Source organism: Klebsiella sp. B345, assembly GCF_051131735.1.
Taxonomy (GTDB): domain Bacteria; phylum Pseudomonadota; class Gammaproteobacteria; order Enterobacterales; family Enterobacteriaceae; genus Klebsiella.
In genome coordinates this window covers 857249-1087934 of the sequence record NZ_CP180443.1, presented here as the reverse complement: position 1 = coordinate 1087934, position 230686 = coordinate 857249, and the positions used below count along the sequence as shown (strand labels likewise).

Below are 230686 nucleotides of genomic sequence, written 5' to 3'. Positions count from 1 at the left end.
GCTGGTACCGGCAGATGCGCTGGAAAGTGGCGATTATGACCGTATCACCAGCATTGCTCGCGAAGCGGTAGAAGGCGCGAAGTAATTTTCACGCCCTGATTTATCGTAAAGTACTCACCCGGTAGCACTCGTGCTACCGGGTTTTTTTATCCCTGAACCACGACGGAGGTTGCGGCGGTTTTTGCCCGCGCCACCGCTTCTTCAACGTTGTCAGCGACCGCCAGCGTGACGCCGAGTCGACGGGAGCCGTCGATTTCCGGCTTGCCAAACAGGCGCAGCTGCAGGCCTGCACCCACCGCCGCCTGAATATTACTAAAGGTGACGTCCTGGCTGGTCAGCTGTGGCAGAATGACCGCCGAGGCCGCCGGGCCGTACTGACGAATGGCGCCGATCGGCAGACCGAGAAACGCCCGGACGTGCAGGGCAAACTCGGAGAGATCTTGCGAGATCAGGGTGACCATGCCGGTATCGTGCGGACGCGGGGAGACTTCGCTGAAGATCACCTCATCGCCGCAGACAAACAGCTCGACGCCAAACAGGCCATAACCGCCGAGCGCCAGTACCACCTTGCTGGCAATCTCCTGGGCGCGGGCCAGCGCCAGTTCGCTCATCTGCTGCGGCTGCCAGGATTCGCGATAGTCGCCATCTTCCTGACGATGGCCGACCGGCGCGCAAAAATGAACCCCATCCACGGCGCTGACGGTCAGCAGGGTGATTTCAAAGTCGAAATTCACTACCCCTTCAACGATAACCCGACCGGCACCGGCGCGGCCGCCTTGCTGCGCATACTGCCAGGCATCAGCCAACTGTTCGGCGCGGCGAATAAAGCTCTGGCCTTTACCGGAGGAACTCATGACCGGTTTCACAATGCAGGGAAGGCCAATCTCGTCCACCGCATCGCGAAAGGCGCTTTCGCTATCGGCGAAGCGGTAGGAGGAGGTCGGTAGTTGCAGCTCTTCTGCGGCCAGACGGCGGATCCCTTCACGGTTCATGGTCAGCTTTGCCGCGCGAGCGGTGGGGACGACTTTTTGCCCGGCTTGCTCCAGTTCAACCAGCGTATCGGTGGCAATGGCTTCGATTTCCGGCACGATGAAGTCCGGTTTTTCTTCTGCAATCAGCGCCCGCAGGGCATCGCCGTGCAGCATGTTGACCACATGTGAACGGTGTGCCACCTGCATCGCCGGTGCGTCGGGATAGCGGTCCACGGCGATCGTCTCAATACCCAGCCGTTGACACTCGATGGCCACTTCTTTGCCGAGCTCGCCGGAACCTAACAACATGACCCGCGTTGCTGCCGGGCGCAGGGCTGTGCCTAATAACGTCATGACTCATTTCCACAGTAAAAAAACATGCGCCGTAGTATAAACGAAAACGTTTGCGTCTGTCTTTATGGCTGTCAGTTGAGTCGAGGGTGAAAATTTGATATGCTGTATAAAAATACAGTATAAAGAGGCTGCACAATGGCGGTTGAAATTAAATATGTGGTGATCCGCGAAGGTGAGGAAAAAATGTCGTTTACCAGCAAAAAAGAGGCCGATGCTTACGACAAAATGCTCGATCTTGCCGAAGTCCTTAACGACTGGCTGGTAGCGTGCCCGCTGACGCTTGAAGAAGCACAGCGTGATGAAATGGCGCTGTGGTTGGCAGAACGCAAAGAGACCCTGCATCACATCCTGAGGACAGGAAAAGCGCCGGAAGCAGAATCAGACGAAGAAACAGCAGGGCACGAGCCTCAGGCTGACACCGCAGAAGTCGCGACGGATGAACAGGACGAACCGCAGGTCGCCGCGGCGACAACAGGGAAAACCCGCAAGGTGAAGGCCGCGTGATGGCGGCCTGAATTTGCGCATCTTTATCTGCTCATCACATTTCCTGACATCTCGTCGTTTAGGCTGATGGTTTCGCTTACTATGCAACGAGGGAAATCATGTCTAACTGGCTTAATCAACTCCAGTCTCTGCTGGGTCAGCAGGGACAATCTGCCTCCTCAGGTGAACGACAGGAGGGGAAAAGTTTCCTCCTGCCCGGTGCGCTGGGCGGCCTGGCCGGTTTGCTGGTAGCCAGTAAATCATCGCGCAAGCTGCTGGCTAAGTATGGCACCAGCGCGCTGCTGGTCGGCGGGGGGGCGGTGGCTGGAAGCGTGCTGTGGAATAAGTATCAGCAGAAATTGCGCGAGAGCGCACCAGCGCCAGCGGCAACGTCAGCTGCGCCATCGGTTGTACCTGCACCATCGGTTCCTCCCTCTACCGGGCTTGATGCCCGCAGCGAGCGGCTGATTCTGGCGCTGGTGTTCGCGGCGAAAAGCGATGGCCACATCGATGACCACGAGCGGGCCAACATCGAAGAGCAGCTGCGAGCGGCCAATATTGATGTGCAGGGGCGGGTATTGATCGATCGCGCGCTGGCGCAACCGCTCGACCCGCAGCGCCTGGCTCAAGGGATCAGCAGCGAACAAGAAGCGCTGGAGGTGTACTACATCAGCTGCGCGGTGATCGATATCGATCATTTTATGGAACGCAGCTACCTCAATGCCCTCGGAGAGGCGTTACGCCTGCCGGCGGAAGTGCGGAGTGAGATCGAACAGGACATCCAGGCGCAAAAACAGGCGCTTTCCACCTAAATAAACAGGTTTTGCTTGCATCGTGGGCCACTTTTGCCACCCTTATATACCCGTCATACTTCAAGTTGCCTGAGTGTTGGCTGCACCCGTTCACCCCAGTTACTTACCTGAGTAAACTCCTGGGGATTTACGGCCTTGCCGCCTACAAGCAACTCGAGCTATTTAGGGTATAGACACGCCATCTTTCAAGCTGCTTCTTGAATGATTTTGTGTAGTAGAAAAGGATGCAAAAGAGCAAACGATGCCACCAAAAGCAAAACGAATCCCCCACGCCATGAGCTTACATGGCGACACCCGTATCGATAATTACTTCTGGCTGCGCGACGACGATCGCGAGCGGCCAGAAGTGCTTGACTATCTGCGCCAGGAAAATGAGTACGGGCACAAGGTCATGTCGACACAGCGCAGCCTGCAGGATCGGGTGCTGAAAGAGATTATCGACCGCATCCCGCCGCGGGAGGTTTCCGCCCCCTACAGCAAAAACGGCTACCGCTATCGCCAGGTGTACGAGCCAGGGTGTGAATACGCCATCTATCAGCGTCAGTCGGTGTTGAAACAGGAGTGGGATGAATGGGAAGTGCTGCTGGATGGCAATCAGCGTGCGGCCCAGAGCGAATTCTATACCCTTGGCGGGCTGGGAATTGCCCCGGATAACACGCTCATGGCGGTGGCGGAGGACTATCTCTCACGGCGGCAGTATGGCCTGCGCTTGTGCAATCTGCAAAACGGTGAGTGGTACCCTGAGTTACTGGAAAACGTCACCCCGGAATTTGCCTGGAGCAATGATTCACAGACCCTGTGGTATGTCCGTAAGCACCCAACCACCTTGCTGCCTTATCAGGTCTGGCGGCACACCGTCGGTACGCCACCAGACTCAGACTCGCTGGTCTATGAAGAAAAAGACGACATGTTTTACGTCAGTCTCCATACCACCACCTCCCGGCAGTTCGCAGTGATCTATCTGGCTAGCGCGACAACCAGCGAAGTGCGCTTGTTGAATACCGAAATGCCGGATGCCGAGCCGGTGTGCTTCCTGCCACGCCGCAAAGATCATGAGTACAGCCTCGATCACTACCAGCATGCTTTCTATCTGCGCTCTAACCGCGAAGGTAAAAATTTCGGCCTCTATCGTACGCACGAGCGTGACGAGCTGCTGTGGCAGACCCTGATCCCGCCGCGCCAGGACGTGATGCTGGAAGGATTTACGCTCTTTACCGACTGGCTGGTGGTCGAAGAGCGTCAACGCGGGTTAACCAGCCTGCGCCAGATTAACCGTAAAACCCATGAAGTGGTCGGGATCGCTTTTGACGATCCGGCCTATGTGACCTGGCTTGCCTGGAACCCGGAACCTGAAACCTCCCGCTTACGTTACGGTTACTCGTCGATGACCACGCCGGATACCCTGTTTGAGCTGGATATGGATACCGGCGAGCGGCGGGTGCTCAAACAGCAGGAAGTGAAAGGGTTCGACCCCAGCCATTACCGCAGCGAGCACCTGTGGATTAAGGCGCGGGATGGCGTCGAAGTGCCGGTCTCACTGGTTTACCGCCGGGAGCACTTTCGCAAGGGAGGCAACCCGCTGTTGGTCTATGCGTACGGATCGTACGGCGCCAGTGAAGATGCAGACTTCAGCGCCAGCCGCCTGAGCCTGCTTGACCGTGGTTTTGTGTTTGCCATTGCCCACGTACGTGGCGGCGGCGAGCTTGGACAGCAGTGGTATGAAGACGGCAAGTTCCTGAGCAAGAAAAATACCTTCAATGATTACCTTGATGTCTGCGACGTGCTGGTGGCGCAGGGTTATGGCGATCCGCAATTATGCTACGGCATGGGCGGCAGCGCTGGCGGCATGTTGATGGGCGTGGCTATTAATCAGCGTCCGGAACGCTTTCACGGCATCGTCGCCCAGGTGCCGTTTGTCGATGTCCTGACGACCATGCTCGATGAGTCGATTCCGCTAACCACCGGGGAATTTGAGGAGTGGGGCAATCCGCAGGATGAAACGTATTACCACTATATGAAGAGCTATAGCCCCTACGATGGCGTGACCGCTCAGGCCTATCCTCATATGCTGGTGACCACCGGTCTGCATGATTCCCAGGTGCAATACTGGGAACCGGCAAAATGGGTGGCGAAACTGCGCGAGCTGAAAACGGACGATAATCTGCTGCTGCTCTGCACCGATATGGATTCAGGGCATGGCGGCAAGTCGGGGCGTTTTAAAAGCTATGAAGGTGTAGCGCTGGAGTTTGCCTTTCTGATCGGCCTGGCGCAGGGGACTCTGCCAGGTCAGGCCGACGTCTAACCCTGCTACTCCCCGAGATAGTGCTTGAGCGTCAGGCGCAGCTCGGGGCTCATCCGATCCAGATTATTGAATAGCCAACGTAAATAGCCGGGATCGTTTTCCGCGATTTCGGCCACCGCTTTACCGCGATACTTGCCGAACGTGAAGGTAGTCAGGAGCGCCGGACGGCCGGTGATGGTCACCATCTCGTCAGGCTGCCAACCGGAGACGTTCAAGATATCGAGCAACAGCGCTGCGGTGATATAGCAGTCGTACAGCGCGCGGTGATGATGCAGCCCCGCCGGCGTGGCGACGCTAAGCTTACGCGATTTATACAGCCCCATATTGCTGTATTTAATGCCTGGCCACAGACGCCGCGCCAGCTTCATGGTGCAGATCCACTCCCCGTGCATTTCGGGTAAGACCCGACGGTCGAAACTGGCGTTGTGGGCGACATACCACGGGCTGCCGAGATAATGCGGCAGAACCTCTTCAATCCACGGTTTGTCCGCCACCATCTCTTCGGTGATGTGGTGGATCGCCATGGCCTGTGGGCTGATCGGGCGATCGGGGCGCACCAGGTGGCTCATCGGGTTGGTTATCTGCCCGTCGACAATGTCCACGGAGGCGATCTCGACAACGCCGCCTTGTAACCCGCAGGTTTCGGTATCTATTACGCGTAGCATGGGCAGCTCCTGGCCATGATTACCCGCGCACGGGAATACACCGGCCTTGCCAGGTAGGGTGTCCGCAGGGAATGGCAATTATTTTGCTTTGGGTTCATAAGGCAATCGCGACAGGGAAACGGAGGCCAGGCGATGGGCAATCAGGCGTTCGCGGAACCAGTCGCGCAGGTGCGCTGGCTGCTCTCTTTCCACTAAATCGGCGACAACCGGCATATTGTAGCGTTCTTTAAAGGCGACGCCGGCCGCGGCAAGATCGACATTCACTTTGTCCATCTCATCCTGCGAAAGTTTTGCCAGGTTTTTTTCCAACGGGTTTCTCCTTCATGATGCCGTAAAGCGTTCGGGCGAGTCGTCAGGCTCAGACGCGCCGCTCGACTACGCCATTATACAGGGTTATTCTCTGTGCTACATATCATAACGAAAAGGAATGACGATTATGCGTATCACTGCCGGGCGCGCGCTGCGTGTCTCTGCTCTTCTCGCCGGTTTCTTTGTCAGCGCCGCGGCCTTTGCCCACGCCCATCTGCAACAGCAAACCCCTGCCGCAGATTCGACGGTGGCGGCTTCTCCTGAGACGCTGACCCTCAACTTTTCTGAAGGTATTGAAACGTCATTTAGCGGCGTAACGTTGACCGGGCCGCAGCAGCAATCGGTGGCAACCGGAAAACTGGCCCGCAGCGACAGCAGCCCGACCCAGCTGATTGTTCCTTTGACCCAACCGTTGACGCCAGGGACATACACCGTCGACTGGCATGTGGTGTCCGTTGACGGTCACAAGACCAAAGGGCAGTACCACTTTACCGTGAAATAACCGATGCTGACGGGAATTTATATCGGCCTGCGTTTTGTCCACTTCCTGTCGCTGATGGTGGCCTTTGGCTGCGTGCTGTATGGCGGGTGGTGGGCGCCGGTCTCTCTGCGTCGTTTACTGATGCAGCGTTTTTTGCCGCTGCTGCGCCATCTGCTATTGCTCAGCGCCATCACGGCCCTGCTGATGCTAATGGCGCAGGGCGGGTTGATGGGGAACGGCTGGGGGGATGTCTGGCAGCCTGCTATCTGGCAGGCGGTCGTCGGTACTCGTTTCGGCAGCGTCTGGGTCTGGCAAATTTTGCTGGCCTGGGTCACGCTGGCGGTGGTGTGGCTGCGACCGCGCCGTCTGGCCCGGCTGCTGCTGGTGCTGCTTTGCGGCCAACTGATATTAATGGCGGGCGTTGGGCATGCGGCAATGAGCGAGGGCCTTCGCGGCGTGCTGCAACGCACTAATCATGCCGTGCATCTGTTCTGTGTTGCCAGCTGGTTTGGCGGCTTGCTGCCGTTCATCTATTGCCTGCGGCTGGCGCGAGGGCGCTGGCGTCAGTCGGCAATCAGCACCATGATGCGCTTCTCGCGTTACGGGCATCTGGCAGTGGCGGGGGCGATTGCCAGCGGCGTGGTGAATTCGCTGCTGATTCAGGGGGGACTGATCCGCGACACCCTCTGGGGACAGATGTTGTTGATCAAATGTGCTCTGGTCGCCGGGATGGTGGCAATTGCGCTGGTGAACAGGTATGTTCTGGTGCCACGTATGTCGGTGAGCGCATCGCGAGCGGAACAGCTCATTGTACGCACCACGCAGGCAGAAATTGTGCTTGGCGCACTGGCGTTGTTGGCTGTCAGCCTGTTTGCAACCTGGGAACCTTACTGAATTAACTGGCTAAATCATGAAAAAAACTCTTTTGACGATGTTGTTACTGGCAAGCTCTGGCGTCGCGCTGGCGGCACCGCAAATTATCACCGTCAGCCGCTTTGAGATGGGCAAAGACAACTGGGCATTTACCCGCGAAGAGGTGATGCTGACCTGCCGTCCGGGCAACGCGCTGTTTGCCATTAACCCCAGTACGCTGGTGCAGTATCCGCTTAATGATATTGCTGAGCAGCAGGTGAAGGAAGGTAAAACCAGCGGGCAGCCGATCTCGGTGATCCAGGCGGACGATCTTCAGAATCCGGGACAAAAAAAGAGTCTGGCGCCATTTATTGAACGCGCGCAGAAACTTTGCTGATTCCCGAAGCTATCCTGCTGTATTAGCACATAAAAAAACCGCCGTTATCCTTTGTCAGGATCGGCGGTTTTTTGCTGGCACCGTGATTTCGTCAGGAATTATTCGACCACTTTTGTCGCGGACTGGAAAACCTGTCACGGTAATCTATTCTTATAAGGCAAGGCGATTAGCCTGCATTAATGCCAACTTTTAGCGCACGGCTCTCTCCCAAGAGCCATTTCCCTGGACCGAATACAGGAATCGTGTTCGGTCTCTTTTTATCTGTTTTTTATCAAACCGTTATGTCATCTGACCGCAAATAATCCTTCATTTTCCACGGCGGTCTGCCCTTCTTATACCACAACCCAAAACGCCTTAACATTCCCTTTACAGAAAAACGCGGTATTAAAATCTCAATAAGAGACGGTCACGGTGACGGTATCGCTATAGGTTCCGGCCGGCTTGCTGGTTTGGGCTGGATTAATCTTTAGCGTGTAGTTTACATCCTGAGCGGTGCCGGTACCGCTCACGTTAAGGTCGTTGCTCTGGGTCCATGCGCTGCCCGACAGTTGATAGAACTGATACTGCAATGCATAACTGTTCTGATTTATGGTCGCCATCAGCTGGCGCCAGCCTCCGCTGGTGGGGTTGGTGCTGGTCAGGTTAACGGTAAAGGCCGCGTTCTTAGTACAGCGAACCGAAAATTTGCCGCTCAGGTCGGAAAAACTGGAAGGCAGGGAGGCGGGCACAAAGGCGACATCCGGCGCGCTATCAAGGAAACAGTAGTTCGTCACTTTCAGCGTCACGTTAAGAACTACCTGTTGATGGCCGGTGGCGTAGTTACAGGTGATGATACCGGAGACGCAAATTCTGTAATCCCACAAAATGTTGATATTGTCGGTATAGGTTCCGGCGGGCATATTGAGTCCTGCCGGAATTTTCAGAAAAATGGGCAGCGAACCATCGCTGGCGTTGAATAACCCCAGCAGCCCGATAAGTGAGGTGATAGTCCAGGTTTTGACATAGCCGATTGGATAAACCTCAGAACAGCTGTCATCTGCGCAAAGGCTATAGGGTACAAAATCGGTACCGCTGGCGCTCATCATCTGCGGAACCGTGCCATTTGGATGATCTGATGAGACGATTTTAGCGCTAATGGTATTGGTGCTGAGTAGCGACAGCGCGCTGCCGGAGCAGGCAAAACCTGATGCCGATTTAACCGGCTGTGTTGAAGTGGCGAGGGTAAATGAGCTAACGGAGCCAAAGCTTGCCGCGTTGGTGAGCTGAAATGAACAGCTTATATCTGCGCGAGCGAGTGGGCTGAATAAAAACAGCAGCGTGCATAAAATCAGAATGCGTTTCAACATCGTCTCCGCGTTTTTCATTGGCAACGTATTGGCCCCACCCGCTGTGGGACCGGTGTCTGTTCTGGCAGTTCGAAGTGCACAACGCATTGGCCTTTGTCGGCATTGATAACCAGCTTATTCTCCCTGTTGAGGTGTGAAAGCCAGACGATCCCGTCATATCCCACTACGCTAACCTGACGACTGGTGGTTTCCTCAACCGGAGTACCGAGCGCTAAAGGCTGGCCGGCACTATCGACAAGGATGATCGTGGCCGAGCGAACCCGACGGACCGGGAACTCCACCAGCGCGCCGCTGGACTCCCGTACGGCGATCCGCTGTTCCACCCGCGGAACTTCGGTGTCCGTGGGCAGGGGCAGGGTATCCAGCGTTACTTTGCCCGGATACCACGCCGTAGCCCATGGAATAAGAAGATGACCATTCTTATCGGTGGCACCGACTTTGCGGTTTTCATAATTCACCGTGACGTCAGGGTATCCATCGGTCGACACAACGATAAACGCATCGTTAATTCGGCGGGCGAAAAACAGGCTGTTATCCATCAGCACCACCGAGCCCGCGGCCTCAAACCAGCCGTGACGATCGTCGCGTGAGCCGTAATAACCGCCGCTTAAGGTTGCTAGCTTATTGACCCACGTCAGATCGGCCTGGCTATAATTATCACCGCTGATGGAATGGGCGAGATTCCAGCCGAATCCGCCCTCTACCGGTGCTGAGCGGTTGTAGGCGATGTTTTGTCCCCACTCGCCTGAGCTGGAACGTTGTCCGCTGGTTTGTATACTACCCAGGTCATCCAACGGGATAATCAGCTGCAGCATGCTGGAATAAGTATTGGCCTGCAGATCGTGGTTAACGCTGATATTCACACTGCTGTTTTTCCACAATCCCCGGCTCCATGACAGGTTCATCAGGCGTGTACGGCTATCGTCCTGTGCCTGGATATCGAAGTAGCCCAGGCTGAATGATCCCAGCACTCGACCCCACGGACTTAAACTTAAGGTCGCTTGATCCGACTGGCGGCTGAGGGTTGCGGTCGAACGATAGCTGCTGAGATTATCGAAGTCGGCGCTGCGCTGAATATGCTGATAGTTCACCCCCCAAATACTGCTGTAATAGGAATAGCCAGAGGTTAACTGGTTACCTTTTCCCTCTCCCTGGCTGGCGCTCGCAGAAAGACTTAAGGTTCCTAACGTCCCGACGCTAATATCACTACCGATGCCCGCATTGGTTAGCCCTTCGCGGTCCTCCGTGTGTGTTGATAGCGTTAACCAGTTGCTCACGCCGTAACGGTAGATGGCGCTGACCGCGCCGGCGCCATAGTCCGCATTTTTGATTCCGTAGTTATTGCGTAGCGCGCCGAGAGAAAAGTCAAAATCACTCAGACCCTCACGTAGCAGGGTATTAGAGACGTAAAAGGGGACGCTGGTTGTCACCTGACGGCCCAGTGCGTCGGTGGTCACTACGGTTGCTTCACCCGCACCGCTGATGAAGGGCACGTTGGTTAGGGTATATGGGCCACCGTTGATCTGGGTTGAGCTGGCCTTATAGCCATTGATAAAGAGATCAACGCTTGAAGGGACTTCCGCACTTCCCGACAGATTGAGCAGCGGATAGGTCACCAAATCCGGGCGAACGCTGAAGTTACGGCCAAAACGCAGGCCGCCAAGGCGTACAGAGCTACTCCAGGTCAGGGCATCGCTAACCACATCGCCAGCCTGATAGCTCAGCATTCGCTCGGTATCGCTATATTTCCACTGGGTGTCGTAGCGGATATAGCCCTGCTGTTCAGCGTTCCCTGAAGACCAGTTCTGCCGGATGACGGCGAAGTTGGAAAAGGTACCTGCCGCCCCGAAAAAGCGTGTTTCCGTTGAGGTGCTGGTGGCTTTGCTATTGTCAGACGAGACTGTAAGAGTCATAGTTGAAGAGCAGCCCTGGCGTACTGAGCGGCCGATGGTAATTTTGCTCGCCGGTGTTATCAATCCGCTGTTCCGGTAACCAGCTATCGGGAACTTTGAGCTTGAGCATTTGCCCGGCCTGATCGTACTCGAACTGCACCGAAGGGATCTGTGAAACATCGACCAGCGTTTCACCTTCCGGGAGGGGAATGTAGGCCTGTCTTAACACGGAGGCTGAAACCCAATAGCGATCGTTGCTCACTTTTACCGGAACCGTGCCAGCCAGAGCATTGCCATTTACGGACAGGCCCAGATACAGCACATACTCCAGCTTCGGGCTAAATGAAGCCATCGGTGCCGGTAAGCTGTCGTAGGTTGCCGCGTGGCTGGTCGACGATGCGATTGCCAGCAGTCCCCCCGTTGCCGTCCCTGCCAGGAGCCGCATAATCAATGGATGGCCGGAATTTCCACCGCCTGGCTATTGTCGGTTAATTTGGCGAACAGTCGCTGGCCTCCTGATACTGACGTTTTGCTTGCCACAGGGAAGCAGACATTGCGCTGCGCCAGCACATAGCCGAGCAGTCCCTGGGTTTGGGTGGCTTCCCGCTTACCTGCGTTTTTAGCCCAGTACACATCACTCAGTCTCGCATGCTGGTTGCCTGAATTTTTAATACACAGCATCTGGCGACCCTGTTGGCTTGAAAGCGTCCAGCCCAGGCTGACTCTTACTGGTTCGACGGGGCTTTCCAGCTTCAGCGGAGAGAGACCCTGTCCATAGGTAAATAGCGGCAGCACGTAACGCATACGCATTTTCAACCCGGCGGAGCTTTTCTCCGTCTGAACCGTCGGTTGGTTAGATGGAACTTCATCAATCACGATGCGATACGATTTTTCTTTACCGCTGGCGACGGGCGCGATGCGCATCAGACGCACCAGTTGGCGCTGTCCAGGCTGCACGGTGGTGAACGGGGGGCTGGCAACCACCTCGCTCTGATCGGCGTAGGCGTCAGAAGAGTCTTTTTGATCCCAGGAGAAAATCCGTAACTGCAGATTGACCGGGGCAGTACCGCGATTTTCCAACCAAAGTTCAGAGCCTTTTTCGTTATCGCTGATGGTTTGAAAAATCGGCCACACCAGAACGGCGCTGGCGGCATGGGCGGCAGAAAATAGCGATGAGGAGAGCAACAACAAGGCAACACTACGGCGAATCATATTTAACCTGCTTATTATCTAATATGTCAGTGTGACCGTGACGGTATCGGTATACGAACCCTGCGCCGGGAAGCCATTCGTGGCAAAAAGGCGGCCATAAACCGTATAGGTTTGTGTGGTGTTCGGAAATGAAGCAACGCTGTACGCCAGGGCGTTAGTTCCCCACACGTTGGAGCGGTTAGTATCCTGAAAGAGCTGATAGGCAAGGGTATTACCACTACCGTTTGCCAGGTAACGCTGAGTGGCTGAGCCACCGTTGACGCCATAGTCGAGGGCGATAGAGATAGCCATTCCTGGCGTGCAGGCGACGACAATAGAGCCAGCCCCCGAGGAGCTGGCAACATCGACGTTATTATAAAGAGATGACATCGACCCGAAACTAAGGGTGCCGAAATCCGCCGTTGGGGCACCGCTACTGCCTAATAAACAGCCTGTCGTAATTTGCGCCGAAACCTTAAAGGTCTTCTGAGCTACATCAGCGCAAGCGCCTGCGCTAACGAACATAATAAAAAACAACCACTCCGATCGTACCATGACGTCCATTTCCTCGTGCCGTTACCAGGTCAGGGTGGCAATAACCATATCTTGATATAAACCTGGAGACGGTGCGGTTACAGCGCCCTGATCTACTGGCAGAATACGCGCATAGATCGGAATGTTCTGCGCTGTGCCTGTGCCCACAATGGCAATCTCGCCATCAGGCGTGACTTCAGTGAGGCGGCTGCTGTCCGAGTAGAGTCGGTAGGGAATCTGATCGCCATCGGCGTTCTCCAGCTTCCTTACCGTTCCTGAGCCGCTATGCTCCCCGCCATTAAGGGTTAACGTTGAATTGAGACCATCGCTGCAGGTTACTGAGACCGCATTAGTTCCAGAGCTACCTAACATATCGGCGTCAATAGCGTTGACCAGATCGCTATAGCTGCCGAAATCAATGGTGCCCCAGCTGTTGATGCCAGTCGCGCTGGTACCATTCTTTACCGTACACCCGTCTCCGATAGTCAGCTGTACCCCCACCTGGCCGGTTAATGTACCGGTCGTTAATGGGAGTGCAAATGCAGATTGAGTCACAACAATAGCGCCGAACAAGCCACTTAATACGCTGCCTGTCATCGTTTTGACGTTCATGGCGAACCTCTTTAAATGTGAAAGCCGCAGAGAGATACACAACGAGAATTCTTCTAAACCAATCACTAAGGCTGGTTTTTATTTTTTAACGTATAACGACTAATAGCGGATAAGGGTAATTTTATATAATATATTTAACTGTATTTGATTTATGGTTTTTTATACTGGTTGCGTTGTTTAAATTGGTGCTTTAGTGTGTTTATTTATTCTTGTGCGGGTTTTTATTTCTTTCGTTGCCGTTTTGATACTGCGAGCTTTCTTAAAATTTTTAAAAACCTGTATCTGGTGCAAATTTCAGAACAAAAAATTGGACAAAAATGGGGTTCTAGTTAAGGCCTGAGGTTCTAACCAGATGATTCATAGGTGAAGAAGTATCTGAAATTTAGCCGATTAGTCAGTTTTGGATGAATAAAACGATATTGGTGAGTCATTTTTATTCATTTTTACTTATTCGGGAATGAATGATATGGCGGGAGCAAGAAACAGGCGGTTGAACTGTAATATGAAAACTATTTATTCTGGCGCTACCAAAGTGGGGTACAGCTGGGTCTCCAGATAACTGACAAGGGACCAGATCTCACCGCTGAAAATAAACCACAGGGAAGCCGTCAAAATAATTAAAAGGATAGCCAACAGCACGGCTTCTGCTTTACTCATAACTTCAATGGCTACCTGAACGGAAACGATGAAGGTACGATAGTAACGAAACCACGCTATAAGATGCAAACGCCGTTGCGAAAACGGCGTTTATTTGATTTTAACCGGACCCACGCCGTTAAAGATGGGACGTGAGTTCGACGACCTGCGCCGTCATATCATCGAGTAGCTGAAAGCGGCGGCGATATTCTGCCCGTTTTTTGCTGGCGATCTCGTCCAGCGATTTTCGTTCCAGCCGTAGCGGTAAACGCCAGCTCCAGCCATCTGTCGGTACGCCGTCAATCGAGCGCCAGAATTCATCATAGCTCGCGTGAAAGTGACGACCTTTGCTCAGACGATAGCGCAACGCGCGGAAAACATGGCCATTATCGCTCACGCCATCAATTGCCTGAATATCGCTTCTGGCTGCCAGCGCCCAGATAAACTCCAGCAGCAGGCGTTTCGGGAACAATCCGTAGCAGGCGCGGGTGGCGAGCTTAATCACCTCATGGGATACGCTGCGCCGCGGTCCCTGCAGGCCACCGATGATCAGATGCCACCGATCCTGCTGGCGCACGATGCTGAACGTCACGCTGGCCAGCAGCGTCTGATTGCCATCACGCAGCCATAGCGTGGTTTCGCCTTCACGTTCGGCTTTACCGGCGGAGGAAGCGGAGAGGGTGAAGCGGGCGTCGTCTTTGCCCTGCAGTTCCATCAGCGGCGTCTCTTTGGCGGAGATCATAGCGGCGGCCAGCGGCGTGCCGGAGAGCGAATCCACAAACTGATAGTGGCTGATTATCGCCTGAGCGCGCTGGTGAGCGTTGAAACCCCGGGTCAGATACTGGCGATGGACTTTCCCTGGTAGCGTCACCTGTGCGGCAAGCAGCTGATTAAAATCAGGACGTAGCGAAAGGCTATCTAACATTTTCCGGGTCGGGGTATAAAATAAAAGCGTACGCAGCAAAAACTTAAATCGATATTGCCGCTTGCGCCAAATCGGAGCGGGAATAACTCTGCCCATCACCAGATCGGCAATCAAATTTGTGGATGGCTGTTGGGTGTAGACTGAGTGCAGGCTATTGTCCGTCACGATAAAATACCTCGTCGTTATTTAGCCTCTATTTTAAAGGCTGCCCGCGGCGATATTAATATCCCGGAAGACTAAATTCGTGTTTCGTTTAAATTTGATTGAGGTGGCTGGCGACGGGTTCGCGAACGATAATTAATGATAAGTGTATCGGGAGGATAAAATATGTATCAGCGTATTGATGGTTCATCCTGGCGCTATATCTGGGTGGTGGGCGATCTGCACGGCTGCTTTTCCCTGCTGATGGCCCGGCTGCGTCATGTAAAATTCGACCCTTATCAGGATCTTCTGATCTCGGTGGGGGACCTGATCGATCGCGGGCCGCAAAGCGCGAAATGTCTGGGACTGCTGCGCTGCCGTTGGTTTCTTGCGGTGCGGGGAAATCATGAACAGATGGCGCTGGATGCTCAAGCGCAGGGAGAGCAAATGCTGTGGATGATGAACGGCGGTCAGTGGTATCAGGCGAGTTCGCGTGCCGAGCGCCAGCAGATCGATGGGCTTTTCTCATGTTGTCGGCAACTGCCGTCGATCGTCGAGCTAAATTGTGGATCGACGCGGCATATTGTAGCCCACGCCGACTATCCGGCGCAGCGGTACCGGTGGCTACAACCGGTGGATGAACAGCAGGTATTGTGGAACCGCCAGCGTCTCACCGATCATCTTGCCGGGCGGCATGGTGCGATTGATGGGGCGGATCATTTCTGGTTCGGCCATACGCCGTTGCAGCAGCGCTATGACAGCGATAATCAGCATTACATCGATACCGGGGCGGTATTTGGCGGCGAGCTGACGTTGGTGCAGCTGCAATAAGAGACTTAAAAATCGCTGTATTCACTGGCGGGTAGCCAGAAACTATCGACAAAATCCTCGACGGGGAAGCAGCCACCGTGGCGTATTCGCTGATCGTCCATGGCGACCAGGCACCGGGGTTCGTTATCGTAAACGTCTACGACAATATCCTCGCAACCACCATCCAGGTAACAAATAAACAAAACTAAGGCAAACATCCTGGCCTCATGTCCGGGTTTGTTAATCAGTATAGGGTAGTTCAGAAGCGGCGGGGATAAATAACCCGTCTCAGGCGACGGGTTCTTTTTGAATCAGGCTACGCGCATGACCCAGGCATCGGATTGTTGATCGTAATGCTTACGGTAGAGTACGGAATGTTGACCATCAAGAATCGCGGGTACGCTGGTTTCTGTGTCCCAGCCATCCAGCTGCATGCATAAATCCGGATCGGATTTACAAGGAATACTTAACGTTCGCTCGCCCTGCTGTTCACCGTGCAGTTCGGCATCGTCTATCTCAAACGCGCCGATACGTATGCTGGTTTTACTCATACACTCACCCCATTGATCTGCTGAATTGTGGTACGACCAGTTAAGGCCGACATTTTTCAGCGTAGACAATGGGGCGTAAATCGCCAGTCAAAAAATGCGATTTTTTTGCACGCGATCACACCAGACCGGCAAAAAGTTTCCCGTCGCGCACCAGTTCGCGCGGATAGCTGTTTTTCAGCCGCGAACCCACTTTTTTCGCCAGCCCCAGGGTGGCGCCCTGGAAAGTCACGATGACTTCATCCTGGCGCGGTGGCGTCTCGGGGTAAACATCGCGGCCCCGGTACCACTCTTCGGCTTCCGCCTGGGTCAGTTCGAAAGGGGCGTCCGGCGCGGCCAGAGCGATCACCGCTTCATGCTGCCAGCGATATCCCTTGTTGTGGGTCTCTGCCAGACGCAGGCCAATGCGTGAAAAACGGACCTGGCCGATCAACGACTCCAGCGCTTTCGGGAATAACCAGATTTCTTTATCGCGCTGCCACAGGCTATGGCTGTCGTCCCAGTGCAGGCCGACGACGGAGGCGGCAGCGGTAACGGCGGCACTTTCCCGGCCTTTCAACGGTGAGAATGGAAATTTGCCGACTTTATAGCCGGGAGCCGGCAGCGGTTCAATGGCGGCGGTTTTACGCAGTCTGGCGACAAAGAAGCCTTCGCAGTCGAAAATTTGCGGAAAGACGTGGAGAAAACCCTCGGTGGTTAAGGCCTCTGCGGCCTGCGGGAACAGTCCGCCAAGCGGTAGCACTTCAACCGCCTCGGGGTAACGCGCTAGCAGCCACTGTACGACGGCTTCGTTTTCCTGCTGGTTGAGGGTGCAGGTGGAGTAAACCAGCGTACCGCCTGGGCGTAGCGCGTGAAAGGCGCTGTCGATCAACTCGCGCTGAGTGTCGGCGATCTGCTGGTTGCTTTCTGGCGACCAGTTTTTTAAGGCGTCAGGATCTTTACGCACCACCCCTTCGCCGGAGCAGGGGGCGTCGAGCAGGATAGCATCGAAACACTCCGGCAGCGCGGCACCAAATACCCGGCCGTCAAAGTGGGTCAGCGCCACGTTGCTGATGCCACAGCGGCTGATATTGGCATGCAGAACCTTCACCCGGCTGGCGGAAAATTCATTGGCCAGGATCCCACCTTCGTTGCCCATGCGGGCAGCGATCTGGGTGGTTTTCGACCCCGGCGCGGCGGCGACATCCATCACCCGCTGCGGCATCTCGCCATCGGCAAACAGCGCGGCAACCGGCAGCATGGAGCTGGCTTCCTGAATATAAAACAGGCCGCCCAGGTGCTCGGCGGTGCTGCCCAGCGGCAAGGCGTCTTCGTCGTCCCGTTCGATCCAAAAGCCTTCTTCGCACCACGGGATCGGCGTCAGCAGCCAACCGTAAGGGGCGACCAGTTGCAGAAAATCGGCAACGGTGATTTTCAGCGTGTTGACACGCAGGCTGCGGCGCAGCGGGCGCTGGCAGGCGGCGATAAAATCATCGAAGGAGAGATGCGTGGGCATAGCGTCACGCATTTGGGCGAGGAATTGTTCGGGAAAATAGACTGCGTTATGAGCCACTGCTGCGCACCACAAGAAAAAAGGGTGCGCAGTTTAGCATAAACGCTCCGGCGGGGGACACCGGAGCGTCAGGTTGATTACTGCGGCAGGGCGGTGCCCCATTCGCGCCACTCTTTTGGCTCGCTCTCCAGCAGCAGGAAGTGCTTACCATCCTGAGCCTTCGGCGCCAGCGGCGTGCCAGGCGGTGTCGCAAAGGAGATGCCGCCACGAATGAACTGGTTGAACGTCCCGGTTTTCACCACGCCGCCAATCAGGCCAAAGTCGAAGTTATAGCCGGAAGAGAGCCAGAATACCGAATTGTTGCGCACCAGGTACTGGTAGCGTTTACTGATGCGCATTTTGACCATCACCCGATCCGACATGGAGCCGAGCGTCAGGCTGGTGACGGTCCCGACTTCAAGCCCACGGAACAGCACCGGCGTACCGATATCCAGTGAACCGGCTTCCGGCACTTCAACCACGATGCTCAGCCCGTCGATATAGCGCGAGTCGCTGATGGTCGTTTCCTGAATCTCAAAATCACGACGCGGTGAGCCGCGGCCCGGTTCGACGTTGATATAAGGCTGGAAAATGGTATCCAGATGTTCAACGCCGGCCGCCGAAATTTGCGGCGTGATCACCGAGAAACGCGTCCCGGCGCGGGCGAAGGTGTTGACGTATTCCGGGTAGAGTACCGCTTTCGCCTGCACTTCGTTTTTCGCGGTAATCAGATTCAGGGTTTGAATCTGGCCGATGTTAATCCCGAGGTAGCGAATCGGCATCCCTTCAGAGATTTTGCCGGCGTCAAACGCATGCAATGTAATCTGCCCGCCGACGGCGCGCGCGGCAGTTTCTGATGCATAGAGAATGCGTTTATTGTCCACCCGGGCGCTGGCGCTGTTGCCGCTGAGTTCGTCAAAGCTGATAGCGCCTCGCAGGGCGCGGGACAGCGGAGATGCCTGTACGGTCAGACCGTTGCCGTCGAGCTGCACCTTAGCTCCGCCCTCCGCCCAGAAGACGCTGTTGCTGGTCAGCAGGTGGCGGTATTCCGGCTTGATATGCAGGTCGATATCAAAGGCATTGCGTCGCGGTTTGACGGAGATAATCTCGCCGACGGCAAATTTACGGTACAGCACGACCGAGCCTTCCTGCACATCCGGTAAAGTCTCCGCCGTCAGGCTCAGGGTGGTGGTGGGGACGTCACTGAGGCTATTCTCTTCCGCTTTTTCCATATTGGCATACAGGGGATAGCTGGACTGAATCGCCCCTTTATCACCAGGAATAATACGGATGCCGCCATCGACCCACTCGCTGGCGCTGGCGCCCAGAACTTTGATGCCGTCCAGACCAACTTTGACATCCAGCCGGCTGTTGACGACAAACTTACTGTCGCCGCGGACCAGATCGCGATACTCGGGGGTAATCGCCACCTGGAAGGTGACGCCTTTGGCCGTGAGCTTGCGTTCAAGAACCTGGCCCACTTTGACGCCGTGCAGCACCAGCGGTTGCCCGGCATCAATGCCATAGCTTTCCGCCGCCGTCAGGGTGAGGGTGGCAACATCCGGCTCTTCAAGCAGCGCTTTGTCTGCCGGCAGTACCACGAAATGATTGCGGGTTTCCCCTTCGCCGGGCACCAGTTCAAAGGTATTGCCGGTCAGCAGGGCGCTCAGGCTTGGGTTATCCAGCGAAATCTTAGGTTTTTTCATCTGAATAAGCGTTTTATCCCGCAGCAGGGTCACCACGCTCGGGTCGACCGTCATCTCACCGGTGACTTTACTGCCGGGAGCGAGGTTGAGTTTGGTCAGTTGCCCGACTTCCAGCCCCTGATACATCAGTGGCGTAGAACCGGCTTTCAGGCCTTCGCCGCCTGGCAGGTCAAGGGTCACCAGCACTCCGCGCTGGCTGTGGGCCAAATCTTCGTATAACTCGTACTCGGCATTTTGCGGTGCGGTTTGGGAGCTGGCAGGGGAGTCAAAAGCGATGGCACCATTCACCATTGCTGACAGGCTTTCCAGCTGGACCTTCGCGCCGCTCAGGCCAACGTCTGCCTTAATACCAGAGACATTCCAGAAACGGCTGTCTTTTTTCACCAGATTGGTGAAGCGACGCTCGATCAGCACATCGATGTTGACGCCTTGATTGTTATCATTGAGCGCAAAGTCGTACACCCGGCCCACCGGAATTTTGCGGAAATAGACCAGCGAGCCGCTGGTCAGCGAACCGAGGTCAGGCGCCTGCAGATGAATCATCAGCTCGCCGTTGCTGATACGGTATTTCGGCTGGGTATCGAGGGCGACGAAATGATCCTGGGCTTCACCTTTACCCGGCATCATGCCGATATAATTACCGCCAACCAGGGCATCAAGGCCAGAAACGCCGGCCAGAGAGGCTTTTGGCGTCACCAGCCAGAACTGAGTGTCCTGCCGCAGCGCCCCTTTCATGTCACCTTTAACACTGGCGGACACTTCGATTTTGCTTAGGTCTTTGCTTAACGAAATATTTTCAACGGTGCCAACTTCTACCCCTTGATAGCGGATAGGGGTGCGCCCCGGAACAATGCCGTTGGCCGACTGGAAATCAATCGTAATGGTGGTTCCGCGATCGTTATAGCTGGTCCAGATGAGCCAGCTGGCGATCATCAGCGCAATCACCGGCAGCAGCCAGAAAGGTGAGATGCGACGTTTGGTTTTAATTCTGGCTTCAGTCGGTGAAGCCGGCGTTTCCTGACTCATGTGCGTCCCAAAGTAAGCGGCTGTCCAGCCATTCAACAGCAAGGATAGTTAATATTACTGCGGCGCCGAAATATACCGCAGCGGGCCCCATCGTAAAAGCGAGGAGTTGGTCGCGATTAATCAGTGACATGGTTAATGAGATAACAAACAGATCTAACATTGACCACCGGCCAATCCAGGTAATCAGCCTGAGCAGCAGGATGCGGGTGCGCAGACCCTGCTCGCACTTGAATTGTATGCTGACCAGCAGCGTAAACAACACAATAACTTTGGTAAATGGCACCAGAATACTGGCGATAAACACCACTGCGGCGATCGCCACATTACTGTTTGCCAGCGACATGATGCCGGACAGAATCGTATCATTCTGCCGCGCGCCGTTCACGTAGATGACCGATATCGGCAGCAGGTTTGCGGGTAGCAGAAAGACCACGGAAGCAATCAGCCCGGCCCAGCTGCGCTGCAGACTTTGCGGCCGCCGATGGTGCAACGGCGTATGACAACGCCGACAGCGCCCGCGAGCATCACGAAAACCGGTGTGATGACAGCCGGTACACACCTGCAGCGCCGGGTCGGGACGCAGGGCGGGCCGCTGGGGGTAAAAGCGTTCCCAGAGCTCTTCCACATTCATATGAATGATCGTCAGAATGCTGAGCAAGGTCAGTGAAATGAAGGCCACAAGCCCGACGCCTGGCTGCAGAAACGCATAGTCCTGCACCTTGATGGATGCCACGCCAATGCCGACCAGATAAATATCCAGCATCACCCACTCTTTGAGCTTTTCCAGCATCAGCAATACCGGCCGGAGATTCATGCCCAGCACGTTTCCCAACCACAGGTAGGCGATGGCGATGACCAGGATTGCCGGAGCGCCAATGGCGCAGAACAGCACCATCGCAGCGGTGAGCGGATCGCCCTGGCCGGTCATTTGCCAGATGCCCTGTAAAACGTTAGCGTCGATGCGCACGCCGAGCAGATGCAGGCGCAGCAGCGGCTCAGTCCAGGCGAAAGGCATCAGCAGCAGCATGGTGATAGCCATACAGCCCAGACGAGTGAGAGACCAGTCGCGGCCATCGCGGATCTTCGCATTGCAGCGCGGACACCACGCGCTCTGATGGCGCTTAAGCACCGGCAGGCGGAACAGGATATCGCACTGTGGGCAGCGGTGATAATGCGCCTGCGGCAGTGGACTGCTGACTGCATGCACGATCATTTTTTTCGCTGGTGTCAGCGGTTGTGTTTTTAGTGGCATTTATTACGTACAGGGATGAATGTATCTCACTATCTTAACCCAGGATTGAATTCATCTTGAGCCTGAACGCATTTAATGCTTATTTTATTAGGCTGTACGTATTTGGCAGTAAGACAACTAAGTGATTACATAATGAACAAAACAGAATTTTACGCGGATCTTAACCGTGACTTTCAGGCATTAATGGCAGGTGAAACCAGTTTTCTGGCGATGATCTCTAATACCAGCGCGCTGTTGTTTGAGCGTCTGACTGAGGTCAACTGGGCAGGCTTCTACCTGCTTGAAGACGATACGCTGGTGTTGGGCCCATTCCAGGGCAAGCTGGCGTGCGTGCGGATCCCGGTCGGACGTGGGGTTTGCGGTGCAGCTGTTGCGCAAAACCGCGTACAGCGCGTGGAAGATGTCCATGCCTTCGACGGGCACATTGCCTGTGATGCCGCCAGCAATTCGGAAATCGTTTTTCCTTTGCAGGTGAACAACCAAATTATTGGCGTTCTGGATATCGACAGTACCGCGTATGCCCGCTTCACCGCTGAAGATGAGCAGGGGCTGGCAGAACTCGTCGCGCATCTGGAAAAACTCATTTCTGCGACCGACTACCAAAAAATATTTGCCCGCGTCGCAGGATAATCAACGGATAACGTAGCATTTAGCGATGGCGTCATTATAATGTCGCCTGTTCATGCCTGCGGCTTGTTGGCTACGTCCGTTGTAATCAGGAAATTTCATGGAAAATCAACCTAAGTTGAATAGCAGTAAAGAAGTTATCGCGTTTCTGGCCGAACGTTTCCCTCAGTGCTTCAGCGCTGAAGGCGAAGCTCGTCCCCTGAAAGTCGGTATTTTTCAGGATCTTGTTGAGCGTGTTGGGGGGGAGATGAATCTCAGTAAAACCCAACTTCGTGCCGCTTTACGTCTTTATACTTCGAGCTGGCGTTATCTGTACGGCGTGAAGCCAGGCGCTATCCGCGTTGACCTCGATGGTAACCCGTGTGGTGAACTGGAAGAGCAGCATGTTGCTCATGCCCGTCAGCAGCTCGAAGAAGCAAAAGCTCGCGTCCAGGCGCAGCGCGCAAGCCAGCAGGCTAAAAAGCGCGAAGCCGCCGCTGCTGCAGGTCAGCAGGAGGATGGTGCGCGTCGTGAGCGTAAGCCACGTCCTCAGGTTCGCCGCAAAGAAGGCACTGAACAGCGTAAGCCGCGTCCTGCCGTTGCGAAAGCACCGCGTGAAGAGCCGCGCCTGACTCCAGTCTCAGATCTGACCGCGTTAAGCGTAGGTCAGGCGCTGAAAGTGAAAGCAGGCAACAACGCGATGGACGCCACCGTTCTGGAAATCACCAAAGATGGCGTTCGTGTACAGCTGACTTCTGGTTTGTCAATGATTGTACGCGCAGAACACCTGGTGTTCTGAAACGGAGGCCGGGCCAGGCATGAACAAACTCTTTAAGCTCACCGCGCTTGCGGGCCTGCTAGCAATAGCAGGCCATGCGTTCGCCGTGGACGATATTACCCGAGTCGATCAAATTCCGGTGCTGAAAGAAGAGCCGCAGCACGCGACGGTGAGTGAACGTGTCACTTCCCGCTTTACGCGTTCTCACTACCGGCAGTTTGATCTCGACAACGCCTTCTCGGCAAAAATTTTCGATCGTTATCTGAACCTGCTGGACTACAGCCACAACGTGCTGTTAGCCAGTGATATTGCTCAGTTTTCGGCAAAGAAAAATCAAATCGGCGATGAACTGCGCACCGGAAAGCTGGACGTTTTCTACGACCTGTATAACCTGGGACAGAAGCGTCGTTTTGAGCGCTACCAGTACGCACTGAAGGTGCTGGAACGTCCGATGGACTTCACCGGTAACGATAACTTTAATCTTGACCGTAGCAAATCGCCCTGGCCGAAAGACGAAGCCGAGCTGAATGCGCTGTGGGACGCCAAGGTGAAGTTTGACCAGCTGAGCCTGAAGCTCACTGGCAAAGATGACAAAGAGATCCGCGAGACTTTAACGCGCCGTTATAAATTTGCAATTCGCCGCCTGGCGCAGTCCAATAGCGAAGATGTGTTCTCGCTGGTGATGACCGCATTTGCTCGTGAAATCGATCCGCACACGAACTATCTGTCACCGCGTAATACTGAGCAGTTCAACACCGAAATGAGCCTGTCGTTAGAGGGGATCGGTGCGGTCTTGCAGATGGACGACGACTATACGGTGATCAACTCGCTGGTGGCCGGTGGCCCAGCAGCGAAGAGCAAGTCAATTAGCGTTGGCGATCGTATTGTTGGTGTTGGCCAGTCTGGTAAAGGCATGGTCGATGTCATCGGCTGGCGTCTGGATGATGTGGTTGCCCTGATTAAAGGGCCGAAGGGCAGCAAGGTTCGCCTTGAGGTTCTGCCGGCCGGCAAGGGCGCTAAAACCCGCATCGTGACGTTAACCCGTGAGCGGATTCGCCTTGAAGACCGTGCGGTGAAAATGTCGGTGAAAACCGTCGGTAAAGAAAAAGTCGGCGTGCTGGACATTCCTGGCTTCTACGTTGGCCTGACGGACGATGTTAAAGTTCAGCTGCAAAAGCTGGAGAAGCAGAACGTCAGCAGTGTGGTTATCGACCTGCGCAGCAATGGCGGTGGGGCACTGACCGAAGCGGTTTCGCTTTCTGGTCTGTTCATCCCGTCAGGGCCGGTCGTACAGGTTCGTGATAACAACGGCAAAGTGCGCGAAGACAGCGACACTGATGGCGTGGTTTATTACAAAGGTCCGTTGGTGGTATTGGTTGACCGTTTCAGTGCTTCTGCGTCTGAAATTTTCGCCGCCGCTATGCAGGATTATGGCCGCGGGCTGATTGTGGGCGAGCCGACCTTCGGCAAAGGCACCGTTCAGCAGTATCGCTCTCTGAACCGTATTTACGATCAGATGCTGCGTCCTGACTGGCCTGCGCTGGGTTCGGTACAGTACACCATCCAGAAGTTCTACCGCATCAACGGCGGCAGTACTCAGCGTAAAGGTGTGACGCCGGACATCATGATGCCAACCGGTACCGAAGATCGTGAAACCGGCGAGCAGTATGAAGATAACGCGCTGCCGTGGGATAGCGTTAATGCCGCGACCTATGTGAAATCCGGTGATTTGCAGCCTTTCGACCCTGAGCTGCTGAAGCTGCATGATGCACGCATTGCCAAAGATCCGGAATTCCAGTACATCATGAAGGATATTGCCCGCTATAACGCAATGAAAGATAAGCGTTATATCGTCTCTCTGAATTACGCCCAGCGTGAGAAAGAGAACGAAGAAGACGATGCGACCCGCCTGGCGCGGATCAATGACCGTCTGAAGCGTGAAGGCAAGCCGGCGCTGAAGAAACTGGACGATCTGCCAAAAGATTACCAGGAGCCGGATCCGTATCTCGATGAAACGGTCCACATTGCGATCGATCTTGCGCATCTTGAGAAAGCGCAGCCGGCGGTAGAGCCACCGGTAGCGAAATAAGTACCCAACGGGCACAAATCATGTGCCCGTTTTCTTTTCTGCGTCCCACCGGTTATTCCCTCTTCGAATATACAAAATGTCAACAAGCGATGCTGGTGTCAGAACAGTGCGACAAAATGTAAAGTTGTGTTTTTCTCGTGACTTAGCAGGGGTTGATAGTTGAAAATTAGCCTACTACCCATACGATATGGGTAATCGCATAGTGCGTTTTGTTAAATCGAGGTTAAAAGAAAATTATGATGCGAATCGCGCTTTTCCTGATGACCAACCTGGCAGTTATGGTTGTGTTCGGGCTGGTGCTAAGCCTGACGGGAATTCAGTCGAGCAGCATGACCGGATTACTGATCATGGCGCTGCTTTTTGGTTTTGGTGGCTCGATCGTTTCGCTGATGATGTCGAAATGGATGGCGCTGAAATCAGTGGGTGGGGAAGTGATTGAGCAGCCGCGTAACGAAACCGAACGCTGGCTGATGAATACCGTTGCGCAGCAAGCGCAGCAGGCGGGTATCGGAATGCCGCAGGTGGCTATTTACCATGCGCCGGATATCAACGCCTTCGCGACCGGTGCGCGCCGTGATGCGTCTCTGGTGGCCGTAAGTACCGGACTGCTGCAGAACATGAGCCGTGACGAAGCTGAAGCCGTTATTGCTCACGAAATCAGCCACATTGCCAACGGTGACATGGTCACCATGACCCTGATTCAGGGGGTGGTGAACACCTTCGTTATCTTTATCTCGCGTGTTATCGCGCAGATTGCGGCCGGGTTCCTTGGCGGCAACCGTGATGACAGCGAAAGTAGTAACGGTAACCCACTGATTTACTTTGCAGTGGCTACGGTGCTGGAGCTGGTCTTTGGCATACTGGCGAGCATTATTACCATGTGGTTCTCGCGTCATCGTGAATTCCACGCCGATGCCGGGTCTGCGAAACTGGTCGGTCGTGAGAAAATGATTGCGGCGCTGCAGCGTCTGAAAACCAGCTACGAGCCGCAGGAAGCCAGCAGCATGATGGCGTTCTGCATTAACGGTAAAGCGAAGTCAATGAGCGAACTGTTTATGACTCACCCGCCGTTGGATAAGCGTATCGAAGCGCTGCGTAGCGGTGAATACCTGAAGTAACGCGGTACTTGCAGGCAAAAAACGCGGCCTCCGGGCCGCGTTTTTTTATGCCGCACGAATGCCGTCGATCAGGAAGCCGGACGAGGCTGAGTAACACGAAGTCCGCTGACGGCGGCAGCCATCACTGCCAGCCCGCCGGCCAGCAGCAATGCGCTGTGGGTACCGCTGTTACCTTGCAAATTAAGGAACAATGCAACCAAAGCGGCGCCGGCACTTTGCCCCAGCAGACGTGCGGTCCCTAGCATGCCGCTGGCACCGCCGCTGCGATGGCGAGGAGCGGAAGAGACAATGGTGTGGTTATTCGGCGACTGGAACAGACCAAACCCGGCACCGCACAGCGCCATGCGCCAGATAATATCCAGATCGGAAGGGGATGCGGGCAACAATGCCAGACCAAACAGGCCCCCGGCCATCACCAGCAGGCCGACCGCGCCAAGTAATCCCGCATGGACTTTCTCGATCAGATAACCTGCCAGCGGCGCCATCACCATCGTCGCTAAAGGCCACGGCGTCAGCAATAGCCCGGTTTCCACTTCGCTGCGCCCCAGCATTGACTGTAGGAAGAAGGGCAGGGAGACCAGCGCCAGCATTTGCGCGCAGAAAGAACAAATTGAGGTGCAGATCGACAGTGAAAATAGTGGGATCCGCAGCAGGTCTATCGGTAACAGCGGCACCGGCATTTGCAGCTGGCGGCGAACAAAGAAGAAGCCGATCACCAGGACCGCGGCCACTTCAGCCAGCACCAGTTGGCCGGACTGACCTTGCGCAAAACCACCGAGGGCGGTAATCAGTAGGCCAAAGGTCAGCGCATTCATAATGGCGCTGGGAAGGTCGAAGCGGGTGATTTTGCTCCGCCCGGTGTTGGCGGGCAGAAAGCGCATGGCGAGGAGCAGCGAAACAATCCCCAGCGGAATATTAATCAAAAACAGCCATTGCCAGGAGGCGACTGAAAGGATCGCGGCAGCAATTGTCGGACCTGCCGCCGATGACACCGCCACCACGAATGAGTTAATCCCCATCCCACGCCCGAGGAAACGCTGGGGGAAGATAAGACGGATCAGCGCCGTGTTCACGCTCATCAATGCTGCGCCGCCAAGGCCCTGAGCGACGCGTGCGAGGGTCAGCATCTCCAGGCTACGGGAGAGGGCGCAGGCTAATGAGGTCAGGGTGAAAAGCGCGAGGCCGATCTTGTAAACCCGGCGGTAGCCAAACATGTCGCCCAGAAAGGAAAGCGGCAGCAGGGCAATGACGATGGCTATCTGGTAGGCATTGACTATCCATATCGATGCCGCTGGGGAGGCATTCAGATCCGTAGCAATGGTCGGCAGAGCGACGTTGGCTATCGCGCCATCGAGGACCGCCATAGCCAGACCCAGAATGATGGTCAGGATTGCGCCATGGCGCTGCGGCGTTGGCAGGCCATCAGAAATATTTTTATCCATGTCAAATATGTGTCTTTAAGGGGGTATTATTCTATGGATAATAATTTTAGCATTGATTATTCGGTTGTATGTCGCAGATTTGTAACGAATGGGCAGAAGATCGATTGCGGGGGCGGTGATGCGAATTTATAATAAAAACCGGTTCTAATTTTTATAAAACAGTTACGATGAGGTGATAAATGGCAGTTGCAGATTTGGATAAACAGCCAGATTCTGTCTCTTCGGTATTGAAGGTTTTTGGCATTCTGCAGGCGCTTGGTGAAGAGCGTGAAATTGGCATTACCGAACTGTCCCAGCGTGTCATGATGTCAAAAAGCACCGTTTATCGCTTTTTGCAGACCATGAAATCGTTGGGCTATGTGGCTCAGGAAGGCGAATCTGAGAAATACTCTCTGACCCTGAAGCTATTTGAGTTGGGTGCCCGTGCGCTGCAAAACGTCGACCTGATTCGCAGTGCCGACATTCAGATGCGTGAACTTTCACGTCTGACGAAAGAGACTGTCCACCTGGGTGCGCTGGATGAAGACAGCATTGTCTATATCCACAAAATTGACTCAATGTACAACCTGCGTATGTATTCGCGCGTTGGCCGTCGCAACCCACTGTACAGTACCGCCATTGGTAAAGTGCTGCTGGCGTGGCGCGATCGCGCGGAAGTCGAGCAAATTCTGGAAGGCGTTGAGTACAAACGCAGCACTGACCGTACCATTACCAGCACGGAAGAGCTGATTGGGGTACTGGAGCAGGTGCGTCAACAGGGTTATGGCGAAGACAACGAAGAACAGGAAGAAGGGCTGCGCTGCATCGGCGTACCGGTATTCGACCGCTTTGGCGTGGTGATTGCCGGCCTGAGTATCTCATTCCCGACGCTGCGTTTTTCTGAAGAGCGTCTGCACGAATATGTTGAGATGCTGCACACCGCGGCGCGCAAAATTTCAGAACAGATGGGATACAACGACTACCCATTCTGATGTGAATGGCTGTCGGATTCACCGGCCACAGCAGAAGACCTGCTTCTGCTGTGGCCGGATTGCGTTAGCCTTTGTCGATCACCGTTTCACTTTTGCGTAAAACAGGGCAATCGGTCAGCCCGATAATTCCGCTGTCGGAGTGCACGTATTGTGCGGTGCTGGTGCCGCGAGCGGTCAGGTATTTGCACTGAAGCCCCAGTCCTGCGGCGTTCTCATTACTGCCTATTAAAATCCCATAACCGCTTAATAGAATACCAATCCATACGATGGCCAGTACTACAATGGAACGAATGATTAATCGCATTGTTGCCTCATTGTTTGCATTATCCTTGAGGGTATAGTGACAGCTACATGCTTTGAAACAAGTCTATGATTCCTAAACTTACCTTTCGTATTACAGTTAGTCACGGTTTAAGATGCGCATGTTATCCTGGAAACATCTGATACTGATGCGGAGAGTGGAGTGAAAAAATTACGCTGGGTTTTGCTGATCGTCGTCATAGCCGGTTGCTTATTGCTATGGACTCAGATGCTTAACGTAATGTGCGATCAGGATGTACAATTTTTCAGCGGCATCTGTACCATCAACAAGTTTATCCCCTGGTAAGACATTTTTATTACGACGGATTTTCTTCTGCTCTGCGAGTGGTAGAATAAACGCCTTCTCTTTGAGGTGGTGAAATGAGTGAGTTACTAAATCCTGGGATCTTAAATCTGGCTTCACTGGCGCTTTCTATCGTGCTGGTGCTTGTCGGCTTGTTGTTATGGTTTTTTGTTAATCGCGCAAGTTCGCGCACCAATGAGCAGATTGAACTGCTGCAGGCCTTACTGGATCAGCAAAAGCGGCAAAATGTGCTGCTGCGTCGTCTCTGTGAAGCCAATGAACCTGAGAAGGAAGAGGTTGCCAAAGCATCAGTGGCAGAACAAGACGGGGATGACTTCATCCGTCTGGTCGCTGAACGGTAACACGTTGACAGGTGTGCACCGCCCGGTGTGCACCTGGATTATCCCACCCGGCTATAACTTTTTCTTATCTTTTTTCTTACTCCGATCGCCCAATTCTTGTGCGTTAATGTGGGCTGGCTCGCAATTCTACCTGTCGATGTCACGGCTTTTTAGTAAATCAAATAAACTAATAACAATATGTTTTAATTACCTGATGGACAATTCTGTCATTAATACTTCATGTTTAAATAGTATTATCCATAATATTCATACTGTGACCGGTGTGTCGGTTTTATATCACCATACAGGTGCTATTTAAGACAATATTCAACTATCGATATACGCCAGCGTGTGCATCATTATGCGCATACCTTTGCTCATACGCCCGCAAGTCACAGCGCATTTGCCGGTGTGTCAAACCGACAGAAGTTGTTGAGCAATGGTAAAAAAGTTGCAATCTTTGCGCGCATTATCAGGGTCTGAGCGGGGTACTGACGAGTGCAGTCCTCAGCAGTTAAGGACGCATAAATGTGCAGGTGATCAAATGATTCCCTTATAATCTGTGCGAAGGATCGAGACACCTTTAAAAATGGCTTGCCATTATTTACGTTGTATGTGATAACACGTTTCGGGTTAAACGAGGTACAGTTCTGTTTATGTGTGGCATTTTCAGTAAAGAAGTCCTGAGTAAACACGTTGTCGTTGAATACTGCTTCTCTGCCGAACCTTATATTAGTGCCTCATGCAGTAGTGTGTCAGAGTTTTATCTATGTAAGCGCCGATGGGCGAAGAAAACAGTCTAAGGAATTTTGCAAATGGCAAAGATTAAAGGTCAGGTTAAGTGGTTCAACGAGTCTAAAGGTTTTGGTTTCATTACTCCGGCTGATGGCAGCAAAGATGTGTTCGTACACTTCTCCGCTATCCAGGGTAATGGCTTCAAAACTCTGGCTGAAGGCCAGAACGTTGAGTTTGAAATTCAGGACGGCCAGAAAGGTCCGGCAGCAGTTAACGTTACTGCTATCTGATTCAAGACCACTCATCTTGTAAGAAAAGCCTCGCCTCTGCGGGGCTTTTTAGTTTTTATTGCAAAACATTTCCATTCCCCCTCCTTTGTCGCGCCTTGTTGCAAAACATCACCGTTATTCGCACTGTTTCGCATCCTGATTTGGTGATTTCCTGTTAAATCAGGTGGTTGCAAAATAAAGCTGGAGCTACGGTGCCAAAGAATAAAAATCAGTCAGCTGCTCATTTCACCCCGGTCCGCTTTGGGTTGTTGTGCGTGGCGATTTTGGGTTGTCTCGGATTTCTGTTGGGCCGCGTGGCCTGGCTGCAAATCATTTCACCAGATAACCTGGTTAAACAGGAAGATATGCGCTCGTTACGGGAAGAACCCATTGACGTGCAACGTGGCACCATCAGCGATCGTGAAAACCGTCCACTGGCGGTCAGCGTCCCGGTCAGTGCCATCTGGGCCGACCCGCAGACGATGATGGAAAAAGGTGGCGTCGGCTATGGTCCACGCTGGCAGGCGATGGCGGAGGCGTTGCATCTTAACCTGGGTGAACTGGCCAAACGTATCGAAGCTCATCCCCATATGCGCTTTATCTATCTGGCTCGCCAGGTCAATCCGGAGCAGGCCGAATGGATCGATAAACTACATCTGCCGGGGATCAACCTGCGCGATGAATCCCGACGGTTTTATCCGGCAGGGCACGTGGCGGCCAACCTGCTGGGATTCACCAATATTGATAACCAAGGCATTGAAGGGGTTGAAAAGAGTTTCAATAGTCAACTGATGGGGAAAGCCGGGCGACGACTGGTCCGTAAAGACCGTCATGGCCACGTGATTGAAAATATCACCGAGGTGCCGGCGGTGCCCGCGCACACGATTCAGTTAAGTATTGATGAGCGCCTGCAAACGGTGACGGAAGATGCGCTGGATAATGCCGTGAAGTGGAATAAGGCAGAGTCTGGTGCCGCAGTGCTGATTAAAATCGACACCGGGGAAATTCTGTCGATGGCCAGCTATCCGGATTTCAACCCTAACAATCGTGATGACGCAAAGCTGGATGACTTCCGCAATCGGGCCATCAGTGACACCTTTGAACCCGGCTCGACGGTTAAACCGCTGGTGGTGATGACGGCGCTCCAGCAGGGGATAGTGCAGCCGGACAGCGTGGTCGATACTCATCCGTTTGTGCTGGATGGTCACCGGATCCGCGATGTCGGTTACTACCCGGAACTGACGTTGACCGGTATCCTGCAGAAGTCCAGCGATACCGGGGTCTCACATCTCTCACTGGCGATGCCGGTTCAACATCTTCTCGATACTTATAAAGCGTTTGGGTTTGGCGAACCGACCGGTCTGGGCCTCACCGGCGAAAGTTCGGGTCTGATGCCGCAGCGTCGCTATTGGGGGCAGCTTGACCGGGCGACCTTTGCGTTTGGCTATGGTTTGATGGTTACGCCGCTCCAACTGGCACACGTCTATGCCACCATCGGTGGTTTTGGCATCGAACGTCCATTGTCGATAACCCGAATCGACCCGCCGGTGATCGGTACCCGGGTGATGCCAGAACCGATCGTGCATGAAGTGGAGCACATGATGGAGAGCGTGGCGCTGCCAGGCGGCGGTGGGACCAAGGCGGCGGTTCGTGATTATCGCATTGCGGTAAAAACCGGGACGGCGAAAAAAATTGGCCCGGACGGTAAATACATCGACAAATATATTGCCTATACGGCAGGGGTTGCCCCCGCCAGCCATCCGCAGTTCGCGCTGGTTGTGGTGATTAACGATCCCAGCAACGGGGCCTACTATGGCGGGGCTGTTTCCGCGCCGGTATTCAGTCAGATCATGGGCGATGTGCTGCGTCTGGAAAATGTCATGCCAGATGGTATGCCGCAGGGGTCTGAGAATCTTATCGTGATGCACAATGGTGATGCCGCGCCACCTGCGTTGTAACAGTGGTCTGAAAGGGCGAATAGCGCTACACTTTCGCCCTTTTAGCGACACCGGAGTTGTTATGTCATACAGTTGCCCGCTTTGCCACGCGCCGCTTGTCCGCCGCGACAACAGTTTTACCTGCCCGCAGCGGCACCAGTTCGATCTGGCGAAAGAGGGGTATGTCAATTTACTGCCGGTGCAGTTCAAACGCTCTCGCGATCCGGGCGATAGCGCCGAGATGATGCAGGCCCGCCGGGCATTTCTCGACGCAGGACACTATCAACCCCTGCGCGATGCTATCTGCGAGTTTCTGCGCACCGAGACGCCTGCTCGTCTGCTGGATATTGGCTGTGGGGAAGGGTACTACACTCACGCCTTTGCATCCGTTGCCGGGCACTGCTGGGGTCTGGATGTCTCTAAATCAGCCATTCGTGCGGCGGCGAAACGCTACCCTCAGGTGGCGTTTTGTGTCGCTTCCAGCCAGCGGCTGCCCTTTGAAGATGCCAGCCTTGATGCGGTGGTGCGGATTTATGCTCCCTGTAATGCACAAGAGCTGGCCCGGGCGATCGTTCCAGGCGGATGGGTGATTACCGCTACGCCGGGGCCTCGCCACCTGATGGAGCTGAAAGGGCTGATTTATGATGAAGTGCGTCTGCATGAGGAAAATCATGAAGCAATGCCCGGCTTTGTTTTACGCCAGCAGCAACAGCTGGCCTATCCGATGCAGCTGAGCGGGCAGGAAGCCGAAGCGTTACTGCAGATGACGCCGTTTGCGTGGCGGGCAAAGCCTGACGTCCGTGAAACGCTGCGTGCGCAGGACATTTTTAGCTGCCAGACGGATTTTATGCTCCACTTCTGGCAGCGCGAGGCCTGAGAATTAGCCGGCGAAGTGGCTCCAGAGAATTTCGCTGCCGATACCAATCAAGACGAGACCACCAAGAATTTCCGCCCGTTTGCCGAGCAGCGGGCCGATAAACCGTCCGACCATAATTCCCAGCGTTGACATGATAAGCGTGGCGCAACCGATGGCGAGGGCGGTGGCGATGATGTTCACCTGCAGGAAAGCCAGGCCCACGCCGACGGCCATAGCATCGAGGCTGGTGGCGAAAGCGGTCATCACCAGCAACCAGAATCCGTGACGCAGAGGGGCCTCACAGGCTTCGCTGTCGCCTGCGCGGAAACCTTCAATCACCATCCTGCCGCCAAGAAAAATCAGCAGCGCAAAGGCGATCCAGTGATTCCACTCGAGGACGAACTGGCTGGCGAGCATTCCCATGCCCCAACCGACGAGTGGGGTAAGGGTTTCGATCGCGCCGAAAATCAGTCCGGTGCGTAAGGCTTCAGAAAATTTAGGTTTGTGTAAGGTGGCGCCTTTCCCGATTGATGCGGCGAAAGCGTCCATAGACATGCCAAAGGCAAGAAGAATCATGGCAGATAGGTTCATACATGCGTCCTGACCGGGGAAAATCCATATGACACATCACTACCCCCAGTAAACATACGCGACCCGGTAAGGAGGGATGGCGTATAGCGGTGATGTGTCTATGGTCTCGCCTGATCGAACTTCTTTTCGACCCGTACGTGCCACGTTTTGCAACGAGTATGTTGACACGTACATTTCCTGACAGGCAGGAAATCGGCTACTCCCCAACGACGGGCGCAACCTTAACATATTTTTAGAATATAAAACAATAACAGGATTTATTTATTTTGATAACCAAATGATAACGATTTTCATTTTGGTTTACAAGTAAATAATTCGTTAATTAATATCGGTGAAGTGCGCGAATGGAATATAGCCGGTGCTATATTCCATTCGCTGAAATTGGTTAAAAATTGATGGGGTATAGCATTGGGTATATTTATAACTTATTGAGTTGAAACGAGAAGTTTGTATATCCTCTCCAGGTCGTCAATGTTTTTGACACGAATAAGCAAACGCCGCTGTTCTAATTGCATCACCAGCACGCCATCTTCCGATAAATTCATTTCTTTGATGCGGCTATATTCAATCCAGATATTGGCGAAGAAAAAACCACTGGCTTTGAAGATGATTTTCGGTGTGCGGATCCAGAACAGGTACAAGCCCATCAACGCCAGTGCAGATAATAACCATGTGGTGATTAACGCGCCGTGGTTGGTGATATTGTTGTAAATCAGAATGGCCACCAGGCCGACGAAGATAATCCCATCGACACGACTGCGGCGGAGCAGGGGGATAGTCAGGAGCTGCGGACCGTTGCGCCGCGGCATAATAAACTGGTCATAAATTGCAAACGCCAGCAGAACAAGAATAAACAGAACCAGCACCAGATCCGTGATTGTCATCCATCCTCCGGTAAAAAAAAACCGGGGGCTAAGCCCCCGGCGCACAACAGGATACTTACAGGCCCAGCAGGCCGATAGCATAACCTACGATACCGATGACGAAGAAGCCAACGATGATCCACAGGGCGTTCACTTTCTTACGCAGCAGCCACATACAGGCGAAGGTCAGCAGCAGCGGAACCAGGCCAGGCATCAGCTGGTCAAGAATCGTCTGCACGGTGGTGACGCGGGTCTGACCATCCTGACCGGTGATTGTCGACACCACCAGCGGGATATTCACGTGCGTCCACTTGTTAACCAAGGCCCCCATGACAAACAGGCCGAGAATTGACGCCCCCTCGGTCAGTTTTTGCAGGAAGCCGCCGCCCATATCTTTAACGATGTCGATACCTTTACGGTAGCCGTATGCTACGCCGTAGTAACGGGTCAGCAGACGTACTGCGTTAAACAGGATGAAGAACAGCAGAGGACCCAGCAGGCTGCCGCTCATCGCGATACCTGCACCCAGTGCGGCGAATACCGGACGAACGGTACCCCAGAAAATCGGGTCGCCGACGCCAGCCAGTGGCCCCATCAGACCAACTTTGATACCGTTAATTGCACCATCGTCGATCTCTGCGCCGTTAGCACGCTGCTCTTCCATCGCCAGCGTTACACCAAGAACCGGCGCTGCGACGTACGGATGGGTGTTAAAGAATTCCAGGTGACGTTTAATCGCCTGTTTACGGGCATCGTTGTTCTCCGGGTACAGACGACGAATTGCCGGTACCATAGCGAAGCAGAAGCCCAATGCCTGCATACGTTCAAAGTTCCATGACCCCTGGAACAGGTTAGAACGAATGAACACGCCACGAATATCACTCTGAGTGAGTTTTTTCTCGGTGGTATTTTTAGTCATATCAACCATTTCGCTCACCTGTTAGTCCAGTTCGTTATCGAGATCGTTATTACCAGCAGCCTGCACTGGCGCACCCGCTACGCGGTTGTATTTCGGGCTCAGCTGGATATAGAGGATAGCCATTACCGTACCGATCACACCCAGAGCAACCAGGTTGAAGTTGGTGAACGCGGCAGTAACGAAGCCCAGGTAGAAGAATGGCATCAGGTAGCCCGCACGCATCATGTTGATGACCATTGCGTAACCGACGACGACGATCATACCGCCCGCGATGTTCAGACCACCGGTGACCACTTCAGGAATCGCATTCAGCAGACCCTGTACTTCGCTGGTGCCGACGGAAATTGCCACGATAACCGCAGGGATGGCGATACGCATTGCCTGCAGGAACAGGGACGACACGTGCAGCCAGGAAATCGCCGTCAGGTTGCCATTTTCGGCAGCCTTATCAGCGGCGTGCTGGAATGCCACGGTAATAGTACGAACAATAATGGTCAGTACCTGGCCTGCTGCTGCCAGCGGGATTGCCAGGGCGATACCGGCGCCAATGCTTTGATGGCCGGCGATAACCAGAACGGTGGAAATAATAGATGCCAGTGCCGCATCAGGTGCAACGGCAGCACCGATGTTCATCCAGCCCAGCGCGATCATTTCCAGCGTACCACCGATGATGATACCGGTTTTCATATCGCCGAGAACGGCGCCGATCAGCGTACAAGCGATCAGAGGACGGTGGAACTGAAACTCATCAAGTACCGACTCCATACCCGCAATACACGCGACGATGAACACCAGCACAATCTGAAGAAGGGTAATCTCCATTGTACTTCTCCTGTTGATTAAGTCTTAAGTTGAAAATTGGGGCGTGACCCGCAAGGTTATTTCGCTACCTTGCTAATCAGGTCCATCATTTTCAGTTTCTGGTCGGTGGAAACTTTACGGACTTCCAGTTCGATACCGCGAGCATTCAGCTTTTTAAATGCTTCAATATCTTTTTCATCGACCGAAACGGCGTTATTCACCTGCGTTTTACCCTGACGGAAAGCCATACCACCGATGTTGACGGTGGTGAGTTTCACGCCGCCTTCAACGATACGTTCTACGTCGGTTGGGTTGGTAAACAGCAGCATGACACGATCGCCTGCGTATTTAGGGTTGTTGTAAACGCGGATCATTTTTGCCACATCAACAACGTGGGCAGTGACGCCCGGAGGAGCAACCTGGGTCAGTAACGTCTTACGAACGTTATCGGCCGCGACTTCATCGCTCACGACAATAATGCGGGTGACGTTGGTCTCTTTGGTCCAGCGAGTCGCGACCTGACCGTGGATCAGTCGGTCATCGATACGTGCCAGTCCGATAACCATATAGTCATCGGGGCCCATTGGTTTTAACGGCGCTGCCGCTTTCGGTGCTGCTGCCTGAACCGGTGCCGGAGCGGCTTTTTCCACGGTTTTCGCTTTCAGCGCTTTCACGCCTTCACGTCCCGTTTCTACTGCCAGCGCCACTAGTTCATCGAAAGAGGGATCGTCGTCACGCGCCATCAGCGTTTCGACCAGCATGGGAATGTTGACGCCGGCAATGACTTCGTACTGTTCTTTATCAACGACAATGCGGCTGGCAGCGTTAAACGGACTGCCTCCCCATGTATCGACAAGGAACAACACGCCTTTCGTCGTATCAAGCTTTGCCAGCTGTGCGTTGTACTTCTCGATCAGCGTTTCTGCGTTTTCACCAGGAACGAAATCAATCCAGCCAACGTTTTCCTGCTCGCCCAACAACATTTCTGCTGTTTTTAGCAGTTGTTCTGCAGCCCAACCATGTGTGCCTATTACAATAGCAATCGTCACTTGCTACCTCCTTTATTATCGTGAATGCATCATCTGTGTTGATACATCCTGAATCACTCTTGCGAACAAAATCGATTCAGTAAGGGTGTAAGATCGAAAATATTGACTACCGTGATTTATTTTAGATAGTGAAAAAATAATTAATGTGATGAAGATCCGTAAATTACTCATCTGCAATTAATAATTTCGCAGCGCAAAAAATAGCCTTAGCTATTGCAAAGACTGGTAAAGTTTTTTCCAAACTCTCTGCATTTTTTGCTATGTTTAGCTTCCGTTTAGTTACTCAGGAGTATAGGGCATAGCCCGCTGTATGGACCCTCATCGACGCCTTTTCACTTTTTGGCATTTTTCTGCCACGACAACCTGCTACGCTTTTTTACCCGCAACCATTATCTCTGTCGTGCGTGACATCACGATGACTTCGTCTGTCGTCAACTGGAGCAACTCATGGAACTCTTGATGGATCCCTCTATCTGGGTCGGCTTGCTGACGCTGGTCGTACTGGAGATCGTGCTCGGTATCGACAACCTGGTTTTTATCGCCATTCTGGCGGATAAGCTGCCACCTAAACAGCGTGATAAAGCGCGTTTAATTGGTTTGTCGCTGGCCTTGTTTATGCGCCTTGGGCTGCTGTCGGTTATTTCATGGATGGTGACTCTCACAAAGCCGCTCTTCAGCGTCGCCGATTTTACCTTTTCCGGACGCGACCTGATCATGCTGGTCGGGGGACTGTTCCTGTTGTTTAAGGCCACCACGGAATTGCATGAGCGGCTGGAGAATCGCCAGCACGATGAAGGCCATGGTAAAGGTTATGCCAGCTTCTGGGTGGTAGTACTGCAAATCGTGGTGCTGGATGCGGTCTTCTCGCTGGATGCGGTCATTACAGCCGTGGGTATGGTGAACCATCTGCCGGTGATGATGGCGGCGGTGGTGATAGCTATGGCGGTGATGCTGTTGGCATCGAAGCCGTTGACCCGCTTCGTTAACCAGCATCCGACGGTTGTCGTGCTGTGCCTGAGCTTCCTGTTGATGATTGGCCTGAGTCTGGTGGCTGAAGGCTTTGGCTTCCATATTCCGAAAGGCTACCTGTACGCCGCGATTGGCTTCTCGATTATTATTGAGTTCTTCAACCAGATTGCGCGTCGTAACTTTATTCGCCACCAATCAATGCTGCCGTTGCGTGCCCGTACGGCGGATGCGATTTTGCGTCTGATGGGTGGACGTAAACAACATGCTGTGAGTCATGATGGTGATAGCCCGGCGCCGGTTCCGGTGCCTGAAGGGGGATTTGCCGAAGAAGAACGCTACATGATCAACGGTGTTCTGACTCTGGCTCAGCGTTCGTTGCGTAGCATCATGACCCCACGTGGTGAAATTAGCTGGGTGGACGTGGAACAAAGCGAAGAAGAAATTCGTCTCAAGTTACTCTCCTCGCCACACAGTCTGTTCCCGGTTTGTCGCGGTGAACTGGATGAAATCATTGGTATCGTCCGGGCGAAAGAGATGCTGGTTGCGCTGGAAGCGGGCGAGGACGTCGCGGCGCTGGCCTCAGCGTCACCGGCGATTGTGGTGCCGGAAACGCTGGACCCGATCAACCTGCTGGGTGTTCTGCGTCGGGCTCGTGGGAGCTTTGTTATCGTGACCAATGAATTTGGCGTGGTACAAGGTCTGGTGACGCCTCTGGATGTCCTGGAGGCGATTGCCGGTGAATTCCCGGATGCGGATGAAACCCCGGAAATCATCACCGATGGCGACGGCTGGTTGATCAAAGGTTCAACGGACCTGCATGCGCTGCAGCAGGCGGTCGGACTGGACGACCTGGTCAATGAAGAGGACGATATTGCGACGGTAGCCGGACTGGTTATTGCCGTGAACGGCCATATACCACGCGTTGGCGATGTGGTGGAGAGGGATCCGCTGCAGTTTACTATCGTTGAAGCAAACAACTATCGTGTCGATCTGGTACGGGTGATTAAAACCCGGCACGAGAACCACGAAGACGAGTAATCTGCGCTCCGCTGTCACGCTGACCGGCCAGTCTCCTCAGGGGGCTGGCCGGTTTTTTATCAGCCCTCATCACGCTCTGACAGCCATTGCGGAAACGCCGCTATTGGCATCGGTCTGGCGTAGTGGAACCCCTGTAAGACATCAACCCCGTGTTGTTGCAGATACAGCGACTGGGCTTCGGTTTCAACGCCCTCAGCCACCGTCAGGATATTCAGGCGGTGCGCCAGAGCAATGATCATGTCGGTCACCGTCGTATTCACGCTATCAATGCCGATGGCGCTGGTGAAGGACTTATCAATTTTCAATACATCCGGACGCAGTTTTTCCAGCCATGACAGTGAGCTATTTCCGGTACCGAAATCGTCAATCGCCAGCATTACCCCTTTAAAATGCAGAAGTTCCGCCATATGGTGGTCCCCCTCCTGCAGCACATCACGTTCGGTCAGCTCCACCACTAACTGTTGCACCGGATGAGCGCTGAACCACAGATGATGCAAATCGCGCATGAGTTCCCCGTTGGCAAAATGGCGGGCGGCGACATTAATTGAAATATGGAAATTATTATCCTCTGGGAACAGCGGTAACTGGCGTGCCGTTTCCCTGAGGACATAGCGGGTGAGAGGCACAATTAAGTTTGCCCCTTCCGCGAGAGGAATGAACACATCGGGTGAGATATTTCCCCGACGCGGGTTATTCCAGCGCAGCAAAATTTCGACGCCGATGCATTTTCCCGACCGCAGATCTTTTAGCGGTTGGCACCACAGTGTAAATTCGCGCGCGGTGATCCCAAGGCTGATCTCCCTGGCAAAACTCATTCTCCCCGCCGTAACCAGCCACATCATGCCACCCAGCATCACACTGAGGATCAGCGCCAGCGGCAGCCCTCCGGGAAGCTCGGCAAGGGCGATAGCCGTGGCGCCGGGACCGCTGACGTTGATGGCGAACGGAAACTGGGTTGACTGCTGGTGGTAAATCATCTTCTCACCAGGCGGCACTTGCTGTTCGGTGATGCCGATGCCATGAATAAAGTTCTGTGCGCCGACGCTCAACCCGATACCGGTAATCAGAGGTGATTTTGCGGCGAGAATTAACTCTCCAGGTAGTTCGATGTTGATGACGATCATCACACCATCGTCGCTGTTGAAGCGGGAGGGATACCATTGCACTAATACTGGCGAGCCGAGCAGCAGCGAGTGGTCTGTTGAAAGCATCAGCAATGGCTGGGGAGAAGGGAGCGCTGACTGCAACTGATGAATGGCAACGTTACGATCGCCAAAGATACTGGAGCAGTACAGCGTCTGCGACTTTACCAGGGCGATGGACCGCACGGTTTGCAGTGTCGCCGCCAGTTTGCGCAGCGGCAGGCGGACATCCTGGCACGGTTTTCCCACCATCTGCAGCAGGGCATGATGGTGCTCTGACAACGGAAACAGCATTTTATCCATGGCAGCCACCATCTGATGGGTGGTGGTCTGGATACGTTGCTGATTTAAACTGCGCTGTGAAATAAATCGGATAACCAGTGTTGTCGTTAACGTCAACAACGCCACAATCAAACAAATGACAACGCGTTTACGGCGGTAAGTCGAAATGACTTTCTGAGCATTGTGCATGCGCGACACCCTGTCGGCTCTGAATGCGGACGAGAATAACAACCGCGAGTGAGCAAGTGTAGTGGGTGTAAATAAATAACATAAAAAATGCGCCCGGTGGGCGCATTTGGATAAAAAATAGTTTAGTCACACTGAACTTTGATGGCCAGGCCGCCGCGAGACGTCTCGCGATACTTGGCGTTCATGTCCTTACCGGTTTCGTACATGGTCTCAATGACTTTATCGAGGGAGACGCGCGGTTCGCTGGTGCGACGCATCGCCATACGTGCGGCGTTGATCGCTTTCACCGAAGCAATGGCGTTACGTTCGATACAGGGAACCTGTACCTGTCCGGCCACCGGGTCGCAGGTGAGACCAAGGTTATGCTCCATACCGATTTCCGCCGCGACGCAAACCTGCTCCGGGCTGGCGCCAAGTAGTTCAGCCAGGCCCGCCGCCGCCATTGAACAGGCGACGCCGACTTCACCCTGACAGCCCACCTCTGCACCGGAAATGGAGGCGTTCATTTTGTATAACGTCCCCACGGCGCCAGAGGCCATAAAGTAACGAATATAGATATCCGGGCTGACCGACTCGATAAAGTGGTCATAGTAGGCCAGCACGGCTGGGACGATGCCGCATGCGCCGTTGGTTGGTGCGGTGACTACGCGTCCGCCGGCGGCGTTCTCTTCGTTAACTGCCAGGGCGAACATATTCACCCAGTCAACGACATTCATCGGGTCATTGGACAGTTTATCGCTGGCTACCAGCAGGCGACGCAGTGCTGATGCCCGACGCGGTACGCGCAGAGGGCCAGGCAATACGCCCTCGGTGTTCATGCCGCGATCGATGCAGGCGCGCATGGTCTGCCAGACGTGAGCAAAATAGTCTTCGATCTCTTTCTTGCTGTGCAGCGCCAGTTCGTTCTGCATCACCATGCCGGAGAGCGACATCCCGGTTTCTTTACAGTAAGCCAGCATCTCTTGTGCCGACTTGAAGGGATAAGGCACGCTTAACTCATCCACGCTGTCTTTGCCGAAATGTTCTTCATCGACGATAAAACCGCCGCCGATGGAGTAATAGGTTTTGCAGTAGATCTCTTTCTCACCGGCCCAGGCATGAATGGTCATGCCGTTTTCGTGCAGCGGCAGGTTGTCGCTACGAAAACGCATGCCGTCATCGTGCGGGAAATCAACTTCGTGCTGACCTTGTGCCAGCAGCAAACGTCCGCGGGTTTCGACATCGCGGATAAATCCAGGTATGGCATCAATATCGACCGTATCGGGCTGATTACCCGCCAGTCCCATAATAATGGCGATATCCGTATGGTGGCCTTTGCCGGTTAATGAAAGCGAGCCGTAGACGTCAACCGCCACCCGGGTCACTTCATTAAGCAATCCTTTTTCGACCAGGTCATCGACGAACTGTTTACCGGCCTTCATCGGCCCTACAGTATGGGAAGATGAGGGACCGATCCCCACCTTGAACATGTCGAATATACTAATCACGATAACACTCCTGACAGGGTTACCGCAGTGGCGGTAACGATGTGAAAACTGCGCATAGTGTAAGAGGGAACCGCACCATCAGCTTAACTATTCACATGAATTAAATTAATGGATAACGGCGAAATTACTAATGATGAGAGCGCAATCTCACTTTAAGTATATACGCTATCTCAGAGGGTGGATTGCACAGGGAAACTGGCTGTCGCGGGCCTGGTGGCCATCGCGTCAGCCGTGAGCAGGAAGGCTAGGGTTTAATGCCGATTTGCAGGGCCAGTTCGCGAATAATACCGGCGGTCATGCCCCAGACAAAATAGTGCTGATACCACGACAGCCAGACACGATGCGAATTCCCGCGGCGGTGGATATCCAGCGGGTGATAGCGGCCTAAGCTTAATGCTTCAGCAAGCGGCATTTCGAACACCGCCGACACTTCATCCTGGCTGGCATGATAGTGCAGGTCAGGCGGAATAATGCCGACCACCGGCGTAACCTGAAAACCGGTGACGCTATCGACCGGCGGCAGAACGCCGATAATCTCCACCCGATCGGGAGGAATAGCGACCTCTTCCTGCGCCTCCCGTAGCGCGGCGGCAATCAGGGTGGCATCGGTGTTATCGACGGCTCCGCCGGGGAAGGCAACCTGGCCCGGGTGCTTGCGCAAGCGCGGCGATCGCTGCGTCAACAGCAGGCCGGGCTGCGGTCGACGAACGATGGGCACCAGCACCGCCGCCTGGCGCTGATTCAGCGCGCTGCGCGAGGGTTGCGGGCGCAGTAATTGAAAGCGAGAAAGAAAGTCGTCCAGCGCAAGGGCGTCATCCGCCATGGTCTAGCTCTCCAGTTGTTGCAAGATTCGATTAACTTTATCAAAGGTTTCCTGATACTCAGCGGCCTCTTCACTGTCGGCCACAATACCACCGCCGGCAGAACAGTATAGCGCTCCCTGGTACGCCGTCAGCGTGCGGATGGTAATACTGGTGTCCATATTGCCACACAGGCTGAGATAGCCGATACTGCCGCACCACGCGTTACGTCGCTGGGGTTCCAGTTCGTCAATGATCTGCATCGCCCGCACCTTAGGCGCGCCGGTAATGGAGCCGCCGGGGAACGCCGCACGCAACAGATCGCTGGCGTGAAGATGGGCCGGCAGCCTGGCGGTAATGGTGCTCACCAGATGATGCACCGCCGGGAAGGGTTCCACGACGAACAGTTCCGGAACCCGGACGCTACCGGGCTCGGCAACCCGGCCAATATCATTACGCATCAGGTCGACGATCATCAGGTTCTCAGCCCGGTCTTTTGGCGACCGGGCCAGTTTTTGTGCCTGCAGGGCATCCTGTTGCGGATCGGCCAGGCGCGGCAGCGTGCCTTTGATCGGGCGAGTCTGGATCTCACCTTGATGCAACTGGATGAAACGCTCCGGAGACAGGCTTAGCACGGCGCCGTCCTCGAGACGAATAAAGGCGCTGAACGGCGCGCGATTGGCACGATTTAATTGGCAAAACGCCTGCCACTCATCGCCGCGGTAGCTGGCCTGAAAACGTTGTGCCAGGTTGACCTGGTAACAGTCACCGCTGTGTAGCCAGGCCTGAACCTGGCGGAATTTCTCGCCATACTGCTCGCGGTTCATGTTTGAACGCCAGGCGGAGGTCAGGGCGAACGGCTCGGTGGGCGCGGCAGATTGCGCCTGGAGCCACTGCAGACGGGCATGCGGATCGCCGTAGCTAAGCAGCGAGACTTCCTGGCGCTGATGATCGACAATCAGCGCCCAGTCGTAGATCCCCACGGCCATATCAGGCAGGGCAATATCCGCCACGGCGTGTGTGGGCAGAGATTCAAAGTGCCGGCCGAGGTCATAACCGAACAGTCCCAACGCGCCGCCGAGGAACGGCAAATGGGGATGCGCCACAGGCGTTAATCCACGTTGATCCAGTTGCGTTTGTAACAGCGTCAGCGGATCTTGCGTCGACTGGATCCGGGTCCGGCCGTCATCGACTACGGTTGTCCCGCCGCACGTAAGCAGCGTGGCGCACGGATCGGCCACGATGATGTCAAAACGGTTATGGGGATGGTCGGCAAAACCGGAATGCAGCAGCATGGCCCATGGGGCGGTGCTTAACGGCGTAAAGTAGCGCTCGGCAGCATCCGGGTGCCAGGGCAGAGTAATAATAGCGGGGGACAACATCTTCCTCGATCCTAAGCGTTGCCGTCCTCTGGAATCTCAGATGGGCGGCATGAAATAATGACGCCACACAATGTAGCAGGAGTGAGTTATGTTTGCAGGTTTACCTTCGCTGAGCCACGAGCAGCAGCAAAAAGCGGTAGAGCGTATCCAGGAACTGATGTCCCAGGGGATGAGCAGCGGTGAAGCGATTTCGCTGGTCGCCAATGAACTGCGCGCCAGCCATACCGGTGATCGGATTGTGGCGCGCTTTGAAGATGAAGACGAAGACGAATAATTACAGTGCGGCGATAATTTTAATTTCGACTTTGTATTCCGGCTTCATTAAGGCGGCCTGGACGGTGCAGCGCACCGGGGCATGGCCGGCCACAACCCACGCGTCCCACGCATGGTTCATCGCCGCGAAATCGCTTTTATCCGCAAGGAAGATGGTGGCATCAAGAATACGCGACTTGTTGCTGCCCTGTTTTTCCAGCACGGCGTCAATTTGTGCCAGGGTGTTCGCGGTTTGCTCAAACGCATCCGCTTCGAGGTTTGCCGGCACGCCGGTGTAGTAAATGGTCTGGTTGTGAATTACTACATCAGACCAGCGGGCTTCAGCATCGATACGCGTAATTGTCATTATCATTTCCTTGGTTTCATTCCATCAGACTGCGGGCAAGACTGCCATAATGTGCCGCTTGCGTCACTACCCGGACTGGTGAAAAGGTCTGCTGCCTGACATAATCACTGTCCAAATCACCAGGGGGTATTGTGATCGACGATTTTGCAGCAGACGGCCAGTTGGCCAAAGCGATTCCCGGATTCAAACCACGCGAACCGCAGCGCCAGATGGCGATCGCGGTGGCTGAGGCCATCCAACAGGCGCAGCCGCTGGTGGTGGAAGCGGGGACCGGTACCGGCAAGACGTACGCCTATCTGGCGCCTGCGCTGCGGGCCAATAAGAAGGTGATTATCTCCACCGGTTCGAAAGCGCTGCAGGATCAACTGTACAGTCGTGACCTGCCGACGGTAGCAAAAGCACTGAAGTTCACCGGCAAACTGGCGCTGCTTAAAGGGCGCTCGAACTACCTGTGTCTTGAACGCCTGGAGCAGCAGACCCTGGCCGGCGGCGATCTCCCGGTGCAAACCCTGAGTGATGTTATTTTGCTGCGTTCGTGGTCAAACCAAACCCTTGATGGCGATATCAGCACCTGCGTCAGCGTTGCCGAAGATTCTCAGGCCTGGCCGCTGGTCACCAGCACCAACGATAACTGTCTCGGCAGCGACTGCCCGGTGTATCAGGACTGCTTTGTCGTCAAAGCGCGTAAAAAAGCGATGGATGCCGATGTGGTGGTGGTGAACCATCACCTGTTCCTCGCCGATATGGTGGTGAAAGAGAGTGGCTTCGCCGAGCTTATCCCTGAGGCGGAAGTGATGATCTTCGATGAAGCCCATCAGCTTCCCGACATCGCCAGCCAGTATTTTGGCCAGTCGCTCTCCAGCCGCCAGCTGGTGGATCTGGCAAAAGACATCACCATTGCCTATCGCACCGAGCTGAAAGATACCCAGCAGCTGCAAAAATGCGCCGATCGCCTGGCCCAGAGCGCGCAGGATTTTCGTCTGCAGCTCGGGGATCCCGGCTACCGGGGCAATCTGCGCGATCTGCTGGCGGACAGTCATATCCAGCGCGCGCTGTTGCTGCTCGATGATGCGCTTGAGCTCTGTTATGACGTGGCGAAACTGTCGCTTGGCCGCTCGGCGCTGCTTGATGCGGCTTTTGAACGCGCCACGGTTTATCGTGCCAGGCTGAAACGCCTGAAAGAGATTAACCAGCCGGGCTTTAGCTACTGGTACGAATGCACTTCCCGTCATTTTACCCTGGCGCTCACCCCGCTGACCGTGGCGGAAAAATTCAAAGAGGTCATGGCGCAAAAATCAGGCAGCTGGATTTTTACCTCGGCCACGCTGTCGGTGAATGACGATCTGCACCACTTCACCGCGCGCCTCGGCATTGAAGAGGCGCAATCGCTGCTGTTGCCCAGTCCTTTTGATTACGCCCACCAGACGTTGCTCTGTGTGCCGCGCAATCTCCCGCTGCCCAACCAACCTGGGGCGGCGCGTCATCTGGCGGCGATGCTTAAACCGCTGATTGAAGCGAACGACGGGCGCTGCTTTATGCTGTGCACCTCACACGCGATGATGCGCGACCTGGCCGAACAGTTTCGCGCCACCATGACGTTGCCGGTACTGCTGCAGGGCGAAACCAGCAAAGGCCAGCTGTTGCAGCAGTTCGTCAGTGCCGGCAACGCGTTGCTGGTGGCGACCAGCAGCTTCTGGGAAGGGGTGGATGTGCGCGGCGATGCGTTGTCGCTGGTGATCATTGATAAACTGCCGTTTACCTCGCCGGACGATCCGTTGCTGAAAGCACGGATGGAAGATTGCCGCCTGCGCGGTGGCGATCCCTTCGACGAAGTACAGCTACCCGATGCGGTTATTACCCTTAAACAGGGAGTAGGGCGTTTGATCCGTGATATCGACGACCGTGGCGTACTGGTGATTTGCGATAACCGTCTGGTGATGCGTCCCTACGGCGCGGTGTTCCTGGCCAGCCTCCCGCCAGCGCCGCGAACCCGCGATATCCGCCGGGCCGTGCGTTTTCTCGCCGTACCGCCAGCGAGGTAATCTGGCGCAAAATGTGGTAAGCTGCGCGCCATTTTGTCAATCTGCTATAGCGAGAGCGCGACAACCCATGCGAATTTTGGCTATCGATACCGCCACGGAGGCCTGCTCCGCGGCGCTGTGGAATGATGGCACTCTTTGTGCTCATTTCGAAATTTGTCCCCGTGAACACACTCAACGTATTCTGCCGCTGGTGCAGGATGTCCTGACGGAAAGCAAACTGTCGCTGACTGACCTCGACGCGCTGGCCTTTGGCCGCGGTCCTGGCAGTTTTACCGGTGTGCGTATTGGGATCGGTATCGCGCAAGGACTGGCGCTGGGGGCCGAACTGCCAATGATCGGCGTATCGACGCTGGCGACTATGGCGCAGGGCGCATGGCGTAAAACCGGGGCGACCCGTGTACTGGCGGCTATTGATGCGCGTATGGGCGAAGTCTACTGGGCCGAATACCAGCGTGATGAGCAGGGCGTCTGGCACGGTGAAGAAAGTGAAGCCGTGCTGAAACCTGAAGCCGTCAGCGAACGTCTGCAGCAGCTCGAAGGCGACTGGGCGACCGTAGGGACCGGCTGGCAAGCATGGCCCGATCTGGCTAAGGACTCAGCGCTGACGTTAACCGATGGTGAGATTACGCTGCCGACAACAGAAGACATGCTGCCGCTGGCCTGCGTGCTGCTTGCCAGTGGCAAAACCGTTGCCGTAGAGAAAGCCGAACCGGTTTATTTGCGTAACGAAGTGGCGTGGAAGAAACTTCCTGGCCGAGGATGAATCTCAGTAATCATAAGACTGAGAGAAGGAGTCGCATCATGGCGGGTCAAAACAAAGCAGTACGTTGGTTATTAGCGGGCGCGGTTGTCGTTGCGTTAAGTGGGTGCGTTTCCGTGCCGGATGCCATTAAAGGCACCAGCCCGACGCCACAGCAAGATTTAGTCCGGGTGATGGCTGCGCCGCAGCTGTATGTTGGCCAGGAAGCTCGTTTTGGCGGCAAAGTTGTCAATATTCAGAACCAGCAGGGCAAAACCCGGCTGGAAATTGCGACGGTCCCGCTGGACAGCGGCGCCCGGCCGGAGCTGAATGAGCCTTCGCGCGGGCGTATATACGCCGATGTGAATGGCTTCCTCGACCCGGTAGATTTCCGCGGCCAACTGGTCACCGTCGTCGGCCCGATTACCGGGGTGGTGGACGGCAAAGTCGGCAGCACACCGTATAAATTTATGCTGATGAATGCGACCGGCTACAAGCGCTGGAACGTCGTGCAGCAGGTGGTGATGCCGCCGCAGCCGATTGACCCGTGGATGATCGGTCCGCGCCCCTGGGCTTACGGTTATGGCGGCTGGGGCTGGTACAACCCAGGCCCTGCAGAAGTCAGAAATGTCGTAACTGAATGATTTTGAAGTTTTTGTAAGCCAGATGAAACAGCGGCTTGTCCGCTGTTTCGCTATTTCTGGCCTGATAAGAAAAATAAATAGTGACGCGCTTCGCAACCTGTAAAACGCCTAATTAATAAACTGGTACGCTGAGTTAATATAATGTTAACAGAATGTTTGTTGATCAGGGGCTGTGATGACGACGAATAACTATTTCAGAGGTGATGCAGTGAAAAAGGTTTGGCTAAACCGTTATCCCGCCGATGTTCCGGCGGAGATAAATCCTGACCGCTATCAATCCCTGGTTGAATTATTTGAACACGGCACCGCGCGCTACGCCGACCAACCGGCGTTTATCAATATGGGCGAGGTAATGACCTACCGTAAGCTGGAAGAGCGCAGTCGGGCTTTCGCCGCTTACCTTCAGCAGGGGCTGGGGCTGCAAAAGGGCGACCGCGTCGCGCTGATGATGCCAAACCTGCTGCAATATCCGATTGCGCTGTTCGGTATTCTCCGTGCTGGGATGATCGTGGTGAACGTCAACCCGCTGTATACCCCGCGCGAGCTTGAGCATCAGCTGAATGACAGCGGGGCGGCGGCCATTGTGATCGTCTCCAACTTTGCCCACACCCTGGAGAAAGTGGTTGATAAAACCCAGGTGAAGCATGTGATCCTGACCCGGATGGGCGATCAGCTCTCGACGGCAAAAGGCACGCTGGTCAATTTCGTGGTCAAGTACATCAAACGGCTGGTGCCGAAGTACCACCTGCCTGATGCCATCTCTTTCCGTAGTGCGCTGCATAACGGCTATCGGATGCAGTATATCAAGCCGGAAATTGTCTCTGAGGATCTGGCTTTCCTGCAGTACACTGGCGGCACCACCGGCGTGGCCAAAGGGGCGATGCTGACCCACCGTAACATGTTGGCCAACCTTGAACAGGTTAATGCGACCTACGGCCCGCTACTGCACCGTGGCAAAGAGTTTGTCGTCACCGCGCTCCCGCTGTACCACATCTTTGCGCTGACCATGAACTGCCTGCTGTTTATTGAGCTTGGCGGGCAGAACCTGCTGATTACCAACCCACGTGACATTCCGGGTCTGGTGAAGGAGCTGGCAAAGTACCCGTTCACCGCAATGACCGGGGTGAATACGCTGTTCAATGCTTTGCTGAACAACAAAGAGTTTCAGCAGCTTGATTTCTCCTCGCTGCACCTTTCTGCCGGCGGCGGAATGCCGGTGCAGCAGGTGGTTGCCGAACGCTGGGTCAAACTCACCGGGCAGTATCTGCTGGAAGGCTACGGCCTGACCGAGTGCGCGCCACTGGTCAGCGTGAACCCGCATGATATTGACTATCACAGTGGTAGCATCGGCTTGCCGGTACCGTCGACCGAAGTAAAACTGGTGGATGATGACGACAACGAAGTGCCACTGGGTTCGCCTGGCGAGCTGTGCGTGAAAGGGCCTCAGGTGATGCTGGGCTACTGGCAGCGTCCGGATGCCACCGACGAAATCATCAAAGACGGTTGGTTGCACACCGGCGACATCGCGGTGATGGATGATGAGGGCTTTATGCGCATTGTCGATCGTAAAAAAGACATGATTCTGGTCTCCGGCTTCAACGTTTACCCGAACGAAATTGAAGAGGTGGTGATGCAGCACTCTGGGGTTCAGGAAGTGGCTGCCGTCGGTGTACCGTCAGGAAGCAGCGGCGAAGCGGTGAAGATTTTCGTGGTCAAAAAAGACGCGACGCTGACCGAAGAGGCGCTGGTGACGTTCTGTCGCCGCCATCTGACGGGCTATAAAGTTCCGAAACTGGTTGAATTTCGTGATGAGCTGCCAAAATCCAATGTTGGAAAAATTTTACGGCGAGAACTGCGTGACGAAGCGCGCGCTAAAGTAGACAATAAAGCCTAAGGTATACAAGAGTCGCCAGACGCCGGCCACGCCGGCGTTTTTTATGGGCGCAAGTTAAGAGAGCATGATGTGAACTATCAGATGATCACCACCGACGATGAGCTACGCGCCATCTGTGAAGCGGCAAGCGGAGCACCGGCGATTGCGCTGGATACCGAATTTGTCCGTACCCGCACCTATTACCCGCAACTGGGTCTGCTCCAGCTGTTCGACGGCGAACAGGTTTCACTCATCGACCCGTTGACCATCACCGACTGGGCGCCGATGCGCGAGTTATTGCTGAATCAGCAGGTCACCAAATTCCTGCACGCGGGTAGTGAAGATCTGGAAGTGTTCCTTAACACCTTTAATCTGATGCCACAGCCGTTGATTGATACCCAGATTCTGGCAGCCTTTTGCGGTCGCCCGATGTCCTGGGGGTTTGCCTCGATGGTCGAGGAGTACTCGGGCGTTGCGCTAGACAAGAGCGAATCGCGGACCGACTGGCTCGCCCGCCCGCTGACTTCACGTCAGTGCGATTATGCTGCCGCGGATGTCTGGTACCTTCTGCCCATCGCCAGCAAACTGATGGCGGAAACCGAAGCCGCTGGCTGGCTGGACGCCGCGCTGGACGAATGTCGTCTGATGCAGCAGCGCCGTCAGGAAGTGCAGGACCCGGCTCAGGCGTGGCGCGATATCGGCAACGCCTGGCAGTTGCGTACCCGGCAGCTTGGCTGTCTGCAGCTGCTGGCAGAGTGGCGTTTACGTAAAGCGCGCGATCGCGATATGGCGGTGAATTTTGTCGTTCGCGAAGAGCATCTGTGGAACGTCGCCCGCTATATGCCGGGGAGCCTCGGCGAGCTGGACAGCCTCGGGCTTTCCGGCAGCGAGATTCGTTTCCATGGCAAAACGCTGATTAGCCTGGTGGAGAAAGCCCAGCAGCTGCCTGAATCGGCGCTGCCGGAGCCGCTGCAAAACCTGATTGATATGCCGGGCTACCGCAAAGTCTTTAAAGAGATTAAAGCGCTGGTGCAGGAAGTGAGTACCGAGACGGGGCTGAGTGCGGAGCTGCTGGCATCCAGACGGCAGATTAACCAGTTGCTGAACTGGCACTGGCAGTTGAAGAGTGGGGCGACCTTGCCTGAACTGATTTCCGGCTGGCGTAGCGATTTGATGGCCGATCGTCTGAAAGCGTTGCTGAGCGAATACCCACGCTAAGCTCCAGTCAGGCCACAGCAAATAGCCCGGATGCGTTATCCGGGCTTATTTTTTAACCGGCCCGCTAGCGTAAGGCTACCGGGTGAATCCAGCGTCAGGGCTTCGACTCTTCCGGTTCTGGTAAAGTCACGTTGAGCTCCAGAATCGAAATATCACCATCCCGTTGTTCCAACTGGACGCTGACCATTTCCGGGTCAATCTGCACATACTTACAGATCACTTCCAGAATATCTTTGCGTAACTGCGGCAGATAGTGTGGTTCAGCATCGCCGCGGCGACGTTCGGCGACGATGATTTGCAGGCGCTCTTTCGCAATATTGGCCGTGTTCTTTTTCCGCGAGAGAAAAAAGTCGAGTAATGCCATAATTTATCCTCCGAACAGGCGTTTGAGGAAACCTTTCTTCTCTTCTTCAATGAAGCGGAAAGGACGTTCTTCTCCGAGCAGACGTTCAACCGTATCGGCATAGGCCTTGCCTGCGTCTGATGCATCATCCAGAATCACCGGCTCACCCTGGTTTGAAGCGCGCAGCACGGACTGATCTTCCGGAATCACGCCTACCAGATTGATACGCAGAATTTCCAGAACGTCTTCCATGCTCAGCATGTCGCCTTTATTGACGCGGCCTGGGTTGTAGCGCGTCAGCAGCAGGTGTTCTTTGATCGGCTCTTCGCCATTTTCCGCACGGCGGGATTTAGACGCGAGAATGCCGAGAATACGGTCGGAGTCACGAACGGAGGAGACTTCCGGGTTAGTGGTGATGATGGCTTCGTCGGCAAAATAGAGCGCCATCAGGGCACCGGTTTCGATGCCTGCTGGTGAGTCGCAGACCACGAAATCGAAATTCATTTTTTTCAGTTCTTCGAGAACTTTATCTACGCCTTCCCGGGTCAACGCATCTTTATCACGCGTCTGGGATGCCGGGAGGATGTAGAGATTCTCGGTGCGTTTATCTTTGATTAACGCCTGGTTCAGTGTCGCATCGCCCTGAATCACGTTGACGAAGTCATAAACCACCCGACGCTCGCAGCCCATGATCAGGTCGAGATTACGCAGGCCGATATCGAAGTCGATAACGACGGTCTTCTTTCCCTTCTGAGCCAAACCAGTAGCGATGGCCGCGCTGGAGGTGGTCTTGCCAACGCCCCCTTTACCCGAAGTCACAACAATAATGCGTGCCATAGAAATTCCTTGTTAAAAAGGGACTAACTCAATGGTTGAATAGTCAAAGCGCTGTCACCCAAACGCAGGCGCGCCGCTTTGCCATAAAATTCGGCCGGGATGTTATCGCTCAGCCAGTATTCCCCCGCGATGGACACCAGTTCCGCCGTGAGATTTGAACAAAATATTTGTGCTTCTCTATCGCCACTCGCGCCCGCAAGCGCACGTCCTCGCATCATGCCATATACATGGATATTACCGTCGGCAATAAGTTCCGCGCCGGCACTCACATGGTTTGTAACAATCAGATCACAGTTTGGTGCATAAATGCGCTGACCGGAACGTACCGGCAGATCAATTAAACGCGTTTTTGTGACCGGAGTAACAACTGGCGGTGGCGCAACCGGCTCTGGTGGCGCCTGACGGGGCATTTTCTCTTTCCCTTCCGTCAGTAAGGGAATGCCGGTGCGGTCGATTTCCGTTTTTAGCCGGGGGATTTTGCATCCACTCACGCCCATAATCCGTAAACCGGTGCTCGCGATAGCCTCATGCATGACGCGCCAGTCAAGGTCGTTTTCGACATTGCTGATGTTCACCACCACGGGGGCATGACGTAAAAAAGCGGGAGCCTGGGCGATTTTGTCTTCTAACGCCTGACGAATAATTTCGGGATTTGCATCGTGCAAATGAACGACAGATAAGGTGAAGCTACTGCCCTTAAGTTCGATTGGCGTATTTGACATCCTGGCCTTACTCAATTTGCTGTTTATCACTCGCCGAAGTGCGGTGATATTCCGAAGACTAAAAGGCATGTTATAGTCACTGATATATTGAGGCAAGTGACCACGGGTCTAATTCCGAGTAAAACTATGTTTTGTGTGATCTATCGAAGTGCCAAACGCGAACAAACCTATTTATATGTCGAAAAAAAGGACGATTTCTCTCGCGTTCCTGCTGAACTGCTTTCAAGCTTCGGTACGCCACAACTGACTATGCTGTTACCGCTTGACGGGCGTAAGCAACTCGCCGGCGCTGACCTGGAAAAAGTCAAACAGGCGCTAACCGATCAGGGCTATTATCTGCAACTTCCTCCTCCGACTGAAAATCTACTGAAGAAACACCTGGCGGAACAGGGGAATAAATCTGATTAACCCACTGAGGGGAAATAATGTACCAACATCATAACTGGCAGGGAGCATTACTGGATTATCCGGTAAGCAAAGTGGTTTGTGTGGGCAGTAACTATGCCAACCACATCAAGGAAATGGGCAGTGTCATGCCGGAAGAACCGGTGCTGTTTATTAAACCTGAGACGGCGCTATGCGATATCCGTCAGCCGCTGGTGCTCCCTGAAGGTTTGGGTTCGGTGCACCATGAAGTGGAACTGGCGGTGCTGATTGGCGGCACGCTGCGCCAGGCAACGGACGATCACGTGCTGAAAGCGATTGCCGGCTACGGCGTCGCGCTGGATCTGACGCTGCGCGACCTGCAGGGCAAAATGAAAAAAGCGGGTCAACCGTGGGAAAAGGCCAAGGGCTTTGATAACTCTTGTCCGGTTTCCGGTTTTATCCCGGCGGCGGAGTTTCACGCTGACCCACAAAATACGGCGTTGAGCCTGAAAGTGAATGGCGAGATTCGCCAGCAGGGGACCACGGCCGATATGATCCATAAAATCGTGCCGCTGATCGCCTACATGTCACGTTTCTTTACCCTGAAGGCCGGAGACATCATCCTGACCGGGACGCCAGAAGGTGTCGGCCCGCTCAGTAACGGTGATGAACTGGAAGTGGGTTTCAACGGGCTTACGCTCTCCACCCGCGTGCTGTAACGTCCTCTTGCCGCCTTCACGGGCGGCAAAACTTGCATCAGTGTGCCAGACTGGTTATAAGGTGCACCCTGAATTGCAATGACGGACATCCCCCTATGAGCGAACAACCTTTCTGGCAGCACAAGACACTTGATGAAATGACCGACGCAGAGTGGGAATCTCTGTGCGACGGCTGCGGACAGTGCTGCCTGCATAAGCTGATGGATGAGGATACCGATGAAATATATTTCACCAACGTTGCCTGTCGTCAGTTAAATATCAAAACCTGCCAGTGTCGTAACTATGAGCGACGCTTCGAGTATGAACCCGACTGCATTAAGCTGACGCGCGACAACCTGCCGACTTTCGAATGGCTGCCGCCAAGTTGCGCCTACCGTCTGCTGGCTGAAGGGAAAACGCTGCCGCACTGGCACCCGCTGCTGAGCGGCTCGAAAGCGGCGATGCATGGCGAGCGTATCTCGGTGCGGCATATCGCGGTGAAAGAATCCACCGTGGTTGACTGGCAGGATCATATTTTAAATAAGCCTGACTGGGCGCAGTGATATCCCCCGAATTTTCATAATATAACCCCGCTACTACGCGGGGTTTTTGTTTTGTCATACATATCCAGGTGGTAACATATTTCCAGTTAAAATCACTGGAAATATAAGATGAAGAAAATCTTTCTCCTGGCTTTGAGTGGGCTGCTGCTCAGCGGATGTTCGGCCAAATATCAATCGGCAGAAGTCACCAAAAGTACGGAGCTGTTGATGAAAAATAAGGCCGTCGTTATTGCACAACCGGAAAATGGTGTGTATCAGACCACGGTCTATAACGGCTCCGGGGCGACATCAGCGCAGGCCGTCCTCGCCGCGTTTTCGCTCTACACCGATAATGCGTCCGTGGTACCAGCGTGTTCAACTTTGAGCTGCTTGAAAGAAAAGCACACGCTCCCCGAGGGGTATTACGTGGTTCCTCAGATTCTTCACTGGGAGGATCGGGCAACCGAATGGTCCGGTATTCCGGATAAAATTGAGCTAAAAATAACCGTCTATAACTCAGCAACGGATCGCGTGGTTGCTTCATCTATTCTGAGCGGAAAAAGCAAGTGGATGACGTTTGGAGGCGATCACCCTCAAGATCTGCTACCTCAGCCGATTAATCGTTATGTAGCGAGTCTGTACTAGATATTTTGCCCAGTAGCCTGCAATTACAGCAGGTTACTGGGGGGCCTGGTATTCCCTGCCGAATGAAAACACGGCGGACCAGGGTCAGGCTTTCTTCGCGTGGAACAGCCCGCTTTCACCGTCGGCGTCATCTTCGACCCAAAAGTTAATATTGAACTGTGCATCATCGCTTAGCTCAATACGGTGCCAGTATTGCGGCGGGCTGGTCGCGAACTGACCGGCATTGATGACCACTTTCACCTCTGGCTCCGTTGCCTGTTCATCGGCGAAACCGTAATAGGTTACCGTCCCCTCCATCACGCATAGCTGACCGAAAACACCCGCAGCGGTGTTGTGATGTGTCAGCAGGGCGGCAGGAACATTTTGTTTGGTAAAAAATGGGGTGGAGCGTTTTACTTTCCAGTTAGCGGGAATTCGCAAATGAGACATCATGTGCTCCTTAGTTAATGTATATAAGATGTATTTAATATGCATCTTTAAGGTGGAAGGGTCAACTCGCGGGCAAAAAAAACGCTCCCGAAGGAGCGCTTTATCAGCAATCAGTCTTAGCGACCGAAGAGATCGCGTTTTTTCGGTTTGAAAGGCTGGGCAATCAGGACCAGTACGCCTACGATCAGGTAGGCGGCGAAGATCCCCACCAGCCACTGCGGCATTTCCAGCGTCAGAAACTCCCACTGACGAACGGAGCAGTCGCCGCTGGCCACGAACATCTGCGGTATCCATTTATCAAGCGGCAGCCACGTCGGGAAGCGGGCGGCGAAATCACAGGTCTGGAACGGGGAAGGGTGCAGCTGAATCATCGTGTGCTCCCATGCCAGTTGCAGGCCTCGCAGCGCGCTGTACAGCCAGATAACCAACGCCACATAACGCAGCGGTGTTTTCGGCGCGATAGCACCGACAATCCCGGCGCCCATAATGCCCAATAGCGCACAGCGTTCGTAAATACACATCACGCAAGGTTGCAGCAACATCACGTGCTGGAACCATAACGCGACTAACTCAAGAGCGAACGCGGTTAACGCCATCAGGAGCCAGGCTCCGCGTCCCCTTGAGCACTGGTTTAAATATCGCAACATATGTCTTTTCCCTGGAACATGCTAAATCATGGCAGTGTAAACGAAAACCGAACCGACGCCAGCAGCTAGTCGGAAATTAATACGAAAAGAATCGTAGCCATTTGCCTGTATGCGGCAAATGGCCAGTCGGATCTTAAGGGAGTACCGGTGTGACGAGCCAATGGTGATCGAGCATCCACTGGGTCGCGGGCATTAGAGTGTATTCAACACACAGCAGTCCCACCAGCGTCATCACCACGGTGTAAGGCAGTGCCATCCACACCATACGGCCGTAGGAGAGGCGAATCAGCGGCGCCAGGGCGGAGGTCAGCAGGAACAGAAATGCGGCCTGACCATTCGGCGTCGCCACAGAGGGCAGGTTGGTACCGGTGTTGATCGCCACCGCCAGCAGTTCAAACTGCGGCAGGCTGATCACGCCGTGCTGAAGGGCGGTTTTGGCTTCATTGATGTACACCGTCCCGACGAAAACGTTATCGGAAATGGACGACAGCAGGCCGTTGAACAGGTAGAACAGCGACAGCTGGGCGTGAGGCGACGCCTGAAGCACAAACTGAATCACCGGCGTAAAGAGATGCTGGTCGATAATCACCGCCACCACCGCGAAAAATACGGTCAGCAGGGCAGTGAACGGCAGCGCCTCGGTAAAGGCTTTGCCAATGGCGTGCTCATCGGTGACGCCGGTGAGGCTGGTTGCCAGAATGATCACCGATAACCCTACCAGGCCCACTTCTGCCAGATGCATCGCCAGGGCAATCACCAGCCAGATACCGATAATTCCCTGGGCAATCAGACGCAGGCGGTCCTGGCGGGTGCGTTGCTGGGTACTGCGATCGTCAAAATCTTGTAGCACCTTACGTACCGCCGGCGGCAGCGGCTCGCCATAGCCGAACAGCTTCCATTTTTCCAGCAACAGGCAGGTCAGCAGGCCGCAGATCATCACCGGCAACGTCACCGGGGACATGCGTAAAAAGAACTCACCGAAGTGCCAGCCCGCCGCTTTGGCAATAATCAGGTTTTGTGGTTCGCCGACCATGGTCATCACACCACCCAGGGCGGTGCCGACGCCGGCATGCATCATCAGGCTGCGCAGAAAGCCACGGAACTGTTCCAGCACGTCGCGATAGTGCTGGTCGATATGGCTGTCGTCTAGCATATCGTTATCATCCGGGCGCGCGGAGGCCACGCGATGGTAGATGCCATAGAAACCGACCGCGACACTTATCACCACCGCCACGACGGTTAATGCATCAAGGAAAGCAGAGAGGAAAGCTGCCGCCAGACAAAAAGCGAGCGACAGCAGCATCTTGCTCCGAATCCCTAGCAGCAAACGGGTAAAGATAAACAGCAGCAGCTGCTTCATGAAGTAGATACCCGCCACCATAAACATCAGCAGCAGCAGTACCTCAAGGTTACTGGCGATCTCGTCGCGAATATGTTCGGGGCTGGTCATGCCGATAAACACGGCTTCAATCGCCAGCAGGCCTCCCGGCAGCAGTGGGTAGCACTTCAGCGCCATGGCAAGGGTGAAGATAAACTCAACCACCAGCATCCACCCGGCAATGAAAGGGTCGAAATAAAAGGCCAGTGGGTTAATGAGTAAAACGATCAGCAGCGTTAGCTTATACCAGTCCGGTGACTGACCAAGAAAATTGCGCCATAGTGCGCGGCCGTACGATATTTCCACGACAGACATCCTTCCCGTCAATTTAATGACATGATTTTGCACGTAACTATGTGCAAGATTACCAGTTGAGCAAAATGAGAAGCAACTTTCTTCGCCTCGCGTTCCGGGAATGCATTCTGTGACGGAAGGCGGAAAATGAAACAGCGAACCCTTTTTAATTACCTCGTGGCGCTATCTGCCCTATAACGGCTCTGGTATGATGAGTAGAATTTGCAACGCTGTGTAATGGAAATCTAACTATGGTCATTAAGGCGCAAAGCCCTGCGGGTTTCGCGGAAGAGTACATTATTGAGAGTATCTGGAATAATCGTTTCCCCCCAGGCACCATCCTCCCTGCTGAACGTGAACTTTCTGAACTGATCGGTGTGACCCGCACGACCTTACGCGAAGTGTTGCAGCGTCTGGCCCGTGACGGCTGGTTAACCATCCAGCACGGTAAGCCGACGAAGGTGAATAATTTCTGGGAAACATCCGGGCTGAATATCCTCGAAACTCTGGCGCGTCTTGATCATGACAGCGTTCCACAGCTGATTGATAATCTGCTGTCGGTGCGGACCAACATCTCCACCATTTTCATCCGTACCGCTTTCCGCCAGCATCCTGAAGATGCGCTGAAAGTGCTTGCCAGCGCGCGTGAGGTCGAAGACCACGCTGACGCGTTTGCCGACCTGGATTACAACATTTTCCGCGGCCTGGCGTTTGCCTCTGGCAACCCGATCTACGGGCTGATCATCAACGGGATGAAAGGCCTGTATACCCGCATCGGCCGCCACTATTTTGCCAACCCGGAAGCCCGCAGCCTGGCGCTCGGTTTCTACCACCAGTTGACAAAAATATGTGAAGAAGGGCAGCACGAGCAGGTTTACGAAATCGTCCGTCGCTACGGTCATGACAGCGGCGAAATCTGGCATCGGATGCAGAAAACCATGCCGGGCGATCTCGTGATCGGCATGCGCTAACTGTCGCAGACTCCTGAACAAAAACGCCCGGCGATGAGCCGGGCGTTTTTGTTTGCTGCGTCAGCGCCTGTTACAGCGAATTCGGGCGCGGCGGGCTGCGTTCCAGCAGTTCGATGCTGCCATCGGCATTTTGTTGCTCCAACAGGATATCAAACCCCCACAGGCGATGAACGTGCTTGAGCACTTCCCGACGCCCTTTATCCAGCGGTGCGCGGTTATGCGGCACGTAGCGCAGCGTCAGGGAACGATCGCCACGCAGGTCGACGCTCCAGACCTGAATATTCGGCTCCAGGTTGCTGAGATTGTACTGAGCGGACAGCTTCGCGCGAATCTCACGATATCCCTCTTCGTTGTGGATCGCCGAAATCTCCAGATAGTTGTTATGATCGTCATCCAGTACCGTAAAGAAGCGGAAATCACGCATAATTTTCGGCGACAGGAACTGACTGATAAAACTCTCATCTTTAAAATCACGCATTGCAAAATGCAGCGTTTCCAGCCAGTCGGAACCGGCAATGTCCGGGAACCAGTAACGATCCTCTTCGGTCGGAGATTGGCAAATACGTTTGATATCCTGGAACATGGCGAAGCCAAGCGCATACGGGTTAATCCCGTTATACCACTGGCTGTTATAGGGCGGCTGGAACACCACGTTAGTGTGGCTGTGCAAGAACTCCAGCATAAAGCGCTCGGTCACTTTCCCTTCATCATACAGATGGTTGAGGATGGTGTAGTGCCAGAAGGTCGCCCAGCCTTCGTTCATCACCTGGGTCTGTTTCTGCGGGTAAAAATACTGGCTGACCTTACGCACAATACGCAGGATCTCGCGCTGCCACGGCTCCAGCAACGGCGCGTTTTTCTCCATAAAGTACAGCAGGTTTTCCTGCGGCTCTGACGGATAGCGACGGGCGGATTCGATGGTCTTCTCTTCTTCGCGCTTCGGCAGGGTTCGCCACAGCATATTCACCTGACTTTGCAGATACTCTTCCCGGCTTTTCTGCCGCGCTTTCTCCTCCTGCAACGAGATTTTCTGCGGACGTTTGTAGCGATCGACGCCGTAGTTCATCAGGGCATGGCAGGAGTCGAGCAGCTTCTCGACCTCATCAACGCCATAGCGCTCTTCGCAGTCGGTAATGTATTTGCGGGCAAAAATCAGGTAGTCAATGATGGAGCTGGCGTCGGTCCAGCTGCGGAACAGATAGTTATTTTTGAAGAAGGAGTTATGCCCGTAGCAGGCGTGGGCCATCACCAGCGCCTGCATGGTAATGGTGTTCTCCTCCATCAGATAGGCGATGCAGGGGTTAGAGTTGATGACAATCTCATAGGCCAGGCCCTGCTGACCGTGCTTATAAGCCTGTTCGGTTTCGATGAATTTCTTACCGAACGACCAGTGTGGGTAGTTGATGGGCATACCGACGCTGGAGTAGGCATCCATCATCTGTTCGGAGGTAATGACTTCGATTTGGTGTGGATAGGTGTCGAGACGATACAGCTTCGCTACCCGGTCAACCTCGGCAAGGTAGGTTTCCAACAGTTCAAAAGTCCAGTCGGGTCCATCGCTTAAACGAGTGGTGTCCCTGTTCATGGAATCAATCGTAGCCATTAGCGCGCCCTCGTTGTAGGTGGCCCTCTCTGTGCGGAGAGCCTCCCAATAAGCATAGAACACTGCATGACAAACTGCGCCTGCGGACAATTTCTTTTCTTCGCGATTTAGCAATCTTAAAGGCCTGATCTCGGCTTATTTGCAGAATATTATTCTGAGTAAAAATGAAGTGCAGCAGGAGATAGTAAATCCATAGGGGCAGTGCTGGTGCGGTGTGCTGTGAGTTAAGTCACCATAAATAAAGCGTATGTTGAATAATATTTTCAACTGAGTTATCAATTTGTAATCAGATGATTGTTCTTTAACTATTACGGAGTCGCTATGCGAGTCGTCATACTGGGAAGTGGGGTCGTTGGGGTAGCGAGTGCCTGGTATTTAAGCCAGGCGGGACACGAGGTGACGGTCATTGAACGCCAGCCGGGTGCGGCGGAAGAGACCAGCGCCGCCAATGCCGGGCAAATTTCTCCAGGCTATGCGGCGCCGTGGGCAGCGCCTGGCGTGCCGTTGAAGGCCATCAAATGGATGTTCCAGCGCCACGCACCGCTGGCGATTGGCCTCGACGGTACGCCGTTCCAGCTGAAATGGATGTGGCAGATGCTGCGCAACTGCGATACCCGCCATTACATCGAGAACAAAGGGCGCATGGTGCGTCTGGCGGAGTACAGCCGTGACTGCCTGAAAGCGCTGCGTGAAACCACCGGTATCCAGTATGAAGGCCGTCAGGGTGGCACCCTGCAGCTGTTCCGTACCGAAAAACAGTATGAAAACGCCACCCGCGATATCGCGGTGCTGGAAGAGGCCGGGGTACCGTATCAGCTGCTGGAGGCGAAACGTCTGCTGGAAGTCGAGCCGGCGCTGGCGGAAGTGAGCCACAAGCTTACCGGCGGCCTGCGTCTGCCGAATGATGAAACCGGCGACTGTCAGCTGTTTACCACCCGGCTGGCAGCCATGGCGGAGCAGGCGGGCGTCACGTTCCGCTTTAATACCTCAGTTGATGCGCTGCTGTACGAAGGTGAGCAGATCGCCGGCGTAAAATGTGGCGATGAAATTATTAAAGGCGATGCCTACGTGATGGCCTTTGGCTCTTACTCCACCGCGATGCTGAAGGGGCTGGTGGATATTCCGGTCTATCCGCTGAAAGGCTATTCCCTGACTATTCCAATTGCCGAGGAAGACGGCGCGCCAGTATCGACTATCCTCGATGAGACATACAAAATCGCGATTACCCGTTTTGACCAACGCATTCGCGTCGGGGGCATGGCGGAAATCGTCGGTTTTAATAAAGAGCTGCTGAAACCGCGGCGCGAAACGCTGGAGATGGTGGTGCGCGATCTGTTCCCGCGCGGCGGTCATGTCGAACAGGCGACCTTCTGGACCGGGCTGCGCCCAATGACCCCAGACGGTACACCGGTCGTCGGGCGGACGCCGTATAAGAATTTATGGCTGAATACCGGGCATGGCACTCTGGGCTGGACCATGGCCTGCGGTTCCGGGCAGTTGCTCAGCGATTTGATTTCCGGCCGCACGCCGGCCATTCCGTATGATGACCTTGCCGTTGCACGCTACAGCCCCGGTTTTGTCCCGGCACGCGCGCAGCACCTGCACGGTGTGCATAACTAAGGAGTCTTCATGTCCCGTCCCGTACTGGCCAGCATTGATGTGTCGGCCTTGCGACAGAATTTGCAGATTGTCCGGCGAGCGGCTCCCACATCGCGCCTGTGGGCGGTGGTGAAAGCCAACGCCTATGGCCACGGGCTGTCGCGCGTGTGGAACGCGCTCAGCGGTGCCGATGGTTTTGCGATGCTCAACCTCGAAGAGGCGATCCTGCTGCGTGAGCATGGCTGGAAAGGGCCGATTCTGATGCTGGAAGGTTTCTTCCATGCCGATGAACTGGCATTGTTTGATAAGTACCGTCTGACCACCAGCGTTCACAGCAACTGGCAAATCAAGGCGCTCCAGCAGGCGAAGCTACACGCGCCGCTAGATATCTACGTCAAGGTTAACAGCGGCATGAATCGCCTCGGCTTTATGCCGGACCGGATCCACATCGTCTGGCAGCAGCTGCGGGCGCTGAGTAACGTCAGCGAAATGACGCTGATGTCGCATTTTGCCGATGCGGAAAATCCGCAGGGGATTATTGAGCCGATGCGGCGTATTGAGCAGGCGGCAGAGGGGCTGGACTGCCCACGTTCGCTGTCCAACTCCGCGGCGACCCTGTGGCATCCGGAAGCCCATTTTGATTGGGTCAGACCGGGAATTGTGCTGTATGGCGCTTCACCGTCCGGGCAGTGGCAGGATATTGCCAATAGCGGCCTCAAGCCGGTGATGACCCTCAGCAGCGAAATCATTGCCGTGCAGAACCTGAAAGCGGGAGATGCGGTGGGCTACGGTGGCTTATACCGGGCCTCTGGCGAGCAGCGCATCGGGATTGTGGCCTGCGGTTATGCCGACGGATATCCGCGTCTGGCACCGGGCAACACGCCGGTACTGGTCGACGGCGTGCGCACTACCACGGTAGGGCGCATATCGATGGATATGCTGGCGGTGGATTTAACGCCGTGCCCGCAGGCCGGCATCGGCGCGCCGGTGGAACTGTGGGGCAAAGAGATTAAAATTGACGATGTTGCCAGCGCCTGCGGCACCGTCGGCTACGAGTTAATGTGTGCGCTGGCGCCTCGCGTGCCGGTAGTGACAGGGTAACTTCCCCTAAGACGGCGCCTCCGTCGAACGTATATATCCAAAATAATTTGAGTTGCTTGTAGGCGGCAAAACCGTAAATCCCCAGGAGCTTACTCAGGTAAGTGACTGGGGTGAACGGGGGCAGCCAACAGCCAAGCAACTTGAAGGATGAAGGGTATAAGCCAGAATTTCAATCGGTTGCTGACATTCTGGCTTTTCCATCACCACGGTCAAAAAAACCAGCGCCTCAGGCCTGCCAACTGGCAAGAATGCCCATGACATGACTACAATGCACGTGCAAACAGCGTCGATTATGGGATAGCAATGATGAGTTTTGCCCGATACCTCAATAAAGCGGGTCTGACAGTCGCCTCGCTAATCAAAAAGATGGCGATTGGCCTGCTTATCATGGTGATCGTTTTTTTTGCCGGGCGAATTTACGAGACGCAGCGGGGGCCGGCACTGCATCCGTGGCACACCTGGTCCGCTGATGAAATGTCCGCCGCTGAGATTGATCGCACCACCTTCGCCGGGTATCAGGTGCGAGAAGCGGCGATTTTTCGCGATATGAAGACCGAGTTGACGGACAAGCTTGATGATGATGAAAAAACGTCGCTTAACCGTTTTTACGCGCACAGTCAGGTCTACCCGCAACAGTTTCAGCCAGACTGGAATCGCTCCTTTGTGCTGCTGCCTGAAGGGACGCCGCGCGGTGCCGCGGTGTTGCTGCATGGGTTGACGGACTCGCCCTACAGCGTGCGCTATCTGGCAACCGCCTACCAGCAACAGGGGTTCGTTGCCGTGGTACCGAGGCTGCCGGGGCACGGTACTGCGCCGGGATCGCTGACCGCCGTAGACTGGCAGCAGTGGCTGGCGACAACCCGACTGGCGGTGCGCGAAGCTACCCGGCTGGCCGGGGGAAAGGTGCCGTTGCATGTGATCGGCTATTCCAATGGCGGCGCGCTGGCGCTGAAATATGCGCTCGACGCGCTGGATGATAAAACCTTGCCTGAGCCGCAGCAGATAGTCCTGCTGTCGCCGATGATCGGGGTAACCGCCTTTGCCCGCTTTGCCGGGCTGACGGGAATACCGGCAGTGTTTCCGGCTTTTGCGCGGGCGGCATGGCTCAACGTGGTGCCCGAGTTTAACCCTTATAAATACAACTCCTTCCCGGTGAAGGCGGCCCGCCAGTCGTGGCTGTTAACCCATGCGCTGCAGGAACAAATCGTGCAGGACTCCCGCACGCAGCGTCTGGCGGCGCTGGCGCCGGTGCTGACGTTTCAGTCGGTGATGGACTCCACGGTCAGCACCCGGGCGGTGGTGGATTCTCTGTACCGCTATTTACCGGATAACGGCAGCGAGCTGGTAGTGTTTGATATCAACCAGGCCGCGAATTTGCGCGCGCTGTTTCGACCTGCGGTCTACACCGCGCTCAGTACCCTCCTGCCGCCTGTACCGCGCCGGTACAGCACCACGGTGATCACCAATGCGTCGCCCACGACCTACGATACCGTCGCTCGTACAACGCCAGCAGGCGAGAAAATGGAGCAGGTGACGCCGTTGAACATCGCGTGGCCGCAGGATATGTATTCGCTGTCGCACGTGGCGGTGCCGTTCCCGATGAGCGATTCGCTGTATGGCCGCGAGCCGACGCAAAAGAATCGTTATGGCATCAGCATCGGTACGATTTCGCTGCGCGGTGAAACCGCAACCCTGAGCGTCGGACTGGATACGCTGATGCGCGTCACTTCCAATCCGTTCTTCCCGTATATGATGGCGCGCATTCAGCAACATATCCCCGGCACCGTCCCGCCGTCAGCAAAATAGATCTTATCGATCGGCCATAAGCACGGTGTATTACCAGTAATTGGGATCGGCGAGATTTGCAAAGCGTGTTTATTATTTCCAGAATAAATAACTTACCGCTGATTTTTTTCTTTAAGGAAAAACCTATGCAACAGTGTCGGCCGATGGTGTGGGGAACCCTGATGCTTTTCGCTTCTGCGGTGCAGGCTGAGGAGCCGGTTTACGGCGAGACGCGCATCAGCGGTTGGTGGAACTGGCTGAAAAATGATGTGTCGCAAACCTGGAACCAGCCGCAAAACTATGACCTGTATCTGCCGTTTCTGAGCTGGCACAACCGCTTAACCTACGATAAAGAAAAAACGGATAACTACAATGAGATGCCCTGGGGCGGCGGCTTCGGCTTCTCTCGCTACCACGATGACGGCGACTGGAGTTCGCTGTATGCCATGATGTTTAAGGATTCGCATAACAAGTGGCAGCCGATCGTCGGCTACGGCTGGGAAAAGGGCTGGTATCTGGATAGCCGCAAGGATTTCCGCCTCGGCCTCGGCGTGACTGCCGGGATCACCGCCCGTGATGATTTCGCGAATTACGTCCCTTTGCCGATTATTCTGCCGCTATTCTCCGCCAGCTACCGGCGGCTGAGCGTACAGTTCACCTATATTCCCGGCACCTACAACAACGGTAACGTCCTGTTTGCCTGGCTTCGCTATGGCTTTTAAACCCGTAGCATTAAAGGGTGATCACTTTTTTAGCGACCGAATTTGATAACGCCAGCATTGAAATCAATACCGAGGCGATAAACGTCAGGGCAATCAGAATTAATTTTGTCGTCAGCGACCCGATGGGAATAAGCGCGCTAAGCAGATGGAAAATGGAGTAATGAAGGATATAGACCCCGGTCATCGTTTTGCTGATCGCCGCCAGAATACTCTCTTTAAACTCGCTGTTTTTACGAAAACGAACGCCGTTTGCCGCAATAACCAAGGCGACAACCAGAATATAAATTTGCGAACCCGTCAGAATGAACGCATTTCTATCGGCCTTAAACAGCGCAAAAAAGAAATGACGTTCATAAAACCAGGTGAAAATATAAATAAACGGTATGGCGATCATCGCGGCTTTGACCACCTTATCGCGACTAAGCCAGCGAACAACCAGAGGGTCGTTAAACAGTTGGCCGGTTAAATAGAATAGCAGCCAGGTCCACAGGCGATACTGTGGGGCCAGGGTTAGTGCATGAATGTCGGGGAAGAGAACCGCCAGCAGATCGTAGCCGTAGGAGAAAAGCAGCAAGCCGGATACTACGCCAAAAAACAGCCTTCTGCGCAGGCTTAGCCATTCGACCACCGGGTGAAAGGTATAAATCACAATAAAGGCGAAGACAAACCACGGCTGGATAAGATAACCGCGCTGGTAAGGCTCCCAGAGATAGTAAATCGTCACCCAAAACAGAAAGACGATCACCACGCTTTTAATTTTCCCCATCTGCCAGCGGGCGTTGTGCCGGGATTGTGCATCGAGATAGCCCGCCACCACAAAAAACAGCGGGGTGGCGATGGTCGAGATAAAGGTCAGAAAACCGAGGATCCAGTGATAGTCGTAATCATAGCGATCCCAGGTGTTATAGATGGTAAAGAACGTTACCGCCGTCATGCATCCCAGCGTTTTAATAATATTCAGCCCGGTGGTGTTCATTGTGGTTGCGGCTTATCCTTGTGGTGGAAACAGGCGTAAATCACCGGCAGAACCAGCAGCGTCAGGATGGTCGCGAAACCGAGCCCAAACATGATAACCACCGCCATACTCTGGAAGAACACGTCCAGCAGCAGCGGCGCCAGCCCGAGCACGGTGGTGAAGGCGGTGAGCAGAATAGGGCGCAAACGCGAGGTTGCCGCATACAGAATCGCCTCATGCTGTGGCTTTTCCTGCTTTTGCTGTTCAATCTCTTCCACCAGCACGATACCGTTGCGGATAAGCATGCCGCTCAGGCTCAGTAAACCGATAAGCGCCATAAAACCGAACGGGATGCCGGTTATTAAAAAGCCCGGCGTGACGCCGATCAGCGCCAGCGGCACGGTCAGCCAGATGGCAACGGCATTTTTCAGCGAGCTGAACATCAGGACGGTGATGACAAACATCACCAGATAACCTAATGGCAGAGTGGTGAACAGTCCCTGCTGCGCTTCGCTGGAGTTTTCCGCATCGCCTCCCCATTCAATGCTGTATCCGTGCGGCAGACCGAGCGCGTTAATCTGCGGCTGCACGCGTGCCAGAACGTCGCCCGGGGTTTGGTTGCTCAGCGGGTCCGGGTCGGTCATGACCGTGAGTACGCGACTGCGGTCGCGACGCAGAATCAACGGATCTTCCCATTCGAGGTTAAAACCGCTGACGACATTGCTTAGCGGAATATATTGCTGACGGCTTTGGCTCCACACCAGCACGTTGTTCAGATGGTTCGCATCCTGACGTTCATCGGCTGGCGGGCGCACCACCACCGGCAACAGGTCGGCACCTTCCCGGTATAACCCCGCGCGGCTGCCGGAAAAGTTCATCTGCAGCGCCTCATCGATATCCTGCTTATCGACGCCCAGTTCACGGCCCAGGGTGGGGGAATATTGCGGGCGAATCGTTTTGCTGCGGTTTTGCCAGTCGTTACGCACGCTGCTGATGGCCGGATCTGCGGTGAGGATTGCGCTGACCTGGCTGGCTATCAGCCGCAATCTGTCGGGGTCAGGGCCTTTAACCCGCACCTCGATGGCGCTGTCGCCGGACGGGCCGAACATCACCCGTTTGCTGCTGGCATTTACCTGCGGATAGTGGCGGGCAATGTAGGCATCCACGTGGCGAGTGAGAGCAGCAATATTGCGCTGGTCGTCCATGCGCACCATGATCTGCGCATAGTTACTGTATTGTCGCTGGCCGCTGTAGGTAAGGATAAAGCGCATGCTGCCCTGGCCGACGGTCGCCACGGTAGTGACCACGCCAGGCTGGCCGTTAATTGCGGTTTCGATATCGCTGGCCATTTGTTCCGTTGCGGCAATATCGGTGCCGTAGGGCAGCCACAGATCAACAAAAAAGATCGGCGTGTTGGATGACGGGAAAAAGTTCTGTCGCACCGAACCGAATCCCCAGATAGCGGCGGCCAGCAGCGCGGCCATCACCACCAGGGTGGCGGTTTTCTGCAGCAACAGAGCGTTGAGGATCTTCTGATAGCTGCGGTAAAAACCGCCACGGTAGGGATCGGCCTCGGCGGCGGGCGCCGGGGAGACGTTCCCCTTGAACAGCCACCATTTGATCAGCACCGGGGTAATGGTGAGCGCTGAGAACCAGCTGAGCATCAGGGAGATTAACAGCACCTGGAACAGCGATTTGCAATATTCCCCGGTCGAGTCCTGCGACAGGCCGATTGGCGCAAAGGCGAGGATCGCAATCACGGTTGCCCCCAGCAGGGGCAGGGCGGAGCGGCGGATCACATAGTTGATGGCGGTGAGCAGCGTGGAGCCCTGCTGGCGAGCAATCAACACCCCCTCGACGATCACGATGGCGTTATCGACCAGCATACTGAGGGCGATGATCAGCGCTCCCAGCGAAATACGCTGTAGCTCGATGCCCCACAGATACATAATCAGTAGCGTGCCCAGCACGTTGAGGGCCAGCGAGAAGGCAATGATAATCCCGCTGCGAACCCCCATAAAAATCAGCAGCACGCCGACAACAATGGCCAGCGCCATCAGGAAATTAGTGATAAAGCCGTTCACCGAGTGGCCGACTTCCGCCGCCTGATCGTAGAACAGAACGATATGGATCCCGGCAGGTTTTTCCGCCGACATTTGGGCAAGTTTTGCTTCCAGCGCGCGACCCACATCAATGACGTTGACGCCAGGGATAAACGACACGCCCATCGTCACCGCCTGGCGACCATTGGCGTGATATATGCTGGAGGGGGTTTCGCTCAGGCCACGGGATATTGTCGCAATATCCCGTAAGCGCGTGGCGGCCCCGGTACCGTGTGGGTTGACAGGAAGGTCGCCCAGCTCGTCGATATTCTCAAATTCTCCGGTCGGATGCAGGCGAATGGACTCGCTACCGGATCTGATCTCCCCGGCGCTGGAAACGACGTTCAGGCGACCAAGAATGGCGGAAAGCTGGCTGAGGGTAATGCCGCGCGCGGCCATTTTAGGCAAAGAGATATCAATATTAATTTGCTGCGGGATTTCACCGCCGATAGCGACCTTGCCGACGCCGGGCACCAGTACCAGCTCCCGACGCAGCTGTTCGGCGTAGCGGGCCAGCTCTGGGTTGGTAAAATTATCGCCGGAAATCGCAAAGAAGAAGCCGAACACGTCGCCGAAATCATCGTTTACGAAAGGAGTAACCACCCCTGGCGGGAAGAGGCGGGCCGCATCGCCGACCCGGCGCCGCAGCTCATCCCAAATTTGCGGCAGCTCGTTGGAGTGGTAATTCGAGGCGATATTAACGGTAATCTGCGACAGTCCGTTGGATGAAATTGAACTGACGTTATCGAGATAGGGCAGCTGTTGCAGGGCGTTTTCCAGCGGAAGGGTGACCTCTTCTTCGACCTGCTGCGCCGAGGCGCCCGGATAGTGGGTAATGACCACCGCCGTTTTGATGGTAAAGGCCGGATCTTCCAGGCGGCCGATATTGAGCAAAGCGAAAATACCGCCAATGCCCAGCAGCAGAATGGATAACCAGACGCGAACGGGATTATTAATAAACTGGCGAGAGATATCCATTACAGGCCTCGTTCACGCGTCCAGATACGCACCGGCTGTTGCGCATGCAATTCGTTTACGCCAGCCGCCACCACACGTTCGCCGACGCTGAGTCCCTCGGTGATCACCACTCCCTGGGTTGTGACCTGCCCGACACGCACTTTGCGGTCTTCCAGCTGCAGCTGATCTCCATCACCTTTGATCACCCACACGTGGGGCTCGTTGCGCTGATGATTATCGGGATTGAACACCGCTTCAACCGGAACCACCAGCGCCTCGCGACCCGCATTGGCGGGCAGGTTTGCCAGATTGATGGTCACGGTGCCGCTGACGCCGCCCACCGTCGGGAAATCCGCCGGGCGTGGCATGGTCAAAATCACCTGCCAGGTGAGGGTATGGTTATCGCTGCTGCCGGAATGTTCTTTGTACTCGGCAGTGAACTGGCGATTCGGCAGGGAGTTGATTTTCACGATCGGGCGATACTGCGCGTTGCGGATATCAAAGGCGGTAAACAGGTTTTCCGGGATGCTGAACACCACGTCGAGGAGATCGGTGCGCGTCAGGGTCACAACGGTCTGGCCAGCGGCAACCACCTGGTGATTGCGGACCGGCACGCTGGCCGCAATCCCGCTAAACGGCGCGTTTAGCGTCATCTGGTCAAGCTCTTCGCGGGCAATTTTCAGCGCGGCATTGGCCGAATCGCGACTGGCACGCTGGACGTCCATTTCGGCTTTTGAAATCGCCTGGCGGCCTGCGAGGGTCTGAAAACGGTCGAACTGCCGCTGTGCAAGCGTAGCGGCGGTTTGTCGTTCATTTAAACGCTGCTGGGCTTCCCGCGCGTTAAGCCGGGCCAGCACCTGCCCTTGCGTAATGCTCGCCCCCTGGCGTACGTCGAGTGATTCAATCTGGCCGCCGCGTTTAAACGACAGGTCCGTTGAGTCACCGGACTCGATACGTGCCGGGAAAATACGCTGCTGTGAATCACCGACGGCGGCGACCTCCACCACTTTAACCATCCGTGGCAATGGTGCGACCTGCGGCGCTTTCTGATCGCAAGCTGTTGTTATTAAAATAACAACAGGAATGAGAGAAAAATAACGGTTCACTGTATTCCCCTCAGAGCTAAATGGTTTGTTTTACATATTTTTCACAAACGTTGGGATTATTCAGCCAAAGCAGAAACAACGACATAAGTTAATAACCCTGTGGCCGTGCAGGCGATTATTGCCAGGGCGATAAAGAGGCTCAGGCGAAACAGATTATAACCAAACATCGTTACTCCCTCAGTGTTAATCATATGGCAAGAAATATCTCATCTACTTAATTATTGAATGGTTTTTACAGGCACTGTTGCTCCTGATTATGAGCATAGTCGTAGAAAAGCGGAAATGTTAAAAAGAGTAAAAATTGCCCTTATGTCGACGATTTGCTGTCATTTTCAGCCGATTTGTCTGAGGTCGACGGTCTCTGTGATATTTTTTAATATAATAATTGGTAGTTTCATAATGTTAACAGTCCTGTGCTACGTTTAATTATACCGACTTCTGCGCCAGCTTTGGTTCTTGAGATTCTTTCCTCAATACGACACGTTGGGCGTTATTCGCCCTCTATTCTATTGGTAACAAAAGGATTGTTTCTATGTATAAAAATATACTGGTCCCGGTTGATGTCTTTGAAATCGGCCTGGCCGACAAAGCGTTATCCCATGCGCAATTTCTTGCCAACAGCGATTCCGGACAAATTCATTTACTACACGTAAACCCACGTTTTTCTCCTGAACTGACGCGCGGGTTTATTTCTGATGCGCGAAAAATGGATGACTATCTGATTAAAAACTCTGAGGAAAAACTCAGCGAGCTGGCCAAAAAGTCGACCCTCGACGAGAGTGATATCCACATTCATGTGCGCAGCGGCAATATCCGTGATGAGGTGATAAAACTGGCTGATGAACTGCAGGCTGACGTGGTGATTATTGGCTCGCGCAACCCCAATATTCAGACGCATTTGCTGGGCTCTGAGGCGGCAAGCATCGTTCGTTATGCTCACGTTCCGGTTTTTGTTGTGCGTTAAGGGCGGCTGACGCTGTTCTGATTTCCGTTACAGGAGTGAGGGGATAACTATGAGTACAGACAAACCGGCTGGCCCGTTCTACAGGCTCTCCGTCGATGAAACCCTGACCAGCACCAACAGTTCCTCAGAAGGTATTAGCAGTGCCGAAGCGGCTTCGCGACTTCAGCAGTACGGCGAGAACGCGTTACCCCAAAAGCCGGGCAAGCCCGCGTGGCTGCGCTTCCTGGCACATTTCAACGATGTCCTGATTTACGTCCTGCTGGCTGCCGCGCTCTTGACGGCGGTCATGGGTCACTGGGTCGATACCCTCGTGATTCTCGGGGTCGCGGTCATCAACGCCCTGATTGGGCATATTCAGGAAAGTAATGCGGAAAAATCGCTGCAGAGCATTCGCAATATGCTGTCCAGCGAGGCGGTGGTGGTCCGTCAGGGGAACCATGAAACGGTGCCGACTACCGCATTGGTCCCGGGCGATATCGTGGTGATCCGCGCTGGTGACCGAATTCCGGCCGACCTGCGGGTGATTGAAGCCCACAATCTGCGGGTGGAAGAAGCCATTCTTACCGGCGAGTCGACGGTGGTGGAAAAAAGCACTGAGGCGCTGAGCGGCGAGCTACCCCTCGGCGATCGCACCAACCTGTTGTTTTCGGGTACCACGGTCAGCTCCGGCGGGGGCAAAGGCCTCGTGGTGGCGACCGGCGGTGATACCGAACTGGGCCATATCAACCAGATGATGGCGGATATTGAAAAGCACCGGACGCCGCTGCTGGTTCAGATGGATAAGCTTGGCAAAGCCATCTTTATTATCATCCTGGTGATGATGGCGGCGCTGTTTGTCTTCAGCCTGCTGTTCCGCGATATGCCGGTTTCAGAGCTGATGCTCTCGCTGATTAGCCTTGCGGTAGCGTCGGTGCCGGAAGGGTTGCCGGCCATCATCTCGATCATTCTCTCGCTCGGCGTGCAGACCATGGCGCGGCAGAAGGCGATCATTCGTAAACTGCCGACCGTTGAGACCCTCGGGGCGATGACGGTGATTTGCTCGGATAAAACCGGGACGCTGACCATGAACGAGATGACGGTCAAAGCCGTCATTACGGCGGATACCGTCTATCGAGTCGAAGGCGATAGCTATGAGCCGGTTGGAAATATTCATCCTGTTGATGGTTCTGGGCCGGTGGTGGTCGCCCCGGGTACGCTGCTTGAACGCTATTTGCGCACCATTGATTTATGTAATGACAGCCAGCTGATCAAGGATGAAAGCGGGTTATGGAAAATCACCGGTGGCCCGACGGAAGGGGCGCTGAAGGTGCTGGCGGCGAAAATCGCGCTGCCGACGCTGGCGACCGAGTTGCGCAGCAAAATTCCGTTCGATTCGCAGTACAAATATATGTCTACGCTGTATCGGATCGGTGATGAAGAGATGATCTTAATTACCGGCGCCCCGGACGTTCTGTTCCGGCTGTGTCAGCAGCAGCAGACGGATGATGGCCTGCAGCCGCTGGATCAGCCCTACTGGGAAGCCAAAATTGAAGAGTACGCGCGGGAAGGGTTGCGTATGGTGGCGGCGGCGTGGAAACCTGCGGCCAACGGGCAAACCGAGCTGACGCATCAGGATTTACAGCAAGGGGTGATCCTTCTCGGTATTGCCGGGATGATGGATCCGCCGCGTCCGGAGGCGATTACGGCGATTGGCGACTGCCTGCAGGCGGGGATCCGGGTGAAGATGATCACCGGCGATCATCCGCAAACGGCGATGAGCATCGGCAAAATGCTCGGCATTGGCAATGCGGAAAATGCCATCACCGGGCGTGAACTGGAGGTGATGGACGACCTGCAGCTCAGCGAAGCCGCGCAGAAATTTGATATTTTCGCCCGCACCAGCCCGGAAGATAAATTCCGCCTGGTGCAGGCGCTGCAGAGCAGAAAAGAGGTGGTAGGGATGACCGGCGACGGGGTCAACGATGCGCCGGCGCTGAAGCAAGCTGATGTCGGGATTGCCATGGGCATTAAGGGAACAGAGGTGACCAAGGAAGCGGCCGATATGGTGCTGACGGATGATAACTTCGCCACCATCGCCAGTGCGGTCAGAGAAGGGCGGCGGGTGTACGATAACCTGAAGAAAACCATTCTCTTCATTATGCCAACCAACCTGGCGCAGGGGCTGTTAATCATCATTGCGCTGCTGGCGGGGAATTTGATCCCATTGACCCCGGTGCTGATCTTATGGATGAACATGGCGACCTCCGCCACGCTCTCCTTCGGCCTGGCGTTTGAAGCCGGCGAGAAGAACATCATGCAGCGGCCGCCGCGCGATCCCAAACTGCATGTGATGGATGGTTTCGCTATCTGGAGGGTGATATTTGTTGGTTCAATGATTGCCGTAAGCGCCTTCGTGCTGGAAGCCTGGCTCCAGCCGCGCGGCTACTCGCCGGAGTTTATTCGTACGGTCCTGCTGCAAACCCTGGTGACGGCCCAGTGGTTTTATATGCTCAACTGCCGCATATCCGACGGTTTTTCTCTGAGTAAAGGATTGCTGGCAAACCGCGGTATCTGGATCGTCAGCGGCGTCCTGCTGCTGTTGCAGCTGCTGATCATCTACGCACCGTTTATGCAGATGTTGTTCGGGACCACCGGGCTGCCGTTCCGCTATTGGGTGATCACCTTTATTATCGGATTTGTGATGTTCCTGATTGTGGAAGTGGAAAAGCCGTTAACCCGCAAATGGCGCACCGCCTGAGGCGAGAGACAAACCAACGCGGCGCATCAGTGGTCTTGAGGGCCACCGATGCGCCTTTGATTGAATGATCAGACAGCGGTGGGTTACTCCGCCTCATCTTCTGCGACGCGGACCCCGACTTTCAGTACGTGGTCATCCTCTTTTTCCGCGACCGTCCACAGCATGCCGGCGAATTCAACCTGGTCACCGACAACCGGGGCGGCGCCGAGCAGATGCTGAACCACATCGCCCAGCGACTGCTGATTATCGTTAAAATCTTCCACATCATCGAGGCCGTAAATTTGCGCCACATCGACGAATTTTGCGCTGGCATCGAGAATAAAGTCCCCGAAGAAACGCTGGTCGAGCGCCACCGGCGGCGACTGGCTGAACATTTTACCCAGCGCCGGCAGGTCACGCTCGCGGCCAATCACGCACAGAATATCCCCTTCCAGCAGGCGGGTGCTGCCGGTCGGGTGCAGCAGGACATTGTCGCGGAACAGGGCGGCAATACGGGTTTCCGGCGGCATATGTAAATCACGCAGCGCCGCGCCAACGCACCATTTTTCTGCGCTGAGCTGGTAGACGAACTGCTCCCACGGATTTTCCGGGTGAATATCCAGCCCGACGCGGGAAATGGGCCAGCCGACCGGCGGCACCACCACTTTGGCTTTTTTGGCCGCCCAGGAGAGGGATGTCCCCTGTAACAGCAGCGACACCAGCACCACGAAGAAGGCGACATTAAAGAACAAACGTGCGTTTTCGAGGCCGGCCATCATCGGGAAGACGGCGAGAATGATTGGCACCGCGCCGCGCAGCCCCACCCAACTGATAAACACCCGTTCGCGCAGGTTAAACCCGCGAAACGGCAGCAGACCGGCAAAAACAGACAGCGGACGGGCTACAAAAATCATCCACATCGAGAGCAGCAGCGCCGGGATGGCGATAGGCCACAGGTCCGAGGGCGTGAGCAGCAGACCGAGCACCAGGAACATGGCAATCTGCGCCAGCCACGCCAGTCCATCAAAGTTTTGCAGGATCCCATGACGGTTACGAATCGGCCGGTTGCCCAGCAGGAAGCCGCACAGATATACCGCCAGAATGCCGCTGCCGTCGAGGGTGGTGGTCACCGCAAAAATCATAATCCCGCCGCTGAGCGCCAGCAGTGGATAGAGCCCGGTCGGCAGCACGATGCGGTTAATCATCTGTAACAGCAGATAGCCGCCGCCAAGGCCAATCGCAATCCCGAGGCCAAACTGCTGCACGATATGGACGGCGAACATCCAGCTCAGGCCGCTTTCATGCTGCTGAATCATCTCGATAAGCGTAATGGTCAGGAACACCGCCATCGGGTCGTTGCTGCCGGATTCGATCTCCAGGGTGGAGCCGACACGTTCGTTCAGGCCTTTGCCGCCGAGCAGCGAGAACACCGCTGCCGCATCGGTGGAGCCGACAATCGCGCCGATCAGCAAACCTTCGATAAGGTTGAGATGGAACAGCCAGGCGGCCATCAGCCCGGTCAGACAGGAGGTGATCAGTACGCCGACGGTCGCCAGAGAGAGTGCGGGCCAGAGGGCAACGCGAAAGGAGCTGGCCTGGGTGCGCATGCCGCCGTCAAGCAGGATCACCGCCAGCGCCAGGTTACTCACCATATAAGCGAAGGGGTAATTGTCAAAAGGGATGCCACCAATACCGTCAACCCCGGCCAGCATACCAATGGCGAGGAAGATAACCAGAATCGGGATGCCCAGGCGCGAAGAAAAGGAACTCAATAAAATGCTACAGGTTACTAATACAGAACCCAGAATAAACAGGCTAATGACCGCACCGGCGTCCAATGTTGACGTACTCCTTACTGCGTGAATTTTTTAGGCAATGAAGCTCAGTTTACCAACCCTCGGAGTATCCTGAAATGTGTAACAGAAGATTTTATTCCGAAAGCACCGGATGCCCGCTGAGCGTTAAGGTGGTGGTGGTGTCGCGATGCATCAGTCGCGCGTTGGCGCCAAGCGGCAGGGTGACGGTTCGTTGTTCGTGGCCGAAATCCAGCCCGCTAATCACCGGGATATCCAGCTGGGTGCGCAGATAGTCGTAGACCACCGGCAGATCGTAACCGGCGTCGTAGTCGTTCGGGTTCGCGCCGCTGAAGCTGCCGAGGATCACCGCCCGCTGGCGGGCGAGGACGCCGCTGTGCAGCAGCTGCAGCAGCATGCGCTCGACGCGGAACGGATGCTCATTAATATCTTCCAGCACCAGAATGCCGTCGCTGATCTGCGGCATCCACGGGGTGCCCATCAGCGAAGTTAGCATCGCCAGATTGCCGCCCCACAGGGTGCCTATAACATCACATTGCTGGCCATCTCCCGGCCATTCAAGGGTAAATTCCGGGCTGCGCAGCGCCTGCCAGAAGTGGTGCCAGGTAAACGCGTTCATCGTTTCAGCACCAAAGTTACCTGCCAGCATCGGACCGCTGAAGGTGATTATGCTACCCTTTGCCAGCAGGCCCATCTGAATCGCTGTAAAGTCACTATGGCCACAGATTAAAAGCGGGTTTTCCCGCTGGCGTGCGACCAGGGCCTGCCAGTCGATATGGGGCAGCAGGCGGCTGGCACCGTAGCCGCCGCGCACCGGCATGACAATGCGGTTACGGCCTTCGAGGGTGGCCAACTGGTTAATATCGTTCAGGCGCTCATGTTCAGTTCCGGCAAAGCGCTGTTGCCGGCGGGGGATGACCTGCTGGTGCATCACCTGATGTCCGGCCTCCTGCAAACGCTCAACGCCGCGGAGCGCCGCCTCCTGGTTAATGCAGTAGCCTGAAGGCGCGACCAGATAAAACTGAGACATGACAATTCCTTGCTAAGAATGAAAGGGTTATCATGCCGCCTGGAGGGATTATTGTCATCTCCAGACGGCAAACTTCAGCCAATAAGGATAGATGTGTGAAATTGAGATGGTGTGTTTTTTTGATGGTATTGTTGGCCGGTTGTAGTTCGAAAAAGGATTATCGTAACCCGCCGTGGAACGCTGAAGTTCCGGTCAAGCGGGCGATGCAGTGGATGCCGATCAGTGAAAAAGCCGGTGCGGCGTGGGGCGTTGACCCGCAGCTGGTGACGGCGATTATCGCCATTGAATCCGGCGGTAACCCAACGGTGGTCAGTAAATCCGGCGCGGTAGGCCTGATGCAGCTGAAGCCTTCAACATCGGGTCGCGACGTATACCAGCGCATGGGCTGGCGGGGTGAACCGTCGGTGAGCGAGCTGAAAAATCCCGAACGCAATATCTCGATGGGGGCCGCTTACCTGAGCATCCTTGAAAATGGCCCGCTTGCCGGGATTAAAGACCCGCAGGTGATGCGTTATGCGGTGGTGGTTTCCTACGCCAACGGCGCCGGGGCGCTGCTGCGCACGTTCTCGTCGAATCGTCAGGATGCGATTGATGAGATCAACGATATGGATGCCGATGAGTTCTTTGAACACGTGGCGAAAAAGCATCCCGCGCCGCAGGCTCCCCGCTATATCTGGAAGCTGCAGCAGGCGCTGGATGCCATGTAGCCATCTGGAGTATGCCCCCGGCAGGTAGGTGACCACCGGGGGCGTTTTTCAGAAGTCGTAGCCGACGGTGGCGGTGATGCTGCGCTCGGCACCCCAGTAGCAGTTGCCCGTTCCGTAGCAGCCGGAGATATACTCCCGGTCGCTGAGATTGTTGGCATTGACCTGAACAAAAGCCCCTTTCAATGACGGTGACCAGACGCCGAGATCGGCGCGGACCATCGCATCCAGCAGCGTCACCGACGGCAGACGCTCGGTGTTCGCATCATCAGCCCACTGTTTACCGATATAGCGCACACCAGCCCCCGCGCTGATCCCGGCCGGGAACTGATAACGCGCCCAGAATGAAGCCATCTGATCCGGCGTGAGCTGCGGCGTATTGTCGTTGGTGCCATCTTTGGTGTCCTGGAAACGCAGGCGGTTCCAGGTGTAGGAGGCCAGGGTGCTCAGCTCTGGCGTAATCTGGTTATGCATCTCCAGTTCGACCCCTTGCGAGTGGACCTTACCGGCTGGAATAAAGGTGGCGGTGGCGATATTCGGATCGCGGGTGGCCACATCTTTCTGGGTTAAATCATAGATAGCGATACTGTACATATCGCGGCTACCCGGCGGCTGGAATTTCAGCCCCGCTTCCAGCTGTTCGGCGGTGGTGGGTTTCAGTAAGGTTCCATCGGCGCCCGGCAGCATCGCCGGCGTAATGGCCTGGCTGTAGCTCAGGTACGGCGAGAGGCCGTTTTCCAGGGCATACAGCAACGACGCGCGACCGCTGATATGGTCATCGGAACGGCGGCTGGAGGTGCCGAAGGTATCGCTGACCTGCTGCGAGACGATGCGATCGTAACGGCCGGAGACGTCCAGATGCCAGCGATCCCACACCATTTCATCCTGCAGATAAATGCCGGTCTGATAGTAGCGACGATTATTGTTATCGCTGTAGGTCACGGTATGCCCGGTTTGCGCGGTATAGCCGCTAAACGGATCGAGCGGTGAGGCGCTGCCGGCACCAGTCCACAGATCGTTGCGGAAGCGGTGATATTCCGCACCGAGGATCAGCGTATGGGCCAGCTCCCCAGTGTTAAAGTCGGCGCGCAGGCGGTTGTCGGTGGACCACGCATCGAGCGAGCCGCGAGAGCCGCTGTAGCCGCGTGCCAGCATGTCGCTGTCCCCAACCCAGCCGACCTGGTAGACCTGATCGAGAGAGACATTAGTGTGGGTGTAGCTCCCGGCGGAATAGGCCGACCAGGTATCGTCGAACTGATGCGTAAACTCGTAGCTGTAGATCTGCTCACGACGTTGATAGCCGTCTGACGGATCGCCTTCATTGGTGCTGGTGGAAAGCTTGCGCCCGTTGTGCGCGTAGCGGGTGCCGTCCAGCGGCAGCGAGCCATGGTAGCCGCCAGAGGGATCTTTTTGCAGGTAAGCGCGCAGTAACAACGAGGTGTCGGTATCCGGCTGCCACAGCAAGGACGGGGAGATGGCATAACGCTCTTCACGGGTATTGTCGTACTGGGTGTCGCTGTTGCGCGTCATCCCGATAATCCGGTAAGCCCATTGATCGTTAATGGCATCGGTATAATCGAAGGCGGCCCCTTTGGTGTTTTGCGTCCCGCCGCTCAGGCGGAAATGGCCCTCGGAAGTAAACTGCGGGCGTTTCGAGGTCAGGTTAACCACGCCGCCGGGGACACTCTGGCCATACAGCGCCGAGGAGGGGCCTCTGATCACATCCACCCGTTCGATAAACCACGGGTCAATCTGTAGGACGTTGTGGCTCCCGCCATCGCTCATCAGGCGCATGCCGTCGAGGAACAGGTTATCTACGTCGCCGCCGTGATAGCCGCGTAATGACACCGTATCAAAACGGGTCGCGCCGCCGCCAAAGCTGGAGTACACGCCTGGGGTATATTCCAGTGCCTGGCTGATGGTGTTGGCCCCCTGGTCATCCATCTGCTGGCGAGTGATCACCGAGACCGACTGCGCGGTGGTGATTAACGGCTGGTCGGTTTTGGTGGCCCCGGCGGAGGTTTTCGCGCTATAGCCCTCGGTGGGGGCGGTGGCGGAGTCAACGGGTTGCGCGGTGACGACCACGGTCTCTTCCGCCACGCTGGCGAGAGGGAAGGCGGCGGCCAGGGCGCACAGGAGCGCGGAGCGTTTAAAGGTGGTGCGGGCGATCATGGCATAATCCTGAGTAACCGCAGCCTGGTACTCCTGTACGCCGCTACGGAAAAGGCGAAAGTGTCTTCTTTCGTAAAAAAGTAATGCGAATTATTATTGTTACGCTTTGCGTTATCAAGCGGTGATTACGTAGCGTGACAATCAAAAGCCATGAAAAGACTGCTGTTTATTCACTTCAGCGCGGATAGACCGGGGCGTGCGGAGCAGAAGGCGTGATGACTGGCTACCAGATCTGGTAGCCAGGAGGGAAGATATTCAGAGGGTTACGGTGCCGCTTTTGCAGCCGGAGCGGCTATCGCATCGTTGGCGGCAGGTGCGGTGGTGGCGGGGGGCTGGTGGTACTTGGCGCGTCGAGCGGGCGGGTGGCCGGCAGCGAGTCACAGGGTTTATCCTGCGGGCAAACCAGATCCAACATTTTCAGCGTCACGCCGTTGGTCCAGCCGAAGCCGTCCTGCAGCGGATATTCACCGCCGCCTCCGCCGGTGCCCGTCGAGCTGACGTCATACTTTTCAACCAGTTTTTGCTGACTGTTGTAGGTGTGCTGGACGTTGCTGAGGAAGCGCCAGCTGACCTCAAGGGCGACCTTTTTCTGACCATAGTTCTGCAACCCTTGCGCAGCCACCCACTGCAGCGGCGCCCAGCCGTTGGGGGCATCCCATTGCTGGCCGCTGTTGACGGTAGTGGTGGTTAAACCGCCGGGTTTCAGCAGTTGCGATTCGGCGGCAGCGGCCACCTTCGCGGCCCGCTCGCTGGAAGCAGCATTGACGTACAGCGGGAACAGGGCGGCGGCGGTCAGCTGGTTTCTGACCTTATGGGTCTTGAGATCGTAATCGGCGTACCAGCCCGCTTTATCGTTCCACAGGTATTTCTCCAGCGCCTTCTGACGGGCATTGGCCTTGGCGTCGTACTGCGTCGCCTTGCCGTTATCCCCGGCCGCTTTGCTGGCCCGGGAGAGCACTTTCTCCATATGGAACATCAGGGCGTTCAGGTCCACCGGGACGATGCTGGTGGTACGAATGGTGCCCAGCTGCTGCGGATTATCCATCCAGCGCGAACTAAAATCCCAGCCTGAGGCGGCGGCGGAACGCAGATCGCGATAGATCTCGGTGGCCGGGCGATTGGGGTTGTTCTTCGTGGTGGTGACATCATCAAGCCAGGATTCCGGGCGCGGAGTGTCATTATCATCCCAGTAGCGGTTCAACAACGCGCCATCTTCCATGCGCACCACCCGCTGATTGGATTTCCCCGGCTCAAGCGCGTCGGCGCCTTGCATCCAGTACTGATACTCTTTTTCCATCTGCGGCAGGAAGGTCTTCAGCGCCCGATCGCCGTCGTGGGTGGCGAGCAGTTCCACCATAAACGGGAAGAACGGCGGCTGTGAGCGGCTCAGATAGTAGCTGCGGTTGCCGTTGGGAATATGCCCCCAGGTGTCAATTTCAGAGGCGAAGTTCGCCACCATATCGGCGACTTTATCCCAGTGGCCGCTCTCCGCCAGGCCCAGCATGGTGAAGTAGCTATCCCAGTAATAGACTTCGCGGAAACGCCCACCGGGAACCACGTACGGTTTGGGCAGCGGCAGCAGCGAATCCCATTTCTCGACCTCAACGGTACTGCGGGTCAGCACCGGCCACAGGCCGTTAATATGCTGACGTAGCGTCTGGCCTTTCGGCGGCACATACTGGTCATTTTCCCGCGGCAGCGTGAAATTGAGCTCGACGAAATGGCGCAGGTCGAAGCTGGTCTGGTTTTTTTGCATTCGATAATCGGCGAGGATCATCAGCGGGTCGCTATTGGGGATGGCATCGGCAAAGGTTTTTTGATCGGTAAAGAGCCGGGCGCTTTGCACATCGTTAAACAGCGGTCCGAGCAGAATATCCGGGGATTGCGGCGTGGGGGGATTTTCCAGGGCCTGGGCGCTCAGGGTCGATAGCGCGAACAGCGCGCCTCCCAGCGCTAAAGCGTAGGGTAGCGTAGGGGGGCGACGTGAAACCTGACTCGTCATGGGGCATTCTCCTTATTATTTCAGACGGTCTTACCACTGCGTTTGACCATCTGGAAACCTTAGACGAAGATCCGTTGTCCGGGGTGTCGCAGATAACATTTTGCGTGAAAACAGACAATTTACCTGTCAGCTCCGGCAGGCAGGCGACACGGCAAAACAAAAAACCTATGCCGCTCGGCAGGTGATGTGGCCGGGATGATTAGCAGAGTGAGGAGGGTGAGGGTGAATCGACGTCATTTTCTGCTGCTGGGGGCCGCGTCGCTGCTGGCGGGCCGCGGTGCTCAGGCCCTTGATGCCCGGCAGCAGCAATTAGATCTCTGGCCGGGTGAACCGCCGGGCGGCGGAGGCCCCTCTGGCAGACCCGTGCTATCGGCAAGCGGCGCCCTCAGCCAGGTTGCCGTGCCGCAGCTGTCGGTCTGGCAACCGGCGACAGCCCGTGGCCACGGCGTGCTGATTGCTGCCGGAGGCGGGTACCACCATATCGAACTTGCGAAAGAGGCCTGGCCTGCCGCACGCTGGCTGACGGCGCGTGGCTATACCGCCTACGTGCTGAGCTACCGGCTGCCCGCGGAAGGGTGGCGGGCCGGTGCGCTGGCGCCGTTGCAGGACGCCCAGCGGGCGCTGCGCCTGATCCGCCAGCGCGAGCAACGGGTCAGCCTGCTGGGGTTTTCCGCTGGAGGACATCTACTGGGCATGGCCGCCTGCCGCGCCAGCTTTGCGGCGTATCCGCCGATAGATGCTCTCGATGTGCAGCCCGCCCGCGCCGACGGCGCGGCGCTGATTTACCCGATCATTTCCCTGCTGCCACCCTACAGCCATACCGCGACACACCGGATCCTAGCCGGTCCGCATGCTTCTGATGCAGTTGACCGCGCCTGGTCGGTACAGAGCTACGTGAATGCGCAAACCCCGCCCTGTTTTCTGGTTCAGGCCGAAGACGATCCGCTGTCCGACCCGCATAACACGCTGATCATGGCCGACGCCTGTCGCCAGCATCAGGTTCCGGTCAGCCTCTATCGGTATCCTCACGGCGGGCACGGTTTTGCCATGGGACGTGCCGGTACCGCAACCGTAGAGTGGCCGGAGCACTATGCACAATGGTTGAAAGGGCGATAACCGCAATGGCGCAAACGGCCGATTTTTTGCTTCATGATGGTGCAAAATGGGCCTGAATCCAGCCAGCGCGCTGGTGATTTTTTGCACAGTGACGCGGCATGCTCAGCAGGCATTGCACGCCGATCTCGCGGCCCGCTACCTGGCATAATAAATGCTTATCTCTTACCGGAGTTACCCCAAAGTGAGTATAACCGGAGGAGACGGCCATGATAAAAATAACGCTTCCTGACGGGCATTATTATGACGAGATGCTTACCGCGCAGGGGCAGCAGCGTCAGCACTATAACGCCTGGTGGCAATGGTTTCACAGCACCGATCAATTCTCTATCCGGCAAAAGAAACAGCAGGCGGAGCTGCTTTTTCACCGTATCGGCATCACCTTTAACGTCTATGGGGAAGATGAAGGTACCGAGCGGTTGATTCCGTTCGATAGCGTACCGCGCATCATTCCCGCCGCAGAGTGGAAAAGGATCGATCGCGGGATCCGCCAGCGGGTTAAAGCGCTCAATGCTTTTTTATACGATATCTATCATGAGCAGAATATCCTGCGCGCCGGGCTGATCCCGGCGGAGCAGGTGCTGGCCAATGAGCAATATCAGCCCTGCATGCAGGGAATCGACCTGCCCAATAATACCTATGCGCACATTACCGGCGTCGATATGGTGCGCAACAGCGACGGCCAGTATTACGTGCTGGAGGATAACCTGCGGACCCCGTCAGGGGTGTCGTATATGCTGGAAAACCGCAAGATGATGATGCGTCTCTACCCGGAGATGTTTGAAAATCACCATATTGCGCCGGTGGAACGCTATCCGGGATACCTGCTCCAGACGTTGCGCGAAAGCTCTCCGGTCGACGACCCCTGTGTGGTGGTGATGACGCCGGGGCGCTTCAACAGCGCTTATTTCGAACACAGCTTCCTGGCTCAGCAGATGGGGGTTGAGCTGGTGGAGAGCGCCGATCTGTTTATCAAATCGGGCGCCGTCTACATGCGAACCACCGAAGGGCCGCGTCGGGTGGATGTGATTTACCGCCGCATCGACGATGCTTATCTCGACCCGCTGGCCTTCCGGGCCGATTCGATGCTCGGGGTGCCGGGGCTGCTTTCGGTGTACCGCGCTGGCGGGGTGGTGCTGGCCAACGCCATTGGCACCGGGGTGGCGGACGACAAGTCCATCTATCCTTTTGTGCCGGAGATGATCCGCTTTTACCTCGGCGAGCAGCCGATCCTCAACAATATTCCGACCTGGCAGTGCCGCAAGCCGGAGGATCTCCAGTACGTGCTCGGCAATCTGGAGACCATGGTGGTGAAGGAGGTTCACGGTGCTGGAGGCTACGGCATGCTGGTGGGGCCGCGCTCAACCAAAGAGGAACGCGAGGCGTTTCGCCAGCGCCTGCTCGCCAACCCGGCCAACTATATCGGACAGGATACCCTTGCGTTATCGACCTGCCCGACCTTCGTGGAAGACGGCCTGGCGCCGCGACACATTGATTTACGTCCCTATGTGCTCTCCGGCCATGAGATCCGTCTGGTGCCCGGCGGCCTGACGCGGGTGGCGCTGACGGAAGGCTCGCTGGTGGTTAACTCATCGCAGGGTGGCGGCACCAAAGATACCTGGGTAATGGAGGATGACGAATCATGCTGAGCCGGACTGCGAGTGAACTTTTCTGGATGGCGCGCTATCTGGAGCGCGCGGAAAGCTATGCCCGGGTGCTGGACGTGACCTGGAAGCTGTCGATGATCCCGCGCCACAGCCAGCAGTCCAGGGACCTGGCGTTGCCGCTGAATTTGTCCTCAACCCATGAGCTGTTTCAGGCGCGGCATGCGCGTTTTACCATGAGCAATCTGCTCAATTTCTTCGCCCTCGATGGCAACAATCCCTGCAGTATTTACAGCTGCGTGGAGATGGCCTGGAACAATGCCCACGCGGTGCGCGGCAGCCTGTCAGCGGAAGTCTGGGAGTGCATCAACGCCACCCGCATTGAGCTACGTAAGCTGCGCCAGCAGGGGATTAGCGAGCTGGGCCCCGACGGCTTTTTCGAATGGGTCAAAGAGCGGGTCCATCTGTTTCGCGGGGCGGTGATCGGCACGCTGCTGCGCAACGATGCGCTGAGCTTTATCGGCATCGGCACGTTAATCGAACGGGCCTATTCCACGACGCAACTGCTGTTGATTAAGGACCAGCAACTGAACAGCGACCCGGATTCGGTGCGCGAATACTATCGTCTGGACACGCTGCTGAGCGCGGTCAGCGCCCGGGAAGCCTACAACAGCATATATCGCCAGCCGGTGAGCCGGGAAACGGTGATGGAGCTGCTGATTTTGCGCAATGACGTGCCCCGGTCGCTTCGGGCCTGTATCTCTGACCTGATCGGTCAACTGGAGCATATTGCCAACGATCGCTCCCATCTACCGCTACGCCTGGCGCATCAGCTAAACGTCGATCTGCGTTTCAGCACCCGCGACGATCTGGCGAGCGCGGATATCCAAAGTTACCTCAACGGGCTGCTGGCGCGCATTAACGCCCTGTCCGACAGCATCAGACAAACTTATCTGGAGGCGCTATGAAACTGGTTATCGACCACCTGACCCGCTATGGCTATGATGAAGAAGTGAAGTTTTCGACCCAGTATCTGCGCTTGACGCCGCGCAGCACCGGGCGGCAAACCGTGAGTTCATGGACGCTGACGCTCCCGGATGGCTCGGCGATCACCACCACTGACGCTTGGGGCAACGTTCTGCATGTGTTAACTCTCGATAACCCGCATAAAGAGATTGCTATCCGCGCCAGCGGCGTGGTGGATATTGCGGAGGACGAGGAAGAGAACGAGATCATGGAGGCGGAGTTGCTCTCGCCGCTGGTCTTTTTGCGCAGCACGCCGCTGACGCGCGCCGACGAGCAGATCCGTGAATTTGCCCTGCGCCTGTATCGCGGCGACGATCCGGAGGAGAGCCTGAATCAGCTGATGGCCGAACTGCAGCTAAGAATGCCCTACACCCCTGGCTCCACTCAGGTGCAGGACAGCGCCGCCGATGCCTTTGCGCGTGCCAAAGGGGTCTGCCAGGATCATACCCATGTGTTTCTCGCCTGCTGCCGGGCGCTGGAGATCCCGGCGCGCTACGTCAGTGGCTATGTTTACAGCGATAATGCCCAGCATGTCGCGATGCACGCGTGGGCGGAAGTGTGGCTGAACGGGCGCTGGAAATCCTTTGATATCACCAATAACACCCGCCATCTGAACCAGCATCTGCGTCTGGCCACCGGGCTGGACTATCTCGATGCCTGTCCGGTACGCGGTACCCGACTGGGCGGCGGCGGGGAAATTATGTTAACCAATGCTGAAGTGCGCGAACATTCGCAACAGGCGCAGCAGCAATAAGGGCAGGAACAAACGACGATGACCTATTGTGTGGCCATGTGTTTAGAAGATGGGCTGGTTTTTGCCTCTGACTCCCGCACCAACGCGGGAGTGGACCATATCGCAACCTTTAAAAAGCTCCATGTCTTTGCCAAAGACGGTGAACGGGTGATGGTGCTGCAATCCGCCGGCAATCTGGCCACCACCCAGAGTGTGATAAGCCTGCTGACGACGCGGATGGCGACGCAGCAGGAGCCGCATCTGATGCAGGTCAGTTCGCTGTATGACGCGGCGATGCTGATCGGCAAAACGTTGCAGGAGGTGATTCAGCGAGACAGCAGCAACCAGCAGAACTGCGGCAATACCAACTTCAACTGCAACCTGCTGCTGGGCGGGCAAATTGCCGGAGAAACCCATCGCCTGTTTCATATTTACCCGGAAGGTAACTTTATCGAAGCGTCGAGCGATACGCCTTATTTTCAGATTGGCGAGAGCAAGTACGGCAAACCTATTATCGACCGGGTATTAAGCCGTGAGACCTCGCTCGAGCAGGCGATGTGCTGCGCCCTGATCTCGATTGACTCCACGTTGCGCAGTAATCTCTCCGTCGGCCTGCCGCTGGACACGCTGCTGTATCGCAGCGACAGCCTCAGCAGCGGCGAGCAGCACCGTATCACCGACAAAGATCCCTACTTCAATACCATTCGCAAAGCGTGGTCCGAAGGGCTGCAAAACACCTTTCTGACGCTGCCGCCGTTTGGCGCCGGCAATCAGGGATAGGGCGCTCGGCGGTGGAGAAAACGGTGGCTGATGCCACCGCCGTGGTCAGAGGGTCTGTCCCAGTCGCTCGCCGCTGGCTGCGTCGAACAGGTGTATTTTCTCGCGCTTTACCATCAGCGCTAACGGTTGGTCTACCCGGGCGTCGATGCGTCCGGCGACCTGCACGTGGATCGGAAAGCCCTGCCACTCCAGATGGAGCAGCGTGGATTCGCCGGTGACCTCCATAATCTTGACGTTCCCCGGCGTCCCGTCGGCAGCTGGCTGGATATCTTGTGGGCGCAGGCCAACAATAACCGGCGCGTTAGCCTGGTGTTCAGCGGCCTGATACCAGCTTTCAGGCAGCGCAATCCACAGTTCACCGCACTGCACGCCGGGCTGGCCATGTTGCAGGCGAATCGTGCCCTCGAGCAGATTCATCGGCGGGGAGCCGATAAACCGCGCCACGAAGGTATTGCAGGGGCGATCGTAGATCTCCAGAGGGGCGCCGCGTTGGACGATATGACCGTCGCGCATCACCACGATCTGGTCGGCGAGGGTCATCGCCTCCACTTGATCGTGGGTGACGTAAATCATGGTGGTGTTGAAGCGCTGATGCAGGGATTTGATTTCCGCTCTCAGCTCCATGCGCAGCTGGGCATCGAGGTTGGAAAGCGGTTCATCGAACAGAAACACCTGCGGGTTTCGTACCATTGCGCGTCCCATTGCCACACGCTGGCGCTGGCCGCCGGAGAGCGCACGCGGATACCGGGCGAGCAGCTTGTCGATACCTAACAGGCTGGCGATATGCTGAATTTTGCTTTTCTGCGTGGCCTTATCGACGTTTTTGACCTGCATGTGAAAGGCAAGGTTTTCGGCCACTGTCAGGTGGGGATAAAGAGCATAGCTCTGAAAAACCATGGCAACATCGCGGTCCGCAGGGTCGAGGTCGTTGATGGGGCGGTTATTCATCAAAATGCTTCCGGCGGACAGGCTGTCCAGACCGGCTAAAAGACGCAGCAGCGTCGATTTTCCACAGCCGGAGGGCCCCACCAGCACGGTGAAACTGCCGTCCGGGATGGTCAGATCCAGCGGATGCAGCACCGTTTGTTTGCCATACTGCTTCGCAACGTTTACCAGTTCAACGCTGGCCATAGGCGTTCTCCTCAAGATGGTGTTGCAGAGTCTGCCAGTCGGGATACTGACGGGGTGATGAACTGATGGCGCAGGCGGCGACGGCATTGCCCCAACGTAAAGCCTGTGATGGCGGTTTAGCGCATAACAGCCCGGCAAGAAAACCGGCATTGAAGCTGTCCCCGGCGCCGATAGTGTCGATGACAGCCACCGCTTTTACCGGCGCGTGATGGCCGTGGGTTGCTGTCCACCACCAGGCGCCATCGGCGCCGCATTTGACGATACAGCCTCCCCGGCCGCTCAACCGACTTGCCAGCGCCTGGGCCGCCGTCGGCAGCTCGGTCATATCAGCAAGGCCAAGGGTTTCGACCTCATTGAGCAGCAGCCAGTCGCAATCTGCCAGCCAGCGGTTCGTTGCCTCGCGTAGTGCGCTATCCCAGTTGTGCGGCGGCCAGCCGGTATCGACCGCCACCTGAAAACCGCGCTCGTGCAGGGCTGCGAGCAGGCGGGGATAGTCTGCGAGCAAGGTGGTGCATAAAAACGTGCCGCAGAGCAACACAATATCGCCAGGGGTTGCCTGATCTGGCAGCTGTGTCAGCACATCGTCGGCAGATAACCGGGTGATATGACCGTAGTTGCTGAGGAACGATCGTTCTTTATCCGGGTGGGTCACCGCCACCGTCAGCGAGGTTTCGCAGGCATACTGTGGCCAGCGCTCTGCGCTGCCGGGAAACTGGGCCGCCAGCCAGGCGGTAAAGGCATCGTCTCCCTGACAGCCGACGGTACAATGGGGGATCTGCATCGCCGCTGCAGCCAGCGCACAGTTACCTGCTGAGCCGCCAGGGCGCAGCGCGCTCTGTTCCAGCATCACTTCAGTGCCCGGCGTCGGCCACTGTCCGAGGGTGCCCATAATTAAGTCAATATTGTAATTCCCTGCGATATAGAGCACAGGTGCGGTGAGCTGTTGCATAGTTATCCTTTACTTCCACCGTTAGTGAGGCCGCTGACCAGCGTTTTTTGTAACCAGATGGCGATAAACAGAGGCGGGACCGAAGCCAGAATACCGACGGCAGCAACCAGCCCGTCATCGGTGGCCCGACCGGCGGTAAAGCCGGCAATGGTGACCGGGAGGGTCTGGGCGGCAATGTTGCTGGTAAACAGTAGCGAGTAGAAAAACTCGTCCCATGCCAGCAGCCAGCCGAACAGCGCCGAGGCGCCGAGCATCGGTTTTGCCAACGGAATCGTGATCCGCAGCAGCACCTGCCAGACCCGTAGCCCGTCAAGCCGCGCCGCCTGTTCAATATCCTGCGGTAAGGCGTCGAACTGGTTTTTCACCATCCAGGTGAGGAACGGCATAATCAGCGAACAGTAGACCAGTACCAGCCCGCTACGGGTATTCAGCAGCCCGAAATGTTCGAGAATAAAGTACAGCGGCAGCACAAAGGCCACCGGCGGTACCATGTAGATACCGAGTCCGGCATACAGCCAGCCGTCGCGGCCGGGATAGCGCGAGAAGCTAAACGCGGCGGGCACCGCCAGCAGTAGCGAAACCAGCGTCGCCCCGGCGGCTACTAACAGGCTGTTACGCAGGGCCGGAAGAAACAGCGCGCCAGGTTCCCCGGGCTGGAGCGACAACAATCTGGCATAGCGGCTGAAGTCCCACTGGCGGGGGAGCCACTCCAGCGGCACCCGGGTCAGATCCGCTGTGGCGCTGACGCTCATCAAAAACAACCACCCCATCGGAGCCAGAATCGACAGGGCAACCAGCAATGCTGCCAGATAGCGCAACAGGGTACGAAGTTTACGCTTCATCATCAGCACTCCGGCGACGCTGACGGAGCAGCATAAACAGATACAGGGCGATCAGCAGCGCGCACATCAGGGTCATCAGAATGGCGTAGGCTGCGCCGCTGCCGGCCCGCAGATAGCTGAAGGACTCCTGATAGACGAAGAAGCTCAGCGTGCGGGTACTGTCCAGCGGTCCACCGCGGGTCATGACATAAATGATATCGAATACCTTAAACGCATCGATGGTGCGCAGAATGAGGGCCACGCCGAGCGGCGCAGCAATCGCCGGCAAGGTGATGGCACGAAAACGACGCCACGATTTGGCACCGTCAAGACGCGCCGCCTCGTACAGATCCTCAGGAATAGACTGCAGCGCAGCCAGCACCAGCAACGTGACCAGCGGATAGTTTTTCCAGATATCCGCCAGCATCACCGCGTTCAGGGCCGAATCCGGCGATCCCAACCAACTGCGATAGCCGTCGATAATCCCCAGTTGGGTCAGCAGGGCATTAATACTGCCGTAGTCCGGGTTGAAGTTCAGTCGCCACATCATCGCGTTGACGATAGTCGGCAACGCCCAGGGCAAAATAACCAGCACCCGCAGGATATTGCGCCCGACAAATGGCTGATTGAGCAACAGCGCCACCAGTACGCCGATGACACCTTCAATGGCGACAGAGACCACGGTGAAATAGAGCGTGCGGGCAAAGGCGGCACGAAAATCCGGGTCGGTTAACGCATACAGATAGTTATCCAGCCAGACGTAATTCGTCGCATCGCCATTGCCCACCAGCGCGGTGTCGGTAAAACTCAGCCACAGGGTGCGCGCCAGTGGCCAGGCGGTTAGCAGAAACATCACGATCAGCATGGGTGCCAGAAGCACCCATGCCTGACGATGCTCGCGTTGTTGCAGGCTCAGCATCAACACTCCTTAACGCAGGCGCGCCGCGCTTTGATCGACGGCTTGCATGGCGGCATCCGGCGCAGTCTTACCTTGCAGTACGGCCTGGAGCTGCTGCTGCAAGGTGTTAGAGAGCCGCGAGTAGTCTGCCGTTTCCGGGCGCGAGAGCATGACGTTCAGTGATTTATCCGCCGCGGCGAGCAGGCTCTCCTGGCCTTTGGCAACGGCCGGGTCCTGATAGGAGGATTTCCACACCGGCAGGCTCAGTTTGGCGTATTTATCCTGTACCGGCTGGGAGGTCAGATACTGAATATATTGCCACGCCTGTTGCGGATGCTGGCTGGCTTTGGCGATACCTAAGCCCATCGAACCATTTACCGCGCCCGGTTTATCCGGCGTATCGCCTGGTGCCGGAATAATACCAACGTCGCCCGCGACCTTACTCTGTTTCGGATCGTTGGCCATGTTGTACATATAGGTCCAGTTCAGTGCGAACGCCGCGTCACCGTTGGAGAAGGCCTTACGCACATCTTCTTCCAGGTATTCGCGAGAAGCCGGGTTACTCAACCCGTCATCCAGCGAACTTTTCATCAGCGTGACCGCTTTCAACGAGGCCGGGGTGGAGAAATCGAGCTTGCCGTTTTGATAGAACTGCCCGCCAAACCCGGAGACCAGCGTGGTGTAGTCGCACACCAGCGCTTCAGCCTGTGACCAGCTCCACACCAACGGGTATTTCACGATACCTTTGTCTTTGATGATTTTGGCATCATCCAGTACCTGTTGCCAGGTGGTGGGTACCTGCTTGATGCCGGCTTTTTCCAGCATGGCTTTGTTGTAATACAGATATTTGGTATCGAGGATCCACGGCATTCCGAGCGTTTTGCCTTTGTAGACCACGGTATTCATTGCGCCGGGGAAAACTTTTTGCCGCTCCTCGGCGGGAATGCGCGCAGAGACATCCTGCAGCAGATCGAAATGGCTGAATTCGGCAGGCCAGATAGCATCGAACAGCACCACGTCGTAGCCATTCGCACCGGCGCCGCGTGCGGCGACGATTTTGTCATGCAGTGCTTCGTACGGGACAAACTCGAGGTTGATTTTAATATCCGGGTTTTGTTTTTCGAAGTCGGCGGTCATCGCACGAATGTCGTTTTCGCTGTACGCCGCCTGGGTCATAAACAGGGCGTTAACCTGAGTCGCGGCTGCTGCCGCACTCCCGCTGATGACTAGCATCGCCAACAGACCGGCTTTAACCCGAAATGCGCTGTGGTGGTTCATGTTGCTCTCCGCTGTACTGAAAAGAGGAATATGATTTATTAAATCAATTTGATTGATTTAATCGGGGCGACAATACGGCATCAACATCATTGCTGGCCCTTAGGCTAAGCGTAGCAAAGCTTATGCCACCCGAAAGGCCGGTTGAGAATCTCGTTGCGGGAATTGTGACGCTGGCTAAAATTGCAGCATGATGCGACAGGAAGGAACGAAATGAAAACCTCGGGAACGAACCTTGAACATGCGCGTGTTCATAACCGCCGGGTGGTGATTGAAGCTGTGCGCCTGCACGGAACATTAACCCGGGCGGAACTGGCGCGATTAACCGCGCTGACGCCGCAAACTGTCTCCAATATTGTCGCTGAGCTGCAGCAAATGGCGATCCTCACCAGCCATGAACCGCGGCGGCCGGTCGGCCGTGGGCAACCGGCAGTACCGGTGAGCCTCAACCCTGCCAGCGCCTGGTCGATCGGGATTCATCTCGATCATCAGACGCTGATTATTGTGCTGGTCGATCTGACCGGCGAAGTGCATTTTCGCCGGCTCATCCTGGTGCAAAAGCCCCAACCTGGTGCCACCTTTGCCCGCATAGAGGAGGTGCTGCAGGAGATGAAAACGCTGCCCGGGCTTGAATGGAGCAGGGTGCTGGGCATTGGAGTGGTGATGCCGGGGCCGTTTGGTGTGGAAGGGATTTCTTCAACCGGGCCAACTACGCTCAATGGCTGGGAGGGCGTCGATGTGGCGGCAGAACTGGCGCGCATAAGCGGCCTGCCGGTAACGCTGGAGAACGACGCGACGGTGGCGGCCATCGGCGAGCGTTTTCACGGGGTGGCCCGCCAGCTTAACTCCTTCGTCTATCTGTATATCGGTACCGGTCTGGGGGCCGGGATTTTTACCGACGGCCACATCTATACCGGGCATGCACATAACGCCGGGGAGGTCGGGCACATTGTGGTACATCCGGGCGGGCGCCCCTGTTACTGCGGTAACGAAGGGTGTCTGGAGCGTTATGTTTCACTGCAGGCCGCCTATGAATTTTGCGGGCTCGATCCTTACCGGGCTCTGCCCGAGGACCTGCTGGCGGTAGACGCTGCGCGGTTCGATCGCTGGATTGACACGGCGCTGCCTTCGCTGCGTCAAGCTATCAATCTGCTGGAGTGCGTGTTCGATGCCGAAACGGTGGTGGTGGGAGGCATGATGCCCGCGCCGCTGCTGGAGAAAGTGCTGGCTCGTTTGCCACCGCTGTATCAGTCGGTACGCGGGCGTTATCTTCCAGCGATGCGCGTCAAAATGGGGATGACGGGGACCGATACCGCCGCCCTCGGTGCAGCCGCGCTACCGATTTTTGACGAGTTTAACCCTCAGTTTCAGGCCCTGATGAAGTAGGTCCGCGTGTCCCGGATAACGCGGGCCACGTCGGGCAATTCGGGCGGTGGAACCTGGTGACATACTGTGCGTATCACACGACGTGTCTGGCACCTGATATTCCGTTTCTGGAAAAGCTAAGTGATTTAAATTCTTTGTTATTTTCTTTGATTTCTCACATCGTCGGGGGGTAAAAGTCACGCACAAAGAGTCCCGGTAGTCATGACAAAAAAAACGTCGATGTATCTGCATCCACAGCAACGTGCGCTTCTCCACCAGCTGTCCCGTGGCTGGCTATGGCGCAGTGAATTACCCACCTGGTTATTAATTATTGTGGTCTACGGCGGCTGGTTTATGACCCTGGCGTACTGGCAGACGCTGGGGATTTTCCCGGCGACGGTGCTGCTTATCTGGTTTACCGCCTGGTATATGTCGCTACAGCATGAGCTGATTCACGGTCATCCCACCAACCGGGCGTGGTGTAATCAACTGCTGGGCACGTTGCCGCTGGCAGTGTGGTATCCCTATGGCCTTTATCGGGATTCCCATCTGGCACATCACCATAACGATCGCCTGACGTTGCCGGTAGACGACCCCGAATCCTACTATTTTACCGACGAGAGCTGGCGGCGTTTCTCGCCCTGGCAGCGTAAGGTGATTCATCTGCGCAATACCTTTATTGGCCGGCTGCTGCTGGCCCCGCTGTTGGATATCGGGCAGACGCTCGCCAGCGCGGTGAACGCGTTTCGCTATCGGCAAGGCAAAGCGATGGCGATGTGGCTGATTCACGTCGGATTGCTGGCCGGCCTGCTGACGTGGATCGCGCACTGTGGTTTTTCGCCACTCTATTTTGTGGTTGCGGTCAGCTATCCGGCGCTGGCACTGACCAAAATTCGTTCCTTCCTCGAGCACCGGGCCGCAGATGACCCGCTGGCCCGCTCAGTCATCAACGAGGCAGGCCTGTTGTGGCGCGTGCTGTTTCTTAATCTGAACTATCACTCTGTCCATCATGATCTGCCCGGTGTTCCGTGGTACGGTTTGCGAAAAATCTACCTGCTTGAACGCGAGCGCTACCAGCAGCGTAACCAGGGATTTCTGGTGCGCGGTTATGGGGAATGGCTGCGCGCCTTTCTCTTCAATGCGGTGGATGTCAATGCGCATCCCGGCGTCAGAAACAGTCAGCAAGACGGGGAAAACGATGCACCATAGTGTGGACTTACCGATGTATGCCATTCACCTACAGGAGAATCAGGCGCTGGAGGCGGCGGTACGAGAACTTCTGCTGACCAGAGGCATCGCCACGAGCCTGGCGTCAATCTCAACAGATTTACTCTCCCGATGGTGCCAACCGGATCTGTTGCTAAGCCAGACCTGCGGCTATCCGCTGGTGACTCTGCTGCCTGACGTGCAGACGGTGGGGTGCTTTCACTACTCGGCGCCCGGTTGCGAAGGGATCGAATACCGTAGTCTGCTGGTAACGCGTGCGGCGGATAGCGCACGGCAACTGGCCGATTTTTACGGACGGCGGGCGGTCTGTAATTCCCCCGATTCGCAGTCTGGCTACAATGTGCTGCTGAAGATGGTCGCGCCGCTTGCCCGCCGCGGGCATTTTTTTGGCGACGTCATTTTCAGCGGCAGTCATCGGCAATCACTTGTCGATTTGCAACAAGGCGTGGGGGATATTGCCGCCATTGATTGCATTAGCTGGGCGCTGTTGGCCCGTCATGAACCCGCGGTACTGGAGGGGTTGTGCGTAATTGACCACAGTCCACTGGCGCCAGGGCTACCGCTTATCACCGGGCCGCGCACGTCAGCGGAGACCCTGGCGGGGTTGAGATCGGCGTTGCAACAGCTGGTCAGCGACCCGCAGTATCGTGAGCGCTGCAACGCGCAGTTTATCTGTGGGTTTAGCCCGTTGACCCGGGCGCCGTATACCCGGCTGCTGGCGTGGCGGGAAGAGGCGCGACTGAAAGGGGTAACCCAATTGTAAGTGGCCGGAGAAGCGGGCTTCTCCGGCATTGGGATTAGCGCGCATCTGCCGGTGGTGGGTGATGGGCAAAGCGGTTTTCCGCTGGCGGTAAGCCCAGCTTTTCCCGTAGCGTACCCGGCGGATAGCTCGTTCTCATAACGCCGCTGTGTTGCAGAATCGGCACAACCTGCTCGACAAAACGATCGAAATCCCCCGGTAATAACGGGAACATCAGATTAAACCCATCGGCAGCACCGGCGCGCCAGGTCTCGGTCAGCGCGCTGGCGATCTCCTCCGCACTGCCAATCAACAGCCAGCTATCGGAGCTTTGCAGCAGTAAACGACCCAGTTCCAGGATGGTCAGTGACGGATCGTAATGGCGGATCAGCCGCAACGCGGTGCGGATCCCGTCGAAGGTCTCTTCGTCCGGCAGCGGCGGTAGCGGCTGGTCGACCGCGTGGTTCGAGAGATCCATGCGCAGGTATGAAGAGAGCAGATCGATAGCCATGCGATCGCTCATCAGACGGTTGTTAAGCTGCTGGCGCTCCGTTTTTTCCGCATCAGAATTTACCACCACCGGCAGCACGCCTGCGATGATCTTAAAATGCGCCGGATCACGTCCTTTAGCCCGCAACCGTTGATTCATCTCCTCGCGATAGCTCAGCCCCTCTTCGATGGACTGAATAAACACGAAGTGCATATCTGACCACGTCGCCGCCAGATCTTTCCCCGCTTCTGATGATCCCGCCTGCACCAGTACCGGATGGCCCTGCGGTGGACGCGGCAGGTTCAGCGGCCCGCGAACGCTAAAATACTCACCGCGATGATCGAGATGATGTACTTTTTGTTTATCGGCAAACAGGCCGCTCGCTTTGTTGTACAGCACCGCATCCTGCTCCCATGAGTCCCAAAGCCGGGTGACGACATCAATAAATTCACCGGCTCGTCGATAGCGGTTGCCGTGCTGTGGCAACTGGTCGAGACCAAAGTTGGCGGCTTCTTCCTCAAGCCACGAGGTGACGACGTTCCAGCTCGCCCGGCCCTTGCTCAGAAAATCGAGTGACGCAAAATAACGAGCAAGGTTATAGGGTTCGCTATAGGAGGTGGACGCCGTGCCCATCAGGCCAATATGTTCGGTGACGGCCGCCAGCGCACTGAGTAATGTAATGGGCTCGAGGCGCGCGTTGGCGTAATGGGTCAGGCCGCTGGGCACCTTATCCCAGATAGCAATATGGTCGGCAACAAAAATGGCATCTAACGTGGCCGCCTCGGCTTTTTTAGCCAGCCCGACATAGTAGTCCAGGCTGAAAATTTCTGTTGTCGGGGCTTGTGGGTGGCGCCAGGAGAAGCGGTAATCGCCCTGGGGATTAAAGAAGAACAGGTTCAAAATGATATGATCTTTAGACATCGTCATGCTCTTTTGCTGATAGCCACTCCCTGGCCGTGATGATTAGTGGCCTGGCAGATTGGCATTAACCCACTGTTCGGCAACGGTTGCCGGGTCTTTGTGCTGCAAATCAACCTGTTGGTTCAGCGCGATCAGCGCCGCATTATCAAGCCGGGAGGAGACCTGATTAAGAATGCTACTGACGTTGGTGGAAAGGCTGGCTTTGCGCACCAGCGGCACGACGTTCTGGCTGGGCTGCTCATGCTTGTCATCGGCTAATACCACCCAATCTTCTTTTGCCAGGTTACCTTGGGTCGAGACAACCGTGGCAACATCGATCTTGCCGGAATTCAGCGCCAGGCGGGTCAAGGGGCCCCCCATATCAAGCGACTTCACCGCCTTAAACTCCAGGCCGTAGACCCGTTTAAGTCCCGGAAGCCCGAGGGCACGGACCGCCAGCTCCGGCGGTCCGCCGATAGTTAGCTGATGGGCAATTGGTTGAAGATCGGACAAGGTCGTCAGGTTGTATTTCTTCGCCGTCTCAGCGCGTACCGCCCAGGCGGTAATCGATGTGGCCGGAGAGGGGGTGAGTAGCGTGAAGTCGGCAGGCAATACCTTCGCCAGTTCGGCGCTGACATCACTCTGGCTGGTGGCCTGGGTTTTCCCGTCATAATAGTTGAGCAGGGCGCCGAGATATTCCGGCACGATATCGATTTCACCGCTCTTTAATGCGGGCAGGATGATTTCGCGGTTGCCAAGATTCAGTCGTGTTTTTACCTCAATATTATTTTTCTTGAGCGCGCTGGCATATATATTCGCGAGAATAGAACTCTCCGTGAAATTAGCGCCCCCGATGGTGACGCTTTCTGCCAGAGTACTGAAACTAAGACTCAGTAATCCCGCGGTAAGAATCGATAAGCGCCACCGGCGGGTGTTAACAGAAAACCCTAATATATGCTTCATAATGCCTCTTTATATGCAGATGATTGGTGGAGTCAGGGCCTATTCTATTAGGCTCTTAATGCTCGGCTACGAGCGTGGTACGGCGATATTTTCGGGTGAAACAGGAAAAACATAATTCACTGCCGATAGCCAGCAGCGAGACCACCAGCGACCCGGCAATAACCTGCGGGAAATCGCGTTGCCCAAGCCCGTCAATCAGGAAACGACCCAGGCCGCCAAGGCCAGCATAGGCGGCGACAACGGCGGTGGCGATAAGCTGGACCAGCGCGGTACGTATCCCGGCGATAATCAGCGGTGCGGCCAGCGGGATGCGCAGCTGCCACAGGCTTTGCCATGGCGTCATTCCCAACGCGGTGGCGGCATCGCAGAGCGGGCGGTCGGCATGATAAATACCGACCCAGGCATTGGTCAGGATCGGCGGGATCGACATCGCCACCAGCGCCGCAAAAACCGGAATATCATTAAAGCCAAACACAATAATGCATAATAAAATGAGACCTAATGATGGGATGGCACGACCAATATTAAACAGATTAATAACGATAAACGCCCCTTTGCGCCAATAACCGAGCGCAATACCCAGCGGCAGGGCAATGGCCGATGACAGCGTTATGCTAATCAGGACATAATAAAGATGCTCACGTAGGCGCAGTAATATGCCCGTATCGCCGAGCCAGTGTTCGGGTTGGGAAAGCCAGCGGAGGGTCGCCAGTAATATATCCATTAGCGTGTCCAGGGCGTGAGCCAATAGCCGACATGGGCTATCAGGGAGTCCAGTAAAAATGACAGCATGAGGCTTAATACCACGCTGGCAATAATAGGCGTCAGAAAATCCTGATTAAATCCTGCCAGCAGCAGTTGCCCCAGCCCGCCCTGGCCAATCAGGGCGGTCACGGTCACCAGTCCGACCAGTGTCACCGAGGCAATCCGCAGCCCGGCAAACAGCGAGGGCACCAGCAGGTGCAGCTCAATATCAATAAAACGATACCCGCGGGTGTAGCCGAGCGCGCGGGCTGATTCCAGCACGGCGACGGGCAGCTTTTCGATGCCGGCAATGACGTTACGTAACAGGATCAACAGCGAGTAAACCGTTAAACCAATGACTGACGTCGTGAGCGACAAGCCGGTAAAAGGTAATAAGAGAATAAATAACGCCAGCGATGGGATCGTAAAAATAACTCCGCAAAGATAAATCAACGGTTGCGTGGTGATTGGCCAGCGTAGCGTGAGCACCATGAATGCGCCCGTTAACAAGGTGCCAAATAACAGCGAGATGCCGACCAGCTGCGTATGCTGCCATAGCAGCTCGCCAATCAGGATTTTGTTGGCATAAATCCACGACCAGTCAATCATAGCGGCGAATCTCCACGTCGCCGTCCAGCACATTGCGCAGCAGAATATGCGAGATACTGCCCTGGTACTGCCCGTTGCTATCTACGTGGACCAGCACGCCGCCTGGCGCATCCAGCAGGGCGCTGTAGGCAAAACGCAAAGAGTTCAGGGCCGAAAGCGGCTGGGCTATCGGCAACGTAATGCGCTTATCGGGATCAAACCAGTGCAGAGGACGATGCTGTTGATCCAGCACCAGCCGCAGCGGGCTGGCGACCGTTGGGTGTGCACTGGCAATCGGTGACAAACCTTCATCCAGCAGCGGCACATCGTGTCGCGGTAGCTGACCGACCTGGAGCATCCCGAGGCGCTTAAGATTCGGTTCGGGACCAATAAAACGCTGCACAAACTCGCTGGCCGGGTGTGCCAGAATCTGCTCTGGCGTATCGCACTGCGCCAGCACGCCACCCTCCTGGAAAATAGCGATTTTATCGCCCAGGCGGATGGCCTCATTAATGTCGTGTGTGACCACCACAATGGTCTTATGCAGGCGTTGCTGTAGCAGCAACAGTTCATCCTGCAAGCGTTCGCGCACCACCGGGTCAATGGCGGCAAAGGGTTCGTCCATCAACAGAATCGACGGGTCGGCAGCTAACGCCCGGGCGATGGCTACACGTCCCTGTTGCCCGCCAGAGAGTTGGTGTGGATAGCGTGTCAACAGATGACGATCCAGCGACATCAGGTCGACCAGTTCATCAATACGTGCGCGAATGTGTGATTTGTGCCAGCCAAGTAATCGCGGGACCGTAGCGATATTTTGTGCCGCCGTCCGGTGGGGAAAGAGGGCGGCGCTTTGCATCACAAAGCCAATGTTACGGCGGACCTGAATAATATCAGCCAGCGCGATGTTCACCCCCTGCACATACACGTTGCCGGAATCCGGTTTATCGAGCTGATTAATCATGCGCAGTATTGTCGTTTTGCCACAGCCGCTGGGGCCGACGAAAGTACAGAGTTCACCGCTATTAATAACCAGGTTAAGGCCGCGTATTGCCGCATGTGCGCTGCCCGAATAGGTCTTGTGAATATTTTCTAATCTGATCATCTGGTGTTGTAACACTCTGAATTTATAGGTGGTTTGTGGCTTTCATCGCGGAGTTGACACCTTACAAACTACCGAGAGGTTTCAGGCAGGGCAAATACGTTATTTGCATTTGCATAGTCGGAATCTGAACAATTCTTGAAGCGAAGGAATGCGGGTTGATCTGGTATAAAGCCAATAGCGATATTTTTGTCCTGCCGCCCTGCGCGAATGGCCGCACGACGGTCATTTTTCTCTCTGCCAGACCGGCCAGCCGAATATCGATTTGCTAAATTGTGATAAGCAGCACAAATGGCTGTCATGGTTTTGTTTGATCGCATGAAAAATTGCATTTGATTTTAATCAAAAAATTACCTGCTGCATTATGGCCATAATGCAGAGATAAAAATGTTAAGTAAATGCTGGGTTATTGTGTCTTAAATATTGCGTGATAATGAATAAAATAGTTTTTTACAAACAACCGGGGGTAAAAAGTGTGACCCCTTACAGTTTTTAAACTCTGTTTGCTGTTATTTGTCATAATATTTTATTAATTACATTAACAGTTTAATGACGACGGCGACGAATAATTATACGGCTAATGGTTAAATATCAGTCTTAATACCCACGAAAACAGATTAAAAATTAACCTTTGTTATCACCATAAAATATTTTTATCCCCGCATATATTCTTGATAAAAGTCATGTCGGAATGGACTTTAATGATGTTAATTTATTGATTTATATGCTTTTATTGTCATAGATTGTGAGCTGTAAAATACGTGAAGGGGGCGTTTGTGAGTGTTCTCACATAACCATCGGATCGCCATTTGGTACACTTCACCGCGTCGAGAAAATAATGGAAGCAGGTTGCTATGAATACGATTACTCTGCCAAAAACACAGCATCTGGTGGTTTTCCAGGAAGTCATCAGAAGTGGCTCCATCGGCTCAGCAGCAAAAGAATTAGGATTAACGCAACCTGCCGTCAGTAAGATAATTAATGATATCGAAGCCTATTTCGGGACCGAATTAGTGGTGCGAAAAAATACCGGCGTCACCTTGACCAATACCGGACAAGTGCTGCTGTCGTGGTCTGAATCGATCACCCGTGAAATGAAAAATATGGTCAATGAGATGCACAGCATGACCTGCAACACGGTGGTCGATGTCTCTTTCGGTTTTCCGTCGCTGATTGGCTTCACCTTTATGTCTGACATGATCCATAAGTTCAAAAAGGTGTTTCCTAAAGCTCAGGTCTCAATGTACGAAGCGCAACTCTCCTCGTTTCTCCCGGCGATCCGCGACGGCCGTCTCGACTTCGCCATCGGTACGTTGAGCGACGAAATGAAACTACACGACCTCCATGTGGAACCGTTGTTTGAATCCGAGTTTGTGCTGGTGGCCAATAAGTCCCGAACATGCAGCGGCACCACCACGCTGGCGTCGTTGCAGGACGAACAGTGGGTGTTGCCGCAAACCAATATGGGTTACTACAGTGAACTCCTCACCACCCTCCAGCGCAGCGGCATCAACAGTGAAAACATCGTTAAAACCGACTCGGTCGTCACCATTTATAATCTTGTTCTCAATGCTGATTTCCTGACGGTCATTCCCTGCGATATGACCACACCGTTTGGCTCCAGTCAGTTTATTACCATTCCGATTAGCGAAGCATTACCGGTTGCCCGTTATGCCGCAATCTGGTCGAAGAATTATCGTATAAAAAATGCCGCCTCGGTGTTGGTGGAATTAGCAAAAGAGTATTCGGCATTTACTGGCTGTAGGAAGAGACAATTAATAACTGTTGATTAAATGAATTTTCTATTCTGATTATTAACATTCAGAACATCGGCTGATATTCAGTCGGTGGTTACGGTGAACTTTACGGTTAAATATTCGATCCATAATGGCGGAGGGGATTTCTACGCCGCAATTACGGGTTGAGCGTCATTTTTATTATTTTATACCAAGGTTAAGAGGCTCTAATGCACATTACATACGATCTCCCGGTTGCCATTGAAGATATCCTCGAAGCGAAAAAAAGACTGGCGGGTAAAATTTATAAAACAGGCATGCCGCGTTCTAATTATTTTAGCGAGCGTTGCAAAGGTGAAATATTCCTCAAATTTGAAAATATGCAGCGTACCGGCTCGTTTAAGATCCGCGGTGCATTTAACAAACTGAGTTCGCTCAGCGAAGCGGAAAAACGCAAGGGCGTAGTCGCCTGTTCTGCCGGCAATCATGCGCAGGGCGTATCGCTCTCCTGCGCCATGCTGGGCATTGATGGCAAGGTAGTGATGCCGAAAGGGGCGCCGAAATCGAAGGTTGCCGCCACCTGCGATTACTCGGCTGAAGTGATTCTCCACGGCGACAACTTCAATGACACCATCGCCAAAGTGAGTGAAATTGTCGAAATGGAAGGGCGTATTTTTATTCCGCCTTATGACGACCCGAAAGTCATTGCTGGTCAGGGCACCATCGGCCTGGAAATAATGGAAGACCTGTATGACGTCGACAACGTTATTGTACCCATCGGCGGCGGCGGTTTGATTGCCGGCATCGCGGTGGCGATTAAATCCATTAACCCCACCATTCGTATTATTGGCGTGCAGTCGGAAAACGTCCACGGGATGGCCGCCTCTTATTATGCTGGCGCAATTACGTCGCATCGGAATACCGGCACATTAGCCGACGGCTGCGATGTTTCACGCCCTGGCAATCTGACCTACGAAATCGTCCGCGAGCTGGTCGACGATATTGTGCTGGTCAGTGAAGATGAAATTCGCAACAGCATGATTGCCTTAATTCAGCGCAATAAAGTGATTACTGAAGGCGCCGGCGCCCTGGCCTGCGCAGCATTATTGAGCGGGAAGTTAGATAGCTATATCCAGAACCGTAAAACGGTCAGCATTATTTCTGGTGGCAATATCGACCTTTCACGTGTTTCGCAAATTACTGGTTTATACCCTAAATAATTCGAGTTGCTTGTAGGCGGCAAGGCCGTAAATCCCCAGGAGCTTACTCAGGTAAGTGACTGGGGTGAACGGGTGCAGCCAACACCCAAGCAACTTGAAGGATGACGGGTTTAGTTGACGCTTAATCTTATGTGAGGACAGGATATGAGTACTACCGATAGCATTATATCCAGCGAGACAAGAGAATCATCGTGGCGTAAATCGGATACCACGTGGACCCTGGGCCTGTTCGGGACCGCCATCGGCGCCGGGGTGCTCTTCTTCCCCATTCGCGCCGGCTTTGGCGGCCTGATCCCCATCTTACTGATGCTGGTCTTAGCCTACCCGATTGCCTTTTATTGCCACCGGGCGCTGGCGCGCCTGTGTCTGTCCGGTTCGAACCCGTCCGGTAACATCACCGAGACGGTAGAAGAGCATTTTGGTAAGACCGGTGGGGTGGTGATCACGCTGCTGTACTTCTTCGCCATCTGCCCGTTGCTGTGGATTTATGGCGTCACCATTACCAACACCTTTATGACCTTCTGGGAAAACCAGCTGCAGATGCCGGCGCTTAATCGTGGTCTTGTGGCGCTGTTCCTGCTGCTGCTGATGGCCTTTGTCATCTGGTTCGGCAAGGACCTGATGGTGAAAGTGATGAGCTTCCTGGTGTTCCCGTTTATCGCCAGTCTGGTACTGATTTCGCTGTCGCTGATCCCTTACTGGAACTCTGCGGTTATCGATCAGGTCAATCTCAGCGATATCGCCCTGACCGGTCACGATGGCATCCTGGTGACCGTATGGCTGGGGATCTCCATTATGGTCTTCTCCTTTAACTTCTCGCCAATTGTCTCCTCGTTCGTGGTCTCCAAACGCGAAGAGTATGAAAAGGAGTTTGGCCGCGACTACACCGAGCGTAAGTGTTCAAAAATCATCTCTCGCGCCAGTATGCTGATGGTTGCCGTGGTGATGTTCTTTGCCTTCAGTTGCCTCTTTACGCTGTCGCCGGAAAACATGGCGGACGCGAAAGCGCAGAACATCCCGGTGCTCTCTTACCTGGCAAACCACTTTGCCTCCATGACCGGCAGTAAATCGTCATTTGCCACGGTACTCGAGTACGGGGCGTCGATTATCGCGCTGGTGGCCATTTTCAAATCCTTCTTCGGCCACTATCTCGGCACCCTGGAAGGACTGAACGGCCTGGTACTGAAGTTCGGTTATAAGGGTGACAAAACCAAGGTCTCCACAAGCAAACTGAATACCATCAGCATGGTTTTCATTATGGGCTCCACCTGGGTGGTGGCTTATGCGAACCCCAATATCCTCGACCTGATTGAAGCGATGGGCGCGCCGATTATTGCCTCGCTGCTGTGCCTGTTACCAATGTATGCCATCCGTAAAGCACCGTCACTGGCGAAATACCGTGGCCGCCTCGATAACGTCTTCGTCACCGTCGTGGGTCTGCTGACCATTCTGAATATCGTCTACAAACTGTTTTAATTAAGCTCAGGATGAGCGGAGTCAATATATGAATGAATTCCCGGTAGTACTGGTCATTAACTGCGGATCGTCTTCAATTAAATTTTCAGTCCTTGATGCAATGAGCTGTGATGTTTTAATGGCCGGTATTGCCGATGGGATTAATTCTGAGAATGCATTTTTAGCCATTAATGACGGCGCGCCAGTTAAACTGGCGCAGCATAGCTACGAAGGCGCATTAAAGGCCATCGCCTTTGAACTAGAAAAACGTGAGTTAATCGACAGCGTGGCGTTAATTGGTCACCGTATTGCGCACGGCGGAAATATCTTTACGGAGTCGGTCATTATTACCGATGAGGTTATCGATAATATCCGCCGGGTATCGCCATTAGCCCCGCTGCATAATTACGCTAATCTCAGCGGTATTACGTCGGCGCAACACCTGTTCCCCGGCGTCAGACAGGTGGCCGTGTTTGATACCAGCTTCCACCAGACCCTGGCGCCGGAAGCTTATCTCTACGGGCTGCCGTGGAAATATTATGAGGAACTTGGCGTGCGCCGCTATGGGTTCCATGGGACCTCGCATCGCTATGTTGCTCAGCGCGCGCACGACCTGCTGGCACTGGATGAAGACGATTCCGGGCTGGTAATCGCCCATCTGGGTAATGGCGCCTCGGTTTGCGCCGTGCGCAACGGGCAAAGCGTCGATACCTCCATGGGGATGACGCCGCTGGAAGGGTTGATGATGGGCACCCGCAGCGGCGATGTCGACTTCGGCGCGCTGGCGTGGATTGCCAGCGAAACCCAGCAGACCCTGAGCGACCTCGAACGAGTGGTCAATAAGGAATCCGGGTTGCTGGGGATCTCCGGCCTTTCATCAGACCTGCGGGTGCTGGAGAAAGCCTGGCACGCGGGGCATGAACGCGCCCGGCTGGCGATTAAAACCTTTGTCCATCGCATCGCCCGCCATATTGCCGGACATGCGGCCTCGCTCCAGCGCCTGGACGCGATTATTTTCACCGGCGGTATCGGTGAGAACTCATTATTAATTCGCCGGCTGGTGATTGACCATTTAGCGGTACTGGGGGTGACCCTGGATGTGGAAATGAATAACCTGCCGAATTCCCGTGGTGAAAGAATTATTTCCGCACCAGACACCCGGGTCAGCTGCGCCGTTATTCCCACCAACGAAGAGAAAATGATTGCCCTCGATGCCATTCATTTAGGGGCAATTCACGCGCAAGTGGAATGTGCTTAATTCATTTTTGTTCTGTAGAGAGATGATTTTTCATGAAGGTAAATATCGATACCAGCGACAGGCTGTATGCCGACGCGTGGCAAGGTTTTCACGGTACGGACTGGAAAGAAGAAATTAATGTCCGCGAGTTTATTCAGCACAACTATACGCCATATGAAGGGGATGAATCTTTTCTGACCGAAGCCACGCCAGCAACTACCGCGCTGTGGGGCAAAGTGATGACGGGGATTCATATTGAAAATGCGACCCATGCACCGGTCGATTTCGATAGCAATATCGCGACCTCGATTACCGCACATGATGCCGGCTACATTGACCCGGCGCTGGAAAAAATTGTCGGGCTACAGACCGATAAACCGCTTAAACGCGCGCTGCACCCGTTCGGCGGCATCAACATGATCAAAAGCTCGTTTGAGGCTTATGGTCGTGAAATGGACCCGCACTTTGAGTACCTGTTCACCGACCTGCGTAAAACGCACAATCAGGGGGTATTTGATGCCTACTCGCCGGATATGCTGCGCTGCCGTAAATCCGGGGTACTGACCGGTCTGCCGGACGGTTATGGCCGGGGGCGGATTATTGGCGACTACCGTCGCGTGGCGCTGTACGGCATTCGCTATCTGGTACGCGAGCGTGAACTGCAGTTTGCCGACCTGCAATCCAACCTTGAGTACGGGCAGAATCTGGAAGCGACGATACGTCTGCGCGAGGAGCTGGCGGAACACCGCCGTGCGCTGTTGCAGATGCAGGAGATGGCGGCGAAATATGGCTGCGATATTTCCCGTCCGGCATCCACGGCCCAGGAAGCGGTGCAGTGGGTCTATTTTGCCTACCTGGCGGCGGTGAAATCACAAAATGGCGGCGCCATGTCGCTGGGGCGTACCGCTACCTTCCTTGATATCTATATTGAACGTGACCTCAACCGTGGTCACCTCACCGAGCAGCAGGCCCAGGAGCTGATCGACCACTTCATTATGAAGATCCGCATGGTGCGCTTCTTGCGTACGCCGGAGTTCGACACGCTGTTTTCTGGCGACCCGATCTGGGCCACCGAAGTCATCGGCGGCATGGGGCTGGACGGGCGTACCCTGGTCACCAAAAATGCCTATCGCTACCTGCATACCCTGCACACCATGGGCCCAGCCCCGGAGCCAAACCTCACGGTGCTGTGGTCCGAAGCGCTGCCGATTGCCTTCAAAAAGTACGCGGCTCAGGTCTCGATCGTTACCTCATCGCTGCAGTATGAGAACGACGATTTGATGCGCACCGATTTTAACAGCGACGATTACGCCATCGCCTGCTGCGTCAGCCCGATGATTATCGGCAAACAGATGCAGTTCTTCGGCGCCCGCGCCAATCTGGCTAAAACGCTGCTGTACGCAATCAATGGCGGCGTGGATGAGAAACTCAAGATTCAGGTAGGGCCGAAAACCGCGCCGCTGCTGGATGAAGTGCTCGATTACGACACGGTGATGGAGAGCCTCGACCACTTTATGGACTGGCTGGCGGTGCAGTACATCAGCGCGCTGAACATCATCCACTACATGCATGACAAGTACAGCTATGAAGCCTCACTGATGGCGCTGCACGACCGTGACGTCTATCGCACCATGGCCTGCGGCATGGCCGGTCTGTCGGTGGCGGCGGATTCGCTATCGGCTATTAAGTACGCGAAGGTGAAACCGGTCCGCGACCATAACGGCCTGGCGGTCGATTTTGTTATCGAAGGCGACTATCCGCAGTATGGCAATAATGACCAGCGGGTCGACAGCATCGCCTGCGATCTGGTTGAGCGCTTTATGAAGAAAATCAAAGTGCTGCCGACCTACCGTAACGCCGTACCGACCCAGTCTATCCTGACTATCACCTCCAACGTGGTGTATGGCCAGAAGACCGGCAATACTCCGGATGGTCGCCGCGGCGGGACGCCGTTTGCCCCAGGAGCTAACCCGATGCACGGGCGTGACCGCAAAGGGGCTGTGGCGTCATTAACCTCGGTCGCTAAGCTGCCGTTTACCTACGCCAAAGACGGCATCTCTTACACCTTTTCTATCGTGCCTGCGGCGCTGGGCAAAGAGGAGACGGTACGTAAAACCAACCTGGTGGGGCTGCTTGACGGCTACTTCCACCATGAGGCTCACGTTGAAGGCGGGCAGCACCTTAACGTCAACGTGATGAACCGGGAGATGCTGCTGGATGCCATCGAACATCCGGAAAATTACCCGAACCTGACCATTCGCGTCTCTGGCTACGCGGTGCGTTTCAACGCGCTGACCCGTGAACAGCAGCAGGATGTCATCTCCCGTACCTTTACCCAGGCGCTATAACGCCGGAGGAATCATGAGAAAGATAATCGCAACCCAGGATGCGCCGGGAGCCATCGGGCCTTATGTTCAGGGCGTTGACCTCGGCACGCAGGTGCTGACATCGGGGCAGATCCCGGTCTGCCCACGAACCGGCACTATTGCGGACAACGTGGCCGACCAGGCGCGTCAGAGCCTGGAAAACGTGAAAGCTATTGTCACGGCGGCAGGGTTAACGGTCGGCAGTATCGTCAAGACCACGGTTTTTATTACCGACCTTAACGATTTCGCCACCATCAACCAGGTCTATCAGCAGTTCTTTGACGAACATCAGGCGACCTATCCGGCGCGCAGCTGCGTTCAGGTGGCTCGCCTGCCGAAGGACGTGAAGCTGGAGATTGAAGCTATCGCGATCCGCGACCTCTGAGGCAACGGCGGCGGGGCGGGTTCTTCCCGTGCCGCCGCACGGAGCGTGACCCGCGCTCTTCTCTGAACGGTAATCCGAGGCGGTAAATATGATTAGCGCATTCGATATTTTCAAACCGGGAATCGGCCCTTCCAGTTCACATACCGTGGGGCCGATGAATGCCGGGAAACGTTTTATCGACCAGTTGGTGACTCAGGGCGAACTGGTCCACATCACCCGTATTGTGGTCGATCTGTATGGCTCGTTGTCGTCGACCGGCAAGGGCCATGCGACCGATGTCGCTATTCTTCTGGGACTGGCGGGCAACAGCCCGCAACATGTCGACATCGACGCGATTCCGGCTTTTATTCAACAGGTTATGCAGAGCGGGCGTTTGCCGCTCGCCAACGGCGCGCAGAGCGTCGATTTTCAGATGGCTAACGATATGCTGTTCCACTCCCACACCCTGGCGTATCACGAAAACGGTCTGCGGATCACCGCATGGAGCCACTCCGGCCCGTGGGCCAGCCAGACCTATTACTCGGTTGGGGGCGGTTTTATCGTTGCCGAAGGGGAGACCGAACAGCGCTGCGATGCCGCCATCCAGGTGCCGTTTGAATTCCGATCGGCCAGTGAACTGCTGCATCTGTGCCAGCACAACGGCCTGTCGGTCTCCGGACTGATGATGCAAAACGAGCTGGCCATGCGCAGCAAGGCGGAGATCGACGCCGGGCTACAGCACATCCATGCGGTGATGTGGGATGGTATTGAGCGTGGCATGCACACGGAAGGCGTGCTGCCCGGTCCACTAAATGTGCCGCGTCGTGCCGCGGCGTTGCGGCGGCGGCTGGTCTCCAGCGACAGCCTCTCCAGCGATCCGATGAACGTCATTGACTGGATCAACATGTTCGCCCTCGCGGTCAGCGAAGAGAACGCCGCCGGTGGCCGGGTGGTGACCGCGCCGACCAACGGCGCCTGCGGAATTATCCCGGCGGTGCTGGCCTATTACGATAAATTCCGTCGTCCGGTTAACACCAGTTCGCTGGCGCGCTATCTGCTGGCGGCGGGTGCCATTGGCGCGTTGTACAAAATGAATGCTTCTATTTCCGGGGCCGAAGTGGGGTGTCAGGGGGAAATTGGCGTGGCCTGTTCGATGGCGGCCGCTGGCCTGACCGAACTGCTGGGCGGCAGTCCGGCGCAGGTCTGCAATGCCGCGGAAATTGCCATGGAGCATAACCTCGGCCTGACCTGCGACCCGGTTGCCGGGCAGGTGCAGATCCCTTGTATTGAGCGTAATGCTATCAATGCGGTCAAAGCCGTCAATGCCGCACGAATGGCGCTGCGCCGCACCTCCGAACCGCATGTCTCGTTAGATAAGGTGATCGAAACCATGTACGAGACCGGCAAGGATATGAATGATAAGTACCGGGAGACATCCCGCGGCGGGCTGGCGATAAAAGTGCTCTGCGTTTAAGCGTCTTTGATGGGGGCGGTTCGCACAGAAGCCGCCCCCTTATGGACGATGCCGACAGGCTCAGGCCTGGTGGCTTATGTCGATGATGCGAGGCGGCTGTGCTTCACCGCCGCTTTCATCGGGATCAGGGCGATGACCAGCGCGCCGAGCACAAGGAACCCGGCGACCATAAAGATCCCGGCGTTGAAGTTCCCGGTGACGTCTTTCAGCCAGCCCATCAACAGCGGCCCCAGCGCCGCGCCGGTCATCCCGGTGGCGTTGATCACCGCAATCCCCAGCGCCCGCGCGCGCAACGAAATCGCCTGGTCAGGGGTGGTCCAGAAAATCACCATGGCGGCAAAGGCGCCGCTGGAGGCCATTACAATCCCGGTGAATTGCAACAGCGGGTTGCTGCTGGAGGCGGTTAACATCCAGCCGGCCGCGGCAAACAGATAGGGCAGCAGGGTGTGCAGCTTCCGCTCCTTCAGGCGGTCAGAACGTTTGCTCCACCAGATCATCCCGACGATGGTACACACCTGCGGGATCGCGCTCAGAAGACCGATGGTGACGTTGCTGCTCTGCTCGTTGAAGCTGCGCAGGATCAGCGGCGTCCAGACGCTAAGGGCGCTTAAGGTGTTGGTCAGGCAGAAATAGGCCAGCGTATAGAGCAGGATGATCGGCGTAAACAGCTCCCGCAGCATACTGCGCTGGGACAGCGGCGGGCTAGCTTCGCTGAGCCGCGACGCCTGCAGCGCTGCGCGATCCGCTTCCAGCATCTCATGTAAACAGGCCTTATCATCGGCGGTCAGCCATTTGGCTTTATCCGGGCTGTCGTCCAGCCAGAACCACACCACCAGCCCCAGCAGCACCGACGGGAAGCCTTCCAGCAGGAAGAGCCATTGCCAGCCTTTCAGGTTCAGCACGCCATCGAGATTGAGGATGTACCCCGAAGCCAGTGAGCCAAGCGCCATGGTGACGGGCATGGCAATCATAAACAGCGCGTTGGCGCGGGCGCGATATTGCGCCGGGAACCAGAAGGTTAAATAGAGCAGCAGGCCGGGTAAAAAGCCGGCTTCGGCGATACCCACCAGCATTCTCAGCACGTACAGGCTGTTCGGGCCGGTGGCAAACATAGTGGCGGTGGAGGCAATCCCCCAGATAACCATCAGGATGGCAATCCAGCGGCGCGCGCCGACGATGCTGAGCATGATGTTGCTGGGAATGCCGCAAATCACGTACATCACGTAAAACAGGGTGGTCGCCAGGCCAAACATGGTGCTGGTGAGGCCGAGGTCTTTGCCCATGGTCAGGCCGGCAAAGCCGATGTTGATACGGTCGAGGTAGGAGAAAACGAACAGAATAAAGAGAAAAACGATTAAGCGACGAAAGAGTTTATTGATCACCGATTGCTGACGGGCATCCAGCGGTCGATCCGCAGGGGCAGGTGGGACCAGACTCTCAGAGCGAGTCTGTTCCATTGACGGGCTATTGTTCATCAAAAGCTCCACATTATGATTATTTATATTGGCCAACAGGTCGGCTAAACGTATAGGAAACAGAGCGGGTAAACGTCAATTTAATGTTCAATAAATGATACGAAAATGTTATTGACTCGACATTTAAGAATCACAATGAGATCCCGATCGCGTGTCCAGCGATCGATAGTTTGCCGGAGGGAATGCCACAAAATGTCGGCGTTATTGTCCGGATGGAACCAGAGTCAGGCAGATGTTTTCAGGAGGGTAGCGTCATGCGGATATTACGCTTTATGCTGCTGGTGGACAGCAGACGAAGGAGACAGAAAGTGATGCACTTCAAGGTGGTTAAATAAAGCCCATTTTTTACTTGAATATTCACGTAAATGTTCCATCATTTAACGTCGCCGTCCTCCTGTTGTTCATCGCGACCAATTGCCGATTTTAATATGATTCACATTTACTGCTAATTAATAATATCGCGAAGCTTATTTTCGCGGCTTGCTGCTGCGTCAGGCCTGATGAGTGGTCAGAACGGGCTGTCGTGGGTGACATGAAATGGTTCGCCGCTGACCGGGTGAAAGAAGTGCAGCGCACTGGCATGCAGCATCAGGCGCGACGCCTGTTCGCTGCCGGGCCAGCTCAATCCCCCGTACAGATCGCAGCCTAAGATCGGATGCCCCAGCTGCTGACAGTGGATCCGCAGCTGGTGGGTGCGCCCGGTTTCCGGGAACAGCTGGACCCGGGTCAGCGCCAGCAAGGTGCCGTCGGCGTTGGTCTGGTGCAGACGCTCCACCACCTGATAGCGAGAACGCGCGGGTTTGCCGTTAATGGCACAGATTGTCATGCGCGGGAACAACGCCGGGTCTTTGGCGATGGGGGCATCAATCACGCCCTGGTCGTCGGCGAGGTGGCCGCACAGCAAGGCGCTGTAAACCTTCTGCACCGTGCGCTGGCTGAACTGCTGGCACAGCGCGGCATTGATCGCTTTATTCCTTGCCACCACCAGCAACCCGGAAGTGCCAAAATCAAGGCGATGCACCAACGTACAACCGGGAAATTCCTGTGCCAGGCGATAGTGCACGGAATCGAGATTTTGGGGATTTTTTCCTGACAGGCTGAGCAGGCCGCTGGGCTTGTCGATTAGCAGCAGATGGTGGTCCTGATAGAGGATGGCAATCTGCTCGTGGCAGGGGGGCGCAATAAAGGTATCGACGATGGCGGACATGAGCGGGCGCTTAAAAAGGGTGGGGGCGGATAATAACGAATTTTCCGCCCGCTGGCGACTTTCTGGTGCTGACAGCGGCCCCATCGGACAGGAGGCTGCCGTCGGTACCGGCTACTGTTCGCGCTGGGCGATATACTGCGCCAGCTCAACCAGGCGGTTTGAGAAGCCCCATTCGTTGTCATACCACGCGAGGATTTTCACCATATTGCCGCCAATCACCAGGGTCGACAGGCCATCGATAATCGACGAGCGCGGGTCGCCCTGATAATCGCTGGAGACCAGCGGTTCGTCGCTGTAGCCGAGGATCCCCTGTAACGGGCCAGATGCCGCCGCCTGACGGAAGGCGTTATTGACCTCTTCCGCCGTGACGTCGCGCTCAAGCGTGACGGTCAGGTCGACGATTGAGACCACCGGCACCGGCACGCGCAGTGAATAGCCGGTCAAGCGTCCGTCAAGCTCCGGGATAACTTTGCCCAGCGCTTTCGCCGCGCCGCTGGAATAAGGCACGATGGAGAGCGCCGCCGCTCGCGCGCCGCGCAGATCTTTCTCCGGCTGGTCGTGCAGCGCCTGGCTATTGGTATAGGCATGGGTGGTATTCATCAGACCGTGTTGAATGCCAAAGTGCTGATGCAGCACCTGGGCGGCCGGAGCCAGACCGTTGGTGGTACAGCTGCCGTTGCTCACGACCGCGTGCTGCTGCGGATCGTACAGCTGATGGTTTACGCCCATCACGATGGTTAAATCATCATTCTTGCCGGGGGCAGAGATGATCACCCGTTTGGCACCGCCGCTGTGAATGTGAACGGCGGCCTGTTCGCGTTCGGTGAAGAACCCGGTGGCCTCGATGACAATCTCCACCCCTGCGTCGCGCCACGGGATCAGTGCCGGGTCCCGTTCGCTGTAGACGATGACCGGCTGACCGTCGACCTGCAACTGGCCGTCAGTCGCCTCTACGCTGACCGGCAGGGTGCCCAGCAGCGAGTCATATTTCAGCAGGTGGGCCAGCGTTTTGCTGTCCGCCAGATCGTTGATCGCCACAATCTGAATCTCTGGATGACGTAATGCTGCACGCAGGACGTTGCGTCCGATTCTGCCGAAACCGTTAATACCGACCTTAACCATAATTCGCTCCTGTACGCCTACCTGGTAGGCTGTCTCAATTGCTGTCTCTGGCGTTACTGTAGGCGGCGATGGTTTTGGCGTAAATGACAAATAAGGATCACTTTACGCCATCTTGCGGCAGTGGAAGCGCTGGCGGTATTCACCTGGCGTCAGGTGGAGCTGTTTTTCGAACAGGCGGCGCAGATTGATGGTGCTGCCAAACCCGGTGCTTTCGGCAATGTTGTCGAGGGTGTCGTTGGTCTGCTCCAGCCGCTGTCGGGCGGCGGCAAGGCGCGCCTCGGCCACGTAACGTGCCGGCGAGGCCCCGGTTTCCCGGGTAAACACGCGGGTAAAATTGCGCGGGCTCATGGCCACTTTTTCCGCCAGGCTTTCGACGCACAGGTCGGCGGTCAGGTTGTCGAGGATCCACGTCAGCAGGTCGCCGATGGGGCCAGGGGGGTTGATTCTGGCGAGGTTATAGCGACTAAACTGCAGCTGACCACCGGGGCGACGCAGGTACATCACCATATCCTGGGCGACATCGCGGGCGAGGCTAAAACCGTAGTCTTCTTCCACCAGCGCCAGCGTCAGGTCAAAGCCGGAACTGACGCCGCCGGAGGTCCATATAGGCCCGTCCTGGATATACAGCGGCCCGCCTTCGACGCGGATCTCAGGGTAGGCGGCCTGCATCGATTCCAGTAGTTTCCAGTGGGTGGTCGCGCGCCTGCCGTTCAACAGCCCGCTCTGTGCCAGCAATAGCGCACCGCCGCAGATGGAGGCGATGCGGCGGGCGTGAGGGGCGGCCAGACGCAGCCAGTCGACGACCGCAATCCCTTCCTGCTCGCTCTGTCCTTTACCGGTAATAATGATGGTGTCGAGCGGCTCTCGAGGATCCACCTCGTGCAGGCGGTGGTCGGCTAGCAGGTTGAGGCCGGACTGGCCGTGAATCACCTGATGCGGCTGGGTGGTGGCGACGGCGATACGGTAGCACGGTGACCCGGCGCCGTCAGGGTGCAGCCGGTTAGCCTGCATCAAAATGTCGGCAATGCCGGCGGACTCAAACAGCATGCCGCCATCGGGGACGATAATCAGTATTTTCTTCATGTCCTGAAAAGTAACGCTTTGGCAAAATAAGTCAACAGATGGAGCGCATTGAGCGTAGTGGCGAGCTTTAGTCCGCACGACATCCCGAAGCAGCGACAGGTTGAACATCCCCGTCGCAGTATTGCACCCGCGGGCTAAGGATAATGTCCCGGTATTTATTTTAATATTCATATCAGACGGGGACTGTTTTTATATTTATGTAAAGGCCTCTGATAAATGTTAATTAATGCGAGAAAATAGAACATCAGGTTAACATATTAATTATTATTCATTTTTTGTTTGTGAGCAATTTCATTATTTTAAAAGCGTAAATAAGGTATGGTCTGGCTGCATTTGACCTGACCTGGCGGATATCATGAATAATAAATACAAACTACACGAATTTCTTGATGTTGACCGGTTGCAAACGCTGCAGGACAATTTTAGTCAATCCATGATGATTGCCCTTGTGGTGGTCGATCAGGACGGTATTCCAGTCACCCGCGCGAGCGGTTTCTCTGATTTTTGCGCCCGATCAAGAATGAACACCAGCCTGGCCCGCCACTGCTACGATAGCGATAGCGCTGGTGGACAGGCGGCGATGCTCGCCGGCGAACCGGTGGTCTACCGTTGTTACTGCGGTTTCGTCGAGTTTGCCGTGCCCATCATGATTAATAACCATTATCTTGGCGCTTTTATCTCCGGACAGGTGAAGGTCGAGGCGGAGAAAGAGCAAACCATTCCCTATATCCTCAACAATAATCATCTGTGGCAAGAAAACCCCTGGCTTTTGGATCTGCATGAAAATACGCCGCGTATGCCTTACGAGCGTTTTGAATCAACGGCCTATACATTGCTGCATGTCGCCTCTTATTTGGTTGAACAGGCGCATGCCAACAATATTCAGCGCGAATTACGCCAAAAAGATCAGGAGCTCACCAGCGAGCTACGCAAGCGCGTGGAGATCGAGCGCTCGCTGCATGAAGCCGAGTTCAAGGCGCTTTCCTACCAGATTAACCCCCATTTTTTGTTTAACGTGCTGAATACCATCGGTCGACTGGCATTCCTCGAAGATGCCAGTCGTACCGAAACCATGGTGCACGACTTTTCTGACATGATGCGCTACTTGCTGCGTAAAAATCATAACGGCCTGATTACGCTTGGGCGGGAAATGAATTACGTCAATTGCTACATGTCGATTCAGAAAGTCAGAATGAATGAGCGCTTTGATTATGTCTGCGATATTCCAGAAAAATATAATGAAACGGTGTGTCCGTTTTTAATTTTGCAACCTCTGGTGGAAAACTTTTTTAATTATGTTGTCGAACCACGTGAAACCACCAGCCATATTATTTTGCGCGCCACCGACGACGGTCACGATGTGATTATTGACGTCACCGACAACGGTGATGGTATTTCACCCGAGGACATCGCGCACATCCTCTCTGGCAATCAGAATCGACAGAAAGGCGGCATCGGCATTAATAATATCAACAACCGCCTGCAACTGTTATTTGGTGAAAACTATGGCTTACAAATCACCAGTCCCCATAAGCCGATGCTTGGTACTACGGTAAGACTGCGGTTCCCGATGGTGCCGACCGAGCCTGGAGTGTGAGTATGTATAATATTGTGATTGTTGAAGATGAGCATATTGAGTCCGAGTCGCTCAAACGAATCGTCTCTCGTTGCGTGGAAAACTCGGTGATTCATGAAGCGTCGACCGGCAATAAAGCCATTAAGCTTATCGACGAGCTCAATCAAATCGATATGATGCTGGTAGATATCAACATCCCGTTACCTAACGGCAACCAGGTGATTGAGTACCTCAAGCAGAAAAATACGCAAACCAAAGTGATTGTGACGACGGCAAATGATGACTTCGACATTGTGCGTCATATGCTGAGTCTGAAGGTGGACGATTATCTGTTAAAGCCGGTCAAGCAGAGCATTCTCAGCGATACGATTCGCAAAACCTTGCTGGTGGATGAACAAGGGGCGGTCGCGACGCGAGAGCAGCGGCAAACAATAAGCGATCTGATAAGCGGTTGCGATTATCCCGGCTGGCACTGCTTTTTATTCGCGGCGCTTGATACGGCCTGTGCCGAACAGCCCGCGGAGAGCGTAGGGGCCAACGCGCTGATTGACGTGCTGGAACTGCTCCAGCAGCACCTTGCCGGTCTGGGCGACAAATATACCCCGTGTCGGCAAAAAATCAGCGCGCTGATGCAGGGTATTCATCAGCACGGCCTCTCTGCCGGCCGCTACTGGCAGACCATGGGAGGACTGTTAAGCCTCAGCCACGATCTCTTCGATCTGTTGTTTAAAAGCGCCAGCGGCAGCATGGATTTCGTCGCCAGAGCCCGCTTTCATATTGAGAAAAACCTGCTGAATAACATGACGCTGGATGATATTGCTGCGGAATCCTTCGTCAGCCCGTGTTACCTGAGCCGGGCATTTAAGAAGAGCACCGGTAGCGGGTTCTCAAGCTATATAACCAGCCGCAAAATCGCGCTCGCCAAATCCCTGCTGCAGTACAGTGATTTAAAAGTGAATACTATCGCGCTGGAGCTCTCTTGGCAGGATGCGAACTATTTTTGCCGGATCTTCAAAAAAGAGACCGGCATCGCGCCATCAGATTATCGCCGCAACGCCGCGCCCGACGCGTGCTGATGTGCACCCGGCCTTTCTTGCGCTGACCGTGGCGTAAGCGCAAGAAAGTCCGCCATTCCGGCAAGATTGTTTACTCGTTGGCGCACCCCGCGCCGCTAAGATGGGACACGATTCTTTTTACAGTGGCCCTGCCGTGGACGACTACCTTTTTACCTCTGAATCGGTTGCCGAAGGGCATCCGGATAAGATGGCGGACCAGATCTCTGACGCCATTCTTGATGCCTGCTTACTCAACGATCCTTGGGCGAAAGTGGCCTGCGAATGCCTGGTGAAAACCGGGGCGGTGATTGTGGCTGGGGAAATATCGTCGCAGGCGAGGATCGATATCGAACAGATTGTCCGGGCAACCGTGAAATCGGTCGGTTACGACCACTCGCTGAAAGGCTTTGACGCTGCAACCTGCGCGGTTATCAGCATGCTTGGCCGGCAATCTGACGATATCGCCAGCGGCATACGCGCCGACGACCCGGCCTCGTTGGGCGCAGGGGACCAGGGGATGACTTTCGGCTATGCCTGCGATGAAACGCCGCAACTGATGCCTGCACCCATCGTGTACGCGCACCGGCTGATGGCCCGCCAGGCGCAGCGACGTAAAACGGGCCAACTGGATGGCCTGCTTCCGGATGCCAAAAGCCAGGTGACGCTGCACTACGGCGACGGGCGGATACGCCATGCGGACACTATCGTGGTCTCCACGCAGCATCGCGCCGATTTCCCGCTGGCTATGCTACGCGAAGCGGTGATGGAGGAGATCGTCAAACCGGTGATCCCGGCGCGCTGGCTGACGCCCGCCACGCGGATACTGATTAATCCCGCCGGGTCGTTTATTCACGGCGGGCCCGCCGCGGACTGCGGCCTGACCGGGCGCAAAATCATTGTGGATACCTATGGCGGCGCAGCGCACCACGGCGGTGGCGCCTTTTCCGGTAAGGATCCATCGAAAGTCGATCGCTCGGCGGCCTATGCGGCGCGCTATGTGGCCAAAAATATCGTCGCCGCCGGGCTGGCAACGCGCTGTGAAGTCCAGCTGGCCTGGGCCATTGGCCTTTCCCGCCCCGTGTCGGTGGCTATCAATACTTTTGGGACTTCCCGCCTGTCGGCGAACCGGCTGACGCAGCTGGTCAGCCACCATTTTGATCTTAGCGTCTACGGCATCATCCGTGAGCTGGATTTGCTGGCGCCTCGCTATCGTCAGACGGCCTGCTACGGCCATTTTGGCCGGGAAGTCTTCCCCTGGGAACGTACGGACCGCGCGCAACTGCTGCGTGATGATGCTGCCGGTCAACGGTGCACTCCCGTCAGTTCCCCATTGAATGACAAATAACAGGAGAGAGTTATGTCCGGGCAGAGCTTAGGCTTAATTGAAACCGTTGGCTTAACGGTGGCGGTAGAGGCCGCCGATGCCGCAATAAAATCGGCGAATGTCGAACTGGTCGGATACGAGCTGACTAAGGGCGGCGGGCTGGTGACTGTCAAACTCATCGGTGAAGTTGGGGCCATGAATGCCGCCGTTTCTGCCGGAGTTGCCGCTGCCGGACGGGTCGGGCAGGTGTACGCCTGGAAAGTGATTGCCCGCACCGCCACCGGTATTGACCGTCTGATTGCCTCCGCGCAAACCTGCGGTACGGTAGCCGAGCCAGCACAACCTGTTGCTCCCCCAGAACCCACCGCAGAGGCCATGCCTGCCGCGGCGGAAGCGCATGATGCGGCAATCCCGGTGGTTAATCTTGAGCCGGTCACCGAGAGCGTATCCTGCCTTGATCTTGAGGAAAGCCTGAACGAGGCTTCGGCGCCAGTGCTGGAGGATCGGGCGCCGTCAGACGAGAAAAAAACGACGCGACCGCGTGGGAAAAGCACCCGTCGCTAGCCGTTACATTTTGCGTGAAGCTACCTGGGGCTTTTGAACGACTGGCGTGCAGGATAACAATCCGTCATCTCTCAGCGATGGCGGATTTTTTATGCGCGATTTTAGGGCAGGGACGTTCTGTTGAGGGTAGTGCTGAGGGGGGACGAAAGCGGGATGTCTCAGATCATTCTGGGGAACACTCCGCCAGGCGCTGCAGCCGCTGGCGGAGTGGGTGTACGTGTCAGGTTAATTAAGGCGTTGGTTGATTCACCGTGGTATCGACGGCTTTTGCGGCAGGCAGGTTGCGCACGATACCGTAGCGGTAAATCATTGCCCCGAGGATCCCACCAATGACCGGCGCGATTAACGGCACGAGGAAGTAGGGGATCTCCCTGCCGCCGGTCATCGCCATCGAGCCCCAGCCATTAAGCCAGGTAAACAGTTTGGGGCCGAAATCACGGGCCGGGTTCATGGCAAATCCGGTGAGCGGCGCGGTTGCCGCACCGATAACAGCCACCAGCAGGCCGATCAGCAGCGGCGCCAGCGGCCCTTTCGGCACGCCGTTACCGTCATCGGTGAGGGCCATAATCAGGCCAATCAGCATCGAGGTAATGACGATCTCCACCAGCCCCGCGAGCCATACGCTGATGCTTGCCGCTGGGTAGGTCGAAAAGATACTGGCCAGATACAGGCTATCCTGGCTGCCGCGCACCATGCGATGCGCTTGCTCATAATCGGCGAACAAATTGTGGTACAGCACGTAGGTCAGCGCGGCGCCGCAGAACGCCCCGGCCATCTGCGCCAGAATATAGGGCAGCACTTTTTTGCCGTCAAAGCGGGCAAACATCCATAACGCAATGGTAACTGCCGGGTTAAGGTGCGCGCCGGAAGTCCCGGCGGTCAGGTAGACCGCCAGCGCAATGCCCAGCCCCCACACCACGCAAATTTCCCAAAGGCCAAAGCTGGCGCCGGCAAGCTTTGCCGCAGACAACACGCTGGTGCCGAAAAATATAAACAGCCCGGTACCAAGAAATTCGGCAATGCATGGTCCGGTGACGGATTCTCGAGAGTGGCTCATCGTTTTTTTCCTGTATTAAGCGAGGCGCTCTGCCCCGCTTAAGGGTTGGGGTAAAGGGATAAGGGGTTGAAATTATTATTGTTGAGTCAGGTCTAACCGCCGATATGGCAATGAAATCCCAGCGATTCCACGACTTTTTTCAGCTCTGCCATTTTGTCTTCTGAGTGTGAACCTGCCTCGCCCATGGGATAAATGCGGCCCAGCAGGCTGTATTTATTTTCCCCAAAGGTGTGATACGGCAGCAGGTGAATGGTATCCACACCAGACATCAGGCGGGCAAATTCCGCGATGTTGCGAATCTCCTCTGGGGTGTCGTTAACGCCGGGGATCACCGGGATGCGCACAATGACGTGGGTGATAAAAGAGATGCGAATCAGGTTTTCGAGGATGATGCGGTTATCGACACCCGTGTTGTGTTGATGAATGGCGGGGTTGACGGCTTTAATATCCGTTAGCGCCAGATCGACCCACGGGAAGACATCCTCGATCACCGCTTTGCTGGTCATGCCGGTGGTCTCCATCGCCGTGTGCCAGCCTTTGGCTTTACAGGCTTTTAAGAGTTCACGGGCAAACACCGGCTGCGCCAGCGGTTCGCCACCTGACAGCGTGATACCGCCACCGGAACGGCGAAATAAGTTTTCTTCTTTCTGCAACTCGCGGACCACCTCACTGACGGTCATGCGTTTGCCTTTCATCTCCAGCGCCTGGGTCGGGCAGACAGCGGTACATTCGCCGCACTGGATACAGCGCTCGCGGTCGATAAAAAATGGATTCTCCGGGGAAAGCGCGCGCTGCTTGCAGGCATCCACGCATTTTCCACAGCGGATACAATCGCTTTTTTTATAGATAAGCTCCGGCTGCGGGCGCTGCGATTCCGGGTTGCTGCACCACTTGCAGGCCAGCGGACAGCCTTTGAAAAAGGGGATCGTGCGGATGCCGGGGCCATCATGCAGGGAGTAGCGTTGAATGTTGAATAACACGCCTTCGGTATCGTATTCGACTCTGTTCATAACATCACTCGTCAAAAAAGCGACCACCAGGCAACAGCAAGTCAGCCGCTAAAATCGGGTCTGATACAGGGCCACACGTCGCCGTATGGCCCTGGCAGGACAGGCAAAATCAGAATTGCTGCTCGGTACGGCTGATGATGTCATCCTGGACTTCTTTTGCCAGTACCACGAACTGCGCGCTATAGCCCGCGACGCGCACCACCAGATCCTGGTGCTGTTGCGGGTTTTTCTGCGCTTCCAGCAAGGTGTTGCGGTCGATAACGTTAAACTGGACGTGCATCCCTTTCTTATCGAAGTAGTTACGCACCAGCCCGCCGAAGTTGCGCAGACCTTTTTCTCCCGCCAGCGAAGAAGGCAGGAATTTCTGGTTGTAGAGCGTGCCGTTCGACGCGATAAAGTGATCCAGTTTGGCCACCGAGTTGGCGGCAGCGGTTGGGCCGAGGGTGTCTTTCCCCTGACGCGGCGATACGCCGTCTGCCAGCGGCTCTTTCGCCAGACGGCCATCCGGCAGGGCGCTGACGTCCTTACCAAACAGCACGTTCGCCGACACCGGGTAGATACCGGCCTGGAAACGCCCGCCGCGTGGGTTGGTGTATTTCTCCACTTCCTGGCAGTAGATCAGCGCGCAGTTGCGAGCGACCAGGTCTACCTCGTCGATGTCGTTACCAAAGCACGGCGTATTTTCTAGAATATGGCGAATCTCTTCATAACGCGGATTCCCTGCCGATGGGGCCGGGCTGGCGCTGGCAAGCTGGCGATAGACCTCGTTTTTAATCGCCGCCGGATCCAGCGAACCATGCTGGTCGATAATGCGTTTCACCACCTCGTAAACATCCTGCTCACCCAGCGACGATTTCGCCGATGCGGAATGTGGAGTCCCGCCGATCGGGTAGCCAAAGTTGGCATCCAGCGCCCCTTTCAGTTCCTGAAGCGTCAGGCGACGCTCTTCAAAGACCTGTTTCTGGATGGCGTAGACCGAGTCACCGGTATCGGCGATGCCGAAGGCCTGCGGACCGGTAAAGTTGTAGATCGCGCCGCCTTCCTGCAGGGATTTACCGCGCCCGATACAGTCATCCACCAGCGCCGACAGGAACGGCAGCGGACAACGTTCGCCGTGAGCGATATCGACGCTGTTGCACGCTTCAACCAACTGGTGGACAAAGTGCGCCATCTGTTTTTTGAAAGCGGCGTAGAAGTCGTCCATGCCGGTGTACTGGGTCATCTCGCCGGTCATTGGACCGAGCTGCTTGCTGCCAGAACGCCCGTTGTTGAGCGTGATTTCCAACACCTTCGCCACGTTGAAGAAGGCGGCGTCGTGCCAGCCTTCGGTACGATGCGGCGCCTGTGGTTCTACGCACCCGATGATGCAGTAGTCACGGGCATCGTGCAGAGAGACGCCACGGTTTTGCAGCGCCGGGATGATCACTTCGTCGTTATACATGGCCGGTACACCCAGACCCAGACGTACCAGTTCACAGGCACGGTAGAGAAACTCATCCGGCGTGCCCTGCCAGACGCGAATGGAGAAAGAGGGCTGCGGCAGGCGTACGTGGGCCGTGGCTTCCATACACATGTAGGTTAAGGGGTTAGTCGCATCACGACCGTCCTCGGTCTGACCGCCGACGCACAGGTTCTGGAACACCGCGTAGCCGGCGAAGGCCTGGGCGGAAATCTCATCGCGGGTTTTGTTGATATCGTTCAGCTTGATCCAGCAGCAGTCCACCAGCTCCTGGGCAAATTCGCTGCTGATGGCGGTATCTGCCGCCAGATAGGGATACATGTACTGATCGAAACGGCCGGGAGAGATCGAGTGGCCGCTGGACTCAATCTGCAGCATGCTCTGAATAAACCAGAACGTCTGACAGGCTTCCCAGAAGGTGGTCGCGCCGTATTCCGGCACGCGAGTACAGTTATTGGCAATCTGTTCCAGCTCACGCTGGCGGGCCGGATCGCGTTCTTCGCGGGCCAGACGGGTGGCTTCCTGAGCGTAGCGGTGCGCGAAGTTAATCGCTGCCTGATAGCTCACAATAACGGCGTGGTAGAACTGCTCTTTCTTAATGTAATCCGGGCTGCTGCGATCGAGACGTTCCAGCGCGCGATTGACCTCATCAATGATCCCGCGGAAGCCGATTTTTAACACTTTGCCATAGTCGACGCTGACGTGTCCGACGCCGCCAAAGAAATAGTTTCCCACCGTGAAAACGCCGTTGCCCATGCTCTCTTTGGTCCCTTCGGACATATAAGATGCGGCGAGCGAGCTGGTGGTTTTACCCGGCCAGTATTTAAACGCCTGGTGCAGTTCGTCGGCGGTTTTTTTCTCAATAATAAACGGGTCGGCAACCCGCTGCTCCATGGTGTTGAATTCTTTTTCGACCCAGTCATAAGAGAATTCAGGGCATATTTCCGTCGAGCGTGGATTAATTGTAACGGCGCCGACAATTAATTCATCAGGGCGAATAGTGACTGGCAACTCATTAAATATTTTCTCAACCACTTTGGCCCGGCGCATAATAGCAGGAAGCTGTTCGTTTTCTTTATAAGCTTCGGTTGCCAGCACCGCACGTTCTGATTCGACATAAGGTTTCGCATGCAGAATCATATTTTTGAGTCTGACGACACGGTCGGTCGGATGAGTAAAACCTTTTTCTAACATACAATAACTCCCGAAATGATTTAAGCGTGGTTGATAACCACATCTGAATTTTGTTTACCTGACGGTGGTGCCGGGTACGTGAGTTAATCAATAATCTTGCTGCCGGTTAAATAAACGCTCAGAAAGGACTGTCATCATCCTCGATAATACGCAGGGCTTCATTCACCGCGGCGATCTCGCCGAATAGCGCCAGCGTCGTAATATGTTGCGGACAGCTGCCAAAGATCTCCGATACCGCCACATGTGCGCTTTTACTTGCCAGGTCGGCGTAAAAATAGAGGTCCGGTACTGGCAACATCATCAACCCGATGGCGTCAATGCGCAGACCTTCCAGCCGGTTTCGTGCTTCTGAAGGCATACGCCTTTTGAGCATGGCGAGGGTTTCCGGCGTGGGCGCGTTGATAATGCGTTTTTTCATGATCGAGTCAGCCATCCTGCTTCAGTCAACGAATATTGAGCGCTTCAACCATCACACAGCGGCGGTGTCTGGCGTACGAGCGAGCCGAGGTCAGGCCTTCACCGGTCGGACCGGCGATGGTAAAGGTCGCGTGACCTTCGCCGCTGACGCCTAGCCCGGCGTAGGACGGGCCGTTTTTGACAAAAATAGTGGTTTGGATCAGTCGCGCCATTTTGGTCAGTTTTTCGACGTTGGTGGAGTGCATCATGGCCGTGTGGCGGTGGCCATGCTCAACTTTTACCGCCAGATCGATGGCTTCATCGACGTTTTCAACCCGCACCACCGGCAACACCGGCATCATTAATTCATGCACCACAAAGGGATGATCGCGCTCGGTTTCCATCAGGATGACTTTGATCTCCTCCGGTACGCTGATGCCGATTTGCTGCAGAATGTAGCGCGCATCTTTGCCTACAAACGCGGTGCTCGGGCCGTTGCCTTTTTCATTCAGCACCAGCGCCTGTAATTGCTGAATATGCTGCTTGTCGCACAGCAGCCAGGCGCCGCTTTTTTTCATGCAATGAATGAGATAGTCCGCCACTTCATTGACGACAATGACCTCTTTTTCCGCTACGCAGGGGAGGTTGTTATCGAAGCTACAGCCGTTGATGATGTCCCGGGCGGCTTTCTCGATATTGGCGGTTTCATCCACCACGACAGGCGGATTGCCCGCACCGGCGCCAATCGCTTTCTTGCCGGATGACATCACGGTTTTCACAATCCCCGGTCCGCCGGTAGCGACCAGCATGTTGATACGCGCGTCGCCGATTAAGGCATTGGTGTTGTCAATCGACGGGTTAGCGACCGTTACCACCAGATTGGCGGGCGCGCCGAGGCGGGCCAGTTGCTGATTAATTAACGTGACGCAGTGCAGCGACACCTGACGTGAACGCGGGTGTGGGCTAAACACCACGGCGTTGCCTGCCGCCAGCATCCCAATGGTGTTGTTGATGATGGTTTCCGTCGGATTGGTGGTCGGGGTGATCGAGCCAATCACGCCATAGGCGGAATATTCGGTTAATGTCAGACCGCCGTCGCCGCTGATCGCCGCGGTAGTGAGGTCTTCAATCCCCGGGGTTTTTTGCGCGGCAACACGGTTTTTCACCAGTTTGTCGGCACAATTTCCCATTCCGGTTTCTGCGACCGCCATGGTAGAGAGGGTGTGCAGGATCTCTTCCTGCAGGAAAAACTGGCGAATGCCGTTAACAAAGCCGGCGCGATCCTGCATTGAGCAGTGGCGATACTGGATGTACGCCTGCTGCGCCGCGGCAATCGCGGCATCCATGGTGGCAAAAACACCGTCTCCGGAGGCACTGTCGACAGCGCTGGCAGCCCCGGTACGGCTGGCGAGCACGCTGGCGACAATCGCATCGAGGTTGCGGCTTTCGAGCGGCGATGTGGCTGTTGCTGTGCATGGCTCAGGGGCCGGCTCGGTCGTTTTGGTGTATTTACCCAGCACGCGGGAGACGGCCTGAGTAATATCAAGATCGTTCATGCTGTATCTTCCTTACTTCACTTCGCTCGTGACTGCCATCATCAAATATACGGCGTGGTGGTTGATGTTATGGGGGCCGGGTCGAGCGTGGCCAGCAGTTGTTTTCCGACATCCCGGGCGGCAATCACCGCCTGGCGTACCGCGCCGGAATCACCGGCAAAGGTGAAGATCACTTCGTTACTGAAGCTGGTGCCGTGCGCCGGGCTGGCGTAGCCCACCGGTTCGATAACCGCGGCTTTTGCCGCTGCGTCGGCCACCACGATGCCAATCGCTGCCGGAGAGGCGCAGGTCAGCCCGAAGGACTTACCTATTGGGGCACCAAAAGCCTTGTTAAGGGCGCTGCTGGCGCGGGCGGTATACTGGAACTCCAGATGACCGGCCGGGGAGCCATAAACGTCGCCCATGGTGCGCTGAATTTCACCCAGGGCGACTTCCACCGCGCGACGAACATCGGAGACATCGGAGGCACCGAAAACGATCAGGCAACCATGTCCACCGCCACCCTCGGTATCGCGAGCCAGCTCAATAGACAGAATTTCACTGTTGGTGGCTTTAATTGCTTCATCCGCCGCAAAGATATGCGGGCCGGCCCCGGTACGGGCGCCAAGAATACCGATTGAGCGATATTTCTTGTCGATGTTCATAACTTCATGTAATTGATGATCGACATTGGCAATGACTAATCCAATGGTATGCCCGAGGGCGGTCCCGACAAATTCTGTTAAACCACAGCCAATAAAACTGGCCGCCGTTTTGTTATTTGTTCGATCGTCAGTCTGCTGGTGCATTACTTCAGATATAATCTGCTCAACAAGATTATCTCTCATGGTCGGTATCCTCTGGCTTTATTAACTGATAGCTTTCGGCAGAATTTTTTCCACTTCGATATGCGGGCGTGGAATAACGTGTACGGAGACCAGTTCGCCCACTTTGGTGGCTGCCGCAGAGCCTGCGTCGGTGGCCGCTTTTACTGCACCAACGTCGCCGCGAACCATTACAGTCACCAGGCCGGAACCAATTTTTTCATAACCCACCAGGGTGACGTTGGCGGATTTCACCATGGTATCTGCGGCTTCAATTGCGGATACCAGACCTTTTGTTTCAACCATACCTAATGCTTCTTGTTGCATAACGACCTCAATATTTCCAGGTGAGAGTAAAAGCAAGTCGTGAAATAACCGAAGGGGTTAAGTTCATCGACTTAATAAATTCATGCACTACGATGTTATTGCGCGATGGACAAAATGTTTTGCCCGTCAGAGAGATTTTCTTGTTTTCCCGTTTTCAGCTGGACAATAAAATCCTCCCCGAATGACAACCGTGGAAAAACGCTCAGGCGACACCTTCCAGCTGCGGGGCAAGCGCTGCGGCATCTTGCGCAATCATCTGCTCTTCATTGGTGGGGATCACTGCGACAACCGGCGAACCCGGGCGTGAAATGATCCCCTGGCGACCAGCCACCATTTGCGCATTGCTGGCCGGGTCGAGCTGCACGCCGAAGATTGCCAGCCGCTCGGCGGTCAGCTCGCGCACCAGCGCCGAGTTTTCCCCGATACCGCCAGTAAAGATCAGCGCGTCGAAGCGATGCAGAGAGGCCAGATGGGCGCCAAGATGGCGGGCGAGACGGTGAACCATGACGTCAATCGCGAGGGTTGCCCGGGGATCGCCGTGGCTGCGGGCCTCTTGTAACGTGCGGCAATCGCTGGATAGACCGGACAGACCAAACAGCCCGGCTTCGTTATTGACCATGTTGTAGAGCGACTCGATTGTCTGCCCGGTGCAGCGGGCGATATAGGCCGCTGCGCCTAAATCGAGGTCGCCACAGCGGGTGCCCATCACCAGGCCCTCGAGCGGCGTCATGCCCATCGAGGTATCCACGCTGTGGCCATTTTTCACCGCGCAGACCGACGAGCCGTTGCCGAGATGGGCGATTAGAATGCCGTGGTCGGTGGGGTCCAGCCCCAGGCGCTCGACGGCCTCGGCGGCGATAAAGCGGTGAGACGTGCCATGAAAGCCGTAGCGTCTGACCTGCAGCTGCTGTAAATAGGTCAGCGGGATGGCGTAGGTGTAGGCTTCTGGCGGCAGCGTCTGATGAAAGGCGGTATCAAACACTGCAACCTGCGGCAGGTCGGGTAGCAGGGCCATCGCCGCCTCAATCCCCATCAGGTTGGCCGGATTGTGCAGCGGTGCCAGCGCCGATAGTTCCCGAATACGCTCGATGACCGCCGGCGTCAGGCGCACCGAGTGCTTGAAATCACTCCCACCGTGCGCTACCCGATGGCCGATGGCGCCCACATTCGGCAGCAGCGCCAGCGCCTCGAGCCGGGTAAACAGCGCCTTCAGGGCGCAGGTGTGGCTGGCACCCTGAAGCGCCTCGCTGGTTTTATTTCCCGCCGCATCTTTAAAGCTGATGCTGGCGTCCTGTAGCCCGAGTTTCTCCGCGATCCCGGAGAGCACCGGGGTTTGCTGGTTACGCGGAATAACGGAAAACTTAAGGGATGATGACCCACAGTTGAGAACCAGAACCAGTGATGCTGACGACATAATAACCCCTGCATGTAGCTGTTTTTGTTTAGAAAGATTCATTAAATGGTGTGAGTGAAAACCGCTCGCGGCTGAAATATTCCAGCGTCCGGGTGGCAATCGCCATATCTTCCTCGACGCTTCCACCGCTGATCCCGATAGCGCCGAGCAAGGTCCCGGCTGACCAGCAGGGCAGCCCGCCGCCAACGCAGCAGAGTCCTTGTGAATGCGGCAAGCCATACAGGCTGGCGCCTGGCTGGACTTCGCCTGCGAGCCGCTGCGTCGGCATCCTGAGGGCGACCGCGCTCCACGCCTTTTGCGTCGCCAGGCTATGGCTGATCAGCAGGGCGTTATCCTGACTGAAGAAGTAACGCTGCAGGCCGTGGGCATCTACCAGGCTGAAAACGATGGGCACGTGCAGCTCGTCGGCGGCGGCTTCGGCATAGCGGGCCAGAGAGGCCGCATCCGTCAGGCTCAGCGACGCAGGAGACGAGGTTAGCTGACGGGTGATCGCCTCATTGATACAGCGATCGAGCTCGGCATTCGGGGTGGGGTGCATGGTGTCTCCTCCGTGGCCCTTACAGGGCGTTCAGATCGAGCGAATCGACAATGCCGACCACGGCGGCATCAATGACGGAATGCTCTTTGCTGGTGGTCATCCGCGCGGAGCTGCCGGTGGTGACGATCACCGTTTCGCCATTCCCCGCGCCAACAAAATCGACGGCGACCTGCGCTGTGCCGGTGGGCTGATAGTGTTCATCCAGACGGGCGACAATCAGCAATTTCGCGCCGTTGAGCGAGGCGTGTTTAGTGGTTGAAACCAGCGCCCCGGTTACTTTTGCCAGATACATATTTCCTCCTGCGGTTGCTGCGCAATGACAATGCCCCGGTCGCGAATGGCATCGCGCGCGGCGGGAGTGATAAGCGTCCGCGGTCCGATGGACAGCACCGCCCCTGTGGGATACTGGCGCACATCGCTGAGCGTGAGCAGCGCCTTACCTGCGGGCATTAGCGGGCTGGGCTCGCGCTTCGCCATGGGGCGGCCAATCACCGTGATGCCATACTCCCCGAGCGTGGCGACGTAGCTGGCCAGCCGCGCCCGGAAGGCCGGCGGGAGAAGGCTATCGGCATCGTCCCGGCATTCGGCATTGAGCGTGACGATTGTCGGGGTACTCCGGCTCAGGGCGTGAAAAGCCCAGCGGCACACCCGGTTATCGCGAATACCTAACGCGATTTTGCTCAGACTGTTGGTGGACAATGAGGGCAGATACAGGCCGGAGAACGCAGTTTCTGTTTTTCCGGGGTCTCGGTTGTCACACAGGGCGTCGACGCCACGACGCGCCAGCGCTGCCAGACAGGATGAGGGCAGCGACGCCTGCATGGCGCTGTGGGAGAAGGTCATGACCAGTAAATAGCCGCTGCGATCCAGCGCCGTCAGGCAATCCAGCGTCGTCGGGAGCGCGGTGAGATCCTCCCCGCTGATGACCACCCGCATGACCTTGTTGTGGGCCTGTAGGCGTTGTCGGCGTTGCGCCAGCATGTCGGCAATCAGGCTGTCGAGGTGCTGCGAGAGCTGCTGTGCATCCATGGTGATTCTCCTCAGCAACCGGGCATGGCGCTGTCAGCCATGATGGCGATCCGTGACGGCGCGTGTGACGCAATCGCCGTTGCGCAGGCCGAAGCCGTTGGCCTCTTCAACATCAACATGCATTTCCAGTACCGCATCAGCGCTTACGCGGACCACCACGTGGCTGAGGATCCCGCCGCGATGCCCGTCGATGTGCACGTCAATCTCCATGCCGTCGCGCAGGGCGTGCTGCTCGGCCTCGGCAGGTGAAATATGAATATGTCGCCAGGCGACAATGGCGCCGTCGCTTTTGCTGACCCGTCCACGCGGGCCGATAATCTCGATCCCCGGTGAGTCCTGCAGATCGCCAGACATTCTGACCGGTGCCTTGACGCCGAGGGTGAAGCTGTCGGAGACGGAGATTTCAATCTGGGTGGCGCTGCGCAGTGGGCCCAGGACCCGCACTTTCGTGAGTTCTCCTTTTGGCCCGCGCAGCGTCACCGTCTCTTCGGCGGCATACTGGCCCGGCTGTTTAACCGCTTTCATGCGGGTGAGGGTAGAGCCATAGCCAAACAGGATGTCCATATCTTCGCGGCTCAGATGGACGTGGCGGTTCGAGATGCCAACGGGGATGCTCAACGTCGGCGCGGTACGGTATTCAGCGCGTAGTGCGGCCGGGCCTCGGGTCTTAAGTTCCTGAAGGATTTCACGGGCGATCCATTCGGCTTGCTGCTGGGTGTCATTCATAGCGTCAACAACCTGAAAGTGATGAAAAGAGCGGTACCAGCATATTCAGTCCTGCGCTGGCCTTTTTGCGGTTACGCAGGACTTTTTTGACGGTCCGCCGCCGGCAGGACAATCTTGTCCAGATTCAGCTGGCGATGGCGCTCAGCAGACCGTCAACATCTGCCGGGCTGGGGCGACAGGGATTGGTGAGCGTGCAGCCGTCCGCTAAGGTGGCGGCGATCAGCGCCTGGCGCAGGGATCCAACGTCCGCCGGCGCTTTGCCCAGCGCCTGCAGCGTGGAGGGGATGCCAAACCGCTGATTCATCTCGCGGATGCTGGCTGTCAGCGCCCGCAGGGTGTGGTCTGGCGTTTCGCCGCGGATACCCATGATGGCGGCGCATTTCAGGTATCTTATCCGCGCACGCGGGGCGTGCCGGGCATTGTGCTCAATAATGAGGGGCAGCAGCATGGCGTTAATTTTGCCGTGCGCAATATGCATCATCCCGCCGATGGCGTGCGCCATGCCGTGCACTAGCCCCAGTCCCGCCGAGTTAAACGCCATGCCGGCCATGCAGGAGGCGTTGTGCATATGGCCCCGCGCCGCAATATTGTGCTCATCGTCAAACACTTCGGGCAGGTGTTGCCAGACCAGCGCAATGGCTTTCTCCGCGAGCGCGTCGCTAAAGTCATTTGCCCCGGTGGACACCAGCGCCTCAATGGCGTGGGTCAGTACGTCCATGCCGGTATCCACCGCGACCTGGCGGGGAACGGACAGCACCAGGTTAGGGTCGAGGATCGCGCAGTCCGGGACCAGGGCTTCGGCAATCAGAGGATATTTACGACCGTTTTGCGGGTCGGAGATAATGGCGTAGGCGGTCACTTCAGACCCGGAACCGCTGGTGGTTGGAATAGCGATAAGCTCGATGGCGTGGCCGGGCAGGTATTCCTCCAGCGTCACCTTAATGCCTTTGGCGGCATCCAGAGAAGAACCGCCGCCGAGGGCGATGATGACGTCCGGCTTAAAGCTTTTAAACTGGGTGGCGCCAGCCTGCAGGATTTCCACGCTGGGGTCGGGTTTGACGTCGCTGAAAATCGAGACGCTGGCCTGCGGCATTTCATTAATCAGGTAGCGTGTTTTACCGGATGTCACCATAAAACTGTCGGTCACAATGGCCACATTTTTATGGTTCAGGCGCTGCAATGTGTGGATCGCGTCGTCACCAAAATAGATGTCAGGAAGAGAAAAGAAATAGCTCGCCATCTTTCGATTACCTTATCCCTTAAGCGGATTTCGGGGTTAAAGAGAGAGTATTAGTGTGTCATGGCGGGTGGGCGACAACGCTGGCTATGCTTGTGCACTGGCAGCATTAAGTTGCGGTGGTGAGGGGTGATGGACAAAATAGTGCAGTGGGGGGGAGGGAAACACGCCGGATAACTCATCTTTGATAGTGCAGAAATATTGCCAAAGTCGTCAGCAAAGAAAACAGTATTGTATTTGACATGGTTGAATCGTATCAGTGCGGCAACGCTGGCCTGTATGGCTACCGGGCTCGCACTGTACCGGCGGCAGGCCTGAAAACCGTCGGCGCTTAAAGCCACCCGGAAAGGGGATTTAGTTTGCATCCTCAGTGCGGATGCGCATTGCACAAAGTATTGCTTCGGTCAGGCACCGTATTGCGTAAGAGGAGGGGAAGTCATCACCATCCTCCTCTAAAGAATACGAATATCCGCTATGAGTGAACATTCAGCTCTCTGCCGTATGTCATGGCAAAGAGCACGCCAGAAATAAGGGATCGTGCTAGTGCCCTTTACTGTTTTGACGCGATGTGACAAATGTCACCGCTGCCGCTGCCAGCAGTAACAAACCACTCAAACCAAAGGCACTTCGCCATCCCAGGCTGTCGAATACCATGCCTCCTGCCGTTGAACCAATAGCAATAGAGAGCTGGATCACCGCAACCATGAGACCACCACCTGCCTCAGCGTCAGCGGGTAGCGCTCGTGCTACCCATATCCACCATCCCGTAGGCGCAGCCGTGGCCAGTAACCCCCACAGGCTTAGCAAAACGGCAACTACCCAGGTGCTGTTTCCGAGCAGCAGTAACGTACCGGCTACCGCTGCCATAAGCAGGGGGATCATTATTAAGGTTTGATAAAACCTGGCGTTCAAGAATGTCGATATGACTAATGTGCCAACAAAACCTGCTATGCCTATTGCAAGTAAAATCAGAGAGAGGCCAAAAGGACCCACTTTGGTTACGGTCTCCAGGAAGGGGCGAACGTAGGTAAATAAGGCAAACTGCCCCATAAAGAAGAGTCCGCACGCCAGCAGTCCCATAGGTACGATGGCGGCGCTTAACAGGGGAAGCACAGACCCCTGTGGCTTTTGCGGTTTATTGTTTTCCATTGAAGGCAGGCTGATGCATTGCCAGATGAACGCGACTATCGCAAGGGGAACGAGGCAGTAAAAAGCCCCACGCCAACCGACGGTCACCCCCAGATAGCTACCCAGCGGTGCAGCTATTACGGTCGCCAGCGCGTTCCCAGCGTTAAAAATCGCCAGTGCGCGGGGAACCTGGTGTTGCGGCACGAGCCGAATGGCGGTTGCAGCCGACATTGACCAGAACCCCCCGATGGCGATACCAATCATAACCCTCCCCAGCATATAAACCGGATAGTTGGGCGCCATGGCGATAACGATTCCCGATATAGTGATTAAGACTGTCAGCCCCAGCAGTATATATTTTCGGTTCAGATCGCCAGCAATATGGGGGATAGTCAGGCTGGTCAGCACCGCCAGCGCACCAGATATAGCAATTCCCTGACCTGCCAACCCTTCCGTAATCTGCAGATCGCTGGCAATAAGCGTAAGCAGGCTGACCGGCATAAACTCGGAAGCGATTAGCACAAACACGCAGAGTGCCATGGCAAACACGGCTCCCCAGTGTGCATCTATTTTATTGGGTGATGTTTTAGGACTTACTGTGAACATTATCAGCTTCTCTTCATATCGCGCCGGCGAGATTTAGCCGCAGTCGGGACAGACGCTATTCAGGGAATAACGACAAAAACGTGGGTGAGAATGATGTGCAGACGATGAAAAGCCGCCTGCAAATATCAGGCGGCTTCAGGTCGTTATCTTAAGTTGGTTTTGAAAAACTGCTCAAATTTAGTAAATGGGATCTTGCCTGCATCGTTGTCGTACAGATCAACGTGGTTTGCCCCCGGAACAATTACAAGCTCTTTCTCCTTACTGCCGATTGCCTTAAAGGCATCTTCAGCAAAATAGCGTGAATGGGCTTTTTCGCCGGTCACGATAAGCGTAGGGATAGTGACTTCATTGGCGTAACTCAGCAGCGGCATATTCATAAATGACAACGGCATCGTTGCATTCCACGCCCCGGTTGAGTTGACCGAACGTGCATGGAAACCACGCGGCATGCGGTAATAATCAAAGAACTCTTTCAGAACCGGATTGGGATTGGCAGGTAACGTTTCCGGTAAAATACGGTCCGATGCACTGACATGACCCTTCTCATCAACATAAATGTCATGTCCGCCGGGCGTGAAAGCGCCGTTTTCCGCATCCTTCCAACGCTGTGCGTTCAGATACTGTAATACGGCGCGACGATCCGCTGTGGTGTAACGGTCTTTGCCATCTCCCACGCCATGCCCTATCGCACGGCTCATGTCATACATCACGCTGGTCGCCACCGCTTTGACGCGGGTATCCATCGCGGCGTCATTTAAGGCCATGCCGCCCCAGCCGCAAATACCGAGCAACCCGATTCGGTTGCGATCCACCTCTTTTTGCAGGCCTAAGAAGTCAACTGCTGCGCTGAAATCCTCGGTGTTTATATCCGGAGAGGCGACATTACGCGGAGAGCCACCGCTTTCTCCCGTATATGAAGGGTCAAACGCCAGGGTAATAAACCCCTGTTCTGCCAGCGTTTGTGCATACAGGCCACTGGATTGCTCTTTTACCGCACCGAAAGGCCCGCTGACGGCAATGGCTGCCAGCTTACGTTCACCACGATCCTTTGGGGCGTAGAGATCCCCAACTAAGGTGATCCCGTAGCGGTTCTGAAAGGTCACTTTACGGTGATCGACTTTCGTACTTTCAGGGAATGTTTTATCCCATTTTTCGACCAGCGAAACAGGCGCGTTCGGATTGGTTGTATCTGCGTAACTCATGTTCGTGACTCCAGTTAATGATGCGCAGAGCAGCATTGCGGGTATCGCGGTTGCCAGCTTTTGGGTGAAAACAGTCATCAAAACTCCCCCCTATAACACGTGACTGAAACAGGTTTCATACGGACAACACTGCTGTGCTTTATTGCAATGCGCTCATTATAGTTAGCAGAAATAGTGCTGATTAGATGGGGAAAAATGCTAGGATTAATATCATAATGTTCTAAATAGTGATGCGGTTTCGGGAGCGGGATGATGGCGAAACGGGAAAACTATAACGATTTATACCTGTTCATGCAGGTGGTACGGGAAGGGAGTTTTACCGCCGCAGCACAGCGCCTAAGCCTGGCACAATCAGGAATAAGCCGTGCTGTACGCGAACTTGAAGAACGATTGGGCGTTCAGCTTCTGGTGCGTACCACGCGCAGACTATCGCTCACCCATGCCGGTGAGCAACTCTACCGGACCCTTGAGTCAGGATTCGATGCTTTAGATATGGGACTCGCCACGATGGCCCATTATCGCCAGTCCCCGTCAGGTACGGTACGCATTAATGCGAGTCAACACGCTATTGATAAGCTGCTCCTGCCGAAGCTTGCGATGTTTAAGCAGCGCTACCCTGACATCCGGTTGGAGCTCATCAGCGAAAGCCGGTTTGTCGATATTATCGCAGAGAGATTTGATGCCGGTGTGCGTCTGGGGCCAGAAGTAGGCAGTGGTATGATTGCTGTTCGTATTTCCCCCGATATGGAGATGGCCATTGTCGGTACGCCGGATCACTTTCGCCGCTATGGCTTTCCGCAAGTCCCCGCAGATTTAGCGGTTCATCCCTGCATTACTTATCAGTTTGGCGACGGAAGCCAGTACGCATGGGAACTTCACCAGGATGGTAAAAAAATCACCCACCGGCCACAGGGGCAGTGGGCTTTCGCCGACAGCTATATGGAAGCCAAAGCGGCGAGATTGGGCCTGGGGCTGGCTTATGTTCCGCAAGAGTTGGTGTCCGATGATTTAGAACAGGGTTCACTCATTAGAGTTTTACAACGCTACAGCCAACGCCTGGAAGGCTCATTTCTCTATTATCCGCACCGCAATGTGTCACCCGCGCTGCGAGCGGTTATCGATACATTGAGAATTTGGAATGAAGATGGGGTTGTACACAGGCCAGGGTAACAGGTCCGCTTCTGGCACTTAACTGACCGCTGTGAAGGTCTGCTTTGAGCAAGGAGCAGACGTTGCTAACAGCATTCTGTGTGGATCAACAAGGAGCAGGTCACCATTAAAAAATTGGTATAAAAGTTCGCCACTTGACTACTTTGTGGCATAATTTATTACTAATCATCGAAAATGATAATAGTGAATGCTAATCGTGGATGAAATAGATCTCCGTATTCTGAAAGAACTGCAAAAAGATGGCCGAATCGCGAATAACGTGCTGGCTGAGAAGGTGGGACTCTCACCTTCCCCGTGCCTACGGCGTGTTAAGACACTGGAAGATACGGGTGTTATTAGCCGTTATGTCGCCATACTTAACCCTCAGTCACTTGGCCTGGATATGACTATATTTGTCCGAATATGGCTGACCAGCCAGGATGAAGAAACGGTTGAACACTTCTGCCGGGAAGTCAGAATATTACCCGAAGTAGTAGAATGCCATTTGATGGTTGGCGACTGCGACTTTCTGTTGCGCGTGGTAACGTCGAGTCTGAGCGCTTACAGAAAACTACAGATTGATCATCTGGCTCGTATTCGTGGTGTTCAAAGCCTGAAAACTGATCTCCCGATGCAAACGATCAAACAAACCTCTGAACTCCCCCTTAGATAGCAATCGGCGGGCTATCTAAGCCCGCTTATTACTACTTGGCTTGATATAAGAGAATACGATACATCCCCTCAATCCCAGGGGTGCCGCAACGAAGAAAAAGGCCATTTCGTTTTCGTCGTAACTCCGGTGCTGTCAGGGGCAAATTACATATGTCACTAACTACGGATGAATTAAACAACATCTCATCATCAACATATCTGTCCTGCGTCAGGACTGTGGGGTAACTGTCACCAACGCGCCAAATTGCATTCTCAATGCAGATAAACGCCGCCACCGCTATCGCTATCAGACAAGGGTATAGCACTGCACCTTGCACCGGATGCCTGACTACTTGACAGCACATTTCAGTTTTCCTGTTTCAGGGAATGATGTGACCGACCTTTTATCTTATCCAGTAGTCCCCCTAAGGACATGACAATCACCGAGGGAAATACCCAGGCAAGCCCCTGATTATGTAGTGGGAGATAGTGTGTCAGTTTAAACGGCCAGAATGTAATACCGATAGTTTCCAACACATCAGTAATACCAAACAACAGTGACAAAATAACCCCAGGTACAATCATGCGTGAGGGGGAATTAAATCTGTGGCGGAAAAAATAAGTCAAAACAAGAACAATAAAGACAGGATAAATAGTAGTCAGAGCCGGAGCGGAAATCCGGATGAGTTGCGTCAGACCAAGGTTAGACACAAGCATAGAGAAGATGACAAACAGCCACACATAAACTCGATAACTAATACGAGTAATACTGCTGAAGAAACTCGCACTGGCACAGGTCAGGCCAATTGCCGTAACCATACAGGCAAGTGTGATTAACAAACCAAGAAAAAGACTGCCGCTGCTGCCATAGCTGAAATTGACGTAAGTACTCAGTACTTGGGCGCCATTTGTTGCGTTCTTAATGAGTTCAGCACTATCTGTGCCAAGTCGGAACATACTGAGATAAACGAGCACCAGCCCGAAACCAGCGATTATTCCGGAGAATATAGCGTAGCGTGTTATCAGTTTTACAGAGCTGACACCGCGTGATTTAATTGCATTGACAATAACCAGGCCAAATACCAAAGCAGCCAGCGTATCCATTGTCAGGTAACCGTTAGTCACGCCTTGAGAAAATGCAGCTGTCGCATAAAATCCAACAGGCGCCTGTGGCTTGCCCGCTGGTAAATAAAGAGCAGTCATCGCAAGGATTATCAGCGCAACGATCTTAACTGGCGACAATATTTTTCCGACAGTATCCAGCAATCTGCCTGGATAGAGTGAAATCACAGCTACAATCAGAAAGTAAGCCAGACTCCAGGGAAGCAGACCGCGTTCATTGCCGATAAATGGTTGTAAAGCCAGTTCGTATGAGACGGTAGCTGTTCGCGGAGTCGCAAATAGCGGTCCAATACAGAGATAGCAGATAACAGTCAGGATAATACCAGGCAATCTACCTAGCGGTTGCGTAATAACAGCCATGGACCCGCCAGCTTTTGCCATCGCTATTGCGGTGACCACCGGCAAACCAACCCCTGTTAGTAAAAAACCTGCTGCGGCAGGCCAAACAGATGTACCTGCTTGTAAACCAATAAATGGAGGGAAAATAATATTCCCGGCGCCAACAAACAACGCGAAGTTCATAAACCCAAGAATAAGAATGTCTCTGATACGAAATGTTTTCATTTTTTCTATCTGTATTTTTTGCAGAAGCGTCGGCAGCTAAAGCAGGTGACGTAATATAGCGCTTACAATGACACTAATTAGCACCACCGGAAGCAGTGAAAAGCGCATTGCAGCCAACAGTGAAATCAGTAACGCCAACATGTCAGCCGGTTCTGTTGTAACAAAATGAGGTGCAATGACCGTAATCAGGACGCAACCAGGGGCGATCTCCATCACGGCCCTCAGGCGTGGACTTAAGACTTTGTCGCGCAGCACTAGATATCCTGTAATACGTGTCAACCACGTGGTTATACCCATAAGCACGATTGTTAGAATTGTGAGACTCATGTAGGCTTCCTGTGCAGAACAAGAATTGTGACAATGCCACTGATCGCTCCTACCGGAACATAAGCAGCGCCGGGGACAAAGTGCCAGGTTACCCCCGCGCAGACCAGACTCACCAGCCAGGGGAATACGGTTTCTCCGCCTTTCCACATCCCTTTAAGCAGAACAAAAAATACTGCAGGAAACGCCATATCAAATCCAAAGCGCGTAATATCACCCAGTTGCGAACCCATTAGCGCCCCAGCAACGGTTGAACCAATCCAGATAAGCCACATAGAACCGGCAAGCCCGAGATAAAATGCCAGACTAAAGTATTCAGCAACACCTGAAACCTGACGCTGCCGGGCATCAGCCATACTTATTGCCCAGCTTTCATCACACATTAAAAACAGAGCCGGAAGGGCTTTTCGCCGAGGAAGGTGTCGAATATAGGGGGTAAGCGAAGCCCCCATTACCAGATGACGACTGTTAACCAGCATACTGATCAGTAATATGGTCAGAAGATGAGGGGGAGTGCTCCACAAAGCAATCGCAGCAAACTCCGAACCGCCACCAAAATTCAGGCCCGTCATCAGCGCTAGCGAGCCAACTGACAATCCTTTTTGTGTAGCCTGTGTACCTAACAATAGGCCAAAGGGAATAAAACCAAGCAGAACAGGCAATGACGTGATTGCTCCACGTCTGAACTCTGAATCGAATCGCAGTGTAAAATAGCGCATATCGTTTGACATAACTGACCTCCTTAACGCCAGTTATTCTAGGTCGATTCAAATGAAACAGGGTTGCGATTATTCCTTGAATTTAGATTTTTTGGGTATTAAATTGCGAATTTTTTACCATTTATCGCAAATTATTGCTCAGATAGTTATTTCTATAAAATAATCATTGGCTCAGATTATTTTATAGCCTGCATGGCTCACTTTATTAAGATATAGCAACCAACAGACTGGGCCGATTCCTGAAGTGCATCCATTATTCGCTGAGCTTTAAGGGATAGCTCAGGCCACACCAAATCTCTTTATCTGATAGTACAATGCTGCCAAATTCTCTGAACAACCGAGACTTTTGCTGTAAGTATCCCAGCAAAACGAACCATCAATTTTTAGAGAGTCTCTGGCACCCCCAACGTCCGCTCCTGGCACGGAACGGAAAGAAACAAGGTCACAATGCCCGCGTTCGCAGTGCGTGAATGGTTGACCTAGCCTTTACGATGCTAGTGCCGCGGCTCTAACACCCAATGATGCTCAAAGAGTTCGAAGACTGCAGGTTGGTGGCTGATGGCCAGAACTATCGTCTCTGGTAACGCCTCTTGCAACAGCCCGAGTAGGTCAATAGCAGCCGCGTCGTCCAGATGGCTGGTTGCCTCGTCCAGACACAACAACGCAGGCTGCAATAACAGGGCGCGGGCCAACGCCAGACGTTGTTGCTCGCCGCCCGACAATACGCGCCCCCAGTCACATACCTCATCCAACCGACGGCAGAGTGATGGTAGGCCAACCTGGGTTAACACATGTCGTAGTTGCGGCGTATCCGGTGTTTGCGTCAGCGGATAGCTCAACACGCGACGTAGCGTGTCCTGCGGCAGATAGGTTTTTTGCGGCAGGCACAGCATACCTCCTTTCGGAAGACTCCATTGTCCCGATGCGGCGGGGCATAAACCAGCCAACGCGCGCAGTAGCGTCGTCTTGCCGCTACCGCTGGGTGCTGAAAGTACGGCCCATTCACCCGGTAAGAGCGTAGCTGTAAAGGGGAAAAACAAGGCTGTACCGTCGGCGTGGCGCACGGTCAGCCCGAAGATGTCCAGGGCTGTGCCTGAACAGGGTATTGCCGGCGATATCGGTAAATGCTGCAGGCTGCTCTGGAATTCCCACAGCCGCTCTACGGTGGCGGACCATCGCGCCAGCTGGCGATAGGAGTCGATAAACCAACCAAAGGCGTCCAGCACGTAGCCGAAGGCGGCTCGGGCCTGCATGATTGCTCCCAGCGAGACCAGACGCGTCAGGTATAGTGGCAACACGGCAAATACCGGGATCATCAGGCTAAAGCGGAAGTAGAGAGTGGTAAACGTCTCCAGCCTGAACTCCTGGCCCATCAGGTGGCGCCAGTTTTTTGTGATGGTCTGAAAACGTTGCCGCATTCGCACATGCTCAGCCTCTTCCCCGCGGTAGAACGCGATCTGCTCGCCATGTTCCCGTATGCGCAACAGCGTGGAACGGTAGTCCGCTTCAGCGTGCTGTTGTGCCACGTTGAGTCCATGCAAATGACGGCCGAACAGATGAGCCAGTACGCTGCTCAACGCAGCATAGCCCAGCGCGATCCACACCAGATATCCGTGGATGGTTATGGTATAGCCATCGCTGAGGTGCAGTGTGTGTACGCCGGACAGCTGCCAGAGAATAGCGATGAATGAAAACAGACGGGCGATATTTTTTACCAGCGAAAGCAACATCTCCAGACTCTGTGTCATCAACAGGTTGATGTCTTCGGCAATTCGCTGGTCCGGATTGTCCGGCTCGCTGGTCATACTGAGTCGATAGTGGGCGCCGCCTGCCAACCACATCTGCTCGAAACGCTGCGTCATTTCACGGCGGCAACGTATGATCAGCAATTTTTTAAGCCAGTTACCGCAGACGATAGTCAACACAAACAGCATGGTATAGCCCGTATAGCGCAGTGCTAAAGTCGCAATAGAGGCGTGCTGGAAATAATCGGCCAACGCATCATAAAAATCTTTGCTCCAGTTGTTATACAACACGCTGATGGCTACCACCGATAATGTCAGGCCGACGATGGTCAATAGTAAAAGCCAGTGCAGGGCTGCACTGCGGGCACACCAGAAAGGGGACATCAGGTGATAAAAGCGTTTAAGTGTTTGCATCGGGTGTCAAGCCAGCGACCTGCCAGTGGCAGGCCGCGTTTCATTGAGAGGGAGGTCCGGCAATCAAAACGTGTATTTTGCCGTCAGCATAAAGTTGCGTGGATCGCCGTAAAAGTTGTTGCCGCCAAGGTGGCGGTTGACCAGATTGCGGTAGTAGACCTTGTCAGTCAGGTTGTTGCCCACCAGGTTAAAGCTCAGGTTATCGCTGTAGCGGTAGCTCACGTTGGCGTTCAGCAGAGTGTAACCCCCCTGATACAGTCCGTAGGTCCGGTTAATGTAGGTTGCTGTGGCGGTCTGCGCCGTCAGGCCTGCGCCGATAGTCCACTGGTTTAACTCGCCAGGCAGCGTGTAGCTGCTGTACAGCTTGAACATGTGCTTCGGCGTACGCGGGCTGAATCCAGCGGCCTTTTGACTCTCCGTGGCCTCGAGGTATTTACTGTTGGTCAGCGTGTAGCCTGCCTGAATCTGCCAGCCTTCGGTGAGTTTACCGGCTATTTCCAGCTCGACGCCCTGACTGCGCACCTTCCCCTCAGCACTGTAGCAACCGCTGTCAGCATCGACACAGACAGAACTGTCCGGCTCGGAAAGCGCACGGTTGGACTGGATGATGCGGAACAGCGCCAGCGAGGCGTTCAGATCGCCATTCAGGAATTCGCCTTTCACACCTGTTTCATAGTTGACGCCGGTGATGGCGGGCAGAATGTTGTTGCTGCTGTCCCGCTCGCTTTGCGGCTTGTAGATGTCCGCGTAGCTGAGATACCAGGTATAGTGAGTGGCAAAATCCCACAGCAGGCCGCCGTAGGGGACGAATTTATCGCGCACGTGCAGGCTGCTATGCTCGTTGGAGGCGCTATTACGGTGGTTGTCATAGTAGTAGTCATAGCTGTAAGCACTGTATCGACCACCGAGGATCAACTTCCAGTCATCCGCCAGTTCCAGTCGTGTTGTGGCGAACAGTCCGCGCTGATAAACGTTGTAACGATCGTTGTAGCGGCTGTTGTAAAGATCGAGATTCGACCAGTCAGGTTCAGCCACGGATTCTGGCTGCCAGTTGTAGATATCGACCGTAGCGGTGTTGGCGATCCTGCCAAACTCGTTGTCGAAATTTTCTTTCTGGTAATCACCGCCGAACACCAGTTCGTGGCTGCGCCCCAGCCATTCAAACGGGCCGCTCATGCTCAGGTTGTAACCCCACTGTTCGCCTTTGTTGTCGTAGCGCAGATTGTTGTTGAGCCTGCCCGTGCCCACGGCTGGATCGACCCCTGTCGTACTGTTGCCCCATGCGCTGATATACCTGCCGTCGGAGCGGGAGTGGGTGTAGTTGAGGGCGCTTTTCAACATCCAGTCGTTGGCAAAAATATGTTCAAGCTCAACGAACGGATTGATTTTTTCAAAACTGACGCGGTTCCAGCTGGCGCCCAGATAGGTTGAACGAGGCAGATTCAGACTGCTTTTGTCGGTGGCGAACGGAACACCATAGATGTCAGGTACCGAGCGAGTCTTCTGCCAGTTGATGCCTGTCGTCACAATGGTATCGGGCGTAAGGTCGTAGGCCAGCACGCCGTACAGCACATTGCGTTCGCTATGAATATAATCCACAAAGCTTTGTTTGTTCTGATATACGCCTACCACGCGGCCGCGCAGAGTAGCATCATCATTTAACGGCCCTGAAATATCCATTTCGCCGCGGTAGTTGTCCCAGCTGCCTGCACTGACACTGCTGTACCCCTGGAATTGATAAGTGGGTTTCTTACGCACCAGATTCACCGTGCCGCCAGGTTCGCCGCTCCCTTGGGTCAGGCCAGAGGCACCTCGCAGAATCTCCACCCGATCATAAATTGCCATATCGGGCGATTCGCTTGATGCCTGAAAAGCGTTCATCACGCTGTTTTGGGTGGAGGCGTTGACGCCATCCTCCTTGATGTTGTCCATCACGAACCCACGTGATTCGTATTTCACCTGAAAGCCATTCTGATTAACGACGTTAACCCCGGTACTTTGTCCCATCGCTTCGTCCAGCGAGGTGATGCTCTGGTCGTTCATGCGCTGGCGCGTCATCACGCTCACCGACTGCGGCGTTTCGCGTGGCGACAGGTTCAGCGCCGTGGCGGTATTCATACTGCGCGTGGTGTAGGATCCTGATCCTTCCGTGACGCCATTCTGATTGACGCTTGCCAACACCAACATCTCATCGTCCGAGGATATTTTTTCTAACACATAGGATCCGTTGGACTGTCGTACTGCCTGCAGGCCGCTGCCGGCAAGTAAAATGCCAAATCCCTCTTCTACGCCATAGTTCCCCGTCAACGCTGTACCGTTCCCGGTCGCCAGACTGGCGTCGCCTGCCAGATACACCCCTGACTGAGCGGCAAACTGGCTAAGCTGCTGGTTCAACTGCCCGGCAGGAATAGCGTAGACGCGCGATGGTTGAACTGTCGCCTGTGCAAAACCAGGCGCGATCAGCAGCGGTGTACCACAGAGTAATAACCGAATGACAACCGCGAGCGGGGTGGGGGTTCGGCTTGCGCCGGATGATGAGATCAATGATGTAAGCGACATACCGATTTACCTTCTACCCAGAGTGAAAAACAAGGAGGTTTTCTAGTGAATCGAAGGAGAACGGTAAAAAGGGAACCGGGAAGATCAAAAAATTGGGGGTCAACGCTTTTCCACCGTCACCCACCAGGAAAAACGTCGGTGGATGCGCACAGGGAAAATGTGTGCCAGCATCGCCAGCGACTTGTCCGTGTCTGACAGTGGGAACGCGCCCATCACCCGCAGATCGGCAACATCCGGGTCGCAGGCCAGATAGCCGTGTCGGTAGCGAGCCAGCTGCTTAATAATTTCGCCAAGCGGGGTGTTATTCGCCTGCAATACGCCTTGCGACCAACCAGCGTCAACATGTGCATTAGGGGACAACGCCCCCGTGCCGTAGCGATCAAAATCCAGCTGCTGGCCCGCATTGACCCGGCGTACAACGTGTCCACGCTGCGCAGAAACTTCAACGGTACCGCTGTAAACTGCCAGGTGAGTAAAGCCATCATGTTGTTCCACGCTGAAACGGGTACCCAATGCTTGCATCTGGCCTTGTTCGCTTGAGACAAAAAATGGCCGCGTATCGCGAGCGGTGTCGATTAACAGGTCGCCCGATATCAGGACAATTTGCCGGCGCTGCCCATCGTAGCGCACATCAACAGCGCTGGCTGTGTTCAGCCACAGGCGCGTGCCATCCTGCAGGGTCAGCTGTTTTATTTCGCCTGTGGCGCTGTGGTAGTCAGCGGTGACAGCAAGCAGCGATTCACGCAGCGGCGTGTGGCGGTAAGTTAGCCATGAGAGCAAGGAGCCGGAAGCGAACAGCACGCTCAGTTTTAGGGCCCGCCGGCGCCCCATGATCGTAGAAGGTAACAGCAGGGTATCTGCCGCGGCTGAAGCAAGCCCACCACTCAGCGGTTGGAAACGCTGGCTGACGGTTTGCACATAACGCCAGGCGTGGCGATTCTCTTCACACGCGTCAAGCCAGGCACGCCAGCGTTGATGGATTTCAGCCTGCGGTTCGGCCTCAAGCAGTTGTGCATACCACTCTGCGGCTTGCTGTAGCGCCAGATAATCAGGTTTGTGGGGGAGGGAGTCTGTCATCGCGGCGTTAACGAGAGCCCACAGACGAGACACCCGCCGTGGCGTCTGACAGTTCCGCTTCCAGCAATATGCAGTGAAGCATTGCTTTTGCCATGTATTTTTTCACCATTCTTTCGGAAACCTGTAAGGCCAAAGCTATTTGCGCGTAAGTCATCCCCTGAATCTGCGACATAATGAACGTGGTGCGCACTTTTTCCGGCAGGCTGCGCAGCATGGTGTCAACCTCATACAATGTTTCCAGTATCAACACTTGATGTTCAGTGGAAATCACGATGGTGTTGGCGCGGAGTTGCATCGTGTTAAGCCATGCTTTTTCTAACTCTTTGCGTCGCCACAGATCGACACACATACCATGCGCCATTACGCTCAAATAGGCCCTCGCACCTTCGTTGCTGTCAAAACATCGGGGCTTTAGCAGCAACTGGATAAAAACATCGTGGGCCAGGTCGGCGGCATCGCTGAGGTTACCTAATCGTTTACGCAGGATCCCTCGCAACCAGCTGTGATGATGCAGGTACAGTTGATGGATTTCTGATGGAGATGAGGCATCAATGGCGGACATATCAGGTTCTCAGGTTTCCAAATTGAGTGATTTATATCACATTTTAATTGAGAACGATTTTCATTACAATTATGTGCAAGTAAAACCCACCTCATCAGGCGCTTTTAGTGGGCAGCGGCAGACTCGTGGCATGACTTCTGGTCTTTAGCTAATCGGCGCCATTTATGGGCAGCTGGTGCGGCAGATATTGTTGCGCGGAGTAATTGTTGTAAATTCGTGTGTATGAAGCGTGATGGGCGTCAGAGTGCCTCGGGTAAGAGGACGTGAATACCGTTCAGATATGCTGAAAACATACCCCCAGCCAACAGGCGGCCAGGGGGGAATAATAATGCCGTTATTTTTGGGCGGTGATTTTCGTCACTGAGCCTGTCTGAACTTTATCCCCGGTCGAGCCATACATAGACACCAGATAAACGGCGCCATCAGACCCGGCGGTCAGGTTGTTTGGCGTATCATCCACCGGGATATTAGCGACCAGTTTACCGTCCTTGTTCAGCACTGCTACGGTTCCGCCTGCACGCGTGGCCGCGAAAACTTGCGACGTCAGCGGATCCCAGACGACAGATACGCCCCCGGCACCAATATAGGTATCCGCAAGTACCTTACCGTCCGCATCAAGAACCACGACATTGTTCGTCTCCTGGGACGCGACATAAAGACGGCCAGTCTGCGGATCGCGAGCGATGTCGGTTGCGCCCTGCGCCTGAGGTACTTTCACCGTCGTACTCTTGCCGGTTTTGAGATCAATCCAGCCTACCCATGGCGTATCGCGGCTGACGCCGTAGAGCTTGCCGCCAGCGCTATCGAGGGTAAGATCGGTACTGTTAAACAGGTTTTTGCCACGCTCCACCACAAACTCCAACTGACCGATGTGCTCCAGCGTTTTGGTGTCATACACTTCGACAAAACCGGTCAGAGCCGCGCTGACATAGGCCCGATTGTTGGCTTCATCAATAACCACATCGCGTGGATGCGAGACCGATCCCTCCGGGAAAACCTTCACGACGGAAAGCGTTTTTGCGTCATAGACGGTCACCGTCTCGGCAAGAGTGTTCGTCGTCCAGACTTGATTATGGGCGTTATCAACACCGACGCCGAAGACACCAATCTGCTCACCTTTTTTGTCTTTAGGCAGTGTTGCCTCCGCTTCGATAGCCAGGGTTCCGGCGTTCAGTCTCATTAGGCGGCTACCATCCTTCGGGCCGCGTGCAGAGGTCACGAACAGCTTCCCGTCAGCCGACACTGCCGACTGGTAAGCTCGCTCACCGACGGACGTTGTTTGTAGCCTGAAAGCCTCCGTGTTTTTTGGCGGGACAATCTGGGACAATTTCAACATGATCTGCGAAACGCTCGCGGGATTTTGCGTAATAACAGTGAGTGGATGAAGGCCTGTAGCGGCATCGGCCGGAACGGTCAGCGGAATATTGAGATTTCCTTTTTCATCGGCAGTCAGTGGTTTTGGCGTCAGGACTTCAGTGCCATTGAGCATGGTGACGGTCGTGCCCGCCTGCAGGTTCTTAATGGCTACAACCGTTTTATCTCCAGGCTTGACGGGAACTTCCCGTGACCCGGCACGGATATTACCAGGGAAGGTAGTGGTGGCGGCTGCCCATTGGCTATCGGCGTATGCCGTTGTGGCGGTTGACATCGCAATAGTGGAGGCCAACAGCACTGACCGGACTGAAATTCTTCTCATCTTATCTCCATAAATTGTATTGATGCTGCATCTCAACGCAGCCACAGGTTTTTCCCCACGCGATGAGTCTTATCTTCCGCCATGAGAACCAAGTCTTGTTATAAGCGTGTTCAACATAGCATATTGATGCAAATAGTTATCATTACTGTTTGAGTGGTATCATAAATGCGGGGCCTTGGCTGTATAGTGGGAAAACGGGTTGCGGTTTTTGGTTGGGGGCATGTCACTGGTGGACAATAGAAGAGCTCAGACATACCAACGAAATAATCTTTCCACTCGATATGATCATCAACATACTTGAAAGCAAATTAACCGTTAACGGTTCGAAATGACCTTAATTTCCGCATTTGGCAGGAAACGGACGAGCTGGCTGAGCTGAAGGTCTGCGAGGAGCGAGGAGAGGACATTGCATCCTCAACAAAGCCAGGGATCTGCGTTGCCCTATTACCAGTTTTATGATGATGATTTTTCAGGCAGTGTACTTTATTCTGATTGAACTCTCTTTGCAGGATACAACCATGATAACAGTAGAGAAATCAGATCCATTTTCTTCAGAATCCCATCGCTTAATTGAAAGGCTTTCCGCTGAACTTGCCGCTATTACTGGCGATAATGGCAAAACCAATTTCACCGTTGAAGCTATGAACAATGACAAAGCATTATGGGTATTGGCAAAAAATGCACACGGGGATGCGATAGGATGCGGTGCAATCCGGCCATTAACGCAAAACATAGCTGAGCTTAAAAGAATGTTTTCAGACCGAAGCGAGCCAGGCGTGGGTAGTACATTACTTACTTTTCTGGAAACCTCTGCAAAGCAGATGGGATATCGAGAGCTGAAGCTGGAAACCCGACATATCAACCGCCGGGCCGTCAATTTTTACGAGAAAAATGGATATGTTCGTATTGATAATTATGGCCCATACATTGGCAGAGAAGAGGCAGTCTGTTTCTCAAAGTCATTGTGCTGAATGTATTTATCGGACCTGACTTCTGCTCCTGGCACTCAGGTGACCTACATAACGGCGATCACCGAGGCTCAACTGGAAAGTAGATGTTTCTGTCCAGTTGTACCTGCCTGTGGCATTTATCTCAGTAATACCTGAATCAGCTGAACGAAGATATACACTGTCGCTGCCACTTGTATAGTCCGGCCCCCCCATCTGAGATAGCGCCATTCATGGCGTTCTCTGGCATCAGCTGCTTCAATAGCGGGGTCAGAACATTTTCTTTTCCTGACCCTGAATTCATCGATTACCCACAGGATGAGAATAAAGATAATGATGGTTTTCTGAAGGATGGGATTATCCACAAAGAGTGACTCCGGCCAGCCCGCTGATACAAGCAGAATAGATGAACCACCTTCACGTAGCCACCACTAGATGTAGGGGTAATGTTCGTTTTCGTTCTGGTGGATTTTGTGGTGATTCTGTCCATGGCAGTTTGTTCCCCTGCTATCTGACTGGCAGCGATGAGCGAAGAGCGGACGTTCGTATAGTGTAAAAAAGACAATGTTGATTATGTCGTCAGACCTGGCAGTGTAGTGTTGACCATTTTGCAGGGTGTCCGATGAATTCACGCAATGCATCGAGAAATACCGTGACTCTGGCAGGCGGGTGGCGTAGTGCGCGTAATGCATATATTCCTGTGGACATGTGTGGTTGAGAAGCAAGTTCCGGGAAGAGCTGGACAAGCGCGCCACTGTTAATGTCATCTCCCGCCACCCAGTCCGGCAGGAACGCGATCCCCAGCCCTTCAACCGCAGCCTGACGCATTGCTTCGAAATCGTCACAGCCAAACATGGGCAAGTGGGTGTTTTCTCTGGCCGGATGGCCAATTACGCTCGACCAGCAAAGCAGATCAGCACCGTGCATTTTATCGATTAAACGATGGGATGCGACTTCATCCAGCGAGGCGGGAATCCCAGCGTTTTCGAGATAGGCTGGACTTGCGCACAGCACGCGTATTTGTGTCGCTATTTTGCTGGCTATCAGCGTGCTGTCGGCCATATCGCCAATGCGAATAACAACATCAAGGCGTTCAGCAACGGGGTCTGCCAGCCGTTCGGTCAGATCCAAATCGAGGCTCAGCTCCGGATACTGGCGGGAGAGTTTCGCCATCACCGGCAGTACATAGCGTTTACCAAATGTGGGATAACACGCCACTCTCAGCACACCGGTTACTTCACCTTTCATTGACGCCAGTTCCTGCTGCGTATCTTCCAGTGAATCGAGGATCTGTCTGGCGCGAATCAGCAACATTTCCCCGGCATCCGTCAGGGTTAAATGCCGCGTAGATCGCAAAAAAAGCGGGGTATCCAGATAGGCTTCCAGCGCATCAATCTGTCGTCCTATTGAGGAGGGCGTGCGTCCACGACGACGACCGGCACCCGAAAAGCTGCTCTCACGAGCGACATCGACAAAGACGCCAAGGAACTCGGCAAATTTCTCTGATTGCATCTGTGCATTTCTTGCATAGCTGTTGTGGGGAGAAGCCATCTTATCAGTGATGTGCGCTGAACTTAATATCCCCTCAGCCAAATGACGTTACACAAACACGCACACACTGAGGATATCGACCATGCAAAACCATCAATACGATCCCCTTTATCTTTTCATCGACGGTAACTGGATTGAAACGGGTAATCGCGACACCGTCGCAGTGATTAACCCGGCAACCGAAGTCACCATCGGCCGCTTGCCGCTGGCGACTGCCGACGACCTTGAACGTGCTCTTTCCGCCACCCGCTCTGGCTTTGACGTCTGGCGCCATACCGTGCCTGCCGAACGCGCCCGCATAATGAAGAATGCCGCAGTCCTGATGCGCGAACGCGCTGAACATATCGCCACGCTGATGACGCTGGAAGAAGGTAAACCCCTGTATGAAAGCCGCGACGAAGTGCTACGGGCAGCCGACTATTTTGAGTGGTTCGCTGAGGAAGCGCGTCGCATTGATGGCCGCGTTGTACCGTCAAATCGCCCTGGTGTCCTGCAACTGGTCAAAAGAGAACCGATTGGCCCGGTTGCTGCGTTCACCCCGTGGAATTTCCCGGCCATTACCCCGGCACGCAAATTATCAGCAGCACTGGCCGCAGGTTGTAGTGTGATCCTGAAACCCGGGGAAGAGAGCCCGGCGACGGCGCTGGCGTTGGCACGCTGCCTGGATGATGCCGGTTTGCCTAAAGGCGTTCTGCAAATTGTATTTGGCGTGCCGGATCAGGTTTCCGCCACGCTTATCGCCTCACCGGTGATTCGCAAAGTGGCATTCACTGGCTCTGTTCCGGTAGGCCGTCTGCTTTCTGAACGTGCAGCAGCTGGCGTTAAACCGATAACCCTGGAGCTGGGCGGCCATGGGCCGGTACTGGTTTTTGCTGATGCAGACATTGACGCGGCGGCGGCCGGCGGGGCGGCTAACCGCTTCCGGGGTACCGGGCAGATTTGTATCTCTTCAACCCGCTTTCTGATTCAGCGCGGCGTTTACAAACAGTTTGTCGAACGCTTTGTGAGTACGACGGAACAACTGGTTATCGGCGATGGCCTGGCGGAAAACACCCTGGTGGGGCCGCTGGCGAATATCCGCCAACTGGAAAAAATGGAAGCGCTGATTGCCGATGCTGTCGCCCTGGGTGCGAAAGTGCTCACCGGCGGGAAACGGCTCAGCCGTCCGGGCTTTTTCTTTGAACCCACGGTGCTTGCCGATGTGCCGATGGAGGCGCGGATCATGCATGAAGAACCCTTTGGCCCGATTGCCGTGATGCATCCGTTCGACGCGATTGAAGACGGGCTGGCAGAAGCAAACCGTCTGCCGTATGCCCTGTCAGCTTACGCTTTTACGCGTGACGCCCGTACCGTGTTGGATGTTGGCGATGGCCTTGAAGCCGGAATGATCGGCATTAATCAGTACCGCATGGTGGCGACGGAACTGCCTTTCGGCGGCATGAAAGAAAGCGGGCATGGCTCTGAGGGGGGGCGGGAAGGTATTGGCCATTACCTGGTGAATAAATTCATCAGCCAAATCTAAAACACACTATCGCTAATGACAGAATATAAGAGGAACTGACCATGAAACCTGTTGATTTTACTCGCCCGCGTGAAGCTGCCCGCGCATTTACCCCTAAACTTTCCGACTTCGTTGAGCAACCGCTGTATTCCGATGTCTGGACAGATCCGGACCTGGCACCGCGCGACCGAAGTCTGATTACCATCGCCTGTCTTATCGCGCTGAATCACTCTAATGAGCTACCAGCCCATTTGCGTCGCGGCATTGAAAACGGTCTGACCAAAACAGAAATTTCCGCCCTGATTACGCACATGGCGTTTTACGCAGGCTTTCCGGCAGCGATTACCGCATCTGGCTATGCCAATGCCACGTTTGACGAACAGGCCTGAACGACAGGCTATCCATCTTCTTATTGCGGGAAACAGAATCATGAAAGCAATTACCTTTGATCAATTTGGTTCATCCGATGTACTTCACATCAGTGACGTGGCAGACCCACAACTGCGCCCCAATGATCTGCTGGTCCGCACGCGGGCGGCGGGGGTTAACCGGGCCGACCTCACCCACAGACGTGGCGGGTATGGCCGCCCTGATTTTGGCGACTCGACGATTATGGGGCTGGAAATCGCCGGCGACGTGATTGCCGTTGGGAAGAGTGTAAAAGGCTATAACGTGGGTGACCGTGTTATGGGTATCGTCGGGGGTGGAGCTTACGCGGAAATGGCCCGTATTGATTACCGGATGGCTATGCCAGTGCCGGAAGGTATGGACTATATCCATGCGGCGGCCATTACCGAGGTCTTCGTAACCGCACATGAAGCGCTTATCCATCTGGGTAAACTGAAACCCACTGAAACGGTACTGATCCACGCCGGGGCTGGTGGTGTCGGAGGCGCCGCCGTGCAACTGGCACATGCGACCGGCGCGACGGTCATCACTACCGCAAAAGCTGAAGCACACGCTCTGGTCCATCGTCTGGGTGCCGATCACGCCATTGATTATGTAGCGGAAGATTTTGCCGACGTGGTCGCCAGCATCACCGATAACAAGGGGGTTGATCTCATCCTTGATTTTATCGGTGCGCCATATTTTGAACGGAACGTGAACGCACTTAATTTTGGTGGTCGCCTGGTGCAGATTGGCATTATGGGAGGCATTGAAAACGCGAAGATCCCGCTGGACCGGGTGTTGTACCGGCATTTGCAGATTATCGGCACGGTAATGAAATCACGTTCGCAAGAAGTGAAGCATGAGATGTCCCGTCGCTTTAAAGAGTGCTGGTTAACCCGCTTCGGTAAAGATGGGCTGAGCCCGGTGATTGACAGCGTGTACCCGCTGGCCGACGCCAGTAAAGCTCACCAGCGTATGGAAGACGGCCTTAACGTCGGAAAAGTAGTGTTGACGATGTAGATGACGCAAAGGAGAGGGCTATTTTCCCTGCCTTTTCGTCGCAACCCCCTTCGCTATCCGACATGAACAGCCCGAGCAATATACTCAGGGCTGTTTGATGTCAGAGGATGAATCAAGTACCGCCATAAAAAACATCGCTAGTGGTTAAAAGTGATATCAGCGTATTGATGTTACATTGTTTGTCAAAGCTAAGTTCAGATGTCCGTGGTGGGGCTAATTTGACATGTCGGCTCCCTGCACATAGCTGCCGACGTTGAAATTAAGGCTTCAGAGGCGGTTACTGAAATTGGGTTACCGGGAACTTAATTAAGGGGTTTCGATACGGCACCAGACCCGCTCAAAAGCATGCGTATGCCGAGCCCAACCATGACAACGCCTGTAAATCTCTCCTGCCATTTGATAACGGCTGGGTGTTTGCTTAACCAGTTTCCAAAGGTTCCTGATGCCAATGCGACTGACCCCAGGGAAAGAATTCCAGCCAGCTTTTGGATACTACCCAGAACAAGCAGCTGCAGCCAAACTGGGCCAGCGCCTGGATCAACAAACTGAGGAAGAAAGGCAAACATGAACAGCAAAGATTTCGGGTTAGTCAGGCTGTTCAAAGCGCCTTCTTTAACTGCATTCCAGTTAGAAATTTTTGCAGTTTTTCTTAGTCGGGTGTCTGTGCCGGAAGTAGCAATCATTTTTATGCCAAGCCACATTAAATAAGCAGCGCCAACCCACCTTAGTAGGTCAAGTGCAACCGGCCAGGCATGTACGACGCTTACCAGCCCCAGCACCAGAAAGGAGACTTGAATAAAACCTGCAATAAATACATTACCCAATACAGTAAGAAGAGCAACACGTCTGCCCTGACCGACTCCTCTTGCAATCGTCAGCATCATGTCTGGTCCCGGAGAAATCTCCAATAGAGTCAGTGCGAGAAGAAAAGTTATAAAGGTTTCTGCAGAAGGCATGGTCATTGCGTCCGAACATAATTTTCCTGCTACGTTACCTCACCCCAGACAAAGCAGAAAGTGAAATCACCTGTAGGATCAAAGCAGAAATATATTCTTTTCCCTGGCAGGAATATATCCAAATTTGGGGTAGTAATCTCAGCAAAAAAATTCCTGCTTGCCTCTGGCTAATCAAATCAATGCGACGTCAGCTTTTGGCTGCGAGTTAACGGGCCGATGCAACGCTATTCTTAATCAAGGAGGACGTGGCCATGAAACGAAGAACGCGCATTGACTACATGCCAGAACAGAACGCGATCATCTGGGACAGATATAAGCAAGGTGATTCCCTGCGTGATATCGCCAGAATGTTCGCCAGATATCATTCTTCTATCATGCCCACTATCTACCAGACTGGTGGATATCGTCCCCTGTCCGAAAGCGCTTGCTCGTATTTCTGCGAGCTTCGGCAAGTTTGACCGTCGGGTTCTTACCCTGTGCAAATATGCTGGATTTATCGTTGAGCTAAAACCGATAGCGTTTTTCTTTCGACCTGGCAGTACGACATTGCGTATCGGTGAACATGACGGGCCTTGTTTATTTATTATACCGTTAGTGTGCTCACTTAAATGAAGATGGAAGAATGGTGTACTCATCCATGTACTCATTTTTGACCGCGTTGTTACGAGATGAACTAAGACTCTATGAAATGAAAAATCCACGCAGCCGCGTGGATTTTAAAAGGTTTGTTGCTTCATGAGATTCAATGAAATCTCATGAAGCAACAAATTCTATTTTAGACGTTAAACTGTGATTTTTAATTATCATATTGATATTTAATATTTCTATTTTTTAATTTTATTTTTATACTCACGTCCGTACTCACTTTGGTTGATACTGTTAACTGAGGTTAGTTATCACAACTTCTGTTTATCCATTCTTCTTACCAAGAGTATATCTTTTACCGCTGACATTCATAAGCTGCTTAAGCTTAACTTATTGTTTTATTAGCGCGAATGTATCGTTTATAGTATGGTTCTATGCTCAAAAAGCATGCCATGTACAAGCACTGAAGCTAGTCACTAGCTGTATAGGAGAAAGATTCTAGCATGGGTGACTAATGCCGTTCACTGTCAGAGGAGTTATCGATTGAGTAAAGCTGGTATTCAGTCTAATAGAGGGGATGGATATCAAACGTTGGTAGCGTTTGAGTGGGCTTTGACCGTGTTATCCGATCCTGACTATCAATGGTTAGAGACAGATTCAGTGAAATGGTTGGTCGATGACGTTGTGATAGGGCGGACCGACGGTACGAAAATTTGTTGTCAGTGCAAAAAAAACCAAACAGGATTTCGAGCGTGGTCGTTCACCGATCTTAATGATGAGCTAGAAAAGGCCATTAAAACGCTTATACAAGATCCTACTACGACAGTCAGATTCTACTCCCGTACCCCTTTTGGTGAACTGGCTGCTTTACAAGAGTTTAGTACTAATTTTCCAGATGAAAGTGCTTATCATGCTGCTCTAAAAGAGACAAAGGTGCATGAGGCAACAAATAGAAAACTCAGTGAATTAATTGCAAAAATATCTTCTAGTTTTAATAGTTATGAGATTTTATCCAAAACAAGATTTGTTACTAGCGATATTCATGAGCGAATGAGAGAAACACTAGAAGAGCGCTTGCAGTATTTGGTGAGTAATTCTGTTGCGGCTTTTAATTCACTTTGGACTTGCCTTGATTACCAAGGAATGCGAGTTGCTGATACGCAAGATAATAAACTGTCATCTTGCTCGCGTTTAACCAAAATCGACCTTATAAACCTCCTTTCTCAGTCAGGTTGTGTTATTTCTCCTCCGACAGACATTCAATCTATTTTTAATTCATTCAGAAAAACATCATCGATTGGTCGTTCATGGCAAAGAGATATTGGTGGTCATCGAATTGACACGCTTTTAGTTAGTGAATTAATTGAGACTATCAAAAGCAAGAAACATTCCATATTGGTGACTGGAGGGCCGGGTTCAGGGAAAACGTGTATTCTACTTGAATTGCAGGAGAAATTAGAGCAATTGGCGCAATCTGATAGTGCTATGTTACCGCTATTCATTCAATCGCGAGAGTTTGCTGATTTAGAAACTGCACAGGAACGGCAATCTCTAGGGTTGGATGAGCAATGGATTGAAAAGATTGCACGTGTAGCTGACAGTTATCATGTAATAGTCATAATTGATTCACTTGATGTGCTTGCTATAGCTCGAGAACATACGGTATTAACGTATTTTTTAGCTCAAATAGATCAGCTGTTATTAATTCCAAATGTCACCGTTATTACGGCTTGCAGAGAGTTTGATAGACATTACGATAGGCGTATATCTCAGCGCTCATGGGATAAAGAGTTTAAGTGCCAGGCATTAGATTGGGAATGTGAAATCATGCCGTTGCTTGAAAAAATCTCAATCGACTCATCAGCTATTGATAACACAACGCGACATTTAATTAGCAATCCACGTGAGTTAGCTCTTTTCATAAATCTTGCTCAAAGAGGAGGCAGTTTTAACATAGTGGCTAGCCAAGCGCTAGCTCAGCGCTATATTGATTCAATTATGTTGACGAATCCATCGCTAGGTGATGAAGGGAAAATAGCACTTGAAAATATGGCCGCGGAAATGCTAAAACTTCGTAGTCTGTCTATACCAGCTCAACGATTTACTGCTTCAGATGACATTCGTAGAATGTTACTTAGCCATAATGTGTTGCATGAAACTGAGGATAATAAATTAACATTTGGGCATCAAACGTTACTTGATGTATTAGTTATTAGTAGAGCGATTCGTCATGGGTTGACTTTAAATGATTTTATAAAGAATCTCCCACCAGTACCTTTTGTCCGCCCAGCTATTCGTAGCTTTATTGCACAGCTTGTCAATGAAGGAAGACAAGAGTTTAGAAAGCAGTTACGGACGGTGCTTACTGGAAGTTATGCTTTTCACATACGTCGTCTAGTCGCTGAGTGTTTTGCTGAACAATTACCTCAAGATGATGACTGGCCAATGTTACGTGATTTACGTAATACGCATCGAGATGTTTTTCAGGTTATTTATAGTAAAGCTTCACAAGTTGAATGGCATTATTTTTGGCTAAATAATCTTGTTCCGTTTTTAAAAACTATGCGTGATATTGATGGTATAGGAATTCATACTTACCGTATTGCGTATTGGTTAAATCTAGATCCAGCAGGTGTCGTTGGCTTTTGGATGGAAATATTAAGTTCTGATTGGATAGATAAGTCACAATTGATAAACAAGATTACTGTTTCCATATCGAACATAAAGGAAGAACATGTATATTTGATGTCTCCTCTATTACTGGAGCTATTTGAATTCCCACAGGAAGAATATAGTTTTTTAGGCAGAGCCCTTGCTCACTGCGTTACTGTTGGGGGGATGGAGGATGCGGTGCTTTGGGATTACATTATTGCTGATGTTAAAGATGAAGACATACTATCCTATCGTTTTGGAAATAAGCTGAGATGTCGGCCACACGAATTTGGTGATAAGGATAATAAATTTCTTCAGAATAGAATGGTTAACTCTATTATTTTATTAGAGTTGGCTATATCTACACTTGAGCGGTGGCGCCAAGTACGGTGGTCAAAATATGAAGGAGAAAGTGTTTACCTACATGGTTTTTTAAGTGAAACTTCCCATTCGGACGATCGAAGAATGAGGGATTTTGAGCATAAAGATAGTCAGCGTGTCATGATGGATGCTCTAGAGAACGCTATTATTCATCATGCAAATATCAATTCTGAGTGGTGGCAAAACAACCGAGAGCGCTTATGTTTTAATCCTGAAGGTTCTCTACGTTATTTTGCATTGTTAGCATGTATTAATTCCCCGTTAACTAATCTTGATATATCTTCCCGTTTGCTGATGAACGCCGATTTATTAGAATCTGAGCTTTCACATGAATTGGGTACTTTAGTTCAGAAAGTTTTCATCCATTTGAGTTCAGAATCCCAAGACGCAATACAAATTATAATACTTTCTCTTTCTCAGAGATATGCTGATGACCCTGAGTATAGGCAATATATGCTTAAAAATCAGGTTAAGTTTATTATTTGTGTGCCGTGTTATTTACGTTTGCCGTCATGTGTGAGTATTTTAGATGAATATAGTCGTTCAAACTGGCCACTTGAGCATAAGCCTGATATTAATAGTTGGAGTGGCAGTATAAGAGCTCCATTTTCATTTGAGGTTTTTAATGAACTGAATAATGAAAGTGTTCTCAGTCTTCTTGAGCACTATAATGGGTATAGGCGAGACTCATTTAGTGACATGTTAATTGGTGGAGAGAGTCAAGTTGCTCAGCAATTGAGCGAAGCATCTTCAAGAGATCCATTACGATTTTTGAGTTTTTTATCTTCTTACTGGCAGGGTATAAATAAAGGATTTCGAAATCATATTATGGATGGTATTTCACATTATTTGAATTATCGTTATGGAAACTACCGTTCAAATAATGATTGGGAACCAGTTAATGAACCTAATATTGATATTTTAGTTAACAATATTTTAGATGAGTTGGAGTGGCATTCTGTCCATTGGCGGCAAAACAGCTTTGCTTCTAAAGTGCTACAAGGATGCTCACATGTAGTAAAAGATATCAATAATGCGAAAAGAATAACTTTTTATCTATTCCATATTTAGCCGTGGAAGAAAGGGATCCTATCTCAGGAGATAATGTCACTTTTATTAATATAGGCATTAATATGGTTCGAGGACATATTGCTGATGCTCTTATGGTTATGGCAATAAAGTTACACGAAGAACATATCTCTTGGCCTGAGTTGCTGTTACCGACATTACATCAATTTGCTACTGACGAACATCCTGCGGTGAGAGCCGTAGTATTACGTCGTTTACCTCATTTACATCATATTTTACCTGAAGTTGGTTGGGAGCTATTTGAATTAATAATGCGGAAAGGTAGTGAAGGGCTTTGGGATATGGGTGAACGTTGCCTTTATTATACTTATCATCATGACTTTGACAGAGTTTCTCCATGGCTAAATGCGATTGTATCTGAAAGTATTAAAGATGGATTGCAAGCGTGGGGAAGAATATCTGCATTATCTGTGTTGTCAGGAATAATAGAAAGTTTTCATTTTATCAAACAATTAAATGAATTAAACGATAGTGATGCATGGAAAGGTGCTATCGACATTTGGACATATCCTAAGAATTTTCAGCAGCATCAGGATTTATGTCTTGTGGGTTTGTCGGCTGCGTTAAGTGATGATAATCAACATGCTTTAGATTTAATAGCTTCAATGGGTGGCATTTTTAGAGAGAAAGAGTCAGTTGTTATTTTACCTATGAAAATGTTAGAGCGTTATTTTTCATTACTATCTACGAGTTCTGAGGTATCGAGAATTGGCTTATTCGATTTCGGCGCATGGTTAAATATTGTTTCATGCATAGATCCTTTGTATGCATTGAAAGCTACGGAGATTTATCTTGAACATGTTCGTACAACAAAAGCCTATTTTCATGACTACAATAACAATTTAATGCAACTATTGACTCGCTTATTTGCACAAGCAGAAGAGCAGGAGGAGTCAGATAACGGAGAAATGCTACATCGAGTAGTTGCTTTGCAAGATACTATGCTGGTTTTAGGTGTTGATGGGGTGAATACATGGTTAGAGGCTGCTGAACGAGCATAGCTTAGTGGTGCGAATTCCATACATGCGACTGAGAAAATTAGGGCTAAAATTAGCAATCTGTATATAGTTCTATTTTTCATATTACTATTGGAATATTTTTTCGGTATCGACAGTTATTTGTATCATACTGAGTCTATATTGGTGGGAATATCTTTTTCTGACTCTGACCTGCCCCCAGTATTAGATACAACCCTCAGTTAGTAATGTCGGTTTGTTTACCTTCACATTTTCCATTCCGCCACCGTGCTGCAAACTCTGATGGCGTCTGATAATTCAGTGCTGAATGTGGACGACACTCGTTATAATCCTGCCGCCAGTCATTAATGGCTTTCCTGGCGTGAACGATATCGCTGAACCAGTGCTCATTCAGACATTCATCGCGAAATCGTCCGTTAAAGCTCTCAATAAATCCGTTCTGCGTTGGCTTGCCCGGCTGGATTAAGCGCAGCTCAACACCATGCTCAAAAGCCCATTGATCCAGTGCGCGGCAGGTGAACTCCGGCCCCTGGTCAGTTCTTATCGTCGCCGGATAGCCTCGAAACAGTGCAATGCTGTCCAGAATACGCGTGACCTGAACGCCTGAAATCCCGAATGCGATGGTAATTGTCAGGCACTCCTTCGTGAAGTCGTCCACACAGGTCAGGCACTTGATCCTGCGACCGGCGGCGAACGCGTCTATGACAAAATCAATCGACCAGGTCAGGTTGGGCGCTGCCGGGCGGAGCAGAGGCAGACGTTCTGTTGCCAGCCCTTTACGACGCAGTCTGCGTTTTACGCCCAGCCCTCTAAGATGATAAAGGCGGTACACGCGCTTGTGATTAACATGAAGGCCTTCACGGCGCAGTAACTGCCAGATGCGGCGGTAGCCAAAACGCCTGCGCTCCAGTGCCAGCTCAGTGATGCGCCCTGATAAATGCGCATCAGCCGCCGGACGCTGAGCCTCATAGCGACAGGTCGACAGGGACAAGCTTATAAGCATGCAGGCACGACGTTGCGACAGACCGGTCGCATCACACATCAATACCACGGCTTCCCGCTTCTGGTCTGTCGTCAGTACTTTCGCCCCAGGGCCACCTGAAGTGCCTCCTTATCCAGCATGGCTTCGGCAAGCAGCTTCTTGAGTCTGGCGTTCTCTTCCTCAAGCGACTTCAGGCGCTTAACCTCGGGCACCTCCATACCGCCATACTTCTTACGCCAGGTATAAAAGGTGGCGTCGGAAATGGCGTACTTGCGGCAGAGCTCACGGGCAGAAACCCCTGCTTCAGCTTCGCGGAGGATACTGATGATCTGTTCGTCGGAAAAACGCTTCTTCATGGGGATGTCCTCATGTGGCTTATGAAGACATTACTAACATCGCGGTGTATTAATCAACGGGGAGCACGTCAAACTCCATCTGCGACTTGCTTACGCGCTTGCTCGCATTTCTCGCGAGCTTCGGCAAGTTTGACCGTTGGGTACTCACCCAACGCGAACATGCTGGATTTGCCGTTGAGTTTAAACCGATAGCGCCAGGCCTTTTTGCCATTGGGTTTAACTTCCAGGTAGAGACAGTTGAAATCATTAAGTCGATAGAGTTTTTCTTTCGGCTTGGCAGTGCGGCATTGCGTATCGGTGAACATGACGGGGCCTTGTTTATTTATTATACCGTTAGTGTGCTCACTTAAATGAAGATGGAAGAATGTTGTACTCATCCATGTACTCATTTTTGACCGCGTTGTTACGAGATGAACTAAGACTCTATGAAATGAAAAATCCACGCAGCCGCGTGGATTTTAAAGGGTTTGTTAATTTTCATGAGATTCAATGAAATCTCATGAAGTAACAAATTCTATTTTAGACGTTGAACAGGAAGTTCATCACATCGCCATCTTTAACGATGTAGTCTTTGCCTTCGGCGCGCATCTTGCCAGCTTCTTTAGCCCCTTGCTCACCTTTGTAGGTGATAAAGTCTTCATAGGCGATGGTCTGCGCACGGATAAAGCCTTTTTCGAAATCGGTGTGGATTTTGCCGGCCGCCTGCGGTGCGGTTGCGCCGACAGGGATGGTCCACGCGCGGACTTCTTTGACGCCTGCGGTGAAGTAAGTCTGCAGGTTCAGCAGCTCGTAGCCTGCGCGGATCACGCGGTTCAGGCCAGGCTCTTCCAGACCCAGTTCCGCCATGAATTCATCACGGTCGGCGTCGTCCAGCTCTGCGATATCAGACTCAACTGCGGCACACACGGCAACCACGACAGAACCCTCGGCTGCGGCGATTTCACGAACTTTATCCAGGTACGGGTTGTTCTCGAAACCGTCTTCGTTGACGTTGGCGATATACATGGTTGGCTTCAGGGTCAGGAAGCTCAGGTATTTGATGGCAGCCTTGTCTTCTTCGGTCAGGTTTTTCAGCGCGCGCAGCATGCCGGCGTTTTCCAGCTGCGGCAGGCATTTTTCCAGCGCGGCCTGTTCGGCTTTCGCATCTTTGTCGCCGCCTTTGGCTTTCTTCTGTACGCGGTGCAGGGCACGTTCGCAGGTGTCGAGATCGGACAGCGCCAGCTCGGTGTTGATAACGTCGATGTCGTCAGCCGGATCGACTTTGTTATTCACGTGGATGATGTTGTCGTTCTCAAAGCAGCGAACCACGTGACCGATAGCTTCGGTTTCACGGATGTTGGTCAGGAACTGGTTGCCCAGACCTTCGCCTTTGGACGCGCCTTTCACCAGACCGGCGATGTCGACGAATTCCATGGTCGTCGGCAGAATACGCTGCGGTTTGACGATTTCAGCCAGTTTGTCCAGACGCGGATCGGGCATCGGCACGACACCGGTGTTCGGCTCAATGGTACAGAAGGGGAAGTTGGCCGCTTCAATACCCGCTTTGGTGAGCGCATTGAACAGGGTGGATTTGCCGACGTTGGGCAAACCGACGATACCGCATTTGAATCCCATGATTTAAATCACCTTAATCTTTGGATAATCAACCTGTTACAGGGAACAGATTGCAGAAAAGTAAATAGCTTTGCCTATTATACACGGTGCGCGGCAAAAATTCCGCACGGCGACCGGTTATTGCGCTTTAAAAGCGTGTAAACGGTTGGTCGCTTTGGTGAGGCCCTCTTTGAGCCACACCTCAGTACAACGCGCCGCTTCGTCTACGGCCTCATCAATCAGTTTCTGTTCGCTTGACGGTGGTTTACCCAGAACAAAGCCAACAACTTTATTTTTATCGCCTGGATGGCCGATTCCGACACGTAAGCGATGAAAGTTGGGGTTATTACCCAGCTTGCTGATGATATCTTTCAGGCCATTGTGGCCGCCGTGACCGCCGCCGAGCTTAAATTTCGCCACGCCGGGTGGCAGATCCAGCTCGTCGTGCGCCACCAGGATTTCATCCGGGTTAATGCGGTAGAAGGTCGCCATCGCCGCCACGGCTTTGCCGCTGAGGTTCATAAAGGTGGTCGGGACCAACAGACGGACATCTTCACCGGCGAAGTTAATCCGCGAGGTGTAGCCGAAGAATTTGCTCTCTTCGCGCAGCGGGGCGCGATGGCGGTCAGCCAGTAAATCTACGTACCAGGCACCGGCGTTATGGCGGGTGGCCGCATATTCTGCGCCGGGGTTTGCCAGGCCGACAATCAGTTTTATCGTCACTTTTCTATCCTGCTTGGGTCGTTCTCTGGCGCGTAGTGTACTGGTTGCCGGGGCGCTTGACAAAATTCTGCCCGTATTGCGACGAGGAAAACGATAATTTACCCAATGAACCATTAGAATTTGATGTTGTTCAGAGGGTTATTTGTAAATATTTGTTGTTCAGATATTGACTAATGTGATCGCTAACGCAATCACTGATTCGTTCATTGTCTATACTAGACCTATAAGTTTTAGGGATATTCCCTATGGCCCAAGGTTCCGGAGGTGACATATGAAACGCAGAAACGCTTCGTTACTCGGTAATACGCTGATGGGTTTAGGACTCCTTGTCATGGTGGTTGGCGTCGGTTACTCCATTCTAAACCAGCTTCCGCAAGTTGACCTGCCGCAGTTCTTTGCGCATGGCGCAGTGTTAAGCATCTTCGTCGGTGCGGTGCTGTGGCTTGCCGGGGCACGTGTGGGCGGCCATGAACAGGTCTGTGACAAGTACTGGTGGGTTCGTCACTATGATAAACGCTGCCGCCGTGACCAGCACCGGCACAGCTAACTAGCGCATCCGTCGCTCGCGACAGGGCTCAAATTTAACGATTTTCTTATGCAGCCAGCGTCCTTCGGGTCGCTGGCTGTTTTATTTTTTGCTTATCCCGATCGCTGCCGAATAGATTCTCCTGCTGCCAGGTTGATACCTTCACGATAAAATGCCGTCACTTTTCCCCTTGACCCTGACGTAACGTCAGGCGGCAAGGTGGCGTCACTGGTCAACGACGGGAGCAGTTATGTTAATTCAGGTGGGTGAACTGGCAAGGCGTGCCGGTATGACCGTACGCACACTCCATCACTATGAACAAACGGGGCTGCTGATGCCGTCGGCCAGAAGCGCGGCGGGTTACCGACTCTATAACCTGGCGGCGGTGCAGCGCCTGCATATGATCAAGGCGCTGGCTCAGGCCGGGCTGGAGCTCGCCACAATTAAGGACTATCTGGATCAGGATTCGCTTTCGCTATCTGATTTGCTGGTGCAGCAGATCGCGACGCTGGATACCCAGTTGCGCACCATCAGTACGTTGCGTGAGCGGCTGGTGACCCTGCGCGATGAGCTGGGCTGCGGTAACGAGCCCGATCTTGAGTCCTGGCTACAGACGCTGGAGTTAATGAAAATGTACGATCGTTGGTTTAGTCCGCAGGAGTTGCAGGGGCTGCCGTTTGCCGAACAAGATGAACAGCGTAATCAGATCTGGCTGGCGCTGGTCGCAGAGGTACGGGAGCTGATTGGTGAAGAGTGTCCAGAGGACGATCCGCGCGCAATGGCGTTGGCAACCCGCTGGATGGAACGTCTGGAGCAGGATACCGCCGGGCGGCCGGAATTTCTGACCCGCCTGAACGAGATGCATGCGGCGGAGCCGCAAATGCGCGAACAGACCGGCATCACCGCTGATGTAGTCGACTACATTACCCGCGCCTTTGCCCAGAGCAAACTGGCCATCTGGGCACGCTATCTCGATGCCGATGAGCTGGCCTTCACCCGTGAGCACTATTTCGATCGCCTGATGGAGTGGCCGGTGCTGGTGGCGCAGCTGCACCAGGCCTGTGGCGATCGTCTTGACCCGGCATCGGACGCCGGCCAGGTGCTGGCCCGGCAATGGCTGGTGCTCTTTCAGTCGTACGCCGGGACCAGCCCCGCGACCCAGCAAAAATTTCGGGTGGCGATGGAGCGTGAACCGCACCTGATGAAGGGGACGTGGATGACGCCGGAGGTGCTGAGCTGGCTACAGCAGGCGATTGGCGTGATGATGACGCAGGCGCGTACGCCCGCGTCACGGTAGTCAGATATCGGCCAGCGCGGCGGCGCGGTCGGGATAGAAACTCAGGCGTCCGGGGATCGGCTGGACGCCTGCCCGGGCCAGAGTGCGTAACGGCTGAAACTCGAGGTTTGAGACGCGCAGTTCACAGCCTTCCGGCAGCTTGCTAACGAAGCGCTGGAAGGCATCCAGTCCACCGGCATCCAGCACCGGCACCGCATCCCATTTCAACACCACGATACGTTTGCCAGCGATCCGGGTTTCCAGGTCGGCAAACAGCCCTTCGGCGGCGGCGAAGAACAGCGGCCCGATGACCCGCAGGACCAGCACGTCGTCAGGCGTCTCCACGTTAACTGGCGCCAGGCGGGTCATGCGCGCGATACGGCGCATAAACAGCAGCGAGGCCAGCACGATACCGACGCTGATGGCGATGACCATATCAAACAGCACGGTCAGCGACATGCACATCAGCATCACCACGATGTCGTCTTTCGGCGCATGGCGCAGTAGATTAACCACTTTATGTGCTTCGCTCATGTTCCACGCCACCATCAACAGCAGGGCCGCCATCGCCGACAGCGGCAGCCAGGAGAGCAGCGGCGCCAGCACCAGCAGCGCCATAATCACCAGCAGCGCGTGGATCACCGCCGAGATCGGGGAGGTGGCACCAGCGCGGACGTTAGCCGCCGAGCGGGCAATCGCCGCCGTTGCGGTGATCCCGCCAAAGAAGGGGGCCACAATGTTGCCTAGCCCCTGGCCGATCAGCTCGCTGTTGGCTTTATGCTTGGTGCCGGTCATGCCATCGAGCACCACCGCGCACAGCAGGGATTCAATCGCCCCGAGCATCGCCATCGAGAACGCTGCCGGCAGCAGCGCCTGCAATGACGCCCAGCTAAGGGTAAAGTCGGATCCCGGCATATCCCACGGCAGCACCAGCTGCGGCAGCAATTGCGGGATCCCGTTACCCTGGCTGCCATCAGCCAGTACATAGTGGAACTGAGAACCGATAGTGGCGACGTGGCCGCCGAACAGATTCACCACGCCCATCACCGCGCAGCCCGCCAGCAGGGCCGGCAAATGGCCTGGCAGGCGAATGCCGAGGCGTGGCCACAGGATCAGGGTGCCGAGGGTGACGACGCCGATCGCGGCATCGCCAGGATTGGTGGTCGGCAGCGCCATCACCAGCGCCGACACTTTCTGCAGATAGTGTTCTGGAACGTGCGCCATCTGCAGGCCGAGGAAGTCTTTAATCTGCATGGTACCGATAGTAATACCGATACCGGAGGTAAAGCCTAAGGTGACCGAAAGCGGGATATATTCAATGAGTCGGCCAAAGCGGGCCAGGCCGAAAAGAATTAAAAAGATCCCTGACATCAAGGTCGCAACCAGCAACCCTGCGAGGCCAAACTGCTGTGATACCGGATAGAGGATCACCACAAAAGCCGCCGTCGGGCCGGAGACGCTGAAGCGTGAACCGCCGGTGAGGGCGATAATAATCCCGGCTACCGCCGCGGTATACAGCCCGTACTGCGGCGCGACGCCGCTGCCGATGGCCAGCGCCATCGCCAACGGAATGGCAATAATCCCGACCGTTATGCCGGCAATCAGATCGCGGCTAAAGCGTGCGAGGGTGTACTTTTCTTTCCAGCAGGCATCGATGAGGGCGCGGAAAGGCATCACATGTGAGGAAAATAATCGGTTCACAATAATGTTTCATCCATGAGCGCATCATCTGTCAACGAATGGCAGGTGAAGGAGGCATTAATCATACAAATTGGGTTCGGAGACAAAAAAACCCGCCGCAGCGGGTTTTTTGGCCGGGCTCGATTAGTGTTCGAACATAGCAGAGATGGATTCTTCGTTGCTGATACGACGAATCGCTTCTGCCAGCATGCCGGATAAGGTCAGCGTACGAACTTTTTCCAGTGCTTTAATTTCCGGCGCCAGCGGGATGGTATCGCAGACGACGAATTCATCAATCACAGAGTTTTTAATGTTCTGGATTGCGTTGCCGGAGAAGATCGGGTGAGTCGCGTAAGCGAATACGCGTTTAGCACCACGTTCTTTCAGCGCTTCTGCTGCTTTACACAGCGTGCCGCCGGTATCGATCATATCGTCAACCATCACGCAGTCGCGGCCGGCAACGTCACCGATGATGTGCATCACCTGAGAAACGTTAGCACGCGGACGACGTTTGTCGATGATTGCCATGTCGGTATCGTTCAGCAGCTTAGCAATGGCACGAGCACGTACCACGCCGCCGATGTCCGGAGAAACCACGATCGGGTTATCCAGATTCAGTTGCAGCATATCTTCGAGCAGGATTGGGCTGCCGAATACGTTATCAACCGGAACGTCAAAGAAGCCCTGGATCTGTTCTGCATGCAGGTCAACGGTCAGTACGCGGTCAACGCCGACGCTGGACAGGAAGTCAGCGACCACTTTAGCGGTGATTGGCACACGAGCGGAACGCACACGGCGGTCCTGACGAGCATAGCCGAAATAAGGGATAACAGCGGTGATACGACCCGCCGAAGCGCGACGCAGAGCATCAACCATAACAACCAATTCCATCAGGTTGTCGTTGGTGGGAGCACAAGTGGACTGGATGATGAAAATATCACCACCGCGTACGTTTTCATTGATTTGTACGCTGACTTCGCCGTCGCTAAAACGACCTACAGCGGCGTCGCCAAGAGAAGTGTACAGGCGGTTGGCAATACGTTGTGCTAGTTCCGGGGTGGCGTTACCAGCAAAAAGCTTCATATCAGGCACGAGAAGAACCTCAGGCATGCGTCCAGTGGTGGATGAAAAGCGCCAAAACTGTGCGGGCGGCACTAATCTATCCAGGCGGTGTATTTAATAGAGAACGATGCAACGTCTGGAACAGGGTGACGTTGTCACCGTTACTCAATTTGCCCGGCGTACGTGCGGTAATGGCGGCGAAAAGCCGATTACTTTCGTAGGGCTAGCTTGAGCGGTGAGACGTTAACGCCTCGTGCAACAAAGCTTTGTAGCCATTCCGGGGCTTGCTCTTGCACCTGACGAGCGGCAGATTCGGTGTCAAATTCAGCAAAGACACACGCTCCTGTGCCGGTCAGGCGCGACGGCGCATATTCTAACAGCCAGGAAAGCGCCGCATCAACCTCGCGAAAACGTTTTCTTGCGATAACCTCGCAATCATTGCGAAATTCACATTTTAGCAACGTACTTATTGACCTGACCGGGGTCGTTCGTGGTAGCTCAGGGTCGCGGAAAATCACCGGCGTTGGAATACTGACCCCCGGATGGGCAACCAGATACCACTTTTCCTCGGGCTCGACCGGGGTCAGCACTTCACCAATCCCTTTGGCAAAGGCGGCATGCCCGCGCACGAATACCGGCACATCGGCACCTAACTGCAGGCCCAGCGCCGCCAGCTCATCGTCAGAGAAGCCGCAGTTCCAGATATGGTTGAGCGCCACCAGAACGGTAGCCGCATTAGAGGAACCGCCGCCCAGCCCGCCGCCCATTGGCAAACGTTTGTCGATGCTGATGTCGGCGCCGCTGCCTGCTGCAAGCTGCCCACGATCGGCAGCGGCCTGCATCAGCAGCCGTGCGGCCCGCACGATCAGGTTTTCTTCGTCAGGCACGCCGGCAACCGGCGTCAGCAGGTGAAGTTCACCGTCCTGACGCGGTTCAATGGTTAACGTATCGCCATAATCGAGAAACTGAAACAGCGTCTGTAGCAGATGATAGCCATCGGCGCGTTGCCCGGTGATGTACAAAAACAGGTTCAGCTTTGCAGGAGCAGGCCAGCGGGTCATCATTTCACAATCCAGTTATCCATTTTCAGCTTGATGCGCTGACTGCCGTTGGTCAACTCCATATTGGCCGGCAGTGCTGGCTGGGTATCGCTGGTGTAGCCGCCGTAGGTCACGTGCCAGGTTTTGCCATTTTGCGTGTAGTTCAGCTCGCTCAGGCGGTATTTATCGTCCAGCTTGTAGTCTGTGGCGTCGCCCGGCAGGCCAACGATCCACTGGCGCAGGCTGTTCAGCGGAATCGGCATGCCGGTCAGGCGACCGATCATCTCTTCGGCATCGGTCGCGGTATAGGTCTGGCCCTTGTTATCAATCAGGGTCACGCTGCCCGGTTGCGCCACCAGGGAGAGCTCGGTGCTGCCCAGCGGGTTGGTCAGCAGCAAGCGATAGCGATCCTGGCCGGTTTGCTGCCAGAAAAAGCGGGCATACACTTTTTGCTCGTCGGAAAGCCAGGCGAAGGCGCCGCGGGTCTGGAACTGATTCAGTTGACGGACATCCTGCTGATGCTGACGCCACTGGGGGGAATCCGGGCTGGTAGCGGGGCCTTTCGGGGTGTTGATTGCACAGGCCGTGAGGACCAGGCTTGCCAGCGGTAACAGGCGGAGCAGTCGATTCATAATGTTGACAAATCCTTGATGTCTACAGTGAAATCCGGCGACGCAAGGGCGCCCACGATTTGTGTAGCAGGTTACAATTCTAACCCATAATGCTAGCGTTGCCCGGCGATAGCGTCTACGTTCAAATGGTCTGAAATCAAAAAATTACCGTTAATGGCTTTTACTCCTGTACCTATTACTCCAAAAGGGGAGCCTCTCTTTTATTGATTCCGCGCATCCTGTATGATGCGCTCAGACTAACCTTAGCAACGCTGGTACTACTCCCTCACAATGACCCTTTTAGCTCTTGGCATTAATCACAAAACAGCCCCGGTCGCGCTGCGAGAACGTGTAACGTTTTCGCCGGATACGCTCGATAAGGCGCTGGAGAGCCTGCTGGCTCAGCCAATGGTGCAAGGGGGCGTGGTGCTGTCGACCTGTAACCGCACGGAGCTGTATCTCAGCGTCGAGGAGCAGGATAATCTGCAGGAAGTGCTCATCCGCTGGCTGTGTGATTACCACCATCTGAATGAAGAAGACCTGCGTAAAAGCCTTTACTGGCATCAGGATAACGATGCCGTCAGCCATCTGATGCGCGTTGCCAGCGGCCTGGATTCGCTGGTTCTCGGCGAGCCGCAGATTCTGGGACAGGTTAAAAAAGCCTTTGCCGATTCCAGCCGGGGTCACCTCAACGTCAGCGAACTGGAGCGGATGTTCCAGAAGTCGTTCTCCGTTGCCAAACGCGTACGTACCGAAACTGATATCGGTGCCAGCGCGGTTTCCGTGGCTTTCGCCGCCTGTACCCTGGCGCGACAAATCTTCGAATCCCTCTCCAGCGTGACGGTGTTACTGGTCGGCGCCGGGGAGACCATCGAACTGGTGGCGCGGCATCTGCGCGAACACCACGTGCGTAAAATGGTGATTGCCAACCGAACCCGCGAGCGGGCTCAGGCACTGGCCGAGGAAGTCGGCGCGGAAGTGATCGCGCTCAGCGACATCGGCGAGCGGCTGCAAGAGGCCGATATCATTATTAGTTCCACTGCCAGCCCGCTGCCGATTATTGGCAAAGGGATGGTCGAGCGCGCGCTGAAAGCGCGTCGCAACCAGCCGATGCTGCTGGTGGATATCGCGGTACCTCGCGATGTCGAACCGGAAGTGGGTAAGCTGGCGAATGCCTATTTATATAGCGTGGACGATCTACAGAACATTATTCAGCATAACCTGGCGCAGCGTAAAGCCGCGGCGGTTGAGGCTGAGTCGATCGTCGAGCAGGAAACCAGCGAATTTATGGCCTGGCTGCGCGCCCAGAGCGCCAGCGAGACTATCCGTGAATATCGTTCCCAGTCAGAGCAGGTCCGCGAGGAACTGACCGCGAAGGCGCTTGCGGCGCTGGAGCAGGGGGGCGATGCGCAGGAAATCATGCAGGATCTGGCACGCAAGCTGACCAATCGCCTGATCCACGCACCAACCAAATCTCTTCAGCAGGCTGCCCGTGACGGGGATGATGAACGCCTGCATATTCTGCGCAACAGCCTCGGGCTGGAATAGCGCACATTTCTCTCTTTTTTTAGGACAGGGTGAATTCACGCCTATGAAGCCTTCTATTGTTGCCAAACTGGAAGCTCTGTACGAACGCCATGAGGAAGTTCAGGCGCTGCTGGGTGATGCTGCGACCATCGCCGATCAGGATCGATTCCGCGCGCTGTCGCGGGAATACGCGCAGCTGAGCGACGTTGCCCGCTGCTATACCGAATGGCGTCAGGTGCAGGACGATATTGAAACCGCCCAGATGATGCTCGACGATCCGGAAATGCGCGAAATGGCGCAGGAAGAACTGCGCGACGCAAAAGCCAAAAGCGAAGAGATGGAGCAACAGCTGCAGGTGCTGCTGCTGCCGAAAGATCCGGATGACGAACGTAACGCCTTTGTTGAAGTCCGCGCCGGTACCGGCGGGGATGAAGCGGCGCTGTTTGCCGGGGATCTGTTCCGGATGTACAGCCGTTATGCCGAAGCGCGCCGCTGGCGCGTCGAGATCATGAGCGCCAACGAAGGTGAACATGGCGGCTTTAAAGAAGTGATTGCCAAGATCAGCGGCGACGGCGTGTACGGTCGTCTGAAATTTGAGTCTGGCGGCCATCGCGTCCAGCGCGTGCCGGCGACCGAATCCCAGGGGCGTATTCACACCTCCGCCTGCACCGTAGCGGTGATGCCGGAGCTGCCGGAAGCCGAAATGCCGGATATCAACCCGGGCGATCTGCGCATTGACACCTTCCGTTCCTCCGGGGCGGGTGGTCAGCACGTTAACACCACCGACTCAGCGATCCGTATTACTCACTTACCGACCGGTATTGTGGTGGAGTGCCAGGACGAACGTTCTCAGCACAAAAACAAAGCCAAAGCCTTGTCGGTGTTGGGGGCGCGTATTCGCGCTGCCGAAGTGGCTAAACGCCAACAGGCCGAAGCCTCCGAACGTCGTAACCTGCTGGGCAGCGGCGATCGTAGCGATCGTAACCGCACCTATAACTATCCGCAGGGCCGCGTCACCGATCATCGTATCAATCTGACGCTGTATCGTCTGGATGAAGCGATGGAAGGCAAGCTGGATATGTTGATTGAGCCGATCGTTCAGGAATACCAGGCCGATCAGCTGGCGGCGCTTTCCGAGCAGGAATGATGATATTTCAACAGTGGCTGGCCCAGGCGATAAGCCGCCTGAGTGAGAGTGACAGTCCGCGACGCGACGCCGAGATCCTGCTGGGGCACGTCACCGGTAAGGCAAGGACCTATATTCTGGCCTTCGGTGAAACGGCGTTGACGCCGCCCCAGATGGCGGAGCTGGAGACGCTGCTGGGCCGCCGTCAGCGCGGTGAACCGGTGGCTCACCTGATCGGTGAACGCGAGTTCTGGTCACTGCCGCTGCTGGTCTCCCCGGCCACCTTAATTCCCCGCCCGGATACCGAGTGCCTGGTCGAGCAGGCGCTGGCACGCTTGCCAGCTACCGCCTGCCGGATCCTGGATTTAGGCACCGGCACCGGGGCTATCGCCTTGGCGTTAGCCAGTGAACGGCCGGATTGTCAGGTGACGGCGGTTGATTTTATGCCTGATGCCGTGGCATTAGCCGCGCGCAATGCTGAACGCCTTGCTATCACTAACGTGACCGTGCTGCAAAGCCACTGGTTTGCAGCGCTGGCTGGGCAGACATTTACGATGATTGTCAGCAACCCGCCCTATATCGACGAAACCGACCCGCATCTGGACCAGGGCGACGTGCGCTTTGAGCCGAAGACGGCGCTGGTGGCGGCCGATCACGGGCTGGCCGATCTTGCGCATATTATCGGCCACGGGCGTCATTTCCTGACCCCCGATGGCGTGATGTTGCTGGAACATGGCTGGAAACAGGGCGAGGCAGTTCGGGCACTGTTCCAGCAGGCGGGTTACCTTGATGTCGTGACCTGCCGTGACTACGGTGATAACGAGCGTCTGACGATCGGGCGATTTCCCGGCATGGAGAAGACCGCGTCATGAATCTGTTTAGCACGGTGCTGTATGTGCATATTGCGTGCGTGGTGGTGTCGGTTAGTTTGTTTGCCCTGCGCTACTGGTGGACCTACAACGGCAGCGTCCGGCTGAATCAACGCTGGGTGCGGATTGCACCGCACTGTAGCGATACGCTGTTATTCCTCAGCGGTGCCGGATTAATGGTCTTGACCGGCTATCTGCCATTTACCGAAGACGGCTCATGGCTGACTGAAAAGCTGTTTGGCGTTATTATTTACATCGCATTGGGTTTTATCGCGCTGGGCCGTCGTCGTCCGCGCAGCCAGCAGAGTCGGTTTATTGCCTTTCTGTTGGCTTTGGTGGTGTTGTTCATCATCATACAACTCGCCATTACAAGAACACCGTTACTGGGGTAAGTCATGAGGTCATTAGCTGATTTCGAATTTAATAAAGCACCATTGTGCGATGGCATGGTCCTCATTTCGGAATTAATCCGCGACGATTTTCCGACGCACTATGTGCAGGATGAACTGGAGCGGCTGCTGGCGCTTGCGCAGGAAGAAATTGCGTCTTCGTGGGATCAGGAGCGCCAGTTGGAACGGCTGCTTGAGCTGTTCTACCACGAGTGGGGCTTCCGCGATTCTCATGGTGTCTATAAGTTGTCCGATGCGCTGTGGATCGACAAAGTGCTGATTAACCGCCAGGGCAGCGCGGCATCGCTCGGCGCCATCGTGCTGTGGATTGCCCAGCGTCTGTCGTTGCCGCTGGTGCCGGTTATCTTCCCGACCCAGCTGCTGTTACGTGCCGATCCTGAAACCAGCGAAGAGATGTGGTTGATTAACCCGTTCAACGGTGAAACCCTCAACGAGCACACGCTGGAAGTCTGGCTGAAGGGCAATATCAGCCCGGTTGCCGAGCTGTTTAATGAAGATCTCGAAGAGGCGGATAACGCTGAGGTTATCCATAAACTGCTCGACACCTTAAAATCAGCGTTGATGGAAGAGGGGCAGATGGAGCTGGCGCTGAGAACCAGCGAAGCGCTGCTGCAGTTTAACCCGGAAGATCCCTACGAAATTCGCGATCGCGGGCTGATCTACGCCCAGCTTGAGTGCGACCATGTGGCGTTGCTGGATCTGAACTATTTTGTTGAGCAGTGTCCTGAGGACCCGATCAGCGAAATGATCCGCGCGCAAATCAACACGATTTCGCATAAACAAATTACTCTTCACTAATCTGGAATGAATCCGGTTACACCCTGATAAGGCGATCTTATGAAACAAAAAGTGGTTAGCATTGGTGATATCAACGTAGCAAACGACCTGCCTTTCGTCCTGTTTGGTGGGATGAACGTGCTGGAATCCCGCGATCTCGCGATGCGCATCTGCGAACACTACGTAACGGTTACGCAGAAGCTGGGCATTCCTTACGTGTTCAAAGCCTCTTTTGATAAAGCCAACCGTTCTTCCATCCACTCCTATCGTGGTCCGGGCCTGGAAGAAGGGATGAAAATCTTCCAGGAGCTGAAGCAAACCTTCGGCGTGAAAATCATTACTGACGTTCACGAAGCCAGCCAGGCGCAGCCGGTTGCCGACGTGGTTGACGTGATTCAGCTGCCGGCGTTCCTTGCGCGTCAGACTGACCTGGTAGAAGCAATGGCGAAAACAGGCGCGGTCATCAACGTGAAGAAACCGCAGTTTGTCAGCCCGGGCCAGATGGGTAACATCGTCGACAAGTTTATTGAAGGCGGTAACGACAAAGTGATTCTGTGCGATCGTGGCGCCAACTTCGGTTACGACAACCTGGTTGTCGATATGCTGGGCTTTGGCGTGATGAAGAAAGCGTCCAACAACTCCCCGGTAATCTTTGACGTGACCCACGCGCTGCAGTGCCGTGACCCGTTTGGCGCCGCTTCTGGTGGTCGTCGTGCGCAGGTTGCTGAACTGGCTCGTGCCGGTATGGCTGTAGGTATTGCGGGTCTGTTTATCGAAGCACACCCGGACCCGGAACATGCAAAATGTGACGGCCCGTCCGCGCTGCCGCTGGCGAAGCTGGAGCCGTTCCTCAAGCAAATGAAAGCCATCGATGACCTGGTTAAAGGCTTTGATGAGCTGGATACCAGCAACTAAGACCACGTTGTAGAATGCGAAAAGCCTGCCCGTTGAAAAACCGGCAGGCTTTTTTTATGCCACTCTTTCTGGAGATGCGTGGACGACCCCGGTCGGCAGTACGCCGCCGGGGCAAGAGCATCAGGCGAAAATCGTCATCAGATAGGCGGCAAACAGCGCCAGGTGTGCGGCACCGTTCAGCACATTGGTGCGCCCGGTGGAGAACGAGATATGGCACAGCACCAGCGAGGCGACCATCACAATCATTTCCGGGGCACCCAGACCAAAGTGCAGCTCATTCCCGGTTAAGAAGGCGATTAAGGTCACCACCGGTACGGTCAACGATATAGTGGCCAGCACCGAGCCGAAGAACAGGTTCATGGCTCGCTGGACCTGATTGTTCAGCACCGCTTTCAGCGCTCCCAGCCCTTCCGGCGAGAGGATCAGCAGGGCCACCAGGAAACCGGTAAAGGCCACCGGCGCGTTCATGCTGGTCAGCAGCGTCTCAAGCGGGTTGGCGTTCATTTTGGTTACGGCGATAACAGCCACCAGGTGAACCAGCAGCCAGGCGGTGTGCCATGCGCTGCTGTGCGCAGATGGCTTGCCGTGGTGCGGGTCGTCGTCGTCGCTGTCATCTTCATGCTCATAGATAAACAGGCTCTGGTGCGTTTTGGTCTGTATCAACAGGAATACGCCGTACATGGCGGCGGAAATCAGCGCCACCAGCAGTGCCTGACCGGTACTGAAGTTGGCCCCTGGCAGCGCCATCGGGAACACCAGTACGATGATCGCCAGCGGGAACAGGGCGATAAGGTACTGCTTAATGCCGAATAAATTCATGTACTGGGTGGCGAATTTGCGCCCGCCCAGCAGCAGCGAGAAGCCGACCAGGCCGCCGGTGACGATCATGATGATCGAATAGAGCGTGTCGCGCATCAGCGTCGGGGCCGCGTCGCCGGTAGCCATTAAGGCGGAAATCAGGCTGACTTCAAGAATAACCACGGAAAGGCTTAAAATTAACGAGCCGTACGGCTCTCCCAGGCGGTGTGCCAGCACGTCGGCATGGCGGACTACGCTAAAGGCGCTGCATAAAATACCCACCAGGGCCAGAATATTAATGCCGATAACCGCTGGCAGCGACTGACTACTTCCGAAGAAGATCAGCACCGCCAGCGCCAGAATCGGGAAAATAAGCGATGTCTCCTTGTGGCGGGTTTTCACCGCCTCATGTGCATGCGTCATGAACCATCTCCATTTTTGCAGGTGTTATAATTATAGATAACGTAAGTAGATAAAATAACAGACATTTTGCAGTTTGAATTGCTTTTTTACTTAAATTTACGGCTATTGATAACTAATGCCTTTAGATTGCCATAACTTATGATTATTTGTATTTTTTATTTGTTATTCAGATAATTACTAAAAAACATTCTGAATGATATCCCGCCTTGAAAACCCTGAATTAGCGTCCCAGACTTATGTTTTTACCACCATACTGAGGTGCATATGCCTTATCGCAGTAAACAAGCGTTACCCGATAGCGTCCAGCACGTGCTGCCGGCGCATGCTCAGCAGATCTATAAATCAGCGTTTAATAGCGCCTGGGAGCAGTATAAGCACAAAGCCGACCGGCAGGACGACGCCAGCCGTGAAGAGACGGCGCATAAGGTTGCCTGGGCTGCGGTCAAAAATGACTATCAAAAGGGAGACGATGATAAGTGGCATAAGAAAAAATAATCCCTCTTGCTGCTTCATCTGCTGCTCCGCGCCTTGCCAGCGCGCCATTCATTGCTTATTGTCGAGTAAAGCTGGATAATAATTCGGCAATATTACAAGGATGCCATCAGATAATCGCCGGGAAGCGGGCAGTGGCGGAGGTAGTAGAAAGTGTTAACACGTGATTTCTTAATCAATGCAGATTGTAAGACGGCGTTTGGTGCTATTGAGGAATCGCTACTCTGGTCGGCAGAGCAACGGGCAGCCTCGCTGGCTGCGACTCTGGCCTGTCGTCCGGATGCCGGCTCAGTTTGGATTTTTGGCTACGGTTCACTAATGTGGAACCCGGCTCTCGATTATCGCGAGTCCTGTACCGGTACGCTGCCGGGCTGGCATCGTGCCTTTTGCCTGCGGCTGACCGCCGGGCGAGGCAGCGCCTGTCAACCCGGGCGGATGCTGGCGCTGAAAGAGGGCGGACGTACCACTGGTGTGGCCTATCGGTTGCCCGATGAGACGCTGGACGAAGAGCTGACCCTGCTGTGGAAGCGGGAGATGATCACCGGTTGCTATCTGCCGACCTGGTGCAAGCTGGAGCTTGACGACGGGCGGACGGTCAACGCGCTGGTATTCATTATGGATCCGCGTCATCCGCTGTTTGAGCCGGACACCAGTGCCCAGGTTATTGCGCCGCTGATCGCCAAAGCCAGCGGGCCGCTTGGTACTAATGCTCAGTATCTTTTCTCGCTCGAACAGGAGCTGCGTAAACTCGGAATGCACGACGATTGCCTTGACGATCTCGTCGTCAAAGTGCGCAACCTGATTGGGGAAAGTAGCCAGCCTGGGCTGGCGTGACGTGAAGTGTGCCCGGGAAAGCCCCGGGCAAGACTTATCAGGCGGGAACGTAGCTGATGGAGTGCTCCAGCGACTGACTGTGGCTGTCAATCAGGACGTTCCAGGTCCCGTTGTAAGGCACGGTTAAATACGCGCTGTCACGATCCTGGACGCTCAGAATATCCGCGTGGCTGTCACCGGCGGCCTTCGCGCTCATCATATGAATATGGCAGCGTTCAGAGCACCGAACCACCAGCGTATCGCCACCAAATAACATCAAACTTGTTTTCACCATTGCCATTTACCCACCCCGTTGTTGTCTGCCTACAGCATCCTGCCAGCTCAATCCCGCGCGTGATATTGTTCACACTTTACTCAGTGCATAACACCAAATGGCACGTAGACGAATGCTGATTTTGATCAAAAAAAGGGATAAAGATTAAACAAAAATGATGTTCTGCCTGAAAGCATTCAGCTGGCATATGTTTTCGGTTAACAATTGGTGCCAGCATGATATTTAATCCCGCCAGAGGCGGTTTTTTCAGAAGGTGAGGACCTTATCCGCTTCCAGGGTCCACTGCGCCAGCTCAACCAGCGTGCCGATAGCGACTCCATCAATCAGCGGCAGGGCGCTGATTCCCCGACCGTCGGTGCAGGTCTTGCATAATTTCACCGGGACATTCTGCGCGGTGAGGATCTCCAGCATCTGCTGAATGTTGTAGCCCTCAGCGGGCTTCTGCCCACGCAGACCGGCGGTGACTGCATCAGACATCAAAAAAAGCTTCAGGTCGAGTTCGGACTGCTGTTCGCGCAGGGCAATCGCCAGACGCAGGCTGTTAAACAGTGATTCGCTACCGTAAGCAGCGCCGTTGGCGACAATCACAATACGTTGCATAAAGACTCCTTGGTATAAGGCACGGTTATTGCTAGGTCTTGATAAAGCGTTAACTTGTGAGGGGATATGAAGAATACCACCGGTACCGTCTCTGACGCCAATCGCTGGTTTCACCGCGCGCGGCAGTTGCAAAACGAGCAGCTGCGCCAGCTTGCACAGCTTGGTGCCCTGGCGAATCAGATCAGCGCCCTGGTGCATATGCTGCAGTGTGAACGCGGTGCCTCCAATATCTGTTTATGCACCGAGGGACGCCTGTATGCCGCAGAAGTCCGGGCAAGCAGCGCGCTGGTTGATGAACAGCTGATGGTGTTCCGCACCGCGCTGGAGCCCACCCAGGGGTGTGCCAGTAGCGCGCTCTGCTGGCGGATTGCCAGCGCGGTCTGGTATCTCGAGCAGCTCCCGCATCTGCGCGATGCCGTTGGCCGCCGCACGATCGTCGCCGAGGAGGCGACAAGCCAGTTTAGCCGCATTATCCGCCACTTATTGAATATCGTTCCGCAGCTCAATGACAGCATCGACGATCCGCAAATCGCCGGAAGTATGGTAGCGCTGTATAGCTTTATGCAGGGCAAAGAGCTGGTAGGACAGGAGCGCGCCCTCGGGGCTTCCGGGTTTGCCCGCGGCCATTTCAGCGATGAATTACGCCAGCGACTGGTGGACAGGATTGACGGCCAGCAGCCCTGTTTCGACAGTTTTGTCGCGCTGGCCGGAGAAGCGCAGCGTGAGTTGTTTGTGGAACAGTGCCAGGCAAGCCTGGAGATCGAGCAGCTGCGGCGGATTGCCTGTACTCGCCAGCCGGCAGAAGATCAGGGGGAAACGGCGTTGCGCTGGTTTTGTGCGCAGACCCAACGGCTGGAGCAGATGCGCGGTCTGGAGGAGCACCTGATTGATGGCCTGCTCAACGCCGCTGACCGGCTACTCAGCGGCGAAGAACCTCCGATGCCGCCCGCTGGCTGGTCGGAAGAGGACGAAGGCGACGGCGTCGCGCGGCGCCTCGACAAACAGCTGCTGCCGCTGGTTCGCCAGCAGGCCTTCGAGCTACAGCAGCTCTCCGGGCAACTGGCCTCGTTAAAAGATGCTCTGGAAGAGCGCAAGCTGATCGAAAAGGCTAAAAGCGTGCTGATGGCGCACCAGGGAATGCCGGAAGAACAGGCCTGGCAGACGTTGCGGAAAATGGCGATGGATAAGAATCAGCGGATGGTAGAGATCGCCCGGGCGCTGCTGACGGTGAAAGCGCTCTGGCAGGTAACTCCAAAGGAGTAGATGCACAATCAGTGGGCATTTATTGCCAGTCGACGGTGCAAATCGGGGGGCGTTCCAGGCAACAAGAGTGGTAAAAGCGCGTAAAACGGCCCGTGATAAACCTGGCATCCGTGTTGCATTAAATAATCTGAGTGAATAAAAGTTTTGGGCAACGGGCCAACGACGGTCCGTGTGTCCATGGATAAAGGCGTCCTGCAGTGCGTAAGCACTGCCGGGCGCTTTTTTTTTTGCGCGTTCTGGAGCGGGTATGGGCGATAAATTTTCGATTTCACGGCGGCGCTTTTTACAGGCGGGGGCCGCGCTGGGCGGTGCCATGTTACTGCCTGGCATGATGCAGGGCGCGTGGGCTGCGGGCTCCGATAAACCAGAGCAAACCACCGTCCGGGTGGGATTTATTCCGCTTACGGACTGCGCGCCGATAGCCATCGCGTCATTGAAAGGATTTGACAAGAAATATGGCATTACCCTGGTGCCGACCAAAGAGGCCAGTTGGGCGGCGGTGCGCGACAAGCTGATCGCCGGTGAGCTCGATGCGGCGCACATCCTTTACGGTCTGCTGTATGGTCTGGAGCTGGGGATCGCCAGCAAGCCGCAGTCGATGGCTAATCTGATGACCCTCAATCGCAACGGGCAGGCCATCACGCTCTCCAGCGATCTGCAGCAGAAAGGGGTGACCGACCTCGGCGGGCTGAAACGGCTGATTGGTCAAAGCGCGCCGGGTAGCTACACCTTTGCCCACACCTTTCCCACCGGGACCCACGCCATGTGGCTGTACTACTGGCTGGCCAGCGGCGGCATTAACCCGTTTGACGATGTGCGCACCGTGGTGGTGCCACCGCCGCAGATGGTCATGAACATGCGGATTGGCAACATGGTCGGTTTTTGCGTCGGCGAACCGTGGAACGCCAGGGCGATCAACGATCGCATCGGCTTTACCGCCGCGACCTCTCAGGACGTCTGGCCTGAACACCCGGAAAAAATTCTCGGCACCCGTAGCGAATGGGTGGAGCGCAACCCCAACACCGCACGAGCGCTGGTGGCGGCGGTGCTGGAGGCCTCGTGCTGGATCGAAGCCTCTGAAGACAACAAGCGTGAGACGGCGCGAATCCTGGCGAAACGCGCGTGGCTGAATACCAAAGAGCAGTACCTCGTCGGGCGCATGCTCGGTGAATACGACAACGGGCTGGGGCGTCGCTGGCAGGATGCCCACCCGATTCGCTTCTACGACCAGGGGGAAGTGAGCTTCCCGTGGCTCTCGGACGGCATGTGGTTTTTAACCCAGTTCCACCGCTGGGGATTGCTGAAAACGGAGCCGGATTATCAGGCGGTGGCGCAACGCATCAACCGCATTGACGTATGGAAAGAGGCGGCGCAGGCGGTGGGGGGGATCACTCCGCCTTCAAGCCTGATGCGCAGCAGCACATTGATGGACGGCACGGTCTGGACGGGGGCCGATCCGCAAGGTTACGCCCGTAGTTTCGCGATTCAACGTAAGGGGGCATGAAATGAAACACGCACACAAAACGCAACCGCCGGTCAGCGCCGAACACGCGCCGGGTGAAGTCATCGTTCTGCCGCCGGTACAGGTTCGGCGGACTACGCCACCGCTCAAACGCTGGCTGCGCGAAACCGTCCAGCGACTCCTGCCGCCGTTGCTGGGGCTGGGACTGTTGCTGCTGTGCTGGCAGCTGGCGGCGATCAACGGCAAAGGCTTCCCGACGCCGCTCAGTACGCTGGATTCAGCCCTGACGCTGTTTGCCGACCCGTTCTATCAGGACGGGCCGAACGATATGGGGATCGGCTGGAACGTGCTGGCGTCGCTGCAGCGAGTGGCAGTGGGGTTTGGCCTCGCGGCGCTGGTGGGTATCCCGCTGGGTTTTTTGATCGGCCGCTCGCTGTTCTTTGCCCGCATGTTTAATCCGCTGATTGCGCTGCTGCGTCCGGTCAGCCCGCTGGCGTGGCTGCCTATCGGCCTGCTGCTGTTCCAGAAGGCCGAGCCAGCCTCTAGCTGGACCATTTTTATCTGCTCGATCTGGCCGATGGTGATCAACACCGCCGAAGGGGTTCGCCGCATTCCGCAGGACTATCTCAACGTGGCCCGGGTTTTACAGCTTTCGGAGTGGACGGTGATGCGGCGCATTCTGTTTCCGGCGGTGCTGCCCGCGGTGTTGACCGGCGTACGACTCTCCATCGGCATTGCCTGGCTGGTGATCGTCGCCGCCGAAATGCTGACCGGCGGCCTCGGGATCGGCTTCTGGATCTGGAACGAATGGAACAACCTCAACGTGGAAAACATCATCATCGCCATCGTCATTATTGGTGTCGTCGGCCTGCTGCTTGAGCAGGGACTGATGCTGATCGCGCGCCGCTTCAGCTGGCAGGATAAATAGGAGAGTCGCTATGAAACCATTAATTCAGGTACAGGCCGTGAGCCAGCGTTTCAACACCGCCAGCGGCGAGTTTCTGGCACTGCAAAACGTCTCTTTTGACATCCACGAAGGGGAGACCGTCAGCCTGATCGGCCACTCTGGCTGCGGGAAATCGACGCTGTTAAACCTCATCGCCGGCATTACCTCCCCGACGGAAGGTGGTCTGCTGTGTGATAACCGGGAAATTGCCGGGCCGGGGCCGGAGCGCGCGGTGGTGTTCCAGAACCACTCCCTGCTGCCGTGGTTGACCTGTTTTGACAACGTGGCGCTGGCGGTCGATCAGGTCTTCCGCCGCACCATGAGCAAAACCGAACGTAAAGCGTGGATCGAACACAACCTCGAGCGGGTGCAGATGGGCCATGCCATGTACAAACGCCCGGGGGAGATCTCCGGTGGCATGAAGCAGCGGGTTGGCATTGCCAGAGCGCTGGCGATGAAGCCAAAGGTGCTGCTGCTGGATGAACCGTTCGGCGCACTTGACGCCTTAACCCGCGCCCATCTGCAGGATGCAGTGATGCAGATCCAGCAGGCGCTGAATACCACCATCGTGATGATTACCCACGACGTCGATGAAGCGGTCCTGCTCTCCGATCGCGTAATGATGATGACCAACGGCCCGGCGGCGACGGTAGGGGAAATCCTCAATGTCGATCTGCCACGCCCACGGAACCGGGTCCAGCTCGCCGACGACAGCCGCTACCACCAGCTGCGTCAGCAGATCCTGCATTTCCTCTACGAAAAGCAGCCGAAAGCGGCGTAAGGGGCGGCCATGAAGCGGCAACTGGTGATTATTGGCAACGGCATGGCGGCCACCCGACTGGCGCAAACGCTGGTGGCGCGGGGGGGCGGCAGATTTCAGATAACGATTATCGGCGACGAACCGTATCAGGCCTACAACCGTATCCAGCTGTCACCGGTCCTCGGCGGGGAAAAAACGCTAGAGCAAACGCAGCTGTTACCCGCGGAGTGGTATTTACAGCACGCGGTGACGGTGTTGACCGGCGAGGCGGCGCTGGCGGTGGATACCGAGGCGCGCACGCTGCGTACCACTCAGGGGGAATATGGCTGGGATGAACTGATTTTTGCCACCGGTTCGCAGGCCATGATCCCGCCGCTGCCTGGAGTCGAGCTGCCGCATGTCTACCCGTTCCGCACGTTTGCCGACGTCAGCCGCATTCTGGCGAGCGGTGGCCCGGCGGTGGTCATCGGCGGCGGAGTGCTGGGTGTCGAGGCCGCGGCAGCGTTACGCCGTCATGGTGACAACGTCACTTTGCTGCATCGCGGGGCCTGGATGATGGAACAGCAGACCGATGCCTTCGCCGGCCAGCAGCTCCAGCAGCAGCTGATGGAACGCGGGATCGTCTGTGTCACCGGCTGTGCGATTGCCGCAATACGCGAGCATGAGGTGGTGCTGGAGGATGGCCGGGCCTTTGCGGCCAGCCGGGTGGTGCTGGCGACCGGGGTACGCCCGAATATTGCGCTGGCGCAGCGCAGCGGGATTACGTGTCATCGCGGCATCGTCGTCGATCGCCAGCTGGCCACCGCGCTGCCGGGAATTAGCGCACTAGGCGAATGCTGTGAAATTGATGGCGAAACCTGGGGGCTGGTTGCTCCCTGTCTGCGTCAGGCCGAGGTGCTGGCCGAGCGGCTCTGCGGTACGCCGGGAGAGGATTTTATCTGGCAGGAGAGCGGTACCCGTCTGAAAGTCACCGGCATCGAACTGTTCAGCGCCGGCGACCTGCGGGCCACGGAACAGGATCAACAGTGGACCAGTTGGGACCCGCTGGCCCGTCACTACCGGCGTTTGCTGATACGAGACGGCATATTGTGCGGCGTTTTGCTGTTTGGCGACTGCCAGCACGCGGCGCCGTTGACCGCGCAGCTGGGCGCCAGCGCGCCAACCGACTGGCTTTTCGACCCTTCTTCAACGCAGCCGCGTGCTGCAGGACAGATCACCATGACAAAACCTGTTTTAGTTCTGATCGGCCACGGTATGGTCGGCCACCATTTTCTTGAGCAGTGCGTCAGCCGCAACCTGCATCAACAGTTTCGCATCGTGGTGTTTGGTGAAGAGCGCTACGCCGCGTACGACCGGGTACATCTCTCGGAGTATTTTGCCGGACGCAGCGCGCAGTCACTGTCGCTGGTGGAGGGGGATTTCTTCAATCAGCACGGCATTGAGCTGCGGCTGTCTGAGCCGGTGGCGAGTATCGACCGCGAAGCACGGCTGGTGCGCGATGCCAGCGGGCATGAAACCCACTGGGACAAACTGGTGCTGGCGACCGGTTCGTATCCTTTCGTCCCACCGGTGCCGGGCCACGACAGTGACGGCTGCTTTGTCTACCGAACGCTGGACGACCTTGACCGCATTGCCGCCTGTGCCAGTACCGCCAAACGCGGGGTGGTGATTGGCGGCGGCCTGCTGGGGCTGGAAGCCGCTAATGCCCTGAAGCAACTAGGACTGGAAACCCACGTTGTCGAGTTTGCTCCCAATCTGATGGCGGTGCAGCTCGACAGCCCTGGTGCGGCGATGCTGCGTGAGAAAATCACCGCCATTGGTGTCGGAGTCCACACCAGTAAGGCAACCCAGGCGATTGTGCGTCACGAGGACGGCCTGGTGTTGAATTTTGCCGATGGCGGGGCGTTGTCCACTGATATGGTGGTGTTTTCAGCCGGGATCCGCCCGCAGGATTCGCTGGCGCGCAGTGGCGGCCTGACGGTGGGCGAGCGCGGCGGGATCTGCATCGATGACCAGTGCCGTACCTCCGATCCCGACGTGCTGGCGATTGGCGAGTGTGCCTTGTGGGATAACAAAATCTATGGGCTGGTGGCGCCGGGCTATCAGATGGCGCGAACCGCGGCGGCGCAGCTGGCCGGGGAAGCGGACAGCTTCAGCGGCGCGGATATGAGCACCAAACTGAAACTGTTAGGTATCGACGTGGCCTCTTTTGGCGACGCGCAGGGGCGTACGCCAGGTTGCCAAAGCTATCAATGGACCCATGGACCGGAGCAAATCTACAAGAAAATCGTGGTGAGCGAGGACGGAAAAACCCTGCTCGGGGGCGTGCTGGTGGGGGATGCCAGCGATTATGCCACCCTGCTGCAAATGATGCTGAACGCAATGGCGCTGCCCGCGCGCCCGGAAAGTCTGATTCTGCCGGCACTGGAGGGCAGCGCCCCGAAAGCGCTGGGCGTGGCGGCGCTGCCGGACAGCGCGCAGATTTGCTCCTGCCACAACGTCAGCAAAGGCGATATCTGCCAGGCGGTGAACGATGGCGCCGGTGATATGGCGGCGCTGAAAAGCTGTACCAAAGCCGCCACCGGCTGCGGCGGCTGCAGCGCGCTGGTCAAACAGGTAATGGAGTATCAGCTCGCGGCCCAGGGCGTTGAAGTCAAAAAAGATATCTGCGAGCACTTCCCGTGGTCGCGCCAGGAGATCTATCACCTTGTGCGGGTCAACCATATCCGTACCTTTGACCAACTGATTAGCCGCTACGGGCAGGGGCACGGCTGCGAAATATGTAAACCGTTGGTGGCGTCGGTTCTGGCCTCGTGCTGGAACGAGTACCTGCTGAAACCGGCGCATTTGCCGCTGCAGGATACTAACGACCGCTACTTCGCCAATATTCAGAAAGACGGTACCTATTCAGTGGTGCCGCGGATGGCGGCGGGGGAAGTGACGCCGGACGGGCTGATTGCCATTGGCCAGATTGCCAAACGCTATCAACTGTACAGCAAAATTACCGGCGGCCAGCGTATTGACCTGTTCGGTGCCCGGCTGGAGTCGTTACCGGATATCTGGCGCGAGCTGGCGGATGCCGGGTTTGAAACCGGGCACGCCTACGGCAAATCGCTGCGCACGGTGAAATCCTGCGTCGGCTCGACCTGGTGCCGCTATGGCGTGCAGGATTCAACGGGGCTGGCGGTGACCCTCGAACATCGCTACAAAGGGCTGCGCGCGCCGCACAAAATCAAAATGGCGGTCTCCGGCTGTACCCGGGAATGCGCCGAGGCGCAGGGGAAAGATATAGGGGTGATTGCCACGGAAAAGGGCTGGAATCTCTACGTCTGCGGCAACGGCGGCATGAAGCCGCGCCACGCCGATCTGTTTGTCAGCGATATCGACGACGCGACGCTGATCCGCACGGTGGATCGCTTGCTGATGTTCTATATCCGGACCGCCGACCGGCTGCAGCGCACCAGCACCTGGATGGACAACCTCGAAGGCGGCGTCGACTACCTGCGGGAGGTGATCCTCAACGACAGCCTCGGCATTGGCGAAGAGCTGGAGCAGGAGATGGCGCGGGTGGTGGAGAGCTATCAGTGCGAGTGGCAGACCACCCTGAACGATCCGCAGCGGCTGGCGCTGTTCCGCTCTTACGTTAATAGCGAGCAGCCGGATGAAGCGGTGCAGCGGCATAGCCTACGCGGCCAGCCGCAGCCGGTCGCTACGCCGATACACCGTGAGGGTGCGGCTTCATCCCGCCCGTGGCAGGCCATTTGCACGCTGGACGCCATTCCCGCCGAGGCCGGGATCGGCGCGCGGTTGGGAGAACGGCAGATTGCGCTGTTCCGCTTCGGCGAGCAGGTTTATGCCCTCGATAATCTCGAACCCGGTAGCGATGCCAATGTCTTGTCGCGCGGTATCCTCGGCGATGCCGCGGGAGAGCCGATTGTCATTTCGCCGCTGTATAAGCAGCGTATTCGCCTGCGCGATGGTCGATCGTGCGAGGGCGGGGAGCCGGCGGTTCGCGCCTGGCCGGTGAAGGTGGAAAACGGCACGGTGTGGGTCGGAAACCAGGTGCTGCTGGCCCGGGCGGAGGCGTCTTAATGAAGGAAACCCGAACCACGTGCCCCTATTGCGGGGTCGGCTGCGGTGTGCTGGCCCAGGTGGCGGAAAACGGCCAGGTCAACGTGAGCGGCGATGAGCAGCATCCGGCTAACCTGGGGCGCCTGTGCGTTAAAGGGGCGGCGCTCGGGGAGACTACCGGTCTGGCAGGACGACTGCTGATGCCGGAGCTCGATGGCGAACCCGTCAACTGGTCACAGGCGCTGGAAGCGGCCGGAAGCCGTCTGCGGGAAATCATTGCGCAGCATGGTCCGCAGGCGGTGGCCTTTTACGCCTCGGGGCAGCTGCTTACCGAAGATTATTATGCGGCGAATAAACTGATGAAGGGATTTATCGGCGCCGCCAATATCGATACCAATTCGCGGCTGTGCATGTCCTCCGCAGTGACCGGCTATAAGCGCGCGTTTGGCGCCGATGTAGTGCCGTGCAGTTATGAGGATGTGGAGTGCAGCGATCTGGTGGTGCTGGTCGGCTCGAATGCCGCCTGGGCCCATCCGGTCCTGTATCAGCGGCTGGTGCAGGCGAAGCGCGACAATCCGCACATGAAAGTGGTGGTGATCGATCCACGGCGCACCGCCACCTGCGATATTGCCGACAGCCACCTGGCGCTGGCACCCGGCAGCGATGGCGGGCTGTTTGTCGGCCTGCTGAACGCCATTGCCGGGGCCGGCGAGCTGACGGGGGACTTTCGCGACCAGCCGCAGGCGCTGGTGGCAGCAGAAGCGTGGACGACGGCGAGAGTGGCCGATTTTTGCGGGCTGGACGAGCAGCAGGTGGTGGCGTTTTACCGCGATTTTATCACCGCGCCACGGGCGATTACCCTCTATACCATGGGGATCAACCAGTCGGCCAGCGGCAGCGATAAGTGCAATGCCATTATTAACGCCCATTTGGCCAGCGGCAAATATGGCCGTGCGGGCTGCGGGCCATTTTCGCTGACCGGACAGCCAAACGCCATGGGCGGGCGCGAAGTAGGCGGGTTGGCGACCATGTTGGCGGCGCATATGAATTTTGAGCCCGAGGATCTGCAACGGTTGGCGCGCTTTTGGGGCAGTGAACGGCTGGCGCAAACCCCAGGGCTGACGGCGGTGGAGCTGTTTGCGGCGATCGGACGCGGCGAGGTGAAAGCAGTGTGGATTATGGGGACCAACCCGGTGGTGTCGCTACCGGACAGCCATGCCGTCAGCCAGGCGCTGGCCGCTTGTCCGCTGGTGATGGTCTCCGATGTCACCGCCGGAACCGACACCGCGGCTTTCGCCCATATCCGCTTTCCAGCGCTGGCGTGGGGCGAAAAAAATGGCACCGTCACCAATTCGGAACGGCGCATTTCCCGGCAGCGCAGTTTTTTGCCGCCGCCGGGAGAAGCAAAAGCCGACTGGTGGATTATTTCCCGGGTCGCCGAACAGCTGGGGTATGGCGAGGCGTTTGCCTGGCACCATCCGCATGATGTGTTCAGCGAGCATGCGGCGCTTTCGGGGTTTGAAAATAATGGCCAGCGGGCGTTTGATATTGGCGGGCTGGCGCAGCTGAGCCGTGAGGCGTGGGATGACCTGGCCCCGGTGCGCTGGCCGGTCAGTCAACGCGGTAGCGATCTCAATATTCATCAGGGCTGGCATCGTGATGGCCGGTTGCGGATGGTGCCGGTGACGCCGCAGGGCACCCGGGCGGTAACCGACGCGTTCTATCCGCTGATCCTCAATAGCGGCCGTATCCGCGATCAGTGGCACACCATGACCCGTACCGGGAGCGTGCCGCGTCTGATGCAGCATATTGCCGAGCCGCTGGTGGAGGTCGCCCCGACGGATGCCGTGCGCTTGCAGCTGTACGATGGCGCACTGGCGCGGATCCGCTCACGTCATGGCGTCATGGTGGCGAAAGTGAGCGTCAGCAACGGGCAGCGGCCTGGTTCACTGTTCGTCCCGATGCACTGGAATAACCAGTTTGCGCGCCATGGGCGAGTGAACAACCTGCTGGCAGCGGTGACCGACCCGTGGTCCGGTCAGCCGGAGAGCAAACAGGTGGCGGTGGCGATAGCCCCGTGGCAGCCGGCCTGGCAGGGCGAACTGTTTTGTCGCCAGCCGGTGTCGCTCCCGGCCTCGGTGCACTGGCGGCGCCGCGCCGCAACGGGCGTGAGCCATTTCTCATTAGCCGGAGAAGAGAGCCCGCGCCGGTGGTTAACCGACTGGTGCCATCAGCAGGGGTGGCAGATGCAGATCGCCGATGCCGGTGCGGTCTGGAACCTGCTGGCCTGGCACGACGGGCAACTGATGCTTGGCTGGTGGAGCGATATCACTGAGCCGACGATCGACGCCGCGTGGATTGCCGACGCTTTTAACGTGCCGTCGCCCGAACCGACGTTGCGCCACGCGCTGCTTGGTGGCAAAAAAGGTGGGGATGTGCTGCCGCCGGGGCGTATCGTGTGTAGCTGTTTTAGCGTGGGTGAGCGTGCCATCAACGAGGCGATTGTCAGTGGTTGCCGTACCCCCGGCGAACTGGGTAAGGCGTTGAAATGCGGGACCAACTGCGGCTCCTGTATTCCGGAACTTAAAGCACTGCTGGCGGTGGTGAAAGCGCCGGCGTGAGATTCAGTATATTCCTGAAGTTGACCCTGAGGCTGCGGGGGGCGGCAAAAAACGGTAAACTTACCCGTAGATGTCATTTATTAATGAGTTAACGTAATCCGTTCAATGTTGTTGTTGTACCGCGTGACCCCACTCCTTGCGATACCCTTGCTGCTGGCAGGGGGCCCTGCTTGTGCTCTACAAGAAAGTCAGCCGTTCAGCGCAAAACAGGCGGCACTGCCGGACCTGGGGATCGCTCCGCAGGTCGATGATGATGCCCGTCACTTCGCCGAAATGGCCAAAAAATTTGGTGAGGCCAGCATGAGCGATAATGGCCTGACAACGGGCGAGCAGGCGCGCGTGATGGCGATCGGTAAGCTGGGTAACGAGGTGAGCCATCAGCTGGAAAATTGGCTTTCGCCCTGGGGTAATGCCAACGTTGACTTGCTGGTGGATAAAGAAGGTCACTTTACCGGCAGTAAAGGCAGCTGGTTTATTCCGCTGCAGGATAACGGCGATTATCTGACCTGGAACCAGTATTCGGTAACCCGACGGGATAACGATCTGGTGGGTAACATCGGTCTGGGGCAGCGCTGGAGAAAAGGCGATTGGCTGCTGGGCTACAACTCTTTCTACGATAAAGTGTTGGGTGAAAGCATGGCGCGGGGCAGCCTCGGTGCTGAGGCGTGGGGTGAATATCTGCGCCTGTCGGCCAACTATTACCATCCTGTCGGCAGTTGGCAACGCAACGAAAGCCTGACTCAGGAGCAGCGCATGGCCAGCGGATATGATGTGACCGCCCAGGCGCGCCTGCCGTTTTATCAACACATTAATACCAGCGTCAGCGTCGAGCAGTATTTTGGCGATAGCGTCGATCTGTTCCATTCCGGTACCGGCTACCATAACCCGGTGGCGGTCTCGGTGGGGCTAAACTACACGCCGGTGCCGCTGGTGACCATGACGGCAAAACATAAGCAGGGCGAGAACGGCATCAGCCAGAATAACGTGGGGCTGAATCTGAATTACCGCTTTGGCGTACCGCTCAAACAGCAACTGGCGGCCGATGAAGTGGCGGCCAGCCGGTCATTACGCGGCAGCCGTTACGATAGCCCGGAGCGTGATAATTTACCGGTGGTGGAGTACCGACAGCGTAAATCGCTGTCAGTCTATCTGGCGACGCCGCCGTGGGAACTGCACTCGGGAGAAACGGTGCAGCTGAAGCTGCAGATTCGCAGCCTGCATGGCATTAAGTCGCTGAAATGGCGGGGCGATACCCAACAGCTGAGCCTCACTGCGCCAGCGAACGCCAGCAGCATGGATGGCTGGAGCGTGATCCTACCGGTATGGGACACGACGCCGGGGGCCGCAAACGTCTGGCATCTGTCGGTGGTGGTGGAAGATGATGCGGGTCAGCGCGTCTCATCCAATGAGATAGCGCTGGCGCTGACCGAGCCGCTGGTTAAGTTCTCGGCCGAGGGCATCTCCTGGCAGGACACGCCTTAGAAAATCCGCTCCTGATGCACCCAAACCGCAGCTTCCACGCGAGATTTCAGCTTCATTTTCTTCAGCATATGTTTCACGTGCACCTTTACGGTACTTTCGGTGATCTCCAGACGACGGGCGATCATTTTGTTCGGCAGGCCCTGAGCGATCAGCTTGAGAATATCGCGCTCGCGAGGCGTCAGCTGGTTGATATCGCGGTCTGAGGTGGCACGGTTCGCGCGCAGACTGGCCGCCAGCACCGGGGTTAAGGCTTCGCTGAGCACCATTTCACCGGCCGCGGCCTGCTGCAACGCTTTAAGCAGGTCTTCTGGCTCCATATCTTTCAGCAGATAGCCGTCGGCTCCACGTTTTAACGCGGTAACTACGTCTTCTTCATGGTTGGAGACGCTGAAGACCACAATCCGCCCGGAGAGTGACTTTTCACGCAGCCTGTCGAGAGTCTCAAGGCCGTTCATGCCGGGCATGTTGAGATCCAGCAGGATCAAATCAGGATCGAGGGTTTCCGCGAGTGCGATACCCTGTTCGCCGTTGCTGGCTTCGCCAATAACCTGAATATCGCTCGCCATGCTAACGAGTTGCTTCACGCCGGTGCGCAGCATCGGGTGATCATCAATGAGCAGAATGGTGGCCCGTTCCTGTTGACTCATAGGGTTCTCCTTATTGGATTGAAATCGATTTTTCCGGGATAAAGGTGACGACCACTTCGCTGCCGCCGCTTTCCCGACGACGCACCTGACAGTCTCCGCGCAAACTCTGGGCGCGATCCCGCATAATAATTAAGCCGTAATGGTTGCTCCGCTCCGCATGGTCAGGCACGCCGCAGCCATTGTCGGCGACCACCAGCCGTACCTGGTTATCGTTGAGCGATACGCTGACGGTCACTTCGGTCGCCTGGGCGTGTTTCAATGCATTGCTAAGCGCTTCACGGGCAATTTGCAGCAGGTGAATCGCCTGATGCGAGGGGACAAACCGCGGTGGAAGCTGGTAGTCCAACTGCACCGTGAAACCGAAATGAGCGCTGTATTCCTGACAGCTTGACTCCAGCGCCGGGCGCAGTCCCGGTTCCGTTAATTGTAGCCGGAAGGTAGTCAACAGCTCGCGCAGCTGTGCCCAGGAGGTATTCAGTTCGTTGCGGATCTGGCCCAGCAACTGACGGCTCTCTTCCGGCAGGTTGTCGCCCTGCATCTGCAGACAGCTAACCTGCATCTTCATACAGGATAGCGACTGGGCGATAGAGTCATGCAGCTCGCGAGCAATGGTGGCGCGTTCTTCCATCACGATAAGCTGCTGCTGGTGTTCCTGGTGGCGGTCCAGCGCGAGGGTAGAGGTGAGCTGCTCGACCAGGGTATCGACCAACTGCTGTTGATCGTGGCTCAGGTGGCGGCCTACCGGCAGCGTGGCCAGCAGGATCCCGTATTGGTTATGGGCGTCCGACAGCCGCCATTTCAGCGTGGCGCCGGAATCCGGCAGCGGCGGCAGATCGCGCGGGCATAAATAGCAGCCTTTATCGTCACACTGCAGATCGGAATGGCAGGCAAACTCCTGATGATTGTCTTCATCTTCGAAATCATAGACCCGCACTTCGATATCGCGCAGCAGCGTCAGCCCCTGAAGGCCATTGAGTACCGGTGAAATTCGTTCGCAGAGCGGGGCGCTGGAGTGCAGGCGGCGGTTTGCCTGCCACAAAAAGGCGAGGATTTCGTTTTTTTGCTCGAGTCCGGCGGTTTTTTCCTGCACCCGCCGTTCGAGGACAGAGTAGCTTTCCGCCAGCTCCGTCGACATATTGTTGAGAGCCGTGCCGAGGGTGGCCATTTCATCGCGACCCCTGATATTCACGCGCTGGGTAAAATCGCGATGGCTGACCGCCCGGGCCATCGCCAGCAGCTGTTTCCACGGGCGTAGCAGCCGTGCCCGCAGCCAGACGATGGTAAATAAAAACAGCAGCGCCATGCCGAAAGCCATCGCCCGCTGCAGCCAGACCACGTAGCGGATACGCTGTTCGGTGGTGTGGTCAAACGAGGTAACCAGGTGGTCGATACGATCGACAAAGCTGGCAACGTCGGTGGCGACGGTGGCCTGGTTTTGCGCGCGTTTCATGCCCGGCGCCAGTTCCATCTGCCAGTATTGCTGCAAGGCTTTAAGCTGGCGATCCTGCCCGTCTCTGAGGGCGGCATTTTGCAGCTCTTCGCTGAAGACGGTGGCGTTCATATCTTCCAACAGCTTCTGGTCACCGTCGGCGAGCGGGACCGCCGCCAGCAGGCGATAGCTTTGCATCCTCAGCGATCCGGCTTTATTGATGGCGTGTGCGCTACCCTGAACGCCGTGCACCAGTCGGGCTGAGATCCCGATACCGGCAACACCGATCGCCGTCGATAGCAGCACGATTAACGCCAGTTGATTCACTAACGTAAGCGGGGTAAAAAGACGTTTTAACATAGAATGCGTGGCTCCTGACCGGCAAACCATCCGGGAGTGGCGGCTATTCTCAGCTATCTCATGGAGTATACCCATACCTATAAAGTATTACCCCTTAATTGTCGGTGATAGGTAGGTTTACGGCACAGCAGGAGATAAACCCAGCAGCCATGTGAAAAACCACACTTTTTTTGGCAGGAAAGACTACTCACTTCGGATGATAATTTTTTTTAAAGCAAAATGATGCCCACTTTTCCTTTGATTTATATCAACTTACCGCCCTTCGTAACCCCTAATGTAGCGGCAGAAAATCTAGATAATCAGAGGCATTTATGAGTCAATCTTCCCTCCCGGAGAAGGCCAGTTCTTCAGTTATCACCGACTGGCGTCCTGAAGATCCCGAGTTTTGGCAACAGCGAGGCCATCGTGTTGCAAGCCGAAATTTATGGATTTCCGTTCCTTGTCTGCTGTTGGCGTTTTGTGTATGGATGTTGTTCAGTGCGGTGGCGGTGAATCTGAATAAAGTCGGCTTCCAGTTTACCACTGACCAGTTATTTATGTTGACCGCGCTGCCAGCGTTGTCGGGGGCGTTATTGCGCGTGCCTTACGCTTTCATGGTGCCGCTGTTCGGTGGCCGTCGCTGGACTGCATTCAGCACCGGGATCATGATTGTCCCTTGCGTCTGGCTGGGCTTCGCGGTGCAGGATACCTCAACCCCGTTCAGTATCTTTGTGATCATCTCTCTGCTGTGCGGTTTCGCCGGGGCGAACTTTGCCTCCAGCATGGCGAACATCAGCTTCTTCTTCCCGAAACAGAAGCAGGGCGGCGCCCTCGGCCTGAATGGTGGCCTGGGTAATATGGGCGTCAGCGTGATGCAGCTGGTTGCTCCGCTGGTGATTTCGCTGTCTATTTTCGCCGTGTTCGGCGGAACCGGTGCTCAACAGCCGGATGGCTCGGTTATGTACCTGGAGAATGCCGCCTGGATTTGGGTGCCGTTTCTGGTGGTACTGACGCTGGCAGCATGGTTCTTTATGAACGATCTGTCTGCATCGAAAGCTTCTCTTAGTGAACAGTTACCGGTACTTAAGCGTGGCCATCTGTGGATCATGGCGCTGCTGTATCTGGCAACCTTCGGTTCGTTTATCGGCTTTTCCGCAGGCTTCGCCATGCTGTCGAAAACCCAGTTCCCGGACGTGCAGATTTTGCACTTTGCTTTCTTCGGGCCGTTTATTGGCGCGCTGGCTCGCTCAATGGGCGGGGCGATCTCCGACCGTCTGGGCGGGACGCGCGTGACGCTGGTGAATTTCGTGGTGATGGCTATCTTCAGCGGCCTGCTGTTCCTGACGCTGCCTGCTCATGGTGAAGGCGGTAACTTCATTGCCTTCTTCGGCGTGTTTATGGTGCTGTTCCTGACAGCCGGTCTGGGGAGTGCATCCACCTTCCAGATGATTTCGTTAATCTTCCGTAAGATGACGATGGCCCGCGTAAAAGCGCAGGGCGGGAGCGAAGAGCAGGCCATGCGTGAGGCGGCTACCGATACCGCAGCGGCGCTGGGCTTTATCTCGGCGATTGGCGCCATCGGCGGCTTCTTTATCCCGAAAGCATTTGGGATTTCATTGGAGCTGACCGGTTCGCCGGCGGGCGCGATGAAGATCTTCTTCGTCTTCTACGTGGTCTGCGTGATCGTCACCTGGGCAGTTTACGGACGTAAGCAGAAGTCTTAAGCGGTATCGACGATTAACTCAGGGCGCAATGCAGATTGCGCCCTTTTTTGTGTCATCTTCCGGCATCACGTCTGCGCGGTATCCGACCGGTTTACACCGCTCTACCCCTTAATACCCGGCGACATGTCTGAATAGGGTGGTCGGGGGTAATTTTGCAATAAAATCCTTTTAAAACAAGTGGATAAAAAATAGAAAAAGCTACCACTTCCGGAGTATTCGTCGGTCTATTGCCGATTTATAAGCCATTTGGCCTTGATCGTTATCAATTCTCTCCCGCTTTCAGAGCGTTACCTTCGCTGGCATTCCAGCAATGTCGATTTATCAGAGAGCCGCCAGGCTCCATACAGGAGAAACCCGATGAGTAAATTCCTGGACCGGTTTCGCTACTTCAAACAGAAGGGTGAAACCTTTGCCGATGGCCACGGCCAGCTTCTACACACTAACCGGGACTGGGAGGAGGGATACCGCCAGCGCTGGCAGCATGACAAAGTTGTGCGCTCCACTCACGGGGTTAACTGCACCGGCTCTTGTAGCTGGAAGATTTATGTCAAAAATGGTCTGGTGACCTGGGAAACCCAGCAAACCGACTATCCGCGTACCCGCCCGGATATGCCAAACCATGAGCCACGCGGCTGCCCACGCGGCGCCAGCTACTCCTGGTATCTCTACAGCGCCAACCGTCTTAAGTATCCGCTGATGCGTAAACGCCTGATGAAAATGTGGCGTGAAGCGAAAGCTCAGCATCGCGATCCGGTGGATGCCTGGGCATCGATTATTGAAGATGCAGATAAAGCCAAAAGTTTCAAACAGGCGCGTGGTCGCGGTGGCTTCGTGCGCTCCTCATGGCAGGAAGTGAACGAGCTGATTGCCGCTTCCAATGTCTATACCGTGAAAACCTATGGTCCTGACCGCGTGGCGGGCTTCTCGCCGATCCCGGCGATGTCGATGGTGTCGTATGCCTCCGGCGCGCGCTATCTGTCACTGATTGGCGGGACCTGTCTGAGCTTCTACGACTGGTACTGCGACCTGCCGCCGGCTTCCCCGCAGACCTGGGGCGAGCAGACCGACGTGCCGGAATCGGCCGACTGGTATAACTCCAGCTATATCATTGCCTGGGGTTCCAACGTTCCGCAGACCCGTACCCCGGATGCTCACTTCTTTACGGAAGTGCGCTATAAAGGCACCAAAACCGTGGCTATCACCCCAGATTACGCTGAAATCGCCAAGCTGTGCGATCTGTGGCTGGCGCCGAAGCAGGGTACCGATGCTGCAATGGCGCTGGCTATGGGCCACGTTATGCTGCGCGAATTCCATCTCGATCAGCCGAGCCAGTACTTCACCGATTATGTTCGTCGCTACACCGACATGCCGATGCTGGTGATGCTTGAAGAGCGCGACGGTTACTACGCAGCGGGCCGTATGCTGCGTGCGGCGGATCTGGTCGATGCGTTAGGCCAACAGCAGAACCCGGAGTGGAAGACCGTTGCCTTTGATGAAAAGGGCGAAATGACCGTGCCGAACGGTTCGATCGGCTTCCGTTGGGGCGACAAAGGCAAGTGGAACCTTGAGCAGCGTGATGGCAGCACCGGCGAAGAGGTCGCACTGCGCCTGAGTCTGCTGGGTGGCCATGACGATATTGCGAATGTGGGTTTCCCTTATTTCGGTGGAGACGGTACCGAGCATTTCAATAAAGTTGAACTGGAAAACGTACTGCTACACAAACTGCCGGTGAAACGCCTGCAGATGGCCGATGGTTCAAGCGCGCTGGTTACCACCGTGTATGACCTGACCCTGGCGAACTATGGCCTGGATCGCGGTCTCGGCGATGAAAACTGCGCCAGCAGCTACGACGACGTCAAGGCCTATACCCCGGCATGGGCAGAGAAAATCACCGGGGTATCCCGGGCGCAGATTATCCGTACCGCTCGTGAATTTGCTGATAATGCCGATAAGACTCACGGGCGTTCAATGATTATCGTCGGTGCCGGCCTGAACCACTGGTATCACCTCGATATGAACTATCGCGGCCTGATCAACATGCTGATTTTCTGCGGCTGCGTGGGTCAGAGTGGCGGCGGCTGGGCGCACTATGTCGGCCAGGAAAAACTGCGTCCGCAGACCGGCTGGCAGCCGCTGGCGTTTGCCCTCGACTGGCAGCGTCCGGCACGTCATATGAACAGTACGTCGTATTTCTATAATCACTCCAGCCAGTGGCGCTACGAGTCGGTAACCGCGCAGGAGCTGCTGTCGCCGCTGGCGGATAAATCCCGCTATACCGGCCATCTGCTGGACTTTAACGTTCGTGCCGAGCGTATGGGCTGGTTGCCATCAGCGCCGCAACTGGGTACCAACCCGCTGCGTATTGCTGACGCCGCGAAGCAGGCCGGAATGACGCCTGTTGATTACACCGTTAAGGCGCTGAAAGACGGCACGATTCGTTTTGCCGCCGAACAACCTGAAAACGGTAAGAACCACCCACGTAACCTGTTTATCTGGCGCTCTAACCTGCTGGGCTCTTCCGGTAAAGGCCATGAATACATGCTGAAGTATCTGCTGGGTACCGAACACGGTATTCAGGGACTGGATCTCGGCAAGCAGGGCGGCGTGAAGCCAGAAGAGGTGGAGTGGCACGATAACGGTCTCGACGGCAAGCTGGATCTGGTGGTGACGCTGGACTTCCGCCTGTCGAGCACCTGCCTGTATTCCGACATCGTGCTGCCGACGGCGACCTGGTACGAAAAAGACGACATGAATACTTCGGATATGCATCCCTTTATTCATCCGCTGTCTGCCGCCGTCGACCCGGCGTGGGAATCGAAAAGCGATTGGGAAATCTACAAAGGCATCGCGAAAAAATTCTCTGAAGTCTGCGTAGGTCATCTTGGTAAAGAGACGGACGTCGTTACGCTGCCGATTCAGCATGACTCCGCAGCAGAGCTGGCGCAGCCGCTCGACGTCAAGGACTGGAAAAAAGGCGAGTGCGACCTGATCCCAGGTAAAACCGCGCCGCACATTATTCCGGTGGAACGTGACTACCCGGCGACCTACGAACGCTTTACTTCTATCGGCCCGCTGATGGAGAAGATCGGCAACGGTGGTAAAGGCATTGCCTGGAATACCCAGAGCGAGATGGACCTGCTGCGTAAGCTGAATTACACCAAGGCCGACGGTCCGGCTAAAGGTCAGCCAATGCTGAATACGGCGATTGATGCCGCCGAGATGATCCTCACGCTGGCCCCGGAAACCAACGGTCAGGTAGCGGTGAAGGCCTGGGCTGCGCTCAGTGAGTTTACCGGTCGCGACCATACCCATCTGGCACTGAATAAAGAAGACGAGAAAATTCGTTTCCGCGATATTCAGGCCCAGCCGCGCAAAATCATCTCCAGCCCGACCTGGTCTGGTCTTGAAGATGAGCATGTGTCCTATAACGCTGGTTATACCAACGTGCATGAGCTGATTCCGTGGCGGACCCTGTCCGGTCGCCAGTCCTTGTATCAGGACCATCAGTGGATGCGTGATTTCGGTGAAAGCCTGCTGGTGTACCGTCCGCCGATCGATACCCGTTCGGTGAAAGCGGTGATGGGCGAGAAGTCTAACGGTAACCCGGAGAAGGCGCTGAACTTCCTGACGCCGCACCAGAAATGGGGTATCCACTCGACCTACAGCGACAACCTGCTGATGCTGACTCTGTCACGCGGTGGGCCGATCGTTTGGATGAGCGAAGCGGATGCCAAAGAACTGGGCATTGAGGATAACGACTGGATTGAAGTCTTCAACAGTAACGGGGCGCTGACCGCACGTGCGGTGGTCAGCCAACGCGTGCCGGCGGGGATGACCATGATGTACCACGCCCAGGAACGTATTGTGAATCTGCCAGGCTCGGAAATTACCGGCCAACGCGGCGGGATCCACAACTCGGTCACGCGCATTACGCCGAAGCCGACTCATATGATCGGCGGCTACGCGCAACTGGCTTACGGCTTTAACTATTACGGCACCGTGGGTTCTAACCGCGATGAGTTCGTGGTGGTACGCAAGATGAAGAATATTAACTGGCTGGATGGTGAAGGTCATGACCAGGTACAGGAGAGCGTAAAATGAAAATTCGTTCACAAGTCGGCATGGTGCTGAATCTCGATAAATGCATCGGCTGTCACACCTGCTCAGTCACCTGTAAAAACGTCTGGACCAGTCGTGAAGGGACGGAGTACGCCTGGTTCAATAACGTCGAAACCAAGCCAGGCGTTGGTTTCCCGAACGACTGGGAAAACCAGGAGAAATGGAAAGGCGGCTGGATCCGTAAAATTAACGGCAAACTGCAGCCGCGCATGGGTAACCGTGCGATGCTGCTGGGTAAAATCTTCGCCAACCCGCATCTGCCGGGCATCGATGATTACTACGAGCCTTTTGATTTCGACTACCAGAACCTGCAGGCCGCGCCAGAGAGCAAGCATCAGCCGATCGCCCGTCCGCGTTCGCTGATCACCGGGCAACGGATGGACAAGATCACCAGTGGTCCGAACTGGGAAGATGACCTCGGCGGCGAGTTTGAAAAGCTCTCCAAAGACCGCAATTTCGACAACATGCAGAAGGCGATGTACGGCCAGTTCGAAAACACCTTCATGATGTATCTGCCGCGCCTGTGTGAACACTGCCTGAACCCGGCCTGCGTGGCGACCTGCCCGAGCGGCGCCATCTATAAGCGTGAAGAAGATGGCATCGTACTGATCGATCAGGATAAGTGCCGCGGCTGGCGGATGTGTATTACCGGCTGCCCGTACAAAAAGATCTACTTCAACTGGAAGAGCGGCAAGTCCGAGAAATGCATCTTCTGTTATCCGCGTATCGAATCCGGGATGCCGACCGTCTGTTCTGAAACCTGCGTCGGACGCATTCGCTACCTCGGCGTGCTGCTGTATGACGCTGATGCGATTGAAAATGCGGCCAGCACCGAAAACGAGCAGGATCTGTATCAGCGTCAGCTGGACGTGTTCCTCAACCCGAATGACCCGAAAGTCATCGAGCAGGCGCTGAAAGATGGCGTTCCGCAGGGCGTGATTGACGCTGCGCAGCAGTCGCCGGTGTACAAAATGGCGATGGACTGGAAGCTGGCGCTGCCGCTGCACCCGGAATACCGCACGCTGCCAATGGTCTGGTATGTGCCACCGCTGTCACCGATTCAGTCCGCGGCCGATGCCGGTGAGCTGGGCAGTAACGGGATCCTGCCGGACGTTGAAAGCCTGCGTATTCCGGTCCAGTACCTGGCTAACCTGCTGACCGCCGGGGATACTCAGCCGGTGCTGCTGGCACTGAAACGGATGCTGGCGATGCGTCACTTCAAACGTGCAGAAAGCGTGGATGGCGTGGTTGATACCCGTGCGCTGGAAGAGGTCGGTCTGACCGAAGCTCAGGCGCAGGAGATGTATCGCTACCTGGCGATTGCAAACTACGAAGATCGCTTTGTGGTCCCGAGCAGCCATCGTGAGCAGGCTCGCGATGCTTTCCCGGAACAGCGTGGCTGCGGCTTTACCTTTGGTGATGGCTGCCATGGCTCAGATAGCAAGTTCAACTTGTTCAACAGCCGTCGTATTGATGCCATCAATGTCACCAGCAAAACGGAGCCGCACTCATGATCGAACTCGTCATTGTGTCGCGCCTGCTGGAGTACCCGGATGCTACCTTGTGGCAGCATCAGCAGGAGATGTTTGAGGCGCTGTTGTCCTCGGAAACGCTGAGTACAGAGGATGCCCAGCAGCTGGGCGTTTTCCTGCGTGATTTGACCGCGCAGGATCTGCTAGACGCGCAGGCGTATTACAGCGAACTGTTCGACCGCGGTCGGGCAACGTCTCTGTTGTTGTTTGAACATGTTCACGGTGAATCCCGCGATCGTGGTCAGGCAATGGTGGACCTAATGGCGCAGTATGAACGCCACGGCCTGGCGCTTGACAGTCGTGAGCTGCCGGACCATCTCCCGTTGTATCTGGAATATCTTGCACAACTGCCTGCGGATGAAGCCATTGCCGGGCTGCAGGATGTAGCGCCGATCCTCGGTCTGCTCAGCGCCCGTCTGCGACAGCGTGAAAGCCACTATGCGGTGCTGTTTGAAGTGCTGCTGACGCTGGCCAACACCCAGGTTGATAGCCAACAGGTGGCCGAGAAAATTGCCGATGAGGCCCGCGATGATACGCCGCAGGCGCTGGATGCGGTGTGGGAAGAAGAACAGGTGAAATTCTTTGCCGATCAGGGCTGCGCTGAGTCAGATATCGCCGCTCACCAGCGTCGTTTTGCCGGAGCCGTTGCCCCGCAATATTTGAATATCTCTAACGGAGGACAGCAATAATGCACTTCCTGAATATGTTCTTCTTTGACATCTATCCGTATATTGCCGGGGCCGTATTCCTGGTGGGGAGCTGGCTGCGTTACGACTACGGGCAATATACCTGGCGCGCCGCCTCCAGCCAGATGCTGGATCGAAAAGGGATGAACCTGGAATCGAACCTGTTCCATATTGGGATCCTCGGTGTGATTGCTGGTCATGCCTTTGGGATGCTGACGCCACACTGGATGTATGAAGCCTGGCTGCCGCTTGATGTGAAGCAGAAGATGGCGATGTTTGGCGGCGGTGCCGCGGGCCTGATGTGTCTTGTTGGTGGCCTTTTGCTGCTCAAACGCCGCCTGTTCAATCCGCGCATTCGTGCAACAACGACCGGGGCAGATATTCTGGTGATGGCGGTGCTGGTTATCCAGTGCACGCTGGGCCTGCTGACGATTCCGTTCTCTGCTCAGCATATGGACGGCAGTGAAATGATGAAGCTGGTCGGTTGGGCGCAGTCGGTGGTGACCTTCCACGGTGGTGCGTCTGCACATCTCGACGGCGTGGCGTTTATCTTCCGCATGCACCTGGTGCTCGGTATGACGCTGTTTGTGCTGTTCCCGTTCTCGCGCCTGGTGCATATCTGGAGCGTGCCGGTGGAGTACCTGACACGCAAATACCAGATTGTTCGCGCTCGTCGCTGATACCATTTTGTGTGATGCTAAACCCTACTTCGGTGGGGTTTTTTTATACCTGAATACCGGTGCTTTCCCGGCCAGGCGCAGCGCCGCCGGGATACATATGGCAGAAATACAAAACAGAGTTGGGGAAATAAAAGAGAGAGTTAACGTAGGTTTAAATATTTAATTTAATACGGTGCTTTCAGGAAGTAATAGTGTAGGGGGAAGGATTACTCGGCTGCGCCTCGCCCTTCGGGTCGTTGCCTGCGGCAACGCTTTCTTGCTGTCGCTCGAATCGAACCTTAGTCGAAGCTTCTCATCCTTCCCTGCATGGGCAGAATATAAGGCTTTGGTGTTTGATTTGGTTGGGTAGTGCAAGGGAGTGATGGTGGCGGGGGAAGGATTCGAACCTTCGAAGTCGATGACGGCAGATTTACAGTCTGCTCCCTTTGGCCGCTCGGGAACCCCACCACGGGGTAATGCGTATTACTGGCCGGCTTCCTTCTGGGGAAGCGGGGCGCATCATATCAAATGACGCGCCCCTGTAAAGCTTTCCGTTGAGAAAAATAAACTGGTTGCCTGAAATTTATGCGCAAAGGCGTAAAGCTAACCAGTTAATTTTACTATTGATTAAAGAATAATCGTTCGGTTGCCGTAGACGAACACGCGCTGGGCCAGAACCTTATAGAGTGCGCGGCTCAACACATTCTTCTCAACATCACGCCCTGCACGCATCATATCTTCAGCGGTATAGGTGTGATCGACGTGAATCACGTCCTGCATAATGATCGGGCCTTCGTCCAGGTTATCGTTGACGTAGTGGGCGGTCGCACCGATGATTTTCACGCCACGCTCATAAGCCTGATGATAAGGGCGGGCACCGATAAAGGCCGGCAGGAAGGAGTGGTGGATATTGATAATCTGGTTCGGGAAGCGGGAAACAAATTCCGGCGTCAGCACCCGCATATATTTCGCCAGCACCACGTAGTCCGGGGCATAAGACTCAATAGCATCGCCCATCTGTTTATCGTGCTCTTCACGGGTCAGACCTTCGTGGCTCACCAGTTGGAACGGAATGTCAAAACGCTCAACCAGCGTGCGCAGTGTTTCATGGTTGCCGATGACGGCGGCAATTTCTACATCCAGGCCACCATAGTTGGCCTTCATCAACAGATCGCCCAGGCAATGTGCCTCTTTGGTCACCAGAATGACGACCCGGCGGCGACCGGCTGGGGTCAGCTCGCGAATGGAACCTTCCGGCAGCGCGCTGTCGAGGTCTGCCAGTAAAATGGCATCATTAAAAATCCCTTCCAGCTCGGTACGCATAAAGAAACGGCCGGTGCGGTGATCGACGAACTCGTTATTTTGAACAATGTTCAGTTCGTGCTTGTAGCAAATGTTCGTGATACGCGCGATGAGTCCTTTCTGATCAGGGCAAATGGTGCGTAGTACTTTACGTTGTAATGAATGCATCGCGAGGAAAATCCTGTAGTGTTTGCTATTGCTGGTGCCGTATTACTGGCCACAGCATTTTTTAAATTTTTTACCTGAACCACAAGGGCAGGGGTCGTTACGACCAAACAGTGGTCGTGTACCGTCGATATAGTACCACTGTCCCTTTTCTTTTAAGAATCTGGAACGTTCAATTATGGCGCCGGGGCGGTTATCTTCATCAAACCGTGCGACGAAACTGACAAAGCCCTCATCGGGATGGCTGCCTTCATCGGCAGCGAATACCGTCAAGCCTTGCCAGTGTGTTTTAGCGAAGCCCTTTTCCAGATCGGCACGAAACAGCTGCGGTTGGCAGGAAGGGTGCCAGGTTTTGATCAGGTAATCGGCATCCTTCATGACAAACGCACTGTAGCGGGAGCGCATCAAGTGTGATGGATCTGGCGCAAGCAGTGAGCCGGTCAGATATCGCTGACAACATGAGCTATACTCCTGAGCGCTGCCACAAGGGCATAATGGCGACAAATCGGCCTCCATGGAAAAAATTCACGGCGCAGTGGCGCCAACCTGTTTTATGTTAACTGAGCTGTAGCAATGATGCTATGTTCGCAGCGGAAGGAAGTATATCGGGAATAATGAGAAAGCTTAAGATTGGTCTGGCGTTAGGCGCAGGAGCGGCCCGCGGGTGGTCGCATATTGGTGTGATTAAGGCACTGCAGCGCGCGGGTATTGAAGTCGACATCGTCGCAGGATGTTCCATTGGTTCGCTGGTGGGGGCCGCGTATGCTTGCAACCGTCTTCCGGCGCTGGAGAAATGGGTCTGTTCCTTTAATAACTGGGATGTACTGCGGCTGATGGACTTGTCCTGGCGTCGTGGGGGCCTGCTGCGCGGGGAACGCGTATTCAATCAGTTCCGACGCGTCATGCCTGTTTCTGAGATCGAACGCTGCGACCGTCGCTTTGCGGCGGTGGCGACCAACTTAAGCACCGGCCGCGAACTGTGGTTCACCGAGGGTGATTTGCACCAGGCGGTGCGCGCCTCCTGCAGTATGCCGGGCCTGATGTCTCCGGTGATGCATAATGGCTACTGGCTGGTGGACGGCGCGGTGGTCAATCCCGTACCGGTTTCCCTGGCCCGTGCGCTGGGCGCCGATATCGTGATTGCCGTTGACTTGCAGCATGACGCGCACCTGATGCAGCAAGATATGTGGTCACTCGAAAAGCCACCGCTGGAAGACGACAGGGATTTTTCCTGGCATGCGCGCATTCGCGCACGCCTTAGCGGAATGACCTCACGTCGTGCGGCGACCCCGACCGCGATGGAAATTATGTCCACCTCTATACAGGTATTGGAAAATCGCCTGAAACGTAATCGTATGGCGGGCGATCCGCCCGATATTCTGCTGCAGCCATTCTGTCCGCAAATCTCCACGCTAGATTTTCATCGCGCCGGTGAAGCGATTGCTGCCGGATATTTGTCTGTTGAAAAGAAAATGGATGAATTATTACCTCTGGTTCCCACTGCGGTGTGACACCATTTGGCTTAGACTTAAGTAAATTCTGACAGGCGATAGTGTGAATTGCATGCCACTATTTAGTCATCGTCAGTCAGAGGAGAGATCATGACGCAGCCATTGGCGGGAAAACTGATTCTGATAGTTGAAGACGAAGCCGTTTTCCGCTCACTCTTGCACTCCTGGCTAACCTCACTGGGCGCCGCAACGGTGCAAGCGGAGGATGGCGTTGATGCACTCCAGAAAATGGCCGAGTCACAACCCGACCTGATGATTTGTGACATCTCTATGCCGCGAATGAACGGCCTTGAGCTGGTCGAGCATTTGCGTAACCGGGGCGAGCAATTGCCGATTCTGATGATATCCGCCACGGAAAACATGGCAGATATCGCAAAAGCGCTGCGGCTGGGTGTTCAGGATGTGTTGTTAAAGCCGGTTAAAGATTTCAATCGCCTGCGGGAAACGGTATATGCCTGTCTGTATCCCAATATGTTCAGCTCGCGGGTTGAGGAAGAAGAGCGTTTGTTTGAAGACTGGGATGCGCTGGTGAGCGACCCGACCGCAGCATCACGATTATTGCAGGAGCTCCAGCCGCCGGTTCAACAGGAAATATCGAAGTGTCGTATTCATTATCGTCAGCTGGTATCGGCAGACCGGCCCGGGTTGGTGCTGGATATCGCCCCATTATCTGAAAACGATCTGGCTTTCTACTGTCTGGATGTCACACGAGCAGGTGATAATGGTGTCCTCGCAGCGTTGTTACTGCGGGCGTTGTTTAATGGCTTACTGCAGGAGCAACTTGCTCATCAGGGGCAACGTTTGCCGGAAATGGGTAGCCTGTTAAAACAGGTAAACCAATTACTGCGTCAGGCAAACCTGCCGGGGCAATTTCCATTGCTGGTGGGGTATTACCACAGCGGTTTGAAAAACTTGATTCTGGTGTCTGCGGGACTGAATGGCACACTCAATACCGGGGAACATCAAATTCAAATCAGTAATGGTGTCCCGTTGGGGACGCTCGGTAATGCTTATCTCAACCAAATTAGCCAACGTTGCACATCGTGGCAGTGCCAAATTTGGGGGGCAGGCGGGCGTTTACGCCTGATGTTGTCTGCGGAATGAACAATTGCGTATTTTTTTAAGCTGATGGGATTACCGGCCAATCTTTTGCGGTGGTACTATCATTGAAGTTTATAAGTAATAGTCCTAATTCGAGGGAATCCAAACCTTTCTGACCGGGTTTGCCTGAGCGGACTGATATACTCATACCGTTATTATTAACGAAAAGTTTAAAAAACGAACAGTCCAGGAGATTTCAATGGCTGCCATTAATTCTAAAGTAAGAAAAGCTGTTATCCCGGTTGCGGGATTAGGCACCAGGATGCTACCCGCTACGAAAGCTATTCCGAAAGAAATGCTGCCACTGGTAGATAAGCCTTTAATTCAATATGTTGTAAACGAGTGTATTGCGGCCGGGATTACTGAAATTGTTCTGGTGACTCACTCTTCGAAAAACTCTATTGAAAACCATTTTGATACCAGTTTTGAACTGGAAGCGATGCTGGAAAAACGTGTAAAACGCCAGCTGCTGGAAGAAGTTCAATCTATTTGTCCGCCGCACGTGACCATTATGCAGGTTCGTCAGGGTCTGGCGAAAGGGCTGGGTCATGCGGTGCTGTGCGCGCATCCGGTAGTTGGTGATGAGCCGGTAGCGGTTATTCTGCCTGACGTTATTCTGGACGAGTTTGAATCCGATCTTTCCCGCGATAACCTGGCTGAAATGATCTCCCGTTTCGATGAAACCGGATCCAGCCAGATTATGGTTGAGCCGGTTGCTGATGTAACGGCATACGGCGTGGTTGACTGCAAAGGCGAATCTCTGCAGCCGGGTGAAAGCGTGCCGATGGTTGGCGTGGTTGAAAAACCAAAAGCTGATGTGGCGCCGTCTAACCTCGCAGTCGTAGGCCGTTATGTGCTGAGCGCGGATATTTGGCCGCTGCTGGCTAAAACCCCTCCGGGAGCCGGGGACGAAATTCAGCTGACCGATGCGATCGATATGCTTATCGCCAAAGAAACCGTTGAAGCCTATCATATGAAAGGCAAGAGCCACGACTGCGGTAATAAACTGGGTTATATGCAGGCGTTTGTAGAATATGGCATTCGTCATAAAACCCTGGGCGCGGATTTTAAAGCCTGGCTGGAAAACGCTGTAGCTAAGTAATCGTTTTCTGCTGAGCAGATAACCGGGAGGCGAGTTCGCTTTCCGGTTTTTTTATACCCCGAGATTACTTGTGGTATACCCGAGACAAAAAAAATCCCGCCGAAGCGGGATTCTTCAAATACGATCTTCAATTACAGCAGGAAGTCGTCCAGGGTTTTACCCTGCTCGTCCATTGCTTTTTTGATCACTGCCGGAGTACGGCCCTGGCCGGTCCAGGTTTTGGTTTCGCCGTTTTCGTCAACGTAGCTGTATTTAGCCGGGCGTGCAGCACGCTTAGCTTTAGTACCCGCTTTAACCGCTGCCATGGTGCTCAGCAGTTCATTCGGGTCAATGCCATCGGCAATCAGCATTTCACGGTATTGTTGAAGTTTACGAGTACGCTCTTCAATTTCTGCAGCCGCAGCGCTTTCTTCTTCGCGACGTTCGTTAACAACAACTTCTAATTTTTCCAGCATTTCTTCTAGCGTTTCAAGGGTGCATTCTCTCGCCTGCGCACGAAGAGTACGGATGTTGTTCAAAATTTTAAGTGCTTCGCTCATTGTAGTAATCTCAAACTTATATTGTGGGGTGGTTTGTTGAAGTAATAATAGAGCGATATAATCAGATGTGCAATAGGGTTGAATGTAAGTAATTCAAAATTACTTGTTATTTGTCTCGATAATTAATTAATTTAAGTTAAATTTCTCGTACGAGTTCACATCTTTTTCGCTTATAGCTTAGGGCAAACCCTTAGCTAAAACCCTGAGATAGTATGCTTTTCTCGAGGGGCCGGGAGTAAAGTTATAGTTTGCAGGGATAAATATCCCCCTGAGGTAATAGCGTATTAGTTGGGGCAATCTTTAATATAACGCGTGAGGAAATCGCGTTATCGCCGCCTGGAAAATCGGATGATTCGCACGAAAGGACAATCATTAGCGGCGATGGTGCCAGAGTTGAGCAAATGATCGCCGGCAATATTCATTAAAAATCCTTAATCTATCAGGATGCAGGCAGGCTCACATTCAGCGTAGCCGTGACGCTGAAAAGACCGATAACGGTAGAAAATATGCTACAATTCCGCCGCGATAAAACATACTGATTGGGGTTAGGCAGCCAATGGCTCAACTTTATTTTTACTATTCTGCAATGAATGCAGGTAAGTCGACGGCCTTGTTGCAGTCGTCATACAATTACCAGGAACGTGGCATGCGCGCCCTGGTTTATACCGCCGAAATTGATAACCGTTTTGGTTCCGGAAAAGTCAGCTCACGAATCGGTCTCTCGTCGCCAGCCCGACTGTTTAACCCTCAGACATCGCTGTTTACCGATATCGCCAGCGAGCACGCGAAGCAGCCCGTTCACTGCGTTCTGGTGGATGAAAGCCAGTTCCTTACGCGTGAGCAGGTGCATGAATTATCTGAGGTTGTCGACAAACTAGATATTCCGGTGTTGTGTTACGGTTTACGAACGGATTTTCGCGGCGAACTGTTTATCGGCAGCCAGTATTTATTAGCCTGGTCCGATAAGCTGGTTGAATTAAAAACGATCTGTTTCTGCGGCCGTAAGGCCAGTATGGTGCTGCGTCTTGATCAAGAGGGACGGCCTTACAACGAAGGTGAGCAGGTAGTGATTGGCGGGAATGAACGTTATGTTTCTGTCTGCCGTAAGCATTATAAAGAAGCGCTGAGCGAGGGATCTCTCACGCTGGTACAGAATCAATCTCGCGCCGGTTAAGACTGCGGCGTTAATAACCCCACAGGCGCACACCGACGGCGTCTGTGTTCAGTTTCTCCCCTCCGTATAGTTGACTATATCCTGTCCCTCAGACGCACTCCTGATAGAACAAAACATCAATGATGATGGCTTCCTTCACCTGGGCCTGTTCCTGCGTGGGAATAGAGGGAGTCCAGTGGGCAGGTGTGCCTGCGCTTTTCAGCTTTGGGGCGGGGCATATTCGGCAAGGCGAAGCATAAAAAAAGCCCCATCCGAAGATGAGGCTTGTAGAGGTGTTAACCGGGTCGATTAAGCGGATTTTTTCGCTTTTTTATCGGCTTTCGGCGCTGCTGGGGTTTCTTTCTTTGCAGCAGTTTCACCTTCGCTGAACTCGTTACCGTAGTAAGTATCCAGCAGAATCTGTTTCAGCTCGGAGATCAGTGGGTAGCGCGGGTTAGCGCCGGTGCATTGGTCATCGAAGGCATCTTCAGACAGCTTGTCAACGTGGGCCAGGAAGTCAGCTTCCTGCACGCCAGCTTCACGGATAGATTTAGGAATACCCAGTTCAGCTTTAATGCTTTCCAGCCATGCCAGCAGTTTTTCAATTTTCGCTGCGGTACGGTCGCCCGGTGCGCTCAGGCCCAGGTGGTCAGCAATTTCAGCGTAACGACGACGTGCTTGCGGGCGGTCGTACTGGCTGAATGCGGTCTGTTTAGTCGGGTTATCGTTCGCGTTGTAACGGATAACGTTACTGATCAGCAGGGCGTTAGCCAGGCCATGCGGAATGTGGAACTGAGAACCCAGTTTGTGTGCCATGGAGTGACATACACCCAGGAAGGCGTTAGCAAACGCGATACCGGCGATAGTCGCTGCACTGTGTACTTTCTCACGTGCTACCGGGTTCTTAGAACCTTCGTGGTAGGACGCTGGCAGGTACTCTTTCAGCAGTTTCAGAGCCTGCAGAGCCTGACCGTCGGAGAACTCAGAAGCCAGCACGGAAACATAAGCTTCCAGGGCGTGAGTTACGGCATCGAGGCCACCGAATGCACACAGTGATTTCGGCATATCCATGACGAGGTTAGCATCGACAATCGCAACATCCGGAGTCAGCGCATAGTCTGCCAGCGGATATTTCTGACCGGTTGCATCGTCAGTAACAACCGCAAACGGAGTCACTTCAGAACCAGTACCGGAAGTGGTGGTGACCGCGATCATTTTGGCTTTAACGCCCATTTTCGGGAACTTGTAGATACGTTTACGGATGTCCATAAAGCGCAGCGCCAGGTCTTCGAAGTGGGTTTCCGGGTGCTCGTACATCACCCACATAATTTTGGCCGCATCCATCGGGGAACCGCCGCCCAGGGCGATGATAACGTCAGGTTTGAAGGAGTTCGCCAGGTCGGCACCTTTACGGACAACGGTCAGTGTCGGGTCAGCTTCAACTTCAAAGAAGACTTCAGTTTCAACGCCAGATGCTTTCAGCACGGAGGTGATCTGGTCAGCATAGCCGTTGTTGAACAGGAAGCGGTCAGTCACGATCAGCGCGCGTTTGTGACCATCAGTAATCACTTCATCCAGTGCGATTGGCAGTGAGCCACGACGGAAGTAGATAGATTTCGGAAGTTTGTGCCACAACATGTTTTCAGCTCGCTTAGCAACGGTTTTCTTGTTGATCAAGTGTTTCGGACCAACGTTTTCAGAGATGGAGTTACCACCCCAGGAACCACAACCCAGAGTCAGGGAAGGTGCAAGCTTAAAGTTATACAGGTCACCGATACCACCCTGAGATGCCGGGGTGTTAATCAGGATACGTGCGGTTTTCATCATCTGGCCGAAGTAGGTCACGCGAGCCGGCTGGTTGTCCTGGTCGGTGTACAGGCAAGAGGTATGACCGATACCGCCCATCGCAACCAGTTTTTCAGCTTTATCAACAGCGTCTTCGAAGTTCTTCGCGCGGTACATTGCCAGCGTCGGAGACAGTTTCTCGTGAGCAAACGGCTCGCTTTCATCAACGTCGGTCACTTCACCAATCAGGATCTTGGTGGTAGCCGGAACGGTGAAGCCTGCCAGTTCAGCAATTTTGGCTGCCGGCTGACCAACGATAGCGGCATTCAGTGCGCCGTTTTTCAGGATGATGTCCTGAACTGCTTTCAGCTCTTTGCCCTGCAGCATGTAGCCGCCATGGCTGGCGAAACGCTCGCGAACGGCGTCATATACGGAGTCAACGACCACAACGGACTGTTCAGAAGCACAGATAACGCCGTTATCGAAGGTTTTAGACATCAGTACAGAAGCAACGGCACGTTTGATATCAGCGGTTTCGTCGATAACAACCGGCGTGTTACCTGCACCAACACCGATTGCTGGTTTACCGGAGCTGTATGCTGCTTTAACCATACCTGGACCACCGGTCGCGAGGATCAGGTTAATGTCCGGGTGATGCATCAGCGCGTTAGACAGTTCAACGGAAGGCTGGTCGATCCAACCGATCAGATCTTTCGGTGCGCCAGCGGCGATAGCAGCCTGCAGCACGATATCAGCGGCTTTGTTGGTTGCATCTTTAGCACGCGGATGTGGGGAGAAGATGATCGCGTTACGCGTCTTCAGGCTGATCAGTGATTTAAAGATTGCTGTGGAAGTCGGGTTAGTCGTCGGAACGATACCGCAGATAATACCGATTGGTTCGGCGATGGTAATAGTACCGAAAGTGTCGTCTTCAGAGAGAACGCCACAGGTCTTTTCATCTTTATATGCGTTATAGATATATTCAGAAGCGAAGTGGTTTTTGATGACCTTGTCTTCGATAATGCCCATGCCGGATTCGGCAACGGCCATTTTAGCGAGAGGGATTCGAGCGTCTGCGGCAGCCAAAGCGGCAGCACGGAAGATCTTATCAACTTGTTCTTGAGTGAAACTGGCATATTCACGCTGGGCTTTTTTTACGCGCTCTACGAGTGCGTTAAGTTCAGCGACATTAGTAACAGCCATAATGCTCTCCTGATAATGTTAAACTTTTTTAGTAAATCAGTAGCTCGATTCGACAGTATAGTCAGCCTGTTAACAGCTTGCATCTAAATGTTAATGGGGCGATTCAGACGCTGCTGGCTTCATTGATTTACTAAATAAGCTTGTCGGTGTTGCCTCTCAGGTACCGCTGTTTTGCACTCTTTGGTGTGAACAAGGTTACTCACTTCTGAGTACGATTTACGTGATTTAGATCAAGTTTACGTGAAGCTGACACCTTTCAGCTGGCTGTTTATTGACCGATCAAATCAAGTGTAATAATAATTATGCAAAATAAGTGAGTAAGTAGCAGGGTGGAAACAATTATATAACATCCGGTTTTGTCACAGTTTTACGCACATTTGAGATGAATTATGCTGCCAAAAAGCGTATCTTCTGCGCGAATATTTTATGTGACTAACTGTCAACAGCCATTATTAATGATGCTGCGGAGCGCACTGTGATCCAACCGTTGTTTGATTTTTCAGCTTACTTCAAGTTTTTCATCGGGTTATTTGCGCTGGTAAACCCGGTCGGCATCATTCCCGTCTTCATTAGTATGACCAGCTATCAGACGGCGGCGATCCGCAATAAAACCAACCTGACGGCAAACCTTTCCGTCGCCATCATTCTGTGGACTTCGCTGTTCCTCGGCGACTCCATTCTGCAAATATTCGGTATCTCTATTGATTCATTCCGTATTGCCGGTGGGATCCTGGTGGTGACGATCGCGATGTCGATGATCAGCGGCAAGCTGGGTGAGGATAAGCAAAACAAGCAGGAAAAATCAGAAACGGCGATTCGTGAAAGCATTGGCGTCGTGCCGTTGGCATTGCCGTTAATGGCCGGACCAGGGGCAATCAGTTCGACCATCGTCTGGGGAACTCGCTATCACACCGTGGCACACTTGTTTGGTTTCTCGGTCGCGATCGCGCTGTTTGCGCTGTGCTGTTGGGGCATTTTCCGTATGGCACCATGGCTGGTTCGCCTGCTCGGGCAAACGGGGATCAACGTCATCACGCGTATTATGGGTCTGTTGTTGATGGCGCTGGGTATTGAGTTTATCGTCACCGGCATTAAAGCGCTGTTTCCTGGTTTGGTGGGGTAAGCCAACTGACATACGGCGGAGCGTAGCGCTTCGCCTTTTTTGATTATTAGCAAAACATATCAATATGGTTGATATAAGCGCGTAAAATACTTTTCTGTGATAGTTGTTTTTATCGTTAATTATCATGTTGTTATCGTGTTTATTCTCTACTTCCCTCATTTTCTCCCCATCGTAACAACTGTTATTTTCTTCACATCATTCTCTGGTGCTTGCCGTTGGATAATTGAAATGATATTAGTAATTTCACTATCAGAGCAGATGAATGTGCTAAAAAATAATCGATTGTTAAATTTTCGTACAAAAAGCATCATCGCCACGTTGCCGGAGCTCTGAGCGAAGGCTGAAAACTTATCTGTATGAAATACAAGTGCTTTACTCCGCCAGAGTTTTGAAAGCAGGACAGGGCGGCAGGGTAAGAAAAAAGATAAAAGAGAATTCGGTAACATATTTGCAAATTGCATTGGCGGTGGTGATGGCCTTTTGATATTTTCCGGCCTGATCCTTCGCTCAAAAATATACGTAAATGAGAATCATTATTAATTAACTCATTGCGACCACCCTGAATAAGCGGGTGAAAGAATCGACGCTAAGGCTGCCGTTTGAGCGGCCGTAATAAATAAGTCGGTGATAGCAAGCAGTAAAGTCTGACAGCAGCAAAAACTCCTGCACTGTACAGAATCCCGCAAGGGGAAAAAAACAGGCTGGTTAAATAGCCAGTAATTATAATGAATGGAGTAACAACACAATGACCATCATCACCAAAAAAAGTCTGGTAGCTGCAGGGGTTCTCTCTGCGCTAATTACCGCCAATGTTGCCATGGCGGCAGATGTACCTGCTGGAGTGCAGCTGGCGGACAAGCAAACGCTGGTTCGTAATAACGGCGCAGAAGTGCAATCGCTGGATCCGCATAAAATTGAAGGCGTGCCGGAATCCAACATTAACCGCGATTTGTTTGAAGGATTAGTGATCGGCGATGTAGAAGGCCATCCAATTCCTGGCGTGGCGGAGTCCTGGGATAATAAAGATTTTAAAGTCTGGACGTTCCATATTCGCAAAGACGCAAAATGGTCTGACGGCTCGCCGGTTACCGCACAAGATTTCGTTTACAGCTGGCAGCGTCTGGCTGACCCAAAAACGGCTTCCCCTTACGCCAGCTATCTGCAATACGGCCACGTGCTGAATGTCGATGAGATTATCGCCGGCAAAAAACCGACCAGCGACCTCGGCGTTAAAGCCATCGATGATAAAACCTTTGAAGTCACGCTGAGCGAACCAGTTCCATATTTCTATAAACTGCTGGTGCACCCATCCGTTTCTCCGGTCCCTAAAGCCGCTATTGAAAAATACGGTGAGAAGTGGACTCAGCCTGCTAATATCGTCACCAACGGCGCCTATAAACTGAAAGACTGGGTGGTAAACGAGCGCATTGTGCTTGAGCGTAATACCAACTACTGGGATAACGCGAAAACAGTCGTCAATCAGGTTACCTATCTGCCGATTTCATCGGAAGTGACTGACGTTAACCGTTACCGCAGCGGTGAAATCGACATGACCTATAACAACATGCCGATTGAACTGTTCCAGAAACTGAAGAAAGAGATCCCGAAAGAAGTTCACGTCGATCCGTATCTGTGCACCTATTACTACGAAATTAATAACCAGAAAGCACCGTTTACCGACGTGCGTGTACGTACCGCCCTTAAAATGGCGCTGGATCGCGACATCATTGTCAATAAAGTGAAAAACCAGGGCGACCTGCCGGCTTATAGTTATACGCCGCCATATACTGATGGAATGAAAGTTGTTAAACCTGAGTGGTTCAACTGGACTCAGGACAAGCGTAACGAAGAAGCGAAAAAACTGCTGGCTGAAGCGGGATATACCGCTGATAAACCGCTGACCTTTAATCTGCTGTATAACACCTCTGATTTGCATAAAAAACTGGCGATTGCCGTTGCCTCCATCTGGAAGAAAAACCTGGGTGCCAATGTGAAGCTGGAAAATCAGGAATGGAAAACCTTCCTCGATAATCGCCATCAGGGGACCTTCGATGTGGCGCGTGCCGGCTGGTGTGCAGATTACAACGAACCGACTTCCTTCCTTAATACCATGTTGAGCGATAGCTCAAACAACACCTCTCATTATAAGAGTCCGGCCTTCGATAAGATCATCGCTCAGACCCTGCAGACCACTGATGATGCGAAACGTGCAGACCTGTACGCGCAATCGGAACAACAGCTGGATAAAGACTCTGTGATCGTACCGGTGTTCTATTATGTCAACGCCCGTCTGGTTAAACCGTGGGTGGGTGGCTACACCGGTAAAGACCCGTTAGATAATATCTACGTTAAAAATCTGTATATTATCAAACATTAATGGCAATACGTGGGGCAGGCGCAGCTTGCCCCACCGTGTCTGAATTCATCGCACTCGATAGGCACAGGCCAGAAGGTACGGGCAATGTTAAAATTTATATTTCGTCGCTGTCTGGAAGCGATTCCGACGCTATTCATTCTAATTACTATTTCTTTCTTCATGATGCGTCTTGCACCGGGGAGTCCGTTCACCGGTGAACGCACGCTGCCGCCGGAAGTCATGGCGAATATCGAAGCCAAATACCATTTAAATGACCCCATCATGACCCAGTATTTTCATTATCTGAAACAACTGGCGCACGGTGATTTCGGTCCTTCTTTTAAATACAAAGACTATTCGGTAAACGATCTGGTGGCCTCGAGCTTCCCGGTCTCTGCCAAATTAGGTCTTGCCGCCTTTTTGTTGGCGGTCATTCTCGGCGTGACGGCGGGGGTGATTGCGGCACTGAAACAAAACACCAAGTGGGATTATGCGGTGATGGGGGTGGCCATGACCGGGGTCGTGATACCCAGTTTCGTGGTCGCGCCGCTGCTGGTGATGATATTCGCCATCACCTTGCACTGGCTGCCCGGCGGTGGCTGGAACGGCGGGGCGTTGAAATTTATGATCCTGCCGATGGTGGCCCTGTCGTTAGCCTATATCGCCAGTATCGCGCGTATTACCCGCGGCTCAATGATTGAAGTTCTGCACTCTAACTTCATCCGTACCGCCCGGGCTAAAGGGCTGCCGATGCGCCGGATTATCTTCCGCCATGCGCTGAAGCCTGCACTGCTGCCGGTCCTTTCTTATATGGGACCCGCGTTTGTTGGGATCATCACCGGCTCAATGGTCATCGAAACGATCTACGGTCTTCCGGGAATTGGTCAGCTGTTCGTGAATGGCGCGTTGAACCGCGACTATTCGCTGGTGTTGAGTCTGACCATTCTGGTCGGCGCGCTGACTATTCTATTTAACGCGATTGTTGACGTGCTGTATGCCGTCATCGATCCGAAGATTCGCTACTGAAGCCGGGGTTCGCCATGATGTTAAGTAAGAAAAATAGCGAAGCGCTGGAAAACTTCAGTGAAAAGCTCGAAGTTGAGGGGCGTAGCCTGTGGCAGGACGCCCGCCGCCGCTTTATGCATAACCGCGCCGCGGTCGCCAGCCTGATTGTGCTGGTGATTATCGCGCTGTTCGTGACCATTGCACCGATGGTATCCCAGTTCTCCTACTTTGATACCGACTGGGGCATGATGTCCAGCGCTCCGGAGATGGAGTCCGGCCACTACTTTGGCACCGACTCCTCCGGCCGTGACCTGCTGGTTCGCGTGGCGATCGGTGGGCGTATCTCGCTGATGGTTGGTGTGGCTGCCGCGCTGGTGGCGGTGGTGCTGGGGACGCTCTATGGTTCGCTCTCCGGCTACCTGGGCGGCAAAGTGGATTCGGTGATGATGCGTCTGCTGGAGATCCTCAACTCCTTCCCGTTCATGTTCTTCGTTATCCTGCTGGTCACCTTCTTCGGTCAGAACATCCTGCTGATTTTCGTGGCTATCGGGATGGTCTCCTGGCTGGATATGGCGCGTATCGTGCGCGGCCAGACGCTGAGCCTTAAGCGTAAAGAGTTTATCGAAGCAGCGCAGGTTGGCGGGGTATCCACCTTTAATATTGTGGTTCGCCATATCGTGCCGAACGTGCTGGGGGTGGTGGTGGTGTACGCCTCGCTGCTGGTGCCGAGCATGATCCTGTTTGAATCCTTCTTAAGCTTCCTTGGTCTGGGTACCCAGGAGCCGCTGAGCAGCTGGGGCGCATTACTCAGTGACGGTGCCAACTCCATGGAAGTATCACCATGGCTGCTGCTGTTCCCTGCCGGTTTCCTGGTGGTAACGCTGTTCTGTTTCAACTTTATTGGCGATGGCCTGCGTGATGCCCTCGACCCGAAAGACCGCTAAGGAGCGCCGTCATGAGCATAATTGAAACGGCAAAAGCGCCGCAGGCCCAGCAACAATCTGGCCTGCTGCTGGATGTGAAAGACCTCCGGGTGACGTTTAAGACCCCGGATGGCGATGTTACGGCGGTCAATGATCTTAATTTTAACCTGCGCGCCGGGGAAACCCTGGGTATCGTCGGCGAATCGGGTTCCGGTAAATCGCAGACCGCATTTGCGTTGATGGGCCTGCTGGCTTCTAACGGCAATATCGGCGGCTCGGCGTTATTTAACGGCCGCCAGATCCTTAATTTGCCGGAACACGAGCTGAATAAGCTGCGTGCCGAACAAATTTCAATGATCTTCCAGGACCCGATGACTTCCCTGAACCCCTATATGCGGGTGGGGGAGCAGCTGATGGAAGTGTTGATGCTGCATAAGGGGATGGGCAAAGCCGAAGCGTTTGAAGAGTCGGTGAAGATGCTTGATGCGGTCAAAATGCCGGAAGCGCGCAAACGCATGAAAATGTATCCGCACGAGTTTTCCGGCGGGATGCGTCAACGCGTGATGATTGCCATGGCGTTGCTGTGTCGGCCAAAACTGCTGATTGCTGATGAGCCGACGACCGCGCTGGATGTGACCGTCCAGGCGCAAATTATGACCCTGCTGAATGAACTCAAACGCGAGTTTAATACCGCGATTATCATGATTACTCACGACCTCGGTGTGGTTGCCGGGATCTGTGACAAAGTGCTGGTGATGTACGCCGGGCGGACCATGGAATACGGGATGGCGCGCGATGTCTTTTATCATCCTTCGCATCCGTACTCGATTGGCCTGCTGAATGCGGTACCGCGGCTGGACGCCGAAGGCGAGTCGCTGCTGACCATTCCGGGCAACCCGCCCAACCTGCTGCGTCTGCCGAAGGGCTGTCCGTTCCAGCCGCGCTGCCCGCATGCGATGGAAATTTGCCATAGTGCTCCACCGCTGGAGGAGTTTGCACCGGGCCGCCTGCGAGCCTGCTTTCAACCAGTAGGGGATCTGCTATGAATGCCGTTACCGAACAAAGAAAAGTCCTGCTCGAAATCGCCGATCTGAAAGTCCATTTCGATATTAAGGATGGGAAACAGTGGTTCTGGCAGCCCGCCAAGACGTTGAAAGCGGTAGATGGCGTCACGTTACGTCTGTACGAAGGTGAAACCCTCGGCGTCGTTGGTGAGTCTGGCTGCGGCAAATCGACCTTTGCGCGGGCGATTATTGGCCTGGTGAAAGCGACCGATGGCAAAGTCGCCTGGCTTGGTAAAGATTTGCTCGGCATGAAGCAGGAAGAGTGGCGTGCGGTGCGCAGCGATATCCAGATGATCTTCCAGGATCCACTGGCCTCGCTGAACCCGCGTATGACGATCGGTGAGATTATTGCAGAGCCGCTGCGAACCTATCATCCGAAAATGACGCGTCAGGAAGTGCGTGACCGGGTGAAAGCGATGATGATGAAGGTGGGGCTATTACCCAACCTGATTAACCGCTATCCGCATGAGTTCTCCGGCGGCCAGTGCCAGCGTATTGGTATTGCCCGCGCGCTGATCCTGGAACCGAAACTGATCATCTGTGATGAGCCGGTATCGGCGCTGGACGTGTCGATTCAGGCGCAGGTGGTCAATCTGCTGCAGCAGTTGCAACGGGAAATGGGTCTGTCACTGATCTTTATCGCCCATGACCTGGCGGTGGTGAAGCATATTTCCGATCGCGTCCTGGTGATGTATCTCGGGCATGCGGTGGAGCTGGGCACCTATGATGAGGTGTACCATAATCCACTGCACCCTTATACCAAGGCGCTGATGTCAGCGGTGCCGGTTCCTGACCCGGACCTGGAAAAGAATAAAACCATCCAGCTGCTGGAGGGCGAGCTACCCTCGCCGATTAACCCGCCCTCGGGATGCGTGTTCCGCACGCGCTGCCCTATCGCCGGTCCGGAGTGTGCGAAAACGCGGCCGGTACTGGAGGGGAGCTTCCGTCATGCGGTTTCCTGTCTGAAGGTAGACCCGTTATAATCTCAGGGGCTGACGTAGGTCAGCCCCTTATTTTTTGAGAGGTTAACGTGGCCGTTCATGCTTATTCCGCCCGCCAGCGGCTGTATCATTTACTCTTCGATCAAACCCGACGCTCCGGGCGCCGCTTTGAAGCGTTGTGCGGCATGTTTGCGCTGCTTAGCGTGCTGGTAATATTTATCGAGTCTGGTCTTGGCACGCAATATCATCTGACCTTTGATGAATGGCATATTTTTGTCTGGCTTGAGATTTTTGTTACCGTCGTTTTTACCCTGGAATATTTCCTGCGCATTGCCACCTGGCCGAAACCGCTGAGCTATATTTTCAGCTTTTGGGGCGTCATCGATCTCGCCACTATTCTGCCGCTCTATGTGATGTGGATGTGGCCAGAAATGAGCCTTAATTATGTTTTTGCCTGGCGAGCAATGCGGGCGATCCGTTGTTTGCGTATTCTCAAACTGCTACGGTTTATGCCGTCACTGAATATTTTCTGGGTGGCTATCGTCAGCGCCCGCCATCAGTTAATCCTGTTCTATTCATTTATTGCGATCGTGATGGTGATTTTCGGATCGCTGATGTACCTGATTGAAGGCCCGGAATATGGTTTCACCACCTTAAATGCGTCGGTGTACTGGGCAATCGTCACCATCACAACGGTCGGCTATGGGGATATCACCCCGCATACCCCAATGGGAAGAGTGCTGGCGTCGATCCTTATCTTAATCGGCTACTCGATTATTGCGATACCGACGGGGCTGATTACCACCCATATGACCAGTTCGTTGCAGGAGCGTCGCGCTCGTCGGACGTGCCCCAGCTGTCAGCACACGGCGCATGATAAAAATGCACGCTATTGCAATGCCTGCGGGAGTGAACTGCCGGAGTGACGGGAGAGTGAAAATAAAATGGCAGCCGGTCTGATGAGCGGCTGCCATTTTTTTAGCTGGTGCGGCGAGCGGGGCGCTTATTCACGCCACAGGATATGGCACAGCTTATGATCTTTTTCACGGCACAGCAGAATGCGCGCGAAGATATCATTAATTTCGCCACCATCGGTATCGGCAAGGCCAATCACCACTTCGGCGAAGAAGTCCGGGTTCAGGTCGTAATCGACATGCTCTTCCCAGTCTGCCGCAGGGTCAAACAGCTCGGCACCGCCGCGCTCTTCAAACTGCAGGTTGAACAGAATGACATCCGCCGGATCGAGGTTGTCGACAGCCAGCTCCAGGAAGATGTCATACGCTTGTTCAAGTGTTTCGTCTTCGGTCAGGCGATTGTTTAAATCCATATCCATGATTGCTACCCGTTAAACATCTGATTGGCACGTTTTACAGCAACGGACTGAAGAAGTAAAACAGTCGCTCAGCGATCCGTTGCCACAGCGGACGTTTTAACCACAGCTTCGCATCCAGCAGGCGAGAGCGGGAAATATAATCATCCTGAACGGCCGCCAGATCGCCGCCGAATCCGACGTCATCTATCACCAGAGTGATTTCGAAATTAAGCCACAGGCTGCGCATATCGAGGTTCACCGTACCAACCAGGCTAAGCTCGCCGTCAACCAGAACACTTTTAGTATGCAGCAGACCGCCTTCGAATTGATAAATTTTTACCCCGGCGGCTAGCAGCTCGGTAAAGAAGGCCCGGCTGGCCCAGCCGACCAGCAGCGAATCATTCTTACGCGGCAGGATAATGCTGACGTCGACCCCACGTTGCGCCGCCGTACAGATAGCATGGAGCAGATCGTCGCTGGGTACGAAGTACGGCGTGGTCATGATCAGGTGTTCTTTGGCGGAATAGGCGGCGGTTAGCAACGCCTGATGAATCAGGTCTTCCGGGAAGCCTGGGCCCGAGGCGATAGTGTGGATGGTATGTCCGCTGGCTTCTTCAAAAGGCATGATGTTGAGATCTGGCGGCGGTGGAAGAATGCGTTTTCCGGTCTCAATTTCCCAATCGCATGAGTAGACGATACCCATTGAGGTGGCCACCGGGCCTTCCATACGCGCCATCAAATCAATCCACTGGCCCACACCGGAATCCTGTTTAAAGAAACGCGGATCGACCATATTCATACTGCCGGTGTAGGCAATATAGTTATCAATCATGACCATTTTGCGGTGCTGGCGCAGGTCCATGCGACGCAGAAACACACGCATCAGATTGACCTTCAGCGCTTCGACAACCTCAATCCCGGCATTACGCATCATCGCCGCCCACGGGCTGCGGAAGAAGGCGACGCTCCCGGCCGAATCCAGCATCAGGCGGCAATGCACGCCACGTCGTGCCGCGGCCATTAGTGATTCCGCAACGTTATCGGCCATACCACCAGGCTGCCAGATGTAAAACACCATCTCAATGTTGTGCCGGGCCAGCTGGATATCGCGCATCAGCGCCTGCATCACATCATCCGATTCCGTTAGCAGCTGGAGCTGGTTACCTTTAACACCGGCAATTCCCTGACGGCGTTCGCAGAGCTGGAACAAGGACTCCGCAACCGGGCTGTTATCATCGGCAAAGATATGTTTGCAGGCTTTAAGGTCGTTAAGCCATTTGGCGGTAGAAGGCCACATCGCGCGGGCTCGCTCTGCCCGGCGTTTACCCAGATGCAGTTCGCCAAATGAGAGATAGGCGATAATCCCGACCAGCGGCAGAATATAGATAATGAGTAACCACGCCATTGCGGAGGGAACGGCGCGCCGTTTCATCAATATGCGTAACGTTACACCGGCGATGAGTAGCCAGTAACCAAGAATGACCAGCCAGTTCACTACCGTGTAAAAGGTTGTCATAGATGAAAAATCCTTTTGAATTACTCTATGTCATGAGTTTACGCATCAACATGCATCTGGCAAATAAAAACACAGCGAAAGCGTTGGTCTGCCAGATTCATAGGTTTATAATGTGGACTGTTTTTCACTTGTAGAGTAGTAGCAATGAAGCGTAGTAGAACGGAAGTAGGGCGCTGGCGTATGCTAAGACAGGTGAGTCGCCGTAAGTCCCGCTGGTTGGAGGCCCAATCGCGCCGCAACATGCGCATCCTTTCTATCAGAAAGGAGTTGGTGAAACGACAACGTGGCTCCCTGCTGTTTGTCTTCACTGATTACTGATAGCTGAGTACCGATAAGAAAGGCACCGTTTACGGTGCCTCTGTTCTTTAAACGCCCAACCTGTCTCAGAAAACCTGCTTATAAGGTTTTACTGACACGTTCTGATATACCCCAGCGGCGTTATAAGGGTCATCATTTGCCCATGCTTTTGCCACTTCCAGCGATTCAAACTCTGCAATGACCGTTGAACCGGTAAAGCCAGCCGCGCCAGGTTCATTACTGTCAACTGCCGGCATTGGCCCGGCGGTCAGCAGACGACCTTCATCACGTAATAATTGTAAACGTGCCAGATGGGCAGGGCGAACCGACATGCGTTTTTCCAGAGAATCGGCGATGTCTTCAGCGTAGATAACGTAAAGCACGGCAAGGCTCCTTATCAATAAATTGGCGAATCACGTTAAGTGAATCCACCGTTGACTGCAATGTAAAGATGCGAGTCAGCACGAAAATGTCTGGCCTCAACGCTTTTTTTCCACAAAATGAGGCAAATATTGATGCCAGATAACACGGCTTATTGAATATGATTGCTATTTGCATTTAAAATCAGACCATCATTTTTCAACAGAAACGACTATGAGCGCAATGACCCTTGATTTACCTCGCCGCTTCCCGTGGCCGACGCTGCTGTCCGTGGTTATCCACGGTGCCGTTGTTGCCGGGCTGCTTTACACCTCGGTACATCAGGTTATTGAACGGCCATCGCCCTCTCAGCCCATCGAGATAACCATGGTCGCGCCGGCGGATCTCGAACCGCCTCAGGCAGTACAACCGGTGCCTGAGCCTGTTGTTGAGCCGGAGCCTGAACCTGAACCGGAAGTGGTGCCGGAGCCGCCGAAAGAAGCGCCGGTGGTAATCCATAAACCCGAGCCGAAGCCAAAGCCGAAGCCGAAGCCAAAACCTGAGAAAAAAGTTGAGCAGCCGAAGCGCGACGTGAAGCCGGCAGAACCGAAGGCGGTCTCACCGTTTGAATCGACGAATACCGCACCGGCGCGTACCCAGCCGAGCACCGCGACGGCAAACGCTAAGCCTACGCTGACGGCGCCGAGCGGCCCGAGAGCATTGAGCCGAAACCAACCAGCATACCCGACACGTGCCCAGGCGCTGCGTATTGAAGGTTCAGTTCGCGTTAAATTTGATGTGACCCCGGATGGGCGGATTGATAACGTGGAAATTCTCTCCGCACAGCCGGCGAATATGTTTGAACGTGAAGTCAAAAACGCGTTGCGTAAATGGCGCTACGAGCCGGGCAAACCGGGCACCGGCGTGACGATGACCATCAAATTCCGCTTGAAAGGGGTGGAAATCAGTTAACCGCGCAGTTCACCAAAAAGAAGGCCCCTATGGGGCCTTTTCCAGTAACACGTCATCCAGCGCTTTTTGCACCACCACCAGGTGCTGCCCGCCGAACAAAATCGCCCGGTTCAACAGCGTGTAAAGCTGGTAGACCGGCTGGCGGTCGAGGAACCCTGAAGGTAGCGGTGAAACCGACTGATAGCCATCGTAGATTTGCGGCGGCTGTTCCGGATGCAGCGGCAGCATGGCAAGGTCGCACTCTCTGTCGCCCCAGTAACAAGCGGGGTCGAAGATATAGGGGCCGTTTGGCCCAAGCGCGCAGTTACCTGACCACAAATCACCGTGCAGCAGCGACGGTTGAGGCTGGTGATTGCTGAGACGCTGTTGCACATGATCGACAATCGTATCGATGTCGCCAAAGTTGAGCCCTTTTTCGGCGGCCAGCTCCAGCTGCCAGCCGATGCGCTGTTCGGCAAAAAATGTCGACCAGCGGCGTTGCCAGGCGTTGGGCTGCGGCGTGGTGGAAAGATCGTTATCAAAATCCAGCCCGAACTGTGGCTGATCGCTCCACTGATGCAGGTGCGCAATTTGCTGTCCGAGCAAAAAGGCGTTGTGCGCATCCAGCGGGCGAGGGGGCAGAAACTCCATCACCACAAAGCTGTAATCGCGATCGCTGCCGACGGCATAAACCTGCGGGACGCTAACGGTGTTACTGCGCGACAACAGTTCCAGTTGGTCGGCTTCGGCGGTAAAGATAGGCAGCAATTCACGTTCATCACATTTGACAAAGTAATCTCGCCCACCGAAACGCAGATGCCAGGCTGCGTGAATTTCACCACCGGGTAGTTCATTGCGCAGTTCGATTTCAGCTGCTTCAGTGTGCCAGTCGCTTAACAAATTACTGATAGCTTGCCACATGCTGTCTCTCCCCTTGATTTCCACCATTTCATAAGGTTAGCTCATAACCCCGGTGTAAAATTCGAACTGACGCACAACTGGTGCTTTCCGCTGCGCTAATCGCACTTATTGAGCTTTCAACCACGCATCAAATGTGGTCACCGTAACGTCAACGGGGCGATCGAGCGCGGTTTCCGCCAGTCCGGCACACAGCGCTTTGACCTCATCCGCGGTTTGAACAGAGATCATGCCGAAGGTGTTGGTGCCCAGCTCATGGACCTTTCCGTTCTCATCATTGAGCACCAACGTGAATCCTGCACGGGTGAGGTGATTACTAAGTTCGTTAATTTCGGTTAGCGTCTCTTCCTGAAAGTTAACCGTTGCGACGTGAGTAACAATTTCTGTGCTCATTTTTCACCCTGTTGTAATCCATGAAATTTTTAGCATAGACCAAGATGATGATTTGGCGACTCCCTCTGCACGAGCAGAGGGAAGGGGAATTAGCGGCCGCAGAGGTAACGGTAGATTTTTTGCGTGTTTTCCAGCGAGCACAACCGGGTACCCTGGTTGATGGTGGCGGCGCTGCCGGCGGAGACGCCGAAGCGAACCATGTCTGCCAGACTGGCATTTTCAGCCAGACGTAGGGTCATAGCGCCGACCATGCTGTCTCCGGCGCCGACGGTGCTTTGACTTTTCATCGGCGGCGGTACGACATGAACACTACCGTTGGCATCAACACCCAGCGCTCCCTGTGGACCGAGCGACACCACCACCCGGTGTGCTTTACCAGAGTGGATCAACTCTTCCGCGGCCTGGCGCACATCATCCGGCTGGCTGAGATCGCGTTGGACCAACGCGCTGAGCTCTTTTTGGTTGGGCTTGACCAGCTCGATATTCCCGACTGTTAGCGCAGCCGCCAGCGCGTCGCCGGAGCTATCAATAATGCAGCGCAGCCCGTGCTGCTGCGCGTTTTTTACCAGCTGGGTCAGGTCATCAACGTTAATTCCCGGCGGAAGGCTGCCGCTGACCACCAGCAATGAGCCCGGTTCGATAGCCAGCACTTTTTCTTCCAGGCGTTGGAACTCCTCTGGCGTTATGGCAGCGCCTGGCATGACAAAACGGTACTGTTCGCCGCTGGCGCTGACGTGTACATGCAGGTTTTGCCGTGTCCAGTCCTGGGCTTCGATGGTGTCAACCGGGACATGTTCGCTTTCCAGCAGGGCGGTGAGGTGCTCTCCGGTGGCGCCGCCGGCCGGATAAATCGCCGTCGCTGCACCGCCAAGGAAGGTGATGGCCCGCGCGACATTAATGCCGCCACCGCCGGGTTCGAAAACCGGTGCGCTGCAACGAAGTTTACCTTCAGGGTAGATTTGCGGGGTCAGCGTGGCGCTGTCGAGCGAGGGGGCCAGCGTAAGCGTATAAATTTTGGTCATCCAGGTTCCTCCATGATACGAATTTAGCTGCTTTGGTTTTAAGCATGGCACTTCTTGTCAGGAAGGGGAAGCGGTGGCAGGTGGTGTTTTGTAAAGCGCTATTTATTTTTATCATTATGAAATAAAGATTGTTCTGAGAGCCGTCTTATTCAAAAAATGAAATAGTAATTGATTGCTATGTTAATCGTGCTTTTTTATAATTCTCTGCCTTTCATTGGACCTGCAAGATACAAAAAATCATTCAAGATGCGTCGAGGCGGCAAGGAAAGATTTACCTCCGGGAGCACAGCACATGCTGTGATAGAGGAAGTCTTAGTGGCGCCAGCAAAGAAGTAGCCTGAAGGATGACGCGTATAGCGATCCTTGCGAAAGTTTCCGGGACCCAGCGGGTCTCTCTTTTTGTTGTACGGACTCTAAATTAAATGAAGCTTTTGATGACAGTACCCGCAGCGGCATTGCTGGCGGGGGGGCTCTTTGCGTCTATGCACGCACTGGCCGATGATTCCGTTTTTACTGTTATGGATGACCCTTCCACTGCCAAAAAACCTTTCGAAGGTGCTGTTAACGCCGGTTATCTGGCGCAGTCCGGAAATACGAAAAGTTCTTCAATGACTGCGGATTCAACACTCACCTGGTACGGCAATACGACCGCATGGTCGCTGTGGGGTAATGCCAGCAACACCTCGTCGAACGACCAGCGCTCTTCCGAGAAGTATGCGGTTGGGGGTCGTAGTCGTTATAACCTGACCGACAGCAACTATGTCTTTGGTCAGGCCAGCTGGTTGACTGACCGCTATAACGGTTATCAGCAGCGCGATGTATTAACTGCAGGTTACGGTCGTCAGATCCTCAACGGCCCGGTCCACAGCCTGCGTTTTGAATTCGGTCCTGGCGTACGCTATGACGAGTATACCGACGGTGACAATGATACTCAGCCGCTGGGCTATGCGTCCGGTACCTGGGCCTGGCAGATGACGGATAACACCAAATTCACTCAGGGTGTATCGGTCTTTGGCGCTCAGGACACGACGCTGAACTCGGAAAGTGCATTAAACGTCGCGATCAATGCGCATTTTGCACTGCGGGTTGCCTACAATCTGACCTGGAACTCCGAGCCGCCGGCATCGGCGCCAGAGCACACCGATCGTCGCACCACGCTGTCGCTAGGTTATAAAATGTAATATATTTCAGGCCGGTAAATCCGGCCTGAATGTTTTAAAATTAGCAATAAGTGACATTATTATTTTTGGTCTTCAGTTTTGTTTTTTATAAAAAGAAAATAGCCTCCATACTTTCTCCATAATCGGTTTTTTCGACACGCCTCCTGACAAGTTTTACGTTAATTTGACACAAATAGCTAAATATTGGCTCGGACAAAGTTGTGATCTGGATCTATACTGTGGTTTATCGACAGAGATGAATGCTTTGCCGAAAAACCTTAAGTAAATAAGAGAACCACCATCATGAAAAATAGCAAAATCGCAATGGCGACTGCCGTGCTGTGCACCCTGTCGTTTGGCGCATTCGCCGCCGATCAGGTTCCTCCGTCAGGCGCTACCGAACATACACAAATTGGCATTGCCAAAGCGACGGATGTCGAAGCGGGTTCTAATATTGCTCCCGGTTCACAATCAACCGGTCACACTATGGATGATGCTTTTAATGTGCATACTCTTGTTGCCGGTGAGTGGTCCTGATATTTCGCCTGTACATCGCGTATATTAAATTCAGGAAATATAAAGCCGGGTAAAGATGTACCGGTTTATTTCCCGAGTTTTGCTCCAAAGTCATTTATGTTTCTCCTGAATCCCATGCCTGATTATTTTAATGACGGCAGCGTGGTTTCATGTTTATCCCCTGACGAATGACCCCATCGTTTTTTATCCACCCCCCTTGTTTTATCAATCATTGCAACCATTTATCCTGTTCAGACTTTTAACCCGCAGAAATGATGTGTAGACTAAAGGTCGGTGTTATCAACAGGCGGCTACAGGTGGGAACGGTTCGGTAAACGGGCGTCCTCATATTTCGCAGAGTGAAGCGGGAGCTGTGCTACAACTTGTTGATAATTATGATTATATTGTTTTGTATGTGCTCTTTCGTGTGGGGCACCACTGCAAATAAGGACATAAAATGCCTGTAATTACGCTTCCTGATGGCAGCCAACGCCATTTTGACCACGCAGTCAGCCCGCTGGATGTTGCTCTGGATATCGGTCCAGGCCTCGCGAAAGCGACTATCGCCGGACGTGTTAATGGTGAGCTGGTTGATGCCTGCGACCCTATCGAAAACGATGCAACCCTCTCTATCATCACCGCTAAAGATGAAGATGGTCTGGAGATCATTCGTCACTCCTGCGCGCATCTGTTAGGTCACGCGATCAAGCAACTGTGGCCCAATACCAAAATGGCTATCGGCCCGGTTATCGACAACGGCTTCTATTATGATGTCGACCTCGACCATACGCTGACCCAGGAAGATATCGACGCGCTCGAAAAACGTATGCACGAGCTCGCCGAAAAGAACTACGACGTCATCAAGAAGAAAGTCAGCTGGCACGAAGCGCGTGAAACCTTCGTCAAGCGTGGCGAAACCTATAAAGTTTCAATTCTTGATGAAAA

General features: G+C 54.7%; 203 protein-coding genes, 1 tRNA gene, 1 other RNA gene and 6 pseudogenes (2 of these 211 cut by a window edge). 105 read left to right on the top strand and 106 right to left on the bottom strand.

Going from position 1 to position 230686, the window contains the following annotated elements:
* A protein-coding gene (locus tag ACMYSO_RS05100) for a bifunctional 4-hydroxy-2-oxoglutarate aldolase/2-dehydro-3-deoxy-phosphogluconate aldolase (protein WP_174508035.1) crosses the window boundary here: on the top strand, window positions 1–85 show its 3' end. It extends 557 nt beyond the left edge of the window; 85 of the gene's 642 nt are visible here — the last part of the coding sequence; the start codon falls outside the window, past its left edge; the stop codon is at window positions 83–85.
* A gap of 61 nt (window positions 86–146) precedes the next feature.
* On the opposite strand, the gene purT is transcribed toward ACMYSO_RS05100, so the two are convergent.
* On the bottom strand, window positions 147–1325 hold the full coding sequence (gene purT / locus ACMYSO_RS05095; protein ID WP_434669576.1) for a formate-dependent phosphoribosylglycinamide formyltransferase: 1179 nt from the start codon (window positions 1323–1325) through the stop codon (window positions 147–149).
* A gap of 135 nt (window positions 1326–1460) precedes the next feature.
* Here purT and ACMYSO_RS05090 point away from each other — a divergent pair, with 135 nt between their 5' ends.
* The 3 genes from ACMYSO_RS05090 (at window position 1461) to ptrB (ending at window position 4922) form a co-directional block, all read left to right on the top strand.
* The gene (locus ACMYSO_RS05090; protein ID WP_434669575.1) at window positions 1461–1829 is read left to right on the top strand and encodes a YebG family protein; all 369 of its coding nucleotides are present in this window, start codon (window positions 1461–1463) and stop codon (window positions 1827–1829) included.
* Between the two features lie 98 nt (window positions 1830–1927).
* A complete protein-coding gene (locus tag ACMYSO_RS05085) occupies window positions 1928–2620 on the top strand; it encodes a tellurite resistance TerB family protein (protein WP_434669573.1) in 693 nt (230 codons plus the stop codon).
* A gap of 241 nt (window positions 2621–2861) precedes the next feature.
* A complete protein-coding gene (gene ptrB / locus ACMYSO_RS05080) occupies window positions 2862–4922 on the top strand; it encodes an oligopeptidase B (RefSeq protein ID WP_434669572.1) in 2061 nt (686 codons plus the stop codon).
* Between the two features lie 5 nt (window positions 4923–4927).
* Here the strand turns inward: ptrB and exoX are convergent, their stop codons facing one another.
* Window positions 4928–5587, bottom strand: a complete 660-nt coding sequence (gene exoX, locus ACMYSO_RS05075; protein WP_434669571.1) for an exodeoxyribonuclease X — start codon at window positions 5585–5587, stop codon at window positions 4928–4930.
* 78 nt (window positions 5588–5665) lie between these two features.
* Window positions 5666–5896: a DNA polymerase III subunit theta gene (locus ACMYSO_RS05070; RefSeq protein ID WP_123754895.1), complete on the bottom strand. Its 231-nt coding sequence runs from the start codon at window positions 5894–5896 to the stop codon at window positions 5666–5668.
* 127 nt (window positions 5897–6023) lie between these two features.
* Here ACMYSO_RS05070 and yobA point away from each other — a divergent pair, with 127 nt between their 5' ends.
* The 3 genes from yobA to ACMYSO_RS05055 are packed head-to-tail and all read left to right on the top strand — an operon-like array spanning window position 6024 to window position 7626.
* Window positions 6024–6398: a CopC domain-containing protein YobA gene (gene yobA, locus ACMYSO_RS05065; protein ID WP_174508039.1), complete on the top strand. Its 375-nt coding sequence runs from the start codon at window positions 6024–6026 to the stop codon at window positions 6396–6398.
* Between the two features lie 3 nt (window positions 6399–6401).
* Entirely contained in the window at window positions 6402–7271 is an 870-nt protein-coding gene (gene copD / locus ACMYSO_RS05060) for a copper homeostasis membrane protein CopD (protein ID WP_434669569.1), read from the top strand.
* Between the two features lie 16 nt (window positions 7272–7287).
* A complete protein-coding gene (locus ACMYSO_RS05055; RefSeq protein WP_154144700.1) occupies window positions 7288–7626 on the top strand; it encodes a YebY family protein in 339 nt (112 codons plus the stop codon).
* Window positions 7627–8018: 392 nt separating this feature from the next.
* Here the strand turns inward: ACMYSO_RS05055 and ACMYSO_RS05050 are convergent, their stop codons facing one another.
* The 7 genes and pseudogenes from ACMYSO_RS05050 to ACMYSO_RS05020 all read right to left on the bottom strand — a co-directional run bounded on the left by ACMYSO_RS05050 (window position 8019) and on the right by ACMYSO_RS05020 (window position 14948).
* Complete coding sequence (locus ACMYSO_RS05050; protein ID WP_434669568.1) at window positions 8019–8972, bottom strand: Csu type fimbrial protein; 954 nt, start codon at window positions 8970–8972, stop codon at window positions 8019–8021.
* Window positions 8973–8986: 14 nt separating this feature from the next.
* Window positions 8987–11309: pseudogene (locus ACMYSO_RS05045) on the bottom strand (fimbria/pilus outer membrane usher protein).
* A 2-nt stretch (window positions 11310–11311) separates the two neighbouring features.
* Entirely contained in the window at window positions 11312–12076 is a 765-nt protein-coding gene (locus ACMYSO_RS05040; protein ID WP_434669566.1) for a fimbrial biogenesis chaperone, read from the bottom strand.
* A gap of 18 nt (window positions 12077–12094) precedes the next feature.
* A complete protein-coding gene (locus ACMYSO_RS05035; protein WP_434670742.1) occupies window positions 12095–12610 on the bottom strand; it encodes a Csu type fimbrial protein in 516 nt (171 codons plus the stop codon).
* A gap of 21 nt (window positions 12611–12631) precedes the next feature.
* Window positions 12632–13201 carry a Csu type fimbrial protein gene (locus ACMYSO_RS05030; RefSeq protein ID WP_434669565.1) on the bottom strand — a complete coding sequence of 190 codons (570 nt, stop codon included), beginning with the start codon at window positions 13199–13201 and terminating at the stop codon, window positions 12632–12634.
* A 513-nt stretch (window positions 13202–13714) separates the two neighbouring features.
* A complete protein-coding gene (locus ACMYSO_RS05025) occupies window positions 13715–13858 on the bottom strand; it encodes an Ecr family regulatory small membrane protein (protein WP_148060384.1) in 144 nt (47 codons plus the stop codon).
* 118 nt (window positions 13859–13976) lie between these two features.
* Window positions 13977–14948, bottom strand: coding sequence for a VirK/YbjX family protein (locus ACMYSO_RS05020; RefSeq protein ID WP_434670741.1), 972 nt, complete (start codon window positions 14946–14948; stop codon window positions 13977–13979).
* Window positions 14949–15089: 141 nt separating this feature from the next.
* Between ACMYSO_RS05020 and pphA the strand changes: the two genes are divergently transcribed.
* Complete coding sequence (gene pphA, locus ACMYSO_RS05015; protein WP_434669563.1) at window positions 15090–15734, top strand: protein-serine/threonine phosphatase; 645 nt, start codon at window positions 15090–15092, stop codon at window positions 15732–15734.
* A 5-nt stretch (window positions 15735–15739) separates the two neighbouring features.
* Here the strand turns inward: pphA and ACMYSO_RS05010 are convergent, their stop codons facing one another.
* The 5 genes from ACMYSO_RS05010 to yebS all read right to left on the bottom strand — a co-directional run bounded on the left by ACMYSO_RS05010 (window position 15740) and on the right by yebS (window position 21776).
* On the bottom strand, window positions 15740–15931 hold the full coding sequence (locus tag ACMYSO_RS05010; protein WP_434669562.1) for a YebW family protein: 192 nt from the start codon (window positions 15929–15931) through the stop codon (window positions 15740–15742).
* 93 nt (window positions 15932–16024) lie between these two features.
* Window positions 16025–16264 (bottom strand): YebV family protein, encoded by a 240-nt coding sequence (locus ACMYSO_RS05005; RefSeq protein WP_154144702.1) that lies wholly within the window; start codon window positions 16262–16264, stop codon window positions 16025–16027.
* A 115-nt stretch (window positions 16265–16379) separates the two neighbouring features.
* The gene (gene rsmF, locus ACMYSO_RS05000; protein WP_434669561.1) at window positions 16380–17813 is read right to left on the bottom strand and encodes a 16S rRNA (cytosine(1407)-C(5))-methyltransferase RsmF; all 1434 of its coding nucleotides are present in this window, start codon (window positions 17811–17813) and stop codon (window positions 16380–16382) included.
* 77 nt (window positions 17814–17890) lie between these two features.
* A complete protein-coding gene (locus tag ACMYSO_RS04995; RefSeq protein ID WP_434669560.1) occupies window positions 17891–20524 on the bottom strand; it encodes an MlaD family protein in 2634 nt (877 codons plus the stop codon).
* Complete coding sequence (yebS, locus tag ACMYSO_RS04990) at window positions 20493–21776, bottom strand: membrane integrity lipid transport subunit YebS (RefSeq protein ID WP_434669559.1); 1284 nt, start codon at window positions 21774–21776, stop codon at window positions 20493–20495. The genes ACMYSO_RS04995 and yebS overlap by 32 nt, the downstream gene beginning before the upstream one ends.
* 132 nt (window positions 21777–21908) lie before the next feature.
* On the opposite strand from yebS, the gene ACMYSO_RS04985 reads away from it, so the two are divergent.
* The 4 genes from ACMYSO_RS04985 (at window position 21909) to htpX (ending at window position 26367) form a co-directional block, all read left to right on the top strand.
* Window positions 21909–22406 (top strand): GAF domain-containing protein, encoded by a 498-nt coding sequence (locus tag ACMYSO_RS04985; RefSeq protein ID WP_434584141.1) that lies wholly within the window; start codon window positions 21909–21911, stop codon window positions 22404–22406.
* 97 nt (window positions 22407–22503) lie between these two features.
* A complete protein-coding gene (gene proQ, locus ACMYSO_RS04980; RefSeq protein WP_434584142.1) occupies window positions 22504–23181 on the top strand; it encodes an RNA chaperone ProQ in 678 nt (225 codons plus the stop codon).
* Window positions 23182–23200: 19 nt separating this feature from the next.
* The gene (prc, locus tag ACMYSO_RS04975) at window positions 23201–25249 is read left to right on the top strand and encodes a carboxy terminal-processing peptidase (RefSeq protein ID WP_434584143.1); all 2049 of its coding nucleotides are present in this window, start codon (window positions 23201–23203) and stop codon (window positions 25247–25249) included.
* A 236-nt stretch (window positions 25250–25485) separates the two neighbouring features.
* Window positions 25486–26367, top strand: a complete 882-nt coding sequence (gene htpX / locus ACMYSO_RS04970; RefSeq protein ID WP_434584144.1) for a protease HtpX — start codon at window positions 25486–25488, stop codon at window positions 26365–26367.
* Between the two features lie 68 nt (window positions 26368–26435).
* On the opposite strand, the gene ACMYSO_RS04965 is transcribed toward htpX, so the two are convergent.
* Window positions 26436–27809 carry an MFS transporter gene (locus ACMYSO_RS04965; protein WP_434669558.1) on the bottom strand — a complete coding sequence of 458 codons (1374 nt, stop codon included), beginning with the start codon at window positions 27807–27809 and terminating at the stop codon, window positions 26436–26438.
* A gap of 179 nt (window positions 27810–27988) precedes the next feature.
* Between ACMYSO_RS04965 and kdgR the strand changes: the two genes are divergently transcribed.
* The gene (gene kdgR / locus ACMYSO_RS04960; protein WP_123754874.1) at window positions 27989–28780 is read left to right on the top strand and encodes a DNA-binding transcriptional regulator KdgR; all 792 of its coding nucleotides are present in this window, start codon (window positions 27989–27991) and stop codon (window positions 28778–28780) included.
* 64 nt (window positions 28781–28844) lie between these two features.
* Here the strand turns inward: kdgR and ACMYSO_RS04955 are convergent, their stop codons facing one another.
* Entirely contained in the window at window positions 28845–29084 is a 240-nt protein-coding gene (locus tag ACMYSO_RS04955; protein WP_123754873.1) for a YobH family protein, read from the bottom strand.
* 159 nt (window positions 29085–29243) lie between these two features.
* On the opposite strand from ACMYSO_RS04955, the gene mgrB reads away from it, so the two are divergent.
* The 6 genes from mgrB to rlmA all read left to right on the top strand — a co-directional run bounded on the left by mgrB (window position 29244) and on the right by rlmA (window position 33543).
* Window positions 29244–29387 (top strand): PhoP/PhoQ regulator MgrB, encoded by a 144-nt coding sequence (gene mgrB / locus ACMYSO_RS04950; RefSeq protein WP_041146201.1) that lies wholly within the window; start codon window positions 29244–29246, stop codon window positions 29385–29387.
* 74 nt (window positions 29388–29461) lie between these two features.
* Window positions 29462–29746 (top strand): YebO family protein, encoded by a 285-nt coding sequence (locus ACMYSO_RS04945; RefSeq protein ID WP_434584146.1) that lies wholly within the window; start codon window positions 29462–29464, stop codon window positions 29744–29746.
* Between the two features lie 635 nt (window positions 29747–30381).
* Window positions 30382–30528, top strand: a complete 147-nt coding sequence (locus ACMYSO_RS04940; protein ID WP_154144708.1) for a DUF2627 domain-containing protein — start codon at window positions 30382–30384, stop codon at window positions 30526–30528.
* A 12-nt stretch (window positions 30529–30540) separates the two neighbouring features.
* Complete coding sequence (gene cspE, locus ACMYSO_RS04935) at window positions 30541–30750, top strand: transcription antiterminator/RNA stability regulator CspE (RefSeq protein WP_001062678.1); 210 nt, start codon at window positions 30541–30543, stop codon at window positions 30748–30750.
* A gap of 191 nt (window positions 30751–30941) precedes the next feature.
* On the top strand, window positions 30942–32687 hold the full coding sequence (ftsI, locus tag ACMYSO_RS04930; RefSeq protein WP_434669556.1) for a peptidoglycan glycosyltransferase FtsI: 1746 nt from the start codon (window positions 30942–30944) through the stop codon (window positions 32685–32687).
* A gap of 61 nt (window positions 32688–32748) precedes the next feature.
* Window positions 32749–33543 carry a 23S rRNA (guanine(745)-N(1))-methyltransferase gene (gene rlmA / locus ACMYSO_RS04925; protein ID WP_434669554.1) on the top strand — a complete coding sequence of 265 codons (795 nt, stop codon included), beginning with the start codon at window positions 32749–32751 and terminating at the stop codon, window positions 33541–33543.
* 3 nt (window positions 33544–33546) lie between these two features.
* On the opposite strand, the gene mntP is transcribed toward rlmA, so the two are convergent.
* From mntP to manX, 5 genes are all read right to left on the bottom strand, one after another.
* Window positions 33547–34113 carry a manganese efflux pump MntP gene (gene mntP / locus ACMYSO_RS04920; RefSeq protein WP_434669553.1) on the bottom strand — a complete coding sequence of 189 codons (567 nt, stop codon included), beginning with the start codon at window positions 34111–34113 and terminating at the stop codon, window positions 33547–33549.
* 425 nt (window positions 34114–34538) lie between these two features.
* The gene (locus tag ACMYSO_RS04915; RefSeq protein ID WP_434669552.1) at window positions 34539–34997 is read right to left on the bottom strand and encodes a DUF986 family protein; all 459 of its coding nucleotides are present in this window, start codon (window positions 34995–34997) and stop codon (window positions 34539–34541) included.
* Window positions 34998–35052: 55 nt separating this feature from the next.
* The gene (locus ACMYSO_RS04910) at window positions 35053–35904 is read right to left on the bottom strand and encodes a PTS mannose transporter subunit IID (protein ID WP_123754868.1); all 852 of its coding nucleotides are present in this window, start codon (window positions 35902–35904) and stop codon (window positions 35053–35055) included.
* A 12-nt stretch (window positions 35905–35916) separates the two neighbouring features.
* Window positions 35917–36717 carry a PTS mannose transporter subunit IIC gene (gene manY / locus ACMYSO_RS04905; protein ID WP_434584155.1) on the bottom strand — a complete coding sequence of 267 codons (801 nt, stop codon included), beginning with the start codon at window positions 36715–36717 and terminating at the stop codon, window positions 35917–35919.
* A gap of 56 nt (window positions 36718–36773) precedes the next feature.
* The gene (gene manX, locus ACMYSO_RS04900; RefSeq protein ID WP_434669551.1) at window positions 36774–37745 is read right to left on the bottom strand and encodes a PTS mannose transporter subunit IIAB; all 972 of its coding nucleotides are present in this window, start codon (window positions 37743–37745) and stop codon (window positions 36774–36776) included.
* 447 nt (window positions 37746–38192) lie between these two features.
* Between manX and yoaE the strand changes: the two genes are divergently transcribed.
* A complete protein-coding gene (gene yoaE, locus ACMYSO_RS04895; protein ID WP_434669550.1) occupies window positions 38193–39752 on the top strand; it encodes a CNNM family cation transport protein YoaE in 1560 nt (519 codons plus the stop codon).
* Window positions 39753–39811: 59 nt separating this feature from the next.
* Here yoaE and ACMYSO_RS04890 read toward each other — a convergent pair whose 3' ends face one another.
* The 4 genes from ACMYSO_RS04890 to pabB form a co-directional block, all read right to left on the bottom strand.
* Complete coding sequence (locus tag ACMYSO_RS04890; RefSeq protein ID WP_434669549.1) at window positions 39812–41365, bottom strand: EAL domain-containing protein; 1554 nt, start codon at window positions 41363–41365, stop codon at window positions 39812–39814.
* 122 nt (window positions 41366–41487) lie between these two features.
* Window positions 41488–42852 carry an L-serine ammonia-lyase gene (sdaA, locus tag ACMYSO_RS04885; protein ID WP_123754863.1) on the bottom strand — a complete coding sequence of 455 codons (1365 nt, stop codon included), beginning with the start codon at window positions 42850–42852 and terminating at the stop codon, window positions 41488–41490.
* Between the two features lie 244 nt (window positions 42853–43096).
* On the bottom strand, window positions 43097–43675 hold the full coding sequence (locus tag ACMYSO_RS04880; RefSeq protein WP_434584161.1) for a CoA pyrophosphatase: 579 nt from the start codon (window positions 43673–43675) through the stop codon (window positions 43097–43099).
* Between the two features lie 3 nt (window positions 43676–43678).
* The gene (gene pabB / locus ACMYSO_RS04875) at window positions 43679–45034 is read right to left on the bottom strand and encodes an aminodeoxychorismate synthase component 1 (RefSeq protein ID WP_434669548.1); all 1356 of its coding nucleotides are present in this window, start codon (window positions 45032–45034) and stop codon (window positions 43679–43681) included.
* A gap of 88 nt (window positions 45035–45122) precedes the next feature.
* Here pabB and ACMYSO_RS04870 point away from each other — a divergent pair, with 88 nt between their 5' ends.
* Window positions 45123–45308 (top strand): YoaH family protein, encoded by a 186-nt coding sequence (locus tag ACMYSO_RS04870; protein WP_187042597.1) that lies wholly within the window; start codon window positions 45123–45125, stop codon window positions 45306–45308.
* Here ACMYSO_RS04870 and ACMYSO_RS04865 read toward each other — a convergent pair whose 3' ends face one another.
* Window positions 45309–45653, bottom strand: coding sequence for a RidA family protein (locus ACMYSO_RS04865; RefSeq protein ID WP_434669547.1), 345 nt, complete (start codon window positions 45651–45653; stop codon window positions 45309–45311). It lies immediately after the preceding gene.
* A gap of 131 nt (window positions 45654–45784) precedes the next feature.
* Here ACMYSO_RS04865 and ACMYSO_RS04860 point away from each other — a divergent pair, with 131 nt between their 5' ends.
* The 5 genes from ACMYSO_RS04860 (at window position 45785) to rnd (ending at window position 52169) form a co-directional block, all read left to right on the top strand.
* Window positions 45785–47695, top strand: a complete 1911-nt coding sequence (locus tag ACMYSO_RS04860; RefSeq protein ID WP_434669546.1) for an ATP-dependent DNA helicase — start codon at window positions 45785–45787, stop codon at window positions 47693–47695.
* Between the two features lie 67 nt (window positions 47696–47762).
* Window positions 47763–48458: a tRNA (adenosine(37)-N6)-threonylcarbamoyltransferase complex dimerization subunit type 1 TsaB gene (tsaB, locus tag ACMYSO_RS04855; RefSeq protein ID WP_434669545.1), complete on the top strand. Its 696-nt coding sequence runs from the start codon at window positions 47763–47765 to the stop codon at window positions 48456–48458.
* A gap of 38 nt (window positions 48459–48496) precedes the next feature.
* Window positions 48497–49078 (top strand): Slp family lipoprotein, encoded by a 582-nt coding sequence (locus ACMYSO_RS04850; RefSeq protein WP_434669544.1) that lies wholly within the window; start codon window positions 48497–48499, stop codon window positions 49076–49078.
* Between the two features lie 208 nt (window positions 49079–49286).
* Entirely contained in the window at window positions 49287–50972 is a 1686-nt protein-coding gene (fadD, locus tag ACMYSO_RS04845; RefSeq protein ID WP_434669543.1) for a long-chain-fatty-acid--CoA ligase FadD, read from the top strand.
* Between the two features lie 81 nt (window positions 50973–51053).
* Window positions 51054–52169: a ribonuclease D gene (gene rnd, locus ACMYSO_RS04840; protein WP_434670740.1), complete on the top strand. Its 1116-nt coding sequence runs from the start codon at window positions 51054–51056 to the stop codon at window positions 52167–52169.
* 94 nt (window positions 52170–52263) lie between these two features.
* On the opposite strand, the gene minE is transcribed toward rnd, so the two are convergent.
* The 3 genes from minE to minC are packed head-to-tail and all read right to left on the bottom strand — an operon-like array spanning window position 52264 to window position 54071.
* Window positions 52264–52533: a cell division topological specificity factor MinE gene (minE, locus tag ACMYSO_RS04835; protein WP_123754855.1), complete on the bottom strand. Its 270-nt coding sequence runs from the start codon at window positions 52531–52533 to the stop codon at window positions 52264–52266.
* 3 nt (window positions 52534–52536) lie between these two features.
* Complete coding sequence (minD, locus tag ACMYSO_RS04830) at window positions 52537–53349, bottom strand: septum site-determining protein MinD (protein WP_041146180.1); 813 nt, start codon at window positions 53347–53349, stop codon at window positions 52537–52539.
* Between the two features lie 23 nt (window positions 53350–53372).
* On the bottom strand, window positions 53373–54071 hold the full coding sequence (gene minC / locus ACMYSO_RS04825) for a septum site-determining protein MinC (RefSeq protein ID WP_434669542.1): 699 nt from the start codon (window positions 54069–54071) through the stop codon (window positions 53373–53375).
* Window positions 54072–54197: 126 nt separating this feature from the next.
* Here minC and ACMYSO_RS04820 point away from each other — a divergent pair, with 126 nt between their 5' ends.
* From ACMYSO_RS04820 to ACMYSO_RS04805, 4 genes are all read left to right on the top strand, one after another.
* Window positions 54198–54479, top strand: a complete 282-nt coding sequence (locus ACMYSO_RS04820; RefSeq protein ID WP_434670739.1) for a YcgL domain-containing protein — start codon at window positions 54198–54200, stop codon at window positions 54477–54479.
* A gap of 17 nt (window positions 54480–54496) precedes the next feature.
* Entirely contained in the window at window positions 54497–55156 is a 660-nt protein-coding gene (locus tag ACMYSO_RS04815; RefSeq protein ID WP_123754851.1) for a fumarylacetoacetate hydrolase family protein, read from the top strand.
* A gap of 95 nt (window positions 55157–55251) precedes the next feature.
* Complete coding sequence (locus ACMYSO_RS04810; RefSeq protein WP_434669541.1) at window positions 55252–55698, top strand: YcgN family cysteine cluster protein; 447 nt, start codon at window positions 55252–55254, stop codon at window positions 55696–55698.
* A gap of 108 nt (window positions 55699–55806) precedes the next feature.
* Window positions 55807–56322 (top strand): DUF4823 domain-containing protein, encoded by a 516-nt coding sequence (locus tag ACMYSO_RS04805; RefSeq protein ID WP_434669540.1) that lies wholly within the window; start codon window positions 55807–55809, stop codon window positions 56320–56322.
* 84 nt (window positions 56323–56406) lie between these two features.
* Here ACMYSO_RS04805 and ACMYSO_RS04800 read toward each other — a convergent pair whose 3' ends face one another.
* The 3 genes from ACMYSO_RS04800 to nhaB all read right to left on the bottom strand — a co-directional run bounded on the left by ACMYSO_RS04800 (window position 56407) and on the right by nhaB (window position 59082).
* Window positions 56407–56751 carry a DUF1971 domain-containing protein gene (locus ACMYSO_RS04800; RefSeq protein ID WP_434670738.1) on the bottom strand — a complete coding sequence of 115 codons (345 nt, stop codon included), beginning with the start codon at window positions 56749–56751 and terminating at the stop codon, window positions 56407–56409.
* 116 nt (window positions 56752–56867) lie between these two features.
* Entirely contained in the window at window positions 56868–57398 is a 531-nt protein-coding gene (gene dsbB / locus ACMYSO_RS04795) for a disulfide bond formation protein DsbB (protein ID WP_434584180.1), read from the bottom strand.
* 133 nt (window positions 57399–57531) lie between these two features.
* Window positions 57532–59082: a sodium/proton antiporter NhaB gene (gene nhaB, locus ACMYSO_RS04790; RefSeq protein ID WP_434669539.1), complete on the bottom strand. Its 1551-nt coding sequence runs from the start codon at window positions 59080–59082 to the stop codon at window positions 57532–57534.
* Window positions 59083–59321: 239 nt separating this feature from the next.
* Here nhaB and fadR point away from each other — a divergent pair, with 239 nt between their 5' ends.
* On the top strand, window positions 59322–60041 hold the full coding sequence (gene fadR, locus ACMYSO_RS04785; RefSeq protein ID WP_434584182.1) for a fatty acid metabolism transcriptional regulator FadR: 720 nt from the start codon (window positions 59322–59324) through the stop codon (window positions 60039–60041).
* A gap of 70 nt (window positions 60042–60111) precedes the next feature.
* On the opposite strand, the gene ACMYSO_RS04780 is transcribed toward fadR, so the two are convergent.
* Complete coding sequence (locus ACMYSO_RS04780; RefSeq protein ID WP_434584183.1) at window positions 60112–61644, bottom strand: SpoVR family protein; 1533 nt, start codon at window positions 61642–61644, stop codon at window positions 60112–60114.
* Between the two features lie 321 nt (window positions 61645–61965).
* Here ACMYSO_RS04780 and ACMYSO_RS04775 point away from each other — a divergent pair, with 321 nt between their 5' ends.
* From ACMYSO_RS04775 to pagP, 4 genes are all read left to right on the top strand, one after another.
* Window positions 61966–63264: a D-amino acid dehydrogenase gene (locus tag ACMYSO_RS04775; RefSeq protein WP_434584184.1), complete on the top strand. Its 1299-nt coding sequence runs from the start codon at window positions 61966–61968 to the stop codon at window positions 63262–63264.
* Between the two features lie 9 nt (window positions 63265–63273).
* Entirely contained in the window at window positions 63274–64344 is a 1071-nt protein-coding gene (gene dadX / locus ACMYSO_RS04770; RefSeq protein ID WP_434669538.1) for a catabolic alanine racemase DadX, read from the top strand.
* A 303-nt stretch (window positions 64345–64647) separates the two neighbouring features.
* Entirely contained in the window at window positions 64648–66150 is a 1503-nt protein-coding gene (locus tag ACMYSO_RS04765) for an alpha/beta hydrolase (RefSeq protein ID WP_434669537.1), read from the top strand.
* Between the two features lie 125 nt (window positions 66151–66275).
* A complete protein-coding gene (pagP, locus tag ACMYSO_RS04760; protein WP_434669536.1) occupies window positions 66276–66851 on the top strand; it encodes a lipid IV(A) palmitoyltransferase PagP in 576 nt (191 codons plus the stop codon).
* 10 nt (window positions 66852–66861) lie between these two features.
* Here the strand turns inward: pagP and ACMYSO_RS04755 are convergent, their stop codons facing one another.
* From ACMYSO_RS04755 to ACMYSO_RS04745, 3 genes are read right to left on the bottom strand one after another with little or no spacing between them, the layout of a single operon-like run.
* The gene (locus ACMYSO_RS04755; RefSeq protein WP_434670737.1) at window positions 66862–67785 is read right to left on the bottom strand and encodes an acyltransferase; all 924 of its coding nucleotides are present in this window, start codon (window positions 67783–67785) and stop codon (window positions 66862–66864) included.
* A 38-nt stretch (window positions 67786–67823) separates the two neighbouring features.
* Window positions 67824–70886, bottom strand: coding sequence for an efflux RND transporter permease subunit (locus ACMYSO_RS04750; protein WP_434669535.1), 3063 nt, complete (start codon window positions 70884–70886; stop codon window positions 67824–67826).
* The gene (locus ACMYSO_RS04745; protein ID WP_434669534.1) at window positions 70886–71971 is read right to left on the bottom strand and encodes an efflux RND transporter periplasmic adaptor subunit; all 1086 of its coding nucleotides are present in this window, start codon (window positions 71969–71971) and stop codon (window positions 70886–70888) included. Before ACMYSO_RS04745 ends, ACMYSO_RS04750 begins: the two co-directional genes overlap by 1 nt.
* A gap of 532 nt (window positions 71972–72503) precedes the next feature.
* Here ACMYSO_RS04745 and ACMYSO_RS04740 point away from each other — a divergent pair.
* Complete coding sequence (locus tag ACMYSO_RS04740) at window positions 72504–72935, top strand: universal stress protein (RefSeq protein WP_434669533.1); 432 nt, start codon at window positions 72504–72506, stop codon at window positions 72933–72935.
* 49 nt (window positions 72936–72984) lie between these two features.
* On the top strand, window positions 72985–75672 hold the full coding sequence (locus ACMYSO_RS04735; protein ID WP_434669532.1) for a cation-transporting P-type ATPase: 2688 nt from the start codon (window positions 72985–72987) through the stop codon (window positions 75670–75672).
* Window positions 75673–75755: 83 nt separating this feature from the next.
* Here the strand turns inward: ACMYSO_RS04735 and ACMYSO_RS04730 are convergent, their stop codons facing one another.
* Window positions 75756–77489: a potassium/proton antiporter gene (locus tag ACMYSO_RS04730; protein ID WP_434669531.1), complete on the bottom strand. Its 1734-nt coding sequence runs from the start codon at window positions 77487–77489 to the stop codon at window positions 75756–75758.
* A gap of 91 nt (window positions 77490–77580) precedes the next feature.
* Window positions 77581–78495: a muramoyltetrapeptide carboxypeptidase gene (gene ldcA, locus ACMYSO_RS04725; RefSeq protein ID WP_434669529.1), complete on the bottom strand. Its 915-nt coding sequence runs from the start codon at window positions 78493–78495 to the stop codon at window positions 77581–77583.
* Between the two features lie 95 nt (window positions 78496–78590).
* Between ldcA and emtA the strand changes: the two genes are divergently transcribed.
* Window positions 78591–79202 carry a membrane-bound lytic murein transglycosylase EmtA gene (gene emtA / locus ACMYSO_RS04720; protein ID WP_434584195.1) on the top strand — a complete coding sequence of 204 codons (612 nt, stop codon included), beginning with the start codon at window positions 78591–78593 and terminating at the stop codon, window positions 79200–79202.
* Between the two features lie 48 nt (window positions 79203–79250).
* Here emtA and ACMYSO_RS04715 read toward each other — a convergent pair whose 3' ends face one another.
* Entirely contained in the window at window positions 79251–81371 is a 2121-nt protein-coding gene (locus ACMYSO_RS04715) for a TonB-dependent siderophore receptor (RefSeq protein WP_434669528.1), read from the bottom strand.
* Between the two features lie 263 nt (window positions 81372–81634).
* A pseudogene (locus ACMYSO_RS04710) lies at window positions 81635–83373 on the bottom strand (alpha,alpha-trehalase).
* A 222-nt stretch (window positions 83374–83595) separates the two neighbouring features.
* Between ACMYSO_RS04710 and ACMYSO_RS04705 the strand changes: the two are divergent.
* The 5 genes from ACMYSO_RS04705 to ACMYSO_RS04685 all read left to right on the top strand — a co-directional run bounded on the left by ACMYSO_RS04705 (window position 83596) and on the right by ACMYSO_RS04685 (window position 88629).
* Window positions 83596–84489, top strand: coding sequence for an alpha/beta hydrolase (locus ACMYSO_RS04705; protein ID WP_434669527.1), 894 nt, complete (start codon window positions 83596–83598; stop codon window positions 84487–84489).
* Window positions 84490–84695: 206 nt separating this feature from the next.
* Complete coding sequence (locus tag ACMYSO_RS04700) at window positions 84696–86135, top strand: circularly permuted type 2 ATP-grasp protein (RefSeq protein ID WP_174508078.1); 1440 nt, start codon at window positions 84696–84698, stop codon at window positions 86133–86135.
* Window positions 86129–87058: an alpha-E domain-containing protein gene (locus ACMYSO_RS04695; RefSeq protein WP_123754827.1), complete on the top strand. Its 930-nt coding sequence runs from the start codon at window positions 86129–86131 to the stop codon at window positions 87056–87058. The genes ACMYSO_RS04700 and ACMYSO_RS04695 overlap by 7 nt, the downstream gene beginning before the upstream one ends.
* Window positions 87055–87870, top strand: coding sequence for a transglutaminase family protein (locus ACMYSO_RS04690; protein WP_434669526.1), 816 nt, complete (start codon window positions 87055–87057; stop codon window positions 87868–87870). The genes ACMYSO_RS04695 and ACMYSO_RS04690 overlap by 4 nt, the downstream gene beginning before the upstream one ends.
* 18 nt (window positions 87871–87888) lie before the next feature.
* Entirely contained in the window at window positions 87889–88629 is a 741-nt protein-coding gene (locus ACMYSO_RS04685; RefSeq protein WP_434584208.1) for a peptidase, read from the top strand.
* A 45-nt stretch (window positions 88630–88674) separates the two neighbouring features.
* Here the strand turns inward: ACMYSO_RS04685 and ACMYSO_RS04680 are convergent, their stop codons facing one another.
* The 5 genes from ACMYSO_RS04680 to ACMYSO_RS04660 are packed head-to-tail and all read right to left on the bottom strand — an operon-like array spanning window position 88675 to window position 93706.
* Window positions 88675–89760 (bottom strand): ABC transporter ATP-binding protein, encoded by a 1086-nt coding sequence (locus ACMYSO_RS04680; protein WP_434669525.1) that lies wholly within the window; start codon window positions 89758–89760, stop codon window positions 88675–88677.
* The gene (locus ACMYSO_RS04675; protein WP_434669524.1) at window positions 89747–90709 is read right to left on the bottom strand and encodes a carbohydrate kinase family protein; all 963 of its coding nucleotides are present in this window, start codon (window positions 90707–90709) and stop codon (window positions 89747–89749) included. Before ACMYSO_RS04675 ends, ACMYSO_RS04680 begins: the two co-directional genes overlap by 14 nt.
* 2 nt (window positions 90710–90711) lie before the next feature.
* On the bottom strand, window positions 90712–91551 hold the full coding sequence (locus ACMYSO_RS04670; RefSeq protein ID WP_434670736.1) for a carbohydrate ABC transporter permease: 840 nt from the start codon (window positions 91549–91551) through the stop codon (window positions 90712–90714).
* Window positions 91541–92449: a carbohydrate ABC transporter permease gene (locus ACMYSO_RS04665; protein ID WP_434669523.1), complete on the bottom strand. Its 909-nt coding sequence runs from the start codon at window positions 92447–92449 to the stop codon at window positions 91541–91543. The genes ACMYSO_RS04670 and ACMYSO_RS04665 overlap by 11 nt, the downstream gene beginning before the upstream one ends.
* Before the next feature lie 9 nt (window positions 92450–92458).
* A complete protein-coding gene (locus tag ACMYSO_RS04660) occupies window positions 92459–93706 on the bottom strand; it encodes an extracellular solute-binding protein (protein ID WP_434669522.1) in 1248 nt (415 codons plus the stop codon).
* Window positions 93707–93916: 210 nt separating this feature from the next.
* Between ACMYSO_RS04660 and ACMYSO_RS04655 the strand changes: the two genes are divergently transcribed.
* The 3 genes from ACMYSO_RS04655 to ACMYSO_RS04645 all read left to right on the top strand — a co-directional run bounded on the left by ACMYSO_RS04655 (window position 93917) and on the right by ACMYSO_RS04645 (window position 97058).
* A complete protein-coding gene (locus ACMYSO_RS04655) occupies window positions 93917–95089 on the top strand; it encodes an ROK family transcriptional regulator (protein WP_434669521.1) in 1173 nt (390 codons plus the stop codon).
* 201 nt (window positions 95090–95290) lie between these two features.
* Window positions 95291–96277, top strand: a complete 987-nt coding sequence (locus ACMYSO_RS04650) for a fatty acid desaturase (protein ID WP_434669520.1) — start codon at window positions 95291–95293, stop codon at window positions 96275–96277.
* On the top strand, window positions 96267–97058 hold the full coding sequence (locus ACMYSO_RS04645) for a phosphate/phosphite/phosphonate ABC transporter substrate-binding protein (RefSeq protein ID WP_434669519.1): 792 nt from the start codon (window positions 96267–96269) through the stop codon (window positions 97056–97058). Before ACMYSO_RS04650 ends, ACMYSO_RS04645 begins: the two co-directional genes overlap by 11 nt.
* 34 nt (window positions 97059–97092) lie before the next feature.
* Here ACMYSO_RS04645 and ACMYSO_RS04640 read toward each other — a convergent pair whose 3' ends face one another.
* Genes ACMYSO_RS04640 through ACMYSO_RS04620 form a run of 5 tightly spaced genes read right to left on the bottom strand, consistent with a single transcriptional unit; the run spans window position 97093 to window position 101821 of the window.
* On the bottom strand, window positions 97093–98445 hold the full coding sequence (locus ACMYSO_RS04640; protein WP_434669518.1) for an LLM class flavin-dependent oxidoreductase: 1353 nt from the start codon (window positions 98443–98445) through the stop codon (window positions 97093–97095).
* A gap of 42 nt (window positions 98446–98487) precedes the next feature.
* Complete coding sequence (locus ACMYSO_RS04635) at window positions 98488–99387, bottom strand: ABC transporter substrate-binding protein (RefSeq protein ID WP_434669516.1); 900 nt, start codon at window positions 99385–99387, stop codon at window positions 98488–98490.
* A gap of 55 nt (window positions 99388–99442) precedes the next feature.
* Window positions 99443–100111 carry an ABC transporter permease gene (locus ACMYSO_RS04630; RefSeq protein ID WP_434669514.1) on the bottom strand — a complete coding sequence of 223 codons (669 nt, stop codon included), beginning with the start codon at window positions 100109–100111 and terminating at the stop codon, window positions 99443–99445.
* The gene (locus tag ACMYSO_RS04625; RefSeq protein WP_434669513.1) at window positions 100111–100740 is read right to left on the bottom strand and encodes an ABC transporter permease; all 630 of its coding nucleotides are present in this window, start codon (window positions 100738–100740) and stop codon (window positions 100111–100113) included. The genes ACMYSO_RS04630 and ACMYSO_RS04625 overlap by 1 nt, the downstream gene beginning before the upstream one ends.
* A complete protein-coding gene (locus tag ACMYSO_RS04620) occupies window positions 100733–101821 on the bottom strand; it encodes an ABC transporter ATP-binding protein (protein WP_434669512.1) in 1089 nt (362 codons plus the stop codon). The genes ACMYSO_RS04625 and ACMYSO_RS04620 overlap by 8 nt, the downstream gene beginning before the upstream one ends.
* 851 nt (window positions 101822–102672) lie before the next feature.
* Between ACMYSO_RS04620 and tdcA the strand changes: the two genes are divergently transcribed.
* The 7 genes from tdcA (at window position 102673) to tdcG (ending at window position 111670) form a co-directional block, all read left to right on the top strand.
* The gene (gene tdcA, locus ACMYSO_RS04615) at window positions 102673–103611 is read left to right on the top strand and encodes a transcriptional regulator TdcA (protein ID WP_434584225.1); all 939 of its coding nucleotides are present in this window, start codon (window positions 102673–102675) and stop codon (window positions 103609–103611) included.
* A 173-nt stretch (window positions 103612–103784) separates the two neighbouring features.
* On the top strand, window positions 103785–104774 hold the full coding sequence (gene tdcB, locus ACMYSO_RS04610) for a bifunctional threonine ammonia-lyase/L-serine ammonia-lyase TdcB (RefSeq protein WP_123754816.1): 990 nt from the start codon (window positions 103785–103787) through the stop codon (window positions 104772–104774).
* A 144-nt stretch (window positions 104775–104918) separates the two neighbouring features.
* Window positions 104919–106250 carry a threonine/serine transporter TdcC gene (gene tdcC, locus ACMYSO_RS04605; protein WP_123754815.1) on the top strand — a complete coding sequence of 444 codons (1332 nt, stop codon included), beginning with the start codon at window positions 104919–104921 and terminating at the stop codon, window positions 106248–106250.
* A gap of 28 nt (window positions 106251–106278) precedes the next feature.
* Window positions 106279–107487: a propionate kinase gene (tdcD, locus tag ACMYSO_RS04600; RefSeq protein ID WP_434669511.1), complete on the top strand. Its 1209-nt coding sequence runs from the start codon at window positions 106279–106281 to the stop codon at window positions 107485–107487.
* Window positions 107488–107519: 32 nt separating this feature from the next.
* Window positions 107520–109814: a formate C-acetyltransferase gene (pflB, locus tag ACMYSO_RS04595; protein ID WP_434669510.1), complete on the top strand. Its 2295-nt coding sequence runs from the start codon at window positions 107520–107522 to the stop codon at window positions 109812–109814.
* A gap of 13 nt (window positions 109815–109827) precedes the next feature.
* A complete protein-coding gene (locus ACMYSO_RS04590; protein WP_434669509.1) occupies window positions 109828–110217 on the top strand; it encodes an enamine/imine deaminase in 390 nt (129 codons plus the stop codon).
* Window positions 110218–110305: 88 nt separating this feature from the next.
* Entirely contained in the window at window positions 110306–111670 is a 1365-nt protein-coding gene (tdcG, locus tag ACMYSO_RS04585) for an L-serine ammonia-lyase (protein WP_434669507.1), read from the top strand.
* A 74-nt stretch (window positions 111671–111744) separates the two neighbouring features.
* On the opposite strand, the gene hpaX is transcribed toward tdcG, so the two are convergent.
* The 4 genes from hpaX to ACMYSO_RS04565 form a co-directional block, all read right to left on the bottom strand.
* Window positions 111745–113127, bottom strand: coding sequence for a 4-hydroxyphenylacetate permease (gene hpaX / locus ACMYSO_RS04580; protein WP_434670735.1), 1383 nt, complete (start codon window positions 113125–113127; stop codon window positions 111745–111747).
* A 526-nt stretch (window positions 113128–113653) separates the two neighbouring features.
* Entirely contained in the window at window positions 113654–114352 is a 699-nt protein-coding gene (locus ACMYSO_RS04575) for an RluA family pseudouridine synthase (protein WP_434669506.1), read from the bottom strand.
* A gap of 111 nt (window positions 114353–114463) precedes the next feature.
* Window positions 114464–115474 carry a type I glyceraldehyde-3-phosphate dehydrogenase gene (gene gap, locus ACMYSO_RS04570; RefSeq protein ID WP_434669504.1) on the bottom strand — a complete coding sequence of 337 codons (1011 nt, stop codon included), beginning with the start codon at window positions 115472–115474 and terminating at the stop codon, window positions 114464–114466.
* 102 nt (window positions 115475–115576) lie between these two features.
* Window positions 115577–116557 carry a GlxA family transcriptional regulator gene (locus tag ACMYSO_RS04565; RefSeq protein ID WP_434669503.1) on the bottom strand — a complete coding sequence of 327 codons (981 nt, stop codon included), beginning with the start codon at window positions 116555–116557 and terminating at the stop codon, window positions 115577–115579.
* A 355-nt stretch (window positions 116558–116912) separates the two neighbouring features.
* Between ACMYSO_RS04565 and ACMYSO_RS04560 the strand changes: the two genes are divergently transcribed.
* The 4 genes and pseudogenes from ACMYSO_RS04560 to ACMYSO_RS04545 form a co-directional block, all read left to right on the top strand.
* Window positions 116913–118154 (top strand): sensor histidine kinase, encoded by a 1242-nt coding sequence (locus ACMYSO_RS04560; RefSeq protein WP_434584237.1) that lies wholly within the window; start codon window positions 116913–116915, stop codon window positions 118152–118154.
* 2 nt (window positions 118155–118156) lie between these two features.
* The gene (locus ACMYSO_RS04555; RefSeq protein ID WP_434669502.1) at window positions 118157–119209 is read left to right on the top strand and encodes a response regulator; all 1053 of its coding nucleotides are present in this window, start codon (window positions 118157–118159) and stop codon (window positions 119207–119209) included.
* A gap of 133 nt (window positions 119210–119342) precedes the next feature.
* Entirely contained in the window at window positions 119343–120533 is a 1191-nt protein-coding gene (metK, locus tag ACMYSO_RS04550; RefSeq protein ID WP_434669501.1) for a methionine adenosyltransferase, read from the top strand.
* Window positions 120534–120545: 12 nt separating this feature from the next.
* A pseudogene (locus tag ACMYSO_RS04545) lies at window positions 120546–120812 on the top strand (BMC domain-containing protein); the annotation flags it as partial.
* Window positions 120813–121305: 493 nt separating this feature from the next.
* On the opposite strand, the gene ACMYSO_RS04540 reads toward ACMYSO_RS04545, so the two are convergent.
* The 15 genes from ACMYSO_RS04540 to ACMYSO_RS04470 all read right to left on the bottom strand — a co-directional run bounded on the left by ACMYSO_RS04540 (window position 121306) and on the right by ACMYSO_RS04470 (window position 136836).
* The gene (locus ACMYSO_RS04540; RefSeq protein WP_434669500.1) at window positions 121306–122133 is read right to left on the bottom strand and encodes an MIP/aquaporin family protein; all 828 of its coding nucleotides are present in this window, start codon (window positions 122131–122133) and stop codon (window positions 121306–121308) included.
* A 92-nt stretch (window positions 122134–122225) separates the two neighbouring features.
* Window positions 122226–123143: a glycyl-radical enzyme activating protein gene (locus ACMYSO_RS04535; RefSeq protein WP_434669499.1), complete on the bottom strand. Its 918-nt coding sequence runs from the start codon at window positions 123141–123143 to the stop codon at window positions 122226–122228.
* 109 nt (window positions 123144–123252) lie between these two features.
* Window positions 123253–125796 (bottom strand): glycyl radical diol dehydratase GrpM, encoded by a 2544-nt coding sequence (grpM, locus tag ACMYSO_RS04530; RefSeq protein ID WP_434669497.1) that lies wholly within the window; start codon window positions 125794–125796, stop codon window positions 123253–123255.
* A 118-nt stretch (window positions 125797–125914) separates the two neighbouring features.
* Window positions 125915–126214, bottom strand: a complete 300-nt coding sequence (locus ACMYSO_RS04525) for a hypothetical protein (protein ID WP_434669496.1) — start codon at window positions 126212–126214, stop codon at window positions 125915–125917.
* 25 nt (window positions 126215–126239) lie between these two features.
* Window positions 126240–127748, bottom strand: coding sequence for an aldehyde dehydrogenase (locus tag ACMYSO_RS04520; RefSeq protein WP_434669495.1), 1509 nt, complete (start codon window positions 127746–127748; stop codon window positions 126240–126242).
* Between the two features lie 41 nt (window positions 127749–127789).
* A complete protein-coding gene (gene pduB, locus ACMYSO_RS04515; protein WP_434584249.1) occupies window positions 127790–128575 on the bottom strand; it encodes a propanediol utilization microcompartment protein PduB in 786 nt (261 codons plus the stop codon).
* 21 nt (window positions 128576–128596) lie between these two features.
* Window positions 128597–128878 (bottom strand): propanediol utilization system shell hexameric protein GrpH, encoded by a 282-nt coding sequence (grpH, locus tag ACMYSO_RS04510; RefSeq protein ID WP_123754796.1) that lies wholly within the window; start codon window positions 128876–128878, stop codon window positions 128597–128599.
* A 202-nt stretch (window positions 128879–129080) separates the two neighbouring features.
* Window positions 129081–130292 carry a propionate kinase gene (tdcD, locus tag ACMYSO_RS04505; protein WP_434669493.1) on the bottom strand — a complete coding sequence of 404 codons (1212 nt, stop codon included), beginning with the start codon at window positions 130290–130292 and terminating at the stop codon, window positions 129081–129083.
* A gap of 28 nt (window positions 130293–130320) precedes the next feature.
* Window positions 130321–130830 carry a GlcG/HbpS family heme-binding protein gene (locus tag ACMYSO_RS04500; RefSeq protein ID WP_434669492.1) on the bottom strand — a complete coding sequence of 170 codons (510 nt, stop codon included), beginning with the start codon at window positions 130828–130830 and terminating at the stop codon, window positions 130321–130323.
* 19 nt (window positions 130831–130849) lie between these two features.
* Window positions 130850–131122, bottom strand: a complete 273-nt coding sequence (locus tag ACMYSO_RS04495) for a EutN/CcmL family microcompartment protein (protein WP_123754793.1) — start codon at window positions 131120–131122, stop codon at window positions 130850–130852.
* Window positions 131104–131859 (bottom strand): hypothetical protein, encoded by a 756-nt coding sequence (locus ACMYSO_RS04490; protein WP_434669490.1) that lies wholly within the window; start codon window positions 131857–131859, stop codon window positions 131104–131106. The genes ACMYSO_RS04495 and ACMYSO_RS04490 overlap by 19 nt, the downstream gene beginning before the upstream one ends.
* A 33-nt stretch (window positions 131860–131892) precedes the next feature.
* Window positions 131893–132585: a phosphate propanoyltransferase gene (gene pduL / locus ACMYSO_RS04485; protein WP_434669489.1), complete on the bottom strand. Its 693-nt coding sequence runs from the start codon at window positions 132583–132585 to the stop codon at window positions 131893–131895.
* Window positions 132586–132709: 124 nt separating this feature from the next.
* Entirely contained in the window at window positions 132710–133825 is a 1116-nt protein-coding gene (locus ACMYSO_RS04480) for a 1-propanol dehydrogenase PduQ (protein WP_434669487.1), read from the bottom strand.
* A 537-nt stretch (window positions 133826–134362) separates the two neighbouring features.
* Entirely contained in the window at window positions 134363–135556 is a 1194-nt protein-coding gene (locus ACMYSO_RS04475) for an MFS transporter (RefSeq protein ID WP_434669486.1), read from the bottom strand.
* Window positions 135557–135699: 143 nt separating this feature from the next.
* Window positions 135700–136836, bottom strand: a complete 1137-nt coding sequence (locus ACMYSO_RS04470; RefSeq protein WP_434669485.1) for an alpha/beta hydrolase — start codon at window positions 136834–136836, stop codon at window positions 135700–135702.
* 174 nt (window positions 136837–137010) lie between these two features.
* Here ACMYSO_RS04470 and ACMYSO_RS04465 point away from each other — a divergent pair, with 174 nt between their 5' ends.
* Entirely contained in the window at window positions 137011–137928 is a 918-nt protein-coding gene (locus tag ACMYSO_RS04465; RefSeq protein WP_434670734.1) for a LysR family transcriptional regulator, read from the top strand.
* 187 nt (window positions 137929–138115) lie between these two features.
* The gene (locus ACMYSO_RS04460; RefSeq protein WP_434669484.1) at window positions 138116–138580 is read left to right on the top strand and encodes an Lrp/AsnC family transcriptional regulator; all 465 of its coding nucleotides are present in this window, start codon (window positions 138116–138118) and stop codon (window positions 138578–138580) included.
* Window positions 138581–138924: 344 nt separating this feature from the next.
* On the opposite strand, the gene brnQ is transcribed toward ACMYSO_RS04460, so the two are convergent.
* The 8 genes from brnQ to ACMYSO_RS04420 all read right to left on the bottom strand — a co-directional run bounded on the left by brnQ (window position 138925) and on the right by ACMYSO_RS04420 (window position 149340).
* The gene (gene brnQ / locus ACMYSO_RS04455) at window positions 138925–140244 is read right to left on the bottom strand and encodes a branched-chain amino acid transport system II carrier protein (RefSeq protein WP_434669483.1); all 1320 of its coding nucleotides are present in this window, start codon (window positions 140242–140244) and stop codon (window positions 138925–138927) included.
* Window positions 140245–140280: 36 nt separating this feature from the next.
* The gene (locus ACMYSO_RS04450; protein WP_434669482.1) at window positions 140281–140571 is read right to left on the bottom strand and encodes an AzlD family protein; all 291 of its coding nucleotides are present in this window, start codon (window positions 140569–140571) and stop codon (window positions 140281–140283) included.
* Entirely contained in the window at window positions 140568–141299 is a 732-nt protein-coding gene (locus ACMYSO_RS04445) for an AzlC family ABC transporter permease (RefSeq protein ID WP_434669480.1), read from the bottom strand. The genes ACMYSO_RS04450 and ACMYSO_RS04445 overlap by 4 nt, the downstream gene beginning before the upstream one ends.
* 482 nt (window positions 141300–141781) lie before the next feature.
* Window positions 141782–143446 carry an ABC transporter ATP-binding protein/permease gene (locus ACMYSO_RS04440; protein ID WP_434669479.1) on the bottom strand — a complete coding sequence of 555 codons (1665 nt, stop codon included), beginning with the start codon at window positions 143444–143446 and terminating at the stop codon, window positions 141782–141784.
* 63 nt (window positions 143447–143509) lie between these two features.
* Window positions 143510–146005 (bottom strand): TonB-dependent siderophore receptor, encoded by a 2496-nt coding sequence (locus ACMYSO_RS04435; protein WP_434669478.1) that lies wholly within the window; start codon window positions 146003–146005, stop codon window positions 143510–143512.
* Window positions 146006–146104: 99 nt separating this feature from the next.
* A complete protein-coding gene (locus ACMYSO_RS04430; RefSeq protein ID WP_434669477.1) occupies window positions 146105–147082 on the bottom strand; it encodes a FecR domain-containing protein in 978 nt (325 codons plus the stop codon).
* 7 nt (window positions 147083–147089) lie between these two features.
* Window positions 147090–147644 (bottom strand): sigma-70 family RNA polymerase sigma factor, encoded by a 555-nt coding sequence (locus ACMYSO_RS04425; protein WP_434669476.1) that lies wholly within the window; start codon window positions 147642–147644, stop codon window positions 147090–147092.
* Between the two features lie 334 nt (window positions 147645–147978).
* Entirely contained in the window at window positions 147979–149340 is a 1362-nt protein-coding gene (locus ACMYSO_RS04420; protein WP_434669475.1) for a YncE family protein, read from the bottom strand.
* Between the two features lie 224 nt (window positions 149341–149564).
* Between ACMYSO_RS04420 and ACMYSO_RS04415 the strand changes: the two are divergent.
* Together ACMYSO_RS04415 and ACMYSO_RS04410 are read left to right on the top strand one after the other, a co-directional pair.
* Window positions 149565–149672, top strand: a pseudogene (locus tag ACMYSO_RS04415) (DNA mismatch repair protein MutT); the annotation flags it as partial.
* A 186-nt stretch (window positions 149673–149858) separates the two neighbouring features.
* Window positions 149859–150311 carry a GNAT family N-acetyltransferase gene (locus tag ACMYSO_RS04410; protein WP_434669474.1) on the top strand — a complete coding sequence of 151 codons (453 nt, stop codon included), beginning with the start codon at window positions 149859–149861 and terminating at the stop codon, window positions 150309–150311.
* A gap of 116 nt (window positions 150312–150427) precedes the next feature.
* Here the strand turns inward: ACMYSO_RS04410 and ACMYSO_RS04405 are convergent, their stop codons facing one another.
* Window positions 150428–150652 carry a hypothetical protein gene (locus ACMYSO_RS04405; protein ID WP_434669473.1) on the bottom strand — a complete coding sequence of 75 codons (225 nt, stop codon included), beginning with the start codon at window positions 150650–150652 and terminating at the stop codon, window positions 150428–150430.
* Window positions 150653–150866: 214 nt separating this feature from the next.
* Window positions 150867–151799 carry a LysR family transcriptional regulator gene (locus ACMYSO_RS04400; RefSeq protein ID WP_434669472.1) on the bottom strand — a complete coding sequence of 311 codons (933 nt, stop codon included), beginning with the start codon at window positions 151797–151799 and terminating at the stop codon, window positions 150867–150869.
* 121 nt (window positions 151800–151920) lie between these two features.
* Here ACMYSO_RS04400 and ACMYSO_RS04395 point away from each other — a divergent pair, with 121 nt between their 5' ends.
* The 3 genes from ACMYSO_RS04395 to ACMYSO_RS04385 are packed head-to-tail and all read left to right on the top strand — an operon-like array spanning window position 151921 to window position 154749.
* The gene (locus ACMYSO_RS04395; RefSeq protein WP_434669471.1) at window positions 151921–153360 is read left to right on the top strand and encodes an NAD-dependent succinate-semialdehyde dehydrogenase; all 1440 of its coding nucleotides are present in this window, start codon (window positions 151921–151923) and stop codon (window positions 153358–153360) included.
* 41 nt (window positions 153361–153401) lie between these two features.
* Entirely contained in the window at window positions 153402–153728 is a 327-nt protein-coding gene (locus ACMYSO_RS04390) for a carboxymuconolactone decarboxylase family protein (protein ID WP_300005256.1), read from the top strand.
* Between the two features lie 40 nt (window positions 153729–153768).
* Complete coding sequence (locus tag ACMYSO_RS04385; RefSeq protein WP_434669469.1) at window positions 153769–154749, top strand: NAD(P)H-quinone oxidoreductase; 981 nt, start codon at window positions 153769–153771, stop codon at window positions 154747–154749.
* 302 nt (window positions 154750–155051) lie between these two features.
* Here ACMYSO_RS04385 and ACMYSO_RS04380 read toward each other — a convergent pair whose 3' ends face one another.
* On the bottom strand, window positions 155052–155705 hold the full coding sequence (locus ACMYSO_RS04380; RefSeq protein WP_434669468.1) for a LysE family translocator: 654 nt from the start codon (window positions 155703–155705) through the stop codon (window positions 155052–155054).
* A gap of 251 nt (window positions 155706–155956) precedes the next feature.
* Between ACMYSO_RS04380 and ACMYSO_RS04375 the strand changes: the two are divergent.
* The 3 genes and pseudogenes from ACMYSO_RS04375 to ACMYSO_RS04365 all read left to right on the top strand — a co-directional run.
* Window positions 155957–156115 (top strand): annotated as a pseudogene (locus ACMYSO_RS04375) (IS30 family transposase); the annotation flags it as partial.
* 718 nt (window positions 156116–156833) lie between these two features.
* Window positions 156834–160394 (top strand): NACHT domain-containing protein, encoded by a 3561-nt coding sequence (locus ACMYSO_RS04370; RefSeq protein WP_434669466.1) that lies wholly within the window; start codon window positions 156834–156836, stop codon window positions 160392–160394.
* 2 nt (window positions 160395–160396) lie between these two features.
* Window positions 160397–161413, top strand: a complete 1017-nt coding sequence (locus tag ACMYSO_RS04365) for a hypothetical protein (protein ID WP_434669465.1) — start codon at window positions 160397–160399, stop codon at window positions 161411–161413.
* A 193-nt stretch (window positions 161414–161606) separates the two neighbouring features.
* On the opposite strand, the gene ACMYSO_RS04360 is transcribed toward ACMYSO_RS04365, so the two are convergent.
* The 4 genes and pseudogenes from ACMYSO_RS04360 to pth form a co-directional block, all read right to left on the bottom strand.
* Window positions 161607–162727 (bottom strand): IS3 family transposase gene (locus ACMYSO_RS04360; RefSeq protein ID WP_434669463.1). Its coding sequence is split into 2 segments (ribosomal slippage): window positions 161607–162469 and window positions 162469–162727, totalling 1122 coding nucleotides; the frame shifts between segments, so codons are not numbered across the junction.
* A gap of 71 nt (window positions 162728–162798) precedes the next feature.
* Window positions 162799–163032: pseudogene (locus ACMYSO_RS04355) on the bottom strand (Arm DNA-binding domain-containing protein); the annotation flags it as partial.
* Between the two features lie 214 nt (window positions 163033–163246).
* The gene (gene ychF, locus ACMYSO_RS04350) at window positions 163247–164341 is read right to left on the bottom strand and encodes a redox-regulated ATPase YchF (protein WP_434669462.1); all 1095 of its coding nucleotides are present in this window, start codon (window positions 164339–164341) and stop codon (window positions 163247–163249) included.
* A 117-nt stretch (window positions 164342–164458) separates the two neighbouring features.
* Window positions 164459–165043, bottom strand: coding sequence for an aminoacyl-tRNA hydrolase (pth, locus tag ACMYSO_RS04345; protein ID WP_123754778.1), 585 nt, complete (start codon window positions 165041–165043; stop codon window positions 164459–164461).
* Between the two features lie 271 nt (window positions 165044–165314).
* Between pth and ychH the strand changes: the two genes are divergently transcribed.
* Window positions 165315–165590 carry a stress-induced protein YchH gene (ychH, locus tag ACMYSO_RS04340; protein WP_434584270.1) on the top strand — a complete coding sequence of 92 codons (276 nt, stop codon included), beginning with the start codon at window positions 165315–165317 and terminating at the stop codon, window positions 165588–165590.
* A 229-nt stretch (window positions 165591–165819) separates the two neighbouring features.
* Window positions 165820–166866: a MerR family transcriptional regulator gene (locus ACMYSO_RS04335; protein WP_434669461.1), complete on the top strand. Its 1047-nt coding sequence runs from the start codon at window positions 165820–165822 to the stop codon at window positions 166864–166866.
* Here ACMYSO_RS04335 and dauA read toward each other — a convergent pair whose 3' ends face one another.
* The 4 genes from dauA to lolB all read right to left on the bottom strand — a co-directional run bounded on the left by dauA (window position 166867) and on the right by lolB (window position 171259).
* The gene (dauA, locus tag ACMYSO_RS04330; RefSeq protein WP_434669460.1) at window positions 166867–168546 is read right to left on the bottom strand and encodes a C4-dicarboxylic acid transporter DauA; all 1680 of its coding nucleotides are present in this window, start codon (window positions 168544–168546) and stop codon (window positions 166867–166869) included.
* Window positions 168547–168669: 123 nt separating this feature from the next.
* Window positions 168670–169617: a ribose-phosphate diphosphokinase gene (gene prs, locus ACMYSO_RS04325; RefSeq protein ID WP_004863536.1), complete on the bottom strand. Its 948-nt coding sequence runs from the start codon at window positions 169615–169617 to the stop codon at window positions 168670–168672.
* Between the two features lie 179 nt (window positions 169618–169796).
* Window positions 169797–170648 carry a 4-(cytidine 5'-diphospho)-2-C-methyl-D-erythritol kinase gene (gene ispE, locus ACMYSO_RS04320; RefSeq protein ID WP_434670733.1) on the bottom strand — a complete coding sequence of 284 codons (852 nt, stop codon included), beginning with the start codon at window positions 170646–170648 and terminating at the stop codon, window positions 169797–169799.
* On the bottom strand, window positions 170648–171259 hold the full coding sequence (gene lolB, locus ACMYSO_RS04315) for a lipoprotein insertase outer membrane protein LolB (protein ID WP_434669459.1): 612 nt from the start codon (window positions 171257–171259) through the stop codon (window positions 170648–170650). The genes ispE and lolB overlap by 1 nt, the downstream gene beginning before the upstream one ends.
* Window positions 171260–171529: 270 nt before the next feature.
* Here lolB and hemA point away from each other — a divergent pair, with 270 nt between their 5' ends.
* Genes hemA through kdsA form a run of 6 tightly spaced genes read left to right on the top strand, consistent with a single transcriptional unit; the run spans window position 171530 to window position 176862 of the window.
* Complete coding sequence (gene hemA, locus ACMYSO_RS04310) at window positions 171530–172786, top strand: glutamyl-tRNA reductase (protein ID WP_174508106.1); 1257 nt, start codon at window positions 171530–171532, stop codon at window positions 172784–172786.
* Between the two features lie 43 nt (window positions 172787–172829).
* The gene (prfA, locus tag ACMYSO_RS04305; protein WP_123754771.1) at window positions 172830–173912 is read left to right on the top strand and encodes a peptide chain release factor 1; all 1083 of its coding nucleotides are present in this window, start codon (window positions 172830–172832) and stop codon (window positions 173910–173912) included.
* On the top strand, window positions 173912–174763 hold the full coding sequence (gene prmC / locus ACMYSO_RS04300) for a peptide chain release factor N(5)-glutamine methyltransferase (protein WP_434670732.1): 852 nt from the start codon (window positions 173912–173914) through the stop codon (window positions 174761–174763). The genes prfA and prmC overlap by 1 nt, the downstream gene beginning before the upstream one ends.
* Complete coding sequence (gene sirB2 / locus ACMYSO_RS04295) at window positions 174760–175152, top strand: invasion regulator SirB2 (RefSeq protein ID WP_434669458.1); 393 nt, start codon at window positions 174760–174762, stop codon at window positions 175150–175152. The genes prmC and sirB2 overlap by 4 nt, the downstream gene beginning before the upstream one ends.
* 3 nt (window positions 175153–175155) lie before the next feature.
* Window positions 175156–175968 (top strand): invasion regulator SirB1, encoded by an 813-nt coding sequence (gene sirB1 / locus ACMYSO_RS04290; RefSeq protein ID WP_434584285.1) that lies wholly within the window; start codon window positions 175156–175158, stop codon window positions 175966–175968.
* 39 nt (window positions 175969–176007) lie between these two features.
* A complete protein-coding gene (kdsA, locus tag ACMYSO_RS04285; RefSeq protein ID WP_123754767.1) occupies window positions 176008–176862 on the top strand; it encodes a 3-deoxy-8-phosphooctulonate synthase in 855 nt (284 codons plus the stop codon).
* Window positions 176863–176982: 120 nt separating this feature from the next.
* Here the strand turns inward: kdsA and chaA are convergent, their stop codons facing one another.
* Complete coding sequence (gene chaA / locus ACMYSO_RS04280) at window positions 176983–178083, bottom strand: sodium-potassium/proton antiporter ChaA (RefSeq protein WP_434584288.1); 1101 nt, start codon at window positions 178081–178083, stop codon at window positions 176983–176985.
* A 264-nt stretch (window positions 178084–178347) separates the two neighbouring features.
* On the opposite strand from chaA, the gene chaB reads away from it, so the two are divergent.
* Complete coding sequence (chaB, locus tag ACMYSO_RS04275; RefSeq protein ID WP_434669456.1) at window positions 178348–178578, top strand: putative cation transport regulator ChaB; 231 nt, start codon at window positions 178348–178350, stop codon at window positions 178576–178578.
* A 150-nt stretch (window positions 178579–178728) separates the two neighbouring features.
* The gene (locus ACMYSO_RS04270; protein ID WP_434584292.1) at window positions 178729–179409 is read left to right on the top strand and encodes a gamma-glutamylcyclotransferase; all 681 of its coding nucleotides are present in this window, start codon (window positions 178729–178731) and stop codon (window positions 179407–179409) included.
* A 37-nt stretch (window positions 179410–179446) separates the two neighbouring features.
* On the opposite strand, the gene ACMYSO_RS04265 is transcribed toward ACMYSO_RS04270, so the two are convergent.
* On the bottom strand, window positions 179447–179689 hold the full coding sequence (locus ACMYSO_RS04265; protein ID WP_123754764.1) for a DUF1883 domain-containing protein: 243 nt from the start codon (window positions 179687–179689) through the stop codon (window positions 179447–179449).
* Window positions 179690–179929: 240 nt separating this feature from the next.
* Window positions 179930–180283: a DsrE/DsrF/TusD sulfur relay family protein gene (locus tag ACMYSO_RS04260; RefSeq protein ID WP_434584294.1), complete on the bottom strand. Its 354-nt coding sequence runs from the start codon at window positions 180281–180283 to the stop codon at window positions 179930–179932.
* Window positions 180284–180349: 66 nt separating this feature from the next.
* Between ACMYSO_RS04260 and nasR the strand changes: the two genes are divergently transcribed.
* The 7 genes from nasR (at window position 180350) to ACMYSO_RS04225 (ending at window position 192888) form a co-directional block, all read left to right on the top strand.
* The gene (nasR, locus tag ACMYSO_RS04255; RefSeq protein WP_434669454.1) at window positions 180350–181546 is read left to right on the top strand and encodes a nitrate regulatory protein NasR; all 1197 of its coding nucleotides are present in this window, start codon (window positions 180350–180352) and stop codon (window positions 181544–181546) included.
* A 247-nt stretch (window positions 181547–181793) separates the two neighbouring features.
* Entirely contained in the window at window positions 181794–183050 is a 1257-nt protein-coding gene (locus ACMYSO_RS04250) for an ABC transporter substrate-binding protein (protein ID WP_434669452.1), read from the top strand.
* 1 nt (window position 183051) lies between these two features.
* Window positions 183052–183936 (top strand): nitrate ABC transporter permease, encoded by an 885-nt coding sequence (gene ntrB / locus ACMYSO_RS04245; RefSeq protein WP_434584300.1) that lies wholly within the window; start codon window positions 183052–183054, stop codon window positions 183934–183936.
* 10 nt (window positions 183937–183946) lie between these two features.
* Complete coding sequence (locus ACMYSO_RS04240; protein ID WP_434669450.1) at window positions 183947–184735, top strand: ABC transporter ATP-binding protein; 789 nt, start codon at window positions 183947–183949, stop codon at window positions 184733–184735.
* A 9-nt stretch (window positions 184736–184744) separates the two neighbouring features.
* Window positions 184745–188806, top strand: a complete 4062-nt coding sequence (gene nirB, locus ACMYSO_RS04235; protein ID WP_434669448.1) for a nitrite reductase large subunit NirB — start codon at window positions 184745–184747, stop codon at window positions 188804–188806.
* A complete protein-coding gene (locus ACMYSO_RS04230) occupies window positions 188806–191406 on the top strand; it encodes a nitrate reductase (protein WP_434669447.1) in 2601 nt (866 codons plus the stop codon). Before nirB ends, ACMYSO_RS04230 begins: the two co-directional genes overlap by 1 nt.
* A 105-nt stretch (window positions 191407–191511) precedes the next feature.
* On the top strand, window positions 191512–192888 hold the full coding sequence (locus ACMYSO_RS04225) for a YchO/YchP family invasin (RefSeq protein ID WP_434669446.1): 1377 nt from the start codon (window positions 191512–191514) through the stop codon (window positions 192886–192888).
* On the opposite strand, the gene narL is transcribed toward ACMYSO_RS04225, so the two are convergent.
* Together narL and narX are read right to left on the bottom strand one after the other, a co-directional pair.
* A complete protein-coding gene (gene narL / locus ACMYSO_RS04220; protein WP_434669445.1) occupies window positions 192885–193535 on the bottom strand; it encodes a two-component system response regulator NarL in 651 nt (216 codons plus the stop codon). The genes ACMYSO_RS04225 and narL overlap by 4 nt on opposite strands.
* A gap of 10 nt (window positions 193536–193545) precedes the next feature.
* Window positions 193546–195324 (bottom strand): nitrate/nitrite two-component system sensor histidine kinase NarX, encoded by a 1779-nt coding sequence (narX, locus tag ACMYSO_RS04215; protein WP_434669444.1) that lies wholly within the window; start codon window positions 195322–195324, stop codon window positions 193546–193548.
* 311 nt (window positions 195325–195635) lie between these two features.
* Here narX and ACMYSO_RS04210 point away from each other — a divergent pair, with 311 nt between their 5' ends.
* From ACMYSO_RS04210 to narI, 5 genes are all read left to right on the top strand, one after another.
* Window positions 195636–197027, top strand: coding sequence for a NarK family nitrate/nitrite MFS transporter (locus tag ACMYSO_RS04210; protein WP_434669443.1), 1392 nt, complete (start codon window positions 195636–195638; stop codon window positions 197025–197027).
* A gap of 357 nt (window positions 197028–197384) precedes the next feature.
* Window positions 197385–201128 carry a nitrate reductase subunit alpha gene (locus tag ACMYSO_RS04205; RefSeq protein WP_434669442.1) on the top strand — a complete coding sequence of 1248 codons (3744 nt, stop codon included), beginning with the start codon at window positions 197385–197387 and terminating at the stop codon, window positions 201126–201128.
* Window positions 201125–202660: a nitrate reductase subunit beta gene (gene narH / locus ACMYSO_RS04200; RefSeq protein ID WP_434584316.1), complete on the top strand. Its 1536-nt coding sequence runs from the start codon at window positions 201125–201127 to the stop codon at window positions 202658–202660. Before ACMYSO_RS04205 ends, narH begins: the two co-directional genes overlap by 4 nt.
* On the top strand, window positions 202657–203367 hold the full coding sequence (narJ, locus tag ACMYSO_RS04195) for a nitrate reductase molybdenum cofactor assembly chaperone (protein WP_434669441.1): 711 nt from the start codon (window positions 202657–202659) through the stop codon (window positions 203365–203367). Before narH ends, narJ begins: the two co-directional genes overlap by 4 nt.
* Complete coding sequence (narI, locus tag ACMYSO_RS04190) at window positions 203367–204044, top strand: respiratory nitrate reductase subunit gamma (RefSeq protein ID WP_434669440.1); 678 nt, start codon at window positions 203367–203369, stop codon at window positions 204042–204044. The genes narJ and narI overlap by 1 nt, the downstream gene beginning before the upstream one ends.
* Window positions 204045–204233: 189 nt before the next feature.
* Here the strand turns inward: narI and ACMYSO_RS04185 are convergent.
* The 4 genes from ACMYSO_RS04185 to ACMYSO_RS04170 all read right to left on the bottom strand — a co-directional run bounded on the left by ACMYSO_RS04185 (window position 204234) and on the right by ACMYSO_RS04170 (window position 205994).
* A non-coding RNA gene (locus ACMYSO_RS04185) (RtT sRNA) lies at window positions 204234–204361 on the bottom strand.
* A gap of 45 nt (window positions 204362–204406) precedes the next feature.
* A tRNA-Tyr gene (locus ACMYSO_RS04180) sits at window positions 204407–204491 on the bottom strand.
* Window positions 204492–204650: 159 nt separating this feature from the next.
* On the bottom strand, window positions 204651–205493 hold the full coding sequence (gene purU / locus ACMYSO_RS04175) for a formyltetrahydrofolate deformylase (RefSeq protein WP_123754748.1): 843 nt from the start codon (window positions 205491–205493) through the stop codon (window positions 204651–204653).
* Between the two features lie 42 nt (window positions 205494–205535).
* Complete coding sequence (locus ACMYSO_RS04170) at window positions 205536–205994, bottom strand: YchJ family protein (RefSeq protein WP_217426875.1); 459 nt, start codon at window positions 205992–205994, stop codon at window positions 205536–205538.
* Between the two features lie 110 nt (window positions 205995–206104).
* Between ACMYSO_RS04170 and rssA the strand changes: the two genes are divergently transcribed.
* The 3 genes from rssA (at window position 206105) to galU (ending at window position 209204) form a co-directional block, all read left to right on the top strand.
* The gene (gene rssA, locus ACMYSO_RS04165; protein ID WP_434584322.1) at window positions 206105–207001 is read left to right on the top strand and encodes a patatin-like phospholipase RssA; all 897 of its coding nucleotides are present in this window, start codon (window positions 206105–206107) and stop codon (window positions 206999–207001) included.
* Window positions 207002–207091: 90 nt separating this feature from the next.
* Entirely contained in the window at window positions 207092–208105 is a 1014-nt protein-coding gene (rssB, locus tag ACMYSO_RS04160; protein ID WP_434584324.1) for a two-component system response regulator RssB, read from the top strand.
* 196 nt (window positions 208106–208301) lie between these two features.
* Window positions 208302–209204 (top strand): UTP--glucose-1-phosphate uridylyltransferase GalU, encoded by a 903-nt coding sequence (gene galU, locus ACMYSO_RS04155; protein ID WP_434584326.1) that lies wholly within the window; start codon window positions 208302–208304, stop codon window positions 209202–209204.
* Window positions 209205–209335: 131 nt separating this feature from the next.
* Here the strand turns inward: galU and hns are convergent, their stop codons facing one another.
* On the bottom strand, window positions 209336–209743 hold the full coding sequence (hns, locus tag ACMYSO_RS04150) for a histone-like nucleoid-structuring protein H-NS (RefSeq protein ID WP_004863421.1): 408 nt from the start codon (window positions 209741–209743) through the stop codon (window positions 209336–209338).
* Between the two features lie 556 nt (window positions 209744–210299).
* Between hns and tdk the strand changes: the two genes are divergently transcribed.
* Window positions 210300–210917, top strand: a complete 618-nt coding sequence (tdk, locus tag ACMYSO_RS04145) for a thymidine kinase (protein ID WP_434669439.1) — start codon at window positions 210300–210302, stop codon at window positions 210915–210917.
* 288 nt (window positions 210918–211205) lie between these two features.
* Here the strand turns inward: tdk and adhE are convergent, their stop codons facing one another.
* On the bottom strand, window positions 211206–213884 hold the full coding sequence (adhE, locus tag ACMYSO_RS04140; RefSeq protein WP_434584331.1) for a bifunctional acetaldehyde-CoA/alcohol dehydrogenase: 2679 nt from the start codon (window positions 213882–213884) through the stop codon (window positions 211206–211208).
* Window positions 213885–214359: 475 nt separating this feature from the next.
* On the opposite strand from adhE, the gene ACMYSO_RS04135 reads away from it, so the two are divergent.
* From ACMYSO_RS04135 to ACMYSO_RS04105, 7 genes are all read left to right on the top strand, one after another.
* Window positions 214360–215007 (top strand): YchE family NAAT transporter, encoded by a 648-nt coding sequence (locus tag ACMYSO_RS04135; RefSeq protein WP_434584333.1) that lies wholly within the window; start codon window positions 214360–214362, stop codon window positions 215005–215007.
* Between the two features lie 745 nt (window positions 215008–215752).
* Complete coding sequence (oppA, locus tag ACMYSO_RS04130) at window positions 215753–217384, top strand: oligopeptide ABC transporter substrate-binding protein OppA (RefSeq protein ID WP_434669437.1); 1632 nt, start codon at window positions 215753–215755, stop codon at window positions 217382–217384.
* An 84-nt stretch (window positions 217385–217468) separates the two neighbouring features.
* Window positions 217469–218389, top strand: coding sequence for an oligopeptide ABC transporter permease OppB (gene oppB / locus ACMYSO_RS04125; protein ID WP_123754739.1), 921 nt, complete (start codon window positions 217469–217471; stop codon window positions 218387–218389).
* Between the two features lie 14 nt (window positions 218390–218403).
* A complete protein-coding gene (gene oppC, locus ACMYSO_RS04120) occupies window positions 218404–219312 on the top strand; it encodes an oligopeptide ABC transporter permease OppC (RefSeq protein ID WP_123754738.1) in 909 nt (302 codons plus the stop codon).
* A gap of 11 nt (window positions 219313–219323) precedes the next feature.
* On the top strand, window positions 219324–220337 hold the full coding sequence (locus ACMYSO_RS04115) for an ABC transporter ATP-binding protein (protein ID WP_123754737.1): 1014 nt from the start codon (window positions 219324–219326) through the stop codon (window positions 220335–220337).
* Complete coding sequence (gene oppF, locus ACMYSO_RS04110; protein WP_434584339.1) at window positions 220334–221338, top strand: murein tripeptide/oligopeptide ABC transporter ATP-binding protein OppF; 1005 nt, start codon at window positions 220334–220336, stop codon at window positions 221336–221338. The genes ACMYSO_RS04115 and oppF overlap by 4 nt, the downstream gene beginning before the upstream one ends.
* Window positions 221339–221385: 47 nt before the next feature.
* Complete coding sequence (locus tag ACMYSO_RS04105; RefSeq protein ID WP_434584341.1) at window positions 221386–222222, top strand: ion transporter; 837 nt, start codon at window positions 221386–221388, stop codon at window positions 222220–222222.
* A gap of 77 nt (window positions 222223–222299) precedes the next feature.
* On the opposite strand, the gene ACMYSO_RS04100 is transcribed toward ACMYSO_RS04105, so the two are convergent.
* Window positions 222300–222629: an HI1450 family dsDNA-mimic protein gene (locus ACMYSO_RS04100; RefSeq protein WP_123754734.1), complete on the bottom strand. Its 330-nt coding sequence runs from the start codon at window positions 222627–222629 to the stop codon at window positions 222300–222302.
* A gap of 34 nt (window positions 222630–222663) precedes the next feature.
* The gene (gene cls / locus ACMYSO_RS04095; protein WP_123754733.1) at window positions 222664–224124 is read right to left on the bottom strand and encodes a cardiolipin synthase; all 1461 of its coding nucleotides are present in this window, start codon (window positions 224122–224124) and stop codon (window positions 222664–222666) included.
* Window positions 224125–224268: 144 nt separating this feature from the next.
* On the opposite strand from cls, the gene ACMYSO_RS04090 reads away from it, so the two are divergent.
* Window positions 224269–224442, top strand: a complete 174-nt coding sequence (locus tag ACMYSO_RS04090) for a YciY family protein (protein ID WP_123754732.1) — start codon at window positions 224269–224271, stop codon at window positions 224440–224442.
* Window positions 224443–224507: 65 nt separating this feature from the next.
* On the opposite strand, the gene ACMYSO_RS04085 is transcribed toward ACMYSO_RS04090, so the two are convergent.
* Entirely contained in the window at window positions 224508–224804 is a 297-nt protein-coding gene (locus tag ACMYSO_RS04085) for a YciI family protein (protein WP_123754731.1), read from the bottom strand.
* 211 nt (window positions 224805–225015) lie between these two features.
* On the opposite strand from ACMYSO_RS04085, the gene tonB reads away from it, so the two are divergent.
* Window positions 225016–225753, top strand: a complete 738-nt coding sequence (tonB, locus tag ACMYSO_RS04080; RefSeq protein ID WP_434669436.1) for a TonB system transport protein TonB — start codon at window positions 225016–225018, stop codon at window positions 225751–225753.
* A gap of 27 nt (window positions 225754–225780) precedes the next feature.
* Here tonB and ACMYSO_RS04075 read toward each other — a convergent pair whose 3' ends face one another.
* The 3 genes from ACMYSO_RS04075 to pfkB all read right to left on the bottom strand — a co-directional run bounded on the left by ACMYSO_RS04075 (window position 225781) and on the right by pfkB (window position 228065).
* Window positions 225781–226653, bottom strand: coding sequence for a fructosamine kinase family protein (locus ACMYSO_RS04075; RefSeq protein ID WP_434669435.1), 873 nt, complete (start codon window positions 226651–226653; stop codon window positions 225781–225783).
* A 105-nt stretch (window positions 226654–226758) separates the two neighbouring features.
* The gene (gene ghoS / locus ACMYSO_RS04070) at window positions 226759–227043 is read right to left on the bottom strand and encodes a type V toxin-antitoxin system endoribonuclease antitoxin GhoS (protein ID WP_434669434.1); all 285 of its coding nucleotides are present in this window, start codon (window positions 227041–227043) and stop codon (window positions 226759–226761) included.
* A gap of 89 nt (window positions 227044–227132) precedes the next feature.
* A complete protein-coding gene (gene pfkB, locus ACMYSO_RS04065; protein WP_434669433.1) occupies window positions 227133–228065 on the bottom strand; it encodes a 6-phosphofructokinase II in 933 nt (310 codons plus the stop codon).
* A gap of 422 nt (window positions 228066–228487) precedes the next feature.
* Between pfkB and ACMYSO_RS04060 the strand changes: the two genes are divergently transcribed.
* The 3 genes from ACMYSO_RS04060 to thrS all read left to right on the top strand — a co-directional run.
* Window positions 228488–229246, top strand: coding sequence for a DUF481 domain-containing protein (locus tag ACMYSO_RS04060; protein ID WP_434584348.1), 759 nt, complete (start codon window positions 228488–228490; stop codon window positions 229244–229246).
* 282 nt (window positions 229247–229528) lie between these two features.
* On the top strand, window positions 229529–229762 hold the full coding sequence (locus tag ACMYSO_RS04055; RefSeq protein WP_434669432.1) for a hypothetical protein: 234 nt from the start codon (window positions 229529–229531) through the stop codon (window positions 229760–229762).
* Window positions 229763–230198: 436 nt separating this feature from the next.
* Window positions 230199–230686 carry the 5' portion of a threonine--tRNA ligase gene (gene thrS / locus ACMYSO_RS04050; protein WP_123754724.1) on the top strand. Its footprint extends 1441 nt past the window's final position, so the window shows 488 of its 1929 coding nt (coding positions 1–488); it begins with the start codon at window positions 230199–230201; its stop codon lies off the right edge, out of view.

Excerpts from the sequence above, each read along its gene's own strand:
- ACMYSO_RS04525 (WP_434669496.1), bottom strand. The coding sequence starts at position 126,214 with ATGAAAAAACGCATTATCAACGCGCCCACGCCGGAAACCCTCGCCATG.
- ACMYSO_RS04495 (WP_123754793.1), bottom strand. The coding sequence starts at position 131,122 with ATGTATCTGGCAAAAGTAACCGGGGCGCTGGTTTCAACCACTAAACAC.
- ACMYSO_RS04815 (WP_123754851.1), top strand. The coding sequence starts at position 54,497 with ATGTACCAACATCATAACTGGCAGGGAGCATTACTGGATTATCCGGTA.
- ACMYSO_RS04665 (WP_434669523.1), bottom strand. The coding sequence starts at position 92,449 with ATGCTGAGCCTGCAACAACGCGAGCATCGTCAGGCATGGGTGCTTCTG.
- yebS (WP_434669559.1), bottom strand. The coding sequence starts at position 21,776 with ATGCCACTAAAAACACAACCGCTGACACCAGCGAAAAAAATGATCGTG.
- minE (WP_123754855.1), bottom strand. The coding sequence starts at position 52,533 with ATGGCATTACTCGACTTTTTTCTCTCGCGGAAAAAGAACACGGCCAAT.
- kdsA (WP_123754767.1), top strand. The coding sequence starts at position 176,008 with ATGAAACAAAAAGTGGTTAGCATTGGTGATATCAACGTAGCAAACGAC.
- ACMYSO_RS04740 (WP_434669533.1), top strand. The coding sequence starts at position 72,504 with ATGTATAAAAATATACTGGTCCCGGTTGATGTCTTTGAAATCGGCCTG.
- htpX (WP_434584144.1), top strand. The coding sequence starts at position 25,486 with ATGATGCGAATCGCGCTTTTCCTGATGACCAACCTGGCAGTTATGGTT.
- chaB (WP_434669456.1), top strand. The coding sequence starts at position 178,348 with ATGCCTTATCGCAGTAAACAAGCGTTACCCGATAGCGTCCAGCACGTG.
- ACMYSO_RS04680 (WP_434669525.1), bottom strand. The coding sequence starts at position 89,760 with ATGGCCAGCGTTGAACTGGTAAACGTTGCGAAGCAGTATGGCAAACAA.
- ACMYSO_RS04780 (WP_434584183.1), bottom strand. The coding sequence starts at position 61,644 with ATGGCTACGATTGATTCCATGAACAGGGACACCACTCGTTTAAGCGAT.
- ACMYSO_RS04205 (WP_434669442.1), top strand. The coding sequence starts at position 197,385 with ATGAGTAAATTCCTGGACCGGTTTCGCTACTTCAAACAGAAGGGTGAA.
- ACMYSO_RS04380 (WP_434669468.1), bottom strand. The coding sequence starts at position 155,705 with ATGCCTTCTGCAGAAACCTTTATAACTTTTCTTCTCGCACTGACTCTA.
- ACMYSO_RS04985 (WP_434584141.1), top strand. The coding sequence starts at position 21,909 with ATGAACAAAACAGAATTTTACGCGGATCTTAACCGTGACTTTCAGGCA.
- nasR (WP_434669454.1), top strand. The coding sequence starts at position 180,350 with ATGAAGAATACCACCGGTACCGTCTCTGACGCCAATCGCTGGTTTCAC.
- pabB (WP_434669548.1), bottom strand. The coding sequence starts at position 45,034 with ATGTTGTCCCCCGCTATTATTACTCTGCCCTGGCACCCGGATGCTGCC.
- ACMYSO_RS04540 (WP_434669500.1), bottom strand. The coding sequence starts at position 122,133 with ATGAGCCACTCTCGAGAATCCGTCACCGGACCATGCATTGCCGAATTT.
- ACMYSO_RS04660 (WP_434669522.1), bottom strand. The coding sequence starts at position 93,706 with ATGAACCACCACAGCGCATTTCGGGTTAAAGCCGGTCTGTTGGCGATG.
- ACMYSO_RS04090 (WP_123754732.1), top strand. The coding sequence starts at position 224,269 with ATGAAGCGTAGTAGAACGGAAGTAGGGCGCTGGCGTATGCTAAGACAG.
- ACMYSO_RS04955 (WP_123754873.1), bottom strand. The coding sequence starts at position 29,084 with ATGCGATTAATCATTCGTTCCATTGTAGTACTGGCCATCGTATGGATT.
- ACMYSO_RS04765 (WP_434669537.1), top strand. The coding sequence starts at position 64,648 with ATGATGAGTTTTGCCCGATACCTCAATAAAGCGGGTCTGACAGTCGCC.
- exoX (WP_434669571.1), bottom strand. The coding sequence starts at position 5,587 with ATGCTACGCGTAATAGATACCGAAACCTGCGGGTTACAAGGCGGCGTT.
- tdcD (WP_434669511.1), top strand. The coding sequence starts at position 106,279 with ATGAATGAATTCCCGGTAGTACTGGTCATTAACTGCGGATCGTCTTCA.
- ACMYSO_RS04435 (WP_434669478.1), bottom strand. The coding sequence starts at position 146,005 with ATGTCGCTTACATCATTGATCTCATCATCCGGCGCAAGCCGAACCCCC.
- ychF (WP_434669462.1), bottom strand. The coding sequence starts at position 164,341 with ATGGGATTCAAATGCGGTATCGTCGGTTTGCCCAACGTCGGCAAATCC.
- brnQ (WP_434669483.1), bottom strand. The coding sequence starts at position 140,244 with ATGAAAACATTTCGTATCAGAGACATTCTTATTCTTGGGTTTATGAAC.
- grpM (WP_434669497.1), bottom strand. The coding sequence starts at position 125,796 with ATGTTAGAAAAAGGTTTTACTCATCCGACCGACCGTGTCGTCAGACTC.
- tdcA (WP_434584225.1), top strand. The coding sequence starts at position 102,673 with ATGAATACGATTACTCTGCCAAAAACACAGCATCTGGTGGTTTTCCAG.
- tdcC (WP_123754815.1), top strand. The coding sequence starts at position 104,919 with ATGAGTACTACCGATAGCATTATATCCAGCGAGACAAGAGAATCATCG.
- ACMYSO_RS04775 (WP_434584184.1), top strand. The coding sequence starts at position 61,966 with ATGCGAGTCGTCATACTGGGAAGTGGGGTCGTTGGGGTAGCGAGTGCC.
- rssB (WP_434584324.1), top strand. The coding sequence starts at position 207,092 with ATGACGCAGCCATTGGCGGGAAAACTGATTCTGATAGTTGAAGACGAA.
- ACMYSO_RS05005 (WP_154144702.1), bottom strand. The coding sequence starts at position 16,264 with ATGAGTAAAACCAGCATACGTATCGGCGCGTTTGAGATAGACGATGCC.
- ACMYSO_RS04250 (WP_434669452.1), top strand. The coding sequence starts at position 181,794 with ATGGGCGATAAATTTTCGATTTCACGGCGGCGCTTTTTACAGGCGGGG.
- rssA (WP_434584322.1), top strand. The coding sequence starts at position 206,105 with ATGAGAAAGCTTAAGATTGGTCTGGCGTTAGGCGCAGGAGCGGCCCGC.
- proQ (WP_434584142.1), top strand. The coding sequence starts at position 22,504 with ATGGAAAATCAACCTAAGTTGAATAGCAGTAAAGAAGTTATCGCGTTT.
- ACMYSO_RS04430 (WP_434669477.1), bottom strand. The coding sequence starts at position 147,082 with ATGACAGACTCCCTCCCCCACAAACCTGATTATCTGGCGCTACAGCAA.
- ACMYSO_RS04465 (WP_434670734.1), top strand. The coding sequence starts at position 137,011 with ATGGCGAAACGGGAAAACTATAACGATTTATACCTGTTCATGCAGGTG.
- pagP (WP_434669536.1), top strand. The coding sequence starts at position 66,276 with ATGCAACAGTGTCGGCCGATGGTGTGGGGAACCCTGATGCTTTTCGCT.
- narH (WP_434584316.1), top strand. The coding sequence starts at position 201,125 with ATGAAAATTCGTTCACAAGTCGGCATGGTGCTGAATCTCGATAAATGC.
- ACMYSO_RS04995 (WP_434669560.1), bottom strand. The coding sequence starts at position 20,524 with ATGAGTCAGGAAACGCCGGCTTCACCGACTGAAGCCAGAATTAAAACC.
- purU (WP_123754748.1), bottom strand. The coding sequence starts at position 205,493 with ATGCATTCATTACAACGTAAAGTACTACGCACCATTTGCCCTGATCAG.
- ACMYSO_RS04870 (WP_187042597.1), top strand. The coding sequence starts at position 45,123 with ATGTTTGCAGGTTTACCTTCGCTGAGCCACGAGCAGCAGCAAAAAGCG.
- ACMYSO_RS04675 (WP_434669524.1), bottom strand. The coding sequence starts at position 90,709 with ATGCAACAGCTCACCGCACCTGTGCTCTATATCGCAGGGAATTACAAT.
- fadR (WP_434584182.1), top strand. The coding sequence starts at position 59,322 with ATGGTCATTAAGGCGCAAAGCCCTGCGGGTTTCGCGGAAGAGTACATT.
- narX (WP_434669444.1), bottom strand. The coding sequence starts at position 195,324 with ATGTTAAAACGTCTTTTTACCCCGCTTACGTTAGTGAATCAACTGGCG.
- ychH (WP_434584270.1), top strand. The coding sequence starts at position 165,315 with ATGAAACGCAGAAACGCTTCGTTACTCGGTAATACGCTGATGGGTTTA.
- ACMYSO_RS04965 (WP_434669558.1), bottom strand. The coding sequence starts at position 27,809 with ATGGATAAAAATATTTCTGATGGCCTGCCAACGCCGCAGCGCCATGGC.
- ACMYSO_RS04475 (WP_434669486.1), bottom strand. The coding sequence starts at position 135,556 with ATGTTCACAGTAAGTCCTAAAACATCACCCAATAAAATAGATGCACAC.
- hns (WP_004863421.1), bottom strand. The coding sequence starts at position 209,743 with ATGAGCGAAGCACTTAAAATTTTGAACAACATCCGTACTCTTCGTGCG.
- ACMYSO_RS04450 (WP_434669482.1), bottom strand. The coding sequence starts at position 140,571 with ATGAGTCTCACAATTCTAACAATCGTGCTTATGGGTATAACCACGTGG.
- ACMYSO_RS05030 (WP_434669565.1), bottom strand. The coding sequence starts at position 13,201 with ATGAACGTCAAAACGATGACAGGCAGCGTATTAAGTGGCTTGTTCGGC.
- ACMYSO_RS04520 (WP_434669495.1), bottom strand. The coding sequence starts at position 127,748 with ATGAACGATCTTGATATTACTCAGGCCGTCTCCCGCGTGCTGGGTAAA.
- chaA (WP_434584288.1), bottom strand. The coding sequence starts at position 178,083 with ATGACGCATGCACATGAGGCGGTGAAAACCCGCCACAAGGAGACATCG.
- nirB (WP_434669448.1), top strand. The coding sequence starts at position 184,745 with ATGAAGCGGCAACTGGTGATTATTGGCAACGGCATGGCGGCCACCCGA.
- ACMYSO_RS04075 (WP_434669435.1), bottom strand. The coding sequence starts at position 226,653 with ATGTGGCAAGCTATCAGTAATTTGTTAAGCGACTGGCACACTGAAGCA.
- ACMYSO_RS04480 (WP_434669487.1), bottom strand. The coding sequence starts at position 133,825 with ATGGCGAGCTATTTCTTTTCTCTTCCTGACATCTATTTTGGTGACGAC.
- ACMYSO_RS04230 (WP_434669447.1), top strand. The coding sequence starts at position 188,806 with ATGAAGGAAACCCGAACCACGTGCCCCTATTGCGGGGTCGGCTGCGGT.
- dsbB (WP_434584180.1), bottom strand. The coding sequence starts at position 57,398 with ATGTTGCGATATTTAAACCAGTGCTCAAGGGGACGCGGAGCCTGGCTC.
- ACMYSO_RS04620 (WP_434669512.1), bottom strand. The coding sequence starts at position 101,821 with ATGATCAGATTAGAAAATATTCACAAGACCTATTCGGGCAGCGCACAT.
- ACMYSO_RS05085 (WP_434669573.1), top strand. The coding sequence starts at position 1,928 with ATGTCTAACTGGCTTAATCAACTCCAGTCTCTGCTGGGTCAGCAGGGA.
- ACMYSO_RS04755 (WP_434670737.1), bottom strand. The coding sequence starts at position 67,785 with ATGACGGCGGTAACGTTCTTTACCATCTATAACACCTGGGATCGCTAT.
- ACMYSO_RS04630 (WP_434669514.1), bottom strand. The coding sequence starts at position 100,111 with ATGGATATATTACTGGCGACCCTCCGCTGGCTTTCCCAACCCGAACAC.
- oppF (WP_434584339.1), top strand. The coding sequence starts at position 220,334 with ATGAATGCCGTTACCGAACAAAGAAAAGTCCTGCTCGAAATCGCCGAT.
- ACMYSO_RS04635 (WP_434669516.1), bottom strand. The coding sequence starts at position 99,387 with ATGAAGCATATATTAGGGTTTTCTGTTAACACCCGCCGGTGGCGCTTA.
- ACMYSO_RS05035 (WP_434670742.1), bottom strand. The coding sequence starts at position 12,610 with ATGGTACGATCGGAGTGGTTGTTTTTTATTATGTTCGTTAGCGCAGGC.
- galU (WP_434584326.1), top strand. The coding sequence starts at position 208,302 with ATGGCTGCCATTAATTCTAAAGTAAGAAAAGCTGTTATCCCGGTTGCG.
- tdk (WP_434669439.1), top strand. The coding sequence starts at position 210,300 with ATGGCTCAACTTTATTTTTACTATTCTGCAATGAATGCAGGTAAGTCG.
- prmC (WP_434670732.1), top strand. The coding sequence starts at position 173,912 with ATGATATTTCAACAGTGGCTGGCCCAGGCGATAAGCCGCCTGAGTGAG.
- ACMYSO_RS04210 (WP_434669443.1), top strand. The coding sequence starts at position 195,636 with ATGAGTCAATCTTCCCTCCCGGAGAAGGCCAGTTCTTCAGTTATCACC.
- ACMYSO_RS04670 (WP_434670736.1), bottom strand. The coding sequence starts at position 91,551 with ATGAAGCGTAAACTTCGTACCCTGTTGCGCTATCTGGCAGCATTGCTG.
- ldcA (WP_434669529.1), bottom strand. The coding sequence starts at position 78,495 with ATGTCTCAGTTTTATCTGGTCGCGCCTTCAGGCTACTGCATTAACCAG.
- manY (WP_434584155.1), bottom strand. The coding sequence starts at position 36,717 with ATGGAGATTACCCTTCTTCAGATTGTGCTGGTGTTCATCGTCGCGTGT.
- lolB (WP_434669459.1), bottom strand. The coding sequence starts at position 171,259 with ATGAATCGACTGCTCCGCCTGTTACCGCTGGCAAGCCTGGTCCTCACG.
- tsaB (WP_434669545.1), top strand. The coding sequence starts at position 47,763 with ATGCGAATTTTGGCTATCGATACCGCCACGGAGGCCTGCTCCGCGGCG.
- ACMYSO_RS04805 (WP_434669540.1), top strand. The coding sequence starts at position 55,807 with ATGAAGAAAATCTTTCTCCTGGCTTTGAGTGGGCTGCTGCTCAGCGGA.
- adhE (WP_434584331.1), bottom strand. The coding sequence starts at position 213,884 with ATGGCTGTTACTAATGTCGCTGAACTTAACGCACTCGTAGAGCGCGTA.
- ACMYSO_RS05090 (WP_434669575.1), top strand. The coding sequence starts at position 1,461 with ATGGCGGTTGAAATTAAATATGTGGTGATCCGCGAAGGTGAGGAAAAA.
- ACMYSO_RS04700 (WP_174508078.1), top strand. The coding sequence starts at position 84,696 with ATGATAAAAATAACGCTTCCTGACGGGCATTATTATGACGAGATGCTT.
- ACMYSO_RS04735 (WP_434669532.1), top strand. The coding sequence starts at position 72,985 with ATGAGTACAGACAAACCGGCTGGCCCGTTCTACAGGCTCTCCGTCGAT.
- mntP (WP_434669553.1), bottom strand. The coding sequence starts at position 34,113 with ATGAACCTATCTGCCATGATTCTTCTTGCCTTTGGCATGTCTATGGAC.
- tonB (WP_434669436.1), top strand. The coding sequence starts at position 225,016 with ATGAGCGCAATGACCCTTGATTTACCTCGCCGCTTCCCGTGGCCGACG.
- purT (WP_434669576.1), bottom strand. The coding sequence starts at position 1,325 with ATGACGTTATTAGGCACAGCCCTGCGCCCGGCAGCAACGCGGGTCATG.
- ACMYSO_RS04440 (WP_434669479.1), bottom strand. The coding sequence starts at position 143,446 with ATGCAAACACTTAAACGCTTTTATCACCTGATGTCCCCTTTCTGGTGT.
- ispE (WP_434670733.1), bottom strand. The coding sequence starts at position 170,648 with ATGACCCGCTGGCCTGCTCCTGCAAAGCTGAACCTGTTTTTGTACATC.
- oppB (WP_123754739.1), top strand. The coding sequence starts at position 217,469 with ATGTTAAAATTTATATTTCGTCGCTGTCTGGAAGCGATTCCGACGCTA.
- ACMYSO_RS05025 (WP_148060384.1), bottom strand. The coding sequence starts at position 13,858 with ATGAGTAAAGCAGAAGCCGTGCTGTTGGCTATCCTTTTAATTATTTTG.
- hpaX (WP_434670735.1), bottom strand. The coding sequence starts at position 113,127 with ATGGAACAGACTCGCTCTGAGAGTCTGGTCCCACCTGCCCCTGCGGAT.
- ACMYSO_RS04575 (WP_434669506.1), bottom strand. The coding sequence starts at position 114,352 with ATGTCCGCCATCGTCGATACCTTTATTGCGCCCCCCTGCCACGAGCAG.
- ghoS (WP_434669434.1), bottom strand. The coding sequence starts at position 227,043 with ATGAGCACAGAAATTGTTACTCACGTCGCAACGGTTAACTTTCAGGAA.
- yoaE (WP_434669550.1), top strand. The coding sequence starts at position 38,193 with ATGGAACTCTTGATGGATCCCTCTATCTGGGTCGGCTTGCTGACGCTG.
- ACMYSO_RS05055 (WP_154144700.1), top strand. The coding sequence starts at position 7,288 with ATGAAAAAAACTCTTTTGACGATGTTGTTACTGGCAAGCTCTGGCGTC.
- ACMYSO_RS04880 (WP_434584161.1), bottom strand. The coding sequence starts at position 43,675 with ATGGCGGATGACGCCCTTGCGCTGGACGACTTTCTTTCTCGCTTTCAA.
- ACMYSO_RS04470 (WP_434669485.1), bottom strand. The coding sequence starts at position 136,836 with ATGACTGTTTTCACCCAAAAGCTGGCAACCGCGATACCCGCAATGCTG.
- dadX (WP_434669538.1), top strand. The coding sequence starts at position 63,274 with ATGTCCCGTCCCGTACTGGCCAGCATTGATGTGTCGGCCTTGCGACAG.
- ACMYSO_RS04560 (WP_434584237.1), top strand. The coding sequence starts at position 116,913 with ATGAATAATAAATACAAACTACACGAATTTCTTGATGTTGACCGGTTG.
- ACMYSO_RS04685 (WP_434584208.1), top strand. The coding sequence starts at position 87,889 with ATGACCTATTGTGTGGCCATGTGTTTAGAAGATGGGCTGGTTTTTGCC.
- pphA (WP_434669563.1), top strand. The coding sequence starts at position 15,090 with ATGTATCAGCGTATTGATGGTTCATCCTGGCGCTATATCTGGGTGGTG.
- ACMYSO_RS04945 (WP_434584146.1), top strand. The coding sequence starts at position 29,462 with ATGAGTGAGTTACTAAATCCTGGGATCTTAAATCTGGCTTCACTGGCG.
- ACMYSO_RS04490 (WP_434669490.1), bottom strand. The coding sequence starts at position 131,859 with ATGGATGCACAGCAGCTCTCGCAGCACCTCGACAGCCTGATTGCCGAC.
- pduB (WP_434584249.1), bottom strand. The coding sequence starts at position 128,575 with ATGAGAGATAATCTTGTTGAGCAGATTATATCTGAAGTAATGCACCAG.
- ACMYSO_RS04890 (WP_434669549.1), bottom strand. The coding sequence starts at position 41,365 with ATGCACAATGCTCAGAAAGTCATTTCGACTTACCGCCGTAAACGCGTT.
- ACMYSO_RS04800 (WP_434670738.1), bottom strand. The coding sequence starts at position 56,751 with ATGTCTCATTTGCGAATTCCCGCTAACTGGAAAGTAAAACGCTCCACC.
- ACMYSO_RS04240 (WP_434669450.1), top strand. The coding sequence starts at position 183,947 with ATGAAACCATTAATTCAGGTACAGGCCGTGAGCCAGCGTTTCAACACC.
- ACMYSO_RS04810 (WP_434669541.1), top strand. The coding sequence starts at position 55,252 with ATGAGCGAACAACCTTTCTGGCAGCACAAGACACTTGATGAAATGACC.
- ACMYSO_RS04425 (WP_434669476.1), bottom strand. The coding sequence starts at position 147,644 with ATGTCCGCCATTGATGCCTCATCTCCATCAGAAATCCATCAACTGTAC.
- ACMYSO_RS04460 (WP_434669484.1), top strand. The coding sequence starts at position 138,116 with ATGCTAATCGTGGATGAAATAGATCTCCGTATTCTGAAAGAACTGCAA.
- ACMYSO_RS04055 (WP_434669432.1), top strand. The coding sequence starts at position 229,529 with ATGAAAAATAGCAAAATCGCAATGGCGACTGCCGTGCTGTGCACCCTG.
- ACMYSO_RS05040 (WP_434669566.1), bottom strand. The coding sequence starts at position 12,076 with ATGATTCGCCGTAGTGTTGCCTTGTTGTTGCTCTCCTCATCGCTATTT.
- cspE (WP_001062678.1), top strand. The coding sequence starts at position 30,541 with ATGGCAAAGATTAAAGGTCAGGTTAAGTGGTTCAACGAGTCTAAAGGT.
- ACMYSO_RS04420 (WP_434669475.1), bottom strand. The coding sequence starts at position 149,340 with ATGAGAAGAATTTCAGTCCGGTCAGTGCTGTTGGCCTCCACTATTGCG.
- ACMYSO_RS05050 (WP_434669568.1), bottom strand. The coding sequence starts at position 8,972 with ATGTTGAAACGCATTCTGATTTTATGCACGCTGCTGTTTTTATTCAGC.
- ACMYSO_RS04390 (WP_300005256.1), top strand. The coding sequence starts at position 153,402 with ATGAAACCTGTTGATTTTACTCGCCCGCGTGAAGCTGCCCGCGCATTT.
- tdcD (WP_434669493.1), bottom strand. The coding sequence starts at position 130,292 with ATGTCGTCAGCATCACTGGTTCTGGTTCTCAACTGTGGGTCATCATCC.
- ACMYSO_RS04625 (WP_434669513.1), bottom strand. The coding sequence starts at position 100,740 with ATGATTGACTGGTCGTGGATTTATGCCAACAAAATCCTGATTGGCGAG.
- sirB2 (WP_434669458.1), top strand. The coding sequence starts at position 174,760 with ATGAATCTGTTTAGCACGGTGCTGTATGTGCATATTGCGTGCGTGGTG.
- grpH (WP_123754796.1), bottom strand. The coding sequence starts at position 128,878 with ATGCAACAAGAAGCATTAGGTATGGTTGAAACAAAAGGTCTGGTATCC.
- tdcG (WP_434669507.1), top strand. The coding sequence starts at position 110,306 with ATGATTAGCGCATTCGATATTTTCAAACCGGGAATCGGCCCTTCCAGT.
- ACMYSO_RS04940 (WP_154144708.1), top strand. The coding sequence starts at position 30,382 with ATGTGTGGCATTTTCAGTAAAGAAGTCCTGAGTAAACACGTTGTCGTT.
- ACMYSO_RS04395 (WP_434669471.1), top strand. The coding sequence starts at position 151,921 with ATGCAAAACCATCAATACGATCCCCTTTATCTTTTCATCGACGGTAAC.
- tdcB (WP_123754816.1), top strand. The coding sequence starts at position 103,785 with ATGCACATTACATACGATCTCCCGGTTGCCATTGAAGATATCCTCGAA.
- ACMYSO_RS04715 (WP_434669528.1), bottom strand. The coding sequence starts at position 81,371 with ATGATCGCCCGCACCACCTTTAAACGCTCCGCGCTCCTGTGCGCCCTG.
- kdgR (WP_123754874.1), top strand. The coding sequence starts at position 27,989 with ATGGCAGTTGCAGATTTGGATAAACAGCCAGATTCTGTCTCTTCGGTA.
- ACMYSO_RS04535 (WP_434669499.1), bottom strand. The coding sequence starts at position 123,143 with ATGAACAGAGTCGAATACGATACCGAAGGCGTGTTATTCAACATTCAA.
- rlmA (WP_434669554.1), top strand. The coding sequence starts at position 32,749 with ATGTCATACAGTTGCCCGCTTTGCCACGCGCCGCTTGTCCGCCGCGAC.
- ACMYSO_RS04590 (WP_434669509.1), top strand. The coding sequence starts at position 109,828 with ATGAGAAAGATAATCGCAACCCAGGATGCGCCGGGAGCCATCGGGCCT.
- minD (WP_041146180.1), bottom strand. The coding sequence starts at position 53,349 with ATGGCACGCATTATTGTTGTGACTTCGGGTAAAGGGGGCGTTGGCAAG.
- prfA (WP_123754771.1), top strand. The coding sequence starts at position 172,830 with ATGAAGCCTTCTATTGTTGCCAAACTGGAAGCTCTGTACGAACGCCAT.
- copD (WP_434669569.1), top strand. The coding sequence starts at position 6,402 with ATGCTGACGGGAATTTATATCGGCCTGCGTTTTGTCCACTTCCTGTCG.
- ACMYSO_RS04695 (WP_123754827.1), top strand. The coding sequence starts at position 86,129 with ATGCTGAGCCGGACTGCGAGTGAACTTTTCTGGATGGCGCGCTATCTG.
- ACMYSO_RS04565 (WP_434669503.1), bottom strand. The coding sequence starts at position 116,557 with ATGAAGAAAATACTGATTATCGTCCCCGATGGCGGCATGCTGTTTGAG.
- ACMYSO_RS04445 (WP_434669480.1), bottom strand. The coding sequence starts at position 141,299 with ATGTCAAACGATATGCGCTATTTTACACTGCGATTCGATTCAGAGTTC.
- ACMYSO_RS04690 (WP_434669526.1), top strand. The coding sequence starts at position 87,055 with ATGAAACTGGTTATCGACCACCTGACCCGCTATGGCTATGATGAAGAA.
- ACMYSO_RS04555 (WP_434669502.1), top strand. The coding sequence starts at position 118,157 with ATGTATAATATTGTGATTGTTGAAGATGAGCATATTGAGTCCGAGTCG.
- ACMYSO_RS04645 (WP_434669519.1), top strand. The coding sequence starts at position 96,267 with ATGCACCATAGTGTGGACTTACCGATGTATGCCATTCACCTACAGGAG.
- ACMYSO_RS04915 (WP_434669552.1), bottom strand. The coding sequence starts at position 34,997 with ATGACAATCACGGATCTGGTGCTGGTTCTGTTTATTCTTGTTCTGCTG.
- ACMYSO_RS04650 (WP_434669520.1), top strand. The coding sequence starts at position 95,291 with ATGACAAAAAAAACGTCGATGTATCTGCATCCACAGCAACGTGCGCTT.
- ACMYSO_RS04225 (WP_434669446.1), top strand. The coding sequence starts at position 191,512 with ATGTTGTTGTTGTACCGCGTGACCCCACTCCTTGCGATACCCTTGCTG.
- pflB (WP_434669510.1), top strand. The coding sequence starts at position 107,520 with ATGAAGGTAAATATCGATACCAGCGACAGGCTGTATGCCGACGCGTGG.
- sirB1 (WP_434584285.1), top strand. The coding sequence starts at position 175,156 with ATGAGGTCATTAGCTGATTTCGAATTTAATAAAGCACCATTGTGCGAT.
- ACMYSO_RS04640 (WP_434669518.1), bottom strand. The coding sequence starts at position 98,445 with ATGTCTAAAGATCATATCATTTTGAACCTGTTCTTCTTTAATCCCCAG.
- ACMYSO_RS05010 (WP_434669562.1), bottom strand. The coding sequence starts at position 15,931 with ATGTTTGCCTTAGTTTTGTTTATTTGTTACCTGGATGGTGGTTGCGAG.
- ntrB (WP_434584300.1), top strand. The coding sequence starts at position 183,052 with ATGAAACACGCACACAAAACGCAACCGCCGGTCAGCGCCGAACACGCG.
- gap (WP_434669504.1), bottom strand. The coding sequence starts at position 115,474 with ATGGTTAAGGTCGGTATTAACGGTTTCGGCAGAATCGGACGCAACGTC.
- narL (WP_434669445.1), bottom strand. The coding sequence starts at position 193,535 with ATGAGTCAACAGGAACGGGCCACCATTCTGCTCATTGATGATCACCCG.
- pduL (WP_434669489.1), bottom strand. The coding sequence starts at position 132,585 with ATGAATGACACCCAGCAGCAAGCCGAATGGATCGCCCGTGAAATCCTT.
- yobA (WP_174508039.1), top strand. The coding sequence starts at position 6,024 with ATGCGTATCACTGCCGGGCGCGCGCTGCGTGTCTCTGCTCTTCTCGCC.
- ACMYSO_RS04100 (WP_123754734.1), bottom strand. The coding sequence starts at position 222,629 with ATGGATATGGATTTAAACAATCGCCTGACCGAAGACGAAACACTTGAA.
- rnd (WP_434670740.1), top strand. The coding sequence starts at position 51,054 with ATGATCACCACCGACGATGAGCTACGCGCCATCTGTGAAGCGGCAAGC.
- ACMYSO_RS04265 (WP_123754764.1), bottom strand. The coding sequence starts at position 179,689 with ATGGCAATGGTGAAAACAAGTTTGATGTTATTTGGTGGCGATACGCTG.
- minC (WP_434669542.1), bottom strand. The coding sequence starts at position 54,071 with ATGTCAAATACGCCAATCGAACTTAAGGGCAGTAGCTTCACCTTATCT.
- cls (WP_123754733.1), bottom strand. The coding sequence starts at position 224,124 with ATGACAACCTTTTACACGGTAGTGAACTGGCTGGTCATTCTTGGTTAC.
- ptrB (WP_434669572.1), top strand. The coding sequence starts at position 2,862 with ATGCCACCAAAAGCAAAACGAATCCCCCACGCCATGAGCTTACATGGC.
- hemA (WP_174508106.1), top strand. The coding sequence starts at position 171,530 with ATGACCCTTTTAGCTCTTGGCATTAATCACAAAACAGCCCCGGTCGCG.
- pfkB (WP_434669433.1), bottom strand. The coding sequence starts at position 228,065 with ATGACCAAAATTTATACGCTTACGCTGGCCCCCTCGCTCGACAGCGCC.
- narJ (WP_434669441.1), top strand. The coding sequence starts at position 202,657 with ATGATCGAACTCGTCATTGTGTCGCGCCTGCTGGAGTACCCGGATGCT.
- ACMYSO_RS04060 (WP_434584348.1), top strand. The coding sequence starts at position 228,488 with ATGAAGCTTTTGATGACAGTACCCGCAGCGGCATTGCTGGCGGGGGGG.
- ACMYSO_RS04655 (WP_434669521.1), top strand. The coding sequence starts at position 93,917 with ATGAAAACCTCGGGAACGAACCTTGAACATGCGCGTGTTCATAACCGC.
- narI (WP_434669440.1), top strand. The coding sequence starts at position 203,367 with ATGCACTTCCTGAATATGTTCTTCTTTGACATCTATCCGTATATTGCC.
- ACMYSO_RS04400 (WP_434669472.1), bottom strand. The coding sequence starts at position 151,799 with ATGCAATCAGAGAAATTTGCCGAGTTCCTTGGCGTCTTTGTCGATGTC.
- ACMYSO_RS04865 (WP_434669547.1), bottom strand. The coding sequence starts at position 45,653 with ATGACAATTACGCGTATCGATGCTGAAGCCCGCTGGTCTGATGTAGTA.
- ACMYSO_RS04385 (WP_434669469.1), top strand. The coding sequence starts at position 153,769 with ATGAAAGCAATTACCTTTGATCAATTTGGTTCATCCGATGTACTTCAC.
- ACMYSO_RS04410 (WP_434669474.1), top strand. The coding sequence starts at position 149,859 with ATGATAACAGTAGAGAAATCAGATCCATTTTCTTCAGAATCCCATCGC.
- ACMYSO_RS04500 (WP_434669492.1), bottom strand. The coding sequence starts at position 130,830 with ATGCACCCCACCCCGAATGCCGAGCTCGATCGCTGTATCAATGAGGCG.
- ACMYSO_RS04910 (WP_123754868.1), bottom strand. The coding sequence starts at position 35,904 with ATGGTTGATATGACTAAAAATACCACCGAGAAAAAACTCACTCAGAGT.
- prc (WP_434584143.1), top strand. The coding sequence starts at position 23,201 with ATGAACAAACTCTTTAAGCTCACCGCGCTTGCGGGCCTGCTAGCAATA.
- oppC (WP_123754738.1), top strand. The coding sequence starts at position 218,404 with ATGATGTTAAGTAAGAAAAATAGCGAAGCGCTGGAAAACTTCAGTGAA.
- oppA (WP_434669437.1), top strand. The coding sequence starts at position 215,753 with ATGACCATCATCACCAAAAAAAGTCTGGTAGCTGCAGGGGTTCTCTCT.
- ACMYSO_RS04820 (WP_434670739.1), top strand. The coding sequence starts at position 54,198 with ATGTTTTGTGTGATCTATCGAAGTGCCAAACGCGAACAAACCTATTTA.
- ACMYSO_RS04260 (WP_434584294.1), bottom strand. The coding sequence starts at position 180,283 with ATGCAACGTATTGTGATTGTCGCCAACGGCGCTGCTTACGGTAGCGAA.
- ACMYSO_RS04115 (WP_123754737.1), top strand. The coding sequence starts at position 219,324 with ATGAGCATAATTGAAACGGCAAAAGCGCCGCAGGCCCAGCAACAATCT.
- ACMYSO_RS04750 (WP_434669535.1), bottom strand. The coding sequence starts at position 70,886 with ATGGATATCTCTCGCCAGTTTATTAATAATCCCGTTCGCGTCTGGTTA.
- ACMYSO_RS04850 (WP_434669544.1), top strand. The coding sequence starts at position 48,497 with ATGGCGGGTCAAAACAAAGCAGTACGTTGGTTATTAGCGGGCGCGGTT.
- ACMYSO_RS04335 (WP_434669461.1), top strand. The coding sequence starts at position 165,820 with ATGTTAATTCAGGTGGGTGAACTGGCAAGGCGTGCCGGTATGACCGTA.